Origin of the sequence: Pseudomonas sp. ANT_J12 (genome assembly GCF_008370045.1) — a bacterium.
Taxonomy (GTDB): domain Bacteria; phylum Pseudomonadota; class Gammaproteobacteria; order Pseudomonadales; family Pseudomonadaceae; genus Aquipseudomonas.
Map to the genome: position 1 here is coordinate 1 of NZ_VOBN01000003.1, position 230,686 is coordinate 230,686.

General features: G+C 61.8%; 181 protein-coding genes and 2 pseudogenes (1 of these 183 cut by a window edge). 81 read left to right on the forward strand and 102 right to left on the reverse strand.

Annotation, left to right across the window (positions count from 1 at the left end):
- The first annotated feature begins 114 nt into the window (after nt 1-114).
- On the forward strand, nt 115-333 hold the full coding sequence (locus FQ192_RS08330; protein WP_149658168.1) for a DUF2970 domain-containing protein: 219 nt from the start codon (nt 115-117) through the stop codon (nt 331-333).
- Nucleotides 334-340: 7 nt separating this feature from the next.
- Here the strand turns inward: FQ192_RS08330 and FQ192_RS08335 are convergent, their stop codons facing one another.
- A complete protein-coding gene (locus FQ192_RS08335) occupies nt 341-1,414 on the reverse strand; it encodes an ABC transporter substrate-binding protein (protein ID WP_149658169.1) in 1,074 nt (357 codons plus the stop codon).
- 523 nt (nt 1,415-1,937) lie between these two features.
- Between FQ192_RS08335 and FQ192_RS08340 the strand changes: the two genes are divergently transcribed.
- Nucleotides 1,938-3,596, forward strand: coding sequence for a nitrite/sulfite reductase (locus FQ192_RS08340; RefSeq protein ID WP_149658170.1), 1,659 nt, complete (start codon nt 1,938-1,940; stop codon nt 3,594-3,596).
- Nucleotides 3,580-4,074 carry a DUF934 domain-containing protein gene (locus FQ192_RS08345; protein ID WP_149658171.1) on the forward strand — a complete coding sequence of 165 codons (495 nt, stop codon included), beginning with the start codon at nt 3,580-3,582 and terminating at the stop codon, nt 4,072-4,074. The genes FQ192_RS08340 and FQ192_RS08345 overlap by 17 nt, the downstream gene beginning before the upstream one ends.
- Before the next feature lie 59 nt (nt 4,075-4,133).
- On the opposite strand, the gene FQ192_RS08350 is transcribed toward FQ192_RS08345, so the two are convergent.
- From FQ192_RS08350 to sohB, 3 genes are all read right to left on the reverse strand, one after another.
- Nucleotides 4,134-7,943, reverse strand: coding sequence for a dermonecrotic toxin domain-containing protein (locus tag FQ192_RS08350; protein WP_178129054.1), 3,810 nt, complete (start codon nt 7,941-7,943; stop codon nt 4,134-4,136).
- 17 nt (nt 7,944-7,960) lie between these two features.
- The gene (locus FQ192_RS08355) at nt 7,961-12,811 is read right to left on the reverse strand and encodes a dermonecrotic toxin domain-containing protein (RefSeq protein ID WP_178129056.1); all 4,851 of its coding nucleotides are present in this window, start codon (nt 12,809-12,811) and stop codon (nt 7,961-7,963) included.
- 273 nt (nt 12,812-13,084) lie between these two features.
- Entirely contained in the window at nt 13,085-14,107 is a 1,023-nt protein-coding gene (sohB, locus tag FQ192_RS08360; protein WP_149658174.1) for a protease SohB, read from the reverse strand.
- Nucleotides 14,108-14,313: 206 nt separating this feature from the next.
- Here sohB and FQ192_RS08365 point away from each other — a divergent pair, with 206 nt between their 5' ends.
- Nucleotides 14,314-15,024, forward strand: a complete 711-nt coding sequence (locus FQ192_RS08365) for a histidine phosphatase family protein (RefSeq protein ID WP_149658175.1) — start codon at nt 14,314-14,316, stop codon at nt 15,022-15,024.
- Nucleotides 15,025-15,087: 63 nt separating this feature from the next.
- Complete coding sequence (locus FQ192_RS08370) at nt 15,088-15,402, forward strand: SCP2 sterol-binding domain-containing protein (protein WP_149658176.1); 315 nt, start codon at nt 15,088-15,090, stop codon at nt 15,400-15,402.
- An 80-nt stretch (nt 15,403-15,482) separates the two neighbouring features.
- Here FQ192_RS08370 and FQ192_RS08375 read toward each other — a convergent pair whose 3' ends face one another.
- On the reverse strand, nt 15,483-16,079 hold the full coding sequence (locus tag FQ192_RS08375) for a hypothetical protein (protein ID WP_149658177.1): 597 nt from the start codon (nt 16,077-16,079) through the stop codon (nt 15,483-15,485).
- Nucleotides 16,080-16,354: 275 nt separating this feature from the next.
- Here FQ192_RS08375 and FQ192_RS08380 point away from each other — a divergent pair, with 275 nt between their 5' ends.
- Entirely contained in the window at nt 16,355-18,193 is a 1,839-nt protein-coding gene (locus FQ192_RS08380; RefSeq protein WP_178129057.1) for an amidohydrolase, read from the forward strand.
- Between the two features lie 256 nt (nt 18,194-18,449).
- Nucleotides 18,450-20,162: a hydrogenase maturation protein gene (locus FQ192_RS08385; protein ID WP_149658179.1), complete on the forward strand. Its 1,713-nt coding sequence runs from the start codon at nt 18,450-18,452 to the stop codon at nt 20,160-20,162.
- Between the two features lie 111 nt (nt 20,163-20,273).
- Here the strand turns inward: FQ192_RS08385 and FQ192_RS08390 are convergent, their stop codons facing one another.
- On the reverse strand, nt 20,274-22,910 hold the full coding sequence (locus FQ192_RS08390) for a glucosidase (protein ID WP_149658180.1): 2,637 nt from the start codon (nt 22,908-22,910) through the stop codon (nt 20,274-20,276).
- Nucleotides 22,911-23,183: 273 nt separating this feature from the next.
- Here FQ192_RS08390 and FQ192_RS08395 point away from each other — a divergent pair, with 273 nt between their 5' ends.
- The 3 genes from FQ192_RS08395 (at nt 23,184) to FQ192_RS08405 (ending at nt 26,364) form a co-directional block, all read left to right on the forward strand.
- The gene (locus tag FQ192_RS08395; RefSeq protein WP_149658181.1) at nt 23,184-24,047 is read left to right on the forward strand and encodes a LysR family transcriptional regulator; all 864 of its coding nucleotides are present in this window, start codon (nt 23,184-23,186) and stop codon (nt 24,045-24,047) included.
- Nucleotides 24,048-24,142: 95 nt separating this feature from the next.
- On the forward strand, nt 24,143-25,288 hold the full coding sequence (locus tag FQ192_RS08400; protein ID WP_149658182.1) for an SRPBCC family protein: 1,146 nt from the start codon (nt 24,143-24,145) through the stop codon (nt 25,286-25,288).
- Nucleotides 25,285-26,364: an SMP-30/gluconolactonase/LRE family protein gene (locus FQ192_RS08405; RefSeq protein WP_149658183.1), complete on the forward strand. Its 1,080-nt coding sequence runs from the start codon at nt 25,285-25,287 to the stop codon at nt 26,362-26,364. Before FQ192_RS08400 ends, FQ192_RS08405 begins: the two co-directional genes overlap by 4 nt.
- A gap of 144 nt (nt 26,365-26,508) precedes the next feature.
- Here FQ192_RS08405 and FQ192_RS08410 read toward each other — a convergent pair whose 3' ends face one another.
- Both FQ192_RS08410 and FQ192_RS08415 read right to left on the reverse strand, forming a co-directional pair.
- The gene (locus FQ192_RS08410) at nt 26,509-26,751 is read right to left on the reverse strand and encodes a hypothetical protein (protein ID WP_149658184.1); all 243 of its coding nucleotides are present in this window, start codon (nt 26,749-26,751) and stop codon (nt 26,509-26,511) included.
- Between the two features lie 103 nt (nt 26,752-26,854).
- Nucleotides 26,855-27,097, reverse strand: a complete 243-nt coding sequence (locus FQ192_RS08415; protein WP_133836247.1) for a YdcH family protein — start codon at nt 27,095-27,097, stop codon at nt 26,855-26,857.
- 217 nt (nt 27,098-27,314) lie between these two features.
- Between FQ192_RS08415 and FQ192_RS08420 the strand changes: the two genes are divergently transcribed.
- Nucleotides 27,315-27,836, forward strand: coding sequence for a DUF4142 domain-containing protein (locus tag FQ192_RS08420; RefSeq protein WP_149658185.1), 522 nt, complete (start codon nt 27,315-27,317; stop codon nt 27,834-27,836).
- Between the two features lie 230 nt (nt 27,837-28,066).
- On the opposite strand, the gene FQ192_RS08425 is transcribed toward FQ192_RS08420, so the two are convergent.
- Nucleotides 28,067-28,330 carry a hypothetical protein gene (locus FQ192_RS08425; protein WP_149658186.1) on the reverse strand — a complete coding sequence of 88 codons (264 nt, stop codon included), beginning with the start codon at nt 28,328-28,330 and terminating at the stop codon, nt 28,067-28,069.
- Between the two features lie 361 nt (nt 28,331-28,691).
- Between FQ192_RS08425 and FQ192_RS08430 the strand changes: the two genes are divergently transcribed.
- From FQ192_RS08430 to FQ192_RS08455, 6 genes and pseudogenes are all read left to right on the forward strand, one after another.
- Nucleotides 28,692-29,543, forward strand: a complete 852-nt coding sequence (locus FQ192_RS08430) for an STAS domain-containing protein (RefSeq protein ID WP_149658187.1) — start codon at nt 28,692-28,694, stop codon at nt 29,541-29,543.
- A 4-nt stretch (nt 29,544-29,547) separates the two neighbouring features.
- The gene (locus FQ192_RS08435) at nt 29,548-29,910 is read left to right on the forward strand and encodes an STAS domain-containing protein (RefSeq protein ID WP_059405963.1); all 363 of its coding nucleotides are present in this window, start codon (nt 29,548-29,550) and stop codon (nt 29,908-29,910) included.
- Entirely contained in the window at nt 29,907-30,317 is a 411-nt protein-coding gene (locus FQ192_RS08440; RefSeq protein WP_149658188.1) for an ATP-binding protein, read from the forward strand. The genes FQ192_RS08435 and FQ192_RS08440 overlap by 4 nt, the downstream gene beginning before the upstream one ends.
- On the forward strand, nt 30,314-31,318 hold the full coding sequence (locus tag FQ192_RS08445) for an ATP-binding protein (protein ID WP_149658596.1): 1,005 nt from the start codon (nt 30,314-30,316) through the stop codon (nt 31,316-31,318). The genes FQ192_RS08440 and FQ192_RS08445 overlap by 4 nt, the downstream gene beginning before the upstream one ends.
- Nucleotides 31,311-32,186 (forward strand): sensor histidine kinase KdpD, encoded by an 876-nt coding sequence (locus FQ192_RS08450; RefSeq protein ID WP_149658189.1) that lies wholly within the window; start codon nt 31,311-31,313, stop codon nt 32,184-32,186. Before FQ192_RS08445 ends, FQ192_RS08450 begins: the two co-directional genes overlap by 8 nt.
- Nucleotides 32,176-33,522 (forward strand): annotated as a pseudogene (locus tag FQ192_RS08455) (response regulator); the annotation flags it as partial. The gene FQ192_RS08450 and the pseudogene FQ192_RS08455, both read left to right, overlap by 11 nt.
- Here FQ192_RS08455 and FQ192_RS08460 read toward each other — a convergent pair.
- From FQ192_RS08460 to FQ192_RS08470, 3 genes and pseudogenes are all read right to left on the reverse strand, one after another.
- Nucleotides 33,507-34,628, reverse strand: a pseudogene (locus FQ192_RS08460) (excinuclease ABC subunit A); the annotation flags it as partial. The pseudogenes FQ192_RS08455 and FQ192_RS08460 overlap by 16 nt on opposite strands.
- A gap of 143 nt (nt 34,629-34,771) precedes the next feature.
- Nucleotides 34,772-36,883: a PAS domain-containing sensor histidine kinase gene (locus tag FQ192_RS08465; protein WP_149658190.1), complete on the reverse strand. Its 2,112-nt coding sequence runs from the start codon at nt 36,881-36,883 to the stop codon at nt 34,772-34,774.
- A gap of 247 nt (nt 36,884-37,130) precedes the next feature.
- A complete protein-coding gene (locus FQ192_RS08470) occupies nt 37,131-37,820 on the reverse strand; it encodes a GntR family transcriptional regulator (protein ID WP_149658191.1) in 690 nt (229 codons plus the stop codon).
- Nucleotides 37,821-37,960: 140 nt separating this feature from the next.
- Here FQ192_RS08470 and FQ192_RS08475 point away from each other — a divergent pair, with 140 nt between their 5' ends.
- The 7 genes from FQ192_RS08475 to FQ192_RS08505 all read left to right on the forward strand — a co-directional run bounded on the left by FQ192_RS08475 (nt 37,961) and on the right by FQ192_RS08505 (nt 45,253).
- Complete coding sequence (locus tag FQ192_RS08475) at nt 37,961-39,046, forward strand: ABC transporter ATP-binding protein (protein WP_149658192.1); 1,086 nt, start codon at nt 37,961-37,963, stop codon at nt 39,044-39,046.
- A gap of 1 nt (nt 39,047) precedes the next feature.
- Entirely contained in the window at nt 39,048-39,965 is a 918-nt protein-coding gene (locus tag FQ192_RS08480; protein ID WP_149658193.1) for an ABC transporter permease, read from the forward strand.
- A complete protein-coding gene (locus FQ192_RS08485) occupies nt 39,962-40,750 on the forward strand; it encodes an ABC transporter permease (protein WP_149658194.1) in 789 nt (262 codons plus the stop codon). The genes FQ192_RS08480 and FQ192_RS08485 overlap by 4 nt, the downstream gene beginning before the upstream one ends.
- Nucleotides 40,751-40,768: 18 nt before the next feature.
- The gene (locus tag FQ192_RS08490) at nt 40,769-41,821 is read left to right on the forward strand and encodes an extracellular solute-binding protein (RefSeq protein ID WP_149658195.1); all 1,053 of its coding nucleotides are present in this window, start codon (nt 40,769-40,771) and stop codon (nt 41,819-41,821) included.
- Nucleotides 41,822-41,916: 95 nt separating this feature from the next.
- On the forward strand, nt 41,917-43,104 hold the full coding sequence (locus FQ192_RS08495; RefSeq protein ID WP_149658196.1) for an amidohydrolase family protein: 1,188 nt from the start codon (nt 41,917-41,919) through the stop codon (nt 43,102-43,104).
- Entirely contained in the window at nt 43,101-44,579 is a 1,479-nt protein-coding gene (locus tag FQ192_RS08500) for an amidohydrolase family protein (RefSeq protein ID WP_149658197.1), read from the forward strand. Before FQ192_RS08495 ends, FQ192_RS08500 begins: the two co-directional genes overlap by 4 nt.
- An 11-nt stretch (nt 44,580-44,590) precedes the next feature.
- Nucleotides 44,591-45,253: a flavin reductase family protein gene (locus FQ192_RS08505; protein WP_149658198.1), complete on the forward strand. Its 663-nt coding sequence runs from the start codon at nt 44,591-44,593 to the stop codon at nt 45,251-45,253.
- A gap of 138 nt (nt 45,254-45,391) precedes the next feature.
- Here the strand turns inward: FQ192_RS08505 and FQ192_RS08510 are convergent, their stop codons facing one another.
- From FQ192_RS08510 to FQ192_RS08530, 5 genes are all read right to left on the reverse strand, one after another.
- Complete coding sequence (locus FQ192_RS08510; protein WP_149658199.1) at nt 45,392-48,469, reverse strand: error-prone DNA polymerase; 3,078 nt, start codon at nt 48,467-48,469, stop codon at nt 45,392-45,394.
- Complete coding sequence (locus FQ192_RS08515; RefSeq protein WP_149658200.1) at nt 48,466-49,881, reverse strand: DNA polymerase Y family protein; 1,416 nt, start codon at nt 49,879-49,881, stop codon at nt 48,466-48,468. Before FQ192_RS08515 ends, FQ192_RS08510 begins: the two co-directional genes overlap by 4 nt.
- Before the next feature lie 7 nt (nt 49,882-49,888).
- Nucleotides 49,889-50,506, reverse strand: a complete 618-nt coding sequence (gene imuA / locus FQ192_RS08520; RefSeq protein WP_149658201.1) for a translesion DNA synthesis-associated protein ImuA — start codon at nt 50,504-50,506, stop codon at nt 49,889-49,891.
- Nucleotides 50,506-51,123 (reverse strand): transcriptional repressor LexA, encoded by a 618-nt coding sequence (gene lexA / locus FQ192_RS08525; RefSeq protein WP_149658202.1) that lies wholly within the window; start codon nt 51,121-51,123, stop codon nt 50,506-50,508. The genes imuA and lexA overlap by 1 nt, the downstream gene beginning before the upstream one ends.
- Before the next feature lie 116 nt (nt 51,124-51,239).
- A complete protein-coding gene (locus FQ192_RS08530; protein WP_149658203.1) occupies nt 51,240-52,169 on the reverse strand; it encodes a LysR family transcriptional regulator in 930 nt (309 codons plus the stop codon).
- A 103-nt stretch (nt 52,170-52,272) separates the two neighbouring features.
- Between FQ192_RS08530 and FQ192_RS08535 the strand changes: the two genes are divergently transcribed.
- A complete protein-coding gene (locus FQ192_RS08535) occupies nt 52,273-54,015 on the forward strand; it encodes an amidohydrolase (RefSeq protein WP_149658204.1) in 1,743 nt (580 codons plus the stop codon).
- 98 nt (nt 54,016-54,113) lie between these two features.
- Nucleotides 54,114-54,866, forward strand: a complete 753-nt coding sequence (locus FQ192_RS08540) for a TorF family putative porin (protein ID WP_149658205.1) — start codon at nt 54,114-54,116, stop codon at nt 54,864-54,866.
- A 141-nt stretch (nt 54,867-55,007) separates the two neighbouring features.
- Here the strand turns inward: FQ192_RS08540 and FQ192_RS08545 are convergent, their stop codons facing one another.
- The 11 genes from FQ192_RS08545 to FQ192_RS08600 form a co-directional block, all read right to left on the reverse strand.
- The gene (locus tag FQ192_RS08545) at nt 55,008-55,283 is read right to left on the reverse strand and encodes a DUF971 domain-containing protein (protein WP_149658206.1); all 276 of its coding nucleotides are present in this window, start codon (nt 55,281-55,283) and stop codon (nt 55,008-55,010) included.
- Complete coding sequence (locus FQ192_RS08550; RefSeq protein WP_149658207.1) at nt 55,280-56,242, reverse strand: HEAT repeat domain-containing protein; 963 nt, start codon at nt 56,240-56,242, stop codon at nt 55,280-55,282. Before FQ192_RS08550 ends, FQ192_RS08545 begins: the two co-directional genes overlap by 4 nt.
- The gene (locus FQ192_RS08555) at nt 56,239-57,087 is read right to left on the reverse strand and encodes an ABC transporter ATP-binding protein (RefSeq protein ID WP_149658208.1); all 849 of its coding nucleotides are present in this window, start codon (nt 57,085-57,087) and stop codon (nt 56,239-56,241) included. Before FQ192_RS08555 ends, FQ192_RS08550 begins: the two co-directional genes overlap by 4 nt.
- A complete protein-coding gene (locus tag FQ192_RS08560) occupies nt 57,087-57,860 on the reverse strand; it encodes an ABC transporter permease (RefSeq protein WP_149658209.1) in 774 nt (257 codons plus the stop codon). Before FQ192_RS08560 ends, FQ192_RS08555 begins: the two co-directional genes overlap by 1 nt.
- Nucleotides 57,861-57,987: 127 nt before the next feature.
- Nucleotides 57,988-59,394 carry an ABC transporter substrate-binding protein gene (locus FQ192_RS08565; protein ID WP_149658210.1) on the reverse strand — a complete coding sequence of 469 codons (1,407 nt, stop codon included), beginning with the start codon at nt 59,392-59,394 and terminating at the stop codon, nt 57,988-57,990.
- Between the two features lie 123 nt (nt 59,395-59,517).
- The gene (locus FQ192_RS08570) at nt 59,518-59,763 is read right to left on the reverse strand and encodes a ferredoxin family protein (protein WP_007946457.1); all 246 of its coding nucleotides are present in this window, start codon (nt 59,761-59,763) and stop codon (nt 59,518-59,520) included.
- Nucleotides 59,764-59,788: 25 nt separating this feature from the next.
- The gene (locus tag FQ192_RS08575; protein WP_149658211.1) at nt 59,789-61,519 is read right to left on the reverse strand and encodes a fumarate reductase/succinate dehydrogenase flavoprotein subunit; all 1,731 of its coding nucleotides are present in this window, start codon (nt 61,517-61,519) and stop codon (nt 59,789-59,791) included.
- Nucleotides 61,516-62,268 carry a GntR family transcriptional regulator gene (locus FQ192_RS08580; protein WP_149658212.1) on the reverse strand — a complete coding sequence of 251 codons (753 nt, stop codon included), beginning with the start codon at nt 62,266-62,268 and terminating at the stop codon, nt 61,516-61,518. Before FQ192_RS08580 ends, FQ192_RS08575 begins: the two co-directional genes overlap by 4 nt.
- 281 nt (nt 62,269-62,549) lie before the next feature.
- The gene (locus FQ192_RS08590) at nt 62,550-63,518 is read right to left on the reverse strand and encodes a Gfo/Idh/MocA family protein (protein ID WP_149658213.1); all 969 of its coding nucleotides are present in this window, start codon (nt 63,516-63,518) and stop codon (nt 62,550-62,552) included.
- 17 nt (nt 63,519-63,535) lie between these two features.
- The gene (locus FQ192_RS08595) at nt 63,536-64,423 is read right to left on the reverse strand and encodes a Dyp-type peroxidase (RefSeq protein ID WP_149658214.1); all 888 of its coding nucleotides are present in this window, start codon (nt 64,421-64,423) and stop codon (nt 63,536-63,538) included.
- A gap of 163 nt (nt 64,424-64,586) precedes the next feature.
- Nucleotides 64,587-65,615, reverse strand: a complete 1,029-nt coding sequence (locus FQ192_RS08600; protein WP_149658215.1) for an AraC family transcriptional regulator — start codon at nt 65,613-65,615, stop codon at nt 64,587-64,589.
- A 205-nt stretch (nt 65,616-65,820) separates the two neighbouring features.
- On the opposite strand from FQ192_RS08600, the gene FQ192_RS08605 reads away from it, so the two are divergent.
- Nucleotides 65,821-66,771, forward strand: a complete 951-nt coding sequence (locus tag FQ192_RS08605) for a transporter (RefSeq protein ID WP_149658216.1) — start codon at nt 65,821-65,823, stop codon at nt 66,769-66,771.
- A 206-nt stretch (nt 66,772-66,977) separates the two neighbouring features.
- Here FQ192_RS08605 and FQ192_RS08610 read toward each other — a convergent pair whose 3' ends face one another.
- The 14 genes from FQ192_RS08610 to gspG form a co-directional block, all read right to left on the reverse strand.
- On the reverse strand, nt 66,978-79,442 hold the full coding sequence (locus FQ192_RS08610; RefSeq protein ID WP_149658217.1) for a filamentous hemagglutinin family protein: 12,465 nt from the start codon (nt 79,440-79,442) through the stop codon (nt 66,978-66,980).
- Between the two features lie 228 nt (nt 79,443-79,670).
- Nucleotides 79,671-80,831 carry a substrate-binding domain-containing protein gene (locus tag FQ192_RS08615; protein WP_149658218.1) on the reverse strand — a complete coding sequence of 387 codons (1,161 nt, stop codon included), beginning with the start codon at nt 80,829-80,831 and terminating at the stop codon, nt 79,671-79,673.
- 373 nt (nt 80,832-81,204) lie between these two features.
- Complete coding sequence (locus FQ192_RS08620; protein WP_149658219.1) at nt 81,205-82,335, reverse strand: alkene reductase; 1,131 nt, start codon at nt 82,333-82,335, stop codon at nt 81,205-81,207.
- A 107-nt stretch (nt 82,336-82,442) separates the two neighbouring features.
- Complete coding sequence (locus FQ192_RS08625) at nt 82,443-83,351, reverse strand: LysR family transcriptional regulator (RefSeq protein WP_149658220.1); 909 nt, start codon at nt 83,349-83,351, stop codon at nt 82,443-82,445.
- A 41-nt stretch (nt 83,352-83,392) separates the two neighbouring features.
- Nucleotides 83,393-85,648: a molybdopterin cofactor-binding domain-containing protein gene (locus FQ192_RS08630; protein ID WP_149658221.1), complete on the reverse strand. Its 2,256-nt coding sequence runs from the start codon at nt 85,646-85,648 to the stop codon at nt 83,393-83,395.
- Nucleotides 85,645-86,109, reverse strand: a complete 465-nt coding sequence (locus tag FQ192_RS08635) for a (2Fe-2S)-binding protein (protein WP_149658222.1) — start codon at nt 86,107-86,109, stop codon at nt 85,645-85,647. The genes FQ192_RS08630 and FQ192_RS08635 overlap by 4 nt, the downstream gene beginning before the upstream one ends.
- Nucleotides 86,106-87,374: a c-type cytochrome gene (locus FQ192_RS08640; RefSeq protein WP_149658223.1), complete on the reverse strand. Its 1,269-nt coding sequence runs from the start codon at nt 87,372-87,374 to the stop codon at nt 86,106-86,108. Before FQ192_RS08640 ends, FQ192_RS08635 begins: the two co-directional genes overlap by 4 nt.
- A gap of 199 nt (nt 87,375-87,573) precedes the next feature.
- The gene (gene gspF, locus FQ192_RS08645) at nt 87,574-88,785 is read right to left on the reverse strand and encodes a type II secretion system inner membrane protein GspF (protein WP_149658224.1); all 1,212 of its coding nucleotides are present in this window, start codon (nt 88,783-88,785) and stop codon (nt 87,574-87,576) included.
- Nucleotides 88,785-90,203 carry a type II secretion system ATPase GspE gene (gene gspE / locus FQ192_RS08650; protein ID WP_149658225.1) on the reverse strand — a complete coding sequence of 473 codons (1,419 nt, stop codon included), beginning with the start codon at nt 90,201-90,203 and terminating at the stop codon, nt 88,785-88,787. The genes gspF and gspE overlap by 1 nt, the downstream gene beginning before the upstream one ends.
- A gap of 175 nt (nt 90,204-90,378) precedes the next feature.
- Nucleotides 90,379-92,757: a type II secretion system secretin GspD gene (gene gspD, locus FQ192_RS08655; protein ID WP_149658226.1), complete on the reverse strand. Its 2,379-nt coding sequence runs from the start codon at nt 92,755-92,757 to the stop codon at nt 90,379-90,381.
- The gene (gspM, locus tag FQ192_RS08660; protein WP_149658227.1) at nt 92,754-93,278 is read right to left on the reverse strand and encodes a type II secretion system protein GspM; all 525 of its coding nucleotides are present in this window, start codon (nt 93,276-93,278) and stop codon (nt 92,754-92,756) included. The genes gspD and gspM overlap by 4 nt, the downstream gene beginning before the upstream one ends.
- On the reverse strand, nt 93,271-94,437 hold the full coding sequence (gspL, locus tag FQ192_RS08665) for a type II secretion system protein GspL (protein WP_149658228.1): 1,167 nt from the start codon (nt 94,435-94,437) through the stop codon (nt 93,271-93,273). The genes gspM and gspL overlap by 8 nt, the downstream gene beginning before the upstream one ends.
- A complete protein-coding gene (gspK, locus tag FQ192_RS08670) occupies nt 94,434-95,411 on the reverse strand; it encodes a type II secretion system minor pseudopilin GspK (RefSeq protein ID WP_149658229.1) in 978 nt (325 codons plus the stop codon). Before gspK ends, gspL begins: the two co-directional genes overlap by 4 nt.
- Before the next feature lie 7 nt (nt 95,412-95,418).
- Nucleotides 95,419-95,877, reverse strand: coding sequence for a type II secretion system major pseudopilin GspG (gene gspG / locus FQ192_RS08675; protein WP_149658230.1), 459 nt, complete (start codon nt 95,875-95,877; stop codon nt 95,419-95,421).
- A gap of 147 nt (nt 95,878-96,024) precedes the next feature.
- Here gspG and gspI point away from each other — a divergent pair, with 147 nt between their 5' ends.
- Complete coding sequence (gene gspI, locus FQ192_RS08680; protein ID WP_149658231.1) at nt 96,025-96,405, forward strand: type II secretion system minor pseudopilin GspI; 381 nt, start codon at nt 96,025-96,027, stop codon at nt 96,403-96,405.
- Nucleotide 96,406: 1 nt separating this feature from the next.
- Here the strand turns inward: gspI and FQ192_RS08685 are convergent, their stop codons facing one another.
- Nucleotides 96,407-96,838 (reverse strand): type II secretion system protein N, encoded by a 432-nt coding sequence (locus FQ192_RS08685; RefSeq protein WP_149658232.1) that lies wholly within the window; start codon nt 96,836-96,838, stop codon nt 96,407-96,409.
- 120 nt (nt 96,839-96,958) lie between these two features.
- Between FQ192_RS08685 and gspH the strand changes: the two genes are divergently transcribed.
- Both gspH and FQ192_RS08695 read left to right on the forward strand, forming a co-directional pair.
- A complete protein-coding gene (gene gspH, locus FQ192_RS08690; protein WP_149658233.1) occupies nt 96,959-97,399 on the forward strand; it encodes a type II secretion system minor pseudopilin GspH in 441 nt (146 codons plus the stop codon).
- Nucleotides 97,396-98,004, forward strand: coding sequence for a type II secretion system protein J (locus FQ192_RS08695; RefSeq protein ID WP_149658234.1), 609 nt, complete (start codon nt 97,396-97,398; stop codon nt 98,002-98,004). The genes gspH and FQ192_RS08695 overlap by 4 nt, the downstream gene beginning before the upstream one ends.
- A 100-nt stretch (nt 98,005-98,104) precedes the next feature.
- On the opposite strand, the gene FQ192_RS08700 is transcribed toward FQ192_RS08695, so the two are convergent.
- The 13 genes from FQ192_RS08700 to FQ192_RS08760 all read right to left on the reverse strand — a co-directional run bounded on the left by FQ192_RS08700 (nt 98,105) and on the right by FQ192_RS08760 (nt 112,051).
- A complete protein-coding gene (locus FQ192_RS08700) occupies nt 98,105-99,085 on the reverse strand; it encodes a LysR family transcriptional regulator (RefSeq protein WP_149658235.1) in 981 nt (326 codons plus the stop codon).
- Between the two features lie 894 nt (nt 99,086-99,979).
- Nucleotides 99,980-100,900, reverse strand: coding sequence for a peptidyl-prolyl cis-trans isomerase (locus FQ192_RS08705; RefSeq protein ID WP_149658236.1), 921 nt, complete (start codon nt 100,898-100,900; stop codon nt 99,980-99,982).
- A complete protein-coding gene (locus FQ192_RS08710) occupies nt 100,897-101,376 on the reverse strand; it encodes a YbjN domain-containing protein (protein WP_149658237.1) in 480 nt (159 codons plus the stop codon). Before FQ192_RS08710 ends, FQ192_RS08705 begins: the two co-directional genes overlap by 4 nt.
- A 17-nt stretch (nt 101,377-101,393) precedes the next feature.
- Nucleotides 101,394-102,023 carry a DNA repair protein gene (locus FQ192_RS08715; RefSeq protein WP_149658238.1) on the reverse strand — a complete coding sequence of 210 codons (630 nt, stop codon included), beginning with the start codon at nt 102,021-102,023 and terminating at the stop codon, nt 101,394-101,396.
- A 17-nt stretch (nt 102,024-102,040) separates the two neighbouring features.
- Nucleotides 102,041-103,741, reverse strand: a complete 1,701-nt coding sequence (locus FQ192_RS08720) for a putative porin (RefSeq protein ID WP_149658239.1) — start codon at nt 103,739-103,741, stop codon at nt 102,041-102,043.
- A 40-nt stretch (nt 103,742-103,781) separates the two neighbouring features.
- Entirely contained in the window at nt 103,782-104,486 is a 705-nt protein-coding gene (locus tag FQ192_RS08725; protein ID WP_149658240.1) for an energy transducer TonB, read from the reverse strand.
- A 2-nt stretch (nt 104,487-104,488) separates the two neighbouring features.
- Nucleotides 104,489-104,914: a biopolymer transporter ExbD gene (locus FQ192_RS08730; protein ID WP_149658241.1), complete on the reverse strand. Its 426-nt coding sequence runs from the start codon at nt 104,912-104,914 to the stop codon at nt 104,489-104,491.
- A gap of 11 nt (nt 104,915-104,925) precedes the next feature.
- Nucleotides 104,926-106,725: a DUF2341 domain-containing protein gene (locus FQ192_RS08735; protein WP_149658242.1), complete on the reverse strand. Its 1,800-nt coding sequence runs from the start codon at nt 106,723-106,725 to the stop codon at nt 104,926-104,928.
- Between the two features lie 13 nt (nt 106,726-106,738).
- Nucleotides 106,739-108,322, reverse strand: coding sequence for a ShlB/FhaC/HecB family hemolysin secretion/activation protein (locus tag FQ192_RS08740; RefSeq protein WP_149658243.1), 1,584 nt, complete (start codon nt 108,320-108,322; stop codon nt 106,739-106,741).
- 53 nt (nt 108,323-108,375) lie between these two features.
- Nucleotides 108,376-108,987 (reverse strand): transposase, encoded by a 612-nt coding sequence (locus FQ192_RS08745; RefSeq protein WP_149658244.1) that lies wholly within the window; start codon nt 108,985-108,987, stop codon nt 108,376-108,378.
- A gap of 856 nt (nt 108,988-109,843) precedes the next feature.
- Nucleotides 109,844-110,785 carry a FecR domain-containing protein gene (locus FQ192_RS08750; RefSeq protein WP_149658245.1) on the reverse strand — a complete coding sequence of 314 codons (942 nt, stop codon included), beginning with the start codon at nt 110,783-110,785 and terminating at the stop codon, nt 109,844-109,846.
- 37 nt (nt 110,786-110,822) lie between these two features.
- Nucleotides 110,823-111,368: an RNA polymerase sigma factor gene (locus tag FQ192_RS08755; protein ID WP_149658246.1), complete on the reverse strand. Its 546-nt coding sequence runs from the start codon at nt 111,366-111,368 to the stop codon at nt 110,823-110,825.
- A complete protein-coding gene (locus tag FQ192_RS08760) occupies nt 111,365-112,051 on the reverse strand; it encodes a secretin and TonB N-terminal domain-containing protein (protein WP_372242332.1) in 687 nt (228 codons plus the stop codon). Before FQ192_RS08760 ends, FQ192_RS08755 begins: the two co-directional genes overlap by 4 nt.
- A gap of 221 nt (nt 112,052-112,272) precedes the next feature.
- Here FQ192_RS08760 and FQ192_RS08765 point away from each other — a divergent pair, with 221 nt between their 5' ends.
- Complete coding sequence (locus FQ192_RS08765; RefSeq protein ID WP_256672254.1) at nt 112,273-112,590, forward strand: hypothetical protein; 318 nt, start codon at nt 112,273-112,275, stop codon at nt 112,588-112,590.
- A gap of 184 nt (nt 112,591-112,774) precedes the next feature.
- Here FQ192_RS08765 and FQ192_RS08770 read toward each other — a convergent pair whose 3' ends face one another.
- Entirely contained in the window at nt 112,775-113,215 is a 441-nt protein-coding gene (locus FQ192_RS08770) for a carboxymuconolactone decarboxylase family protein (RefSeq protein WP_149658248.1), read from the reverse strand.
- On the opposite strand from FQ192_RS08770, the gene FQ192_RS33970 reads away from it, so the two are divergent.
- From FQ192_RS33970 to FQ192_RS08795, 6 genes are all read left to right on the forward strand, one after another.
- The gene (locus FQ192_RS33970; protein ID WP_178129059.1) at nt 113,214-113,369 is read left to right on the forward strand and encodes a hypothetical protein; all 156 of its coding nucleotides are present in this window, start codon (nt 113,214-113,216) and stop codon (nt 113,367-113,369) included. The two genes, FQ192_RS08770 and FQ192_RS33970, sit on opposite strands and share 2 nt — an antisense overlap.
- Before the next feature lie 53 nt (nt 113,370-113,422).
- Complete coding sequence (locus FQ192_RS08775) at nt 113,423-114,856, forward strand: PLP-dependent aminotransferase family protein (protein ID WP_149658249.1); 1,434 nt, start codon at nt 113,423-113,425, stop codon at nt 114,854-114,856.
- A 122-nt stretch (nt 114,857-114,978) separates the two neighbouring features.
- On the forward strand, nt 114,979-115,272 hold the full coding sequence (locus tag FQ192_RS08780) for an antibiotic biosynthesis monooxygenase family protein (RefSeq protein WP_149658250.1): 294 nt from the start codon (nt 114,979-114,981) through the stop codon (nt 115,270-115,272).
- Nucleotides 115,273-115,515: 243 nt separating this feature from the next.
- A complete protein-coding gene (locus tag FQ192_RS08785; protein ID WP_149658251.1) occupies nt 115,516-115,914 on the forward strand; it encodes a cupin domain-containing protein in 399 nt (132 codons plus the stop codon).
- A gap of 219 nt (nt 115,915-116,133) precedes the next feature.
- On the forward strand, nt 116,134-116,844 hold the full coding sequence (locus tag FQ192_RS08790) for an ATPase (RefSeq protein ID WP_149658252.1): 711 nt from the start codon (nt 116,134-116,136) through the stop codon (nt 116,842-116,844).
- A gap of 288 nt (nt 116,845-117,132) precedes the next feature.
- Nucleotides 117,133-118,389 carry a hypothetical protein gene (locus FQ192_RS08795; RefSeq protein WP_149658253.1) on the forward strand — a complete coding sequence of 419 codons (1,257 nt, stop codon included), beginning with the start codon at nt 117,133-117,135 and terminating at the stop codon, nt 118,387-118,389.
- 69 nt (nt 118,390-118,458) lie between these two features.
- Here FQ192_RS08795 and FQ192_RS08800 read toward each other — a convergent pair whose 3' ends face one another.
- On the reverse strand, nt 118,459-123,354 hold the full coding sequence (locus FQ192_RS08800) for an NAD-glutamate dehydrogenase (protein ID WP_149658254.1): 4,896 nt from the start codon (nt 123,352-123,354) through the stop codon (nt 118,459-118,461).
- 506 nt (nt 123,355-123,860) lie between these two features.
- Here FQ192_RS08800 and FQ192_RS08805 point away from each other — a divergent pair.
- The 14 genes from FQ192_RS08805 to FQ192_RS08870 all read left to right on the forward strand — a co-directional run bounded on the left by FQ192_RS08805 (nt 123,861) and on the right by FQ192_RS08870 (nt 144,617).
- On the forward strand, nt 123,861-124,214 hold the full coding sequence (locus FQ192_RS08805) for a hypothetical protein (RefSeq protein WP_149658255.1): 354 nt from the start codon (nt 123,861-123,863) through the stop codon (nt 124,212-124,214).
- Nucleotides 124,215-124,430: 216 nt separating this feature from the next.
- Nucleotides 124,431-125,390 (forward strand): MoxR family ATPase, encoded by a 960-nt coding sequence (locus FQ192_RS08810; RefSeq protein WP_003218556.1) that lies wholly within the window; start codon nt 124,431-124,433, stop codon nt 125,388-125,390.
- Between the two features lie 5 nt (nt 125,391-125,395).
- The gene (locus FQ192_RS08815; protein WP_149658256.1) at nt 125,396-126,340 is read left to right on the forward strand and encodes a DUF58 domain-containing protein; all 945 of its coding nucleotides are present in this window, start codon (nt 125,396-125,398) and stop codon (nt 126,338-126,340) included.
- Entirely contained in the window at nt 126,337-126,831 is a 495-nt protein-coding gene (locus FQ192_RS08820; RefSeq protein ID WP_149658257.1) for a DUF4381 domain-containing protein, read from the forward strand. Before FQ192_RS08815 ends, FQ192_RS08820 begins: the two co-directional genes overlap by 4 nt.
- On the forward strand, nt 126,824-127,903 hold the full coding sequence (locus tag FQ192_RS08825; protein ID WP_149658258.1) for a VWA domain-containing protein: 1,080 nt from the start codon (nt 126,824-126,826) through the stop codon (nt 127,901-127,903). The genes FQ192_RS08820 and FQ192_RS08825 overlap by 8 nt, the downstream gene beginning before the upstream one ends.
- Nucleotides 127,900-129,639: a tetratricopeptide repeat protein gene (locus FQ192_RS08830; protein WP_149658259.1), complete on the forward strand. Its 1,740-nt coding sequence runs from the start codon at nt 127,900-127,902 to the stop codon at nt 129,637-129,639. Before FQ192_RS08825 ends, FQ192_RS08830 begins: the two co-directional genes overlap by 4 nt.
- A complete protein-coding gene (locus FQ192_RS08835; protein ID WP_149658260.1) occupies nt 129,636-131,270 on the forward strand; it encodes a BatD family protein in 1,635 nt (544 codons plus the stop codon). Before FQ192_RS08830 ends, FQ192_RS08835 begins: the two co-directional genes overlap by 4 nt.
- Nucleotides 131,271-131,407: 137 nt before the next feature.
- Nucleotides 131,408-133,411, forward strand: a complete 2,004-nt coding sequence (locus tag FQ192_RS08840) for a type VI secretion system tip protein VgrG (protein WP_149658261.1) — start codon at nt 131,408-131,410, stop codon at nt 133,409-133,411.
- On the forward strand, nt 133,408-134,274 hold the full coding sequence (locus FQ192_RS08845; protein ID WP_149658262.1) for a DUF4123 domain-containing protein: 867 nt from the start codon (nt 133,408-133,410) through the stop codon (nt 134,272-134,274). Before FQ192_RS08840 ends, FQ192_RS08845 begins: the two co-directional genes overlap by 4 nt.
- On the forward strand, nt 134,271-137,903 hold the full coding sequence (locus tag FQ192_RS08850; protein ID WP_149658263.1) for a toxin VasX: 3,633 nt from the start codon (nt 134,271-134,273) through the stop codon (nt 137,901-137,903). The genes FQ192_RS08845 and FQ192_RS08850 overlap by 4 nt, the downstream gene beginning before the upstream one ends.
- Nucleotides 137,887-139,017: a SoxR reducing system RseC family protein gene (locus tag FQ192_RS08855; protein WP_149658264.1), complete on the forward strand. Its 1,131-nt coding sequence runs from the start codon at nt 137,887-137,889 to the stop codon at nt 139,015-139,017. The genes FQ192_RS08850 and FQ192_RS08855 overlap by 17 nt, the downstream gene beginning before the upstream one ends.
- Nucleotides 139,018-139,141: 124 nt before the next feature.
- On the forward strand, nt 139,142-140,386 hold the full coding sequence (locus tag FQ192_RS08860) for an exonuclease SbcCD subunit D C-terminal domain-containing protein (RefSeq protein WP_149658265.1): 1,245 nt from the start codon (nt 139,142-139,144) through the stop codon (nt 140,384-140,386).
- A complete protein-coding gene (locus FQ192_RS08865) occupies nt 140,383-144,024 on the forward strand; it encodes an AAA family ATPase (protein ID WP_149658266.1) in 3,642 nt (1,213 codons plus the stop codon). Before FQ192_RS08860 ends, FQ192_RS08865 begins: the two co-directional genes overlap by 4 nt.
- Nucleotides 144,021-144,617 carry a glutathione S-transferase gene (locus FQ192_RS08870; protein WP_149658267.1) on the forward strand — a complete coding sequence of 199 codons (597 nt, stop codon included), beginning with the start codon at nt 144,021-144,023 and terminating at the stop codon, nt 144,615-144,617. The genes FQ192_RS08865 and FQ192_RS08870 overlap by 4 nt, the downstream gene beginning before the upstream one ends.
- A gap of 158 nt (nt 144,618-144,775) precedes the next feature.
- Here FQ192_RS08870 and FQ192_RS08875 read toward each other — a convergent pair whose 3' ends face one another.
- The 8 genes from FQ192_RS08875 to FQ192_RS08910 all read right to left on the reverse strand — a co-directional run bounded on the left by FQ192_RS08875 (nt 144,776) and on the right by FQ192_RS08910 (nt 151,525).
- Nucleotides 144,776-145,033: a hypothetical protein gene (locus FQ192_RS08875; protein WP_149658268.1), complete on the reverse strand. Its 258-nt coding sequence runs from the start codon at nt 145,031-145,033 to the stop codon at nt 144,776-144,778.
- Nucleotides 145,030-145,242: a hypothetical protein gene (locus tag FQ192_RS08880; RefSeq protein WP_149658269.1), complete on the reverse strand. Its 213-nt coding sequence runs from the start codon at nt 145,240-145,242 to the stop codon at nt 145,030-145,032. Before FQ192_RS08880 ends, FQ192_RS08875 begins: the two co-directional genes overlap by 4 nt.
- A gap of 252 nt (nt 145,243-145,494) precedes the next feature.
- Nucleotides 145,495-145,674, reverse strand: coding sequence for a hypothetical protein (locus tag FQ192_RS08885; protein ID WP_054047590.1), 180 nt, complete (start codon nt 145,672-145,674; stop codon nt 145,495-145,497).
- 156 nt (nt 145,675-145,830) lie between these two features.
- A complete protein-coding gene (locus FQ192_RS08890) occupies nt 145,831-147,006 on the reverse strand; it encodes a lactonase family protein (RefSeq protein WP_149658270.1) in 1,176 nt (391 codons plus the stop codon).
- Entirely contained in the window at nt 146,993-147,292 is a 300-nt protein-coding gene (locus FQ192_RS08895) for a DUF5629 family protein (protein ID WP_149658271.1), read from the reverse strand. Before FQ192_RS08895 ends, FQ192_RS08890 begins: the two co-directional genes overlap by 14 nt.
- Before the next feature lie 208 nt (nt 147,293-147,500).
- Nucleotides 147,501-149,081 (reverse strand): aldehyde dehydrogenase (NADP(+)), encoded by a 1,581-nt coding sequence (locus tag FQ192_RS08900; protein WP_149658272.1) that lies wholly within the window; start codon nt 149,079-149,081, stop codon nt 147,501-147,503.
- A 10-nt stretch (nt 149,082-149,091) separates the two neighbouring features.
- Entirely contained in the window at nt 149,092-150,084 is a 993-nt protein-coding gene (gene araD1 / locus FQ192_RS08905; RefSeq protein WP_149658273.1) for an AraD1 family protein, read from the reverse strand.
- 130 nt (nt 150,085-150,214) lie between these two features.
- Nucleotides 150,215-151,525, reverse strand: a complete 1,311-nt coding sequence (locus FQ192_RS08910; RefSeq protein WP_149658274.1) for an MFS transporter — start codon at nt 151,523-151,525, stop codon at nt 150,215-150,217.
- A 194-nt stretch (nt 151,526-151,719) separates the two neighbouring features.
- Between FQ192_RS08910 and FQ192_RS08915 the strand changes: the two genes are divergently transcribed.
- The 3 genes from FQ192_RS08915 to FQ192_RS08925 all read left to right on the forward strand — a co-directional run bounded on the left by FQ192_RS08915 (nt 151,720) and on the right by FQ192_RS08925 (nt 159,168).
- On the forward strand, nt 151,720-153,456 hold the full coding sequence (locus tag FQ192_RS08915; RefSeq protein WP_149658275.1) for an IlvD/Edd family dehydratase: 1,737 nt from the start codon (nt 151,720-151,722) through the stop codon (nt 153,454-153,456).
- 176 nt (nt 153,457-153,632) lie between these two features.
- Nucleotides 153,633-154,361 carry a FadR/GntR family transcriptional regulator gene (locus FQ192_RS08920; protein WP_149658276.1) on the forward strand — a complete coding sequence of 243 codons (729 nt, stop codon included), beginning with the start codon at nt 153,633-153,635 and terminating at the stop codon, nt 154,359-154,361.
- Nucleotides 154,362-154,458: 97 nt separating this feature from the next.
- Nucleotides 154,459-159,168, forward strand: a complete 4,710-nt coding sequence (locus FQ192_RS08925) for a dermonecrotic toxin domain-containing protein (protein WP_149658277.1) — start codon at nt 154,459-154,461, stop codon at nt 159,166-159,168.
- A gap of 66 nt (nt 159,169-159,234) precedes the next feature.
- Here FQ192_RS08925 and FQ192_RS08930 read toward each other — a convergent pair whose 3' ends face one another.
- From FQ192_RS08930 to FQ192_RS08970, 8 genes are all read right to left on the reverse strand, one after another.
- Nucleotides 159,235-161,610, reverse strand: a complete 2,376-nt coding sequence (locus FQ192_RS08930; RefSeq protein ID WP_149658278.1) for an RND family transporter — start codon at nt 161,608-161,610, stop codon at nt 159,235-159,237.
- Nucleotides 161,611-161,649: 39 nt separating this feature from the next.
- On the reverse strand, nt 161,650-162,702 hold the full coding sequence (locus tag FQ192_RS08935; protein ID WP_149658279.1) for a YCF48-related protein: 1,053 nt from the start codon (nt 162,700-162,702) through the stop codon (nt 161,650-161,652).
- A gap of 1,525 nt (nt 162,703-164,227) precedes the next feature.
- A complete protein-coding gene (pepN, locus tag FQ192_RS08945) occupies nt 164,228-166,885 on the reverse strand; it encodes an aminopeptidase N (protein ID WP_149658281.1) in 2,658 nt (885 codons plus the stop codon).
- 10 nt (nt 166,886-166,895) lie between these two features.
- A complete protein-coding gene (locus FQ192_RS08950; protein WP_149658282.1) occupies nt 166,896-167,726 on the reverse strand; it encodes a DUF2797 domain-containing protein in 831 nt (276 codons plus the stop codon).
- Nucleotides 167,723-167,983 (reverse strand): YeaC family protein, encoded by a 261-nt coding sequence (locus FQ192_RS08955; protein ID WP_054047564.1) that lies wholly within the window; start codon nt 167,981-167,983, stop codon nt 167,723-167,725. The genes FQ192_RS08950 and FQ192_RS08955 overlap by 4 nt, the downstream gene beginning before the upstream one ends.
- 33 nt (nt 167,984-168,016) lie before the next feature.
- The gene (locus FQ192_RS08960) at nt 168,017-168,886 is read right to left on the reverse strand and encodes a rhomboid family intramembrane serine protease (protein WP_149658283.1); all 870 of its coding nucleotides are present in this window, start codon (nt 168,884-168,886) and stop codon (nt 168,017-168,019) included.
- Entirely contained in the window at nt 168,883-169,857 is a 975-nt protein-coding gene (locus tag FQ192_RS08965) for a metallophosphoesterase (RefSeq protein ID WP_372242335.1), read from the reverse strand. Before FQ192_RS08965 ends, FQ192_RS08960 begins: the two co-directional genes overlap by 4 nt.
- Entirely contained in the window at nt 169,854-170,744 is an 891-nt protein-coding gene (locus FQ192_RS08970) for an NAD(+) kinase (protein ID WP_010459816.1), read from the reverse strand. Before FQ192_RS08970 ends, FQ192_RS08965 begins: the two co-directional genes overlap by 4 nt.
- A 105-nt stretch (nt 170,745-170,849) precedes the next feature.
- Here FQ192_RS08970 and FQ192_RS08975 point away from each other — a divergent pair, with 105 nt between their 5' ends.
- Nucleotides 170,850-171,800 (forward strand): DUF1853 family protein, encoded by a 951-nt coding sequence (locus tag FQ192_RS08975; protein ID WP_149658285.1) that lies wholly within the window; start codon nt 170,850-170,852, stop codon nt 171,798-171,800.
- A 106-nt stretch (nt 171,801-171,906) separates the two neighbouring features.
- Here the strand turns inward: FQ192_RS08975 and FQ192_RS08980 are convergent, their stop codons facing one another.
- Nucleotides 171,907-173,190 (reverse strand): arsenic transporter, encoded by a 1,284-nt coding sequence (locus FQ192_RS08980; protein ID WP_149658286.1) that lies wholly within the window; start codon nt 173,188-173,190, stop codon nt 171,907-171,909.
- Between the two features lie 212 nt (nt 173,191-173,402).
- Entirely contained in the window at nt 173,403-173,963 is a 561-nt protein-coding gene (locus tag FQ192_RS08985; protein ID WP_149658287.1) for an NADPH-dependent FMN reductase, read from the reverse strand.
- Between the two features lie 176 nt (nt 173,964-174,139).
- On the opposite strand from FQ192_RS08985, the gene FQ192_RS08990 reads away from it, so the two are divergent.
- Nucleotides 174,140-174,400 (forward strand): hypothetical protein, encoded by a 261-nt coding sequence (locus tag FQ192_RS08990; RefSeq protein ID WP_149658288.1) that lies wholly within the window; start codon nt 174,140-174,142, stop codon nt 174,398-174,400.
- An 88-nt stretch (nt 174,401-174,488) separates the two neighbouring features.
- Nucleotides 174,489-175,382 carry a LysR substrate-binding domain-containing protein gene (locus FQ192_RS08995; RefSeq protein ID WP_149658289.1) on the forward strand — a complete coding sequence of 298 codons (894 nt, stop codon included), beginning with the start codon at nt 174,489-174,491 and terminating at the stop codon, nt 175,380-175,382.
- On the opposite strand, the gene FQ192_RS09000 is transcribed toward FQ192_RS08995, so the two are convergent.
- The 5 genes from FQ192_RS09000 to FQ192_RS09025 form a co-directional block, all read right to left on the reverse strand.
- Nucleotides 175,348-175,962 carry a GNAT family N-acetyltransferase gene (locus tag FQ192_RS09000; RefSeq protein WP_149658290.1) on the reverse strand — a complete coding sequence of 205 codons (615 nt, stop codon included), beginning with the start codon at nt 175,960-175,962 and terminating at the stop codon, nt 175,348-175,350. The genes FQ192_RS08995 and FQ192_RS09000 overlap by 35 nt on opposite strands.
- 14 nt (nt 175,963-175,976) lie before the next feature.
- Nucleotides 175,977-178,232 (reverse strand): Orn/Lys/Arg decarboxylase N-terminal domain-containing protein, encoded by a 2,256-nt coding sequence (locus tag FQ192_RS09005; RefSeq protein WP_149658291.1) that lies wholly within the window; start codon nt 178,230-178,232, stop codon nt 175,977-175,979.
- A 304-nt stretch (nt 178,233-178,536) separates the two neighbouring features.
- Nucleotides 178,537-179,295: a DNA polymerase III subunit epsilon gene (gene dnaQ, locus FQ192_RS09015; RefSeq protein ID WP_149658293.1), complete on the reverse strand. Its 759-nt coding sequence runs from the start codon at nt 179,293-179,295 to the stop codon at nt 178,537-178,539.
- A 203-nt stretch (nt 179,296-179,498) separates the two neighbouring features.
- Nucleotides 179,499-179,951 carry a ribonuclease HI gene (gene rnhA / locus FQ192_RS09020; RefSeq protein WP_054047533.1) on the reverse strand — a complete coding sequence of 151 codons (453 nt, stop codon included), beginning with the start codon at nt 179,949-179,951 and terminating at the stop codon, nt 179,499-179,501.
- Between the two features lie 91 nt (nt 179,952-180,042).
- The gene (locus tag FQ192_RS09025; protein ID WP_149658294.1) at nt 180,043-180,801 is read right to left on the reverse strand and encodes a methyltransferase domain-containing protein; all 759 of its coding nucleotides are present in this window, start codon (nt 180,799-180,801) and stop codon (nt 180,043-180,045) included.
- Between the two features lie 65 nt (nt 180,802-180,866).
- Between FQ192_RS09025 and gloB the strand changes: the two genes are divergently transcribed.
- From gloB to fabI, 8 genes are all read left to right on the forward strand, one after another.
- Complete coding sequence (gene gloB / locus FQ192_RS09030) at nt 180,867-181,634, forward strand: hydroxyacylglutathione hydrolase (protein WP_149658598.1); 768 nt, start codon at nt 180,867-180,869, stop codon at nt 181,632-181,634.
- Between the two features lie 99 nt (nt 181,635-181,733).
- Nucleotides 181,734-183,188 carry a transglycosylase SLT domain-containing protein gene (locus FQ192_RS09035; protein WP_149658295.1) on the forward strand — a complete coding sequence of 485 codons (1,455 nt, stop codon included), beginning with the start codon at nt 181,734-181,736 and terminating at the stop codon, nt 183,186-183,188.
- Between the two features lie 349 nt (nt 183,189-183,537).
- Nucleotides 183,538-185,370 carry an extracellular solute-binding protein gene (locus FQ192_RS09040; protein ID WP_149658296.1) on the forward strand — a complete coding sequence of 611 codons (1,833 nt, stop codon included), beginning with the start codon at nt 183,538-183,540 and terminating at the stop codon, nt 185,368-185,370.
- On the forward strand, nt 185,367-187,208 hold the full coding sequence (locus tag FQ192_RS09045; protein ID WP_149658297.1) for an extracellular solute-binding protein: 1,842 nt from the start codon (nt 185,367-185,369) through the stop codon (nt 187,206-187,208). Before FQ192_RS09040 ends, FQ192_RS09045 begins: the two co-directional genes overlap by 4 nt.
- 4 nt (nt 187,209-187,212) lie before the next feature.
- Nucleotides 187,213-188,286, forward strand: a complete 1,074-nt coding sequence (locus tag FQ192_RS09050) for a microcin C ABC transporter permease YejB (protein ID WP_149658298.1) — start codon at nt 187,213-187,215, stop codon at nt 188,284-188,286.
- 1 nt (nt 188,287) lies between these two features.
- A complete protein-coding gene (locus tag FQ192_RS09055; RefSeq protein WP_149658299.1) occupies nt 188,288-189,307 on the forward strand; it encodes an ABC transporter permease in 1,020 nt (339 codons plus the stop codon).
- A 1-nt stretch (nt 189,308) separates the two neighbouring features.
- On the forward strand, nt 189,309-190,919 hold the full coding sequence (locus FQ192_RS09060) for an ABC transporter ATP-binding protein (protein WP_149658300.1): 1,611 nt from the start codon (nt 189,309-189,311) through the stop codon (nt 190,917-190,919).
- 21 nt (nt 190,920-190,940) lie between these two features.
- Nucleotides 190,941-191,735 carry an enoyl-ACP reductase FabI gene (fabI, locus tag FQ192_RS09065; protein WP_133836158.1) on the forward strand — a complete coding sequence of 265 codons (795 nt, stop codon included), beginning with the start codon at nt 190,941-190,943 and terminating at the stop codon, nt 191,733-191,735.
- Nucleotides 191,736-191,791: 56 nt separating this feature from the next.
- Here the strand turns inward: fabI and FQ192_RS09070 are convergent, their stop codons facing one another.
- Nucleotides 191,792-192,646 carry a LysR family transcriptional regulator gene (locus FQ192_RS09070; RefSeq protein ID WP_149658301.1) on the reverse strand — a complete coding sequence of 285 codons (855 nt, stop codon included), beginning with the start codon at nt 192,644-192,646 and terminating at the stop codon, nt 191,792-191,794.
- Nucleotides 192,647-192,759: 113 nt separating this feature from the next.
- Between FQ192_RS09070 and FQ192_RS09075 the strand changes: the two genes are divergently transcribed.
- Together FQ192_RS09075 and FQ192_RS09080 are read left to right on the forward strand one after the other, a co-directional pair.
- Nucleotides 192,760-193,185, forward strand: coding sequence for a VOC family protein (locus FQ192_RS09075; protein WP_149658302.1), 426 nt, complete (start codon nt 192,760-192,762; stop codon nt 193,183-193,185).
- Complete coding sequence (locus FQ192_RS09080; RefSeq protein ID WP_149658303.1) at nt 193,182-194,468, forward strand: amidase; 1,287 nt, start codon at nt 193,182-193,184, stop codon at nt 194,466-194,468. Before FQ192_RS09075 ends, FQ192_RS09080 begins: the two co-directional genes overlap by 4 nt.
- Here FQ192_RS09080 and FQ192_RS09085 read toward each other — a convergent pair.
- The 8 genes from FQ192_RS09085 to FQ192_RS09120 all read right to left on the reverse strand — a co-directional run bounded on the left by FQ192_RS09085 (nt 194,415) and on the right by FQ192_RS09120 (nt 201,909).
- Nucleotides 194,415-195,023 carry a GGDEF domain-containing protein gene (locus tag FQ192_RS09085; RefSeq protein ID WP_149658304.1) on the reverse strand — a complete coding sequence of 203 codons (609 nt, stop codon included), beginning with the start codon at nt 195,021-195,023 and terminating at the stop codon, nt 194,415-194,417. The two genes, FQ192_RS09080 and FQ192_RS09085, sit on opposite strands and share 54 nt — an antisense overlap.
- A gap of 73 nt (nt 195,024-195,096) precedes the next feature.
- Nucleotides 195,097-195,678: a hypothetical protein gene (locus tag FQ192_RS09090; RefSeq protein WP_149658305.1), complete on the reverse strand. Its 582-nt coding sequence runs from the start codon at nt 195,676-195,678 to the stop codon at nt 195,097-195,099.
- A 1-nt stretch (nt 195,679) separates the two neighbouring features.
- Nucleotides 195,680-197,851, reverse strand: coding sequence for a xanthine dehydrogenase family protein molybdopterin-binding subunit (locus FQ192_RS09095; RefSeq protein WP_149658306.1), 2,172 nt, complete (start codon nt 197,849-197,851; stop codon nt 195,680-195,682).
- A gap of 9 nt (nt 197,852-197,860) precedes the next feature.
- Entirely contained in the window at nt 197,861-198,316 is a 456-nt protein-coding gene (locus FQ192_RS09100; protein WP_149658307.1) for a (2Fe-2S)-binding protein, read from the reverse strand.
- A 291-nt stretch (nt 198,317-198,607) separates the two neighbouring features.
- Entirely contained in the window at nt 198,608-198,781 is a 174-nt protein-coding gene (locus FQ192_RS09105; protein ID WP_372242333.1) for an SDR family NAD(P)-dependent oxidoreductase, read from the reverse strand.
- A gap of 11 nt (nt 198,782-198,792) precedes the next feature.
- Complete coding sequence (locus FQ192_RS09110) at nt 198,793-199,968, reverse strand: NnrS family protein (RefSeq protein WP_149658308.1); 1,176 nt, start codon at nt 199,966-199,968, stop codon at nt 198,793-198,795.
- Complete coding sequence (locus tag FQ192_RS09115) at nt 199,968-200,216, reverse strand: transmembrane sensor/regulator PpyR (RefSeq protein WP_149658309.1); 249 nt, start codon at nt 200,214-200,216, stop codon at nt 199,968-199,970. Before FQ192_RS09115 ends, FQ192_RS09110 begins: the two co-directional genes overlap by 1 nt.
- Before the next feature lie 334 nt (nt 200,217-200,550).
- The gene (locus FQ192_RS09120) at nt 200,551-201,909 is read right to left on the reverse strand and encodes a hypothetical protein (protein WP_149658310.1); all 1,359 of its coding nucleotides are present in this window, start codon (nt 201,907-201,909) and stop codon (nt 200,551-200,553) included.
- 156 nt (nt 201,910-202,065) lie between these two features.
- On the opposite strand from FQ192_RS09120, the gene FQ192_RS09125 reads away from it, so the two are divergent.
- Nucleotides 202,066-202,899 (forward strand): AraC family transcriptional regulator, encoded by an 834-nt coding sequence (locus tag FQ192_RS09125; protein ID WP_149658311.1) that lies wholly within the window; start codon nt 202,066-202,068, stop codon nt 202,897-202,899.
- Between the two features lie 234 nt (nt 202,900-203,133).
- The gene (locus FQ192_RS09130; protein ID WP_149658312.1) at nt 203,134-206,766 is read left to right on the forward strand and encodes a hypothetical protein; all 3,633 of its coding nucleotides are present in this window, start codon (nt 203,134-203,136) and stop codon (nt 206,764-206,766) included.
- 56 nt (nt 206,767-206,822) lie between these two features.
- Here the strand turns inward: FQ192_RS09130 and FQ192_RS09135 are convergent, their stop codons facing one another.
- Nucleotides 206,823-207,410: a LysE family translocator gene (locus tag FQ192_RS09135; RefSeq protein ID WP_149658313.1), complete on the reverse strand. Its 588-nt coding sequence runs from the start codon at nt 207,408-207,410 to the stop codon at nt 206,823-206,825.
- A 288-nt stretch (nt 207,411-207,698) separates the two neighbouring features.
- Here FQ192_RS09135 and FQ192_RS09140 point away from each other — a divergent pair, with 288 nt between their 5' ends.
- The 4 genes from FQ192_RS09140 (at nt 207,699) to FQ192_RS09155 (ending at nt 211,191) form a co-directional block, all read left to right on the forward strand.
- Nucleotides 207,699-208,319 (forward strand): LysE family translocator, encoded by a 621-nt coding sequence (locus FQ192_RS09140; protein ID WP_149658314.1) that lies wholly within the window; start codon nt 207,699-207,701, stop codon nt 208,317-208,319.
- Nucleotides 208,320-208,657: 338 nt separating this feature from the next.
- On the forward strand, nt 208,658-209,740 hold the full coding sequence (locus FQ192_RS34855; protein WP_149658315.1) for a bifunctional transcriptional activator/DNA repair enzyme AdaA: 1,083 nt from the start codon (nt 208,658-208,660) through the stop codon (nt 209,738-209,740).
- 24 nt (nt 209,741-209,764) lie between these two features.
- Nucleotides 209,765-210,568 carry an isocitrate lyase/phosphoenolpyruvate mutase family protein gene (locus FQ192_RS09150; protein WP_149658316.1) on the forward strand — a complete coding sequence of 268 codons (804 nt, stop codon included), beginning with the start codon at nt 209,765-209,767 and terminating at the stop codon, nt 210,566-210,568.
- 5 nt (nt 210,569-210,573) lie between these two features.
- Nucleotides 210,574-211,191 carry a DNA-3-methyladenine glycosylase gene (locus FQ192_RS09155; RefSeq protein ID WP_149658317.1) on the forward strand — a complete coding sequence of 206 codons (618 nt, stop codon included), beginning with the start codon at nt 210,574-210,576 and terminating at the stop codon, nt 211,189-211,191.
- A gap of 81 nt (nt 211,192-211,272) precedes the next feature.
- On the opposite strand, the gene FQ192_RS09160 is transcribed toward FQ192_RS09155, so the two are convergent.
- The 3 genes from FQ192_RS09160 to FQ192_RS09170 all read right to left on the reverse strand — a co-directional run bounded on the left by FQ192_RS09160 (nt 211,273) and on the right by FQ192_RS09170 (nt 214,467).
- Entirely contained in the window at nt 211,273-212,370 is a 1,098-nt protein-coding gene (locus FQ192_RS09160) for an extracellular solute-binding protein (protein WP_149658318.1), read from the reverse strand.
- A 2-nt stretch (nt 212,371-212,372) separates the two neighbouring features.
- Nucleotides 212,373-213,482, reverse strand: a complete 1,110-nt coding sequence (gene aguA, locus FQ192_RS09165) for an agmatine deiminase (RefSeq protein WP_149658319.1) — start codon at nt 213,480-213,482, stop codon at nt 212,373-212,375.
- Nucleotides 213,483-213,582: 100 nt separating this feature from the next.
- Nucleotides 213,583-214,467, reverse strand: coding sequence for a LysR substrate-binding domain-containing protein (locus FQ192_RS09170; RefSeq protein WP_149658320.1), 885 nt, complete (start codon nt 214,465-214,467; stop codon nt 213,583-213,585).
- A 384-nt stretch (nt 214,468-214,851) separates the two neighbouring features.
- Here FQ192_RS09170 and FQ192_RS09175 point away from each other — a divergent pair, with 384 nt between their 5' ends.
- The 4 genes from FQ192_RS09175 to FQ192_RS09190 all read left to right on the forward strand — a co-directional run bounded on the left by FQ192_RS09175 (nt 214,852) and on the right by FQ192_RS09190 (nt 221,680).
- Nucleotides 214,852-216,984 carry a TonB-dependent receptor gene (locus FQ192_RS09175; protein WP_149658321.1) on the forward strand — a complete coding sequence of 711 codons (2,133 nt, stop codon included), beginning with the start codon at nt 214,852-214,854 and terminating at the stop codon, nt 216,982-216,984.
- Nucleotides 216,985-217,068: 84 nt separating this feature from the next.
- Entirely contained in the window at nt 217,069-218,643 is a 1,575-nt protein-coding gene (locus FQ192_RS09180) for an FAD-dependent oxidoreductase (protein WP_149658322.1), read from the forward strand.
- Nucleotides 218,644-218,668: 25 nt separating this feature from the next.
- Complete coding sequence (locus FQ192_RS09185) at nt 218,669-219,166, forward strand: RidA family protein (RefSeq protein WP_149658323.1); 498 nt, start codon at nt 218,669-218,671, stop codon at nt 219,164-219,166.
- Nucleotides 219,167-219,202: 36 nt separating this feature from the next.
- A complete protein-coding gene (locus FQ192_RS09190; protein ID WP_149658324.1) occupies nt 219,203-221,680 on the forward strand; it encodes a TonB-dependent siderophore receptor in 2,478 nt (825 codons plus the stop codon).
- A 196-nt stretch (nt 221,681-221,876) separates the two neighbouring features.
- On the opposite strand, the gene FQ192_RS09195 is transcribed toward FQ192_RS09190, so the two are convergent.
- Nucleotides 221,877-223,079 (reverse strand): NAD(P)/FAD-dependent oxidoreductase, encoded by a 1,203-nt coding sequence (locus FQ192_RS09195; RefSeq protein ID WP_149658325.1) that lies wholly within the window; start codon nt 223,077-223,079, stop codon nt 221,877-221,879.
- A 277-nt stretch (nt 223,080-223,356) separates the two neighbouring features.
- Between FQ192_RS09195 and FQ192_RS09200 the strand changes: the two genes are divergently transcribed.
- Entirely contained in the window at nt 223,357-223,914 is a 558-nt protein-coding gene (locus tag FQ192_RS09200; protein ID WP_149658326.1) for an Rrf2 family transcriptional regulator, read from the forward strand.
- 68 nt (nt 223,915-223,982) lie between these two features.
- On the opposite strand, the gene FQ192_RS09205 is transcribed toward FQ192_RS09200, so the two are convergent.
- Complete coding sequence (locus FQ192_RS09205; protein WP_149658327.1) at nt 223,983-224,318, reverse strand: hypothetical protein; 336 nt, start codon at nt 224,316-224,318, stop codon at nt 223,983-223,985.
- A 164-nt stretch (nt 224,319-224,482) separates the two neighbouring features.
- On the opposite strand from FQ192_RS09205, the gene FQ192_RS09210 reads away from it, so the two are divergent.
- Together FQ192_RS09210 and osmE are read left to right on the forward strand one after the other, a co-directional pair.
- On the forward strand, nt 224,483-224,713 hold the full coding sequence (locus FQ192_RS09210; protein WP_149658599.1) for a hypothetical protein: 231 nt from the start codon (nt 224,483-224,485) through the stop codon (nt 224,711-224,713).
- 22 nt (nt 224,714-224,735) lie between these two features.
- Nucleotides 224,736-225,107, forward strand: a complete 372-nt coding sequence (gene osmE, locus FQ192_RS09215; RefSeq protein ID WP_149658328.1) for an osmotically-inducible lipoprotein OsmE — start codon at nt 224,736-224,738, stop codon at nt 225,105-225,107.
- Between the two features lie 52 nt (nt 225,108-225,159).
- Here osmE and FQ192_RS09220 read toward each other — a convergent pair whose 3' ends face one another.
- Entirely contained in the window at nt 225,160-225,351 is a 192-nt protein-coding gene (locus FQ192_RS09220) for a DUF2188 domain-containing protein (RefSeq protein ID WP_149658329.1), read from the reverse strand.
- Nucleotides 225,352-225,563: 212 nt separating this feature from the next.
- Between FQ192_RS09220 and FQ192_RS09225 the strand changes: the two genes are divergently transcribed.
- Nucleotides 225,564-225,926: an NUDIX hydrolase gene (locus FQ192_RS09225; RefSeq protein WP_149658330.1), complete on the forward strand. Its 363-nt coding sequence runs from the start codon at nt 225,564-225,566 to the stop codon at nt 225,924-225,926.
- Nucleotides 225,927-225,934: 8 nt separating this feature from the next.
- Here FQ192_RS09225 and FQ192_RS09230 read toward each other — a convergent pair whose 3' ends face one another.
- The 5 genes from FQ192_RS09230 to FQ192_RS09250 form a co-directional block, all read right to left on the reverse strand.
- Complete coding sequence (locus FQ192_RS09230) at nt 225,935-226,708, reverse strand: 1,6-dihydroxycyclohexa-2,4-diene-1-carboxylate dehydrogenase (protein WP_149658331.1); 774 nt, start codon at nt 226,706-226,708, stop codon at nt 225,935-225,937.
- Nucleotides 226,709-226,845: 137 nt separating this feature from the next.
- Nucleotides 226,846-227,859: a benzoate 1,2-dioxygenase electron transfer component BenC gene (gene benC / locus FQ192_RS09235; RefSeq protein WP_149658332.1), complete on the reverse strand. Its 1,014-nt coding sequence runs from the start codon at nt 227,857-227,859 to the stop codon at nt 226,846-226,848.
- Nucleotides 227,860-227,869: 10 nt separating this feature from the next.
- A complete protein-coding gene (gene benB, locus FQ192_RS09240; RefSeq protein ID WP_149658333.1) occupies nt 227,870-228,358 on the reverse strand; it encodes a benzoate 1,2-dioxygenase small subunit in 489 nt (162 codons plus the stop codon).
- Nucleotides 228,355-229,719 (reverse strand): benzoate 1,2-dioxygenase large subunit, encoded by a 1,365-nt coding sequence (benA, locus tag FQ192_RS09245; protein WP_149658334.1) that lies wholly within the window; start codon nt 229,717-229,719, stop codon nt 228,355-228,357. The genes benB and benA overlap by 4 nt, the downstream gene beginning before the upstream one ends.
- Nucleotides 229,720-229,953: 234 nt before the next feature.
- On the reverse strand, nt 229,954-230,686 hold the 3' portion of the coding sequence (locus FQ192_RS09250) for an AraC family transcriptional regulator (protein ID WP_149658335.1). 227 nt of this gene lie beyond the right edge of the window; 733 of the gene's 960 nt are visible here — the last part of the coding sequence; the start codon falls outside the window, past its right edge — the gene reads right to left on this strand; it ends in the stop codon at nt 229,954-229,956.

The window sequence follows — 230,686 nt, forward strand, 5'->3', positions numbered from 1 at the left end:
TGTCAGTCAGAGAAGATGTTGACTGACGCACCGCCTTCGCGGGCAAGCCTCGCTCCTACGGGATTCGCGTCAAACGTCTATGCTTGCCTGACACACCAACATGACGAGGGATTTATGGACGATCCAGTCGACAACAAGCCGCCGACCTTATGGCAGATGCTGCACAGCGTCGTGGCCGCCGCGTTCGGGGTGCAGAGCGGGAAGAACCGTGCCCGGGACTTCAGCCACGGCAAGCCGAGTCATTTCGTGATTCTGGGGATTTTGTTCACGGCGGTGTTTGCGCTGTCGCTGTTTGGCATCGTGAAACTGGTTTTGCTGCTGGCGGGGGTTTAACGCCGCGTCAGCGCATCAACGTTTGCAGACTGAACGGATAGCGATAGGAGGTCGGCCGCCCCTTGGCCGATAACTGCCGGAAGCTCACCCCGAAATCCGGCGCATCGCCCATGGCCAGCAAACGCTTGGCCTGGGCCTTGTCGATCAGTTGCAACAACGGAATCTGCCGGTCACGGCCACCGTACTGGTCCAGCTCCACGCCCTGATCGATATCGTGCAACTCCACCATCGCCCAACCGCCCAGGGTGAAATGCCCGCCGAGCAACACGCTCAAGCGTCCATCAACAATGGCTTTCAATGCCTGCGGTGAGGTATTGAAGGCGCTGAACCATCCATCCTGGCCCGGCGTGCCGCCCGTCTCCGCAAAGGCCTGCATGGCGCCGAACGCCATCTCATCATTGGCCGACCACACCAGCGTCACGTTCGGGTAGCGCCGGAACAGCAGTCGTGCCTGCTCATACGCGCGTTCACGGGTCCAGCCGCTGTAGACCAGTTGGCGCAAGCGTACTTCCGGGTGCTCGGCCAGGGCGCGCAGCATGCCTTTTTCCCGCAGTTGCGCCGACGGGGTGATCTTCAGCCCGGAAAACGCCAGCAGCTCGATGGATTGCCCCGGTTGCACGGGCGGATGCTGGCGAATCAGCGCCTGAAGCATCAGGTAGCCGCCCTCCTCGTCGTTGGGCACCAGGCTGCCCACGCGGTCCGGGCGATTGCCCAGCAGGCTCAGTTGATTGTCGGTCAGGGGCGCATTGACCATGAACAGCTTCACCCCGCTGCCTTGGGCCAGGCGCAGGATTTGCGGGGCGACGTATTGTTCGTTGGCGAAGACCAGGTAGTCCGGCCGATCAGGCCCTTGCAACGCGGTGCGGGCCTGGGCAATCGTCAGTTCGGGCATGCGTTGGGAATAGAGAATCTGCAAGTCCATGCCCAGATCCTTGGCCGCCGCCTGCATGAATTGCGAATAGCTGATCCAGAACGCTTCCGTGGTGCTGCCAGGATTGAGAAACAGCACCGAGGCCGCCTGGGCACTGGATCCGAGGACCGAGCCAAGCGTCAGCAATACAGCAAACAGAAACTTCAACATTAATGGTCCGAGCCCCGGAAATTCGCCGCGCATTATAGCCAGCGAACGCCCGCAAAACGGGGGATTATTCCGGTTTTGTCTGACAATCCGTCGCAACCGGGCCCGGACGGTGCCGCTATTGGTGACTGACCCAGAACACTGCTGTTCCTACAACCAGAATGATCAGGAACAAAATCGCCCACGCATCGACGGTACTGTCGGTTTTCCTTGCTTTGGTCGGGTTGCTCATTGCATCGCCTCTTGTCGGTTTTATCGGTGATTGCATAAAGACTCGACCACAGTAAAGACGACGATTGCCCACACCACAAATACGGGTTTAGTAATAACGGTTCTCGTTAGTCGTTTTGGTTCTTTACATATACTCAAACATCACTTTTGCGCATAACTGCAAACTGGTATCTTGCCCCGGCTCCGTAGGGAGTGCGCGGCCGTGCGCGCAGAATTGCCGAGGCAGTATCGGAAACTTCAGCAAGCGAAAAACGCAACTGGAACCGACCGGCCCAAGCCTGAGAACAGGACTTATATGTACGTATACGACGAGTACGATCAGCGGATCATCGAGGACCGCGTCAAGCAGTTCCGTGATCAGACCCGACGCTATCTGGCAGGCGAGCTGAGCGAAGAAGAATTCCGCCCCCTGCGCCTGCAAAATGGCCTTTATATCCAGCGTTTCGCCCCGATGTTGCGGGTGGCGGTGCCTTACGGCCAACTGACTTCGCGCCAGACGCGAATGATGGCCAAGATTGCCCGCGACTTCGACAAGGGCTACGCCCACATCAGTACCCGGCAGAACGTGCAGTTCAACTGGCCGGCGCTGGAAGACATCCCGGACATCCTCGCTGAGCTGGCCACCGTGCAGATGCACGCGATCCAGACCAGCGGCAACTGCCTGCGCAACGTCACCACCGACCAGTTCGCCGGTGTCGCCGCCGACGAGTTGATCGACCCGCGTCCGTGGTGCGAAATCGTCCGTCAGTGGACGACGTTCCACCCGGAATTCGCCTACCTGCCGCGCAAGTTCAAGATCGCCATCAACGGTTCGACCTCGGACCGTGCGGCCATCGAAGTGCATGACATTGGCCTGGAGCCGGTGCACAACGCTGCGGGCGAACTGGGTTTCCGCGTGCTGGTCGGTGGCGGCCTCGGTCGTACCCCGGTGGTCGGCGCGTTCATCAATGAGTTCCTGCCATGGCAAGACCTGTTGAGCTACCTCGACGCCATCCTGCGGGTCTACAACCGCTACGGCCGTCGCGATAACAAGTACAAGGCGCGGATCAAGATCCTCGTCAAAGCGCTGACCCCTGAAGTCTTCGCACAAAAAGTCGACGCGGAAATGGAGCACCTTCGCGGTGGCCAGACCACGCTGACCGAAGCCGAAGTGCATCGCGTGGCCAAGCACTTCGTCGATCCGGACTACAAGGTGCTGGAGAACCAGACCGCCGAACTGGCCGCGCTCGACAAGGAACACCCGGGTTTCGCCCGCTGGCGCACCCGCAACACCCTGGCCCACAAGAAGCCGGGCTACGTGGCCGTGACCCTGTCCCTGAAGCCAACCGGCGTTGCGCCGGGCGACATCACCGACAAGCAGCTCGACGCTGTGGCCGATCTGGCTGAGCGTTACAGCTTCGGTCAACTGCGCACCTCCCACGAGCAGAACATCATTCTGGCCGACGTTGAACAGTCGCAACTGTTCGCGATGTGGGGCGAGTTGCGCGAGCAAGGTTTCGCCACGCCGAACATCGGCTTGCTGACCGACATCATCTGCTGCCCTGGCGGTGATTTCTGCTCCCTGGCCAACGCCAAGTCGATCCCGATTGCCGAATCGATCCAGCGTCGTTTCGACAACCTGGACTACCTGTTCGACATCGGCGAACTGGACCTGAACATCTCCGGTTGCATGAACGCCTGTGGTCACCACCACGTCGGCCACATCGGCATCCTCGGGGTGGACAAGAAAGGCGAAGAGTTCTACCAGGTGTCCCTCGGTGGCAGCGCCAGCCGCGATGCGAGCCTGGGCAAGATCCTCGGCCCGTCCTTCGCCCAGGAAGCCATGCCTGATGTGATCGAGAAGCTGATCAACGTGTACATCGAACAACGTCACGAAGATGAGCGCTTCATCGACACCTATCAGCGCATTGGCATCGACCTCTTCAAGGAGCGCGTCTATGCAGCGAATCATTAAGAACAACGAAGTCGTCGACGAAACCTGGCACTTGCTGCCCAAGGATTTCAACATCGACGAGATCAGCAACTGCGACGACCTGATCGTGCCGCTGGCGCTGTGGCGCGAACACGGGCGCATGCTCAAGGCCCGCGATGGCGGCCTGGGTGTGTGGCTGGACGCCGATGAAGAAGCCGAGGAAATCGGTGACGACGTGGACAACTTCCAGGTCATTGCCCTGAACTTCCCGGCCTTCACCGATGGTCGTAACTACTCCAACGCCCGTCTGCTGCGTGACCGTTATGGTTTCAAAGGCGAACTGCGGGCGATTGGCGATGTGCTGCGCGACCAGTTGTTCTACCTGCACCGCTGCGGTTTCGACGCGTTTGCCATTCGCGCCGATAAAGACCCGTACGAAGCCCTTGAAGGCCTCAAGGACTTCTCGGTGACGTACCAGGCCGCGACTGACGAACCGTTGCCGTTGTTCCGGCGCCGCTAAGTCGCCGTCACAGAAAACCTTGAGCCATGACCGTGGCTCAAGGTTTTTTTTCGCCTGCGTTAACGTTCGGGCAACGGCGTGTTGAAGGCAGCAACCCGAGCTTCCAGATGCTCGAAACTGGCGAAAGGATTGTCGCCATCGGTGGCGGTCCACTGCACATCTTGCAGGACATGCTGACGCAGCGGCGGTGACGTATCGAGGGCATCGAGCAGATGCCAGATGCGCTGTTGCAGCGACGGGTAATTCACCCGGAAGTCTGCGCTGCGTCGGATCATGTCCAGCGTGCCAAACAACCGTTCACTGCCGGGCAGGGTCGCCAGGTGTTGCCAATGCTGGATCGCCCTCGCCTGCTGTTGGGCTGAAAACCCCGTCAGCCACGCGTCAGGCTGGGCGAAATCGGCGTTTGGCGCGGCCATCCACACGTTGATCCCGGTCTGTTGCCGGTGCTGAACGATCCAGCGCAGGCTGTCTTCATCGGTGATCGGGTTGCCTGCCAGCAAGAGCCTGCTCCCCGCCACCGACTGCTGGCGCACGGCGGGCGGTATTCGCGCAATCTGGTTCTCGCGCAAGTCCAGAAGCTCCAGATAGGGGCGGTCCAGGACGCCCACCGGGCACACGCGGATCCCCGTGGCCCGCAAGTTCAGACGACGCAGCGCGGTCAAGTGCACCACCACCGGCGGCCTGCCCAATGGATTGACGCGCATGTCGAGGGCCACCAGGCGCGACAACCCGCTCAGCGCCCCGGCGGTTGCCTCGGTCAACACCAGGCCGGTTTGACTGAGGTCCAGGTGCGTCAGCTCGGTCAATTCCCCGATGGCCTCGGGCCAATGGCCCACCCACTGCATCCCCGGGCCGGGCTGGTGCAGGTCGGTGCCGCCCAGGTCCAACACGCGCAAGCGTGGAAAGGCGCGCAGAAACGGCGACAGGCTCGCCGATTCGGTCAACGAGAAGCTGGTCATGCTCAGCTCCACCACCTCCGGCAGCGTGACGTTCAAGGCGGGCAGGCTGTGGAAATGCTCGAAGTCCATTTCCAGGCGAAACCCGACAAACTCACCGTTGTGGTAGACCCGACTGGCCGCCTCGCCCTGCCCCCGCCACAACCCCTCCAGCTCGGTGGCCAACTCCAGGCGGCTGCGGCGCTCGAACTGGATGGCATCGGCGATCCGCGCATCGTTTTCCGCGTCGATCTGCTCTTCGTCCATGCCTTCGGCCTCAGGCTCTTCGGGATCCAGCAGATCGACGTCCATGTTTTCCACATCAACGTCGACCTGGCCGATCCACGCCGCCAGGTCGACCCGCAATTGCCGCAATTGCTGATTGAGCCGGGCCAGTTGCGTCTGGGCGTGCTCGCCCCATTGGTCCAACAGCGTGCCCAGTTCTTCGTCGCTCAGGCTGGGGTAGATTTCGCGGATTTGCAGCTTGGTGATGGTTCTGGAAAAGGCTTCGCCCTGGGCCGTGGACGGAAATCCGCCGCCGCGCAGGCCATGACTGTCGAAGGTCAGGCCCGAGTCCATGCGCTGCAAACCCAGCTCCAGCTCGGCGCGCGGGCGCAACTCAGCACGGATGCGCGTGCGCAGATCCTGCAATGCCTGATCGGCGCGCAGCCCCAACGCAGCACGCTGTTCCTGGGACAAGGCATTGAGCAATGCCTGGTGAAAATCCACCGACTGTCCCGCCGCCAGGCCCTGGTAGCGCGTGCCCTGCCTGATCAATTGACGGGAATATGGCGCGCCCTGCGGGCCGATGCTGTCCAGCGCTCGCCCCACTGCGGACTCTTCACAGACCTCAAGCCGAATCCCGATCGACCAACCCGCCAACCGTTCCAGGGAATGCAGGGCCAGCACATCGCTGTCGGGGTTTTCCACCGACGCCAGGTACAGGCCTTCATAGGCGCGGGCCACGCGGACATGAAATTCGTACTGCCGGGCCTTGCCACTCAATTCGCCCAGCACCCGCTTGGCCTCGGCCAGGGTGTGCGGTGCGCGGATATCGATGCCGGCGCGCTCAAGCATCTGCTCGATCGCACACTTGGGCAAACCGGGGTATTGCGACTGGAACAGGCGCACCCATTCATCTGCGGACTGTTGCAGCGATGCATAACGCTCACTGAACTGCCCGACACGGGCGTTCCGAGCTTGCTCGGCCTCGACCGACCCGCCGGGCAAGCGTTCGAGGGCCTGTTGCAGGTCCTGATCGATGCGAAAACGATTCAGGGTATCCACCAGGATCGGCGAAGGTGGCTGCCCCGCCTGCAACAGCCCCAGCGCATCCGGATCCAGCCCGCAGACCCGACCAATCTGTTGCAGCACCTCATTGCTGAAGGCCGAGGCTTCGGGAATAAACGCCCGCAGACGGGCCGGCACAGCGCTGACGTGGGCTTCGACCGGGTTGGCGACGTGCTCAACTGTCAGCAGCCGCTCCTCGTCCTTGAGCACCGCGCCGGCCTTGATCACCGGTAAAGCGTTGAGCAACCCGAACACCGTGCGCCCGACACCCGCCCAGCGCTCGTCCGTGGTCTTGCCGTGCACCGCCTCGTCGAGGCCATAACCGGCATCGATCAGGCCCGCCAGCGCCAGCAAACCCTCGCCTCCCGGAACAAACAAAGCCAGGGGGGCGAAGCGTTCGATCCACTGCACCACAGGCTCGACCACCGCGCTCAGGTTGTCGCGATTGACCTGGGCGTCGTCGCGGATGGTGTCGACGCTGGCCTGGGCAGCGGCCTTCATGACCTTCACCCACTGGGCAAACGGGTCCTCGGTGGTGGGTCGCACATCAACGCCGATATAGTCCTCGGGTGGCCAAAATCCATCGTTGTTGAAAAAGCCGTGGCCTTTCTTCAAGCGATATTGCCGGGGCCAGGTGACCATGCCGGCCAGCGCTGTGCGCACGCCGGCATGGAAGGTGCCGTCCTGTTGATCGTCCTCGGCAAAATGGGCCACGAACGCCGTTTTGCGCTTGGCATCGCGGCCGATCTCGATCACCCATTGGCACAGCGTCCGGTGATCGGCGAATTCATGGAATGGCGAGGCATTCCCCGGAATGTAGAGCAGCCGTCGGCCACTGTTCTTGTCGCGGAAACAACCTATATCGCTGGCGCTGTACCGGTAGATCGACAGGCGCCCGGCCTCCACCGATGACGGCATCGGCGTTTGCGCTTGCACCTGCGCGAGCGTCAGTTGGCCCCAGGTCTGTCCGGGATCGAGTCCGGCAACGCGTAACGCCAGGCCGAGACCCTCGCGGCTCAGGCTGCGTTCCTGATATTGCAGCCACGCCGCCATGATGAACGCCAGTTTCACCGAGGTCCGCAATGGATAAGGTGCGGCCGCCAACAGGGTCCGGTCATCTGGCCAGGCATTGGCCACGTACGCGGCATATTGGTCCTTGAATGCCAGGGTCCAGACCCACTGTTTGAACGCCGCCGGTTGCAGCGCCAGTTGGGTGTCGGGCCCATAGACCTGCGGTTCGGTGATGCGGTAGATCCCTTCGTAATCGTCATAGCTGCCGCCGGGGTTGATCGACGCGTCGATCTCGACAATGCGCACCTGCGGCCCCACGGTTGGCGGCGTGTACAGGCCGAACGCGGTTTCACCGAAACGCCCGGCCCCCACTGTCTGGTAATTGTTCAACAAGGCCTGGACCAGGCTTTGCGACAGGCGCACCCGGCCCTGATGCACAGAACCTTGCGCCGGATAGCCTGAAAAATCGTAGTTGAGGTCCACCAGCACCGCGTCCAGGGCTTCGTCACCCCAGCGTTGCTTGATCAGGTTGGCCGCGTATTGCGCCGCCGTCAGCGGCAGGACCTGGTCCGGCGCCAGGCCAGCCCATAAGGGCTGGCCGGCGCTATTGATGGGTTGTTCGATCGTATTCATCAGCATTCCTTGCTCGATCAAATCTCAGGGGTGCCGGCCAGCTCCGGCACGGCCGCCACCAGGGACAATCCCGGGCTGTGCACCAGAGCCTCGGCGGTCAGGCGACGGATCAGCGCGGTACGCTCATTACTGAAGTTACTGACGATGGCGTCCATGCTTTGGTTGAACTCGACACGGGTGTAGTGCAATCGACTGTCCAAATGCTGGAACGCCAGCGAAGCGCGAATAACCGTGTCGTCGAACTCGGCCCGATGAGCCATTTCCAGGTACTCGACCCAGAAATCCTGCTCCGCCATCCAGCCCAGCAACTGTGGGGTGTGCTCCAGTTTCACCACTTCGGCGTACACCCAGTCGAGGGTTTGCGGAATCACCTCCACCCCCAGGCTGAAGTTCACCCCTTGCGGCTGCCCCGGCAGACTCAAGCGCTCGGCCAGCCCCACCCGGAAGGCCAGGCTGACCTCCATGGCTTGTTCGAAGGTCACCGGCTCGGTACGGTTGCGCGCAATGATATTGCTCAGGGCCAGGCGCTCGACCTCCTGCAAGCGGAACAAACCGCGGACCAGTTGCGTCATCTCAATCTCCTGGGTGGGCCCGTAGAGCCTGGCGACCTCTAACGCGCGGTAACACAGCACACGAGTGTGCAGGTTGCTGAACAACAGGGAATAACCATCGGCACTGACCCGCCCGATATTGGCCAGGCGGAACAGCGTCCGGCGCAGCGCGCTGTCTTCCGCGGCCGCCTCCACCACCTCCCACACCCGCTGGCTCAATGAGCCGTAGACCATGCGGAAATCAGCGGTGTAGCGCAATCGGGCCAGCAACAGGAAAAACGGCTGGGAGTCCGGGTAAGCGTAAACCGCACTCCACAACGCTTGCTTGAGCACCCTGTCGACTTCCGTCGCCCCGGTCAGCCAGGTCGAACTCATGGAGACGTCCATGAGGATGTGTTGCAGTTGCTCCAGATGCCCCTGGGCGATGAGTCCCAGGCTGATGTCAGTGATCTGTTGAAATTCGGTCAGCCGCTTCACCGTATCGGGCGTCAACGGATTGCCGGCGATATCGGTGCCCATATTCAAGGTGCCCGGTGCAGAGTAGACGTCCTCCGGGATCACGCTGATGCGGTTATCGCGCAGGTCCAAGCCCCGCAGTTTCGGCAGGCCGCTGGCGCCCTTGGGCCATTGACTGATGCCGGTGCCGCGCAGCTCCAGGCGTTCCAGCAGTTGCATGCGCGAGACATCGGGCGCGCGGGTCAACGTAGGGTTGGCGCACAGGTTCAAATGCTTGAGGCGCGTCAGGCTGGCCAGTTCGGTGACCGAGGCTTCGGTCAGCTGGATGCGGTTTTCACTCAGGTTCAGGATTTCCAGGTGCGCCATGCCGCCAATGGCCTGCTGCAGCCGGGTCAGGCCGTTACCGACCATGGACAGGCGTCGCACGGATTTGAAGTTATGCAGGAAGCTGTTCAACCCGGCGCTGGCGCCCACGCGATCCATCACCAGCGTGCCCACATGGCTGAAATCACCGGTGATCAGCGGCAGCTCGCCGATTTGCAGGGGTGGCAACGACAATTCATAGAGCCGGCCGTCCAGGGTCAGCATGCTGGGGGTTTCCCGACGCCAGCAGCGAATGATTTCTTCCGCCGCCCGGGTCTTGGCCAGGGTCGTGACTTTCAACCTTGGACCGTCGGCGCCCTGGTACCAGGTGTCGCGACTGATCCAGTTCTGCAGGACCTGTCGGATGGAGGCGAACTCCAGCCTCAGGCCTTCGAGTTTTCTCAAGGCCAGCACGTTGATCGGGTCCAGGCCGGCGAGGAACAGATCAATCTGCTCGAGGGAATGGGTGGGATACAGCTCCTGCGCACGACGGACCAGCGCGGCGGGTCGACTCATCGGTGCCGAGGGTTGCGACGGCATGCTGCTCGACGCGGTGCTCTGCAAGGTATCGGCCAGGCGCATCGGCGAGCGGTAGCCCAAACGCATGGCCTCAATGCCCAGGACATGCGCCGCGCCCCCTCGACGTGCCAGCGCTTGTTCGGTGATCTTGTGCCGCAGCGCCACGCCACGGTCCGCCGTCTGCACGCCCAACGCCGTGCGGCGCGTCATCGACATCCCCTCCCAGAGCGCCTGGAAATAATGCTCGCGGGTTCGCCCCGGCAGGTAGCCGAGCAAATTCGACTCCCCGTCCCGGACCTCATAACGGTCAGCGTGGGCATTCATCCGTATCTGTTGCACGGCGGTGTCCACGCCGAGGGTGGCCATGTCTTCGGTGTAGAACGACCACTCCAGCACTTGCAGGTAAATATCCGCATCCCAGCCTGGCAGGTGCTTGAGCGCGTCAAACACCAGCCGATCAGTGTCGATGCCCCCCACGGCATCCAGATACAACCCCTCATACGCGCGGTTGACACGCACCACGTCCCGGAAACGCCGGGCCTCTTCCGCCAGGCGCAGCGGGACCTTGTCGGCGTCAAGTTGATTCAATTCACTGGTATCGGCATAGCGCACCAGTTCATCCAGCACGCTGAGTGGCAGATCGGGATAGCGCTTGCGCAAGGGCATGACCCGCGCATCCGGCGCCGGCACGCCCCGTTGGTAGACCCAGTCAAACAGCGACGCACGCCGCAGATCCGCCTGCTCGGCCAGTTTGCCAAGCAGTGCCGCGACTTGGTCACTGGCCACGGTCGAGGCCGAACCCAGCAGGCGCTCCCGCTCGGCAGCGCTCAGGCCCGACAACAGCTCTGGATAGAATTGCCCCGCGCGCACTTTGTCCAGGCTCAGTTTGAGCGGCTTGAGCACGCCGTCGGCATCGGCGGATGCATAACGATTGACCGTCTGTCCCAGGTCGTCGAGAACATGGATCTCGGTCTGCGCCGGCCAGTTCCTGAGGCGGGTCAGTAGCTGCAATTGCAGTTGCGGGTCTGCCTTGGCGCCCAATGACGCGTCGTTCAATTGCTCGATGAACTGGATCACCACCTGGTCCGCCGCAAAGCGTCGAACGGTGTCGATCAACAAGGCCGGAGGTGGTGTGCGATCAATCAGCACCCGGCTCAACACCCGGTTTTCGATGGCGCAGACCGACAGGATTTGCAACGCCCTGGCGTCGGGAATGTCCTGCTCCGAATACCCCAGGCGGCGGAACAGGGTTAACCGATCCCACTGCGCGGGCAGCTCGGAATCATGTCGCCAGGCCCCTGCGTCATTGGTCTCCAGTCGAGGGGAGTAGCGTTCGCTCACCCCCGTCCCTTCGATTTTCCACAGCCCCGAATCCGCCTCGGGACGGACGGCATAAAGGTCCTCGCCCAATGCCAGGTAAGCCTTGTCTTCGAACCAGCGCAGGCCTCGTTCATCGGGCTTGAGCCAGGCTGGCAGCTGCATGTTGAGCCGATACGGGGCCAGGTCCGGTTTCCACAGGCGCATCTGGCCTTTGGGGGTTTTCACCTGCCACAGGTTTTCGACAAACTCGGCACTGCGGACCTTCTTGAACGTCATCCGGGTCGCCCCGGCGCCAGTGGAAAACGCCGCCATCACCACCAGGTTTTCCACGGTGTCGAAGAAGTAGTCGCTGGCCTGCTCCTGCTCCCCCGCCGCCCAGCTTTCCAGGCCGTGGTACACGCCGTTCAGCAACTCAAGCGCGGAAACCGCCATCAATACCTCGCCCAACACCGGGATAAACAAGGCGCCAAACATCACGATATCCAGGCCAATGGTCTTGTAGGTGTCCAGCCGCGCGAGGCGGGTTTTCTCGTCTTCATCGTCGGTGGGCACCACCAGCAATCGCGCATCGGCCATCACATGCTCGGCGCGCTGGCGGTAGAGGTCGGCAAACAGGTCTGCGGAGCCGGCAAGGGTGGTGACCGGCACGGACTCGCGCTGGTAAGGTCGCATCCATTGGCTGGCGGGTCGCAGCGTTCGACTCGACAGTGCCGCTTGCAGGCCGGCCCGGTCGCCCAGCGCGACGAACCGCAGCAGGAAGGGTTCGAACGTCTGTTTTTTGAGGCGCTCGCCGAGTTCGACCTCCAGCGCCCGGACATTCGGGTACTCCTTGAGCGGTTGCTCGGTATCACCGGGCATAAACAGCACGCATGGATTGTCGATATACGTGCCATCCCCCACCGCAACGATCAACATCACGCCCTGAAGCTTGTAGCCGAGCAATTCCAGGCCCTTATAGGCAATGGAATAGTCGTCAAGCTTGATCGACGGTTGGTTAGTCACCACCTCGCCGAGCACCTTGAACATCTTGGCACTGATGTGTTTTTTCATCAGGGCAATGTGCCGGTCCACATCGAAGCAGCGCCGGGAATGCGCCATGCACGCGGTACGCACAGGGCCGGTTGCAACCGTGGGTTCAAATACACGGTTGAGGTGCGCCTGGTATTGCTTGCCCAGGTCCAGGTTACGACACAGTTGAGCGAACTCATGGGGCTCGATCCCCAGTACTTTATTGGCGGTACCGTTAATACGTTCCGGCTGATAGATCAGTGACTTCACATTGTAATTATCGTCCAGGGTTTCACTGACCTCGAAGTTCTCGCACGCAGCCGTCAACAAGTCCCGATCGATGGGCAAAATCAGTTTCTTGCGCAGCCCGAAGAAACTGGTAGTTGAACGAATATGCTGAAACACCACGCCCCTGATATCCACGGCCTCACCGATTTTATCGGCCATGGCCTTGGCCAGTAACGGCGTGCAGAACTGTTGCGGATTCTTCAGGACGGCCATCGCCTTGACGGCGTTGGCCCGGGAACGCTGGCTGGCAACGATGCTGGCATGCAGCCCCGTGCGCGCCTCGCTGCTGGCCTGAGCCAGCCAGACAGGAATGGGACTGCCTTTGAACAGTTCGTAAAAGACACCTTGTTGTTCAGGTGTCATTTCTATTGGAGCGTGAGTCGTTGTGGTGGACGACGATGATGTTAAATCCGAAGACATGAACTTATTACTCTTTTGACGATAAGAGCATTCAGTCTAAAGACGTCACTTTCAATTAATAGCTTCAATATCCGATCAGAACTAACACCAACGAATCAACAATATGAACGCAAACAATATCTATATACCGCCCTGCACTTTTTTGATTATGCAGTGACTGAAAAAACGGCAATAAAAAACCCGATCACACAAGATGACCGGGTTTTCGACAAGGCGTTACCAGAAGCGCTGTTGGGTCAAACGACTCCACCAACTCAACAACACGCGGTCCACCGAACCGCTGGCCGCCATGCCGATACGCTCTTGCAGGCTTTTGCGTTCGGCGTAGTGCAGGTGATACAGATCGGCACTCTTGGCGCGCTCGGACAGGTATTCGTCGCTGGTCTTGAGTTCGTCCACCAGTTGCTTGTCCAGCGCAGCGATACCGAGCCAGATTTCACCGGTGGCCACTTCATCAATGGCCAGCTGCGGGCGATAGCGGGCGACAAAGTTCTTGAACAGCTCGTGGGTGATATCCAGGTCTTCCTGGAACTTCTCCCGGCCCTTCTCGGTGTTTTCGCCAAACACGGTGAGGGTGCGCTTGTATTCGCCGGCGGTCAGCACTTCAAAGTCGATGTCGTGCTTCTTCAGCAGGCGATTGACGTTGGGCAACTGCGCGACCACGCCGATGGAGCCGAGGATGGCGAACGGCGCGCTGATAATTTTCTCGCCAATGCACGCCATCATGTAGCCACCACTGGCAGCGACCTTGTCGATGCACACGGTCAGCGGCACGCCGGCCTGGCGGATCCGCGCCAGTTGCGACGAGGCCAGGCCATAGCTGTGGACCATGCCGCCGCCGCTTTCCAGGCGCAGCACCACTTCGTCTTTCGGCGTGGCCAGGGTCAGCAGCGCGGTGATCTCATGGCGCAGGCTCTCAGTGGCCGAGGCCTTGATGTCGCCGTCAAAATCCAGCACGAAGACCCGGCCCTTGGCTTCGGGTTTCTTCTTCTGTTTTTTCTCGGTTTTGCTCTGGGATTTGCGCAAGGCCTTGAGCTGATCCTTGTCGAGCAGGCTTTGCTCCAGGCGTTCACGCAGGCCTTTGTAGAAATCATTGAGTTTGCTGACCTGCAACTGACCGGCCGACTTGCGCCGACCTTTGCTGCGCAATGCCGCGAAACTGGCCAGGACCACCAGAATGGCGATCACCAGGGTCACGGTCTTGGCCAGGAAACTGGCGTACTCGGCAAAAAACTCCACACAGGACTCCTTCAATACAATGCGCCGCTCAAAAACGCGCGCGGAATGCCGCCAGCATACCCATGCCCCGGCTTTGGGGCCAGCCATGAAACCTTTGGCAACAGGCCTGTAACGGGCATTTCAAACAAGCGTATGTTTTTTCATTGACAGCCCGCGGCCATCCTCATAACCTCGCCGAACCTTCAACGTACCGGGATGACGCGGACGTGGGCAGCATCTACTTGATTCGACATGGCCAGGCCTCCTTTGGTGCAGACGACTATGACGTCCTCTCGCCGACCGGTGTGCGCCAGGCAGAAATCCTCGGCCAGCACCTCGCTGAGCTGGGTATCAGCTTCGATCGCTGCCTCGCCGGGGATTTGCGTCGCCAGCAACACACCGCCACCACCGCGCTGGAGCAATTCGCCGTCGTGGGCCTGCCGGTGCCAACCCTGGAAACCGATTCCGCCTTCAACGAATTCGACGCCGACGCGGTGATCCGCGCCCTGCTCCCGGCCATGCTCAAAGACGAACCGCAAGCGCTGGACGTGCTGCGCAATGCCGCGCAAAACCGTGCCGAGTTCCAGCGCATCTTCGCCCTGATCATCGAGCGCTGGCTGGCCGGCACCTACGACACGCCGGGGCTGGAAAGCTGGCTGGGGTTTGTCGAACGGGTCCAGGCCGGGCTGAACCGCATCCTTGAACTGGCGGATAACACGCAGAAAATCGCCGTGTTCACCTCCGGTGGCACCATTACCGCCCTGCTCCACCTCATTACCCAAATGCCTGCTCGCCAGGCGTTTGAACTCAACTGGCAAATCGTCAACACCTCGCTCAACCAACTGAAGTTTCGTGGTCGCGAGGTGGCCCTGGCTTCCTTCAACAGTCATGCGCATCTGCAACTGCTGAAGGCCCCGGAACTCATCACGTTTCGCTGAGTCCGGATTACTGTGACCCTGGCTGTATTACCCAGCTGTAATTCTCAACAAAAGGATCAAACCATGACCTCCGTAGCTGATGCCGTACAAGCAATGAAAGCCAAGTTCAACCCAGCCGCCGCTGCCGGTCTGGACCTGGTCTTCGGTTTCCGCATCGACGAATCCAAGCACTTCTCTCTGATCGTCAAGGACAGCACCTGCGAACTGAAAGAAGGCGAAAACCCGGACGCCCAGGTCACGCTGGTGATGGACGCCGAGACCCTGGAAGGCATCGTCGACGGCTCGACCGACGGCATGCAGGCGTTCATGGGCGGCAAACTGCGCGCTGAAGGCGACATGATGCTGGCGATGAAACTGTCCGAACTGTTCCCGTCGTAAGATGACGGCTCCCCGCACCGGGGAGCCTCTCTGGCTGCACACGAATCCCGCTTATATGGCGGGATTCGTCGTTTCAGGGTTCAACGCGTACCGGCGTCGTCCATTTCTTCGAAGACTTTGGTGTGTTCTTCTTCCAACGCGTCGACGCTGTTGACCTCGGTCACTTCACCGTCAAACTTGAGCTCACCCTCATCGCCTTCGAGCCTGAGGGGAATGACAAACCGGCGATAGCTCACTTGCAGATACAGGTTATAAAGATCTGCCGGCTTATCCGGGGCCAGGAAAAAGCTGGATTCGTAACGCACGCGCCGGGTCAGCACCGGCCATGTATCCCAGACGAGTTGGGTATTCACTTCGGGCTGAACGTCTTGCAGCGCCTCAAGGGCTTCCTGTACCAGGAATACGTTGTCCTTGGCTTTGAAAACAAACGGCTCGCTGCGGGTCATGATGTACGGATTGATCTTGCCGTCGAGCTCCTGCGGTACGTACATGCCGCTTCGAAACCATTTCGTCGCATCGAACCTCGGCCCAATAGGGCCTGCATCGCGAGACGTCATCATCACCGTGTCGGGAATGGGGATGGTGCTGCCCTGGCCGGCATACAGATAAGTCCCGACCAGCCCGACCGCGATCAGCGCCGCCATCAAGATACCTTTCGGGTTACCGAGTTTAATCATCGTCTACATCCTTGTTTAGGCGGGCGGGGAATCTAACCGATTGGCCCCGGAGTTAAAACAGGCTGCCCATGGATTTGCGGTCTATATTCCTTCTGGCCGCATGCGTCAGACATCGGCTGTTCAATCCCGGCTTTTTGATGAAGAACTGAGCGCAGAACACTGCCATGAGCCCACCTGACGAGCACAACGGATTCAACCGCCGCCATGTACTGCAAGGCCTTACAGCAGGCGCCGTCGGTGCCTGGGTCAGCCCACTTTTCGCAGGGAGTAAAACCATGCCCGACGCCCCGGCCGATCTGATTCTGTACAACGGTCGCTTGCACACCGTCGACCGCAAGAAACCCCAGGCCAGTGCCGTGGCGATCAAGGACGGACGCTTCGTGGTGGTCGGCAGCGATGCCCAGGCCATGGCCCTGCAAGGCCCCGGCACGCAGATCATCGACCTGCACGGGCGCACGGTGATTCCCGGCCTCAACGACTCGCACCTGCACCTGATTCGCGGCGGCCTGAACTACAACCTGGAACTGCGCTGGGAAGGCGTGCCGTCGCTGGTCGACGCATTGCGCCTGCTCAAGGACCAGGCCGACCGCACGCCGACGCCACAATGGGTGCGCGTGGTCGGTGGCTGGAACGAATTCCAGTTCGCCGAGAAACGCCTGCCCACCATTGAAGAACTGAACAAAGCCGCGCCGGACACCCCGGTGTTCGTCCTGCACCTCTACGACCGCGCCCTGCTCAATCGCGCCGCGCTGAAAGTGGTCGGCTACACCCGCGACACGCCGAACCCGCCCGGCGGCGAAATCGTCCGCGACGCCAATGGCGACCCCACCGGCATGCTGATCGCCCGGCCCAACGCGATGATTCTCTACTCGACCCTGGCCAAGGGGCCGAAACTGCCGCTGGAACATCAGGTCAACTCGACCCGGCAGTTCATGCGCGAACTCAATCGCCTGGGCGTGACCAGCGCTATCGATGCCGGTGGCGGCTATCAGAATTACCCGGACGACTATCAGGTCATCCAGCAACTGGCGGACGACAAGCAACTCACGGTGCGCATCGCCTACAACCTGTTCACCCAGAAACCCAAGGAAGAACTGACCGACTTCAAGAACTGGACCAGCACCTCCCATTACGGCCAGGGCGACGACTTCCTGCGACACAACGGCGCCGGGGAAATGCTGGTGTTCTCGGCGGCGGATTTCGAGGACTTCCTGGAGCCGCGCCCGGACCTGCCGCAAACCATGGAGCAAGAGCTGGAACCGGTGGTGCGTCACCTCGTCGAGCAGCGCTGGCCGTTCCGTTTGCACGCCACCTACAACGAATCCATCAGCCGCATGCTCGACGTGTTCGAGAAGGTCAATCGCGACATTCCGTTCGATGGTTTGCCATGGTTCTTTGATCACGCCGAAACCATCACCCCGCAGAACATCGAGCGGGTCAAAGCCCTGGGCGGTGGCATTGCGATTCAGGATCGCATGGCGTTCCAGGGCGAATACTTCGTTGACCGCTATGGCGCCAAAGCCGCCGAACACACGCCGCCGATTGCGCGGATGTTGGCCGAAGGCATTCCCGTCGGCGCCGGCACCGATGCGACGCGGGTGTCGAGCTACAACCCGTGGACCTCAATGTATTGGCTGGTCAGCGGCCGCACCGTCGGCGGTCTGGAGTTGTACCCCCAAGGCCTGAGCCGCGACACGGCGCTGGAGCTGTTCACCCATGGCAGCGCCTGGTTCTCGTCCGAGCAAGGGCAGAAAGGCCAGATCAAGGCCGGGCAATTGGCGGATTTGATTGCGCTGTCGGCGGACTACTTCCACATCGAGGACGAAGGGATCAAGTGGATCGAATCGGTGCTGACCATTGTCGACGGCAAGATTGTCTACGGCAGTGTCGAGTTTGAAAAACTCTCGCCACCGCCGATCCCGGTGGTGCCCGAGTGGTCGCCGGTCACCAAAGTGCCGGGCCACTGGAAGCCGTTGGCCGCGCAGGTTCATCAATGTGTCGGCGCGTGTGCGGTGCATGCCCACAGTCACCAGCGGGCGCGGTTGTCGTCGGCGCCGGTCAGTGACTTCCAGGGGTTCTGGGGGGCGTTTGGCTGTTCCTGTTTCGCCTTCTAAACACGAACCCTGTAGGAGCAAAGCTTGCTCGCGATGGCGTCGTTGAAATCGCCTTCGCGGGCAAGCCTTGCTCCTACAGATGCGTGCAAAACCTGTAGAAGCTTGCTCCTACAAGGGCTTTGCGTGAATGAAGAAAAAAGATTGATCCCGGTCAGGTGGGTGTGCCCGGGCACTCTCTACTATCGCCCTTCCATCGAAAGCCAAGGACGGCTCATTGCGAGCGCTGTGGCTGAACATTCTCAAGGAAGAGGCAATCATGCGTTCACTGAAGATCATCCTGCTGTCATCAGCCTTCAATGGCCTGACCCAACGGGCCTGGCTGGAATTGCGCCAGGCCGGGCATAGTCCCAGCGTCGTCCTGTTTACCGACGAAAACGCGGTGTGCGAACAGATCGAACAGTCCGGCGCCGACCTGGTGATCTGCCCGTTCCTCAAGGACCGGGTGCCGCAACAACTGTGGAGCAATCCCAAGCGTCCACTGGTAATCATCCATCCCGGCATCGTCGGCGACCGTGGCGCCAGCGCGCTGGACTGGGCCATCACCCATGAGCGGGATCGCTGGGGTGTCACCGCGTTGCAAGCGGTGGAAGAAATGGATGCCGGGCCGGTCTGGGCCACGAGTGAATTCAACCTGCCCCAGGGCCTGCGTAAATCCGAGCTGTACAACGGGCGGGTCAGTGACGCGGCGATCCGTTGCATCCGCGAAGTCGTAGAAAAATTCATCGTCGGGTTTGTCCCGGTGCCGGTGGATTACCGCCAGCATCAGGTGCTGGGCCGCTTGCAGCCGAACATGAAACAGGTCGATCGCACGTTCAGCTGGCACGACTGCTCGCAGTTCATCAAACGCAGCATCGACGCGGCCGATGGTCAGCCCGGTGTGCTGGCCAGTCTGGCCGGCGGTCAGTACTACCTGTATGACGCGCATCTGGATTCACGCACGGGCACGCCGGGGCAGATTCTGGCGGTGCATGACGATGCGGTGCTGGTGGCGACCGGTGATCACAGCCTGTGGATCGGCTCCTTGCGGCGCAAACCGCTGCCCGGCGAAGAAACCTTCAAGCGTCCGGCCCGGCATGTGCTCGGTCGGCAGTTGAGTGAAGTGCCGACTCTGGACTGGTCGATTGCGTCGAACCCTTTCAACCTTGAGGCCTATCAACCGGTCAGCTATCGCGAGTCCGGGCAGGTCGGCGAATTGACGTTCGAGTTCTACAACGGCGCCATGAGCACCGAGCAGTGCCAACGGCTGGTCGAGGCGCTGCGCTGGGCCAAGGCCCGGGACACCCAGGTGTTGCTGATCAAGGGCGGGCGCGGCAGTTTTTCCAATGGCGTGCACTTGAACGTGATCCAGGCCGCCGAGGTGCCGGGGCTGGAAGCCTGGGCGAATATTCAGGCGATTGACGACGTCTGCGAGGAACTGCTGACGGCCCGGCAACTGGTGATCAGCGGCGTGACCGGCAGTGCCGGGGCTGGCGGCGTGATGCTGGCACTGGCCGCCGACATCGTGTTCGCCCGTGCCGAGATCGTGCTCAATCCGCACTACAAAACCATGGGCCTGTACGGCTCCGAATACTGGACCTACAGCCTGCCCCGCGCGGTCGGCCAGGCCATGGCGGAACAACTGACCGAACAATGCCTGCCGGTAAGCGCAGCCCAGGCCCTGCAATTGGGCATGGTCCAGGAAATCGGCCCGCGTTGCCCCAACGAGTTTGGCTTGTGGTTGCTGCAACGGGCCAATGGCGCGCTGAACGATCCGGCGTACGCCGCCATCCGTGAGCGCAAGGGGCGCAACGACACCCAACTGATGCAGCATTGCCGAAATGCCGAGCTGGAAGAGATGCACCTGGACATGGTGCAGAACCGCAAACAGTTCGCCGAGAAGTGCAGCCACTTCGTGTTCAAGCGCAAGGCGTGTGGCACGCCGCAGCGGTTGGTCGCGGATTGGGCGCGGCAGGTCGAGTTAACCGACTGATCGTTAATGATCGTTCCCACGCTCTGCGTGGGAATGCCTCAAGGGACGCTCCGCGTTCCAAGGGGACGCAGAGCGTCCCGGGCTGCATTCCCACGCGGAGCGTGGGAACGATCATCTTCCAGGCTGTAAAAGAAGCGCCACCAATGCCGTCCATCCCGTCTGGTGGCTGGCCCCCAACCCGCGCCCGGTCTCGCCATGAAAATATTCATGGAACAACACCAGGTCGCGGCTGGCCGGGTCAGCCTGCAACTGCGCATAACCGGCCATCGACGGCCGATTACCCTCTTCATCCCGCAGAAACAGCTTGGTCAGCCGCTGGCTCAAGCTGTCCGCCACCTCCTCCAATGACGCCAGAAACCCCGACCCCGTCGGGTATTCCACCGAAAAATTCTGGTCGTAGTACCGGTGAAACTCGCGCAACGACTCAATCAGCATGTAGTTGATCGGCATCCACACCGGCCCGCGCCAGTTGGAGTTGCCGCCGTACAGCCGCGATTCGGATTCCGCCGGCTCATAGTGTGCGCACAAACTGTCGCCATCGATCCGAATGCCGAAGGGTTGTTCGGCGAACGCCTTGGACAGGGAACGGATACCGAACGCCGATAAAAACTCACTTTCATCGAGCATGCGCTTGAGCAAGTCCTTGGTCCGTTCGCCCCGCAACAGCGCGAGCAACATGCGATTGCCTTCGCCGGGTTCGGTCCAGCGCGACACCAGGCTGGCCAGGTCCGGGCGATGGCGCATGAACCCGAGCAAGCGTTCGCGCAAACCGGGCAAACCTTCATGTTCGTGTTGCTCCAGGACCTGCACGGCGAACAGCGGCATCAGGCCGACAATCGAGCGCAAGCGCAGCGGCTCGTTCACCCCATCCGGGCGGTGCAGCACGTCGTAGAAAAACTGATCCTGCTCATCCCACAAGCCTTCGGCCTCGGAGTCGATCTTGTTGATTGCCCCGGCGATGTACAGAAAGTGCTCGAAGAACTTCACCGCGATATCGACGTACACACTGTTGCGCTTGGCCAGCTCCAGGGCGATGCGCATCTGGTCCAGCGCATAGGCCGCGACCCACGCCGTGCCGTCGGCCTGATCCAGTTGGTAACCGGGGGGCAGAATCGCCGAGCGGTCAAACAGTGCGATGTTGTCCAGTCCCAGGAATCCGCCCTGGAACAGGTTGCGGCCCTCGGCGTCCTTGCGGTTGACCCACCAGGAAAAATTCAGCAGCAGTTTGTGGAAGATCCGCTCGAGAAAATCCATGTCTCCGGTGCCGGTCAACGCCTTGTCCTGCTGATACACGCGCCAGCAGGCCCAGGCATGCACCGGCGGGTTGGCGTCGTCGAAACGCCACTCGTAGGCCGGCAACTGACCGTTGGGGTGCATGAAGCGATCTTTGACCAGCAGCAACAATTGATGCTTGGCGAACCCCGGATCGATCAATGCAAAGGCCACTGCTTGGAAGCCCAGGTCCCACGAGGCGTACCACGGGTATTCCCAGGTATCGGGCATCGAGACGATGTCGACATTCGACAGGTGTCGCCAATGGGTGTTGCGAATGTGCGTGCGCTCGGGGGGCGGCGCCGGTTGGGTCGGGTCGCCGTCGAGCCACTGGTTGACGTCGAAATAGTAGAGCTGTTTCGACCAGAGCAAACCGGCCAGTGCCTGGCGCTGCACATTGCGCGCATCGGCGTCCTTGATCTCGGCTTGCAGCGCGGCGTAGAAACCATCGGCCTCGGCGCGGCGCCGTTCGAACAGGGTCCGGGCGTTGATCTGCGGGGAACCGGCCGGGGCAAAGCGCAGGAACACGCTGCGAGTCTGGCCGGCGTCGAAGTTCAGGGTGAAATGCGCCGCGACCTTGGTGCCGCTGTCACGGCGCACTGCATCGGTGGTGCCATCGACAATGAAATCATTGATGCCGTCCTTGAACGGGCCTTGCGCCGACACGCCATCGAGCGCGGGGAAGTTGCTCTGGTTTTCGCAGAACAGCCACTCGCAATCGGCCTCGCCCCACGCGGTAGCTTGGCGGTCCGGCATGTGCGGATGTTGCGCCAGGACCCGATCACCACTGAGGCTCAGGTTGGGTTTCTGCCCATCGGCCACCCAGCTCCAGGTGTTGCGCGCCCACAGGTGCGGCAACACGCGCAGGCGCGCCGGCTGCTCGGCGCGGTTATGCACGGTGACGCGCATGAAGATGTCGTCGGCAGTGTGCTTGGCGTACTCCACCGTCACGTCGAAATAGCGGTTGTCGTCGAACACCCCGGTGTCGAGGATTTCATATTCGGTATCGGTCAGGCCCCGGCGGGCGTTTTCAGCCACCAAGTCAGCGTAAGGAAATTCGGCATGGGGGTATTTGTAGAGCATGCGCATGTAGGCATGGCTCGGCACGCCGTCGACGAAGAAATACAGTTCCTTGACGTCTTCACCGTGATTGCCTTCGCTGTTGTTCAGGCCGAACAGGCGTTCCTTGATGATCGGGTCGCGCTCGTTCCACAAGCCCAGGCCCAGGCACCAGTGCTGGGCCTTGTCGCTGAATCCGGCCAGGCCGTCCTCGCCCCAGCGATAGGCGCGGCTGCGCGCATGTTCGTGGGGAAAATAACGCCAGGCGTCACCGTCACGGCTGTAATCCTCACGCACCGTGCCCCACTGGCGTTCGCTCAAGTACGGCCCCCACTCGCGCCAGTCCGGGGCCTCGCTGCCGGCCAGGCGCTGGCCTTCCGGGGTGTCGAGGATCGTGGCGGTGGGTTTTGCCGGCATGAGGTCGTCCGTTGGGTCGGGAGATGGATGCAGTGTAGTGCGCGGGGGTTAGAGGGAATATGAAAACTCTGACACCTTGGAATCCGCGGAATCTGTGGGCGGCGTTGAACCTGTGGCGAGGGAGCTTGCTCCCGCTGGGTCGCGCAGCGGCCCCAAAATCTTGTGAGCGCTGCGCACTCAAGCGGGAGCAAGCTCCCTCGCCACAGGCAAGCTCCCTCGCCACAGGGTATCGATGGCTCTTACAATGCGGACACCTTCAGCACCGGCCACCCCATGGACATCGACCTCGCCCGCACCTTCCTGGAAATCGTCCGCCACGGCAGCCTCGCCGCCGCCGCGCAGAAGCTCCACGTGACCCAGACCGCCATCACCGCGCGGGTGCAGAAACTCGAAAGCCAGTTGGGCAGCACCCTGTTCGTGCGCAACCGCGCCGGCGCTCGCCTGACCCCGAACGGCGAAGCCTTTGTGGTCTATGCCAATCAACTGGTGCAAACCTGGGAAGCTGCGCGCCGGGACCTGCCGTTGCCCGAAGGCTATCGCGACGTGTTGCACATCGGCGGCGAAGTCAGCCTGTGCAATCCGCTGATGCTCAGTTGGGCCGCCGAGTTGCGGGAGAAGATCCCCAGCCACGCCCTGCGCATGGAAATCCGCGACGGTGAAAACCTGCTGCGCCAACTGGAGCTGGGGGTGCTCGACGCGGCGCTGGTCTACCAGCCCGAATACTGGCCACGCCTGCAAGTGGAACAGGTGCTGGAAGAAAAACTGATCCTCGTGCGCCTGGCTGGCCAACCCGATCCCTACGTGTACATCGACTGGGGCCCGGATTTCCGCCGCCAACACGACGCCGCCCTGCCGGAAAAAGCCAAGGCCGCCCTGAGTTTCAACCTCGGCCCATTGGCCTTGCAGTACCTGCTGGAGCACGGTGGCAGTGGTTATTTCCGCACCCGGGTGGTGCAGAGTTATCTGGAAAGCGGCGTGCTGGAAGCCGTGGCCAAAGCCCCGGAATTCAGTTACCCGACGTACCTGGTTTACTCCCGGGACCGGGATTCGGCGACCCTGCAACAAGCCTTCGATCTGCTGCGCGATGTGATCAAGACCGACGATGACTGGTCCCAGCGCTGGAACCCGTTGGGCTGAGTCCATCAAGTGGCGTTTGTGCCCTCAACGTTCGCCAGGCCTGCGCGGCGGGATCGGCTAATCTGCTGTGATAACAACAATCACAGGTGAGCGCAGTGAGGCAGACCACCCAGGCTTTTCGCAGCCGTTACCGGGCCGACATTCATCGGCTCTACAACCCGTGGCTGCACGGCACCTTCGTGCTGCTGTTCGGCCTCCTCGCCATCGCCGGGTTCTGGCGCACGGTGCAACAGGTGCAGGCACTGGAATGGCTGACGGTGCCGCTGACGCTGTTGTTCTTCAACTTTGGCGTGTACATGGTGCATCGCCACCTTGGGCATCACAAAAAGAGCTTCGCGCGGATGTTCTATGCCAGGCATGCCGGTGATCATCACAGCTTTTTTACCCCCGGCCACATGACCTACGACAGCGCCAGGGACTGGCGGGTGATTCTGTTCCCGGCGTGGCTGATCGTGCTGCACACGCTGGTCATCACCCTGCCCCTGTGGTGGCTGTTTTCCCGGGTCAACGCCAATGTCGCCGGGTTGTTTGGCGGCTGTATGGTCCTGGGTTACCTGACCTATGAAGTGTTCCATGCCTGCGAGCATTTGCCGCCGCGCAACCCGATCACACGGCTGCCGTGGATCCGCCAGATGCGCCGCCTGCATGAACTGCATCACCGCCGCGAAGTGATGCAGGAGCGCAATTTCAATATCGTGTTTCCGCTGATGGACTACCTGTTCGGCACCCTGTACTGGGAGCCGGAGCACACCCACCCGAACCCGACGAGAACGCCCATGACCCGCATGCAGCACCCGATCGACATCGCCGGCAACCCGATTGCCGTGCTCGCCTACGCCAGCACCGTGACCCGTTGGCCGGAGTGGCATCCCTCGTCGCTCAAGGTCGATGGCCAGGCCGGGCCGCTGCATGCGGGGTCGCGTTTTGAAGAGGACATCCGCGCCGGCGGGCGTGACGGGCACTTGAGCTGGGAGGTCGAGGAGTACCTGCCTGGGCGACGCTGGCGTGCCCGGGCCCAAGGCGATCATGGGTTATCGCTGGTGGTGACCTACGAGTGCGAGGCAATCGGCGACGGCACACGGTTTGTCCGGACCCTGGATTATCGGTTCAGCGGTTTGGGCATGCGCATCGCCAATCGGTTGCTGCTCAAGCGGCGCATCGAGCATGAGTCGGCGGCGTCGATGCTGGCGCTGCGCAACATGGCGCAAAAGCACCTGGCACCCGCAGGCGTGAGCGCATGAGGGCCCTCTTCAGGTGTGTGTTGTTGCTGATCGTCGTATTTGTCGCGTTTTTACTGCTGATGCCAAGCAAAGTCGAACCGGTGGCCTGGACACCGGCAGCGGCGCCGTCATTGGCCAGCGGGGTGTACGCCGACAATCAGCGACTCAAGGACGTGGAGCGTATTGGTTCTTCGGACATCGACGGTCCCGAGGCGTTATTGCTGGAAAACGACCTGCTGATCACCGGTTTGCACGACGGCCGGGTGATTCGCAGCAGCCTCGACGGCAACGTCAGGACCGTGCTGACCGACACGGGTGGCCGGCCGTTGGGACTGGCCCGGCATCCCAATGGTTTGCTGGTGATCGCTGACGGGGTCAAGGGCTTGCTGTCCCTTGATGCCCAGGGTCGGGTGATCCCATTGACCACAGAAGCGAATGGCGTGCCGTTCGGTTTTACCGATGACGTGGTGATCGACAAGCCCGGGCACTACGCCTACTTCAGTGATGCGTCGAGTCGCTGGGGCTATGGCAAGGATGGCGAGGCGATTATGGAGCACGGCGGAGACGGTCGTTTGCTGCGCTATGACTTCCAGACCGGCAAGACCACCCTGCTGCTGGACAAGCTGGAATTCGCCAACGGCGTCACCCTCGGGCCCGACGATGCGTTTGTGCTGGTCAACGAAACCGGCGCCTACCGCATCACTCGCTATTGGCTGAGCGGGCCGAAAGCCGGGACCCATGATGTGTTTATCGACAACCTGCCGGGGCTGCCGGACAACCTGGCGTTCAACGGGCGGGATCGCTTCTGGGTGGCGCTCTATGCCCCGCGCAACAAACTGCTGGACGCCACAGCGCCGCACCCGTTCGTGCGCAAGATGATCGTGCGGGCGATGATGGTGTTGCCCAAACCGGTGGAGAAACGGGCGTTCGCGTTGGGGCTGGACCTGGACGGCAAGGTGATTGCCAATTTGCAAGATGCGGGCAGCGGCAATTATTCGCCGATCACCACGGTGCGCGAGTATGGAGACTGGTTGTATTTTGGGTCGTTGACAGCGCGGCACATGGTGCGGTTGCCGCTTAGCAAAGCCTTGAACTGATCGTCAATCAAACACCAAACCTGTACGAGCAAAGCTTGCTCGCGAACGCGGCGTGTCAGTCAACATGGATGTTGAATTTGATGACGCCTTCGCGAGCAAGCTTCGCTCCTACAGGGGGGCGGCATCTGAAGAGGGTCAGGCCAATCAACGCGGATCCCTCTCGCCATCGCGCTCGGCGTTGTCGGTTTCTTCGCGCACCCGTTCAGGGTCGAGGTCGGTGCCGTCGCGCTGTTCAATCGGCTTGGCGCCTTCGTTGTTCGGCAGCTCGTCGATGCCCGGTTCGTCCTCGGGGTGGACGGTCGTGCGCCCTGGGCTCAGCGGTTCGGGATGGGTCGGGATCGGGTCGTACCCGCCCTGTTCTTCACTGGGGAATTTTGGCTCTGTCATAAGGGCACCTCTGAGAAGCGAGTCATGAATGGAGAGACTCTGTACTTTCGAGGTGCCGGGCTTTATCGCCGTTCCAACTATTCAGTCACCGGTCGTCGGTGGCTCAGGACGACGCCTGGAGTTGCTGGACGATCTTGTCCTTGACCTGCAATCGCTGTTCCTTGAGCTTTTTCAGTGCGTCGTCGCTGGGGGCATCAGACTGGGCCGTTTCGGCCTTGACCACCTCATTGTCCGCCTGCACATATTTATTGATCAGTGAATCCAGTAACGGATCCGTGGTGCGTTTTTGCTGGATAACTTCCTTGGGAATGTTCAGGTCCTGATAAAGGTTGTGTGGCACCGGCATGGAACACCTCCGTTTGTTGATCGGTAGCAAACGCGATCAATTGCGTTCACCAACCATCAGAATGGCCTCGGTTACCCGGTTCTGTCGACCTCCTGTCAGACCAGCGGTGGCCGTTCGTCGTCGTTTGGCGTTTGCGATCAAACCTTTCGTCGAGTCCCGACCTCCATTGAATAACGATCACCTCGATCGCTCATAAAACCCGTGTGGAGAAGAACCAATGGACGGATTTACCCTGCGCCACCTCGCCCTGGCCGTTGCCCTGAGCACCAGCATGGGCACCGCGTTCGCGGCCACTTCCAATGATTTCGTCGACAACGCCGCGGCCGGCGGCATCGCTGAAGTTGAAACCAGCAAACTGGCCCTGGAAAAAAGCGCATCGGCGGACATCAAATCGTTCGCCAATATGATGATCACCGACCACACCAAGGCCAATGATGAACTGGCGGCGCTGGCGAAAAAGCATGACATCGAGGTGCCGGACAGCACGACACTGGTCAATCAGGCCAAGGCGAAAATCCTCGACCTGCGCGATGAATCCTTCGATGCGGCCTACGCCAACAATCAGGTGAAGGCCCACGAAGAAACCATCGCACTGTTCAAGAAAGAAGCCGACACGGTGACCGACGACAAAAAACCGGGCGCCACCGACCTCAAAGGCTTCGCGCAGAAGATGTTACCGGCGCTGGAGAAGCATCTGGACGCGGCCAAAGCCTTGCAAGCGAAGCATCCAAGCAAATAACCCGGACAAAGAACCGCATCCAGAAGATTAGCGCCAGTCAGACAAGCGATGAGTAACCTGTGGCGAGGGAGCTTGCTCCCGTTGGACTGCGCAGCAGCCCCCTTCTTTAGTCAGGTAAAGAGAGGGGCCGCTGCGCAGCCCAGCGGGAGCAAGCTCCCTCGCCACAGATTCAGTGTCAGGTTTGACTGATTGGCATAAATCCGGTCGATGCGGTTTTTTTTCGTCTGCGGTTAGCCGCCATCAGTATCGATATCGGCATCGGTGTCCTCACCAGGTTTTGGCCGGTCGGGATGCGGTTTGAAGCCGGGACTGAACTCGTTGTCGTTGTCGGTGTGGCGGTTCTTCTGGTCGACCGCGGGGTCGGCGCTGTCCGGCTTGGAGGTCTGTTCGCCCTGGCCGCAATTACCTTCACCCGGGACCTGCGGGTCAATCGCCGGGTCATTGCAATCAACCGGCGCCCCGGATTGATCCTGTTGCTGGGATTGCTCTTTCATAGCTACCTCGTTCGTCACTGCACTTGCGCGGCTGGAAACAGTCGGCCATGAAGATTCGAAGCCATCTCCGGCGCAGGGTTCAATCTCATGAAACCCGGTCTCCCTGTAGGAGCGAGGCTTGCCCGCGAAGGCGTCTTCCAAATCGCCATCGCGGGCAAGCCTTGCGCCTACAAACGGCGTCGGTTGTATTAGTGAAGATCAAAGGCAAGATCAAAAGATCGCAGCCTTCGGCAGCGCCTACTAGAGTGAAGGATGAAAAAATCCTGCCGTGCGCGAACAACTATTTCGCACGGCAAATGTCACTGATTCGCGCCGATCATTTTTAGGGGCATCGGCCATCATTCCCAAGGAGTCAAGACACATGGCGGCACTGCACAGCAACACACTCGAAGCGATGAAGAAAACCCAGGCGCAATTGCTCGCCGAATGGACGAACAGCCTCGAGGCCAGTGGTGCCACGCGCAACATCAAGGAACAAGACCTCAAGCAACAGACCTCGGAGTTCCTGCACCTGGTCATTACCGGGCTGGAACGCGGCAACGGGCAGAACATCGCCGCTGCGGGCTGGGACGAGATCCGCCAATTCCTCGAAAAACTCTCCCATAGCCGCGCCATGCTCGGCCAGGACTCGCAGCAGACCGCCAGTTTCATCTTTTCCCTCAAGGGACCGATGTTTAGCCTGCTGCAAACCGAATACAAACAGGACCCGGCGCAATTGGCCGAACAACTCTGGGAAGTCTCCGAGCTGCTCGATGCCCTGGGCATGCACACCATCCGCACCTTCCAGAAGTCTCGCGAGGCGGTGATCAAGCGTCAGCAAGAAGAACTGCTGGAACTGTCGACCCCGGTGGTCAAGCTTTGGGACGGCGTGCTGGCACTGCCGATGATCGGCACCCTCGACTCGCAACGCACCCAGGTGGTGATGGAATCGCTGCTGCAACGGATCGTCGACACCGGCTCGGAAATCGCCATCATCGACATCACCGGCGTGCCCACCGTTGACACCTTGGTGGCGCAGCACCTGCTCAAGACCGTCACCGCGATTCGCCTGATGGGCGCCGATTGCATCATCAGCGGCGTGCGTCCGCAGATCGCGCAAACCATCGTGCACCTGGGCCTGGACCTGCAAGGCGTGGTGACCAAAGCCAACCTGGCCGACGCCCTGAAACTGGCCCTGACCCGACTGGGAATCACCGTCAGCAAGGCGGTATGAGCCGATGGAGCGCATCCCGATTCTGCAAATGGGCGACTTCCTGCTGGTGACCATCCAGGTCGACATGCATGACCAGCTCGCCCTCACTCTTCAGGACGATCTCTCCGAGCGCATCAGCCGCACCTCGGCCCGGGGCGTGCTGATCGATATCTCGGCGCTGGACATGGTCGACTCGTTTATCGGCCGGATGATCGGCACCATCTCCGGCCTGTCGAAAATCATGGATGCCCAGACCGTACTGGTGGGCATGCAACCGGCCGTGGCCATTACCCTCGTGGAGTTGGGCCTGACCCTGCCCGGCGTCAGCACCGCGCTGAACGTCGAGCGGGGGATGAAACTGCTACAGGCTCGAGTACGCGAACAATGACCGTGCGCAGCAGCGGCAGTCAGCCCATCCAAATCGAGCAAGACGTGGTCCTGGCCCGCCAGACCGCGCGCAAACTCGCCCAGGAATGCGGCATGCGCCTGATCGACCTGACCAAACTGGTGACCGCCGTCAGCGAGCTGGCGCGCAACACCATGGTGTATGGCGGTGGCGGCGACATGGACTGGCAGATCCTCGACGAAAACGCGCGCACCGGGTTGCGCCTGGTCTTTCGTGACGAAGGCCCGGGCATCCCCGACATCAAGTTGGCCATGACCGACGGCTGGACCTCCGGCAGTGGGCTTGGGCTTGGGCTTGGGCTGACCGGGGCCAAACGGCTGGTGGAAGAGTTCGAACTGGAAACCGAGCCTGGCAAAGGCACTCGCATAACGATTACCCGATGGACATGAACATTGGCGGTACCCTCACGCTCGTGTTGCCGATCGAAGACAGCAGTCAGATCGGTCATGCCCGGCGCACCGCGCAAAAACTCGCAGAATTAAACGGCTTCGACGCCACCGACGCCGGACGTGTGGCGCTGGTGGCCACGGAACTGGCGAGCAACATCCTCAAGCACGCCGCAAGAGGCGAATTGCATCTCAGGACCCTGCCCCGCCCGACCGGCGCCGGGATCGAAATCCTCGCCGTGGACCGGGCCGGCGGCTTTGATTTGCAAGCGTGCCTGACCGATGGATTTTCCACCGGCGGCACCCAGGGCATTGGGCTCGGGGCGGTGTCGCGCCAGACCGAAGTGTTTGATGTTTATGCGGATTCACGGGGCGCAGTGCTGTTGGCGCGTCTGTACCCGCGAACTGACAAGGCGCCGGACCGACGCATCGGCGTCAGCCAGCATTCATTGCATAACGATCCGGCGTGTGGCGATGTCTGGCACCTGGCGTTCGACGGGCCGCGCATCAGTGTGCTGGTGATCGATGGCCTGGGCCACGGCGAAGACGCCGAACGCGCCGCCCGGGCCGGTGAAAAAGCCTTCGCCCTGGCGCCGTTCGCCTCGCCGATGCTGTTGCTCGAAGACATGCATCACGCCATGATCGGCACCCGTGGCGGCGCGGCAGCCTTCGCCCAGTTCGATGGCGATGCCTTGAAATATGTCGGCATCGGCAATATCGGCGGCTGCCTGATTACCCCGGACAAATCCCGTGGCCTGGCCTCCCACCCCGGCATCGTCGGCGGCCAATACCGGAAGGCTCAACCCTTTGACTATGCTCAAGTGAACGGACACCTATTGATCATGTACAGCGACGGCCTGCAGTCCCGATGGAACCTGCAAGATTACCCCGGCCTGGTGCACCGCCACCCCGCCGTGATTGCCGCTGTCCTGCACCGCGATTTCTGTCGCGGCCGGGACGATGTAACGGTAGTGGTCGTTGCCCTGGAGGCCGCGCATGGCTGAGTCACCCAACCTGACGCCGGACGAACAAGCGTCGCTGATCGCCCAATTGCAGGGCGAAGCCACGGCGCTGCGCAACGAACTCGAAGAAACCAACCAGGGGGTGCTGGCGCTCTACGCCGAGCTGGATGAACAGGCCGAACAACTGCGCCAGGCCTCGGACCTGAAAAGCCGCTTTCTGTCGTACATGAGCCATGAATTCCGCACGCCGCTGGGCTCGATCCTGAGCATCACCGGCCTGCTGACCGATGAACTCGACGGCCCGTTGAGCCCCGAGCAGCACAAGCAGGTGGCGTTTGTCAGCGGTGCCGCGCGGGAGTTGAGCGACATGGTCGACGACCTGCTCGACCTGGCGAAGATCGAGGCCGGGCGCATCAGCATTTCCCCGGCCTGGTTCGACATGCTCGACCTGTTCGCCGCCCTGCGCGGCATGTTCCGGCCGATTGTCGATGGCAGCGCCGTGGACCTGATCTTCGAAGAGCCGGTGGGTCTGCCACGGCTGTTCACCGACGACAAGAAACTCGCGCAGATCCTGCGCAAGTTCATTTCCAACTCGCTGAAGTTCACCACCCGTGGTGAAGTCCGGGTCTCGGCGCGCCTGGAAAACAGTGATCACGTGCGCTTCGCCGTCAGCGATACCGGAATAGGTATCGCCCCGGAGCTGCATGGCGCATTGTTCGAGGACTTTTCTCAAGTTGACTCGCCATTGCAGAAACGCTTGCGCGGCACCGGACTGGGTCTGTCACTGTGCAAACGCTTTGCCGAGTTGCTGGGCGGCGAAGTCGGGGTACAAAGTACGCCGGGTGCCGGTTCGACCTTTTTCGTGATCATCCCGCTGGCCATCGCCGTGGAGCCTGCCGATGAAACGTGACATCTGCCTGTTGATCGTCGACGACAACGTCGCCACCCGCTACGCCCTGCGTCGGCGCCTGGAACGGCATGGCTACGCTATTCTCGAAGCCGGCACCGGTGGCGAGGGCCTGGCGCTGATCGACAGCGAGCGGATTGACGCGCTGATCCTCGACGTCAACCTGCCAGACATGAGCGGCTTCGACATCGTGCGCAAACTGCGCGCCGATGCGGCGACCGCGCTGCTCCCAGTCATCCATGTGTCAGCAGCCTCGATCCAGACCGGCGACATCATCACCGGCCTGGACGCCGGTGCCGATGCCTACCTGATTCACCCCGTGGACCCGGACGTGTTGCTGGCCACCCTGCGCACGCTGCTGCGGGTGCGCGACACCGAGAATGCCTTGCGCGAAAGCGAGGCGCGCTTTCGCGAGATTTTCACCAACGTCTCGGCGCCCATCGCGGTGATGGACGCGGCGCTGAAAGTCCACGAATGCAATCACGCCTTCGCCCAACTGATCCAGGACAACCTTGACCCGGACACCTTGCGCGAATGCTTTGCCGACGATCAAGGCGCGGTGATTGATGAACTGCGCCTGCGCCTGGCCTATGGCGAGCGCTGGAAAGGCACGCTGAACATGCGGGTCGAAGGTCAGGCGCGGGAAACCGAGTGGCAGATTTCACCGTATCGCACGCCTGAATTGAGCCTGGTGTTCGTCGAAGACGTCACCGAACACCGGCACCGCGAACGCTCGCACCTGGCCCGGCTCGACGACGCCACCACGCAACTGGCCAAGGAAGTCGCCGAACGGGTGCGCACCGAAGCACAACTGCTGCAAGTGCAGAAAATGGATGCCCTGGGCAAGCTCACTGGCGGCATCGCCCATGACTTCAACAATTTGCTCACCGGCATCATCACCAGCCTGGAACTGATCCAGAAACGCATGGCCGATGGGCGCACCGAAAAGGTTCAGTTCTACGCCGAGGCGGCGCTGAACTCGGCCATGAGCGCTGCGTCCCTGACCCATCGCCTGCTGGCCTTTGCTCGTCAGCAGCCGCTGGATACCCGGCCGGTGGACATCAACGAGAACATCCGTTCCCTGGAAGAACTGCTGATTCGCACCATCGGCGAGCGCATTACCCTGAGGCTGGAACTGACCTCCAAGGCGGCCATCGCGCTGGTCGATCCGATCCAGCTGGAAAGTGCCGTGCTCAACCTGGTAATCAACGCCCGGGATGCCCTGCCCCAGGGCGGCAATATCTGGGTCAGCACCTACGCCGCCTATTCCCACGGCGACCCGAATCTGGCGGACGGCGCGTATGTGGCACTGGCGGTTCGTGATGACGGGTTCGGCGTGTGGCGCACATCCGGCGCATTGGCGTGGCCACTGGCGCCGTGGGCGATGCGCTGCTCGCGGGCCTCGCGGGTCTGGTCGTGGGTCAGGACTTCGCCGGGCTCGTCGGCCTGTTCCAGATAACTGTGCGCCGCCACCGGTTTCAGCACCTCGGCCACTTGCAGCAACGGCATCTGCGACAACTCGCCGATGTCGTAACCGGCAAAGGTCACCGACAGCGCCTCGCGCTTGAGGCGCTTGCCGTCGCACAACGGGCACGGGCTGCCGAGCATGAATTGCGAGACGCGCTTCTTCATCAACGCGCTTTGGGAATGGCTGAAGGTGTGGAGGATGTAGCGTCGGGCGCCGGTGAAAGTGCCCTGGTAACTCGGTTCCATCTTGCGCTGGAGCGCGACTCTGGTTTCGTCCGGGGTCAGCCCGGCGTACACCGGCACGGTGGGGGTTTCTTCGGTGAACAGAATCCAGTCGCGCTGCTTTTTCGGCAGCTTGCGCCAGGGAATGTCGACGTCGATGCCCATGGTCACGAGGATGTCCCGCAGGTTCTGGCCTTGCCAGGCCAGCGGCCAGGACGCAATCGCCCGTTGGCGGATGGTCAGGCCCGGGTCCGGGACCATCAGCGCTTCGGTGACTTCGTAGACGCGCCCCAGACCATGGCATTCAGGGCAGGCACCTTGGGGTGTGTTGGGCGAAAAGTCCTCGGCATAAAGCATCGTTTGCCCCGCCGGGTAACTGCCGGCGCGGGAATAGAGCATGCGGATCAGGCTCGACAACGTGGTTACGCTGCCCACCGAAGAGCGCGTGCTCGGCGTGCCCCGCTGCTGTTGCAGGGCTACGGCGGGCGGCAGGCCTTCGATGGAGTCGACATCCGGCACCCCGACCTGATCGATCAGGCGCCGGGCATAGGGCGCCACGGACTCGAAATAGCGCCGTTGCGCTTCAGCGTAGAGGGTCGAGAACGCCAGTGACGATTTGCCCGAACCGGACACGCCGGTGAACACCACCAGCGCGTCACGGGGAATATCCACGTCGACGTTCTTGAGGTTGTGTTCCCGGGCGCCGCGCACCCTGACCATGCCGGAAGGAGGGGTTGGGGTGCGCTTTGAAGTCATGAAATTACCTTGATTAGATCACTGAAAAAACGCAAATCCCTGTAGGAGCGAGGCTTGCCCGCGAAGGCGGTGTGTCAGTCAACATCATATCGACTGGACGGACGCCTTCGCGGGCAAGCCTCGCTCCTACAGGTTTGCGCGTGTTAGCCATTGAGGACGGTGCGCACCATTTGCGCCAGCGCCTGCGGCCCATACGGCTTGCTGAGCAGGTGTGTATCGGGGCTCAACTGGTGATTGCGCGAGATGATGTCGCGGGTGTGTCCCGAGGTAAACAGCACCGCCACCGGCGGCTCCTGGACTTTGGCCCACGCCGCCAGGTCCGAGCTTTTTATCAGGCCCGGCATGACCACGTCGGTGAAGATGATGTCCACGGCCACGCCCTCCAGCAACATCTGCATGGCCATGTCGCCATTGTTGGCGGTCAGCACCTCGTAGCCCTCCTCGCGCAGCAACTCCACCGCCGCAATGCGCACCGCGTCGTTGTCCTCGACCACCAGAATGGTTTCATGCCCACCGCGCTGCGGCACTGCCGGGGTCGCTGGTTCGTTGGGCAACGGTCGCAGGCTGCGCGGGAAGTACAGTTGCACCCGCGTGCCTTCGCCGATCACGCTGGAGATCTCGATATGCCCGCCGCTCTGCTTGACGAAGCCGAACACCATGCTCAAGCCCAGGCCGGTTCCCTGGCCATCAGCCTTGGTGGTAAAAAACGGTTCGAACGCCTGGGCCAGCACCTCGGGCGGCATGCCGGCACCGGCATCGGTCACGGTCACGCGCAGGTAGTCGCCGGCGACGATGCCCTTGCCCGCGCAGAACCGCCGGTCCAGGACGATGTTCTCGGCACTCAGGCCGATGATGCCCTCGCCCTTCATCGCATCGCGGGCGTTGATCGCCAGGTTGAGGACGGCGTTTTCCAGTTGATTGCGGTCGACGTGGACGCGCCAGGCATCGTCGGCCAGCGCCACATTGATCTGAATGGTTTCGCCCAGCGCCCGTTGCAGCAACTCGCCCAGGCCTTCGAAGATCTGCCGGGGGTCGCACACCGCCGGCGACAGCGGTTGACGGCGGGCAAACGCGAGCAGTTGCGACGACAGTTTGGCCCCGCGCTCCACCGCCGCAATCGAGGCACTGACCCGGCGCTGCACGTTGGCGTTGTCCGGTTCGTGGCGGGCCAGTAAATGCAGGTTGCCGGCAATCACTTGCAGCAGGTTGTTGAAGTCATGGGCCACGCCGCCGGTGAGGCCGCCGATGGCTTCCAGCTTCTGGGCCTGGCGCAATTGCTCCTCCGCCGCCAGCCGTGCACCGACTTCATCGGCCACCCGCTGTTCCAGGTTACGGGTGAACCTGAGCAAGGATTCTTCAGCGGTCTTGCGTTCGTGAATGTCGATCAACACCCCGGGAAAGCGAAACGCCTTGCCCTGTTGGTTGAACTCGCAACAGCCGCTGGCCAGCACCCACAGGTAGCTGCCGTCGGGGCGCAGCACCCGGTATTCGGCGTTGTAAGGCGCGCCGGTTCGCACGGCTTGATCGACCTGTTCCTGAACCCAGGCACGGTCGTCGGGATGAATGCGCGATTCGGCGATGCGCGAGGGCAGATCGGCGAGGTTGCAGTCCGGGGGATAGGAAAAGGTGCGGGCGAAACGCTCGTCCCCGGACAATACGTTGGCCTCGATGTCCCAGACGAACGAACCGATCAAGGCCCCGGCATTAAGCGCCAGGCGCACCCGTTCGTTATCGGCGCGATAGGCGTCCTCCGCTTCCTGGCGCCGGCGCTCGGAAATCACATGGGCGGTGGTCTCGACCACCATCGCCATGACCCCGGCGGGACGCCCTGCATCATCGGCGACCGGGCTGTAATAGAGATCGAGCCAGACGTCCTCGGGAACGCCATTACGCAACAGCACCAGGACTTTATTGTGATAGGTCAAGGTGCCGCCGGCCAGGCAGGTATCGACCACGTGGCGGTTGAACTCGGCGACTTCCGGCCACCCGAGTTCCACCGGCGCACCCAGCAGATAGGGATGGCGGCCACCGGCGAATGCCGAGTAGGCGTCGTTGTAAATCATGTAGCCCGCCCGTCCCCAGAGCATCACCATCGGCAAGGGCGACGCGAGCATCAGTTGCACGGCACTGCTCAGGCTGCGCGGCCAGCTATCGATCGTGCCCAGTTCGGTCAGGCTCCAGTCGAACGCGCGAATGCGTCCGGCCATTTCGCCATTCCAGCCGGCACATCCGTGACTATCCGATAGAAACTGCATTGACTGACTCTGCGTCCTGTAATGGCGACCGTTTGTTTCGAGCACGCTGGGCGCCAATGGTTTCATAGAGGTTAGCTGATTCACACATGCCAGGCTTTTGTGGCGAGGGGGCTTGCTCCCGCTCGGCTGCGAAGCAGTCGCAAACCAGCCAACTCGGTGGTGGCCGGTTTGGGAGTGCTGCGCACTCCAGCGGGAGCAAGCTCCCTCGCCACAGGTGAAGAGGCAGCCTCAAGCCCAGCGCTGTCGGCTACACCTCAATCAAATGCTTGAGCGGATGGTAGTCAGTTTTCAAGGTGGCGGCGACGTCGAGGATCGCCTTCTCGATGCCGTTCAGGTGCATGCAGGTCAGCTCGATCGCCGCGCTCTGGTTACCGGCCTCGATGTACTCGATCAAGCGCAAATGCTCGTCGTCGCGGCAGGCTTCGTGGCTGTCATCGTCCAGCGCGGCGGCGTACAGCGAGGCGCGGGAGATCAGTTTCTGGAACCAGTCCAGCAACACCGGATTATTCAGGCTGCGGGCGAGTTTGATGTGGAACTCGCCGAGCAGATGAATCAGCCGCTCATGGTCGCCGCTGCGGTGCGCTTCGTCTTCGAGCAGCAAATGATCGCGCAAATCCTGGGTCACCGCCGTGTCACGACGCCGGCACAATTCGCTGACGATACCGATCTCGATCAGGCGCCTCGTTTCGAACAGCGAACGAATCTCTTCGTCACTGGGCAATGACACCGACGCCCCTTTATTGGGCTCGGTCGTCACCAGTCCATCCGCTTCCAATTGCTTGAGCGCGGCACGAACCGACGTTCGGCTGACATTAAACAGCTCGGCCAACGACGCCTCGCCCAGCTTCATCCCCGGACGCAACGAGCGCTTGCTGATCGCCTGGTAAACCCCTTGGTAGACGCGGTCGACCGTGGTCTCCAGTTTTTTCTCCGCCATTCCCACACTCCTTTGGCCCTGCGTAATCGACCCCTGGCGCTGATCAGCCTTTGAAAAAGGGGGTTGCACGGGCAGATTAATCCGGTTATTTCTAGATTGCATCCAAACATTGCATACAATAATTAGAGGATTGCACCATTATGGGTCAACCGATAGCCATTGCAGTGCGCAACGTGTCCAAGCGGTACTCCGACGATCCGGGCCTGGCGCCAGCCCTCGATAACGTGTCCGTGGACATCGCCGACAACGAATTCTTCACCCTGCTCGGCCCTTCCGGCTGCGGCAAAACCACCTTGCTGCGCACCATCGCCGGTTTCGAGCACGTCAGCGACGGCGAGATCCGCCTGGCGGGCGAACCGGTCAATGACTTGCCGCCGTTCAAGCGCCGGGTCAACACGGTGTTCCAGAGCTACGCGCTGTTTCCGCACATGAGTGTCGCGCAGAATATCGCCTTCGGCCTTGAGATGCAGGGTCTTGATCGCAAGTCGATCCCGAAACGGGTCGATGAAATGCTCGCGCTGGTGCAAATGCAACACCTGGCCAAGCGTAAACCGGCGGAGTTGTCCGGTGGTCAACAGCAGCGGGTCGCTCTGGCTCGGGCCTTGGCGCCGAAACCCAAGGTGCTGCTGCTCGACGAACCCCTGTCGGCCCTGGACCTGAAGTTGCGCAAGGAAATGCAGGTCGAACTCAAGCGCGTGCAGAAAGAAGCCGGGATCACGTTCATTTTCGTCACCCACGATCAGGAAGAAGCCCTGACCTTGTCCGATCGCATCGCCGTGATGTCTGCCGGCAAGATCCTGCAGATCGGCACGCCGAACGATATCTACGAACGCCCCAAGCATCAGTTCGTCGCCCAGTTCATCGGCGACATCAACTTCCTCCCCGGCCACCTCAAGCGTGGCCAGCAGAATGAAAAACTCTTCGTGCCCAGCGGCATGCCAGTGGAGATCCCCTGCCCGGCCCAGGGTTTCGACGGCGCCGCCGTGCAACTGGCGTTCCGTCCGGAGCGTTCGCAACTGGTCGATCCTTCGCAACCGCATCATCTGCGCGGCGTGATTGAAGCCGTCCTGTACGTCGGCACCGCCACGCTCTACCAGTGCCGCTTGAACAACGACATCAAGGTCATGCTGCGCGAGAACAACGAAGGCCTGAACCGTGGCCGGGTGGTCGGGGATCGCGTCGCGGTCAATCTGCCGCCCCACGCCTGCCTGTTGATGGAGGCCTGAGATGAGCGTCAGCAGCACTTCTCCCGCCCTCAACCGCGCGCTGTTGCTCAGCCCGGTGGTTCTGACGTTATTGGCCCTGATCGCGATTCCCTTAGGGATCATGGGCTACATCAGCCTGTTGCCGCGCAACCTGTATGGCGGCGTCGACTGGCAGGCCGACTGGCAATTGCAAAGCTACATCCAGCTGTTTTTCCAGGAAGGTTTCGACGGCGAACTGGAGCTGAACTGGGTCTACGCCCAGGCGCTGTTGCGCTCGGTGTTCCAGGCCGGTGGCACCACGGGGTTGTGTTTCCTGTTCGGCTTACCGGTGGCGTTGTGGATGTCGAGCCTGAGCCCGCGCAGACGCAACCTCATGGTGTTGCTGATCACCATTCCGTTCTGGACCAACCTGCTGATCCGCAACTACGCCTGGCTGATCATCCTGCGCGAACAGGGCTGGGTCGCCCAGAGCCTCAACGCGCTATTCCCGAGCGCCGGTGGCATCACCCTGCTGTACAACGACTTCGCGGTCAGCGTCGGGCTGGTCTACAGCTTCCTGCCGTTCATGATTCTGCCGATCTACTCAACCCTGGAAAAACTCGACTGGCGCCTGGTGGAAGCCGCCTACGACCTGGGCGCCAACCGCTGGCATGCGTTGCGCCGGATCATCCTGCCGCTGTCGATGCCCGGGGTGATTGCCGGGGCGTTGCTGGTGTTTGTGCCGAGCCTCGGCGCGTTCATCACCCCGGCGATTCTCGGCGGCGGCAAGACGCTGATGATCGGCAACCTGATCCAGCAGCAATTCGGCACCGCGCGCAACTGGCCCCTGGGCAGCTCGCTGTCGTTCCTGTTGCTGGGGATTTTGCTGTTGTCGCTGGTGCTCTACGCCCTCTATAGCCGCAATGCCGCGAAAACCCTTCGTCGGGGAGCCACCGCATGATTGCCCTGCACCTGAAAAAACTGCCCATGACCCGGGAAATCAGCCTGCTGATCCTGGCCTACCTGTACGTGCCGATCTTTGTGCTGATCGCCTACAGCTTCAACGCCAACCGCTCGGCAACGGTGTGGACCGAGTTCTCCTTCGCCTGGTACGGGCGGATCCTGGCCAACCCGTCGATCCAGACGGCGGCGCTGAACTCGATCATCGTCGCCAGCATCGCCACGGTGTGCGCCACGGCCATTGCCTTGCTCGCGGCGCTGGCGACCTACCGGCCTTTCTATGGCCAGAAAATGGTCGAGGGCGGGATCAACCTGCCGTTGATCCTGCCGGAGATCGTCACCGCCGTGGCCACGTTGCTGCTGTTCATGGCGCTGGGGATCAAGCTCGGGTTGCTGACCGTGATCGTTGCGCACATCGGCTTCTGCATTCCCTTCGCTTATCTGCCGATCCGCGCGCGGCTCAACGATCTGGACAAGAGTCTGCTGGAAGCGGCGAACGATCTGTACGCCAACCCGTGGCAGGTGTTTCGCCGGGTGACGTTGCCGCTGCTGTGGCCGGCGGTGTTGTCCGGTTCGGTGCTGGCGTTCGTGGTCAGCCTCGACGATTTCATCATGACCTTCTTCGTCGCCGGCCCCGGTTCCACGACCTTGCCGGTGTACATCTTCTCGGCGATCAAGGCCGGCGTAACGCCGGAGATCAACGCGATCTCGACCCTGATGCTGGTGATTTCCATCGTGCTGGTGGTGCTGGCCTTCTGGCTGGGGCAGCGCGGCAAAAACCAATAAAAATCTGGAGCTTTTCTGATGAAAGTGAAAACCCTGCGTTTGGCTGTTTCTGGTCTGGCCCTGAGTTGCTTCGCAGCCTTTAGCGTCCAGGCTGCCGAACCCAAAGAACTGTTCTTCTACAACTGGACCGACTATTACCCGGTGGACCTGCTGGCCAAATTCGAAAAGGAAACCGGGATCAAAGTCACCATGGACGGCTACGACAGCAACGAAACCCTGCTCGCCAAGTTGCAAGCCGGCGGCGCGGCGTATGACGTGATTGTGCCGTCGCAATCGATCATGCAAACCCTGATCAAGCAGGACCTGTTGCTGGAAATTGACACACCGACCCTGGCCAACTTCCAGTACGTCAAAGGTCCGTTCCGTGATCCGAGTTTCGATCCGGGACGCAAATTTTCCGCACCGTACCTGTGGGGCACCACCGGGTTTTCCTATGACAGTGCCCGCGTGCCTGGCGGTAAGCTCGACGACTCGTGGAAAGAGTTCTTCGAGCCGCGCAAGGAACTGCAAGGTCAACTCGCCGCCCTCGACACCTCCAGCAGCGTGATCAATGCCGCCAGCCATTACCTGAACGTCGACGAGTGCACGGAAAATCCCCAGGACGCCAAGCGCATCCTGGAGCTGCTGCAAAAGCAGAAACCGTTCTTAAAGATGTACAGCTCGGACAACACCGTGGACCGCATGGCCTCCGGTGAAGTGATCATGATGCAGAACTGGAACGGCTCCACCGCCCGCGCGACGTTGCAGAAGAGCAGCATCAAGTACGTGTATCCCCGCGAAGGCCTGGCGATGTTCCAGGACAACTTCGCTGTACCGAAAAGTGCGCCGCACCCCGGCAACGCGAAGATGTTCATCGACTGGATGATGAAACCGGAAAACGCCGCCGCCGTGTCGAACGCCATCGCCTACGCCAACGGCATCCAGAGCGACCAGTTGCTCGACGCCAAATGGAAAGTCATGGACGCCATCAACATGCCCGACGAATACGCCTCGCGCCTGCGGCCGGAAAAGGAATGCAGCAACAAGGCGCGGGAGCTGCAGGATCGGATTTGGTCGAAGCTCAAGGGTTGATTGTCTCGTTTCAGACCGAGGCGCGGCCATCGCGAGCACGCTTTGCTCCTACGGCGATGGCGCCCGCCCAAACACCAACGATTACGAGGTAAACAATGACCTGGCTAAGAAACGTGCGCCCCTACGGCGCAACCGCTGAAGACCTGCAAATCGAAAACGGCCTGTTCAAGGCCCGCCGCCCCGCGTCCAACACCCCATTGGCCGCCACCGACATCGACGGCCAACACCAACTCCTTACCCCAGCCCTGGTGGAAAGCCACGTCCACCTCGACAAAACCCTCTGGGGCCAACCCTGGCGCCCGAACAGCGCCGGGCCGACGCTCAAGGACTACATCGCCAACGAGCGTGCCGTGCTGCGGGACGTCGAAACACCGATTGCCCAACGTGCCGGTGCGCTGCTGGAAAACTGCATCGCCCGGGGCTCGCTGACGATGCGCTGCCACGTCGACATCGACCCGGAATTCGGTCTGCGGCATGTCACGGCCATGCAACAGCTGCGCGAACGCTACCGCGACCTGATTGACCTGCAACTGGTGGTGTTCCCGCAAACCGGCCTGATCAGCCGCCCCGGCACCGCCGAACTGATGCGCGAGGCCATGGTCCTGGGCGTGGAGAACGTCGGCGGGCTCGACCCCTGTGGCATCGACAACGACCCCATCGCTCAACTCGACTTCGTGTTCATGCTGGCCAGTGAATTCGGGCGCGGCGTGGACATTCACCTGCATGACAAGGGTGAACTGGGGCTGTGGCAGATCAAGTTGATCGCCGATTACACCGAGCGTTTTGGGCTCGAGGGTCGGGTGATGATCAGCCACGCGTACTGCCTGGGGATGTTGCCGTGGAGTCAGGTCAAACCGCTGGCGCAGCGGCTGGCGGCGTTGCGAATTTCGCTGATGAGTTCGGCCCCGGCGGATTGCGCGGTACCGCCGTACCTCGCCTTGCGCGAGGCCGGGGTGAACGTGTGCCTGGGTTCGGACGGCATTCGCGATGCCTGGTCGCCCATGGGCAATGGCGACATGCTGGAACGGGCGATGTTGCTTGCGTTTCGCTTTGATTTGAACAAGGACGAGGAACTGGCGGCGGCGTTTAACGCGGCGACGGTGAATGGCGCTCGGGCGTTGGGCCTTGAAGGTTATGGGTTGGAGATCGGCAGCCCGGCGGATTTTTTACTGATGCCGGTGCAGACCTTGGGTGAAGCGGTGGTGTCGCGGCCGCTGCGCCAGGTTTATCGCGGCGGGCGGTTGATCGCGGCCGAGGGTCGCTTGTTGGAAAGTCGCCTGTGATCGGTTTGAAAGCCAGTTGCGTGGTCGGGTTCGATGGCAAGCAGCATGTGCTGTGGCGCGACGGTGAAGTGGTATTCGACGGTTCGCGCATTGTGTTTGTCGGGCGCGGGTATCCGGGGCCGGTGGAGCAGTGGGTCGATTACGGCAATGCGTTGATCGGTCCCGGTTTTATCGATCTGGATGCCCTAGGCGACCTCGATTCCACGGTGCTGACCCTCGATAACGGCGATGAGCGAGCCATGGGGCGGATGTGGTCCGAGGACTATTTGAAGGCGGGTCCGCGGGAGAGCTATACGCCGGATGAAGAGGTGTTCAAGTATCGCTATGCCTTCACCCAGTTGATCCGCAACGGCATTACTACCGCGATGCCGATCACTTCGATGTACTACCGCGAGTGGGCTGAAACCTACGACGAGTTCGCGGCGGTGGCCGGCGTGGCTGGCGAGTTGGGGCTGCGGACTTATCTTGGGCCGTGCTACATGAGTGGCATGAGTTACTGGCGGGCTGACGGATCGTTGGGTCACCACTGGGATGAAACTCGGGGCATGGCCGGGCTGGAGGCGGCTGTCCGGTTTTTTAATGATTTCGATGGCGCGCATGACGGATTGATTCGTGGCGCCCTGCTCCCCGACCGGATCCAGACCTGCACCCCGGCGCTGCTGCAACGCACGGCGGCGTTGAGCCGGGAATTGAACGCGCCGATGCGGTTGCATTGCTGCCAGGGGCTTGGCGAAGTGGCGATGGTCGAGCAACTGCGTGGGGTTTCGCCGTTGGCGTGGCTGGAGCAACTTGACCTGCTGACCCCGCGCAGTCTGCTGCCCCATGGCATCTACGCCAGCGACGACGATTCGCAACGGCTGGTTGATGGCGGAACCAGCCTGGTGCATTGCCCCGTGGTGTTTGCCCGGGATGGTGAAGCGTTGAACTCGTTCGGTCGCTACCGGGCCAAGGGCATCAACTTCGCCCTGGGCACCGACACCTGGCCGGCGGACTTGCTGGAGAACATGCGCCAGGGCTTGAACATCGCCCGGTTGATGGAGGGCGGCAACACGTTAACCAGCACGCTGGATATGTACAACGCCGCCACCCTCGGCGGCGCCAAGGCCTTGGGCCGCGATGACCTCGGGCGCCTGGCACCGGGGGCCAAGGCCGATATCACCGTGTTCAGCCTGCGCGGCCAGCATCTGGGGCCGCTGTTCGATCCCCTGAAAAACCTGGTACTGGCCGGGCGCGGCGACGATTGCATCGCCAGTTACATCGACGGCCGCTGCGTGATGCAGGACGGCCAGGTGCAGGGTGTCGATTACCCCGCACTGCAACGCCAGGCCCAACGCCAATTCGAAAAACTGATGCGCAGCCACAGCGACCGGGCCTTTGGCCAACCGGACTGGCGAGGCCTGTTCAAACCGGCCATTCCGTTCGCCGATGACTACAGCGCACACGCGCCGCTGAGCGCGATGGATCCCCTTCTTTAGAGATTTCTGCCATGCAAAGCTTCGATTTCAGCCAACTGAGCCCCCGGGACAAATACAAGATCCTGATCGGCAGCGTGGTGCCCCGGCCGATTGCCCTGGTCACCACCATCGACGGCGAAGGCCGGATCAATGCCGCGCCCTTCAGCTTCTTCAATGCCCTGTCGGCCGACCCGCCGATCCTCGCCCTGGGCGTGGAGAACTACGGCGATCAGAGCCCCAAAGACACCACGCGCAATATCCAGCTCAATCAGGAATTCACCGTCAACATCGTCAACGATGCGCTGGTGGAAGCCATGAACATCTGCGCCGTGCCCTTCGCCCCCGGCTTCGACGAACTCACCGCCGCCGGCCTCACCGCCATCCCCGGCACCACCGTCAAATGCCCCCGGATCGGCGAAGCGCCGGTGGCGCTGGAGTGTCGGCGCATGATGGCGCTGTCCATCGGGCAATCCCGGGAGATTATCTTTGGCGAGGTGCTGATGGCCCACGTCAGGGATGAACTGATCGACCCGAAAACCCTGTACATCGATCAACTGGGGCTGGACGCGATCGGGCGCATGGGCGGGCATGGCTATGCGCGCACGCGGGATTATTTCGATTTGCCGACCCGGTCGTTGCAGGCGTGGACGGAGGCGCCGGGGGGTGGGGAGCGGTTTTGGCCTGTTGGTAAATAATCGTCCCCACACGGCCCGCGATGATCGTTCTTACGCTCCGCGTGGGAATGCCTCAAGGGACGCTCCGCGTTCCATTGGGACGTGGAGCGTCCCGGGCTGCATTCCCACGCAGAGCCTGGGAACGATCGGCGTCCCGGATCAGCGGAAATCCCGGCTGCGCACGTTGATGCCGTCGAGCAAGGGGCTCAGGTCGCTCAACCGCCCGGCAATCAGGTGCCGCACTTCGCCTTCCTTTTCCCAGCGCCCATCAACCTTGAGCAACTGCGAGCCGACCAACACCTGGCGCTGGCGTTCGGCCAAATCACGCCAGACCACCACGTTGACGTTGCCGAACTCATCTTCAAGGGTGACGAAGGTCACGCCGCTGGCGGTGCCCGGTCGTTGGCGGCCGGTGACTAGCCCCGCCACGCTAACGGGGCGGCCATGTTCGACGTCGAGCAATTCCTTCGAACTGCGACAGCGTCGGGCCTTCAATTCCGGGCGTAACAATGCCAATGGGTGCGGGCCAAGGGTGGTGCCAACTGAGGCGTAATCGGCCTGCAAGTCTTCGCCCACCGTGGGTTTTGGCAAACACACCTCAGGTTCTTCCTGACGCGGCAACCCGGCGAACAACCCGAGCTGCTTCTGCACCCCCGCCACTTCCCAGCGCGCCCGATGGCGGTCGCCGGCCAGTCCGCGCAAGGCCCCGGCATCGGCCAGTTGCTCCTGGGCGCGGGCATCGAGTTGCGCCCGTTCGCCGAGGTCGGCGATGTCGGCAAACGCGCCCCGGGACCGGGCGGCTTCGATGCGCCGGGCATCGTCCTCGCGAAAGCCCTTGATCATGCGCAACCCCATGCGGATCGCCGGTTGCGCGCCGCTGATCGGTTCCAGGCTGCAATCCCAGTCGCTGGCGCGCACGTCCACCGGGCGAATCTGTAAATGATGCCGGCGGGCGTCCTGCAGAATCTGGTCCGGGCTGTAGAAACCCATGGGCCAGCTGTTGATCAGCGCACAGGCGAACGCTGCCGGTTCGTGGCATTTGAGCCAGCAACTGGCGTAGGTCAGTAGGGCGAAACTGGCGGCGTGGGACTCGGGGAAACCGTAGCTGCCGAAGCCCTTGATCTGCTCGAAGATCTGCGCGGCGAACTCTGCCGTGTAGCCGTTTTTCTTCATTCCGGCGGCGAGGCGATCCTTGTGCGGCTCCAGCCCGCCGTGGCGTTTCCAGGCGGCCATGGAACGGCGCAGTTGATCGGCCTCGCCGGGGCTGTAATCCGCAGCGACAATCGCGATCTGCATCACCTGTTCCTGGAACAGCGGCACGCCCAGGGTGCGCTTGAGCACGGTTTCCAGTGCCGGGGACGGATAAACCTCAGGCTCTTGCTTGTTTCGCCGGCGCAGGTACGGATGCACCATGCCGCCCTGGATCGGCCCCGGTCGGACGATGGCCACCTCGATGACCAAGTCGTAGAAATTCACCGGTTTGAGCCGGGGCAGCATCGACATCTGTGCCCGGGACTCGATCTGGAACACGCCGATGGTGTCGGCACGACCGATCATTTCGTAGGTGGGTTTGTCTTCGGACGGAATGGTCGCCAGACTCAGGTCCAGATTTCGGTGACGGCGCAGCAGATCGAAACAGCGGCGAATCGCGCTGAGCATGCCCAAGGCCAGAATATCGACCTTGAGCAACCCGACCGCGTCGAGGTCGTCCTTGTCCCACTGGATGATGGTGCGCTCGGCCATGGCCGCGTTTTCCACCGGCACCAGGCTGTCCAGCGGCTGCTCGGAAATCACGAAACCGCCGGGGTGCTGGGACAGGTGCCGGGGAAAGCCGATCAGTTGCCCGGTCAGGCTCAAGACCCGGTGCAGCACCGGGCTCTCGGGGTCGAAGCCACCTTCCAGCAGGCGTTCGACGGGCGGGGTCTTGTCGCTCCAGTGACCACAACAATCAGCCAGGGCGTTGACCTGATCCGGCGGCAGGCCCAAGGCCTTGGCCACATCACGCACCGCGCCGGCCGCGTGATAGGTGCTGACCACCGCCGTCAGCGCGGCGCGGCTGCGGCCATAACGCTGGAACACGTACTGCAAGACTTCTTCACGGCGTTCATGCTCGAAATCCACGTCGATGTCCGGTGGCTCGTTGCGCTCCTTCGACAGAAACCGTTCGAACAGCAGCGTGGTGCGATCCGGGTCGATTTCGGTGATGCCCAAGGCAAAACACACCGCCGAGTTGGCCGCCGAGCCCCGGCCCTGGCAGAGGATTTTTTGCTCGCGGGCGAAGCGCACGATGTCGTGAACCGTGAGGAAATAGCTTTCGTAGCCCAGCTCGGCGATCAGCTCCAGTTCTTTGTCGATCTGCTTCAACACCTTGGCCTGCGGCGGCACCGGCCAGCGCCACTGGACGCCCTCTTCGGTCAAATGCCGCAACCAGGACGTGGCCGTATGACCTTCCGGCACCAGTTCCCGGGGATATTGATAGCGCAACTGGCCAAGGTCGAAGGTGCAACGCCGGGCGATGACCAGGGTTTCATCGAGCAAGGCTCGTGGATAGAGTTCACCCACGACGTCGAGGCCGCGCAAATGCCGCTCGCCATTGGGATGCAGGCGCAACCCGGCCGCCGCCACCGGCAGGTGATGGCGGATCGCGGTCATGGTGTCCTGCAAGGCACGCCGGCCACGGGCGTGCATGTGCACGTCACCACTGGCCACCGCCGGAATGCGCAGTTCCCTGGCCAGCATCAACAGGTCGTTCAGCCGTCGGCTATCGTCCTGCCCGCGATGCAACTGGACCGCCAGCCACAGGCGTTCGGCAAAGGCCTGTTTGAGCCAGTGACCTTGGGCAAAATCATCCACCGCGTCCGGCACCCACAACGCCAACAATCCCGGCAACGGTTCGCTGAAGTCCTCCCTTAGGACTTGATACTGACCTTTCTGTGTGCGGCGTCGGGCGCGGGTGATCAGCCGACACAGCGCCTGATAGCCCTCAAGATTTTCCACCAGCAACACCAGTTTCGGCCCGTCCTCGATACGGATTTCGCTGCCGATGATCAGCGGTAACTCAACCGACTTCGCCGCTTGCCACGCCCGGACAATGCCGGCCAGGGTGCATTCATCGGTGATCGCCAGGGCCCGGTAACCCTGCTGTCTGGCCCGTTGAAACAACTCCAGCGCGCTGGAGGCCCCGCGCTGGAAACTGAAATTCGACAGGCAATGCAGTTCGGCATATTCGACGCTCATGCAAACCAGCCTTGCAGCCACAACGGGCCGCCCTCACCCACCACACGATAGGCCCAGCCTTGCTGGCCGGCGCGGGTCTGGATCAGGTAATAATCCCGGCGCACATCGGCGCCATCCCACCAACCGGACTCGATGCGTTCCGGCCCCATGAGAATCCGCGCCGAACCTTCGTGCACCGCCAGCGGTTCGGTCAGCAGCCATCCCGGCCGATGGACTCCCGGCAATCCGCCGCAGAACTGGTTATCGACGCGGGTCTGCCACGCACACTCGGGGCGGTGATCGGCCTGAAAACGCAAACCCTGCACCGCCTCATCCCCCAGCCGTGCCCGCAGGCGTTCGCGCAACTGCTCCCAGGGCAAGGACTGCTGCGGGCGGTCGTCGAACAGTTCCTGGCGCTGGGGCACGAAGCTCGGCAAGTCTTCGGCGCGCAGGCGAAAACCGCGCACCGGGGCCTCGACCTGTACTTGCTCCAAGCGGCCCCGGGCCAGTTCGAAGAGCATCGCCGGATCACGCTCGGCGCTGAGCAGCCCGACCTTGATCACGCTGTCCGGCAACCCGGCGTGTTCCAGGTGCAGGTCGAAACGCTGCACACCGCTGTCCCGGCCGCAAAGGAATGCCGACAGATCCCCGGTCAACCGGCGCAATGGAAACAGCAGCGCCTGATGGGATTGCACGTCGAAGTTGAGCTCGATGCGCACATCGAAGCGATCTGGCGGCAGGTAGAACGCCAGGGCCAGGTGCCGCAGACCGAGCAAGGCGTCCAGATGCTTGAGCACCGGGGCCTCGAAACGCCGGGCCAGGGTATGTCGCGGCAGCGCTTGCACCTGGCTCAGGGTGCGCAGGCCCATGCGCGACAACGCCGTGGCCACCGTGGGTTCCAGGGCGATGCGGTCGACCGGCAGTTGTCCCAGGTGATAACGCAAGGCTTGATCGTCCGGCACCACCAGCCCGTCATACACGTTGGCCAGCACCCGCGCCGCCACCGGGTTGGGCGCGGCGACGATGCGGTGACGAAAACCCAGTTCGCTGAGTTCGCTGCGCAGCCGTGCCTCAAACGTAGTCCAGGGCCCGAACAGGCCCAGGCTCGACTCGATTTCAAACACCACCGCGCGCGGGTAATGCACGCTGACCTGGGAACTGAAGCGATAAGCCCAGGCCGCGAGGAACTGCTGCCAGTGTTCGATCTCGGCGGCGTCGTACTCGGCAGTGACAAAGCCTTTGCTCAGGGCCTGGGCCGCGGTCATCGACTGGCCCGGGCGCAAGCCCAGCGCCCGCGCCGCGCCGTTGACCGCTTGCAGCACCCGGCGCTGGGCCGGGCCGGTCAGCAGCGCCAACGGCTCATCGGGATCAGGGCGCTGGCGCAGTACCGCGTCCAGCGCCAATTGTGGGAACAGAATGCACACCCAGCGCATGGCAACCTCAATGTCCCATGGCAAAGGCAATCGGCGCCGTACGGGCCAATCCACCCCGGCACTTCAAGACCCGCAACTGCGCAGGTTTCGCGTCGATGGCTATGCGCAGGGCTGCCGGCGAAGGGTTGACCGCTTCGGCCAGCGAGCGATAGGCAAATGCCAGGGTCGAGCCGGTTTCCGCCGCCACCTGCAAGCGTCGCAAGGCGCGGTCATCGGCCTTGTGCGGCCAACACAGCACTGCGCCGCAACTGCCCGAGCGCAGGCATTGTTCCGCCGCCCACAAGGCATCCCGTTCGCTGGCCTGGATGATCGACAACTGACGCAGATCGACCCCGGCGTTCTGCCAGGCCTGGGGATACGGCACGTACGGCGGCGCGATCAGCACGATGCGCTCGCCCGCCGCCGACAGCCGTGCCAGCGCCGGCCACACCAGTTGCAACTCGCCCACGCCCTGCCCGGCCAAGAGGATTTCGGTCAGCGCCGCTTCCGGCCAGCCGCCGGTAGGCAATGCCGCATCCAGCGCGGCATGCCCGGTGGGTTGCGGGCTGACGGCCGGGGGCGCAGGCCGGCCCTTCCAGACCTGGCCGCCATTGAACAGCGTATCCAACGCAACGACGGCGCCCATCACCCTTGCCTCACCAGACCGCAGAACACCCCTTCGATGGCCAGGTCCTGATCGGCTTCGACGATGATCGGTTGATAGGCCGGGTTGCGCGGCAGCAGTCGCACCGTATCGCCAACCCGTTCGAAACGCTTGATGGTGACTTCGCCGTCGAGCCGCGCCACCACGATCTGGCCATTGAGCGCCTCGGGGTTGCGGTGCACGCCCACCAGGTCGCCGTCGAGAATGCCGTCCTCGATCATCGAATCGCCCTGGACCCGCAGCAAGTAGTCCGGCACCCGGGAAAACATCGACGGATCGAACAGCAAGCGGCTGTGCACTTCGGCATCGGCGCCAATCGGCGCACCCGCCGCCACCCGGCCGAGCACCGGGATGTCCAGCCACTCCGGGCGCGCCGGTTGCCCGAGCAGACGAATGCCCCGGGCCTGATTGGGGTTGACCTCGATAAACCCGGCTTCGGTCAGCGCCAGCACATGCTTGCGCGCCACGCTGCGGGAGGCGAAACCAAAGGCCTCGCTGATTTCAGCGAGGCTCGGGGACTGGCCGTGCTCCGCGATTCGATCACGGATAAAGGTCAGGATGGCGGTACGGCGGGGAGTGAGAGTCGTCATGGAGTACATTTGTACTCTTTTGGCGTTTTTCTGGCAACGACCACTAATCGGTAGACGCTGACTGTAGGAGCCAGGCTTGTCTGCGATGGCGTGCATGAGATCGCTATCGCGGGCAAGCCTGGCTCCTACAGTCGGTGTGTACAGGGCGCGAGGCCATCCAGGAAATCGGCGATGTAATCGATAAACGCCACCACCTTCGCCGTCGCCCGCCGATGGCTCGGGTACACCGCCAGAATGTGCGCGCCGAAGCTGTCCGGGTCGATGGCGTAATCCGCCATCAGCCGCACCAGCCGCCCATCAGCGATGTACGGCGCGGCGCTCCACAACGGTGTGTGCAGCAAGCCGCGCCCGGCCAGGGCATTGGCCAGCAGCAAGTCGTAATTGTCGCTGCGCAGCCGGGGCGACTGGGGCTGCGGCAGGCTCAAACGCTGGCCGTCGCGTTCTGCCCACCAGAATTCGCGGCTGAGCAACGGATGGCGATACAGCAGCCATTCGTGCTGATCGAGGGTTTGCGGCGTCACCGGCACGCCCTTGCGCGCCAGATAGGCCGGGCTGGCGCACAACGCCAGGCGATTGCTGCCGACGACCCGGGCGATCAGCCCCGGCAAGTCGTCATGGCCCTCACGCAGGGCCAGGTCGTAGCCGCTTTCCAGCAGATTGACGAACTCGTCGCACAAATCCACTTGCAGGTTGATCTGCGGGTATTGCTCCAGAAAACCGCCACACACCTGATCCAGAAACGCCTGCCCATACGCCAGCGGCGCGGTGATTTTCAGGCTGCCGCGCAGGCCATGCTGCATTTGCTCGACTTCCTCGCCGACCTCCTCCAGCCGCTGCAACACCTGGCGCGCGGTTTCCAGATACAGCCGCCCCACTTCCGTCAGCAGAATCCGCCGGGTGCTGCGCTCGAACAATCGCGCACCCAGCTCGGCTTCGAGGTGATTGACCGCTTTGGTCAGGGCCGACGGGGTCTTGCCCAGTTGCTCGGCGGCGCGGCTGAAACTGCCGAGCTGCGCGGTGACCACGAACATTTTCAATGCGCCCAACTTGTCCATGCTTTTTCCATTCAGGCAAAAACGTTTTTCGTGAGGCAGGCGTTCTGCTGAGCGCGGGCAGCCACTAATCTGGCCATCAGACGCAATAACAAGGAAACATTCAATGAAAAGATTCATCCCGAATCTGTTGATGGCCGCTGTTAGTTTTGCCTCGATGGAAGCCATGGCCGCCACCGATCTGGTGCTGCTCAATGGCAAGATTTTCACCGCCGACCGCACCCAACCGAAGGTGCAGGCCCTGGCGGTAGAGAACGGCAAGGTGCTGAAAGTCGGCACTGACGCACAGATCAAAGCCCTGATCGACGCCAATACCCAAGTCATCGACCTCGGTGGCAAGACCCTGATGCCCGGGCTGATCGACAGCCATTCCCACGCGGTGTTCGGCGGCCTGGAAATGGTCTCGGCGAATATGCAAGACGAGGTGGTCAGCCTCGACGAACTGGAAAAACGCCTGCGCGGCTGGCGTGACGATGGCAAGGCCAAACACGGCGATGTGTTGAGCGTGGCCGGCATGAGTTCGGCGTATTGGGCGCAGGCCGAACCCTTCGGCAAAAAATTCAACAGCGGCGAATGGGCCAACGTGCCCGTGGTCTTCACCGGCAGCGACCACCACACCGCGTGGGCCAATAACGTAATGCTCGAACGCGCCGGCATCGATGCCGCGCTGCTGAAAACCCTGCCGGACGCCGAGAAAGACACGATCGGCAAACGCGCCGATGGCAGCCCCAACGGGTTCCTGGTAGACGCCGGTTGGGACCGGGTCGCCTCGAAAATGCCGGTGCCGAGCGCCGCCGACATGCTCAAGGCCGCGCAATCGGCGATGCGCTACAACAACAGCCTCGGCATCACGGCGTGGATGGACCCCGCCGCCAACGCCGCGCCGGGCGAGCCGGTGTTCGCGCTCAAGCCCACGGAGAAGACCGTCGGTGTGCTGCCGGCCTATAAAGCGCTGTCGGAAACCGGCGACATGAGCGTCCACGTCGCCGCGCTGCTGGTGGCCAATCCGAAAAGCGTGCCGGCCGATCTCGACGTGCTGGACAAGGTCCGCCAGCAGTTCCAGGGCATTCCCAACCTGACGCTGCCGGGGATCAAGATCTTCGCCGACGGCGTGATCGAATACCCGGCGCAGAGCGCGGCGATGATCGATCCGTACAGCAACTCGCACAAACAGGGCGAGTTGCTGATCGATCCCAAGCATTTCGGCGAACTGGTCAGCGCCATCGACCAGCGTGGCTGGCTGGTGCACATCCACGCCATCGGCGACCGCGCGGTGCGTGAATCCCTGAACGGCATCGCCCAGGCGCGCAAGGATCGCCAGAGCGGCGTGACCCACTCGATCACCCACCTGCAAATGGTCAACCCGAAGGAGTTTGCGCGGTTCAAGCCGCTGAACGTGATCGCCTCGATGCAACTGCTGTGGGCCACGGCCGACGATTACACCCTGGACATGATCAAACCCTACGTCAGCGCCCTGGCCTTCCGTTATCAATACCCGGCGCACTCGCTGCTCAAACAGGGCGCGACCATTGCCGGGGCCAGCGACTGGCCGGTGTCCACGCCCAATCCGTTTAATGCCATGGCCCAGGCGATCACCCGCAAAGGTCCGCTGGGTGTGCTGAATGCCGATGAACGCCTGGACCGCGAAACCCTGTTCTACGCCTACACCCTCAACGCGGCGCGGACCATCGGGCTGGAGAAGCAGATCGGTTCGCTGACCGCCGGCAAACAGGCCGATTTCATCGTGCTGGATCGCGATGTGTTCACGGTCGATAACAAAGCTCTGAACGACACCAAAGTCTTGCAAACCTGGTTTGCCGGACGCGAAGTCTACGCACCGACCCTATAAGAAACCCTCTTGCTGCCCTGCCCCTGCGACCGTCGCCGGGGTGTGGCGCAGCCTTGCCCGAAAACTGCCCAGAACAATCACAACAAAGGCACCGTCCCATGAAAGCTTTCACCCTGTTCGCCCTCCGCTCTTTAACTTTGTTGCCGTTAAGCCTGCTGCCCTTGAGCAGCCAGGCCATCCCCTTGAATGACGATTTCAACCTGCTGGTGGACCTGACCCTGGCCAGCGATTACCGCACCCGCGGCATCTCGCAAACCCAGAACGATCCCGCCATGCAGGCCGGAGTCACTCTGGCTCACAGCAGTGGTTTGTATGCGGGTGTATGGAGTTCGAATGTCGATTTCGGCGGCGGCCTGAAAACCCGCCAGGAAATCGATTACTACGCCGGTTGGCTGTGGCAGGCGACCGATGCCGTGAGCCTGGACCTCGGCTATTTGAAGTACGCCTACCCCAAGGAAGGCCAGTTCAATCAGAGCGAAACCTACGGCATTCTCAGCGTGTATGGGGTGAAGCTCGCCGCCTATTATTCGGCGGATGCGCCGGGCATCGACAGCCAGCAGAGTTCGCTCTACAGCTACATCGGCTACGAAACCGAATTGCCCTACGACTTGGGTTTGAAACTGCGCTACGGCGAAATGGACTTCAAGGACCCGCACCTGTACGCCTCGAACGGCCACGCCGAAGACGCGTACCACGAATGGGAAGTGAAGCTGACCCATGAACTGGCCGGGGTGTTGCTGGGGGTCAGCTACATCGACACCGACCTGTCGCAAAGCCAATGCGCCAGCAATTGGGGGTTTGGTGATGTGTGCACGGCGACGGTGGTGGCGAGCGTCAGTAAATCGTTCTGAACCGCCGACACCTGCGGAACTGATCCGGTGAACCGTAGGAGCGAGGCTTGCCCGCGAAGGCGGTGTGTCAGGGGCATCGCCTTCGCGGGCAAGCCTCGCTCCTACAGGGTTCCGGTCAGACAGCCGCGTTTCGGGCAGGGATCAGGTCAATTCTGCGAGATAGGGCCACGGATAGATGCCGCGTTCGTGGCCGTCGCTGAACACCAGTTGCAGGCCGTAGCCCTGGCTATTCAACTCGACCACGCGAATCCGCGAATCGACCTTCACGGTCAGCCCTTGCAGCCGAAACGCCCGGCATTGCGAGCACGGGCACTGGCGGCGCAGGTCGGCGTGATCGAGCAATTGCTCGCGCCCATCCGGCCAGTTCAGCCGCAATTGCTGTCTGCTCTGGGAATTACCCACCGCCAGCGGGTTCATTGCAGTTGACTCAAGGCGATGCGCACGGCTTTGCGCACTTCCGGGTCGCCGTCATCTTGCGCGGCTTGCAGGGCGGAAACCGCGCCTCGATCGTTCAATTCACCGAGGGCCAGCGCTGCTTCCTTGCGCAAATTACTGATGCGATGGCCTAACGTTTCGATCAGCGCGTCGAGGGCCGGGGCGTAACGCAAGCGGCCGAGGCTGCGGGTGGCGCGCAGGCGTACTTGCCAGTAATCGTCACTCAAGGCTTCGACCAATGCCGGGCCTGCATCCACGTGGCCGACCTTGCCCAGGGTGGTGGCAGCTTCTTCGCGCACTTGCCAGGCGTGGTCCTGCAAGGCCTGGCGCAGGGCCGGCAGGACTTGAATGTCGGAGGCCAATCCGAGGGCACCGGTGGCGGCGCGGCGGACTTCGGTGTCCGGGTCGTCACTGGCCAGTCGGGCCAGGGCTGGCAAGGCGTCCAGCTGCTTGAGCCAGCCGAGTACGCCAACGGCCTCGCGGCGCACGCTGGCGTCTTGATCGTTCAACGCGTTTAAAGCAGCGCCGGCAGCCTCGGGGAATCGTAATTCGCGCAAAGCCCTGAACGCCGCCACCCGCACGCTGATATCGGCATGCCCGGTCCACGGCAAAATCACCCGGCCCGCCGCTTCGCTCTTAAGCAGGCTTAAACTCTGCGCGGCGGCGGCTTGTACGGCCGATGACGGATCGGTCAGCGCCTGGCACAGCGCCTCAACGACCGGTTCGTCCTCCCAGGCTTCCAGCAATCGCGCGGCTTCCGCGCGAACCTCTTCAGTCGGGTCTTCGGCCAGGCGATCGACCAACCACAGCAAGCCCTCCGGCTCTTCCAGATCAGCCAGTTCAATCAGCGCAATGCGGCGCACGCCGGGATCGGCATCAGTCAGGCGCGGTTGCAGGGCGAGGATGTCGTCGTTTTCGGTTGCATCAAATAATGAGGTCATAGGGCAAATCGCGGCAGTTTGTTTTCTGGGGGAAGTCCGAGGGGGTTCAGGCGTGGCAGCTGCCGACCGTCCTCGTAACGCAGGAGCTCAAGGCAGTGACGCTTCAAGCGGGAAAAGTCGTGGCTGGTCACCAATTCGGTGGTGCGTGGCCGGGGGAAATCGAGGCGCAGGTCTTCGATGATGCGACCGGGGCGCGAACTCATCACCAGCAAGCGATCGGCGAGGAACAGCGCCTCGTCGATGTCATGGGTGACGAACACCACGGTGGTGCGAATCCGTGTCCAGATGTCCAGCAGCAGTTCCTGCATGTTCAGTCGGGTCAGCGCATCGAGGGCGCCGAACGGTTCATCCATCAGCAACAGCCGTGGGCGATTGATCAGCACCCGGGCGATTTCGACCCGCTGCTGCATGCCGCCGGAGAGCTGGTCCGGCCAGCGTTCGGCAAAGCCTTCCAACCCCACCAAAGCGAGGATTTCATCGGCGGCTTTGTGGCGTTCGGTCTTGCCGATGCCGCGCATTTTCAGGCCGAAGGCGACGTTGTCGCGCACAGTGCGCCAAGGGAACAGCGTGTGATGCTGGAACACCATGCCGCGCTGCGGCGACGGGCCACAGATCGGCGCGCCATCGACATTCAAGGTGCCGATGCGCGGTTGCAGATGCCCGGCCAATGCGCCGAGCAAGGTGGATTTGCCGCAACCGGACGGCCCGAGAATGCACACAAACTGGCCCGGTTCGATCTGGCAATCCAGGCCCTGGACCGCTTCGAACGCCGTACTGCCCTCGCCCAGGCTGATCGACAAATCACGAATATCGATGCGCCCTTCGGGGTGTTGAAAAACGCTCATCAGGCTTTTCCTCGTGGTCGATGCCAAGGCGTGAACAGCCCGCCCAGGCGTTTGATCAGCAGGCTGCTGCCCATCCCGAGCACGCCGATCAGCAACATGCCGACGACGATGTCGGCGTAGTTCTGGATGGTGTAGGACTCCCAGGTGTAATAGCCGATGCCGAACTGACCGGAGATCATCTCGGCGGTCACCAGACAGAACCACGACGTGCCCATGCCGATGGCCAGGCCGGTGATGATGCTCGGCGCGGCGCCGGGCAGGATCACCTCCAGCAAAATCGCGCGGCGCCCTGCCCCGAGGCTGCGGGCCGAGGCGATCAGGCGTGGGTCGACGCCTTCGACGCCGTGGATGGTGTTGAGCAGGATCGGAAACAGTGCGCCGGTGAAGGTGATGAAGACCATCGACAGTTCCGAGGACGGGAACATCAGGATGGCCAACGGGATCCACGCGACGGCGGGGATTGGTCTTAAGACTTCAAGAGGCGGCAGCAGCAAGTCTTCGGCCCATTTCGAGCGGCCGATAGCCAGGCCCAGGGCGATGCCGATGACCAGCGCCGCGAGGTAACCGGCGAAGACCCGGCTGAGGCTGGCGCTCAGGTGTTGGCCGAGTTTGCCGGAGTCGCCCAGGCCCAACGCGGCGTGGATCACCGACAGGGGCGTCGGCACATTGGCGAAGGTCACCAGGCCGAGGTTCCAGTGACCGCTCGCAGCGAGTTGCCAGAACAGCAGGCACAGCAGCAGTGAGGCGGCTCGGGGGAGCCAGCGTGAATTCATATGTCACCTCTGATCGTTCCCACGCTCTGCGTGGGAATGCATCCCGTGACGCTCTGCGTCACATACAAGAGTGGAACGCGGAGCGTCCCTGGCGGCATTCCCACGCAGAGCGTGGGAACGATCTGACTCAGCGGCTGGCCACGGCCTGGGTGGTGGCGTCGGCAAAATCGAACACCTTGCCGCCCTGAGCCGTGGCGAATTGCTGGGCCTGGCCCTTGAGCAGGAACGCACTGAGCCGGCCCTTGGCATCGCTGGCAAACCACGCCTGATCCGCCAGTAACTTGATCCCGCTGTCACTTGCCTGGGCATACACCGCGCGGATGTTCTTGCCTTCTGCCTTCAATCCGGCCAACGCGCTGAACGCTGCTTCCGCCGAGGCGTACTGCCGGACTTTCGGCTCGCCGCGCACCCAGATTTCCGCCACGTGGCTGACATCGGTGATGGCTTTGCCGCTGAGCGCATCCACCGCGTTGAGCGGCGTTTGCGCGTAGTTGGCCAGTTGCGCGGTGTAGTCCAGGTTCGATGCCTTGAACGCGGCGCGGATGTATTGGTCATCGATGAAGGTATTCAGGTCGAGGCCCCGATCAGCCTTCTTCAACAACTTGAGGGTATCGATGGCGGTGCCGACCGCCTGGCGATATTCCGGTTTCCAGCTCAGGTCGCGGGTCTGCACGCCCAGCGGGCCGTGGAACAGGTAGTTGACCTCAGCGTCCACGCCCGTGACCTTGGCGATCAGCTCGCTGTACTTCTCGGGTTCCGCCGCCAGCCGTTGATTGGCTTCGATGCTCGCCCGCAGGTAGGCGACGACAATTTCCGGGTACTTCTTCGCGTAGGCCTGATCCACCAACGCGCCATGGAAGGTCGGCGCGTTGGCCTGGGCGCCGTCATAAATCTTGCGCGCGAAACCACGGCTCGGGAACAGTTCGGCAAACGGCACGAAATCAGCGTGGGCGTCGATCTTCCCGGCCTGCAACGCCGAGCCAGCGACTTCCGGTGGCTGGGCGATGATGTTCACGTCTCTGAGCGGGTCCCAGCCCTGGGCGGCCACGGCGCGCAGCAACATGCCGTGGGCAGTGGAGGCGAACGGCACGGAAATGGTCTTGCCCTTGAGTTCGGCCAGGGACTGCACACCGGACGCGCTCGGCACCACGATGCCGTTGCCGCTGCCCTTGATGCTGCCCGACAGCACGCTGATAAACAGGCTGTGCTTGCCGGCCGTTTCGAACGCCACACCGTTGAACGCGCCGGGGAAATCGGCCATGGCACCGAAGTCGAGTTTGCCGGCAACCATCTCATTGGTCAGGGGCGCGCCGCTGGTGAAGTTCTTCCACTCCACCTCGTATTTGGCGTCTTTGTATTGGCCGTCGTGGGGCAGGTATTTGTCGAGCAAACCGAGTTCACGGATCAGCAGGCCGCCAGCGGCGCAGTTGATGGTGGTGTCCTGGGTGCCGATGGCGATGCGGATGGTTTCAGCCGACGCGGACAAGGTAAATGAGGCCAGTACCAGACCGGCTAATGCTGCACGCAATAACATACGTATTTCCCCTCGAATCATTAATTGGGTGTTCGTCTCCGCCACGATCAGGGCGCGGTGGGAAACGAGGGGTGTTCGGATCAGGCGTCCGGTGTTGCCGGATGGCTTTGACGCAAGCGGGGTTCAACGCAACAGATATGGAATCTCGACCTTCACCGCCCCGGTCGGGCAATCCTTTTCACAGGGCATGCAGTACCAGCATTCGTCGAACGCCATGTAGGCCTTTTGCGTGGCCGGGTTGATCGCCAGCAGGTCCATCGGGCAGACATCGACGCACACGGTGCAGCCTTTGTGGGCGATGCAAAGGTCCTCGTCGACCGTGACCGGCGCGTTGGAGCGGAAGAAGATTTCCTGGGGTTGATAGGCCATTTCTCGGTCTCTCTTATAGTCAGGCTCAGGCCGCAAACGCGCCGACCCGCAGCCGGTCGTAGGCCTGCATTTCTTCGGCATCAAGCGGGATGATGTAAGGCTCGACGGCTTTCTTGAAACTGGTCATCCGGCCGTCGTCGCCCTTCTTCAGGTGGCAATGGCAGAACCAGTCGCTGTCGTTGCGTTGCGGGTGGTCAACCCGATAGTGGTAAAGCCCCCAGCGACTTTCGGCGCGGAACAACGAGGCGCGGGCGGCCATTTCGGCGCAGTCGCGGATCATGCTGACTTCCATGGCACGCATCAGTTCGTGGGGGTTGTGGGCCTTGATCTGATCGAGGTCGCGCTGGATATCGCTGAAGCGTTGCAGGCCGATTTGCATCTTCTTGGTCACTTTCGGCGGTTGCAGGTAGTCGTTCACGAAACGGCGCAGCTTGTATTCGACTTGCGCGGGCGGCAGGCCGTGTTCGCGGTCCAGCGGTGCGTAGACCCTCTGCTTTTCCGTCTCGATCTGCTGGGCATCGACCGCTGAAAACTCCCGTCCGGCGACAAAATCTGCGGCGTTGGTGCCAGCAAACCAGCCATAGGTGAACGCGCCGAGCATGTAGTTATGCGGCACTGCCGCCATGTCGCCGGCCGAGTACAAACCCTTGACCGAGGTTTCAGCCCTCTCGTTGACCCACACCCCGGACGCCGAATGCCCACTGCAAAAACCGATCTCGGAGATGTGCATTTCAACCATCTGCGTGCGGTAGTCCGTGCCGCGATTGGCGTGGAACTGGCCGCGACTCGGGCGTTCGTTGCTGTGCAGGATCTCCTCGATGTTCTGGATGGTTTCCTCGGCCAGGTGATCGAGTTTGAGGAACACCGGGCCGTTGCCGCTTTCGAGTTCCTGGTGGAACTCCCACATCATTTGGCCGCTCCAGTAGTCGCACTCGATAAAACGCTCGCCCTTGTTATTCGCGGTGTAGCCACCCAACGGACCGGTGACGTAGGCGCAGGCCGGGCCGTTGTAATCCTTGATCAGCGGGTTGATCTGGAAGCATTCGAGGTTCGCCAGTTCGGCCCCGGCGTGATAGGCCATGGCGTAACCGTCGCCGGCGTTGGTCGGGTTTTCGTAGGTGCCCATCAGGTAGCCCGAGGACGGCAGGCCCAAACGCCCGGCGGCACCGCAGGCGAGAATCACAGCCTTGGCCTTGATCACATGGAAGTCGGCGGTGCGGCAATCGAAGCCCATCAGGCCGTTGACCGTGCCCTCTTCGTCCGTGAGCAAACGGGTGCAGACCACGCGATTGGTGATGCTGACCCGCGCGCGTTTCAACTGGCGATAGAGGACTTTCTTGATGTCGTGGCCTTCCGGCATCGGCAGCACGTAGGCGCCCATGTGGTGGACCTTTTTCACCGCGTAGTCGCCGGTTTCGTCCTTCTCGAACTTCACGCCCCAGCGGTCCAGTTGCTCGATGGTTTCGAAGCTGTGGGTCGCGTAGGCGTACACCGCCGCCTGATTGACGATGCCGTCGTTGGCGATGGTGATTTCCTTGGTGTACTGCTCCGGCGTCGAGTGGCCGGGGATGATCGCGTTGTTCAGGCCGTCCATGCCCATGCTGATCGCGCCGCTGCGCTTGACGTTCGCCTTGTCGATCAGCAACACGCGCAAGTCGCGGTTGCGCTCCTTGGCCTTGATCGCCGCCATCGGGCCGGCGGTGCCACCGCCGATCACGACGATGTCGTATTCCTGTTCCAGAGTCGTTCGGGTCATGCCTGATCCCCTTTTTGCCGGTCGATCCGCAAGCGGTACTGGAAGGCATCGCCACGGTAGTAAAGGTGTTCGAAGTCCACCGGAACGCCAGCGGCATCGTGGGTCAGGCGCTCGATGCGCATGATCGGCGAGCCGGGTTCGACGTTCAGGGCCTGGGTCAGGTCGCTGTCGGCCAGCACCGCGTCGATGGCCAGGTCGGCGTGGCCGAGAGCGAGGCCGCAGTCGTTTTCCAGGATCAGGAAGATGTCGCGGGTGACCAGGTCAGCCTTCTCCAACCGCTCGCCGATGGCTTTGGGCAGGTAGGTGATTTCCAGGGAGATCGGCTCGCGGTTGATCAGGCGAACCCGTTTGATCTGCGCCACGGTTTCGCCTTCAGCGACCTGTAAACGCTCGGCGACCAGTTTGTCGGCGGCGATGAATTTGAAACTGCGCAGGCGGTTGATCACCTCGTAGCCGCGACCGGTCATGGACTCGGCCAGACCTTGCAGGGTGCTGACGTTCTGGAAAGTCTTGGGCTTGGCGACGAAAGTGCCTTTGCCGTGGATCTTGAAGATCAGGCCTTCTTTCTGCAGATCACCAAGTGCCTGGCGCACGGTGATGCGGCTGACTTTGAACAGGGCGCCGAGTTCGCTTTCGGATGGCATCTGGCTGTCTTGCGGGTATTCGCCGTCGAGGATGCGGCTGCGCAGCACGTCGCGCAGTTGGGTGTGCAAAGGCACGCTGCTGAGGGATAGAACGTTATCGGTCATCTGAGATCACTTGTTATAACGAGTCATGACGTGATCTTAGAGAGGTCGTGCGGGGGTTGAGAAATATTGTTTATGCATAAGGTTAGAGCTGAGTGCCATCTGTCCTTGTGGCGAGGGAGCTTGCTCCCGCTCGGCTGCGCAGCAGTCGTAAAACCTGAGCACGCGGTATGTCTGATGGATTGGGGTTGTTGGGTTTGGGGCTGCTTCGCAGCCCAACGGGAGCAAGCTCCCTCGCCACAGGAAATCAACTGCCACAAAAGCCTGCGATCTTTTGATCTTGATCAGCCGCGCTTGAGAATCCGGTCCATCACCCAATCAGTCTTCAGCGCCTCTTCAGCCACCGCCGGGTGCCGCGCCTCACCCCGGATATGCGCGTTCATGCCCAGCACGTGATGCCACTGGATATGCTCGTGATGGGCAATGTCCAGGCTCAGGGTTTCATCGGCTTCGAGCACCACCGGATGCTCATCGAACACCGCAAAACTGATCCGCCCCTTACTGCCAATCACCTCGACCCGATCCTCACGCCGGTCCGCGACAAAATTCCAGCAGCCCATGCCCAGTGCCCCGCTGGCAAAGCGCCAACTGGCGCTGACCGCATCTTCCGCCGCGTACAACCCGGCCTGTTGTGCGGTAAACCCGGCGACGTCGACGATGTCGCCGAGCAGGTACTGGAACAGATCAAAGCCATGGCTGGCCAGGTCGGCAAAGTAACCGCCGCCGGCAATCACCGGGTCGGTGCGCCAGTTGTTGGTGCCGCCCAGATCCGCCGGAGAAGGGGCCTTGGTCAGGGTCCAACTCAGGTGCCGGACCTCGCCGATCCGCCCCGCCGCCAGCCATTGCCGCACCTGCTGGAAACGCGGCAACGAGCGACGGTAGTAGGAGACGAACAGGTGCAGCCCGGCATCGGCGAAGACCTTTTGCATCTCACGGCTTTGCCTGGCATTCAGCGACATCGGCTTTTCGACGCAGCAATGTTTGCCGGCGGCCGCCACCATCAGTGCGTAAGCGCGGTGACTGTCCGGTGGCGTGGCGATGTACACCGCGTCCACCTCGGGGTCGTTGATCAGCGACTGAGCATCGGTGTAGACCCGGGCGATGCCGTGGCGCGCGGCGTAGTCGGTCACCGCCTCCTGCCGTCGCCCCATCACCGCCACCAGCGCCGAACCGGGTGCCTTGTAGAAGGCCGGCCCGCTCTTGCGTTCGGTGACATTCCCACAACCAATCATGCCCCAGCGCACCACGTTCATAGTCACTCCTTGATGGTTTAGCCCATGCGCAATGCGCGCAGGTCCAGATGGCCGTCCTTGATCGGCGGACACCAATAATAGCCGCCCGTGATCGGCCGGCTGATGCGATACAAACCGTCGGTAATGCCGTCTTCCAGACCGCTCATGCGCCGCAGTTGCGCTTCGAAGGCATCGAGGGAAAAGCCGAACGCGAGGAACATCAGACCGGCGCGGTCGCCTTCGATCCACGGCATCGAGCGGCGCACCACGAAGGCTTCGGGGGCGAAGCTTTCCTGGGCGGTGCGTTTGACGTGGGCGGAGATCGGCGCGTCGTCGAGTTCTTCGTTGTCGCTCAGGCGACGGCCCATGATGTTGTCCGTCTCGTGGGACGGCAGCGCGCGGAAACCCTTGAGGTCGTGCTGCCACTGTTGGATCGCGGCGAAGCTGCCACCGACCGTGCCATCGGCGCCGTTGCTGACCAGCGCGGCGGCCACGGCGGCTTCGTCGTGGGGGTTTTCGGTGCCGTCTTCGTAACCGGTCAGGTCGTGGCCGGTGAGATGGCGGAAGGTTTCGTTCATCTGCACCAGGCGAAACGCCGGGGCCAGCGCGGCTTCGATGGCGGTGCTGCGGTTGAGCAATTCACCGCGGTCGACGCCGTGCAGCCAGCACCACAGCGCGTGCTGGGTCGATGGGTTATCGACGCCGACGCCGGTCATGGCCGGGAACGCGCGCAGGCCTTCGATCTGGCCGTGCAGGGCCTTGACCAGGGATTCACCGAAACCGACCACCGCCGATTGGCCGTCCACCAGGTGCATCAACTTTTCGAGCGCGGCCGGCAGCGCGGCGGCGGATTCGAGGGCGAAGAACATATGACGGGCTTGAGGCGGAACAGGGGTGGCGAGAATGCCCGGCTGGTAGTAACTCATATGAACTCCTTGGGAAAGAAGCGCGGAGTTTAACCGGGGCAAAGGCTGTTGTGTGCTTTCAGGTCAAAAGTTCACCCGTAGGAGCAAAGCTTGCTCGCGATGGCGCCCTTGAAATCGCCATCGCGGGCAAGCCTTGCTCCTACAGGGTTGGGCGGCGCCCGATTTATGAGCTGATCCGAAACGCCGTCGGACTCATCCCCGTCCAGCGCTTGAACGCCCGGCGAAAGCTGCGCACGTCGCTATACCCGACTTCTTCGGTAATTCGCTCGATCGACATCTCCGGGTTGGCCAGCAGACTCAAGGTCCTCGCCTGGCGCACCTGCTCCAGCAATGTCTCGAACGTCAACGCATGTTCAGTCAGGCGCCGCCGCAACGTCCGGCTGCTCATGTTCAAATCGCCGGCAATCTTTTCGATATGGCTGCCCCGCGTCAGGTCCCGGGCAATCGCCCGTTCCACCGCCTGGATCAGGTCGATTTTCTGATGCACCTGCGCCGCTTCCAGTTCCAGCAACTTGACGGCCTGACGCAGCGCCAACGAATGGTGATTGGGCAGGCGCACATCCAGCCAATGCGCGGCAATCACCATGCGGTTTTGCAGGCAACCGAAACGCACATCCGGCCCGAGCAAGCGCTGGTATTCCGCGAGGTAATCCGGTGCGGCATGCACAAACTCCACCGCCATCGGTTTGAAATCGGCACCGACCAAGGCCCGCCCGTACACCAACAGGCTGGCGAAGAACTCTTCCACCGCAAACAACTGCACATCGGTAAACGGCAGGCGGCATTCGATGTCGACAAACACCCGGTCGCCCGACTCCTCCACGCTCGACACCACGATGCCGCCAGAGGTGTGCTGGTGGCGGATGCCCAGTTCAAAGGCGTCGCGCAAGGTCTTGCACAGCGACAGCACATGGCCCAGCAAACCGAGGGTGCCCAGCACGTTCTGCGCGCCAACCCACAAGCCGAGCCCGCGATTGGGCAGCACTTTGAGCGCGCGCTGGATCATCGCCACGGCTTGTCGGTAGGAAATGCGTTGGGCCGGATCCTGGAGGTCTTCCAGGGTGAAGCCCAAACCTCGGCAGAGACTCTCGGGATTAACCTGGTTGAGCTCGGCCACTTCGGCCAGGGTTTGCAACAGGAATGGCGAAACCAGCGCCAGTTCGTAGGTAGGGTCGACGACTTTCATTTGCATGGCGCAAGACATCCCGGAGCAGGCTGAATTCTTATTTTTGTTACCGGTTATGTCGAAAGAACTTAGCACAGGGTTTTACGGCTGTCCGCAGAAGTCCCCCTACGTGGCCGCCAATACCCTGCCCGGCAAGGCCTGAACCGCTTATTTCTATGCAACGGCCCGCGCGGCCGGCGGTGCGTCCCTAACAATAATAATGAGTACACCCATGAACCCGACCCGCACGACATTCTGCTTGCGCCTGGCCGTCAGCCTGGCCGGTGTGTTTGCCATCCACTTGCCGGCGCTCGCCACCGAGGCGGGCGTGGACAACATTGGCCCCGGCACCGATGGCTTCTTCATGCTGCCGCTGGAGGTGGACAGCCTCCCGGACAACATGGTGGCCTTCAACGTTTACTACAACCATTACAAATCCACGAAGCTGAACATCAGCTCCCTCGGCGGCAAAGTGCCGAAGGTCGATATCGAATCCACCGCCGTGATCCCGCGCCTGGATTATTTGAGCCCCGTGCGCATTTTCGGCGGACGGTTGGCCGGTTACATCGCCCAGCCCTGGCTGAAGCAGGAAGTCTCGGTGTTCGGCTTGCAGGACACCCGCGAAGGCATGGGCGACACCACCGTCGCACCGATCATCCTGTGGGACATGGGCAAAAACCTGACCCTCGGCGCCGCCGTGGAAATCACCGTGCCGACCGGCGAATACAGCGCCGATCGCCTGGCCAACACCAGCAACAACTTCTACACCTACAAACCGCTGTTCTCCTTCACCTGGCTGCCGACGGAGCGCACCGAGCTGTCGATGAAGACCACTTACAGCTTCAACGAAAAGAACAAGGACACCGACTACAAGTCGGGGCAGATTTTCCACTTCGATTATTCCGCCAGCTACAAGATCACCGACAACCTGATGCTTGGCTTGAACGGCTACTACCTCAAGCAAACCACCGACGACAAACAGTTCGGCCGCACCGTGCAGTTCAACGGCGAAGACGTCAACGACGGCGTGCGCGGCCAGGTGTTCGCCATCGGCCCGGCGCTGCACCTGACCTTCCTCAAATACGCCAGCGCGGAGATTCGCTGGGCCAAGGAATTCGACGTGGAGAACCGGCCGGAAGGCGAAATGCTGTGGGCGAAGATCAGCATTCCGTATGCGTTTTGACGGGCAACCACCTCATCCCCCTGTAGGAGCAAAGCTTGCTCGCGATAACGGTTTCGCAGTCAGCATTGATGTTGGCTGACACGACGCCTTCGCGGGCAAGCCTCGCTCCTACACGGGGTCGGCGGTTTATACGAATGCTGTGTTCGACGCGATCCCTGTAGGAGCGAGGCTTGCCCGCGAAGAGGCCCTCACAGCCACAGCGCCATCTACAAGGTCAATTGCCCCCGCTCCTCCTCCGTCAATTGCTGCCGCGCCTGTTCATCCAGCGCCCCGGCGCCCAGGACTTGCACCGGGCTGTCGGGGTTGTACCCCTTGGTCGGTGCCAGACTCGCGCCATCGCGCGAGGGGGCCAGTTGTTCCGAGCCAAAGCTCAAGACCTGCACGGTGAACACCGACGCCTGGTTCTGTCGCGCCGCTGCCTGCTGCTGACGCGCCACGTCTTCTGCCGCCTGGGTGGCCGATGACGCCGCCGAACTGGCCGACGTAATGGCCCCGGTATTGACCGAAGCACTGACCGGCACCCCGGATGACTTGCCCTGGGTCTGAATGTTCGCCGCGTTGACCACAGTCAGCGCGGCGATGTTGACGTTGCCCGATACCCGGATCCCCGCCTCGCCGGCATCGATGGTGCCCAGCGGCGCAATGAGGTCGATGTCCCCCGGCGCCACTTCCGGAATCGGATTCAACGTCGCGATCCCCGCGCCAGTGCTCGGCACAGACGGCGACAGGGTCACGTTGCCCCAGGTGTCGTAGACGCGTTTCGGTGGGGTGTACACCACGGTGGTTTTCGAGCCGCGCCCGGCGTTGATGTCGCCCTGGGCCGACCAGCCGAAAATCGAACCCCCGAACGTGGTCATGATCCGGCTCTGGCCCAGCAGAATACTGTCCTGGGCATACAACTGAATGTCACCGGAACCCTGGGTGATCACCCCCGCCGTGGACGGCGGCGCCGCGCCTTCGATGCCGTAGATCTGCCGTCCGCCCGGCGTCAGCACCTGGATGTCGCCACCGAAATCGGTGTGAATGCCCGCTCCGCCATAGAGCGTGACGTCGCCGTCGTAATTGATCGTATTGCCGGCCACGTCCTTGGTCGGGAACAGGGCGGCAATCGCCTCGCGACCTCGCGCATAACTGCCACTGCGAGTGGCGCCGACGGTGTTGTATTCGCGCCCGCCGGCCTTGAGTTCGGCGAAGTAGATCTGGCGAGCGAAGACCCGTTGCTGCTCGGCCGGCAGGGCCGCGAAATAAGCGGCCACCTGTTTGTCATCCCCGATAAAACCAAAGCGTTCGGTCAACCACTGCGCCAATTCGGCGCTGTAGTTTTTGATCGCACCCTGCCCCAGGTACCGACTCAGCAAGCCTTGGTAGTTCGGCCCTTGAGTCCCGGCGCCGACGGTCAGCGAAATCGATGCACCCCCCTCGTTGACCGAGGAACGGGCATCAACATGGCCGATGCTGTTAAAGCCACCCTCCTGATACACCTGGCCCACACCCGAGCCGGCGCCATACAGATTGCGGCCGGCGGTCACTTCCAGCAAACCGGGGCCGGCGATGTTGAACGTGCTCAGGCGAATATCGCGCCCGGCTGAAACGATGGAAATATCATCGGCCCGGCTATGGACGATCAGGTTGCCGGTGGATCGGCCACCCGCGTGGCGGACGGTAGCCGGTACAAGCGTGTATTGATCCAGGGGCACACCGGAATTGACAATGTCCCGGCCGGCCATGATCCGGACCGGACCACTGCCCTCATAGCGGACTTGGTTATCTGTCTCCGTAAAACGCAGGATTTCCCCCGTACGCAAACCGATGATGTCGCCATTGATGGCATAGAAACGCACAGGCTTGCGGTCCGGCCAGGCCATGTTGGTGTAGGTGTTGGCGCCAAAGGTGAACAGCGGGAACCTGTTGAATTCGGAGTCGTAAACATCTGCACTGAAGTTGTTATAGCCGACACCCCCGAACGAATTGGTCCCTACGAACACCGGGTTGAACGGTGTGGGGATCCGCGCCGGATCGGCCCCTGATTGTGTCACCGCATAACCGCCGGCGTAGATCGAGTCGCTGGCAATCAATTGCAGTTCGGCATTGGCCGAAGGCGCCGTCATCAATGAATATGTCGATGAATCGCCATCGCCGCTGAGGCCGAATGCCGAAGATCCATAGTAAAGACTGCCATTGGCCGCCACCGCACGCAGGATCGATGGATAGAACATACGTCCGCCAGCGCCGGGTGTATTGAGGCTCGGGTTGATTTCAGTCTTCAGGAACGGCGTCAGGTTGCCGCCCGCGCTGAACAGATCGATCGCGGTGTTCGGCGTCCACAATGAGAAACCGCTGTAACCGCCTCCGTCATGAGGAGCACCGGATGCGTCGGTGTAACCCGTCGAGTTTTTCATCTCCAGGCGTCCGGCGTCACCCACGCCATCGAGTACCAGATCGCCACGGCTATTCAACTGGACGCCAGCATCTGCGGCCACCACCGTCAGACCGCCTTGTGCAGTGGCCAAGGTTGCGGTGTAGGCGTCATAGGCCCTGGATTCTTTGGAGTTTTGAACCGCACTGCCACTGCCATATTTCAGTTGCAGTGCCCCTACCGCGCCGGCCTGCAATTGCACTGCGCCCCGCAGGTTGACCAGCGTGCCCTTCAGGTCGGCGGTCGAGCCGTTGGCGGCGGCAAGCGCCGACGCCGACGGATTAAGTCGACCACCAATGCGCACCTGCATGTCACCACCGCCGGTCAAGACCAGGCTGCCATCATCGCTAACTCGGCCGGTGCTGCCCACGGCCAGCGTAATGCCCTGGCTGCGCTGCACTTCGGAAGCGACTGTCGTACCACTGTAGCCCAGTAGACCGGCGTCACCCGCGGCGCTGATGTCGAGGTTACCGCCGCCCAGCGTACCGATGCCGGTAAAGCCTGCCAGTGCCGGATCACCACTGGATTGCGCGACAAAGGTGCCAAAGTTGATCCACCAGGCCGTCGGGATGTCCGAACCATTGCCCATGCCCTGGCGCCACAACCAGTTGCCGACCGCCGCCGATGCCAGCTGTGGGCGCAGCGTGTCTCGACCTCCGTTCATGTGCCCCAGCGTATCGCCTTGCAATTGCCCCCCCGCGTTCAACCGCAGGTTACCGCCCTGCTCCGGATACCAGGCTTGATACGCCGCGCCTTGGGTCAAGGGTTCATAAACGTTGGCATCGACGCCCAGCACCGTGCCATCGGACCCGCGACCACGGGCCTGCTGATACGGGTCACTCGCGCCGCTGGCCAGCGTGGCCGATGGGGTGCCCGCCGTGTACACGCCGAACAGCGATTGCATGTTGAAGTCGCCGGCGCTCAGCAGGTCCAGATCACCGGTACCGGTGCGCAATACGCTGAATAGCTGCGTGCTCGGGGTGGCGACAGTGCGCGCAGGCTCCTCAGGCACCGGCACCTGGACGCACCAGTCTGGAATGTCGGTGCAGAAAGCGAGGTCCTGATCGCCGACCGGTGTGCCCGGCTCCGCATACGGATTGTCCGGTGCCCACACCCAGACCATTTTCGGAGGTGCGGGTACGCACCAGCCGGGAACGGCGTCGCACAGGTACAGGTCTTCCTCGGAAACGGGCGTGCCCGGGTCGGCATAGCCGTTGTCATCGCTCCAGACCATGCCGGTGCCGGTGTGGCCACCGGTGGTCACTCGCTTGGCCATGTAGTGTGCGTCGGCCAGGCGCAAATGCCCTTCGCTGCCGTTCACCTGTGTGATGCGAGTGTCCGCGGCGTCGGTATCGGCCCCGGCCACCAGGCGCATCGACCACGACAACGAACCGTCCGGCAGCATCGTCGCCACCGCCCAGTTGCGGCCCTGTTGCCCGTTGACGCCGGGGCGCAACTCGATCAGGTCGGTGCCCTCGGCCAACTTGACGTTGGTTTCGGCGGGAATCAAGCCACCGATGGGCAAGGTATTGGCGCCTGATTGCACCAAACCGGTGTCCGGCAACTTCACGCCTTTGGGCCAGACCCCGGACTTCACCGCAACGGCCACCGTGAAGCGGCTGCCGGCGTCCAGGCGCGTGTCGGCCGGCAAGGTCACGGCATCTTTGAGTAACGTCCCGGCGGCGTACAACACGTTGCCATTACTGTCGCGCACGGCGGCGCTGAGCAAGGTGCCGGCCGCCAGGTTCAGCGGAGCCTCCAACACCAAAGCGTTGGGCAACAGGGTGCCAGCCGTGAGGGTCATGGCCTTGAACGGCAGGTCATAGTTGAGCACGCTGCCTGCCGGGTACTGGGTGCCATCGGCCAGTTCGACGCCGCTGAGCGGTACCACCAGGTCACCACCGAAAGGCTGTTTGCCGGGAATTAACAGCCAGCCGTTACCGTCTGTGCGCTCGGCAGCAACCGTCGGATCAGGCGGCATGAAGCCATCGGTGACGCTGCCAAACACATCAAGATTGCCCCCGGCGCGAATCACCAGGCTGCCCGGTTCGCCGGAACCATAGACGCCAGTTTGCTGGCTGTGCGGATTGAGGCTGGCATAGCGGTAACCGGACAGGTCGACATCACCGGAAATCACCATGTCGCCATCCGCTGTCGCACTGACAATCTGCACACCGGGACGCAGGTGGAAGGCATCGGCGTAGGTGGCGTTGTTCAGCCCGGCGAGCTTGCCGTTGAGCAACGCCGGGTTGGCCAGCGCCGCGTCGATGAAGGTCGTGCTCTCAGTGTGCTTTGCATTGAGATAAGTCTGGTCGATCACCTGATACGGTTTGCCGTCAGCCCCCACACCCACGCCCAGCGGGGCATCGCTGTAACGTTGCACCGCATTGAGCACAATCGAACGCGCACCTTGAACGGTCAATGGACCTCGGGCGTCGATGTCGATGTCGCCCGCAGTCGCCGCCCCCAGGCGTCGAGCGTTGAGTTCGAGGGTGCCGCGCATCCGACCGTCATGTTGACCCGGCCCATTGCCGAGGGCGGCATCGGTACCGTGACGCAAGTCGATTCGTGCACCGCTGGCCAATACCAGCGGACCGTCCTGGGCGGTCAGCTCGACGATGGCGCGGTTCGGCGAGTCGATGATTTTGCCGGAGCTGTCCACCCGCAATTGCGTGCCATGGGCGTCCAGCACCGCGCTACCGGCCAGGGTCAGCCCGGTTTTGCCCGCCAGACGGATGCTGCCCACCTGCCGGCCGCTGGCGTCGATCGAGCCGAGCACCGTCAGGCTACCGTTGTCCACCGACACGTTGATTTCGTTAGCCTTGAGTTCATTACCGATCACCAGATCGCCACGCTTGATCTGGAAGCTGCGTGAGCCGAATACCTGGTCGCGGTTCAAGCGCTGGTTGAGCGTGGCGAAATCACCAACGCGCTGCGCACGGATATCCACCCCGCCCGCCGCGTATGGCACCCGTGTGCCGCCGGCGTTGTAGTCACCGCTGGCGCTGCCGAGGATCTGCCCTTGCAAGTCCACCAGACCTGCCGCGTCATTCAGGGCATAGGCGCTCAAGGTACCCGCGTAATTGTTACGCGCGCTCAGGTCAATGACCGACCCAGCGGCCTGGCGGATATTACCGGCCTGGCTCTTGAGGAGGACGTCACCGCCCCAGCTGTAGCGCACGACATCATTAAAAGTCAGCTCGCGGCCAGCCAGATCAAGCCGCGCCGCATCACCCAGGGTCAAGTCGCCGCGGCTGTCCAGGGTCAGCTTGCCGCTGGGCAGTCGCAAGGTGCTGTCGATGTACAGATTCTGGCCTTCAAGCGCCAGTTCCGCCCCCAGTGCCGACGCGTCGACGACCCCGGCATTCAGGCCAGCAATGCCCGAAACGGTAATCGCGCCCCCGGCCTTGATGCGGTTGACCGAACCGGCTTCGCCCGTCCACAACGGCGTGCTGACCCGCAGATCGCCGCCGCTGTAGGTGAAACCGCTGCCCGCGACGTAATCACCCTGTTTCTGATAGACGCGCAAGCCACCGGTATGGTTGGCGGTGATGCGCTGGGTCGCAGTGAGATTGACCTGATTGAAACCCAGGGTCAGACGCTGGCCGTCGTCGTTGTTAGCCTGGCTACTCGGCCCGTAACCGAACTCCAGGGTATCGACCAGGATATCCAGCAGACCGCTGCCGGTACCCGCGCCATTAGCAATCGGGGCGGCTGGCGACGTCGTGGTGCCGTTCCATACCAGGGTGCCGGTACGAATCGTCGCCCGGTCACCCGCCGCGCCATAACCGTAGATAGCCGGGGTGCCGAGCACCAGGCGCTGCAAGCGCGACTGGCCGTTCTGGTCGAGGGTACTGAGGTCGACGCTGTCGTAGAAATTCACCGAATCCCGGGCATTGAGCACCAGGTTTTCCAGGGCCGGCGCGCCTTTGCTGGTGTCACCCAGCAGCAACCGGTCGAGCACTTGCTGATTCAGCGTCAGGCCCTGGGGCAAGGCGTTGCGTTGTTGCGCGGCGGCCAACGCCTGGGCCGAACCGATGTTGACCCCGCCCACCGCCAGGATCAGGTTGCGCGTGCCGAAGCGCACCGAGTCATCCAGGCTGAAAGTGTTGTCGGTGGCAACGGTGATCGAACCCTCGGAGTACAGCTGCGTGGTGCCGGTGCAGGCCAGTGACGTGCACAGGCCGATCCGGACCGGACTGGGGCCCGTAAAGGAACCCGGTGCCGCGGTGGGCGGGAGCATATCAAGCCAGCCGTTCGACACCGCCAACAGGCCATTAGTACCCGGGTCATAAATGAAACCACTGCGTGAATCGTACGCAGCCTTGCCCTGCCCCAAGGTGTTAATGCCCGCGCCCTGCTCGATGACAATGCCGTCACCGGTTTTAGCATTCGCCACCAGGAACACTTCCCCTGCTTTTAAAGTCGCCCCTTGTCGCAGGTAAACATTCTGCAACTTGGCATCGAACGTCACCAGATTGCCGCCCTGGCCGTATCTCACACCCGGCACCGCACCGACGGCCAGTCGCGGCGCCTTGAGCGCATTCAATTCACTGTCGTAGATCGAAACCCCGGTGAAGTCCTGCGTTGCCGCTTGCCCCGCAGCCAACACTTCAAGCGAACCGCTGCCACCGCTGATGATTGCGACGCTACCTCCCAACCCATCCTTGCCCGGCGTAAAGTCGGCGCGCCCCTTGAAACTCAAGGTCTGCGCAGGGCCAGCGTTGGCGGCGTCATAGCTGAGCAACAAGGTCTTGCCGTCAGCCTCGATCGTTGGCCGTGGCACCCCCTTGAGCGCGGCATCGGCCTTGGCAAACGCGGCGTAGCCCGTTTCGTTGTACTGCGAGTAACGACGCAGCACATCGCCCGAGGTGACAATCACCTGGCCGGATATTGGATCGGCAATCCCGGTATTGGCGATCGACAAGCGGCCCGAAGTGGCCCATGAACCGTTGCGCATGGCCAGGCTCTTGCTCAAGGTACCGGCGCTGGCCAGACCATTGAGTTCGACACGGAACGCGCCGGGTAACAGCGCATAACTGGCTGGCATCAAGGTGTAGGTACCGGCCGGCAACCCCGGCACCCCGGCATCGAGGGTAATGCGCTGGCCGACGACCGGGTCGCGCACCCCGCGCTCACCCGCCAGCGGCGCATAGGCCGACGCATTACCCGGCACGATGGCGTACACCGGGTTGCTCGACAGCCCCGGCAACGTAAAGCGGCCATCAGCGCCGTTTTGCACCAACGGGTTGTAACGGGCATCCGTGGAACCGCCCCGGCCGGAAATGAACCCGGCGCCGGTCAATTCACCGCCACCGGACAGATCCAGCACCGCCCCCTCCTGCACATCGACCTGTGGGCTTTTCACTGAAATGCCCATGGTCAATATGCTGTTCCCAGCGCTGCCACCCACCCCGGTCAACTCGACGGTTTTGCCGTTGTATTGGTAGGTCAGGCCGTCGATCGTGCCGCCATACGGCATCAACAAGCCATTGCCGCTGACTGAAGTGAGGCTGCCGGGCAGGAACGACAAGGATTGCAGTACGTTGGTCTCGGCCCCCAGGGTCAACAGGCCGAACGGCGCCCTGATCACCCCGCCTTGTTGAATGTCGCCGCCGTCGAAACTTAACTGGCCAAATGCCGAATACGGCACGGCGGGTGCCGTGTCGGTGGTCCGGCCGATGGTCAGGGTCGATCGGTTGGTGGTCTGGGCTTTTGCCCTGGCACCAGTGACCGGGTAAAGCTGCGCGGCCAGCAAGTTGAGGTCGGCGTTGCTTTGCAGCACGGTCACCCCCCCGGCGTTGAGTGCCGAGGCACCGAGGAAGCGCAAGTCCCCGGCGCTGCGCAAGGTGGTTTGCGCGAAGCCGCGACGATCCACCAGGACACTTGGCCCCGAGTTTTGCTTCAGCTCACCATGGGCGCCGAACGTCACCTCATCGCGCACATCCAGCAGGTCAGCACTTAACAGCAATTGCGCCTGACTCTCGCGGGTAGACAATCCACCTTTCACGGTCGGCCGAGTGGCGACGTCCGTACCGATGGCCGCTGCCCCCGCCAGGCGCAAGTACGGCGCGTCCAACGACACGCGACTGTTGCTGGCGGCGTTTTCTGCCAGCGCCAACGAGCCGGCATACAGACTCAAGCTTTGTTTGAGGTTGAGGTTCACATCGCCGTCAAACGAAAGGATGCCGTTACTCAACAGCGACAGGTTGTCGAAACCGCTATCGACAACGCGCTGCACGTCCAGACGCCCCTGCCCATAGGGTAACGGCGCCGAAGGATCGGCGGCAGCACCAGGCCCTTGGGACAGGATCAGTTCCCGTGGAGCGCGTACGCCGTTGTCGATCGTTTTATTGAGGTACAACCCGGTTTCCAGCGCCACCGACAGACTGCCGCCCGCCACGCCGGCACCACCCGCCGCCGCGCTGAGCTGGCCGTCGATGATCAGGCCGTTGTTGGAGCTCAAGGCGATCTTGCCCCCGGCACCCGCGATTGACTGTGGTCCCTGGCCTCGAATATCCAGTTGCGCCTGCGCACCGTTGGCCAACAATCGTGAGCCCTGTTCCAGCACCACGAACAAATCCGGCGCCTTGGCGGTGCCCCCGTCGGCGTTGATTTCACTGCCGATGACAATGCTGCCGCCCGCCCCCACGCGGCCGTAACGTCGGCCCTGGGAATCGGTCGCCGTGACTGCCCGCGCCGACACGTCGATCAGGCCGCTGCTGCCCACGCGGATCGAACGCTGGTGCGCCGCCTCGTCCAGACCCGCATCAATGATGACCGGGTTAATCTGGCTCAGGCTTACCGAGCCGCCCCAAGCCTTGAGCTGACCGTTGACAGTCAACTGGCCGATACTGGCGAGGTTGATCGCCTGGCCCGGATCGACGCTCAGTACCGCGCCCTCTTCCACCATCAGACCGACGTTGGGCCGGTCAGCCAGGGGCGACAGCAGCGTACCGGCGTTCAAACCCAAGCCTGCACCACCGCGTTGAGTCAACACGCCCTTGACCGGATCTTCCTGATACAACGCTGGCGTCCAGACTTGCAGAAACTGCGCCACCGACGAACCGCCGGTGCCTTGCGCGTCCGGGCGCAGGTGATACACCGGGCGACTCACATCGACCTCGGCACCCGCCAGCACCGTCATGCCCTGGCTGCCGGTCACCTTGTACTGGGCGAAACCCTTGTTGAAGAAGTCCGCCGCCAGCACCAGGGTGCCATCCTCCACCGAACCGGCCGGGTGGCCGATTTGCACCTTGCTGGTCAGGATGTCCAGGAGGCCGGCACCGTCGACGCCATAGCCCGCCAGTTCCGCGCCGAGCAGCAATTGCCCAATGGCGTCGGCGTTGTCCAGCGCGCTCGCGGCGGTCGCATTCGCCGCCAGGGTAATGTCGCCGCCGCGACCACCGAGCAATGTGTTGTTGCTGAGCAAGGTCGCGCCCGACGACGCATCAATCCGACTGCCCTGCTCCAGGGTCAAGTCATCACTGCTGCGCAATGACACCAGGCCGCCCGAGCGCCAGGCCACCCCTTCACTTTCCACAGCACTCTGAGATTGATTACGCCACACGCCGCTGGCATCCAGCGTGACGCCCTTGGCCACCACCACGGACGCACGGCCGCCGGCGGGTGCAGCGAGCAAGGTGTCCTGGATCACACTGTCGCTCAGTTGCGTCAGCACGTTACCTACGCGAATGCTGCCACTGTGCGCGGTCAGGTCGGCGTTGACGTCAATGCGCGGGCCGTACAGGGTAATGTCGCCACCGGGGGTCACTTGCACGGCGCCGTCGACCACGATCCGGTCCTTGGCAGCGACTTTTATCGCGCCCAGCTCGAAGTCATTGAGCACGTTGCTGTTCAGCGACAGGCTGCCTTTACGGCCCTCGGCTACCCCATCGTTGAGACCGATGGCTTGACTGTCCGGGCCTTGTTCGTCGCCGAGGGTGACCTTGTCCAGCACCGCGCCCAATTGATAGTTCAGGGTGCCGGCGGTTTTCAGGTAACGCGGCACATAGCTGCCGATGACCAATTGTGCGCCACGGGCGGTACTGTTCTGGGATTGCTGATAACCGTCGAGCCCGGCCACCGGCGCCTGGGACTGGTGGTCGCCCTGAAAGGTCTTGCCCAGCAGTTCGCCGTCGAGCACGGCGTTTTTCGTCGCGACGATCAGTTGCCCGGCATCGCGGCCCACGGTGTAGCCGCTTTCGTAACGCTGGCGCGGAGCAATCAGCGGATTGTAGTAATAATCGGTCTGGCCCCAGCGTTCGCTATGGTCCTCAAACCCTTTGTAGACGCCGGTGTAGAGCAGATCTCCGGGAGCCTTGGACACCTCATGCAAACGCCCGTCGGCACCGCGTAGCCAGCTCTGCTTGATGTAACCGCTCTGCACATCGAAGGTGCCGCCCGACACGTTAATCAGCGAGCCTTTTTGCGTCACCAGGTCGTTGCCGGTAAACGCCAGGGTCCCGCCCTGGGCCATCCACTCACCGATGTCGTGACCCCGAGTGCCGAGGTAGCCGCCGACTTCCAGCAAGCCGCCGGCGGTGTACCAGCGGTCGTTGGCGTAGCCATTGACCCCGGCCGCCACATGCACCAGGTCGCGCACGTCGACCCAGACATCGGTGCTATTGAGCGCCCCACCCTCGCGATTGCCTGACGCATCGCGCTGTTCGTTGCCCTGAATGTTGACCTTGATGCTGTTGGATTCCATCGCCACTTTGACGCCGATACCACCGGACACATCGATGATCGCGCCATCGCGGACCAGGCTGCGCTGACCGGCGCTGACCGCGACCTGACCGCCGTTGGCCAGCACCATCGAACCGCCCTGGAAGTCCACGGTGCCACCGCTGACGATCTCTACACGCGACTGGTCGGTGCGGTCGGCAATTTTGCTCAGGTTGTCGAAACGCCCGGTGGCGTTGTTCGGCAGTAGACCGTTGAGGTTGTCGAGCGCCGCTTGACGCTGGCTGTCCAGCGCCGAGGAACCTTGCTCCAGCAAAATGGTGCTGACACTGCCCTGACCCAGGGTCACGCTGCCGGTGATGTCGCTGGCAGCATTGAGCAAATGAACAGTGCCGCGAGTGTCCGCCGAGGTGCTGGCCAGCAGCACGCCGTTTTGCCGGATCTGATGCCCGGTGAGGGTGATGTCACCGGTCGCCGCCTGGATGATCCCGCTGTTGATCACCGTACCGGCCAGGCTACCGGTCTTGAGGCTGGTGGCCACTTCATTACCGCGCGTGGTCGATTGCTGGTTGCCTGCGGTGCCCGTGCCACGGCGAATGTAAAAACTGTCGCCCGCCGCCAGGGTCGTTTGGCCTTTTGCGGTAACGAGGGTGCCATCGTTGTGCACGTCGCTGCCGAGCAACAGGGCGTAACCACCGGAATCCGTCGACGAACCGGCCGGCAGGGTTTGCAGCACGGCGCCGCGCTGCACCTCGACCTTGCCGAACGCATCGCGAAAGGTTGGCTGGGTGCCGTTGGTGTCCACGTACAGGCCATTTTTGCTGAACTGGTCATCGCTGATGGTCGCGGCGGCGGCCACCAGATTGCGCACGTTGACCTGGCTGCTGCCGCTGAACACGATGCCGTTGCGGTTGACCAGCATCACCGTGCCCGGTGCATTGATCTGACCGGCTATCACACTGGCGCGGGCGTTCGGGTCGTTGACCCGGTTGAGCACCGCCCAGTTCGCCTGTTGGCCGAACTCGACCGTGGTATCGCGCCCGACGTTGAAGGTTTCCCAGTTGAGGATCGCCTTGTCGGCGGTCTGCTCGATGCGCACGGTGGTCTTGCCGTCGGCCTGAGTCTGTCGCGGCCCGGTGGCGTTGGTCCAGCCACGGGTCAGCGGATTCTCGTCGACCTTCAGGCCACCCTCGCCCAGGCCGTTGGGCACACTCTGCGGCTGACCCAGGGCAAATTGACGCCCGGCTGCCTGTGCCGCTTGTTGCGCGGCAATCGCGGCCACGGTGTTGTTCAAGTTGTCGATCGAGCGCTTCAGCTGCTGATTGACCCGTTGCTGTTGCGCCAGCGGTGGCGGCCCGCCGGGCACCAGGCCACCGGGCCGTGCAGCACCACTGGCCTGGGCAGCGCCCTTGGCGGCGAACCAACTGGAACTGAACGCCGTGGCCGCGTCGGCACTGCCGGCGATCATCAGCAACGCAATGGCCTGGGCCAAGGGTTTCAAGCGCAACAGCGGGTGCTCCATCGAGCGCACAGGGACATTCAGATCAGGCGTGGTTTTACCGCGAGGCATCACTACTCTTCCTTTTGCAATTCTCGAAACAGGCTGCTGCAACGGCGGGCGTTGCTGATATGGGATAAGGCAGTTGGCGCGGCTCAGGACCGAACGCTTGTCATGCAAAGTTCACATAGGTGGGATAAGGCAGGGCCACACCACGCAAAAATCGGCAGCGCCGTACAGGCCGCTGCCGATTGTTATTGCCATCGCCGATCCTTGGCGACGTCACTTCAGGCGCTTGGGTTATGGACGACCAACACCGTTGCAGACGCTGACGTTGGCGATGTTCAGGCCTTCGGCGTAGGTGTCGTCCAGGAAGGTTTTCTTGACTTCGGCAGCGAACGCGGTTGGCAGGCTGACGAAGGAGTGCTGGGCAATCACAGAGGCCTTGGTGCCGGTGTACAGGTCATTGAGGAAATTGCGCACGGCGGTGGCATCGGCGGCAGTGGCGTAGCACTGGCCAACGAGCAAGTTGGTGTAGCCCACGATTGGGTAGCCCGTGGTTGGAACAGCGGTATCAGTGGCAGCGCTACCGAAAGTAGGTACCCACTTCAACGGGTTGGCGCGATCGGCCTTGGTGGACGGCGCGAGTGCCGTGCCCAAAGCGGTGCGGGTGTTGGTTGCGTTCGGCAGTGGTGCGGCAACGCCGGCAGCCAGTGGCAGCTTGCTGACGCGAGCGACCACGGCAGGGCTGTTGGCGTTGACATAGTCAGGGCTGACATAACCGATTGCGCCATCGTTGGCGTTTACAGCGGCTACGACGTCAGCACTGGTGGCCACGGCTTGCCAGTTGGCAGGCTCGGCACCGATGTTGGCGGTAGTGAACGTGCCGCTGACGCCGAACTTGAGTGGGCACGAATCGTTGAGGAAGCGCGACAACAGTTCAGTGGTACCGCTGGAACCGGAACGGTAGATCACTTTGATCGCGGTGGTGTCAGCCGTGCCCAGCAACTCGCCCCAGGTCGTGGTGGTGCCGGAGAACACGTTGCACAACTGAGCGCCGGTCAATTGCAGGGACGTCACGCCGGTACGTTTGTATGGAATGGTCACCGAAGTGCCCACGGACGGCACCTGGATCAGTTTGCCGAACGCGGCGCCATTGGCGTTGTTGTAGTTGGTCAGTTCAGTGGCGCTGAGCACCGAGTCGCTACCGGCGAAATCCACCGGGGTGCCGGCAGGCTGGTTGATCGAAGCCGGGGCGTTGGTCAGGAAAGCGGTCTTGCCGGCGCCACTGCCGACACCGGTGTAGCTGAAGTCAGTCGGCAGCAGGCGTGGCAGGGTCGAGGTGCCGTTGTAGAGGTTTTCCGGCAGGGTTGCACCGCCACCGACAACAGCGGCCATGGATTGGGCAGAAGCCAGTGCGGCAACAGCCAACGAGGCTGCGATCATAGTGCGCTTAAACATGAAGAAGCTCCTTTCGTCGTGTTCATACGTGGGTGTGATGTGCTCGTTAATGACGCCATGGCGCTCAAATCTTCGCCTTGCTCTGAAGGTCGTCCGGGGTGAGGCCATGGGTTAGAAGTTCGCAGCTTCCAGTGACAGATAGAGGAAAAAACCTCGGGTGCCGGGCGTGGATTTTTTGCAGAATTTCTCGGGTGTTTGCGCAGGGTATGGCGGGCGTTTCAGCGATGGTTTTCGACCGGGTTCCGTCAGCTCGGCTGGAGCCCACGGTCAGTCGTTGATGGACGGTTTCGTATGACAGAACAGCGAACCCGAGGATGGCTCAGCCAGCGCTCGGGTGCTGATAAAAGCGGGGGAAACAATTTTTGCCCGCGGGTTACGCCAATGCGGGATAGTCGATGTAGCCCTTGGCATCACCGCCAAAGAAGCTCGCACCGTCCGCCGGGTTGAGCTCGGTGCGGTCCCGCAGACGCGCCGGCAGATCCGGGTTGGCAATGAACGGGCGACCGAACGCAATCAGGTCGGCGCGACCCTCGGCGATGGCCTGCTCGGCGGTGTCGCCGTTGTAACCGCCCGCCAGCATCAGCACGCCGCTGAACGCCTGGCGCAGTTGCTTGATGATCGCGTCCCAGCGTGGGTCAGTGTCTTCATCCAGCACGGTACCAACCATCATCGGTTCTACCAGGTGCAGGTACGCCAGGTTCCACTCATTGAGCCGGGACACGATGTAGCCAAAGGTCTGCTCCGGGGTGTCGTCGCCCATGCCCATGAAGCGGCCCATCGGCGTGAGGCGCACCGCCACGCGGTCGGCCCCGACTTCCTCGATCACCGCCGCCACGACTTCAAGCAACAGCCGCGCGCGGTTTTCGATACTGCCGCCATAGCCGTCACTGCGCTGGTTGCTGGCGCTGTTGATGAACTGATCGAGCAGGTAGCCATTGCCCGCATGGATTTCCACGCCGTCCATGCCCGCCAGCAAGGCGTTGCGCGCAGCCTGGCGGTAATCGGCGATGATCGCTTCGATACCCGCAACATCCAGCTCCTGCGGCACCGGCACATCGCCCCAGACCCCTTCGCCCCGCTCATTGAGGATGAAGGTCTTGCCGGGGACCGGTTGCGCGGTCGGCGCCACAGGCAGGCCACCGTCAGGCTGAAACACCGGGTGCGACACTCGCCCCACATGCCACAGCTGCAGGAACATGCGCCCGCCTTCGCCGTGGACCGCATCGCTGACCGCTTTCCAGCCACGGATCTGCGCGTCGGTGTGGATACCCGGCGTCCAGGCATAGCCCTGGCCCTGCTGGGAAATTTGCGTCGCCTCGCTGATGATCAACGCGGCGCTGGCCCGTTGACGGTAATACTCGACGTTCATCGGCGTCGGTACATTGCCGGGCTGGCCGGCCCGGGAACGGGTCAGGGGCGCCATGGCGACGCGGTGGTCGAGGCTCAGTTGGCCGAGTTTGAGTGGGCTAAACAAGTGGGCACGCTGGGAGGTCTTGGGGTTCATGGCGGTCTCTGGGGTGGAAGGTCTGTGGCGCCCAAGGTAGTCACCCTGGGCTTTTCAGAGAATCCACCGCCCGCGCAATGTCCCGTTGCGCAAAACGCAACGCAGGGTCATTCACCCTCGCGCCGCAGCAACTCGATGAGGAAATCAATAAACGCGTTGATCCGTTTCGAGCCCCGGTGATTGGGCAGGTACAGCGCGCAAATGGCCGAACTGGCGCTATTGGGATTGACCACGAACTCATCGAACAGGGACGTCAGACGCCCGCAACGAATGTCCTCGTCAACCAGCCAGTCCGGCAACAGCGCCACCCCGCCGCCACCCAGCACCACTTCGCGCAAGACCTCGGCATTGTTGCTCTTGAACGGGCCTTCCACCGGGACGCGAACCTCCTGCCCCGCCTCCAAAAAGGTCCAGTACTGTGGTTGCAGGCCATAACTGAAGCACAGGCATTTATGGCGCAATAGGTCCATGGGCTGGTCGGGAAAACCGGCGGCATCAAGGTAACCGACACTGGCCACCACCCGACGCCGAAAGGCCCCCACGGGACGGCTGATCAGCGCGTCCATCGGTGCTGCCGAGCCCAGGCGGATCGACAGGTCGATGCGCTCCCCCAGCAGGTCGACGATTTCATCCGACAGGATCATCTCCAGCACCAGTTTCGGGTAGCGCTCCAGCAGCGTGGCGATGTGCGGCGCGATCAGGCATCGGCCGAAAGCCACCGGCACTGAGATGCGCAATTGTCCGGCGGGCTCCTCACCCCGGTCCGAGATCGCCGCGTCAGCATCGGCCACGGCGTTCAAGATATCCCGCGCGTTGCGATAGTAAGCGCTGCCCGCGTCGGTCAAGGTCACTTGGCGGGTGGAGCGGTTAAGCAACACCGTGCCCAATTCTGCCTCCAGCCCATCCACCATCCGCGTCACGGACGACGTCGCCAGGCCCAGTTGTCGGGCGGCGGACGAGAAGCCCCTGGCGTCTACGGCCTGGACGAACATCTTCATTGCGAGCAGCTTGTCCATGACATTCCTTAATGGGTTCACCGCAACCCTCTTGCAGGGGGTTATGCGCGCAGTACTTCGTGCCAACCCTTGCGGGCCAAAGGCAAGTGCAGCAACCGCTGGCCCGTGGCGTCGGCCATGGCGTTGCCGAGCGCCGCCGCCATCGGTCCTTGCACAATTTCCGCCGCCCCGAGAAAGGCCTCACCCGGCTGATCGAGCAAATGCACATCGACCTGACGCGGCAGCGCCGGGAAACGGATGATCGGGTAACCGCTCCAGTCGTAGCTGCGCACACCTTGCGGATCGTATTCCACCTGCTCATACAGGGTCCAACTGGCCGACTGGATGATCCCGCCTTCGACCTGATTGCGCAGGCCATCCGGGCTGACGATTTGCCCCACATCCACCGCCGTCACCACCCGGTCGATCACCACTTCACCGGTCTGGCGCTGCACGTGCAACTGCACGGCAATGGCGCAGTAACCCATGATGTTCTTGTAGCGGGCGAAGGCGAAGCCGATGCCACTCCCCGGTCCGGGTGCCTTGTGGGGCCAGGCGAATGCCTGTGCCACTCGCTTGATCACAGCCTGGGCCCGGGGATCGGTCAAATGCTGCAAGCGAAATTGCAGCGGATCCTGCCCCGATCGCGCCGCCAGTTCATCCATCGCCGCTTCGATGGCAAACACATTGATGTGCGCGCCCAGGGAGCGCATGGCCGATGTTCTGAAGGGCATCTGCAGCAGGAAGTTCATGTTGATCTGGCTGTTGGGGATGTCGTAGAGCGGCACTGCGTTGCGATCGCCATCGCCTTCCGGTTGGGCGATGGGCACCGAGGGTGCCGGGGCAAAGGGTTTGGCCAACAGCCACGCCGGCAGCAGTCGCCCGGCGTTGACGATGCGTTCGTTGTGGGGCGTGGTCCAGAGTTCGTAGCTCCAGTTCTGCAACTTGCCGCTGGCGTCCAGCCCGGCTTCAAGTTCGGTCAGCATCGCCGAGCTGTAGGGTTCCCAGAGGTTTTCCTGCTCGCGCATCCATTGCACCCGCACCGGTTTACCCGGCACGGCCATGGCGATCAACGCGGCGTCGGCAGCGGCATCGTCGGCGCCGTTATGCCCGTAGCAACCGGCGCCCTCGACATGGATGCAGCGAACCTTTTCCGGGGCCAGGCCCAGCAGTTGCGCAATACCGGCGCGCAACGGGTAAACGCCCTGAGTGTGAGTCCAGACCGTCAACCCGCCGGCCTCGAACAGCGCCACCGCACAGGACGGACCAATAGAGCCGTGCATCAGGTATTGCTTGGTCACCCGCGCCTTGTACACCGGCCCGGACGCCTGAGTGACCGCGCCTTTGTTGCTCACCGGATAACGCCGTGACGGCAACTGGGTCAGCAACTCGTGGATGTGTTGCGAGTCCGGCAGCGGATTGCCCTCGGTCCAGCGTGCACTGGCGTAGCCGGAACGCATGGCCTTGATCGCCTGCCATTCATCCTGGGCGACCACTGCGAGGTAGCTGCCATTGCGCAGCAGTTTCACCACTCCCGGCATCTGCTCGATGGCGCCCTGATCGATGTCCAGTAACTGGCTGCCCCGACGCGGCGGGCGAATCACCCGTGCGTGCAACATGCCGGGCAGGCGCATGTCCTGCACGTAACTGGCACCGCCGCTGACCTTGCCCGGAATATCGAGACGCGGCAGCGAATGGCCGATCTGGGTGAACTGATCCGCAGCCTTGAGCGGCGAATTGGCCATCGCGTAACGGTGTAATTGCACGCCCGCAACGGCCTGCACATAGCTCATCGACTGCCCGCCAGCACCGTGGATCACGGCATCGCGGGTGCGCAGGGTGCTCACCTCCTGCTGCCACTGTCGCGCCGCCGACTCCAGCAGCAATTGACGCACCTGAGCCGCCGCGTTGAACAGCGCCGTGCCACTGTCGAAGATCGAGTGGCTGCCCGCCGTATACCCTTCGTTCGGCGTCAGCGCCGTGTCCGCGGTGAGAAAGCGAATCGACGCCGGCACAACCTCCAGCCGTTCGGCCGCAATCTGCAACAGCGCGGTCTTGACCCCGGTACCCAGTTCGACCTTGCCGGTGTAGACCGTGATGCCGTCCTGGGCATCGATACGAATCCAGGCATCCAGATACGGATTGGTCCTGAGACTGCCCGGCAGATCCGGCGCCAGCACGGTGGTGCCCAGGGTATCGACCTCGGTGTCGGCAAAGGCGTGGCGAGCCCCCGGCACCAGGGCAAAACCCACCACCAGCGCCCCGTTGATGAGGAAGGAACGGCGACTCGGATCAAAAGCATCCGCCGGGTTTTTCATGGTTTCACCTCACTGGCGACGACGGCTTTGATCGCCGCGAGAATCCGCACATGGGTGCCGCAACGGCACAGGTTGGGCGCCATGTGCTCGCGAATCTGCTGCTCGTCCGGTGTGGGGTTTACTTCCAGCAAAGCCTGGGCGCGCATGATCATCCCGGCGATGCAGTAACCGCACTGTGCCGCTTGCTGATCGATAAAGGCTTTTTGCAGCGGGCCGGGTTCATCGGCACTGCCCAGGCTTTCGACCGTGCGCACCGGTTTCCCCGTCGCGACAATCGCTGGCACCAGACACGAGAACACCGGTTTATCACCGAGCATCACCGTGCAGGCGCCGCACTGCCCGAGGCCGCAGCCATATTTGGCGCCATTGAGTTGCAGATGATTGCGCAGCGCGTAGAGCAGCGGCATGTCCGGGTCGATGTCCAGATGATGATCGGCACCGTTGACGTTCAGGGTAATCATTTCGGTTGGCCTTCGCTGCGAATGGTGGTGACGGTTTTGCCCAGATCGGCCCAAGGCCGGTTCGCACAGCTTTGCCCGCGCAAGTACTGCGCGAGGGCCACCAGATGAGCATCGTCCAGGCTGTCGGCGAATGCGGGCATGTAATGGCTGGTGGTGCCCGTGGACAAGGGAATGCCTTCGAACACGGTCTTGATCAGGTTGCGCGGATCGTCCGCCTGCAACGCCGAGGTCATCGCCAGGCCGGGCCGGCCATCGACCGCGCGCATCGGTGCGCCAGCACCGTGGCAACTGGCACAGGCGCCGGCAAAGATTGCGGCGCCTGCACTGGCCTGTGGCGCTTCTGGCTTCAGGGTTTGGCACGGCTGCGGCGCCTCGGCAGTGCGTTGCACACTCAACAGGTAATCGGCGATGGCCTTGACGTCGTCGACCGGGACTTGCGCCAGGCTCAAACTCACCGGCAGCATCGGCCCCGCCGCACCACCATGTTCGCTGGCGACCTCGCCACGCAGGTAGGCGACCAGTTGTGTCTGGTTCCAGGGGTTCGCGGCCGTCGCCATGCCATTGAGGGGCGGTGCATGCCAGCCATCGACGAGGCCGCCGTTGAGCAGCTCGCTGCCCTTCTCGCCACCTATCAAATTGAGCGGCGAATGGCAGGAGGAGCAATGCCCGGCGCCGTCCACCAGGTAACGTCCACGGTTCCATGCAGGTGATTGCGCCGGATCATCCCGGGGCGGGTCGCCGTGCAGGAACAGCAGATTCCAGAACGACACCAGGGGCCGGAAATTCATCGGGAACATCATGTGATTGTCCGGCGCCACCGCGTGCACCGGATCGACGCTCATGAGAAAGGCATAGGCATCGGCGATGTCTTGATCGGTCATCTTGCGGTAATGCACGTAGGGGAATGCCGGGTAGAGAAAATGCCCATCCCGGGCAATGCCTTTGCGCATCGCCCGGGTGAAAGCGGATTCGGACCACAGGCCAATGCCGGTGTCACGATCCGGGGTGATGTTGGTGGTGTACAACGTGCCGAACGGCGTTACCAGCGGCAACCCGCCAGCCATGTACGCGCCGCCGGGGCGCGTGTGGCAGACGGCACAATCGCCCTGCTCCACCACCCGCGCGCCTCGGCTGGCACTGAGCTTGTCGCTGACGGCGGGTTGCGTCAGCGGGGCAATGGCGGGCCGCCACATCATCACGCCACAAAACACCAGCCCGGCGACCACCACCAACAGTCCTGCGCCATAAAGCGTCTTGCGCTCCATCGTCTTCCCCTTGCGTCGTGTGCTTGTGCGATACGGCCTGGCGAGCACGTTACGCAACGCTCGCCCATGGCGAAATCGGGCCGCGGCGCAACACAGCATTGCGCCGTGCGCAACAGGCCTATTTCAAAGCAGGCAGGCAAAGGGTGAATCTAGGGAGTGAAGCGAGGGTTGTCTTGTACAGCCGTGCTCATCGAGCGCGTTACTGCACCAGTTGGTTGATCTCGATGATCGGCAACAACACCGCCATCACGATCACCAGCACCACCGCGCCCATGACCACGATCATCAAGGGTTCGAGCAACGCGGTCATGCCCATGGCCCGGCGCTCGATGTCCCGGGACAGGGTTTGCGCGGCGCGTTCGAGCATCGGTGGCAGCGAGCCGGTTTTCTCGCCGCTGGCGATCAGGTGGATCAGCACCGGCGGGAAGACTTTCTCGACGCGCAACGCCGCCGCCAGGTTGACCCCTTCGCGAACCTTGGCCGTGGCATCGTTGACACTCAGGCTCAAGCGGTCGTTGGACAGGGTCTGGCGCGCCGCTTCCAGCGCCCGCAACAATGGCACCCCGGCACCGCCGAGAATCGCCAGGGTCGAGGCGAACCGCGCGGTGTTCAACCCCAACACAAAACGCCCGAACAATGGCAAGCGCAGGATGCGGCTGTGCCAGTTCAACCGCGCCTGCGGGTTGCGCAAATACAAGCGCCAGCCCCAGAAGCCACCGGCCATGACGCTGAAACACAACCAGCCCCAACCCCGAATAAAGTCACTGGCATTGAGCATCGCCAGGGTCAGCCCCGGCAGGTCCTGGCGGGCCTGGGAAAACGCGCTGACCACCTGCGGCACCACGTAGCTGAGGAGGAAGATCACGATGGCGATCGACACCAGCCCGACCACCCCCGGGTAGATGAATGCGGTGAGGATCTTGCCCCGCAGGTTGTTGCGTTCTTCGATGTAGTCGGCCAACCGTTCCATGACCTGGGCCAGGTCGCCGGACTCTTCACCCGCCGCAATCAATGCGCGGTAGATTTCCGGAAAGTCCCGGGGCCGCGCGGCCAACGCCTCGGCCAGGCGCATGCCGCTGCGCACATCGGCACGCACCGCGCTCAGGGTCTGGGCGATGTGTGTTTTTTCCGCTTGCTCCACCGTGGCGCTCAACGCCGCCTCCAGCGGCAGGCTGGCGCCGAGCAGGCTTGCCAGTTGCCGGGTGGCCCAGGCCAGGTCGTTGTCCGAGAGCTTGGCGCTGAACATTCCACCGCCCGACCCGGCCGGCGTGTTGTTTTCGATTTGCACCAGCAACGCGGTCAGGCCGCGACTGCGCAACACACCGAACGCCGCGCTCTGGCTGTCGGCTTCCAGGTGCCCGATCTCAATCTTGCCCGTGGCGTCGGCGGCTTCAAAACGGTAGCGATTCATCAGGCGTCCCGTGTAACACGAAGGATTTCTTCCGGCGCGGTGGCGCCGCTGCTCACCCAGCGTTCGCCGTCTTCGCGCATGCTGAACATGCCCGCCTCACGGGCCGCCGCCCGCAGCGTCTGTTCACCCGCGCCCTGGTGGATCAGCGTGCGGATGTCGTCGTCGATGCAGAACAACTCATGAATGCCGGTACGGCCGCTGTAGCCGGTGTGGTTGCAGGCTGCGCAACCTACAGGGCGCCGGGTGCCGGGTGTGGCGGGGTCTTCCTGTTTGCAGTGATTGCACAGGCGCCGGACCAAACGTTGCGCCAACACCCCAAGCATCGACGACGCCAGCAGAAACGGCTCGACCCCCATGTCGATCAAACGGTTGACCGCCGACACCGCGTCGTTGGTGTGCAGCGTCGCCAGCACCAGGTGCCCGGTGAGCGAGGCCTGCACCGCGATTTGCGCGGTTTCGAGGTCGCGGATTTCACCGATCATGATGATGTCCGGGTCCTGGCGCAGGATGGCGCGCAAGGCCAAGGCGAAGGTCATGTCGATCTTGGCGTTGACCTGGATCTGGCTGATGCCCGGCAAGTCGTATTCCACCGGGTCTTCGACAGTGAGAATGTTGCTGGTGCTGGCGTCCAGCCGTGCCAGCGCCGCATAGAGGCTGGTGGTTTTGCCGCTGCCGGTGGGGCCGGTCACCAGCACGATGCCGTGGGGCTGGCGAATCAAGGTGTCGAGTTTGGCCAGTACCTTGGGGTCCATGCCGAGGGTTTCCAGTTGCAGGCGCCCGGCCTGTTTGTCGAGCAGGCGCATGACCACGCGCTCGCCGTGACCGGTGGGCACCGTGGACACGCGAATATCAATCGGCCGCCCGGCCACGCGCAAGGCGATACGGCCGTCCTGGGGCAGGCGTTTTTCGGCGATGTCGAGTTGCGCCATGATCTTGATCCGTGACACCAGCGCCCCGTGCAACGCCTTGCGCGGCGACACCACGTCGCGCAGGGTGCCGTCGACCCGGTAGCGCACCACCGAATGGCTTTCGTAGGGTTCGATGTGAATGTCGCTGGCCTCGTCCCGCGCCGCCTGGGTGAGCAAGGCGTTGATCATGCGGATCACCGGCGCGCCGTCCTGGGTGTCCAGCAGGTCGGTAATTTCCGGGATGTCCTGCATCAGCCGATCCAGATCGACCTCATTCTCCGCCGCCCCGACCACCGCCGCCGCGCTGCCGGTGTCGGCGTAGGCACTGGCGAGCAAGCCGTCGAGCTCTTCATCGCGCACCCGCTCCAACCGCGCCGGGCCGAACTGCCGATGCACTTCGCTGATCGACCAGCCTGGCGTCGAAGGGCACACCGTCAACACCGCGCCGTCGTCGGCATTGCGCAGCAGGATGCGTTGGGCCTTGGCCCAGGCGTAAGGCAAGGCACTCATGGTGAATGCCCCTCTATCCTTGTGGCGAGGGGGCTTGCCCCCGTTGGGCTGCGAAGCGGCCCCAAATCCCGCCCCCCCAATTCTCCTGATACACCGCAGGCATGGGTATTGCGGCTGCTGCGCAGCCGAACGGGGGCAAGCCCCCTCGCCACATAAAGTCCCTTCACCACGGGGATCATTGCACTGTCCCTGCGCCAGTCGGCACCGCCCGAATCGTCGCCCTTGGTTGTGTACTCACCGCCGGCACGCCTTGGGCCGCCGCTGGTAATTGCGGCGCTTGCATGTCCGGCATCGCCCAGCTGCGTTCCGGTTGCAGCCCGCCCTGGGCGCGGCGCATGAAGTCGTAGCGGTTGAGGGTGATGGCGCGCCCGGCGCCGCTGTCGCGAATGATGTACGGGCGCAGGAACACCATCAGGTTGGTCTTGGTGGTCGCCCGGCGTTCGTTGCGAAACAGCGCGCCCAGCCCCGGGATGCTCGATAGCCACGGCACCGCGTCATTGCTCTGGCTGTAACCGTCTTGCAGCAAGCCGCCGAGGACCATGATCTGCCCGTCATCGAGCAGGATGCTGGTGTCGATCGCCCGTTTGTTGGTGACGATGCCCGCGGCGGTCACGCTGTTGGAGGCGCGCTCGTCGATGCTGCTGACTTCCTGATAGATATCGAGCTTGACCGTGCCGCCCTCGGAAATTTGCGGGCGCACGTTGAGCTTCAAGCCGACCTCTTCCCGGGTCACGGTCTGGAACGGGTTGTTGCTGGTGCCGCCGCCACCGGTCACGTAACTGCCGCTGACAAACGGAATGGTCTGGCCGACGAAAATGCTCGCCGCTTCGTTGTCCAGGGTCAGCAGGTTCGGCGTCGACAGCACATTGGTGCCGCCCTTGCTCTTGAGCGCATGGGCCAGCACTTTCAAGTCCATGACCTTGCCGATGCCGGGGATGTCGACGGTGCCATTGAGGAAGCCGACGCTCAAGCCCGCGGGCAACACGTCGACGCTGGTCTTGCCGCCGGCCTTGAAGCCGCTGCCCCCCAGGTTCGCCCCGCCAATCACCCCGTTGCCGGCCAGGTTGCCGGTCTGCCACTGCACGCCAAATTCATTGGCATCGTCTTCGCCGACTTCGACGATCAGGCTTTCGATCACCACTTGGGCGCGGCGCTGGTCGAGCATGTCGATGACTTCCCGCAGGTTGCGGTACAGCGGGTCCGGCGCGGAAATCAGCAAGGTGTTGGTGGTCGCGTCCGCCTGGATGGTCACGCCGCCAGCACTGAAAGCGACGCTCTGGTCGGCCTGCTGAGCACCGCTTTGAGTGCCCGAACTGCTGGCGCCCTGGGCGTAACCGTTGCCCCCGCTAGTGCTGGTGCCGGAGGTCGAGGTCTGGCTGGTGTTGCTCTGGCTCTGGCCGTTCTGCCCGCCACTGGCATTGCCGCCGCCCATGGCACTGAGCACCGAACGCGCGGAGTCGCTGCCGCCGCTGTCGCTTTCCCCGGTGAGCAAACCGCGCAGGGCCTGGGCCAGTTTCGCCGCCTGGGCATTGCGCAGGTACACCACGTGCAGGTTGCTCGGGTTGCTTTGGGCGTTGTCGAGTTTGTAGATCAGGTTGCGCGCCAGCTCCGTGCGCTCCGGGCTGCCGGCGCGAATGATGATCGCGTTGGAGCGCGGGTCGCCGATCACCGAGATCTTCTGGGTCGGGTCGTTGCCCGGTTGCTCCAACAGTTCCGAGACCATGCCGGCGATGTCCACCGCGATGCCGTTCTGGATCTGCACCACATCGGTGTCGATGGCGCTCGGGGTGTCGATGCCTTCGATGATCTGCGCTACCCGCGTCAGGTTCTCGGCGTAGTCGGTGATCACGATGGTGTTGTTGCCGGGGTAGGCGTTGATCGGGTTGTTCGGCGAGACGATCGGGCGCAGCACCGGGATCAGGTTCACCGCGTTTTCATATTGCAGGCGAAAGGTGCGGGTGAGCATGCCGTTGCCGGCCGGTTTGTCGGCTCTGTAGATCGGCCCGCCGAGTAATTTGGCATCGGGCTCCGGCACCACCTGGGCGACGCCGCCGACATCGACCACGCTGAAGCCCTGCATGCGCAAGGCCGCCAGCAGCATGTCATAGGCCTGACGGGCCGGGACCTGGCCTTCGGACACGAGGGTCAGGTTGCCCTTGACCCGAGGGTCGACCAGAAACTGCTGCCCGGTGGAACGGGACAATGCCCGCACCACGGCTTGAATGTCGGCCTCGACGAAGTTCAGGGTGACCGGCTGATCCCCCAGCGGATTGCCCGGCAGCGTACTCCCGCGACTGGCCGCGCCGCTGCGGCCAGGATTGGAGATTTTGTGCTGTGGGCGCGGTTGCTGTTCGATCTGCGTCTGGGCCCGTTGCCGATCCACCAGCGCATCACCGCTGCGCTGGGTGTTGGCCAGGGGTCGGCCGAGCTCACTGTCCACCAGCAAGGGCGGCGGATTCGGTCCGGTATTGCTGCACGCTCCCAACGCCAGCAACAGAAACGGCGCGGCGCTGCGGGCCGACTTGCGTACATAGTTGGAACCTGACCACTTCATGAAGCTTCCTTAGCGCCCAGCGCCTGATCCATGCGAACGGTTCCCGACAGAGTGCCTGCCGTGTCATCGGTCGTGGCCTCGCCTCCACGCTGCAAACGAGCCTCGACCACTTCAAGAGAAAACTGCCTCGGGTTGCCCACCAGCCAACCGATCACCGCATCGGCCGGGGCGTCTTCGAACGTCAACTGCCAGCCCGCGTCCAGTGCCTGCAACTGGTAGCGCCCGGCCAGGCCCCCGGCATCGAGCGCCTGGTGCAGAGACTGTTCCAGGCTCTGCCCGGCCGGCGCCGTGGCGACTTCGCGCAGCAACAGCTCCAGCGCTTCGTTCTGCGAGCGCAGCTTGGGGGTCTCGACCTGCCAGGCCTCGATTTTTTTCAGCGGCGGCTGGATCAGCAGCAGCCAGGTCAACAGGCCGCCGAGTACCAGCGCCGTGCCCGCGACCATGCGTTTTTCCCGCAGGGCCAGGGCTTGCCAAAACACCTGTGAACGAGCACGGAACAGCCTCAGCGATTGCTTATTCATCGTCGGCTCCAGTGCGGGTGTCATCTTCACTGGCGGTTGATTCGGTGGCCGGACTCAACGTCCAACCCTGATCGGTCGCGTTGACCGCAATGCCAGCTTGGGTCAGTGCGGTTTGCCAGGTCTTGTCGGACGTGTTGCGCCGCGCATCCTCCAGCAGCGTCAGTTGCAGCTCGCCGTTTTCGAACACCAGGCTTTGTACGCTGCCGGTCATGAACGGCATGCCGCTGCCCGCTTGCAGGACCAGGCTGGCGAAACGCTGGGTGGCGTCGGTCGCCGCATTGGCCTGGCGCGCGGTCAGTTGCTGGCGAGCCTGTTGCAGCGGGTTGAGAATCACCGGCAACTCGGGAAACGCCTGTTTCACCCGCTGCGTCATCTGCGCCTTCAGCTGTTGCCCCTGCGCCGCTTCACGGGCGGCGTACAGGTTCAGACCCAGAACCCAGACCGCCAGCGCCACCGCGCAAAACGCCGCCGCCCTGCCCCAACCTGCTTGACTGGTGCTGCGTTGCTGCACACCGCCGTGCAGGCCCCAACCGGGCAACGGGCCGGTCCAGCGTTGCGTCTCGGGCAAACGGTTGGCCATTCCTTCAGGTGCTGCGCCCCCAAGCCACTGCAAACCGCTGCCGGCTTCCAGCAACAGATCGCTCAGGGCGTCGTCGAAATGCGGATGCACCACGGCATGCTCCAGGCTATGGCGCACCAGCAAATGCTCCTCGTAGAGCCCCGCGCTGTTGACCGGCAACCCATAGGCGGCCGGGTACACCCCGCGCAGGGTCAAGCGCGCCAGGCGCAGCAACTGGCCGAATTCGCTCAACCATTGCCGCGACAACCAGGCGATATGCACCCGGCCCTGGGCATCACGCGGGCTGTGGGCGATGTGCATCTGCTCGCAGGCACCAAGGATCAGCGACTGCGCCGCGCACTGCACCGCCGCCGCGGTTTTCGCCGGAGGCAGCAGCGGCAGCTCGATACTCGCCAGCAGGCTGTCCCGGGGATGCAGGAAAAACGCGATGGCCGGGGTTTTACCGTTGCCGCCCAGTTGCAGCAACGTGCTCTGCCCCTCGGCCGTGACCTGACCCTGGCGATCCATCCGGGTGAAGGTCACGACGCTGTCGAGGGTCAATTGCGCCAAGGGCGGCAAGGCAACGCGCAACTGGCTCATACGCCCACCCGCGACCAGATCACCTGGGGCAAACGGTCTTCGGTTCGGCGCAACAACGCGTCGAGGCTGACCCGCTGACGGTCGCTGCGCGCCTGGCCACGCAGCCGGAACCAGTCGCTGGTGATGCCGACCTTGATCGTCGTCAACTCCAGTTCAGGCATGCGCAGGCGATTGACGAAGTCCCCGCGATTGATAAACCACTGCCCGCCATCGCGCTCGGCGACCAGGGCCTGGGCCCGTTCGATCGACAGCCCCGGCACATACGCCGCCAACACCTGGGCGCTGGCGGTGTTGCCGTTGAGCCAGGTGTTGGCCGGCAGAATGGTGATAAAGGGGCTGATCTTGGCCAGCAGCGTCTCGGTAACGCCCTCGACACCGCGCAAATCCTCGACGCTGCGCAACATCGGGCGCTTGGCGGCTTCGGGTTTGCGCACGGCATTCGGTGAGGTGGCGCGACCGCTGTTGAGGCCGCTGCTGGCCGGGGCTTTGTCGGCCAATCCGGGATTGAGTAGTCGCGGATACGCCGCGATGACCCGTTGGCTGATGCGCTGGCTCAAGGTCGTGTTGACCCCGATCAATTCGCACAAACGCTGGAAGTTGCGCAGTTGCTCGTCATCGATCCGTTCGTTGGCGATCAGGTTGCGCAGGTTGAACTTGCCCTGCTCGTCTTCCAGGTGGCCGTCGAAGGTGCGGGTCGCCAAGCGCGTGATGATCGGTTGGGCCCAGGGCTGATCCCGTCGGGTCAGCGGATCACGCTGGCGCGCGTCCCGCAGCAACTGGCGGCTGATTTCGATCCCGCCATTGAGCACCCAGGCGCCCTGGACCCGCGCCTGCTGGGCTTCCAGGCTGCGGGTGAATACGGTCTGACGGGTGAGCATGCCCCCGGCGATCACCGCCACCACCGCCGCGATCAGCAAGGCGCTGATGATCGCCATGCCGCGCTGCTTCGCTGCTGTCAGCGAATAGGCTTTCATGCCGGCCTTACAGCTGCCAGGAGCCGATATCGGCATTCACGCCGTCGCCATCAGGCTGGCCGTCGGCGCCGAGGGAAAAGATGTCGACTTCACCGTTGGCGCCCGGATTCAAGTAGTTGTAAGGCCGGCCCCACGGGTCATTCGGCAGGCGTTCCAGGTACGAGCGCCAATTGCTGTTTTTCGCGTCCGCCGGGCGCTCCACCAGCACCTTCAGGCCCTGGGTCATGTTCGGGTAAGTGCCATGATCGAGGCGATACAGCTTGAGCGCCTGCATCAAGCCGCCAATGTCCTGTTTGGCGGCGGTGGCCCGAGCCTGATCCGGACGGTCCAGAACCTTGGGCACCACCATGGCGGCGAGAATCCCGAGGATGACCACCACGACCATGATCTCGATCAAGGTGAAACCGCCCTGCCCATGATGTCGACGGCGGCTGGTTCTGGAGGCTTTGCAGTGCGCGATATCCATCTCGTCATTCCCTGGCTTGATTCGATTCGACGCGCAGTGTTGCAAGAAGATATGTCAGTGACGTTGAAATTCCTCGGGAGCTTTGGTCGTCAAGCAGTCAAGCCCGGGGGCTTAGCCTCGACGCTCTCCCATCTGCCCGAGTGCCCGATGCGCCGCCCTCCCCGACAAGCCGGTTTTACCCTGATCGAAGTGCTGGTAGCCCTGGCGATCATTGCCGTGGCGATGTCCGCCGCCGTGCGCGTGGCCGGGCTGATGACCCAGAGCAACGGCCTGCTGCGCGACCGCTCGATTGCCTTGCTGGCGGCGCAGAGTCGCCTCGCCGAGCTACGCCTTGAGGGGCGCTTGCCTTCGGGAATGCGGGCGGTTGAGTGTGATCAAGGGCGATTGTTGCTGCGCTGCGAACAGGTTATCGGCAGTGCGCAGAATGGGCGATTGTTGCAGGTCGGGTTGCAGGTGTTCGATCGCAGCCGCGAAGCGCCGCCGTTGGCGCGGCTCGATACCTTGTTGAGCCGGCCAGGGGGGAAATGATCTATCGCTTCAACAAATCCGGCAAAAACGGCGAATCGGGCAATTTGCTGAGTTCTATGCGGCTTTTCTCTGCGCCCCGCTCGATCACCACCGCATCCCCTTCGATGGCGACGACTTTGACCCCATGACTGAGGCTTTCCCCGACCAGAAAACTGCGCGGTGCGCCGCCATTGAGGGTCAGGATCGCCACCGCCCCGCGACGGCCGGCCATCACGCCGCTGACCTTGATCTCGACCGCTGCCGGCTGGTTGGAAAACCACTGCAACGCCGGGTTGTCGCTGCGGGCCGCGAGCTGTTGCGGGGCGATGTCCGGGGTCCGCGACTCGGCGGAGGTCAGCAGCAACGATGACCAGGTGACGACGCCAGCCAACGCAGCGAGCAAGGCGATCGATTGAACCAGTTGCGGCGCGCTGAACCGTTCAGTGAATGACATGGGCTGAATCTCCTTTTAGTCCCTGCCCCGAGCCTACAGCGCAATGTTCACGTTTTTATTTCACACACTCATCATCTTCACCGTGCACGATGAAAATCGACGCAAAGGAGCGCGCAGCGGATGAATGGCTTCAAACAACACGGCTTTACCCTGATCGAGTTGATGGTGGTGCTGGTGATCATCGGCATCGCCAGCGCGGCGATCAGCCTGAGCATCAAGCCCGACCCACTGCACCTGTTGCGCAAGGATGCCGCGCGCGTGGCGCAGTTGCTGCAAGTGGCCCAGGCCGAAGCCCGGGCCGATGGGCGGCCGATTACCTGGCGCGCGGATGCCAAGGGTTTTCGCTTCAGTCGGCGCAATGACAGCGGCCAGGGGGTTGATCACTTCAGCAATGATCCGCAGCTAAAGCCCCGGCCTTGGGAGACGCCAGGAATGCAGGTGCGGCAAAAAATCGTGCTGAACGCCGAGTGGATCAACCCGCCGTTGCAACTGACCTTGTCTGATGGCCTCAACAGCATCGCCGTGCAACGCAGCGCCACCGGCCAGGTGAGCGTGCAATGAAAGCCCAACAAGGTTTTACCCTGATCGAAGTGATGGTCGCGATCATGCTGATGGCGGTGGTCAGCCTGATTGCCTGGCGCGGGCTCGACAGCGTGACCCGCGCCGATGCGCACTTGCAGGCCAGCACCGAGCAGACGCAGGTGCTGCTGCGGGCGCTGAACCAGATGGAGCGGGACGTCGCATTGCGCGCCGGCATCGAGCTGGCGGAACCGGTGCGGCCGGGCAACGAAGATGAACCGGTCAACGCCCCGCCCGTGCTGACCGTGCGCAGCTCTGAAGGCAAAGGCTTTCGCCTGGATGTGATTCGTGCGCCAGCCGATGGCAACGGTGAGGTGCAACGGGTGCGCTGGTGGCTCAAGGGCGACGTGCTGTACCGGGCGATTGCCCCGGCGCGCAGCCAATACCCGTTGCCTGCACCGACGGATGGGGTGGCGGTGCTGAATGACGTCAGCGACGCCACGTTGCGCGTCTGGGAGGCGGACAAGGGCTGGCGCAAGTTGAGCGGCAATCGCAAGGAAAACCCCTTGGGCCTGGAGATCAGCCTGACCCGCAAGACACCGCAAGGGGTGGAGAAATATCGGCAGGTGATGGGGCCGCTGGATTGACATGCCCCCTGTAGGAGCAAGGCTTGCCCGCGATAGCGATCTCACGGACGCCATCGCGGGCAAGCCTTGCTCCTACGGGTCGATGCGCGACGGGATGGATTTACGTCTCAAACCACTCCCGCCGCTCGGCGAAGGTGTTGCGGATCAGTTGCGCCAGCATCTGCACTTCGGTCACGTGCGCGGACTCGGCATTCACCGCCAGCCACACCTGATGTTGCATCGGCTCGCTGAACAACCCCGGCAACGCGACGAGGCTGCGATCGTAGCGGCTCATGTAACCGGGCAGCAGGCCGATGCAGGCGCTGCAGCGGATCATGTCCAGCATCAGCTCGTAGGATTGCAACTTCACCACCCCGGCCAGGCGTTGTTCCACCAGCTCGTTCCAGGGCCGGAAGCTGTCGATCTGCAGATCGTGCTGACGTTGCACCAACATGAAGTCCGCCAGGTCATCGACGCTGGCCGGCCGGGCCGTGACCCGGGAATAACGCTTGGCGATGTGCGGCAGGTAGGTCAGTTGGGCGAGGTGCTGCGGCTCATGGGTCACGAACGTCGGCCCCGGTTCCGGCGACACCCCGGCGGCCAGCCACAGCACCACATCGGCGCTGATGGTTTGCAGGGCGAGTTCGCTGTCCAGGGAGATGATTTCCAGGCGGATGCTGGCGTTGCGACGCAGCAGCGACACCAGGTCGCGGCCGAGGATGTCATGCAGCAGCGACTCGGCCACGGCGAGGCGGATGGAGCGCTGTTCGACCACGGGTAACTTGCGTTCGTGCGCCAGCGCGGCCAATTGCGCGTGCAACTGCTGGCCTTCGCGGCTGAGGGTCAGGGCACTGCCCTGGAAGCTGAACAGTGACCGCTGCAAGCGCTCCTCCAGTTGCGCCAGTTGCTTGCGCAGCAGGGTCGCCCGCACATTGAGGCTGCGCGCCGCCTGCATGAAACAGCCGCACCGGGCACTGACCATGAAGTATTGCGCCACCTCATCCTCGATCCCGGCGGCCAGTGCCAGCCAGGATTCAGTTTGATGCGTCGGCGCGCGGTAATCGTTAGCGCCCTGGCGTGCTGCGGTTTCTGTGAATGACATCGATGACTCCCTGTCGATCTTTGTGTGATTGCGTTTCCACTGTAGGAGCGAGGCTTGCCCGCGAAGGCGTCGGTTCAGCCAACATCTCCACCGAATGTGATGGCCTCTTCGCGGGCAAGCCTCGCTCCTACATTGGATCGGTGTGTTCACCCTTTCTGTGTCCTTCCCCGATCCCTGTAGGAGCGAGGCTTGCCCGCGATGGCGTCGGTTCAGCCAACATCTCCACCGAATGTGATGGCCTCTTCGCGGGCAAGCCTCGCTCCTACATTGGATCGGTGTGTTCACCCTTTCTGTGACCCTCCACGAACCCTGTAGGAGCGAGGCTTGCGCGCGAAAGCGTCGGTCCGGCCAGCATCTCTACTGAATGTGATGGCCTCTTCGCGGGCAAGCCTTGCTCCTACATTGGATTGGTGTGTTCACCCTTTCTATGACCCTCCACGAACCCTGTAGGAGCGAGGCTTGCCCGCGAAGGCGTCGGTTCAGCCAACATCTCTACTGAATGTGATGGCCTCTTCGCGGGCAAGCCTCGCTCCTACATTGGATTGGTGTGTTCACCCTTTCTATGACCCTCCACGATCCCTGTAGGAGCGAGGCTTGCCCGCGAAAGCGTCGGTTCAGCCAACATCTCCACCGAATGTGATGGCCTCTTCGCGGGCAAGCCTCGCTCCTACATTGGATTGGTATTGTTCACCCTTTCTATACGCGATCCCTGTAGGAGCGAGGCTTGCCCGCGAAGGCGTCGGTCCGGCCAGCATCTCTACTGAATGTGATGGCCTCTTCGCGGGCAAGCCTTGCTCCTACATTGGATTGGTGTGTTCACCCTTTCTGTGTCCCTCCACGATCCCTGTAGGAGCGAGGCTTGCCCGCGATGGCGGCCCGGCCAGCACCGCGTATCTAAAGCTTCTCCTCCAGCACTGTGTTCAGCACCGCACCATCGATGCTCAGCGTAGCGGTGTTGAGCATGCCTTCCAGGTAGGCCTTGGCGATCTGTTCCTGACGCTGGGCGCGCAGGGCCTGGGTCAAACGCTCACGCAGTTCGTCCAGGGTCGCAACGCGGGCCGGTTGTTGTTCGGTGAGTTTGATCACATGGAAACCCGCCGCACTTTGCACCGGGTCGGACACGGCGCCGACCTTGAGTCGCGACACCGCGCCGCGCACCTCGGGCACCAATTGCTGCAAGGGTTGCAGCCCGGTATCACTGACGCCGCCCGGCCCCGCCAACGCCGCAAATTCCACCGGTGCGGCCTGGGCTTTTTTGCTCAGGTCCAGCGCCTGTTTGCGCACGCTTTCAAGGTTCTGCGGATCCTTCACCGCCAGGAAAATCTGACTGATCCGATACATTACCGGCATCACCCACTCCGACTTGCCCGCCTCGTACGCCTGCTGCAACTCGGCGGCACTCGGGTAATCCGCCGGCACCTGGCTGACCGACTGCAAATAGTCACGAAAGACAATCTGCTCGGTGGCCGCGCGCGTCTGTTGTTCCACCTCCGGGCGCTGCCGCCAGCCCTGGGCGTCGGCCTGTTCGAGCACCGCTTTTTCCGCCAACCGCGAGCGAATCCAGCTTTCCAATGCCCCGCGATTCCCGCGCAGTTGCTCGCGAACCTCAGGCGCCACGGTGGCGAGCAACGCCTTCAACTCGTCGGGGCTGACCCGTTGATTGCCCAGCCGCGCCACGGCGGCCCCCTCCCCACTCACCGATGGTGCCGGCTGAGGAGCCGCCACCGGGTCATTCCCCGGTCGCAGCCCCAACGCAACAGCCACCACCAGCACAGTCAGCGCACCGACGCCGACCACTGCCGTTCGTTTTTTCACAGGGCTGGAACCTCTTGCGCCGGGGTCTCGGTGGTTTCAGCCTGGGCCTGCAATTGCGCAGCGTTCTGGCTGTATTCACGCAGGTAAACGATAAATTCCTGCAACAGGCGATCCCACAATTCCAGGTTGCCCTTCAGGTGATCGGCGCTGACACCGGCGGCCACCACCACGTCCATTTCCATCACCAGGAACTCGCCCTGCACCGACAACCGGGCAAACCGGCGCGACGCGTTCCACAGTTCCGCCAACCCGGCCGGCAACTCACCCTGCACGCGCAAGGCGCAGCTGAAGGTGAAATCGACGTAGTTGCCCGCCTCCGGTGCCACGTTGCCGAACCGCACGGCGTAGCCGATGCCCTGGCTGGCGCTGAGCAGTTGCACGATGCCGTTCTGTTCGGTCTGGTTGACCCGGTAACCGGCGGCTTGCAGCACGTCAGTCAGGGATTGCGGCGAGACGTGGCTGATCAATTGAGTCATGTGGTTCATCCTTGGGTTTAGTGAGCGAGCGCCGCTTGGGGCGCGTCGTATTGCGTCTTGTAGAGTTCGTCGCCGAAGCCCTGGGCCAGTTCTTCGAACTTGACCCGGGCGCTGCCGGCGAACGGTTGGCGAATCTTCATCACCTCGGCGACGTCGATTTTTTCGTAGGCCGCAAGCATCTCCTTGGCCACGCCGTACATCTGCTGATTCTTGACTGAACATTGCTGCACTTGTGTGTCACGTTCAGCCAATTGCGTCTGGAGCTTGGACCGTTCTGCCTCTTTAGCCCGGGCCATCACCAGCAACTCCTCATACGCTTTCTTGAACTTTCCGGTCTGCTCGCTGCTGGCCGCCACTTGCGCCTGGGCCTGGCTTTGCAGGCTGCTTTGCTGGCCGGCCAATTGTTCGGCGAGACCTTTGGCCTTGGCCAGTTCGGCGGTGAGTTGCTTGATCTGCGCCTGGGCCGCTTTCGCCTCGCCCTGGGCCGCCAGTTGCGCGGCGCTGGCCTGGGCCTGTTGGCTCTGCAGGGTTTGCAGTTGCTGGGTGGTGCTGCGCAACTGAGTGCGCAAGCGCTCTTCCATACCTTCGGCGCTCGCGCCCTGGGCGATCAGCAACCCCAGGGTCAGCAGCGCAAATAGTGATTTCATGAAGCTCTCCCGGCGCCCTAGAAGCGCGTGTTGATTTCAAGCTGCAAGACATCGATATCGAACGGCGCGCCGTACACCGCTTCGGAACTCAACCAGCGACCGGTGGCGTAGACGTTCTTGGCCAGGCCATAGTTGCCACCGAGGAAGTAGCCCTTGGCATTGGTCCCACCCAGGTGGAACGACGAATCGTTGAAGCCGTCGGGCAAGGCGTCCGGTTCGATGTATTTGTAGCCGGCAAAGAAATTCCAGTCGCCCTGCTTCTTCAACTCCAACGCGTTGCCGAGGGTGAATTGCACCAGCCACGCATCGGCGCCGCTTTCGATGTTGCCGCTGCTGTCGAGGTTGTTGACGATCTGCCCGGCCGAACGCTTGCGCATCTCGCCTTCGTCGTAGCCGAGGTTGTGGATGTAGTTGCCCTGGCTGCGCAACTTGAAGTCCTGTGGCAGGTCGGCGTCCCACACCAGGTTCAGGTCCAGCAGGTTGAACTCCGAGGCCAGGCCGACGAATTGTGGCTGTGGCGTGGCGACCGGGTTGAGCGGGTTCGGGGTGATGTCGCGCAGCAGGAACACGCTGTTGCCCTTCTGCATGAAGGCCGAGCGGCTGCCATCGGTGTCGCAACCCGGCGCACCGGCCCAGGGTTCGCACGGGCTGGAGCGTTGGCCTTCGATGTCGTCGAAGCGGTAATAAGCCAGGGCACCCTTGAGCCGGTTGTCGCTATTGATCGCCCACTTGGCGCCGATCTGCGCGCCGTACAGCCACTTGTTGTCGCTGTCTTCCTTGTCCAGGCCATTGCTGCTGCTGGTGTCGTTGGTGTACTCCACCGGGAACGCGCCGACGGTGCCGAACACGCCCCAGTCGCGGCTGAGCTTGTGGTCGAAAATCGCCGCAATGCCGTCGAAGTTCAGGTCGTTGGAATACAGCATGTCGGTGGAGAAAAACGGGTTGGCGATGCGTCCGCCGGTCAACGTCACGTCCTGCGTCGCCTGCCAGGTCAGGTAACCCTGATCGAGCCAGATGTCCTTCTTGCCGAAGCCGCCGCCCAGGGTTTGCGTGGTCGACACCGGGTTGTTGTCCGAGCCGGTAGCGATGCGGATGCCGGCGGTCCAGTCCGGCGCCAGCACCGCTTTCATGCCCAGCCGTGCGCGCAGGCGGAACAGGTTCTCGCGGTCTTCGCGGGTGTTGAGCAACGGCGGCAGGTTGCTGCTGCTGTTGGGGTTCACGTCATACGGACCGTTGTTGTTGAGCTTGGCGAAGTCGACGATTTCGTTGCTGTTGGTGCCGGAGTAGTAACGTGATTCGTCCCGCAGGCGAATGTCGCCGTCGAAGCTGATGCGCGAGACCCAGTCCGGGAAGGTGTTGGGCTGGGCCCAGTTTTCCTGCTTGGCGGTGGCCATGACCTCGGCCTTGACCTGGTCGCGGATCTGATCCCGCACGGCGGCCGGCACATATTGCACCCGCACATCCCCCGGCGCCGCGACGGGACCAGCCGCCACCACCGCCGGCGCACTTGCCGCCTGCCGGGCCTGGGCCGCTTCATTCTGGGCCTGGGCGATCAGCGCGTCGGCCTTGTCCTGCTTCAAAATGCCCTGCTCCACCAGCAAGCGGATCAGATTGATCGTGGCGTTTTCCGAGGGCGCAGGGGCTGCCGCCGCGTGCCCGACCAGGGTCGCAATGACCATGCCGACCGCCAGGGACAATCGATTCACGTTGGAAATCATCTGCACACAACTCCTTTTGGCAAACTTTCAAGTAAGGGGGTTAACCCGGACGCCGCCCTTGCAGGGACAGACGCACAGGTAAAGTCATGGAGGCCGGTGGCCGTTCGCTCAGGTGCGGCGCGTTGCGCAGGGCCGCGAGTACTTGGGTGTCGATCTCGGGTTTGCCGCTGGACTTGACCAGCTCGACCCGGGTGATTTCGCCGACGCTGCTCAGCCACACATCGGCCTGCAGCGAAAACGCCAGGTTGCGCAGGTCCGGGTTCTCCCGCAGCAAGCGCTGGAAGGTGAAGGCCAGAAACTGGCTGTAGGTGCCATTGCCCACGCGGCCGCCACCGGCCCCGGCCATGCCGCCGCCCTTTCCCGCGCCGATGTTGAAGGCGTCGTTGCCGGACTGCGCATCGCCGTCCATTTGCATCGGGTTGGCCAAATCATCCGCCGGGGATGGCGGCGCCTCTTCTTCCGGCTTGACCTCTTCGGGCTCGGGTGTCGGTTCGGGCTCGACCATTTTTTCTTCGACCGGCGTCTGCGGCTCTGGGGGTTTTTCCGGTGGCGGAGGTGGCGGTGGCGGCAACGGAATGATCGTCGGCACCTTCGGCGCTTCCCGGCGGATGCCGCTCATGTCGTTGGCCCACTGCCACAGGAACCACGCCGCGACGGCGCCGAGCAGCAGCCCGGCGCCCCACTTGATGAAACGCACGGCCGACGGCTTCACCGGCAACGGTTTGAAGGACTGTTGTGCGGTCATGGTCAGCCCTGGCTCGGTTTGCCGGTGACGAGACCGACCTGGGACAGTTCCAGGCGCCGCAACAGGTCCAGCACCTCGATGACTTTCTGGTACTGCACCTGGGCGTCGCCGCGCACGATCACCGGGAAGTCCGGGCTCTGAGCCTTCTCGATGCGCAGGCGATCTTCCAGCTCAGCCAAGGTCACCGGGTAGGCATCGAGAAACACCTGGCCGCCATCGTTGACCGATATCGCCTTGGTCTTGGCTTCGGACAACGACACCGAGGCGCTGGCCTTGGGCAGGTTGATCTGGATACCCGAGACCTGGGCGGTGGCGGTGAGGATGAACATCACCAGCACCACCATCAGCACGTCCACCAGCGGCGTGATGTTGATCGTGTCCACCGCTGCATCGTCTTCGTCGTCGTGGGAGGCATTTACGGAAGCCATTTTTTTGCTCCTCAGGCCGGGACGGACGCGTTGGTGTGGTTGCCACGGCGATGGGCCGCTTCACTGAACTGGCTCTCGCCGTGCATCTCCGCCAGGCGGGTGATGAACTCATCGACGAACACGCGCATGTCGGCGCTGACTTCCTTGTTGCGGGTGATCAGGCGGTTGTAGCCAAACAGCGCCGGAATCGCGACGAACAGGCCCATGGCCGTGGCGAGCAACGCGGCGGCCATGCCGGGGGCGATGGCGTTGATATTCACGTCACCGGCCATCGCCGTGCCGAGGAACACCACCATGATCCCCAGCACGGTGCCGAGCAGGCCGATGTAAGGGCCGCCGGCAATGGCATTGGACAGGGTCGAGAGTTTCGAGCTGAGGGCCTGGTTCTCGCGGGTGCGCACGCCGTCCATGGAGCAGCGGATCGCTTCGATGGTCGCGGCGGACACCGACGAGGTATCGGCGCCCTGCTCGCGGCGGGTGCGGATTTCCTTCACCGCGACCAGGTACAAACGCCACAGCGAGGAATGCTGCAAGCGCTGAGCGAGTTCCTGGTCGTCGGCGAACATTTCCAGGCGTGTGCCGACCTTGGCGAACTGCTCGCGAAAGCCTTCGTTGGCGGCGCTGACGCGGCTGACCATGCGGTTCTTGCGGATCATGATCACCCACGACTGGAACATCATCAGCACCAGCACGGCGATGATTACCCAAGCGTCCAGCGGCACGGCGTTAAACAGGAAACCGAGGCTGCCGAAGCCGTACCCGGACTGTTCTTCATCGACGCCGTAGGCCACCAGTTTCGACTCGGCGCCTTGAGAGTTGGCGTCGGCCAGCAGCAGTGCGGCTGGACGGGCGACCTTGGACAAGCGCAGTTCATCCATCGCGCCAGCGAACGGCAAGTAGGCGCTGGCAGACAGGTCGGCGCCGATGGCCATGACCGAGTTGAACGCCGGCATCGCCACCGGGAGGCTCGCGGTTTCGCGACCGTTGACGTACAGCGCGATTTTGCTGCCTTCAGCGCTCAGTGCCAGGTGCTGCCATTGGCCGGGATTCAGCGGTTGCGTCGATACCGCACGTTGACCGTCGACTTCTACAAACGGCATGCCCTGGTTCAACCCCAGCAGCAGGCTGTTGGCGCCCTCACGTCGGGCGAGAACCAGTTGCTCGCCATTGGCCTGATCCAGTCTCAACCAGGCACTGAAGGTGAACGCGCTGCCGGCGTTGTGTTGCAGCGATGGACTGCCCGGCAGCAGCAGCGGTTGGCCGCTGAACTGCAAGGCGCGGCCGATCACGCCGTCGATGCTCGCGCCGGTGGCGCTCTGCGCCGTGTTGCCGTAGGCCGTGGTGTCCCTGGCCGGCAAGCCGTTGGCGCCGTCGAAGTGGTAGAGCGCGGTGTAATTCGGGTCGAACGTCAGTTGGCCGTTGCCGGTGGCCGGGGCTTTCTGGTTGCCGTAGTACATCCAGATGTCCTGGCGCTGCCCGCCCTCGACTTTCGGCACATCGACCCAGATCAGCGCCATGCCCATCAGCGGGTCGAAGCTTTCGATCTGGTGGTTGAGCACGGTCTTGTCATCGGCGGCGACGAAGCGCAGGTCCGAGCCGTCCTCCTTGACCCCGTCAAAAGTGAAATTGCCGGTGTGCAGGCGCACCAGCAGCGCCGTGCGGCCCAGGGTTTCGTTGATCGCCGCGCCTTGCGGCGTGGTGTCCACGGCAATCTGCTTGCGGTAATGCCAGTCGTCCTGCCACCAGGCCTGGGCGGTGGCCGGGAGCACGAAGCCCAGGCAGATCAGGAAAGCGATGAATAAGCGCTGCATGAAAATGCTCCTTTTAGAATGTGGCCTGAAGGTTGAAATGCAGGCGCGAATCGTGTTTTTGCGTGTTCGGCCCTTCGAGCAGCGGATAGCCCCAATCCAGGCTGCCGGACAGCCATTTGCTCAAGCTCGCGCGGGTGCCCAGGCCGACGCTGGCCAGGGCGTAATCGGCGTCCTGATCGGGCAACTCGTCACGCAGGGATAACTGGGCGCCTTCGGCAAAGGCGTAGAAACGCCACTCCTGAACGTAAGAGCCCAGGTACTTGGCCAGTGACGGCGTGCGCAGCTCCTGACTGAGCAACACGCCGTCGTCAGCGGTGCGCTCGGCGGCCAGATAGCCACGCACAGAAGTCGCGCCGCCGGCGGAGAATTGTTCGTTGGAAACTAATGGCCCGGACGCCAACTGGAACGCGGCTTTGCTCGCGGTCTGCCAGTCGCTGGCGAAGGTGTAGGTGAAATTCGTGTCGCTCTTGAGCACGGCGAAACTGGGGCTGGCGCGGTAGCGTTTGTAGTCGAAATCTTCGTCGGAACTGCCGTAACCAAACAGGCTGCGGGTGCCAGCCACCAGGCTCAGGCCCAAGCCCAGCTGGCTATTCTCGGTGTAGCGAAAGCCGTTGTAGGCGAAGGTGAACGGTGCGTACTTGAGCGGCACCTTGTCGCTTTCACCGCCGAGGGTCAGTTGCTCGTCGAAGTCCTTGAAATCGACACCGGCGGACAGCGAGTTGGACCAGTTGCCGCTGGACGGCAATGTGTAGATCGCCGACACGCCATAGGAATGCCCTTTGCCCAATACGTTGCTGCCGCCGATGGTGGCGACGTTGCTGTCGGACTGGTAACCGGAGAACTGCACGCTCCAGCGCTCGTTCAACGGCGCGGTGTAGGAACCGGACCAGACCTTGGCGTTGTCCGTGTCTTGCGGCGCGGTGAAGAAGGTCAGCGAAATGCTGTGCCCCAGTTGCCAGAGGTTGTTGTAGCCCAGGCTGGTGACGGTGCGCAGTTTTTCGGTGTCGGCGCTGTAGTCGTTGTTCAGGCCGATGCTGGCCTGCCACGGGTTCTGGTCCTCGACCTGCAAATCCACGTCCATGGTCCCCGGGCGCTGGCCTTCGCGCACCAGCGGCATCACCTGGCGACCAGGGGTCTTGTTCAGTTGCGCCAGTTCGCCCTGGACCTTGCTGAAGTCCGGCACCTCGCCTTCCTTCAGCGCCGGGACGTCTTCGCGGATATCCACTGGCGAATAGTGCTTGGCGCCGACCACGCGCACGCGGCCGACCTTGGTTTCGCTGACTTGCAGGTAGACGATGCCGTCCTCGACTTTCTGCTCCGGCAACTCGACGAACACCGACTGATAGCCGCGCGCCTGATAAGCCTTCTGCAACGCGTCGCGGGCACCTTCGATATCGGTCAGGGCTTTCTGCGGGCCGAGAAACGGGTACACCGCTTCTTCAATGGCCCGGGCATCGAGCACGGTGTTGCCGCGCACGAAGTACTCGTTCACATCGACCAATTTGGCCGGCACGGCGTCCTCGGCCATGGCCGATTGGGCGCCCGCCACCAACAGCCAGCCCCACAGCGCCAGCCGCGTCTTGAAAAGATGCTCCACACCACCCCCTGAATTCGAAATGACCGTCGCCGTTTGCCCGGCGTTTAGCCCACTCAATTGCTTGCTGTCGATGTCGCGGCGTGTTTGCCCAGCCAGGTGTGCAGCAGCGCGAAGTTCAAGGAGAACTCGGGCATTTGCAGCAAGGCACCGCAGAACACTTCGCCAATGATTTTCTGGATCAATTGCACCGCCCGCGGGTTGTTCAGCAGGGTGGCGATGTCGCGGCTCAGGACGTTGAAGCTCCAGACCTTTTGATTCAGGTCCAGGCCAACGAACCAGCGGAACAGCAGGTTGTAATTGAGCTGCTCGTAGAGTTGCTGCTCGCTGGGCACCGAATACAGCAGCTGCAACAGCAGGATGTGCATGACCGTTTGCGGGGCGATGAGCATGCCGGGCTCGGCGTTGAGGCCGGCCAGCACGTCGCGATGGTCATCGAGCAGGTCATCAATTTGTGGACGCAGCAGCACCAGGGAATGGCCCGGCGGAATGTAGCTCGACACCTCTTTCAGCGCGCCCTGCCAGTCATCCTGCGACACGATCCAGACCCACGGCGCGCCGTAGCGATACACCGAAACCGGCTTCTTGCGCGCGGCTTCGACGATCTTCGACAAGCGTTGATCGAGCTCTTGCATGCCCACTTTCGAGTAGCGTTCCATAGTCCCCATTGCCTCACTCCCGGCGTCCCGCCTCGGGTTAAAAAAGTGGCCCGAAGGCCCCCTCAAGCGCGTCACATAGGCATGACCGGACTGGCGATGTGCTACCGAACTTTTGTCATGAAAGCTTCATGTCGCCGTTGAACTGCGCACGTCCCTGTAGGAGCAAAGCTTGCTCGCGATGGCGGTTTCACGGTCAGCATGGATGTTGGCTGACACGACGCTTTCGCGAGCAAGCTTTGCTCCTACAGAGTTGGTGGGTATTCGGTCGGGGAGTTGCTGCTGATCGGAACGCGGAGCGTCCCTTGAGGCATTCCCACGCGGAGCGTGGGAACGATCATCAACACAACAGCTGTATTCACCGCAGATCCCTGTAGGAGCAAAGCTTGCTCGCGATGGCGGCTTCACGGTCAGCATGGAGGGTGGCTGACACGACGCTTTCGCGAGCAAGCTTTGCTCCTACAGAGTTGGTGGGTATTCAGCCGGGGAGTTGATGCTGATCGGAACGCGGAGCGTCCCTTGAGGCATTCCCACGCGGAGCGTGGGAACGATCATCAACGCAACAGCTGTATTCACCGCAGATCCCTGTAGGAGCAAAGCTTGCTCGCGAATACGGTTTCACATTCAACTTGGAGGTGGCTGACACGACGCTTTCGCGAGCAAGCTTCGCTCCTACAGAGTTGGTGGTGGGTATTCGGTCGGGGAGTTGCTGCTGATCGGAACGCGGAGCGTCCCTTGAGGCATTCCCACGCGGAGCGTGGGAACGATCATCAACACAACAGCTGTATTCACCGCAAATCCCTGTAGGAGCAAAGCTTGCTCGCGATGGCGGTTTCACGGGCAGCATGGATGTTGGCTGACGCAACACTCAACTGAGGACGACAACCCCACCCGGCAACTCGGTACAGGTCGCGCCATAGGCATCGCGAATCAACAACGCCACCCCGGCCAACTGGTCCAGGCTGAACCGCGCCTGGACCTTGCGTTTGCCCAGTTCAGCGTTGAGCAGCAGCAACATCCCCGGTCGATAGCGATTGATCTCGTCAATCACCTGGCTCAGCGTCGCGTCGTTGAACACCAGTACTTGCTGACGCCAGGCGATCACTGCCGAGGTGTCGACGGTTTTCGGGGGGCTGACTTGTTGGGCGCTGTAGGTCAGTTGCTGGCCGGATTCAAGATGAATGCGCTGGCCTTGCACGTCCACTAGCAAGGCGCCGTCGAGGCAGGTCACGCACACGCTCTGGTCGGTGTTGCGCAGGTTGAAACGCGCCTGGCTGGCGCTCAACCACCCTGCTCCGGCCTGGACTTTCAGGGGTGTGGTCTGGCGCGCCAGCACTTCGACTTCGCCGCTCAACAGCTCGATGCCTTGTGCGCCGTCGGCCATCGTCCGGCGGCTGACGCGGGTCTGGGTGTTGAGTTCCAGGCTGACGCCGTCGCCCAGATCAAATCGCCGTTGCTCACCGACTTCCGTGATGTAGTCCGCGCCGATCCCCGAGAAGCCGCCCGGCACGCTGTAGCGCACCAGCAAAAACGCCGCCGACGCCGCTACCGCACCGCCAAGAAACGCCCGACGGCCGAAATACCGCGGCGTCTGCAAGGCCTCGGCCGCCGGTTTCAAGCCATGCCACAACGCCTTGGTCCGTTCAAACGCCAGGGCATGTTCGGCGCTCTGCGCACACCACTGGCGCAAGGCCCGGGCGTCGGCGGCGGTGGCTTGGCCGGAGGTCAGCAGGATCAGCCAGTCCCGGGCTTCGCTGTGCAAGCGATCCTCGGGTGCAGGCTCGGGCGATGGGAAACGAAAGATGTTCAAGCGCGGGGATACTCACGGATTAGTTCGTTCTCTTCTTTCAAGACGGTTTTCCTGCCCCGGGACCGAACCGCTGAATCACTTTTCTTTCCAAACGGGCGGCGCAGTGTCCCAGGGCCGCCTTGATTTCCTTTTCGACCATGCGCGTGGAAATGCCGAAGCGCTGGGAGATTTCCAGGTGCGGCGCCTCTTCCAGGCGCGCGGCGATAAAGATTTGGCGACGCCGCGCGGGCAGTTCGTAGAGGGCCTTGAGCAAGGTCTGGATCTCTTTCTGCCCGCCCACCACCCGCGCCGGGTCCTGGGCGTCGTCGGACATCTGCAACAGTTCTTCCACCTCAGTGCCCGTGAGCAAACGCGCGTCGGCCTGACGCCGGTCGGCGGCAATGTTCAGGGCCATGCGATAGAGGTAGGCATTGGGCTGGACGATGTTCGGCGGCGCTTCCATGCGGTCGACCCGCAGATAGGTTTCGTGCAGCACGTCGTTGGCCAGGTCCTCGGAGCCGAGACGGCGGCGCAGGCGCACCTTGAAATCGTCGTAGGACGTCAGGAACAGCCTGACCATCGAACTGTGTCCGCTGTCTTTCATGCCCCGAAGGCTCCTTCCTGCTGTGTGCATTCCATGCGTTTTCCTGATGAGTCCGGTACGAGAAGCAGGGTCACCGGTTGGCGCAATGAGCTGGGCGGCGACCGTTCAATCCTGAGGTGTTGCACGCTGTCCACCAGCGCCGCATCGCGCTGGCTATCGCCGCTGGAAGTGACCAGGCGACTGTGTTGTACCGCGCCATCGCGGCCGATCCACACTTGCAGCAACGCCCGGTAACCACCGGGTCGCGTCAAGGGCGACGCGCACAAGCGGCGTTCGATGGCCGATTGAATCGCCAGCGCGTAACTGCTGCCCACCTGACTCCCGGTGCCCGTCGCGCCGGGTGGCAACGGCACGGGCGCCACTTGCGCGATCTGCAACGTGAACGCGTCCGCGCGGGTGTAACGCGCCATCAATCCGGTGCCGACGAGCAAGGTGTTCAAGGCTTGCGTGGCGGTCAGCCGTCCCTGGACGCCAATCGAGCGCCGTCCGCGAGTCAGTTGGCGATCGACCAGCACCGCCATGCCGCTGCTGCGGCTGAACGCTTCGAGCGCGCGACTCAGTTCCTGGGCCGAAATATCGTAGGTGTTCCAGGCCTGCGGCTGTTCGCCATCGGCCCGCGCGGGCAGCAGCCAGATCAACAGCCACAGGCACACAACGCCGCGCAACAGGCCCCGAGCCCTCAATTCCGACCCCCGACGCCCTTCCTGGCGCTGCCTCGCTGCACGGCTGACGTACCCCTGAAAACCGTCATCCTGAGGGCTGTATATGACTCTGGTGTGACGGCCGGTGCAAAAAAACCATCACGCAGCGGCCAAGGGCTTTGCACTAGACTCAAACCCAGAGCGGCCCGGCCGGGCCGGCCAGGAGGCCAGTGATGAAACACCGATTGATGATCGCGGCGGGCATGCTGCTGATGGGCGGCATCAGCGTCGCCCAGGCTCAAGAACCGCTGGGCTGTGTCGAGGTCAGCGTCGGCGGCTATAAGGCGCCGGACTATGGCTGCCTGAGCCGGCAGATGGGTAACAACCCCGAGGGCGCGGCGGCGGCGCGCAAGAATCAGGAAGCGATAAATGACCCAGTGAGCAAGCGGCCGCCGAATCAGGTGGGGTTGGCGACGCCGGCGGCGACCGGTACGCGGATGGGCAATACGTTTGGGACGTCGGTGAAACCGCAGCGGCCGGCGGCGACTGGTGCGGGTTCGCCGCTGATGATTGGCAGATAACACCACCCTGTGGCCAAGTGGCTTGATAGCGCTTTTGTGGCGAGGGGGCTTGCCCCGTTCGGCTGCGAAGCAGTCGCAAAACCTGCTTGCACCGTTTCACAGGAAAAATGCAGGGGGCCGCTTCGCGACCCAACGGGGGCAAGCCCCCTCGCCACAAAAGCTCCCTAGCCCAGGTTTCGCTTGATCAGTCGCTGGGGGTTTGGCGGAAGCTTACGGCCAGCCGATTCCAGCTATTGATGGTGGTCACGGCGAGGGTCAGATCCACCAGTTCGCCTTCGCTGAACTGCTCCCGCGCCAACGCGTAGACATCGTCCGGCACGTGACTTTCAGCAAGCAGCGTCACCGCCTCCGTCCAGGCAAACGCCGCGCGTTCCCGAGGGTTGAAGAAGTTGCTGTCGCGCCAGACCACGATCGAATACAGGCGTCGATCCGTCTCGCCCAGACGCCGGGCATCCACCGAGTGCATGTCGGTACAGAACGCGCAGCCGTTGAGTTGCGAAGCGCGGATTTTGATCAGGTGCAGCAAGCCGGCTTCGATGCTCAGGTTGCCGGTCAGCGCCTCCATGGCAATCATCGCTTTCATCGCTTTGGGCGACGCGCTGTAGTAGTCCAGGCGGGGGTTCATGGCGGGACCTCTTGGCGCGAAATTGGGTATTCCCACGTTAGGCGCTGATGCAGCAGCGTTACAGCTCCAATTCAACGAAAAAGCCATGGACCACCCGGCAGCAGACCAATCCGGCGCTTTTCGCCTGCGCAACTTCTATCCGGCGGCGCAATAAGGGTAATCTGGCGCGACCCACAGTCGCCCCACCGCCCCAGGAGCCCCGCCGGTATGGAACTTCACGTTGTCATCAACGGCCGCAAGGACCTGGCAGGCCAGTTGTATCAACAACTGCGCAGTGCCATCGAAACCGGGCGCCTGGCCGCCGGCACGCAGTTGCCGCCCAGCCGTTTGCTGGCCGAGCAGTTGGGGATTTCGCGCAAGACCATTTCCGACACTTACTCGCAACTGACCTACGAAAACTTCCTCACCGGCGTGACCGGCAAAGGCACTTACGTCAACGCGCGGCCGGCAAAAATCCAGCGCAAGCAGAGCCATTCCGAACTGGCCAGCAGCGAGGTCATCGAGTCCTGGCGCAATTTGCCGGTGTTTCTGCGTCACCCCACGCTCGAAGGTTCGCTGCGTTACGACTTTATCGGCGGCGCCACCAGCAAGGGCCAGTTTCCCCAGGACGACTGGCGACGCTGCACCTCCCACGCGTTGCGGCAGATGGCCGGGGCCAAAGGCTTTTACAGCCTGCCCGAAGGCCTGCCCGCGCTGCGGAATGCGATTGCCCGGCACATCGCCTTTTCACGCGGGGTCAATTGCCAGGACGAAGACGTGGTGGTGTGCAACGGCGCCCAGCAAGCCCTGGACCTGATTGCCCGGGTGCTGATCCAGGCCGGCAGCCTGGTGGCGATGGAAGATCCGGGTTATCCGCCGGCGCGCCTGTTGTTCGGCAGCCACGGCGCCACGGTGGTCGGCGTGCCGGTGGACGCCGAAGGGATTCAGGTCGAGCTGATTCCCGATGGCACGCGGCTGATTTACGTCACGCCGTCCCATCAGTTCCCGCTGGGCATGCCCATGAGCCAGGCACGGCGGGAAGCTCTGCTGGAGCGGGCTTACGCGCTGGGCGCGATCATTATCGAGGACGATTACGACAGTGAATTCCGCTACGAAGGCCGGCCCACCGATTCGCTGCAAAGCATGGACGAGCGCGGGATCGTCGCCTACGTCGGCACCTTTTCCAAGACCCTGCTGCCGGAGCTGCGGCTGGGCTACACGATCCTGCCGCCAGCGATTCTCGAAGCGGTGATCCGCGCCAAGCAATTGACCGACCTGCACACCTCGACGTTGCCGCAATGGGCGCTGGCCAAGTTCATCGCCGAGGGTTGCCTGCTCAAGCACATCCGGCGCTGCCACACCATCTACGCCGGGCGCCGCGAGCGGATTCTGGCGCGCATGGCGGGCGATCTTTCACCGTGGTTCGAGGCCGTGCCGACCGTTGCCGGGTTTCACATGGTGGTGCTGTGCAAGGTGCCGATCGACCTTGCGCTGATCATCGAATTGGCCCGAAAGGTTGAAATCGGCCTGTATTCCATTGAGGGCTTTTTCTATCAGCGAGCACCGCAAGCCGGGCTGCTCATGGGCTTTGGTGCGATCGAAACCCTGGACATCGACACCGCGCTGGACCGTCTGCGCGACATTTTGCAGCAGGTGGCGTGAGGATTGGTCTGTGGGTTTATCCGGCGATTGGCTATTGGCGGTCCCACGGTGCAGGACTATTGTGCAGGGGCGTTATCCCTCAATGAGCAGGATTCGTCCGGCCTGATTCAGGAGTGTGAGCAATGTCCAACGAAGTGATCAATACCGTACAGGTGCAGGCGGCTGCGGGCCGCTCGGAAGAACTGGGCAAGCAACTGCAAAAGATTGTCGACACCCTGCGCGAACTTCCAGGCTGCGATTCCTATATGGTCGACCGCTGCCCTGAGGACGACAACCGCTGGACGGTCAGCGCACGCTGGCAATCGGAAGCGGCCATGCAATCGCATTTCAACTGCCCCGAAGTGCAGGGCTTTATCGGTTTGATCGATAGCCGATTGGCGAATGCCGTGGATTTCAATAGCTTCCCGATTGTTTAAAAACAACACCTCTGCCTGATGATGATCGTTCCCACGCTCTGCGTGGGAATGCATCCCGGGACGCTGCGCGTCACATCCAAAGCCGAACGCGGAGCGTCCGATGCGGTATTCCCACGCGGAGCATGGGAACGATCAGTCAGGGGAGGATTGGCCCCCTCACCTTCCCGAAAATTGGCCGTTTTGTTACCCCGCCCCGCGGCTTACTGTGATCCCTGACGACTAACCACCCCCAGGTGATCAACCATGAAAGCTCTGCATGTACTGGCCGCCCTGGCCCTGACCGTTTCCGCCTCGGCCTTCGCCCACGACCCGTCGGAAAAGGTCACGGTGCTGCAAGATGAACTGCTGCAAAACGTGCCCGGCAAAAAGGCCATGATGATCGAGGTCGACTACAAACCCGGCCAATCGTCCATCGCCCATAAACATGAAGGCACGGCCATGGCTTATGTGCTGCAAGGCCAGGTCATTTCCCAGGTCAAGGGCCAGAAAGCGATCACCTACAAGACGGGCCAGTTCTGGTACGAGCCGGCGGGTTCCGAGCATTTGATCTCGAAAAATGCCAGTGCGACCAAACCGGCGAAGTTGCTGGTGTTCATGGTGTTGTCGCCGGATGAGAAAGTGTTGATCCCCTTGGAAAACTGATCGCTGTTGCATCAGCCATAAATAAACAGGCCCGAATCGTTGATTCGGGCCTTTTTATTACCCCGGGCAATTAGATCAAACCGTTTACAGCAAACAAAACTATGGATCAGTCAATAAGTGTGTTCATGGACGGTTTCATTCAGTGAAGACAGGTTTAGTCTGAGTTCATCGCCGGTATTACCGGTCACTCAACTTCCGTTGTTTCACTGGAGATACACCATGAAACGTGTGCTTATCGGTACATTGACTGTTGCCGCACTGTTAGCCGGTTGCTCGGTGCCCACCGCGCCCAAAGCGGTTTCGTCGCTGGACACGCTGTTCAGCGCGCCGGTCGGTCGCTCCAGCGCCACCCATATCGCCAATGGCAGCAATGTGTCTCTGGGCATCCTCTACAGCCCAAGTACCCAGGCCAACCGCGACTATCTGCGCCACTACCAGGCCAACGCCGGCACCGGTTTTGGCCAGAGCCTGCTGGTGCAGTCGATCCACAACGCCTACGTGGCCACGTCCAACCCGGACTTTGCCGTGGAGGGGGTCAAAGCGTTGTTACAACGCCAGTTCGGTTCGGTGACGGTCTATCCGGACATGCAAAGCCTCAAGGCCGCCCGGCCGGATGTGGTGGCCATTGTCGATACCCACAGCCAACTGATGACCTCCCGCAGTTCGGATATCAAGGCCGAAGTCAGTGCGGATTTTTATGATGCGAAGTTCAACTACATTGGCACCGCACAGGGGCATGATGCCAAGTCATTGCGTCCTGTATGGGCGGACTTTAAACGCAGTGAAGAGATTGTCGCGGATATTAACCAGCAACAGGATGTGCAAGTTCGGGCGCTGCAGAAGTTTGACCAGTCGCTCAGTAATTTATTGACCAGGTCGACAACTAATGTATCGATGATTGATAGTCAAACGGGTCAGAAGTTGTATTGAAGCTAATGGCCTTTTCGCGGGCAAGCCTCGCTCCTACAGGATTGGGTTGAACCCGTTATTTGCGAACAACACTAACCCCTGTAGGAGCGAGGCTTGCCCGCGAAGAGGCCCGCCCAATCACCCCAAAACCCTCCAGGCAAGCGCAAGGTTCATCAGCCACAAATAGCCGGGACAGTCCACTGTCAAGTCTGACAGTAGACACGCTCCGCGCCTCTCGCGCGTAATCGCAGCTCAGGGTATTGACCCGAGCAATGGCCAATACCTTCCGAAAAACTCGAGGGTTTGCCCATGAGCACTGCACATACAGATTCAACATCGGCTGCGCGCCTTGACCCCTCCTTCGGAGAGGCCGGGAGAGTCGTGATTCACATTCCGGACACCTCCACTTCAGTGTCGAGAATTTCGGGTTTAGTCACCGACCTCGACTCCAGGGTGCTGTTCACCAGCTCCTCCCCCCCGCGTTTCCTATTGGGCCGCCTGTTGGAGGACGGCACCGTAGATAGACAATTCGGCAATAACGGCGTGATTCACGATGTGTTCGCAGAGGGAGATGGATTGTCCCTAAGTACCGGCGTTTCGATTCTCAATAACGGGACAATACTGCTGACCGGCGTTTACGACCCACCCGGTCCCCAAAGACTGCCCGCCCTCGCCCTCTTCAATGCTTCAGGCCATTACGTCACAGAATTCGGTCAGTACGGAAAATCGGTCATCCCGGTTCCCAACGCCGCCGAGGGTTCCTCCGGCCTGTCCGGGGCCGACCCGTTCGCCACTAATGGTTCATCCCAAACCCCCGTGATCCTGGCCGACGGGAAAATGCTGTTGGTCTTCCAAGGCTGGCTCATTCGATTACTGGAGAACGGTCGTCCTGACGACAGCTTCGACAACGGCAGACACTACCGACCTGCAAGGCACCCTAAGTACTCATCCACTACCACGCGCATCGTTCAAGCCAGCGCAAATACCGTTGTATTGGGGGGAACCGCCGAAGTGGATGGCGAAATATTCGCAATGTTTGCCCGCTACTTCATCGATGGGGAACTCGACAAGAGTTTCGGACGTGACGGTTTTTTTGTGCTGGACGACTTGCCATTGGAAACGAATGTCGTTGCCCTCGCCATGAAGGACGAGGATAAGGTGGTCGGGATTGGCCAGAAGCTTGCCACTCCAGCCAAGGGACTGATTGTCTGCCTCAATGCAAAAGGCCATGTCGATCCGGGTTTCAATCATGGCAACCCAGTGCTGGTGCCGACCGATGCAAACAGACAATTCAACTGGCATGCGGGGACGATTGATCACGCAGGACGGATCGTCGCTACCGGCGGCTCGCTTGAAGGCCCTGACAGCACACCCTACATCGCTACCGGACGATTCATGCCAGATGGTTCACCCGACCTCACGTTCAGCACGAATGAAGGATGGGTTAGCGCAGAGGGTCAATTAGCCCAGGCCCTCGCCATTGATCGTAAAGACCGAATCGTGATTTCCGGTCTGACGTCGCCACCCGAAAACGTGACCCCGGCCATACTTCGCTACCTGGCTTGAGTGACCGCGAAGCGTAAAAAAAACCCCGTATCTCTCGATACGGGGTTTTTTATTCGGCGACTGACTGAATCAGGCCGCCGGTTCCAGCTCCAGTGCAGCAACGACAGGCACTACCGCCTGACCGCTCAACGCCAGGTCGAGCAACTCACGGTTGGCCACCGCGTACATGGCGTAGTCCGTGCCGCTGGCGGCACGGATTTCCACCAGCATGGCGCGCCAGCGTTCGATCATGCCTTCGTGCTCTTCCATCCACAGCGCCAGACGTGTTTCCACGTCCTGGGTGCCGTCGCCCTGTTGCAGGACGGAGATGGTGATCGCACGTTGCTGCCAGTCCACATCATCGCGGAACGCTTCACGGGCCAGGGCTTGCCAGTTGTTTTCAACCGGCAGCGCGCTGATCTGTTGCAGGTACCAGGTGATGTCCAGCGCGCTGCCGACGGCGAAGTAAGCCTTCGCGACGTCTGCTGCGTTCTGGCCGGTCACGTCGGCCGCTTCGATGATCGGCAGCAAGGTGTACAGGTGCGAAGTGCCAGCCACCATACGCGCGAGCAACTCCGGCACTCCAGCTTCGACATACGCTTCGTAACGGGTCTGCCAGTTTTCGTGGATTTCGCCACTCAGCAGCTCGTCGAGCTTGAGACCCAGCTCCTTCAGGTGCGGACCGAAGTGCGCAACGTCACGGGCAGCGTTCTGCTCGTTGCGGCGGGCACGCAGGAACCAGCGTGTAGCGCGGCGACCCAGACGCATCAGCTCGTCCATCAGCTCCAATTGCACGTCGGCGGAAACCTGGTAATCCAGGGCTTCAATCTGACGGAACCAGTGCGGGAGATGAAAGATGTCACGCACGATCACGTAGGCACCGGCCACGTTCGCCGGGCTCATGCCGGTCGACTCTTTGAGTCGTTGAACGAAGGTGATGCCCATGTGGTTCACCAGATCGTTGGCGATCTGGGTGCTGACGATTTCGCGCTTCAGACGGTGACGGCGCATGGCTTCGGAGAACTTGCTCACCAGGCTCGGCGGGAAAGCGGTTTCCATGTCGCGGGTCAGGTAATCGTCATCCGGCACTTGCGAGTTGAGCAGTGCTTCTTTGAGGTCGATCTTGCTGTAGGAAATCAGCACCGACAGCTCGGCACGGGTCAGGCCATGGCCTGCCGCAACGCGCTCGTTGATGGCTTCTTCCGTCGGCAGGAACTCGATGGCGCGATCCAGCTTGCCGCGGCCTTCCAGATCGTTCATCAGACGCTTGTATTCGGCAATCCGCACGTAGGCACGGCGGGCCGCCAGGGACAGGGCCTGGGTCTGCTTGTAGTTGTTGCCCAGCACCAGGTTGCCGACTTCGTCGGTCATGCTCGCCAGCAACTGATTGCGTTGCTTGTCGGTCATGTCACCGGCCTGAACCACTTCGTTCAGCAGGATCTTGATGTTCACTTCGTGGTCGGAGCAGTCCACGCCACCGGCGTTGTCGATGAAGTCGGTGTTGGAGCCGCCGCCATTGAGGCCGAATTCGACACGACCCAGCTGGGTCATCCCGAGGTTACCGCCCTCGCCCACGACTTTGCAGCGCAGTTCGTTGCCGTTCACGCGCAGTGCATCGTTGGCCTTGTCGCCGACATCGGCGTGGCTTTCGCTGCTGGCCTTGACGTAGGTGCCGATACCGCCGTTCCACAACAGGTCTACCGGCGCCTTGAGCAAGGCATTCAGCAGTTCGGTTGGGGTCAGCTTGTCAGCCTGAATGTCAAAGCGCTCTTTCATCTGCGGGGAAATCGCGATGCTTTTCGCACTGCGGGAGAAGATCCCGCCGCCTTCGGACATGATGCTGGTGTCGTAATCGGTCCAGGCCGAACGCGGCAGGTCGAACAGGCGCTGACGCTCGACGAAGCTGTTGGCCGGTTGCGGATTCGGATCGATGAAGATGTGCAGGTGGTTGAAGGCGGCGACCAGTTGCAGCTTGTCGGACATCAACAAACCGTTACCGAACACGTCACCGGCCATGTCGCCGACGCCGACTACCGTGATGCTGTCTTCCTGGACATTGATGCCGCGCTCGCGGAAGTGGCGTTGTACGCCGACCCACGCGCCTTTGGCAGTGATGCCCATTTTCTTGTGGTCGTAACCGGCAGAACCACCGGAAGCGAACGCGTCACCCAGCCAGAAGCCGTAGTCGATGGCGATGCCGTTGGCGATGTCGGAGAAGGTTGCAGTGCCCTTGTCCGCTGCCACCACCAGGTACGGGTCATCGTCGTCATGACGCACGACGTTGGCCGGCGGCACCAGCGCGCCGTCTTTCAGGTTGTCGGTGATGTCCAACAGGCCCGAAATGAAGATGCGGTAGCAGGCGATGCCCTCGGCCGCGATTTCGTCCCGACCGCCGCCCAATGGCAGGCGACGCGGCAGGAAGCCGCCCTTGGCGCCAACCGGCACGATGACCGAGTTCTTCACTTGCTGGGCTTTTACCAGGCCCAGCACTTCGGTGCGGTAGTCTTCTTCACGGTCGGACCAGCGCAGACCGCCACGAGCGACGTTGCCGAAGCGCAGGTGCACGCCTTCGACGCGCGGCGAGTAGACGAAGATTTCGAACTTCGGTACTGGCTTCGGCAGCTCTGGGATCTGGTGCGGGTTGAACTTGAAGCTGAAGTAGGACTTGTTATGGCCCTGCGCATCGGTCTGGTAGAAGTTGGTGCGCAGCGTGGCCTTGATCAGGTCCAGGTAGCGACGCAGGATGCGGTCTTCGTTCAACACCTGGACGTCGTCCAGTGCGGTGACGATGGCCTGTTCCAGACGTTGCTGCTTGTCTTCCAGGTCGTCGCTGGTCAGCTTGCGCGCCAGGTAGAAACGGGTCTTGAACAACCGGGTCAACTCGCGAGCGATGTCGGTGTGGTTGTTCAGGGTGCTGGCGATGTAGCCCAGGTCGAAGCCCAGACGAATCTGCTTCATGTAGCGGGCGTAGGCACGCAGCAGTGCCACGTCGCGCCATGGCAGGCCGGCGGTCAGCACCAGGCGGTTGAACGCATCGTTCTCGGCATCGCCACGCACGATGTGGACGAAGGCGTCCTGCAGCGTGTCGTTGAGTTGCTGGATGTCGAGTTCCAGGCCGTCAGCGGCGGTGAAGGCGAAATCGTGAATCCAGAACTCGCGGCCGCTGTTGTGACGCAAGCGATACGGGAACTCGCCCAGCACGCGCAGGCCGAGGTTTTCCAGGATCGGCAACACGTCGGACAGCGCCAGCGGCGTATCGGCGTGGTACAGCTTGCAATGCAGCTCGCGTTGACCGGAGACCTGGCCCAGCGGCTGATAGAAGCTCATGACCAGCGGGTTTTTCTCGGTCAGGCTCAGCAGGTGCTGCATGTCGACCACGGCCGAATGCGCGGCGAAACGCTCGCGGTAACCGGCCGGGAAGCCTTTCGGGAAGTCGGCCAGCACGTTGGTGCCGTGGGCTTCGCCGAAGTTTTCCACGACCAGGCTGGCGTAGTCGTCCTGCCAGCTGCGGCAGGCCTGGACCACTTCTTTTTCCAGCAGGACCGGGTCGATATCCAGGCGATTCTTCGGTTCAACCCGCAGAATCAGCTGTACGCGAGCCAGTACGGACTCGGAGAAGAAGGTCCAGAACTCGCAATCCGAGGCTTTCAGGCGATCCATCAGCACTTGCTGGATCTTCTGGCGCACTTCGGTGGAGTAGATGTCACGCGGCACATAGGCCAGGCAGTAGCAGAAGCGGCCGTACGGGTCTTTGCGCAGGAACACGCGGATCTTGTTGCGTTCCTGAATCTGCACGATCGACATCACGGTGCTGAACAGCTCGTCCACCGGAGTCTGGAACAGATCGTCGCGGGGCAGCACTTCGACCACCTGCGCCAGTTCCTTGCCCAGGTGAGCCTTGGCCTGGAAGCCGGAACGGCGTTCGATTTCTTCGACCTTGCGACGGATGTACGGGATGACCCGCACGCTCTCGCCATACACCGAGGAGGTGTAGAGGCCCATGAAGCGGCATTCCTTGATGACTTTGCCGTCGGCATCGATTTCACGGATCGACACGTAGTCCGGGTACGCCGGACGGTGCACGCGGCTCGGGTGTGCAGCCTTGGCGAACGACAGCAGGGTCGGTTCGCGCAGGTAGTTCACCGCGTAATCTTCGATGCGCAGGTCTTCGTAGGTCAGGCCGGTGCGCAGCAGTTTGGTAAGGCCGAGGAAGGACTGCTCGTCGTACTCGATGTGACCGCCGTCGGCCTGGTCGCTGACCACGAATTCTTCGTAGCCCAGGAAGGTGAAGTGGTTGCCCACCAGCCATTCCAGGAAGCTTTTGATTTCGGCTTTTTCTTCTGGATCAACCTTGAACTGGCTGTTGTCCAGGCCCGTGAGGATTTCCTGGACCTTGGCTTTCATCGGCTCGAAATCGGCGACCGCAACGCGGACTTCGCCGAGAACCTGTTCCAGTTCCTTGCTCAGGACATTCAGTTCGGCCGCGTTGGCGCAACGGTCGATTTCCAGGTACATCAGCGATTCTTGCAGGATGCCTTCGCCCTGGGTGCCCTTCGGCAGGATTTCCAGCAGCTCGCCCTTGCTGCCGCGACGCACGCTCAGCACAGTGGTTTGCAAGGTGTGGATGCTATAGCCGCGACGGTTCAGCTCGGTACGCACCGAGTCCACGAGGAATGGCAGGTCGTGGTGCAGCACTTCGACCGCGGTGTGGGTCGACTGCCAGCCGTGGCGTTCGTAATCGGGGTTGTAGACGCGAACCTGGGGTTGCGCGTGATCAAAGCGCTCAAGCAGGCGCCATGCAGAAAGGGTGCAGCCGGCGAGGTCGGACAACCGACGCTGGGTCAGCTCGTCGAGGGAAATGATGCCGAAAAATTGTTCAGCAAACAGCGCCACTTGTGGCAGTGCCTGTTCACTGATGTGCTGCGCCAGTGCCGCTTGCAGTTGGTGCTGGAAGTCGGCTTTGCTGGCTGCGGTGAAGAACGCCATCTGTGGTACTCCGCTTGGGCTTGTTATTGATGGAAGCGTCGCGTGCAAAACCCCTTTCGGGGCGATCCGTCACCCTGTTCCTGATTCTCGGGCAGAGGAAACAGGGTGACAGGTGGGTGAAGCTGGACGAGACACTCAGGTCACATTCACCTTCCAAGAATGGGTATCGGCAAAAGCGACTGTACGATGAATTGCACAATGCCTTTACGGGTATCCATTCGATGCGCAGCTTAACGAGTGCGACAACGTGCCTGCTTGCGGTGCTGCGACATATTCGGTCATCGGCACGCAGCTTGCGCCTTGTGCATCGAACAACACTAGCAGCCGCACGGAAAAACGGGGGGGGGTAAAGCCCGGTTTTGCGGCACATCCGTACCCGAAATGACCAGCAACACCCCGGATGTTCACGACACATCTTCTGACACTCAGACGAGCAGAAATTCCCGGCGGCTGGCAGAATCGCGCTTTGTTCGTCTTCACCATGCTCCCCGAGCCAGGAATTCCCCATGCAAATGACCACCGCCCTCTTGATCGTCAACCCGTGCGATGACGAAGAAGACAACATGGCCATGCTCTGCTGCCACAGCGACCAGGGCGACATGTTCCTGATGACCCGCTACCCGGACGAGGACGCGCTGGACATCAGCCTCGGCGACGAGCCATCGACCCTGGACGGGGTGAAAGTCACCCTCAGCCCTACCCGCCTGCTGATTGAAATCGCGGCCGGGGGCGCGGATGCGCTCAATGGCGACGATTCGCTGGAAATCACCCACAGCACCGATGCCGGTGACCTGGCAGAAGTGGAAGAAACCTTGCAGAACATTCTCAAGGGGACGGGCACCTATATAAGCGAGCTGTGATTTTCGGCGCCTGTGCCGGCCCCTTCGCGGGCAAGCCTCGCTCCTACAGGTCCAGCACGGATGATCGTTCCTACGCTCTGCGTGGGAACGATCACCATTTCCCGTACTTTGCGCAAAATGCCGTTAGTCGCCACCCCCCGCGATGCATTAAAGTAACGCCCCCAGCCCTGGCGTTATTCGAACGTCTTCGGTCACCCTTTCCAGGAACAGTCATCGATGGAACATCGTGAAGCGCTGCTTGCGCTGCGAACCTTTCTTTCAACGCAGATTCTCGGCCAGGAAAAACTCATCGAGCGCTTGCTCATCGCCTTGCTCGCCGACGGCCACATGCTGGTCGAGGGCGCTCCGGGGCTGGCCAAGACCAAGGCCATCAAAGAGCTCGCCGAAGGCATCGAAGCGCAGTTCCATCGCATCCAGTTCACCCCCGACCTGTTGCCCGCCGACATCACCGGCACCGAGATCTATCGCCCGGAAACCGGCAGTTTCGTGTTCCAGCAAGGCCCGATCTTCCACAACCTGGTGCTGGCGGACGAAATCAACCGCGCCCCGGCCAAGGTGCAATCGGCCCTGCTCGAAGCCATGGCCGAGCGTCAGGTCAGCGTCGGGCGCAGCACTTACGAGTTATCGCCGCTGTTCCTGGTGATGGCCACGCAAAACCCGATCGAGCAGGAAGGCACCTATCCGCTGCCCGAAGCCCAGCTCGACCGGTTCCTGATGCACGTGAAAATCGGTTTCCCGGACGCCGCCGTCGAACGGCGCATCCTGCAACAGGCCCGTGGCGAAGCGCTCAACGGCGAAACCAAGCCCGAGCGCCGGGTCAGCCAGCAGGCGATCTTCGCCGCACGCAAGGAAATCCTCGGGTTGTACATGGCCGATGCCGTGGAGGAATACCTGGTGCAACTGGTCATGGCGACCCGCACCCCGGCCAAGTTCGACCCGGAGATGGCCGAGTGGATCGCCTATGGCGCCAGCCCGCGCGGTTCCATCGCCCTCGACCGTTGCGCCCGCGCTCACGCGTGGCTGGCCGGTCGCGACTTCGTCAGCCCGGAAGACATCCAGGCCGTGCTGTTCGATGTGTTGCGCCACCGCATCATCCTGTCCTTTGAAGCCGAGGCGGCTGGCATCGACCAGGACCGGGTGGTCCAGCGGATTCTCGACGTCGTAGCCGTCGCTTGACCCCGATGAACGCCATCCTGCCGCCCGAGCCGGGCATCCGTGTCAGCCTCGCCGAGCTGATCGAGATGCGCCATCGGGTGCGCGAAGTGCAGTTGTTCTCCACGCCGAGCCAGCGCAGCCCGCTGATCGGCTTGCACCATTCCAAGCTGCGCGGGCGTGGCGTCGACTTCGATCAGGTGCGGGTCTATCAGGCCGGTGACGACGTGCGCACCATCGACTGGCGCGTCACCGCCCGCACGCAAGAGCCGCACACCAAACTGTTCCACGAAGAACGCGAGCGCCCGATTTTCATCATGGTCGAGCAAAGCCGTCGGCTGTTCTTCGGCTCGGGGCTGATGTTCAAATCGGTGCTCGCCGCCCAAGCCGCGAGCCTGATCGGCTGGGCGGCGCTGGGGCATAACGACCGGGTCGGCGGGCTGGTGTTCGGCGACAACGAGCACTACGAAATCAAACCCCGGCGCAGCAAGCAAAGCCTGCTGCAATTGCTCAACCGCCTGGTGCGAGTCAACCAGTCGCTGCACACCGAAAGCGAGCAGAACCGCGACTCCCTGAACCTGGCCCTGCGCCGTGCCCGGGAAGTGCTGCGCCCCGGCAGCCTGGTGATCGTGATCTGCGACGAGCGTGCGTTGACCGAAGGCTCCGAGCAACAACTGAGCCTGTTGTCACGGCATTGCGACCTGTTGCTGCTGCCGCTGTCCGACCCCCTGGACCACGCCCTGCCCGCCGCCGGGCTTTTGCGCTTTGCCGAACGCGGCGCGCAACTGGAACTCGACACCCTGAATTTCGACCTGCGCCAGACCTACCGCGCCCAGGCCGAAGCGCGCATCGCCCACTGGGAATTGCTCGCGCAGAAGCTGCGGGTGTTGTTGATGCCGTTGAGCACCCAAAGCGAGATGGTCGAGCAACTGCGCGAATACCTGAACCCACAGAAACCGGGGAAAGGTCGATGAACAGTATTGAGCAACTGCAACCGCTGATGACCCCGCCGCCGATTGGTTTCTGGCCGCCGGCACCAGGCTGGTGGCTCTTGCTTTTATTGCTGCCGCTGCTCGGTTTCGGTCTGTGGCAGTTGCGGCGTTTCATTCCAAACAAGCGCCCTATCGTCCGTGCTGAACAACCCCTGGACCCGGTGCGGGTCGCCGCCCTCGCCGAACTGGCGCTGATGCCCAAGCCCTACGACGGCGCGCCGGCCGGTGCCTGGTTGCAGCAACTCAACGGTTTGCTCAAACGCCTGTGTCGCAACCACTACCCCTACAGCCAGAGCCACACCCTCAACGGCCGCAAATGGCTGGCGTTCCTCGACAACCGCTGCCCGGCCGCCGGCCTGACGCGCTGGATGGTGCTGGTCGAAGGCGCCTACAAACCCGAATGCAAACTCGACGACAAGGCCATCGCCGGCCTGACCCAAGCCGTCGACACCTGGATTCGCAAACATGTTTGAGTTCGCCTGGCCGTGGATTTTCGCCTTGCTACCGCTGCCGTGGCTGATGCGCGTGTTGCTGCCGGTGGCCGACAGCGGCGAACCGGCGCTCAAGGTCAGTTTCTTGAGCGACCTCGAAGGCCTGACCCGCCGCCGTGCCCGGGCCAACCTGCCAGCGTGGCGTCAACAAGCACCGTTCATTCTGCTGTGGCTGTTGCTGCTGATCGCCGCCGCCCGTCCGCAATGGCTCGGCGAGCCGCTGCCGATTGCTGCCAGCGGTCGCGATTTGCTGGTGGCGGTGGACGTCTCCGGCTCCATGGACTTCCCCGACATGCAATGGCAGGACGAAGACGTCAGCCGCCTGTCGCTGGTCCAGCATTTGCTCGGTGATTTCCTGGAAAGCCGCGAAGGCGACCGGGTCGGCCTGATCCTGTTCGGCAGCCAGGCTTACCTGCAAGCGCCGCTGACCTTCGACCGCCGCACCGTTCGCGTGTGGCTGGATGAAGCGCGGATCGGCATCGCCGGCAAGAACACCGCCATCGGCGATGCGATCGGTCTGGCGCTGAAACGTTTGCGCCTGCGTCCGGCGCAAAGCCGCGTGCTGATTCTGGTGACTGACGGCGCCAATAATGGCGGCGAAATCGATCCGTTGACTGCCGCGCGCCTGGCCGCCAGCGAAGGGGTGAAAATCTACCCGATCGGCATCGGCGCCGACCCGGAGCAAAGCGGCACCTTGGGTTTTCTCGGCGTCAACCCGAGCCTGGACCTCGACGAACCGGCGCTCAAAGCCATCGCTCAAGCGACTGGCGGCCAATACTTCCGCGCCCGGGACGGCAAAGAGTTGGAGGCGATCAAGGCCACCCTCGACAAACTTGAACCGGTGACCCAACAACCGACTCAAGCCCGCCCCGCCCAGGCGTTGTATCACTGGCCCTTGGCCTTGGCGTTGCTGCTGAGCATGTTGCTGGTGATGCGCGAGCGCTGGCCGGACAACCCGCTGCAACGCTTGCTGACCAAGGACCTGTTTTTGCAAAGCCAACTGCCGGACTGGCGCCAACGGCTTAAACGCCTGCGTCTGCGGAGGCGTCGATGAGCGCGCTCTGGCCTTACTGGTTCCGGCCCTGGTGGCTGCTGCTGTTGCCGTTGCTGGGCTGGTTGCTCTGGCAACTGTGGCACCGGCAGAAACGCGCCGGGCGCTGGCAGATGATCCTGCCGCCAGCCTTCCACGCCGCGTTGCTCAGCGGTGGCAAAGGTCACGACAGCAAGTTGCCGTGGGTGGTGCTGGGCCTGGCCTGGGTGCTGACCATTGGCGCGCTGCTCGGGCCGAGTTGGCAGCGGGTCGAACAAACCAGCCAGAAGCCCGCCGATCCGCTGGTGGTGCTGCTGGAATTGACCCCGGAAATGCTCGCCACCGACAGCCCGCCGACCCGCCTGGAACAGGCCCGGCGCAAGCTGTTCGACCTGTTGCAAAGCCGCAGCGATGCGCAGACCGCGATCGTCGTCTACGCCGGCAGCGCCCACACGCTGGTGCCGCTGTCGGATGACCTGTCCACCAGCCGCAATCTGCTGGACGCACTCAAGCCGTCGTTGATGCCCGAGGCCGGTCATCGCGCCGATCTGGCGGTGATCAAAGCCTTGACCCTGCTGGATCAGGGCGCCCTCGGCCAGGGCCGGATCCTGCTGATCGGTTCGTCCCTGACCGAACAGGAACGCTTCGGCATTGAGCGGGCGCTGAACGGCAAGTCCACGGAGTTTCTGATGCTCGGCGTCGGCACGCCCGAAGGCGCGCCAATCGCGCAAGAGGACGGCAGTTTCCTCAAGGATGAACAGGGCGCGATTCTGGTTCCGCACCTGGACAACCCGGGGCTGAAAGCCTTCACCAGTGATTTGGGCGGGCGCTACCACGCGGCGCGGCTGGACGATGCGGACCTCGGCGCCCTCGGCCTGCTCGATGGCCCGCGCAACCTGCGCAACGATGGCCAGACCCTGCGCCTGGACACGTGGGCCGATCAGGGTTATTGGTTGTTGCTGCCCCTGCTGCTGCTCGCCTCCTTTGCCGGGCGCCGGGGTTGGTTGTTCTGCCTGCCGCTGCTGTTTCTGCTGCCGCAACCGAGCTACGCCTTCGACTTTGAAGACTTGTGGCTGCGCCCCGATCAACGGGGTCTGCATTTGCTCAGGCAGGACCATCCGGCCGAAGCCGCGCAACATTTCGCAGACCCGCAGTGGCAAGGCGTGGCGCTGTACGAGGCCGGCGACTATGCCGGCGCCGCCCAGCGCTTCGCCCAAGGCAACGACGCACGGGCGCACTACAATCGGGGGAACGCCCTGGCCAAGGGCGGCGAACTGGAAGCGGCGCTGGATGCCTACGAACAAGCCCTGGAACGCCAGCCGGATTTGCGTCCGGCGCTGACCAACAAGGCGCTGGTGGAAAGCCTGATCAAACAGAAAGCCACACCACCGGCGGTTGAAGCGGACAAGTCCGAAGGCGAAGAGCCTGGCAGCGCCAGCGACAGCCCGGCGCCCGGCGGCACCAACCAGCCGTCCAGCAGCGGCGAACCGCAAACCGAGGCCCAGCCCAACACGCCGGACACCGAACAGCCGCCCAAGACGCCGCCGCAACCCGGGGCCAATGAGGTGCCGGGCAGCGAGCTGGAGGACGAGCAAAGCACCACGCCACCGCGCCGCCCGGCCAATGACAGCCTTGAAGGCGAACAGGCCCAGGCGCTGGAGCAATGGCTGCGCAAGATCCCGGATGACCCGGGCGAACTGCTACGGCGCAAATTCTGGTACGAACAGCAACAACATCAGGATCAGGGAAAAACTCGATGACCCGCTTCACCGCTTTCTTGCTCGCCCTGCTCTTCTGGACGTTTCAGGCCCAGGCTGAAGGGCTGGTCGCCAGTGTCGATCGCAGTCGCCTGAACTCCGGCGAGACGGTCGAACTGACCCTGGAATCCAATGACGTGACGCTGTTCGGCAAGCCCGACCTGACGCCGCTGGAGCCGGCCTTCGAAGTGCGCGGCACGCGCCAGGTCAACCAGTTGACCACGATCAACGGCGACAACCGCGCCACCACGCGCTGGATCATCACCCTGCTGCCCAAGCAGAACGGCAGCGTGGAAATCCCGTCGCTGCAACTCGGTGAGGTGCGCAGCCAGCCGATCTCTATCCAAGTGGTCGAGAGCGAAACCCAGGACACCGAGAACACCCTGGCGCCGGTCTTCATCGAAGCCAGCCTCGACCAGAGCAGCGTGTACGTGCAGGCCCAGGCGATCCTGACCTTGCGCATCTACCATTCGGTGTCGCTGTACGACGACAGCAGCCTGACCCCGTTGCAGATTCCCGATGCGCGCATCGAGCAATTGGGGGATTCACGCACCTATGAGAAGGTCATCAATGGCCTGCGCCATGGCGTGATCGAAATGCGCTACGCGATCTTTCCCCAGCACAGCGGCGTGCTGAGCATTCCGACGCAAGTGTTCAGCGCCACCCTGGTGCAACCGGCTCAGGACGCTACGTCCCAAGGGCCGAAACCGGGCAAGCTGATGCGCGTCAGCTCCGCCGAGATTCCGCTGACGGTCAAGGCCAAACCCGCCACCTACCCGGCCGATGCACCGTGGCTACCCGCACGCAGCCTGAGCCTGAGCGAAAGCTGGAGCCCGGAACCGGATCACGCCCAGGTCGGCGATTCCCTGACCCGCAGCCTGACCTTGAAGGCCGAAGGCCTGGCCAGTTCGCAGCTGCCACCGTTGCCCGCCACCGACATCAACGGCTTGCGCCGCTACCCGGACCAACCGGTGCTGGGCAATCAGCACAACGAACGTGGCCTGGTCGGCAGTCGTGAAGACCGCGAAGCGCTGGTGCCGTCCCACAGCGGCGCCATCGACTTGCCGACGGTGGACGTGGTCTGGTGGAACACCTTCGAAGATCACCTCGAACACAGCAGCCTGCCGGCCCGGACCCTGCAAGTGAGCAACAATCCAAACCTGATGGTCGACACCCCGGCGGGCACCGCCCCGGTGAATTACGCCGCCGACAGCGAAGCGCTGTGGTGGTGGAAACTCAGCACGCTGATCCTGGCCTGCACCACGCTGCTGGGCTTTGGCCTGTGGTGGCGCGCCCGCTGGCAACCGGCGATCCTGCGGGCCGCGCAATCGGGCCCGAGCCCACGCACCGTGCTCGACGAGCTCAAGCGCGCCTGCCAGGCCAACGACCCCCACGCCACCCGCCAGGCCCTCGACGCCTGGGCCCGGCAACAACCGGAAACCCTGGCGGACATGGCGGCGCGGTTTGTGCCGCTATCGGATGCCCTGGACGGCTTGAACGGCGCGCTGTACAGCGAAACCGGCCAGCACTGGCAAGGCGAAGACCTGTGGCGCGCGACCCGGGCGATCCCGCTGGCGGAGCGGGTTCAGGATCCGGTGAGTGATAGCGGGTTGCCGCCGCTTTATCCGAAATAGCTGTCAGAAAAGTTCACTCTACCCGCTCCGATTTCGATTCACGGACAAGTCCTACAGCAGATATCGAATCGACTGACTTCGCCAACACGTAGCTTCACGCAAAGTCCCGTGCCTTAAACAGACACAGGGATTTGCGGATGTTTAGTACGGCCAACGACGTCGAGTTCAGGCTCGACATTGCAGGTTTTTCCGACGACCTTCAGGTGCTCGAATTCCGGGCCAGGGAAGCGCTGAACCAGCCTTACGAGGTCAAGCTCGACCTGATCAGCGAGCGCCCCGCGCTGGACCTGGAGTCGCTGCTGCATCGCCCGGCGTTTCTGGCGTTTGGCCCCGACAATAGCGGCCTTCATGGCCAGGTCTATCGAGTCGCGCAAGGCGACTCGGGCAAACGCCTGACCCACTACCAGATCACCCTGGTTCCCCGCCTCGCCTATCTCGCACACCGCCACAACCAACGGATTTTCCAGCACCTGAGCGTGCCGAAAATCATCGAACGCGTGCTGATTGACCATGGCCTGCACGCTGACACATGGCGCTTCCAGCTCGGCGCCACGTACCGGCCACGACTCTACTGTGTGCAATACAACGAGTCAGACCTGTATTTCATTCAACGACTGTGTGAGGAAGAAGGCCTGCACTTTCATTTCCAGCACAGCGCCACCGGGCATGTGCTGGTGTTTGGCGACGACCAGACGGTATTCCCGAAACCCTCGGGCCCGACCGCTTATGTCCCGGGCAGCGGCATGCTCGCCGACACCCCTGTCATCGATCGCTTCCAGATCAGCGTGGAAACCCGCACCACCCACGTCAGTCGGCGTGATTACAACTTCGAAAAGCCCCGCGCCCCCCTCGAAAGCGAGAGCAAGAGCCCACTGTTGCCGCACCTGGAGGACTACGCCTTCCCAGGGCAATTCACCGAGCGTGAACGGGGCAAGCAGTTGGCCAGGCGCGCACTGGAACGCCATCGCGCCGATTACCGGCAAGCCCGGGGGCGCAGTGATCAACACGCCCTGCGCAGCGGACATTTCGTTGACATGGCCGAACACTCACGCGATGACTGGAATGGTTTGTGGTTATTGACTGAGGTCCAGCACGCCGGGAAACAACCCCAGGTCCTGGAAGAATCAATGACAGACGCTGATCCCGAGGATGGCTTCAGCCAGGGCTACCGCAATCAGTTCGTCGCAACGCCATGGGACGTGATCTTCCGCCCTCCCCTTGAACACCCAAAACCCCGGATAAACGGCAACCAACACGCCGTCGTCACCGGACCGCCCGGTGAAGAAATCTATTGCGATGAGTACGGCCGGGTAAAAGTCCGACTGCTCTGGGACCGCGACGGCCAGAACAGCGAGCACTCAAGTTGCTGGCTGCGCGTCGCCACGGGCTGGGCCAATGATCGCCATGGCAGCGTGCTGATCCCGCGCGTCGGCATGGAAGTGCTGGTGGGCTTCAGCGACGGCGATCCCGATAAACCCTTCGTACTCGGCTGTTTGCCCAATGCGGCGACACCGGTGCCGCTGGACTTGCCCGCCGAGCAGACGAAAAGCATTTTGCGCAGCCACAGCAGTCCCGGCGGTGGCGGTTACAACGAGTTGCGCATCGAGGACCGGGCCGGCGCGGAGGAAATCGCCCTGCGCGCCCAGCGCGATTTCGTCCAGCTCGTGCTCAACGACGAGCGCATTCAAGTCGATCACCAGCGCACGGTCGTGGTCGGCGGCACCGCCAGCCACGACCTGCGCGGCGAAGAACACCACCTCACCCACGGCAATCGCCTCACCGAACTCAAGCAGGACGATCACTTGCTGGTGCTGGGTGAGCAACACATCCGCGTCACCAGTCAGCGACTCAATGCCTCGCAGCACATTCACCTCAGTGCCGGGCAGCAAGTCGTCGTTGAAGGTGGATTGCACCTCACGCTCAAGGCCGGCGGGCAATGGCTGACGCTGGGGCCGGACGGCATTTTCAGCAGCGTACCGATTGCGCAGGGTGGTGCCCCGGCCGCTGGCTTGCCGGCAGAGCCGTTGATGCCGGGTGCATTGCCGCTGCTGCAGGTCACTTTCGACGTCGCCCAGCAGCGACAGGCCCTGGTTTCCACGCGCAGCTCTCGCTGCCTGATTTGCGAGGCAGCCCAGGCATGAAACTCTCGACCGCTTTACCTGCCGACCTGCCCTGGAACGAGCACCAGGCTTTTGTGTTGCTCGACGGCGCGACCCTGAGTGATTTGCCGCAGCGTCTGAAACGACTGAGTCCCGGCGCAAACGTCGTCGCGCTGTATGACTGTCCGTCCTTCATCGCGCTGCGGGATATTTCACCGCTGTTAGTGACCGTTCAACAGCCCGACGAGCCGCTTGTTCAGTTCTATCGGGAGCACGCACACGAGGAATGGGGTGTGCTGTTGTTCAGTCTGGCGTCTGCGCATGAGGTCGCTGAACACCTGCGCAAATTGCTGACGGTTGAATTGCCAGAGGGGCTGCCGGTCATCCTGCGTCTGGCCGATGCCGGCGTGGTACGCACACTGTTCGGCAGCGGCGATCAGCGATTGTATGGGCCTCTGTCGTGCGTGGTGACAGCCGACAGCGTCGAGGCGGATTGGCAGCGCCATCAACCACGGCAGGCCGAGCGCCCTGACCTGCCGACGCCCTATCGTCTGAGTCCGGAACAGAACACCGCGCTGGACCACGCCGATCAGCGCCGCGCACTGCTCGAACTCGATGCACACCTGCTCACGTACTTTCCCGAACAACATCGCGGCGACACCGTGGCCCTGCGTTGGCCAACGCTCGAGCAGCTATTCGAAGAGGCCCACGCCCTCGGCTTGAGCAGCCAGTCCGAACTGTTTTATTACGCCAACGTCATGACCTGGCTGGACGGCTCACCGCTCGATCAGCACCCGCACATCAAGCGCTTGCTGCACACGCCGTCGCTGCAATCGCCCGGCGAGCGCGTTGCGCTGGCCGCTGACCTCGCCCATCAGTGGGCCATCCAACGGGGCCGCCCATGACTTCACCCGCCAACCTCGCCGCGGCTGCGGCGCCCAAGACCGCCATCGGCTCACCCGGGGCCTGCCCGTTGCGCCAAACCCACGTGCAGCTTCTGCCTGTACGTTATGGCCTGGTGGAAAAACCCCTCGATCCGGACCCCGACTTGAAACGGCCCTACGCTCTGCAAACCCGGCCACTGGGCATCCGTCTGCTGCGCGATGGCTGGCTGTACGTGATCGACAGCGTCACCGGCCACTTGCACGAATACCGCGTACTCGATGGGATGATCAGCGCCTTGCTGCACAAGGGCGCCAAGGTCAATGGCGATCAGCGTATGCCTATCGAAGAGCGGCCGGCGCTGGTGTTTTCACGGCGTAGCCTTTTGCACGTGTGCTTCGCCGAGGTGCAGTGGACCGCTGCCAAATGCGCGCAAGTGACTGACAGCCGCGAGGAGCGCGACCACTTCATGCAAGCCGTCGACCTCGGCCCGGTGAATTGCGAAACCGGTGGCGAGCACCTGTTGACGGTCGAGCAAACCCGTCAGTGGCTGGCAGAAATTGCGACGGTGCCGACCCAGCAGGCGCAAGCCGAAAAAGACCGCGCCGAGCATGGGGAAGCATCGCCACCGGACGCCGTTCTACTGCCTACTGTGCAGGTCAGCGACGTTCCCGCCCACGAGCGCGAACCCTATTTGTGGGAACAACCCCGGCGCTTTCGCGAGGCGCACATCGGCGAGTTTCTCGGGCGGGTGCGCCCGGCTTATCAGGACGACACGCTGTTTCTCGTGGTGCAGGATGACCTCGGCGTGCTGCGCGACCTCGCTGACTATCAAGACACCGTGGTCGGCTGGGTCGATGATTGGAGCAATGCCGGCCACAACGAGCGCAATTACCTGCTGGCCTGCTACATCGAGTCCTTGAGCCTGCTCAGTCCGGCGGATGTCGACACATTGGCCGAGGCCAGCAACGACCCCAGGGTCAAGGTCCTGCTGGACGATCTGGAACAGTTACCCGAACCGGATCGAGAGCAGACGCGCAAGGCCTTGCTCGACTACCTGAACAAGGGCGGCAACGTCGAACCGCCGGATGCCCCGGTGACACCGGAGCTGGCGCAGTTGCGCAAGCAGGCCCACGCCGAAGCGTTCGAAATGGCCAAGTACCAGGGCGCCAGCCCCGATTTCACCGGGCACAGCCGCGCCAGTGATGATGCCGATCGCCGTTACTACGCCCGTCGGCACTTTGCGGTGGCCCCGGCGGACTTCGTCGAACGCCACCTCGACACACTGGTCATGCTCGGCAGGGAGCAGAACAAACGCATCCAGGAGGTGGTTGAAGGCTCCCGTTTCAGCGGCAAACGCGGGATCAACGACTTCATCGACCGCCCGGCCATGGACGACGAACTGTTTCAGCACCGGGTCGACCTCGGCCGCTGGAATCGCTTGCTTGAGCGCATCACTGCCGACCGCACGATGCTGGTGTGCGCCGGTCGCTACCACCGTTCGGCCTGGTACTACGACGCGCACGAACCGGCGCAACTGGGCCAAGTGTTCAGCGCCGAATACGCCTGCCTCAAAGACATCTGCCGCAGCGACCACGCCAGCGAAAAAATCCTCGGTTTTCTGGAAGAACATCCGGAACTGACGCGGCCCTTGTTCTACACCTTGCCGCTGCGCCTGCAGCCGGAACAGGCCGTGCAATACACCCTGTTCTTCAATGCCGGCATGGGCGTGTTCAACAACTTGCCACGCTGGCTCGGCGAGCTGAAGAACATCGAACAACCGCACCTGCCGGCCCTCGACGACTTGCCCGAGCACACCCGCGCCGTGGCCGACGCGGCCCAGCATAGTCTCAGCCCGGCGCTGAACCTGGGCCTGAGCCGGGCGCTGGAAGGCTTCGACCTGACGGCAGAAAAAATCCCCGACCTCGACGAACTGTTCCGGCGCCTGCCCAAAGCGCTGCACATGCGGCTACTCGATGCGGCGAAAACCACTGGCGTGACCTTCACCGTCGCCAGCCCGGCGGAACACGCGGCGCTGCAATCCAACCTCAAGGAAATAATCCGGGAGCGCGACTACCTCAAGACCTTGACCCGTGAACGCAACCAGATCACCCACAACAAAAACCGCCAGGGGCACAAGACACCACGGGCGGTGGAATTGCAGGGCGAGATTGCCCGGGTGCGTGGGCAGTTGACGCAGCTTGAAGGACGGTTGGCGGCGGCGCTGAGTCCGATTGCGGAGTTGCCGGATCAGTCGGCGCGGCTCTACGGTGCAACGCCGGCTCGAGCGGGGGTGACGGTGGTGTTTCCACCGGCGCAGCAGCAGGAGGTGCGAGGGTTGTTGAGGAATATTCGGTTGGGCGTGGCGGCGGTGCCGAATGCGGGGTTGATTAGAAGCGAGGGGATGGGGTTGTTGGTGTTTTTGGTGCAGGGGGTGAATTTGGTTTCGGTTTATCGAGAGATGCAGAGTCAGACTGGTAACAGGCGAGTTTGGATGCCATTTGCGAGTGCGGCGGCGGCAACAGGGGCTGCCGGATTCGCTGCGGCTCAGAGCCTCACTGATACGGCCCTGAAAGCACGAAGTGTCGAGCTTGTCGCTGGTCTTCAGCGACATGCGTTGCAGAGTGTTCATGTGCAGATGGGGAAAATGCATGTTGGCTTAGGTGGCTTCACCTACTTTTTTGGGTTTATTGCTTCGTTGCTCAGTTTGAATACCCAACACCAGAATTGGCAGCAGGCTACACGTAGCGGAAATATCGCAGCACAGAACAGTGCAGCGCTTGCCACATTGGGTGCTGGAGGCATGACAACCGTTAATGCCTATGGCCTGAGCCATACCGCCCACGCTACGGCTAAAGTCCTGACTGCTCGAAGCGCCGAAGCACGAACAGCGGCCTGGGCCGCCGCGGGTACACGTCTGTCGACCGTGTTCTTCCGGTTCAACCTGGCCGGGGCGTTATTCACCGTACTGGAGTTGGGTGGCACCTGGCTCTTCAACCGCTACAACATCAGCGCCCACGACAAATGGCTCAAAACCACACCATGGAGTCTGGATGCGGAGGCGCGCGGCGACCACACGCTGCATGAATACAAAAGTTATCTAGAATTTTTACTTCATGCGCCTTATGTCCAACTGGGTCCGAACGAGCATGACTCGTGGCTGAAAAACCTGCTCTTAAAGGCCAAACCCAAGGACATTCATCTGGTGCTGCCAGGCCTCAAGCTCAATGATTTTCAGCCGCCCTTGAACGGTCAACCGGCCCGTCGCCTGGGGATCGGTGCCCATCGTATTTCCCTCCCCCTTCACAGTCGCGGTACGCCGCGAGAACGCAAGGACGTCATCAGTACTGAAGTGGCGAACAGTCTGCGTATTGTAGAAACAGGCCCCGATCGATTGGTGCTGTGCCTGCAATACCCACTGGATATTGATGCGGAATTTACGCCAGCTTCCGAAACACTAGAATTGACGCTCTGCCTACAGACCTTAGCCAACAACGGCGAATGGGTTTCTCGCAATCGCGTCATTCGCCTTAACCCCCGCGGCGAAGGCCATTTCCCTGTATCACCCTCTCAAACTGTTACCGAGCGTCCACCAATGTTGCTGGTTGAAACCCATTTGCTGGAGATGGCAGACCATGCCAACCAAGATTGAAAACCTACTGCGGCCCCCGCACCTTGAGCAATCCCGCAACGCAGGTGATGTCGAATCGTTCCCCGGCGGAAGAATCACTTATCTGGCGCCATTGCCATTACCAACACCATTACCTCCATATGGCCCCCACATTGGGGAGCTAAATGAGGTGTGCATGGACTTCGGTTTGGGGTGGCCGCAGATATTTACATGGCAGGTAATACTAGGGCTGCCATTCAGCGGCACAGCTATGGTTGTATTTTTATTTCCGTTAATTGCGGGCTTCCTAGGACTCGTACTGGGATATAGCTGGGAAGATATTAGGGACTCTATTGAAGGGGTCTTTCATGCGTCCTATGGGATAGGCTTGCAAGCAGGCTTTTTCACGCTGTTCATCGGCCTCGTCACCTGGCACCACAACCACAAAAAACGCCTCCAAATCATCCCCACCCGCTTCAACCGCCAACGCCGCGAAGTCTGTTTCATGCCCGAAGACGCCACCGCACCGGTCTTCGTCCCCTGGGAGTCCCTCTCCGCCTGGGTCATCGAGTCCCAAAGCGCCACCCAGTACGGTATCCAGCGCCAATACGGCATGGGCATCGGTTTCCAGCATGGCGAAACCCTGACCAGCGTCGAATTCCCCTGCTTCGGCCTGCCCATCGCCATCAGCCACTGGGAAGCGATTCGCGGCTACATGGAATACGAAATCCACGATCTCAAGAGCATTCAGGACCTTGAAGACCTGCAACTCCCCAACGACCCGCCCCACGAAGGCCTGCACACTTTCCTCAACGCCCGGGCGCGCATGCATCAGGAGATTCGCGACGGCGAACGCAACCGGCTCTCGGGGTTTTTCTGGTACCTGTACCACGTGATGACCCTATGGACGATTCCCAACTACCTGACCGAATGGGAAGTCCGCCGCCTCCAAAGGTTGGGTCCGCAGGCGATGCCTGAAGTGATGCAGCAATGGTCAGAGCCGTTGCCGAAGGAGCAATGGGCCAAGCCCAACCCGGAGCTGCTGCGCATGAGCGAACAAGTACGAGCGCTGCACAAGCGACAGCCGAGGCGAGCCATTACCGAGATTTTTGCTGAGGTGCGGCGGTTGAATTCCGGCTGCAAGCTAAGCGGATAGCGAGGTTTTTTGCGGCGAGGGCGCTTGCTCCCGCGCCATGCCTCTGGTTTACCAGTAAACTCCCTCCCCTTTAGCCGCCATCATTTCCCACGCGGCCACTACCTTATTTCCTACGGAGTACGCCTTGCGTCTGTTCCACACCTCCGACTGGCACCTTGGGCAGAACCTGCACGGCCAGGACCGCGATTTCGAGCACGGTTGTTTTCTTGAGTGGTTGTTGCGCCAGTTGAAGCTGGACCAGCCCGACGTGCTGCTGATCGCCGGCGATATCTTTGACACGGTCAACCCGCCGGTCAAAGCCCAGGAACGCCTCTACGATTTCATCGTCAGCGCCCACGAGCAGCAGCCGTTGCTGACCATCGTGATGATCGCCGGCAACCATGACTCCGGCTCGCGGATCGAATTGCCCGCGCCTTTGATGCGGCGCCTGCGCACTCACGCGTTGGGCCGGGTGCTGTGGCTCGATGACGGTCAACTCGACGCCGAACGCCTGCTGTTGCCGCTGCCCGACGCCAAAGGCGAGATTGCCGGGTGGTGCCTGGCGTTGCCGTTCCTGCGTCCTGCCGAAGTCACGGGTGCACATCTGGGCGACAACTACTTGCGCGGCATCGGTCAGGTCCACGAATGGCTGATCGAAGCGGCGAATGCCAAACGCACGCCGGGCCAGGCGTTGATCGCCATCAGCCACGCGCACATGGCCGGCGGTTCGGTGTCGGAAGATTCCGAGCGCAGCCTGATCATCGGTAACGCCGAAGCCCTGCCCGCCAGCCTGTTCGGGCCGAGCATCAGCTACGTGGCCCTCGGTCACTTGCACAAGCCGCAGAAGGTCAACGGTGAAGAGCGCATCCGTTACAGCGGCTCGCCGATTCCGTTGTCGTTTTCCGAGATCAACTATCAGCATCAGATTCTCGATGTCACCCTCGATGGCGAAACCCTGGTCAGCGTCGAACCAAAACTGATCCCTCGCGCCGTCAACCTGCAACGCATCGGCCCGGCCCCGCTGGCCGAGATCCTGCTGCAGCTGGCAGATCTGCCCAATACTGACTTGCTCGAAGATCTGCAGCGCCAACCCTGGCTGGAAGTGCGGGTGCGCCTCGACGAGCCGCAACCGGACCTGCGTTTTCAAGTGGAAACCGCCCTGCAAGGCAAAGCCGTGCGACTGGTGCGAATCGCCGCCGAGTACGCTGGCAGCGGCGGCAAGGACGGGGCCGATGACGGCGCCACCCTGATCGAACTGGATCAACTCTCGCCCCAGGAACTGTTCAGCCGCGCCTGGCAGGACAACTACGGCAGCGAGGTCGATGAGCAAACCCTCAAGGACTTTGCCGAACTGCTGCAGGACGTGCAGATGGAGAGCGAACAGCCATGAAGATCCTCGCGATCCGCCTGAAAAACCTCGCCTCCCTGGCCGGACCATTTGAGATCGACTTCACCGCTGAGCCCCTGGCCAGCGCGGGCCTGTTCGCCATCACCGGGCCGACCGGCGCCGGTAAAAGCACCTTGCTCGACGCGTTGTGCCTGGCCTTGTTCGGCGCCGTGCCGCGCCTGAACAACACCGGGCGCGACGCCAAAGTCCCGGACGCCGACGGCGAAATCGGCACTGGCGACCCGCGCACTTTGCTGCGTCGCGGCACCGGCGAAGGCTATGCCGAAGTGGATTTTGTCGGCATCGACGGCCGCCGCTACCGTGCGCGCTGGGAAGCCAATCGCGCCCGGGAAAAGGCTGGTGGCAAGCTGCAAGCCAGCCGCCAGAGTCTGCGCGATATCGATCAGGATCAATTGCTGGCCAGTCAGAAAGGCGAGTACAAGACCCAGCTCGAAGCTGCGCTGGGCCTGAACTTCGAACAGTTCACCCGCGCCGTGTTGCTGGCCCAGAGTGAGTTCAGCGCGTTCCTCAAGGCCGACGACAACGACCGCAGCGAACTGCTGGAAAAACTCACCGACACCGCGCTCTACACGCGTTTGGGACGGCGGGCGTACGACAAGACCAAAGAGGCCCGCGAAGCCCACAAACTGCTGCAGGACCAGGCCACTGGCGTCACGCCGCTATCGCCCGAAGCGCGCGCCGAGCTGGATGAGCGCTTCAACGAAGCCCAGCAGCAACTCAAGCTGCAACAGGCACAACTCAAGCAGCTTGAAGAGCAACACACTTGGCTCAGACAACTGCGCCAATTGCAGGACGAGCAGCAGAGCGCCACCGAGCAATTGCAATCCGCCCAACAACATTGGGAAAGCCTGGCCGGTGAGCGGCTGAAGCTCACGCGCCTGGAGCAACTGGCGCCGCAGCGGCATCAGTTTGCGCGCAAGACTGAACTCACCCACCAGCTCACGCCGCTGACCGCGCAGATTCAACAACACACGCAGCAGCAACTCGAACTGACCGAGCGCCAGACGCAACTGGAACAGAGCCTGACCAGCGCCCACACCGCGTTGACCGAGGCGCAAAACCAGCACAGCGCCAGCGCGCCGTTGCTGCGTCAGGCATTTGAAGAGCAAAGCACCCTCGCCCGTCTGGCCAAGGATGCAAGCCTGAGTGCCGAAGCCAAGCAGCACGCGGAACAGGCCTGCACCCAGGGCCAAAGCACGATCCAGGGTTTGCTTGATCAGCAGAAACAAGTCGCTGCACGTCTGGAGCGCATCGCCGCAGAGCTTGAGCAAAGCACCCATCTGGCGCCGTTGAGCGATGCCTGGAACGCCTACCGTGATCGCCTGCAACAACTGATGCTGATCGGCAATCGCCTGAACAAGGGCCAGGACGAACTGGCGGCTTTGGAACAAAGCGCCACCCGCGCCGCTGAAGAACTGGCCGCGCAAAAGCAGAACCTGGAAGTGCTCTATAAAGAGGCCGGCGCCGAACCCGAAGCGGTGGCCGAGCAGATCCAGTTGCTGAGCACGCTGTTGCAGGACAACCGCAAGCAACTGCGCGCGTTCGAAGAACTGTCGCGGCTGTGGGCCAGTCAGCAGGAACTGGACAAGCGCGGCGCCGAACTTCAGCAACGCCAGCTCGCGGCCCAACAGGAACGCGAGCGCCTGACGCAGGATGGGGTGAAAACCAAGGCTGAACTGACCGTCGCCGAGCAGACCCTGACCGTTACCCGTCAGCTGCTGGAACGCCAGCGCCTGGCCCGTAGCGAAAGCGTCGAGGAACTGCGCGGGCAGTTGCAGGACGACCAGCCCTGCCCAGTGTGTGGCAGCCCGGAACATCCTTATCATCAGCCCGAAGCGCTGCTGCAAAGCCTCGGTCGCCATGATGAAAGCGAACTGACCAACGCGCAGAAAGCCGTGGATCTGCTGAAGGAAAAACTCACCGACCTGCGCACCGAAGTCGGTGGTTTGATTGCGCAGCAAAAGGAACTGCTGCAACAACAGGAACAGCTTGCCACTCAGCAACAAAGCCTGACCCCAAACCTCGAAGCGCATCCGCTGTCCGCGACATTGCTGAATCAGGACGCCGCCAAACGTGACGCCTGGCTGACCCAACAAAACAGCCAGTTGAACCAGAGCATCACCCAGGACGAACAACGCCAGACCGCCCTGCTCACCCTGCAACAGGACGCCGCACGACTGGCGCAACAGCTGCGTAGCGCCGAAACCGCGAGCCAGCAAGCGACCCAGCACCTGAGCAATCAGCAACAGGCCTTGAGCAATGATCGCCAGCGTCTGGACGAAGAGCTGACGGCGTTCAGCAGCCTGCTCCCGGCCGATACCTTGCAAGCCTTGCGCAACGAACCGGCCGCGACCTTCTTGCAGCTCGACCGGCAGATCGCCCAGCGTCTGGAGCAACTCGAGCAGCAGCGCGATGAACTCGGCGAACAGCAACAACGCCAGCAGACGCTGGAGAAAGAACAGGATCGCCAGCTGACCCGCGCCCAGCAACTGGAAGCCGCGCAACAGCAGTTCACGGTACTGGCCGAGCAGCAACAGGCCTGTCAGCAAAAACTCGCGCAACTGCTTGGCCAACACAGCAGCGCCGAGCAATGGCAGCAACAACTCGACCACGCCGTCGAACAGGCGCGCCATGCCGAGGCCGTCGCCAATCAGGAACTGCAAACCGTGCGCACGCGGCTGGTGCAACTGGCCGCTGAACTCAAGGCGCAACAGGAACGTTCACAGGCGCTGGAAGCCGAAGATCGCGAGTTGAGCGCCAAGATTGCCGACTGGCGCGCGCAGCATCCGGAACTGGATGACGGCGGTCTGGAAGCGCTGTTGAGCGTCGATGATCAGCAGGTCAGCGAGTTGCGCCAACAATTGCAGCACAGCGAAAAAGCCATCGAACAAGCCAAGGTGTTGGTGCAGGAGCGAGACAAGCGCCTGCTCGCGCATCAAGCCCAACACAATGGCAACCTCGACGCCGAGCAACTGGCCAGCGCGCTGACCGAACTGCAAAACCTGTTTGCCGCCAGCGAACACCGCTGCGCTGAATTTCGCGCCGAACAGGCCGAAGATCAACGTCGGCAGAACGCCAATCAGGCCCTCGCCCAGCAGATCGCCGACGCCTACACCGAGTATCAGCGCTGGGCGCGCTTGAATGCCTTGATCGGCTCGGCCACCGGCGACACCTTCCGCAAGATCGCCCAGGCCTACAACCTCGACCTGTTGGTGCATCACGCCAACGTGCAGTTGCGCCAACTGGTGCGGCGCTATCGCCTGAAACGCGGCGGCAGCATGCTTGGCTTGCTGGTGATGGACACGGAGATGGGCGACGAACTGCGTTCGGTGCATTCGCTGTCCGGCGGCGAGACGTTCCTGGTGTCGCTGGCGTTGGCACTTGGCCTGGCGTCGATGGCGTCGAGCACGTTGAAGATCGAATCGCTGTTTATCGACGAAGGTTTCGGCAGCCTCGACCCGGAATCCCTGCAACTGGCCATGGACGCCCTCGACGGCTTGCAGGCGCAGGGGCGCAAGGTCGCGGTGATTTCCCACGTGCAGGAAATGCATGAACGGATTCCGGTGCAGATCCAGGTCCGCCGCCAGGGCAATGGCCTGAGCACTCTGGAGGTGAAATGACCACGCTGTATTCCTTCCGCCGCTGCCCCTACGCCATGCGCGCACGGATGGCTCTGCGTTATTCAGGGATTGAGGTGCGGATTGTCGAAGTCAGCCTGAAAGCCAAACCCGCCGAAATGCTCGCGCTGTCGAGCAAAGGCACGGTGCCGGTGCTGGAGGTGGATGGTCGGGTGATTGATGAAAGCCTGGACATCATGCGCTGGGCGTTGGCGCAGAATGATCCTGAGGATTGGTTGCTCAAGGATGATTCATTCGGTTCGTTATGGATGGAAAAACTGATCGTGGGCTGTGATGGGTTTTTCAAGGCCTCACTCAATCGCTACAAGTACGCCGAGCGCTACCCCGAGCAACCCATGGAGGTTTACCGCGCCGAGGGCGAGAAATTCCTGGGCAAACTCGATGAGATGTTAGGGCGTAACGAGTATTTGCTGGCCGACCATCCGTGCCTGGCGGACGTGGCGTTGATGCCTTTCGTGCGGCAGTTTGCCCAGGTGGATCGGGAATGGTTCGGGCAGACGCCGTATGTTCGGTTGCAGGCCTGGCTGCAGCGCTTCCTCGATTCAGACCTGTTCACTGCGGTAATGCGCAAATAAGAACACCTAAACCTTGTGGCGAGGGGGCTTGCCCCCGTTCGGCTGCGCAGCAGTCGTAAACCAGACGATTCGGAGTATCTGCAGGAAAAAAGGGGCCGCTTCGCGCCCCAACGGGGGCAAGCCCCCTCGCCACATTGGATCTTCAGCGTGGCGCATTCTCAGGTCAGAACGGAACACATCCCCAACGCCGAGCAATCCACCTGGAACGGCCCAAGAAATCCGGCCCGTTCCTTCAACGGTGGATTCCCCACCAACAAGCCCAACGCCGTGGCCGTCTGAATGTTGTGCGCAATGCTGTGGTTGCATTCGATAGACCGCGCCACGGACCCTGCCGAGCCCTGCCCGATCCCCAACAAAGAAGAGCCATTGGTCATGACGGCCAGGAAGGCGATGACCCCGAGTCTGCTGCCTTTCATGCGCCGACAGCCTCCACGATAGCTTCATGATCAACCAGCGCATTTTGCGTACGGTGTTCGAACTGGATACCGGGATAGGCGACCTCGATCGGTGCTTGACGGTGATGTTGCGACTGAGCCGTAACGCTCACCACGAGCACGATGGCCACGTAAAGACCGATGGCCAGGTAGGCGCCGCGTTTGACAGAAGTGAGGATTGCGCTGGCCATGGTGTTCTCCGTGGGCATGTTTCAGTGCCCACAGGATCGATCAAAAAAACCGGTGCAACCACTCAGGGTTTTCCATAGTGACCATCAGCCTGGTTGATCATAAAAGCCGTCTATGTCAGCGCTGAATAAAACCTATGACCCGGAGAAACACACACGCGTAGGCGCTGCCGAAGGCGGCGATCTTTTGATTTTGAAAGTCAAAAGATCGCAGTCTTCGGCAGCGTCTACGGGGAGCAGCGGAGTTCGTGGATTTCAGGCTTGGGTTTTGTGGTCCAGGGCGGCGTAGAAGTTGGCGCTTTGTTGCAGGTATTTCTGGGTGTAACTCTGGGTGTGGGATTTTTTGCTGTTGATTTCAACGTTGGCACTGGCTGGCAGGGCAACGGTGGCGGAGATAGCGGATGCGGCGATGATGGAGAAGATATTGAAGTTCATGGCGGTGTTCCTCGGAGTCAGTTGGCTTGCTTGCCTGGTTAGGCCGTGAAGCAAACTTACTCTCCGAGGGTCCGCGCCTTGAAATGCTTTGTAGCATTAGCCGATATCAGTCTCATTAATAGAAGGTTGCAGGCCCCATCAACCGGGGCCTGCGGCCTATTGACGCACCAGGAACTTGAGGTCGCTCGGGGCATCCATCGGCAATTTCTGCACGGTTTTGCCCAGCAGGCCGGTCTTGGCGTCGCGCTCGACGACGACAATCTCGTTGCTTTTCTGGTTGGCGATCAACAGGAACTTGCCACTCGGGTCGAGGCTGAATTCGCGCGGGTGATCGCCTTCGACGGAACGGCGTTGCAGTTCCTTGAGCTGACCGGTGGCCGGGTCGATGGCGAACACCAGCACCTGATTGGCCGTGCCACGGTTGCTGACGTAGAGAAACTTGCCATCCTTGGACGCGTGCAACGCCGCGCCGGCCTTGTCGGACGTCGGTTGCCCCGCTGCCAGATCGACCATCTGGGTTTGCTTGAGCGTGCCGTCCTGGTAATCGAACACCGCGACTTGCGCACTCATTTCCATGCTCAGCCAGGCATGTTTGCCATCGGCGCTGAACAACAGATGACGCGGCCCGCTGCCCGGCGGCAACGACACAGACGCCGGGGTCGCGGGGGTCAATGGCAGTTCGGGATTGGCCTTGGGATTGAAGCGGTAGACAAAAATCTTGTCCGCCCCCAGGTCATTGGAGAACACGTACTTGCCGTCCGGCGAGGAGATCGTCGAATGCACATGCGCCGACGCCTGCCGCTCGGGATTGACCCGGCTCGACGGGTGGCTGCTCAGTTGCACCACTGACTTGAGCTTGCCGTCAGCGCCCACTGGCAACACCGCGAGGGTGCCGCCCGGGTCTTCGACGACCGAGTAATTGCTGACGAACAAGTGGCTGGCATCGCCGCTGAGGCTCGAGTGGGTCGGCTCGTTGCCCAGGCTCTGGACCTGATTGATCAGCTTCAGCTCAAAGGTCTTGGGGTTGATCGCATAGCTGCTGACCTTGCCGACCGGATCAGCCTGGCCCGGACCGTTTTCGTTGACCACGAACAGGTGCTGCTGATCTTTGGAAATCGTCAGCCAGGACGGGTTTTCGCTCTTGACCACTTGCAGCGGCTTGGTGGCAATCTGCCCGGTGGCGCTGTCGAAGTTCAGGCGATAAATGCCCTGGCTCTGGCCAGCCGTGTAGGAACCGACCAGCAGTTGATAATCATCGACGGTGGCCGCCTGCACGCCCATGGCGCCGACGCTGCCGGCCATCAACAGTGGCCAGAAATTACGCATCTTCATGCTCTTCTTCCTCGTCGTCATGCCCGCCAATGGCAGCCATGCACACCAGCCGGTGCTCGCCGGAATCCCCGGTGATGAGCCAGCTTTGCAGGGTTGGATCGAAAGTCGCTGCCAGGATCTGCGCCATGCTGAACTCCCAATGTTTCAGTGCTCGACCGTCCATGCATTCGATGTTCAGACTGTCGTCTTCTTCAGCGAGGTAAAAATCGGAGGCGTGCAAGCCATCGATTTCCAGCATGTCGCTGGTTTCGAGGGCGTTGAGCAAGGTGTCGGTTACGGCAGTCATGGCAATCAATCATTCAAGTGGAAAGGCGCAATGATAGCTCATCACACCGCCCTCACCTTGTGATCGTTCCCACGCACAGTTTCAGATCGTTCCCACGCTCTGCGTGGGAATGCCTCATCGGACGCTCTGCGTTCGGCTCTGGTGGGAACGCGGAGCGTCCCGGGCTGCATTCCCACGCGGAGCGTGGGAACGATCGGTTGCAGGGGAGTTAGAGCGCGTCGCGGGACGGCTTGCCGTCCACCAGGCGCTGAATGCGCAGCGGGTTGCCGTTCTTCAAGGGCTCCGGCAGCAAGCTGTCGGGGTAGTTCTGGAAGCACACCGGGCGCAGGAAACGGTCGATGGCCAGGGTGCCCACCGAGGTGCCGCGGGCATCGGACGTTGCCGGATACGGGCCGCCATGAACCATCGAATCACAGACTTCCACGCCAGTCGGATAACCGTTGAGCAGGATCCGCCCGACTTTCTGCTCCAGCAACGCCGTCAGCTCGCCGAACTGTTCGAAGTCCGCCGACTCGCCAATGATCGTCGCCGTCAGTTGCCCATGCAGGCCATTCAACGCCGCGCTGAGCTGTGCCTGATCCGCCACTTCGACGAACACCGTGGTCGGGCCGAACACTTCCTCCTGCAACACTTCATCGCCTTCGATCAGCAGACTCACATCGGCTTTGAACAGCTGCGGCTGGGCTTGATTGCCTTGCTGCGCGCTGCCGGCCAAATGCTCGATGCCAGGATGCGCGAGCAGTTTTTGCAGGCCCTTGCCATAGCTGGCCAACGTTCCGGCATTGAGCATGGTTTGCGCTGGCTGATCAGCGATCAACGCGGCGACCTGCTGCACGAAAGCACTGAACTGCGGCGAACGAATACCGATCACCAACCCCGGATTGGTACAGAACTGACCACAGCCCTGCACCACCGAGGCCGTCAGGTCACGGGCGACGGTTTGAGCGCGAGCCGCCAGGGCCTGCGGCAAGACGATCACCGGGTTGATGCTCGACATCTCGGCGAACACCGGGATCGGCTGCGGCCGTGCAGCGGCCATGTCGCACAACGCGCGACCGCCCTTGAGCGAACCGGTAAAGCCCACGGCCTGAATCGCCGGGTGCTTGACCAGCGCTTCGCCGACCCCGCCGCCAAAGATCATGTTGAACACACCGGCCGGCATCGCGGTTTTTTCCGCCGCGCGGATGATCGCGTCGGCGACAAGTTCAGCGGTCGCCATATGGCCGCTGTGAGCCTTGAACACCACCGGACAACCGGCGGCCAATGCCGAAGCGGTATCGCCGCCCGCCGTGGAGAACGCCAGCGGAAAGTTGCTCGCGCCGAACACCGCCACCGGACCGAGGCCGATGCGGTATTGACGCAAATCGGGGCGTGGCAACGGTTGGCGTTCAGGCAAAGCCTGATCGATGCGCGCGCCATAGAAATCGCCGCGACGCAGGACCTTGGCGAACAAACGCATCTGGCCGCTGGTGCGACCGCGCTCGCCCTGGATGCGGCCGGCCGGTAAGGCGGTTTCGCGGCAGACCACGGCGACGAAGTCATCGCCGAGGGCATCGAGTTCATCAGCGATGGTGTCGAGAAACTGCGCACGGCGCTCGGCACTCAGGCTGCGGTAAGCCGGGTAAGCGGACGCAGCAGCCTGGGCGGCAGCGTCGACTTCTTCTGGAGTGGCCTGATAAAAATCATGGGGCAGCGCCTCGCCAGTGCTGGCGTCGACGCTCTGCAGTTTGACCGCGCCGGCCGCGCTGCGCTGGCCGCCGATGTAGTTGTGACCAAGAATCTGGGTCATGCAATTCTCCTTAAAGGGTGCCGACAGTGCCGGGTTCGAACGCCGATTCAGCCGGTGCAATGCCGTTAATCAACGGCGCGCCGAATTCAGCCTGGCTGATTTCAAACACGTCACCCGGTTGGGTGCGGATGCCGTCGGCGAAGGACAGGGTCGCGGTGCCGAAGAAGTGAATGTGCACATCCCCCGGGCGCAGGAACTGGCTGTACTTGAAATGGTGGTATTCGAGATTCGCCAGGCTGTGGCACATGTTGGCCTCGCCGCTGAGGAACTCGTTTTGCCATAACACTTCGCCGTCACGCAGGATGCGACTGGTACCTGCCAAGTGTTGGGGTAGTTCACCGACACGAAGTTCCGGGCCATAGCTGCAACTGCGCAATTTCGAGTGCGCGAGGTAAAGGTAATTCTTGCGCTCCATTACGTGGTCGGAGAACTCATTACCCACCGCATAACCGAGGCGATAGGGCTTGCCGTCATTGCCTATTACGTAGAGGCCGCTGAGTTCCGGCTCTTCCCCGGCGTCTTCGGCGAACGGCGGCAGTGGGAACGGCTGGCCCGGTCGCACGACAATGCTGCCGTCGCCCTTGTAGAACCATTCCGGTTGCACACCCGCCTGACCGACGGCGGGTTTACCGCCCTCCACGCCCCACTTGAAGATGTGCATGGTGTCGGTCATCGCCGCTTCGTCGCCGACCTGCTGATGCATTTTGTCCCGGGCCGAGGCGCTGCCCAGGTGGGTCAGGCCGGTGCCGCTGACCAGCATGTGCGCCGGGTCCGGGTGATCCAGGGGTGGCAGGATGCGCAGGTCGGTCAGCAGTTGCGCGTAATCGTGACTGATGCCCAGGCCGAGGGCCTCGACTTGCTGTTGCAGGCCGATCCCCGCCTCGATTGCCGCCAGTGCCAGGTCACGCACCGTGCGCGCTTCCTGGACTTCCCGGACCACGTCGTCCTCGACCACGCCGATGCGGCGTTCGCCGTTAACCAATTCGAACTGAACTAAACGCATGATTTTCTCCTGTGACACAAAACGATCGTTGTAGGCGCAAAGCTTGCTCGCGATGGCGGATTAACATTCAACCTCTGCGTGGGCTGACACACCGCCGTCGCGAGCAAGCTTTGCTCCTACAGGTTTGGGGTCAGGTGCGGGCGCTGGCAGCGAACTGATCCGTGGGCAACACGTGTTTGCGCTCCAGCAAGCGATAGACCACACCGGTCAGCACCAACCCGAACACCATCACCCCGGACAGGAAATACAGCCCGGACGCGAGGTTGCCGGTGTATTCCTTTAACGCACCAATCACGAACGGCCCGATATAGCCGCCGAGGTTGCCCACCGAGTTGATCAAGGCAATCCCCGCCGCCGCACTGGCCCCGGCAAAGAACCGCCCCGGCAAGGTCCAGAACACCGCCGTGCAGGAAAACAGCGCGAACGCCACCAGGCACAACGCCGCCAATTGCGCCACCGGCAACGTCAGCCAGGCGCTAAGGAACAGGCCGATGGCGCCCAACACGTAGAGCACCGCCAAGTGGCCGTAGCGATCATTCAAGCGGTCGGAACTGCGCGGGATGATCAGCAAACCGATGATCCCGAAGATGTACGGCACCGATGACACGAAACCGGTCACCAGATCGGTGCCGCCGAACTGTTTGATCAGCGTCGGCAACCACAGGCCCAGGCCATAGATGCTCAACGTCACTGGCAGATAGAACAGCGCCAGCAGCAGGACCCGTTTGTCCTTCAGTGCATGCAGCGGATTGCCGTGGCGGGTCTGGCCATATTCTTCGAGGTCTTTTTTCAGCTCGCCGGTCAGCCAGTCCTTCTCGGCCTGGTCCATCCATTTCACTTGTTGCGGACCGTCCGGCAACCAGCGCAGCACCGGCCAGGTCAGCAGGATCGCCGGGGTGCCGATGACGATGAACAACCATTGCCAGCCATGCAGGCCGAGGGTGCCGTCCATGCCGAGCAAACCGCCGGACACCGGGCCGGTGATCATCATCGCAATGGGTTGGGACAGGATGAACAACCCGAGGATCTTGCCGCGATGGCGCACCGGGAACCATTGGGTGATGTAGTACAGAACGCCCGGAAAGAACCCGGCTTCGGCAGCACCGAGCAGGAAGCGCATCACATAGAAGCTGTGCGGGCCCTGGACGAACGCCATACCGATGGTGATCGCGCCCCAGGTGATCATGATCCGCGCAAACCAGCGCCGGGCGCCGAAGCGTTCGAGCATCAGGTTGCTGGGGATTTCCAGCAGGAAGTAGCCGATGAAGAACAGCCCGGCGCCGAGGCCGTAGGCCGCATCACCAATGCCGATATCGGCGCCCATGTGCAGCTTGGCAAAGCCGACGGCGGAGCGATCCACATAGGCGATCAGGTACAGCAGGATCAGGAAGGGAATCAGTTTCAGCGTGATGCGACGAATAAGCCGCAGTTCCTGGCTCATGGAATCGGTCTCCGATTGTTGTTGTTATAGAACCTCGGGGGACGCCTCTCACGGAAAACCGCCAGGGCCAATCCCTCCATCGAAAACGACTATATAGTAATACTAATTAACCAACAACGCTTCCAAAGCGTCGATTTTGCGCTTATGTTACTCATCAGATAGAACAATATAGTCATACAATAAGAGAATCGATCATGTCTGATAAGAAACCCACCCTGCGCTCCGCCCAATGGTTTGGCACCGCCGACAAGAACGGCTTCATGTACCGCAGCTGGATGAAGAATCAGGGCATCGCCGACCATCAGTTCCACGGCAAGCCGATCATCGGCATCTGCAACACCTGGTCGGAACTGACCCCGTGCAACGCGCACTTCCGGCAGATTGCCGAGCACGTCAAACGCGGAGTGATCGAGGCGGGCGGCTGGCCGGTGGAATTCCCGGTGTTCTCCAACGGCGAATCGAACCTGCGCCCCACCGCCATGTTCACCCGCAACCTGACGAGCATGGACGTTGAAGAAGCGATTCGCGGCAACCCGATCGATGGCGTGGTGCTGCTGACCGGTTGCGACAAAACCACCCCGGCACTGCTGATGGGCGCGGCCAGTTGCGACGTGCCGGCCATCGTTGTCACCGGCGGGCCGATGCTCAATGGCAAGCACAAGGGCCAGGACATTGGTTCGGGCACCGTGGTCTGGCAGCTCAGCGAACAAGTGAAAGCCGGCACCATCACCCTCGACGATTTCCTCGCGGCCGAGGGCGGCATGTCCCGCTCGGCCGGCACCTGCAACACCATGGGCACCGCCTCGACCATGGCTTGCATGGCCGAAGCACTGGGCACTTCCCTGCCCCACAACGCGGCGATTCCGGCGGTGGATTCGCGCCGTTATGTGTTGGCGCATATGTCCGGCATGCGTGCGGTGGAGATGGTGCGCGAAGATCTGCGGCTGTCGAAAATCCTGACGAAAGAAGCCTTTGAAAATGCGATTCGGGTCAACGCCGCCATCGGCGGTTCGACCAACGCGGTGATCCACTTGAAAGCCATCGCCGGGCGCATCGGCGTTGAGCTGGAGCTCGACGACTGGACCCGCATGGGGCGCGGCATGCCAACCATCGTCGACCTGCAACCGTCCGGGCGTTTCCTGATGGAAGAGTTCTACTACGCCGGGGGGTTGCCCGCCGTGCTGCGTCGTCTGGGCGAAGCCAACCTGATCCCGCACCCGAACGCCTTGACCGTCAATGGCAAGACCCTCGGCGAGAACACCAAGGACGCACCGATCTACGGCCAGGACGAAGTGATCCGCACCCTCGACAACCCGATCCGCGCCGACGGCGGCATCTGCGTCCTGCGCGGCAACCTCGCGCCACTCGGCGCGGTATTGAAACCCTCCGCCGCCAGTGCCGAACTGATGCAGCATCGCGGCCGCGCCGTGGTGTTCGAGAACTTCGACATGTACAAGGCGCGGATCAACGATCCGGAACTGGACGTGGATGCGAACTCGATCCTGGTCATGAAAAACTGCGGACCGAAGGGTTATCCGGGCATGGCGGAAGTCGGCAACATGGGCTTGCCGGCCAAGCTGCTGGCCCAGGGTGTGACCGACATGGTGCGGATTTCCGATGCGCGCATGAGCGGCACGGCGTATGGCACCGTCGTGTTGCACGTCGCGCCGGAAGCCGCGGCCGGCGGGCCGTTGGCGGTGGTGCAGGAAGGTGACTTCATTGAGCTGGATTGCGCCAGCGGGCGTTTGCACCTGGACATTCCGGATGCGGAACTGGCGGCGCGGATGGCGGATTTGCGGCCGCCGGAGAATTTGATCGTCGGCGGTTATCGTCAGCTGTACATCGACCATGTGCTACAGGCGGATCAGGGTTGCGATTTTGACTTCCTGGTTGGTTGCCGCGGCTCCGAAGTCCCGCGCCACTCCCACTAATCCCCCTCCCCCTGATCGTTCCCACGCTCTGCGTGGGAATGCAGCCCGGGATGCTCCGCGTCCCATTGGAACGCGGAGCGTCCCTTGAGGCATTCCCGCGCAGAGCGTGGGAACGATCTCTGCGCGCCTGCTATCATGCGCAACACCCCCACTCGCCCAGGATCGCGCCGTTCCCCATGGATTACCGCAAACCTTCCGACCGCAAAAGCATGCACTCGCGCATCGTCCAGGAACTGGGCATGCAGATCGTCTCCGGACGCTTCAAGCCCGACGACAAGCTGCCCGCCGAAGCCCTGTTGTGCGAAGAGTACGCGGTCAGCCGGCCGGTATTGCGCGAAGCCACCCGGGTGCTGGTCGCCAAGGGCCTGGTGTATTCCCGCCCGCGAGTCGGCACGGTGGTCAAGGCGCGCAAGGAATGGCACATGCTCGACCCGGACGTGCTGCACTGGCTGATGCAAAGCAGCCCGCAGAATGAGTTCTTCGGCTTGTTGACCAGCGTGCGCAGCATTATCGAACCGGCCGCCGCCGCCCTCGCCGCGCAGTACGCCACCGACGCCGACATCGCCTCCATCGGCGAAGCCTATCAACGCATGGAAGCCGCACCGACCCCGGAAGCCCTGCTGCAACCGGACCTGGATTTCCACAGCCGCATCGCAGATGCGACCCACAACGACCTGCTGGCCAACCTGTGCAACATGCTCTCGGTGGCGATTGCCGAGGCGTTGAAGCATTCCAACCAGCGGCCGAACCTGCATGAACTGGCGCTGCCACGGCACAAGGCGATCCTCACCGCCATCGAGAATCGCGATGCCCTCGGCGCGCGGCACGCCACCCTCGTGCAGCTCGACGATGCGCGCAGTGCGTTGAATGTGGTGCTGGGCAGCGATTCAACCAACAACCACTAACCCCGCGCGGATCAAAAAATGTGCGGTAACGGGATACCGCACAGCCCACTCTCCCAGGCGTTATGGTCCAGGCATCCACTGTGCAAAGGACTGCATCATGCCAACCGCTTCATCCCCGACCGGGTACACCGACGTCATTGCGCACGCCATCAACGCCCGGTTCAACACCCGCCCCACCCTGCGTTCGGTCACCGCCAGCCGGCTCAAGGATGACGTGCTGGAACACTACCCGGCGCTGGACTTCGATCCGTACCGCACCCAGATAGCCCAAGCGTTGCCCGAAGGTGGCTGGCGCTTCACCTTGCTGCTTGATCAGGTGCTCGCCTACCTGGCCAGCGGCACGCCGCCGCAGTTGAGGGAACAGTTTGGGCGCCGGTGCTTCCTGACCAATAACGCCCCCGTGCCCCTGACATTCGACAACACGACGCCACGCGAGCCTGACCTGCAGGTCATCACCGACGTCATCCGTGGGTTACCGGGGAGTGTGTCCGTGGCGTTTCAGGAAGCCCTGGCCCTCTACTGGAATGAAGGGGCCGACGCAGGTGGCAGCCGCTGGCAGTGGCTGGGGGACTTGCTGGGCGGCGTGCTGAAAACCTCGGCCGTGCGTCAGTCCGCCAGCCACCCGCTGCACGTCGAGATTCTCAGTGAACTCGGGCGCCATCCCGATCACCAGCAGCGCCTTGAAGCACCCTGGGCAAAGGGCGTTATCCAGGCCTGCGTGCTGGAAACGACGCTGACCATCGGCGCGCAATCCTTCAGCGTGCAGAGTCCGGACATCCTGGTGATCTGCGGCGAAACGGTGCTGCTCTGTAGCGTCAGCGGCACCGTCGAATCCTTCCCTTCACTGGACACTTTTGGCCAGGCGTGGGGCGCGCGGTTTGAGCAGGCCTACATGGCCGACTCGATCACCTGGAAACGCTTCGAGCCGCACGGCAATATTTTCGACACCCAGGCCGCCCTGCTGCTGAACCAGCAACTGGACAACCTTGCCGCGCTCAAATTGCCTGCCGGCCAGCGCCTGGACGTACTGGAAAAACGCTACGAGGCAATCACCGATGTGGCGGCGTTGTTCATCGGCCATCAGCCTTCCAATCCGGCGACTCTACCGCGCCTCAAAGACACCCTTCCCGACTGGCTGCAACGCGCCGACGCGACCCATCGCATGGCTTACCGCAAACACGTGCTGGCGCTGGCGAGCATCAAGCAGCAAACCGCTGGCCGCACGTTCCTCGATGGCATCGACGACCTGCACGCCTTCGCCAAAAAGGCGCTGCGCAAGCAGATGCTCGCGGACCAGCCACTGGCCCCCGGTTATGACCCCGACCAACTGGAACTGACCTTCCACGTCCCCGTCGGCGACCTCGGCAGCGGCTACCTTGAACCGATCAAAATGACCCTGACCGAACTGGCGATCAAGAACCTGGCCAGCAAACCCAAAGGCCGGATGACCCTTCGCCACACCACCGGTCAATTGATCCAGGACTGGACCACCGACGCCTATCTGCTGGACCTGGTTAGCCGGGTGAACGTCGGTCAACACTATCCGGAACTGATCCGCATCGAGCTGCTCGCCGACACCACCCAGGCGCGTGAGCGTGGGCGTCTGTTTGGCCTGGAATTGTCCGTGCACTTGCCGCTGCTCGCGCTCGAACAGGCGATCAAGGCCGAGCACGGCTTCACCCGCCAAGGCTATCGTTGTGTCGCCGCGCTGATGCACTCGACACGCGCAGAACGCTTCGTCGATGAACAGGAGATGGTCATCCGCCCACTGGCGTTCCAGCGCAAAACCGGCGCTGACTGCGATGTGGCCAGCAATATGTTCATCATCGAACCCCGGGATGTGCAGGCCGATGGCCCGCGCATTCTCTACCGCCCGATGTACGTGCCCGCGCTGCAGCAATACCCCGACCGCCAGGCCCTGTTGAACGCCATTGCCCAGCCGGGGCCGTTGCAAAGCAGCGTGCTCACCTGGTTGCCGGATCGCGCGCAACCGATCTACGCCAACAACGGCTTCCACGAACCGCACATCGTTCATCTGCATCTGGGTGACGAGTACAGCCCGCCGAGCCAGCCCGCCCCCGCGCTCCTGGCAGGCGACGAAGCGGCGACCGACTGGCTCGCGGCGCTGGAAAAAGGCCAGTTGCTGGCCCGGCTGTTCGACAGCAATGCCCGGACGCTGGTCGAACTGGCGGACCGCCAATCGGTGTCCAACCTCGAAAGTTGCTGGGCGATCATCCTCGAAGGCAGCTGGCTGGTGTTCAACAACCTGGTGCTGCCGCTGCTGCGCGGCCCCGCCATGCTGATGGGCTGGATGCTGCAATTGACCCACAGCCTGCTCCAGGACCTGCCCGCCCTGGACAGTCAGGACGTCACAGCCCGGGAACAGGCCTGGGTCGATGTGCTGCTCAACCTGGGCCTGGTCCTGCTGCATGTGGCGCAGATCCCGGGCGCCATTGACGGGCAACAGGTCAAGGCGCCGACGCTCAGCCTCGAACCGTTGCGCAGGCCCCGGCCGCACCTCCACACCCCGGCCGACATGGCCGTGACCCAGGCCCCGCCGGGGCTGCCTGCCGAACCACCGGGCAGTGGCCATACCCTGCTGGATTTCAACCTGTCGACGGCCCGCGACTCGACCTCGGCACGCCTGTTCGCGAAACTGCACGCGGTGCGAGTGCCCTGGCCAGCCTCACTGCCGCAACCGGCCGCCATCGGCCCTTTTCAGGGCCTGTACCGGATCGACGGCCACTGGCACGCCACCCTCGCCGGACTGCTGTTCCGGGTGCAGATCGTGCCCGGCCTCGGCGAAGTGTTTATCGTGCATCCCGAACACCCCGACCACCCGGGCATCAAGCTCAAGACCGACGGACACGGCAAATGGTCGCTGGATCAGGGCCTGAAACTGGTGGGTGGCGGCCCGAAGAAGCGCATTGCCGCGATGCGGGAAGAGCGGCAACAACGCATCGCGGAACTGGACCTGCAAGATGATGAATTCCAGGAGCAGCAGGAGCGCATTCAAAAACGCGTCGACATTGCGGAAAACGTGATGGTGCTCAAAGACAAGGCCAGTTCCAGCACCGAACCGGATCGCGCACTGTTCCGGCAGCGTTTCGTGGTTGAACTGGACAAGCAGACCGAGACGTACGTGACGTTGATTGCCGGGATGAAGGAAAAGAGCGCATTGACCGACACCCCGGTGGATCACCAACGGCTCGCTGTCCTGCTGGAGAACATCATTAATAATGTTCGCAAACGGCTCGTCATCGCCGATGTGGAACGTTCCTCGCTCATGGTTCGTTACGCCGAATACCAAAGTGGCATGGAGCATCTCTTTGATGCGATGCAAATCGAAGGCGATGTGGCGGTGACCAATCGGTACATGGAGTTCCTGCGCCAGACCAGCGACGTCAACGAGGTCATGATCCAGTGTTTCGAGGAGATCGACGCACGCCTGCAACAACTCAGGGAAATCCCGTTGCTGGGCCCCCGGGCCATCAAACGCTTGACCAGCGACAGACCCGAGCGCGAACTGACGACCCTGCGGCTCAAGTCCTACCAATTGGTGATCTTGAAGATCCTCAGCGTCAAATCGCTGGGAACAGACGCCCTGCATACCCTGGAATCAGTCATCGATCCGTTATTGCTGTTGTCCCGAACCCATGCAGAGCTACAGACCGGCCACGTCTACGAAAGCAACGATCGCCTCGTGATGCTGGACAACCTGGCCACCCGGTACAACAAGGCCCAGGACGCGTTGGGCAGTATCGGGATTTTCTTCGCCGATGAGCTGCAAATGCCTGTGTTCAATCGCCTGCGGGTAATCATTGATCAGTTGCAGACGGATGCCGAGCAGCGGCTGGCGCAAGAACTTCAGCGCAGCGAACAGGTGCAACCCTGGGCGCCATTGCCTGGGGCCTCGAAGCAGGCTGGTGCGAGCAAGAAACTACCCAAGTCCCCGCCCGCAACCGGAGCCCGGAAGAAGGTCATCAAGACCTCCAAAGGTACGTTTATCGGCGACATTCGCCCACGGATCGCCGAACAGGGCGGTGACATCGTCGACATCAACGGGCCGATGGAAGACAAGCCCCTGGCCTCGTTCCATGAACACGCACCCGATGTCTGGGTGGAAATCGTCGAAGCCAGGCCCCCCGCGCCCAAAGCCGCGACAACCCCTTACCCATTGCTCAAGGGCGAAGCGCGTAAAGCGTTGGCCAAGGTGGATGGGCAGGTGCAGAAGATCGAGGGCTATGTACAACGCGCCAGTTCGCCCAAGGAAATCGAGGAACAATTGCAGCGTGAAGCACGCAAGCTCACCCGCTACGCCGACGACCTGGAGCAACACCCCAGCCCCCCGCCGGCCAATGAACGGGACAACGCCCTGATCACCGGTTTGCGGGACAAGGCTGTGGCGCTGGAACACACCGCCACCCAGTTGCGCATCCGCATGACCCTGGAACAGGCGCCGACCAATGAGGGCGTGCAGTACCTGCTGCAACACAATCGACTGTCCGTCAGCCCCGTCGGCCGTCGGGTGCAATTGAAGACCGGGCGCCGGGACTTCATGCAGGACTACGTGCTGCTCAACGCTGACAATGAGCCCTGGTGGTACGCCCATTTCCACTATGCGCAAATGGCGGATGCAAAAGCCGACTACACAACGGCGCACCTCAAGACCCGAGAGCAACACTTCGAGACCTACGAGTCGGCCCAGGCCAAGGCGCAGGACTCGAAACAACAGATCGAGATCTACCGCGCCGCGATCAGCAAAGCGCTGGCCGAGCAGTATTTCCTGCCGTTGGAACCCCGCTGAGTGCCGAGCAAGCACCCATAAAAAAGCCGCAACCCGGGGTTGCGGCTTTTGTGGTACTGCCAGGTGTCAGTGAGCGAACAGCGAATTGCCCTTCTGCCCCGCCAGTTTCTCCGGTTTGATCAGGAACCGCGCCAGCGCTGGCAGCAGCCACAGTGCGCCGAACATGTTCCACAGCAGCATGAAGGTCAGCATCAGGCCCATGTCGGCCTGGAACTTGATCGCCGAGAAGATCCAGGTGCACACCCCAATGGCCAGGCACAGACCGGTGAACAGCACGGCTTTACCGGTGGACTTCAGCGTCTGGTAATACGCCTCTTGCAACGGCAAACCGGCACGCAGGAAGCTTTCCAGTCGGCTGTAGATGTAGATGCCGTAGTCCACGCCAATCCCCACGCCCAGCGCCACCACCGGCAGGGTCGCGACTTTCACGCCGATGCCCATGAATGCCATTAGCGCGTTGCCAAGCACCGAGGTCAGCACCAGTGGCAGCACGATGCACAGGGTCGCCGCCCAGGAACGGAAGGTGATCATGCACATGGTCGCGACGCAGATGTACACCAGGATCAGAATCGTCAGCTCCGATTCCTTGATCACTTCGTTAGTCGCCGCTTCAATCCCGGCGTTACCGGCGGCGAGGATGAATTCCAGGCCGTCCTTGTTGTTGTCCTTGGCAAAGTCCTGCACCGCATGCACCGCACGGTCGAGAGTCGCGGCCTTGTGATCGTTGAGGAACACCAGCACCGGCGCCAGGGAACAGCTGTTGTTGTACAGGCCATCAGCCCGGGCGATGGAGTTGTTCAGCACGTCCGGGTTGCGCGACAGGGTTTCCCATTTCAGGTTGCCCTCGTTCATGCCCTTGATCATTTGCTTGGACACGGTCACCAACGAGATCGCCGACTGCACGCCCTCGGTGTTCTGCATCTTCCACATCAGCTCATCGATCGGCGCCATGGCTTCATAGCGCGAGCAGCCTTCGGGCTTGGTCTTGACCATCACCACCAACACGTCGGAACTGGTGGAGTAGTTGCTGATGATGAAGTTGTTGTCCTTGTTGTAGCGCGAGTCCGGGCGCAATTCCGGCGCGCCCTGGTCGAGGTCGCCGATTTTCAGGTTCTGGCTGTACCAGAGGCCGCCGCCAAAGGCGATCAGGGCCAGAGCGATGGAGATCGGTGCAACTTTCGGGCTGGCGAAGTTCGACAGCAGGCGCCAGAACGGGTGTTCGCGGTGTGCGTCTTTCTTGCTGCGCTCGACCGCTCGCTTGCTGATGCCGACGTAGGAAATCGCCACCGGCAGCAGGATCAGGTTGGTGAACACGATCACCGCCACGCCGATGGACGCGCCGATGGCCAGTTCGCGAATCACGCCGATGTCGATAATCAGCAGCGTGATGAAGCCCACCGCATCCGCGAGAATCGCGATCATCCCCGGCAGGAACAGTTGACGGAAGGTGCGTCGGGCGGCGGTCAGGGCGTTGTCCGCCTCGCTGGACTGCAAGGCGATGCCGTTGATTTTCTGCACGCCGTGGGAAATGCCGATGGCGAAGATCAGGAACGGCACCAGCATCGAATACGGATCGAGCCCGAAGCCGAAGAAGTGCATCAGACCGAGTTGCCAGACCACCGCCACCAGCGTCGTACTCAACACCGCCACGGTGCTGCGCATGCAGTTGGTGAACCAGTACAGCAGGATCAGGGTGATGACGAAGGCAATGCCGAAGAACATCACCACCATGACCAGCCCATCGATCAGATCGCCGACTTTCTTGGCGAAACCGACGATGTGGATCTGCACGTTGGGGTTCTGTTTTTCAAACTTGTCGCGAATCTTGTCTTCCAGCTCGTGGGAGAACTTGCGGTAGTCCAGGGCCAGCAACTTGCCTTGGTCCTGCGGGTCCGGGTAGGACTCCAGCAGCGGGATGTCGACGATGCTCGACTTGAAATCGTTGGACACCAGGCGCCCGACCTGGCCGGACTTGAGCACGTTGTTGCGCAGCAGGTCGAGGCTTTGCTGGGAGCCGTTGTAGCTCTGCGGAATCACTTCACCACCGGCGAAGCCCTCCTCCGTCACCTCGGTCCAGCGTACGCTCGGGCTCCACAGCGACTTGAGACCGGAGCGGTCGACGCCGGAGATGTAAAACACCTCGTCGTTGATTTGGCGCAGGGTCTCCATGTAATCCTTGGAGAAGATGTCGCCGTCGGTGGCTTCCACCGAGATCCGCACGGTGTTGCCCAGGTTCGCCAGATCGTTGCGGTGCTCCATCATCTTTTGAATGAAGGGGTGTTCCAGCGGGATCATCTTTTCGAAACTGGTGGACGGCCGGATCAGCGTCGCTTGCCAGAACAGGAAAATGCTCACCAGCAGGCAGATGACGATCACTGCCGGGCGATTGTTGAAAATCAGGCGTTCGAGAAACGTCGCCTTGTCTTGGTGATGACTTGTCATGGATGTCATAGCTCCGCCCTTCTTATTATGTGGCCCGGCTTATTTGCCCAGCTCGGCGCCGGTTGGCGAAGTGGCGCGAACGCCGCCCTGTCCTGCCAGAATCAGATTGCCGTTACCTGCCGCCGTCACCGCTGACACGGAAATCCGGTCCGGGCGGTTGAACACGGTGAAGGTTTCGCCGTTGTCGCTGCTGCTGATCACCGAACCGCCGTTGCCGACAATGACGATGGAGCCGTCATCCAGCAGCGTAGCGCCGGACAGGCCGAACTCCAGGCTGCCGCGCGCGGCTTGGAGCTCAACCTGCTCCCAGGTGCTGCCGAAATCCGTGGAGCGGTAGAGATTGCCGCGCAGCCCGTAGGCCAGCAGCGTGTTGGGCTGGGCGGTGCCGATCACGCCGAACAGCGAACCTTCATACGGGCCTTCGAGCTTTTCCCAGGTCTGGCCCCAATCGGCGGAGCGGAACATGCTGCCCTGCTCGCCGACGATGAACAGCCCGGCATCCTTGACCGCCGCGATGGCGTTGAGGTGGAACTGGTCTTCGTTGTCGAGGCGGTCGCTGGCGTCTTCCCAGTTTTTGCCGCCGTCGGTGGTTTCCAGCAAGGCGCCATACGCACCCACGGCAAAGCCGCTGTTGACGTCCTTGAACCAGACGTCGAGCAGCGGCGATTCGCGTTTGAGGTCTTCGAATTGTTTGGTCCAGGTGACGCCGCCGTCTTCGCTGGCGAGGATCTGCGCGTCATGCCCGACGGCCCAGCCGTGTTTGTCGTCGACAAAGAATACGGCGGTGAGCAGTTGCCGGGTCGGCACCTTGGCTTGGGTCCAGGTCGAACCCTGGTCATCGGAATACAGAATGTGCCCACGATCCCCGACCGCCACCAGGCGCTTGCCGGCGTGGACCACATCGAGCATCAGGCTTTTCGCGGCTTTGGCGGATTCAACGGAATACGCCGTATCGGCGGCCGGCGCGTCGGCGGCCAGCACCGGTGCCGATAGCGCGGCACAGCCCAACAGCGAGAGCGCTGTAGCCAGCAACGCGAATTTGCGTAACGCCGGCGGGCGGCAGATACCCACACCCATGACAGGCTCACTCATAGACCTTCCCCCATTATTATTGTTAGGTCGTTCAACCTTTCAGGGCGCCGTAAGGGTGCTCTGGGTGATTGGCTGGTTGGAGCATAGTCCTGAAACCTGCAATCTAGAGCCCCTTCGGAAGCTGGCTTATCCTATCGGGCTTTGGAAAGGTCTGACAATCGACGCCACGTTATGTTTTGTTAACCTGAGGGGGTATGGGGTGTTGGTGAATGGTTGGGTATTAGGTGGGGTGATTTGGGTTTGCTGCTTTGGGGTTTCGGGTTTCGGGTTTCGGGTTTGGTGTACATATCCGTTTCTTCGGTTGCGGCGGATTTTGGTTCCGCTCTTACAGCGGGTCACTTTCGAAAAGCGCGAAAGTAACCAAAGCGCTTTTGCCCCTTTCGTTCGGTGCCTCGCCTGGGCTCGGCATGCCCTCGCTCCGGTCCTGCTCCGTGGGCCCGCCGCCATCGGCCATCCATGGCCGGGGGCGGCTAACCCGGCATCCATGCCGGGTTGCCCACTGCGCAGAACCTCCACTCGGCCTCTCGAGGGGGCGTGCATCGCTCGGCGAGGCGGCCTACCGGCCGGCCTGGCTCGGGGATTGTGCGCGTACGCCAGTTACTGATCGTTCCCACGCTCCGCGTGGGAATGCATCCCGTGACGCTCCGCGTCACCACTGCGCAGGACTCAAGCCTCGCGTCGACAGCGAAACGCAGAGCGTCCCCGGCGGCATTCCCACGCAGAGCGTGGGAGAGATCACAGGCGGCCTACCGGCCGGCCTGGTTCGGGGATTGTGCGCGTACGCCAGTTACTGATCGTTCCCACGCTCCGCGTAGGAATGCATCCCGTGACGCTCCGCGTCACCACTGCGCAGGACTCAAGTCTTGTGTCGACAGCGGAACGCAGAGCGTCCCCGGCGGCATTCCCACGCAGAGCGTGGGAGAGATCACAGGCGGCCTACCGGCCGGCCTGGTTCGGGGATTGTGCGCGTACGCCAGTTACTGATCGTTCCCACGCTCCGCGTGGGAATGCATCCCGTGACGCTCCGCGTCACCACTGCGCAGGACTCAAGCCTTACGTCGACAGCGGGACGCAGAGCGTCCCCGGCGGCATTCCCACGCGGAGCGTGGGAACGATCACAGAAACACATCCCTGTAGGAGCGAGGCTTGCCCGCGAAGCTTTTGATCTTGTTTTGGCTTTTGATCTTGATCTGCCCCGTCGGAAGGCCGAACGCAGGTTCTGCGCAGTGGGCACCGCGGCAGGGATGCCGCGGTAGCCACCCCCGGCCATGGATGGCCGATGGCGGCGGGCCCACGGAGCAGGACCGGAGTGAGGGCACGCCGAGCCGCAGCGAGGCACCGTACGTCAGGGGTGAAAGCGTTTGGTTACTTTGCGCTTTTCAAAGTAACCCGCTGTAAGAACGGAACCATAAGCGGCCGTTACCGCAGCAATGGATATGTACACCATAAAAAAATCCCGGTAGGGAATGAGGCCGCCTTCGCGGGCAAGCCTCGCACCTACAGGGATTCGGGTGGACCGCCAGTCTCAAGCCAGGCTTTTGCTAACCACCTCAAACACATCGCTGGACAGCTGCCCCGAAGCGCGAATCCGCTCCAGTTCCCCTTTCATCAACGCCTGACGAGCATCGTCATATTTGCGCCACCGAGTCAGAGGCGCCAACTGCCGGGAAGCGATCTGCGGGTTGAACCCGTTCAACTCGATCACCAGATCCGCCAGGAAGCGATACCCGCTGCCATCCGCCGCATGGAAGTTGATCAGGTTCTGCCCGGCAAATGCGCCGGCCAACGCCCGCACCTTGTTCGGGTTCTTCATATTGAACGCCGGATGCTCCATCAACGCCTTCACCCGCGCCAGACCGCCCGGCAAGGTGCTGCCGGCCTGGACGCTGAACCACTGATCCATGACCAGCGGATTGTCCTTGAAGTGCTCGGCAAAACTGGCCAGGGCCGTGGCTTTCTCGTCTTCGAACGACGAATTGACCAACACCGCCAACGCGGTCAAGCGCTCGGTCATGTTGTCGGCGGTTTCGAACTGTTCCAGCGTCGCCGCCAACACTTCCGGCTTGCCGCTGAGCATCAGGTACGACAGCGCGATGTTCTGCAAGGCGCGACGAGCGAAGTGCTCGGCCTCGGCCACGTACGGGGTTTTCTTCGACAGGTCGCGGTTGGCCTGGTAACGCAGCCACAGCGCTTCGAACAAACCCTGCGCCAATTGATTGCGGGCAAATTCCCGGGCGATGTGAATGGCGTCAACGTCAGCCACTTCAGTGATTTCAGTCAGGTACGCTTCACCCGGCAGCGACAGCATTTCCGCGACCATCGCCTGATCCAGCGTCTCATCGGACAGCACGGTACGCAGGGCCGAGATCAAACGCTGATCCAGCACCAGCGCTTCACCCTTCTGCTGCTGGGCAATCAACTCTTGCAGCACCTGCACCGACAATTGCTGACCGGCATCCCAGCGGTTGAAGCCATCACTGTCGTGCTGCATCAGGAACATCAGTTGATCGCGGTTGTACGGGAAGCTCAATTTCACGGGTGCCGAAAAACCGCGCAGCAGCGAAGGCAACGGTTGTTCAGCGATGTCGAGGAAGGTGAAGGTCTGCTCAGCCTCAGTCACCGAGATGACCCGCGAAGTCCCCTGCGCCGACGCTTCGCCCGACAAACGCAGCGCAATTGCCGCGCCCTTGGAATCCAGCAGGCCCAGTTCCACCGGGATCACGAACGGCAGTTTTTCAACCTTGTCCGGGGTGGCCGGGCAGCTCTGGCGGAAGGTCAGGCTGTAGGTTTTCGCCGCGGCATCGTAAGACTCGCTCACCGCCAAGCGCGGGGTACCGGCCTGGCTGTACCAGCGTTTGAACTGGGTCAGGTCAACGTCATTGGCGTCTTCCATGGCTTTGATGAAGTCGTCACAGGTCACGGCCTGGCCGTCGTGGCGGTCGAAGTACAGGTCGCTGCCCTTACGGAAGCCTTTGGCGCCGAGCAAGGTGTGGATCATGCCGACCACTTCCGAGCCCTTTTCGTACACGGTCAGGGTGTAGAAGTTGGAAATCTCGATAAAGCTGTCCGGGCGCACGGCGTGAGCCATCGGGCCCGCGTCTTCGGCGAACTGGTGGGTGCGCAGGTAGGCGACGTCCTGGATGCGCTTGACCGTGGCCGAGTTCATGTCGGCGGAGAAGCCGGAATCGCGGAATACGGTGAAGCCTTCCTTGAGCGACAACTGGAACCAGTCGCGGCAGGTCACGCGGTTGCCCGACCAGTTGTGGAAGTATTCGTGGGCGACAATCGCTTCAACGCGCTGGTGCGCGGCGTCGGTGGCGGTTTCGGCCCGGGCCAGCACGGCGCTGGAGTTGAAGATGTTGAGGCCCTTGTTCTCCATGGCGCCCATGTTGAAGTCGTTGACCGCCACGATCATGAAGATGTCCAGATCGTACTCGCGACCGTAGACCTCTTCGTCCCAGCGCATCGACTTCTTCAGGCTGTTCATGGCGTGCTGGCACTTGTCGATGTTTTCCGGTTCGACGTAGATGCGCAGCGCCACGGAGCGCTCGGTCATGGTGATGAACGTGTCTTCGACGCACCACAAGTCACCGGCCACCAAGGCAAACAGGTACGCCGGCTTCATGAACGGGTCTTCCCAGGTCGCCCAGTGCCGGCCGTCTTCGCCAGGGCCGCTGGCAACCGGGTTGCCGTTGGACAGCAGCACCGGATAGCTATGCTGCTCGGCGACCACGGTGGTGGTGAACTTGCTCATCACGTCCGGGCGGTCGAGGTAATAGGTGATCTTGCGAAAGCCTTCGGCCTCGCACTGGGTGCAGAACATGCCGCTGGATTTGTACAAGCCTTCCAGGGCGGTGTTGGTTTCAGGGTGGATGCGCACGCTGGTGTCGACCGTGAAGCGTTCGCTCTTGGGGTGCAGGGTCAGGTGGTTCTCGGTCAACACGTAGTCGGCAGCGGTCAGTTCGATGTCGGCCAGGTTCACCGACAACAACTCCAGTTGCTGGCCATCGAGCACCAGCGGCGGCAGGCCCGGGCCACGCTCGGGATTGCGGCGCACCACCAGTTGCGCATGGACCAGGCTGTGGTCCTCGAACAACTCGAAGGTCAGGTGCGTCTCGTCGATCAGGTATTCAGGCGCCTGATAGTCCTTCAGGTAGATCATCTTCGGTTGTTCGGTGCGCATGCTGGAGTCCTTAACTATGCACGGCGAGCTGATAAGCCGTGTATTTACGAATATTGATCACGCCGGTGTCGAAAATCAGGTATTGGCCCTTGATCCCCAGCAGCGTGCCTTCGGCAATCGGGTTCTTGTCCAGGTTGAAGCTGACGATTTTGTCCGGGTATTGCTCGATCGGATAGCGGATTTCGAGGACGTCGACATCAGCAATAGTCTGGATCGCCTGTAGGCCGAATCGTTCCTGCAAACCTTGCAAACCTTCCGCGCAGCTATCGAACAGTTGATCGCGAACCGCGGCCAGGTCCACCGACACCGCGTCGCCCTTGAGTAAAGCACGCCAATTGGTCTTGTCTGCCACTTGGCTGCGCAACAGGTCTTCGACGAAACCCGACTGCTGACGGGTCGAGACACGCATGATCGGCAGCGCCTGGCGGGCGCCCTGGTCGATCCAGCGGGTCGGCATCTGGTTGGCGCGGGTAATCCCGACTTTCACCCCCGACGAGTTGGACAGGTAGACGATGTGATCGGTCATGCAGAACGTCTGGCCCCACTCCGGTTCACGGCAGGTGCCGGCGTCGAAGTGGCAGCGCTCCGGGCTCATGATGCAGATGTCGCACTGGGCCAGTTTGGTCATGCACGGGTAGCAATAACCCTGGCTGAAACTGGTTTTGGTCTTGCGTCCGCAATGGGAGCAGAAAATCGCCCCCAGGTATTCCAGGCGCACCGTGCTGCCGATCAAGGGATTGACCGGCACCTCGGTGTCGCCCAGACGAAAAGCGTACTGCACGTTCGGCCCGTCCAGGCGCGCCGACATTTTGCTGATTGCACCGCGGCCAATCTCGATCAATGGATGGCATCCGACTTGAACAGGATATTCGGCACGCTGATCGACTTGGAGCTGCACTCCTGCGGGCCCATGTAGCCGGTCCGCTGTTCTTCGGGCAGGTTCTGGATTTCCCAGGCGATCATCGCCTGCAGGGACAGCTCGCGCTGCTCGGCAGTGAGTTTGCCACCGTCGGACCATTTGCCGATTTCCACCGCCAGTTTCAGGCTCTGGTAGATGTCGGGGGTGATGTTTTTGATCATTTCGTTAAAAGAGGACATCAGGGTCTCCGTGCTCTTTATTCAGTAACTGTTTTAGACGGCGAGTTTACGGCGGTTGTACAAACCACCCAACAAACCGGTGAAGCATCCGATGAGCAACCCGCCGACGTGGGCCGCGTTGGCAATTTCGCCGAAACCGATCATCGAGATCAGCCCGGACATGCACAGCACCAGCCAGACCAGCATCATCACCAATACGCCGCGTGGCAGGCGATAGGCCGGGTTCGGCGACAGCAACTGGAAGATCCAGCAATGCCCGAGCAGGCCGTAGAGCACACCGGACAAGCCGCCAAACAAGGTCGCGCCGCTGAACCAATACTGGGCGTAGTTGGACACCAGGCTGAACAGCAAGGTCAGGCCAATCAGGTTGATGCTGCCCTGGCGTGCCTCGATGCGCCGCCCCAGTTCCCAGTACCACATGCCGTTCATGGCCAGGTGCAGGAAGCCGAAGTGGATCAGCATCGGCGTCACCAGACGCCACCACTGCCCCGCCGCCAGACCTTCGTCCAGGGGCGTGAATTCGATGTAGTCGCCGATCACGCGGAAATCGAGGAAGGTGAACCAGTGCATGGTGTTGAGGTTTTCCCCCAACACCGTCACCGCGCCGACGATCAGGCACAGCAACAGAATGCCGGCGGTGGCCTTGCTGTAGCGCAATTGTTCGACGAAACCGGGACGGCGCGGGGGCTGCGCCACCGGGATGTCCAGTTGCTGGTCGGGATCACCCGCCGGAAAACGCTCGTACAGCGAACGCACGTCCTCGCTGATGTTGGCCGGCACCCACAGCACCTGCTCGCCCGCCTCTTCGCTGACGCGATGGGGCACCTGCATGCGTTGCAGCAATTTGACGAAACCACTCAAGTCCACCGCCAACGGCAGACGCAATACCGCAACCGCACTCATTGCAAGGCCTCCGGCCGTTCGACATCGACCCAGACAAATTTATGCGGGTCGAGACGGGTTTCCTGATCCAGGCGATAGGCCACCAGTTTGCCGTACAGCACCGCACTGTAGTCGAGGCAGGCCAGGTTCGGCCGGATCGGCGTCGGCTTGCCGCTGCGCCAGTAGTGGCCAACAAACAACAACGGTTCATCGACGCCATAGCGCAGCAAGGTATTTTTCTCGATGGACGACAACGGCGTGCGCGCCACTGGCTCGGGCAAAGCGTCGGGCTGGAACACAATGTCGCCGTAGGTTTGCGGGTCGTCTTCCCAGAATTTGGTGCGGAAAAACGAGCGGGTCAGGCCGTCGCCGCTGGTCATGGTCTGGCCATCGGGCAGGCGCATGTCGGTGCCGCGCAGCAGGCGATCGAACACGGTGCAAGCAAAGCTGCCGGGCACGGCCGAGGCCTGGAGAAAGTGTTCATCGACGCAACCGTCGGGGAACAGCGCACGCAACGGCTCGATCAGGCCCGAATCCCAGCAGGCGTGCACCACGCGGAAACGTCCGGCATCGACGAACAATGGCAGCTCGTAGAACCATTGCTGGAAGTCATGCCAGTCGCCCGGATGATCTTCAAACTGGGTCAGGGTTTCCCCCAGCAGCCGGGCGTGCCGCGGCGTGTGTTCGCGCACGAACTGCTTGCCGCTGCCGGGCGGTGCCGGGGTGCTCCAGCCGAGGGCGTTGAATTCATGGTTGCCCATGATGCACAGGGCCTGGCCGGCCTCGACCATGTCGTGGACGATGTGCAGCGCCTCGCGAATCCGCGGGCCGCGGTCGATGATGTCACCGACGAACACCGCCATACGCGACGGATGCCGCCAGACGCCAGCGTGTTTGTGGTAACCGAGCCGGTCGAGCAAGTGCTCAAGGGTCAGAGCGCAACCGTGCACGTCACCGATCAGGTCGTAGCTACGCGCGGGATCGAGCATCAGTCGCCTCCACCACCCAACCGACTGCCCCAGCCGAGCTTGGTCCGGCACACTTCGTAGTAGTTGTGGTCGAGGGGGTGGATCAGCCGCAACTTCTGGGCTTTTTTGCTGATGGTGATGGTGTCGCCGGGCGCGCAGGTGAAATGGTTCTGCCCATCACAGGAGACTTGCGGGTAGATCTGCATATCCTTGGACACGACGATTTTCAGCTCACTGTTGCCATCGACCACAATTGGCCGGCCTGACAAGGTATGGGGGTACATCGGCACAATCACAATAGCGTCGAGCTTGGGATGCATGATCGGGCCGCCGGCAGAGAGCGCATACGCAGTCGAACCGGTCGGCGTGGCGACGATCAGGCCGTCGGCCTTCTGGCTGCAGACGAACTGGCCGTCGATGTACAGCTCGAATTCGATCATTCGTGTGGATTTGCCGGGGTGCAGCACCACGTCGTTCAGCGCATCGCCCTGGCCGATGGCCTCGGCGTGGCGGCGGACTTCGGCTTGCAGCAGGAAGCGGTTTTCCACCAGGTAGTGGCCGTCGAGCACTTCGGCGACTTTGACTTCCAGCTCATCGGGGCGGATATCGGTCAGGAACCCCAGGCTGCCCCGGTTGATGCCGAGCACCGGGATATTGTGCCGGGCCAGCGCGCGGGCAGCGCCGAGCAGGCTGCCGTCACCGCCGACCACAATCACCATGTCACAGACTTCGCCGAGCATCTTGCGCGACGAGGTTTGCAGGCCATGCCCCGGCAGGACTTCGGCGATGGTGTCTTCGAGGATCACGTGCAGGTGACGATCGAGCAGAAACCGTTTCAGTCGGCGGACGGTATCCAGCACCTGCGAACTGCCCAGGCGACCGATGATGCCGATATTACGAAATTGCTCCATGGGGCTCCTGCGAGGTTCTGCGTCGGGCTAAAGCGACGATTATGGGCGAAAGCGCGGGATAGACAAAATCCTTTAAGCCATGACGTAAGAGGCTATGCTCGCAGAATGATCTTATTCCCGGATTTGCTCCAGCTACCCCACCAGTTGCGCCACCCGGAAGTGCGCGACCTGGCGTGGGTCATCCTTGCGCCGCCGATGCTCGGCGAGCCGCCGTGGCCGCAGCGTCATCCCCTGGCAGGGAGCGACTGGGTACAGGCGCCGGAAGGCCTGGAACGCTGGTTGCGGCAACTGGATCACGACAGTTATGACTTGCTGCACTGGCTCGCGCAGTCGCGGACCCGGCGCCTGGGCCTGTATTACGAACGCTTGTGGCAATACGCCGTGCGGCATGCACCGGGTATCGAGCTGATTGCCGCCAACCTGCCGATCCGCCGCGAAGGTCACACCCTCGGAGAGCTGGACATGCTGCTGCGCGATCGCGACGGCGTGCATCACCTGGAACTGGCAATCAAGCTCTACCTCGGCCCGCAAAATGGCGATGGCCACGACACGGCGACCTGGCTCGGGCCCGGTTGCCATGATCGGCTGGACCGCAAACTGGCGCATTTGAGCCAGCATCAATTGCCGATTTCCGCCCGACCGGAAAGTCGCGAAGTGCTGGCAGCCCTGGATATCCAGCAGTTCAGTGCGCATTTGTGGCTGGGCGGCTATCTGCTGTACCCGTGGCCGGGGCAGTCGGCGTCGCCGAGCGGCGCGCATCCGCAGCATTTGCGCGGCAGCTGGCTGCATCAGAAGGACTGGGCGGATTTTGTCGTGCAGCGGCCGTTCGGGCGCTGGCAACCCCTGCCCCGCCATGCCTGGCTGGCGCCGGCGCATTATCCGGCGGAGCAGACCTGGACCACCGGACAACTGGATGCGTGGATCAGTGAGCTGGAGCCGTTGGCACCGGCGCAGTTGATGGTGCGGTTGACCGAGAATGCCAACGGGGATTGGGAAGAAGCCGAGCGGTTGTTTCTGGTAGCGGATCTTTGGCCGAATGTGCCGGGCAGTGGTTGAGATTTGTGGTGCCTGGGCGGGCCTCTTCGCGGGCAAGCCTCGCTCCTACAAGGACGCGCGGACAATCTGTAGGAGCAAGGCTTGCCCGCGATGAGGCCACCTCGGTTTAAAGGGACAACCGCAAAGCCAACGCCGCCAACGTCACCAACAACACCGGCACCGTCAGCACAATCCCGACCTTGAAGTAATAGCCCCAGCCAATCTTGATGCTCTTGCGCTCCAGCACATGCAGCCACAACAACGTCGCCAGGCTGCCGATCGGGGTGATTTTCGGCCCCAGATCGCTGCCGATGACGTTGGCGTAGATCATCGCTTCCTTGACCACGCCCGTGGCCTGGCTCGCGTCAATCGAGAGCAGGCCGATCAGCACCGTCGGCAAATTGTTCATGATCGATGACAACAGCGCCGTCAGCACCCCGGTGCCCATCGCCGCGCCCCAGACGCCGTAACCGGCAAAGCCGTTCAGCCAACCGGCCAGGTAATCGGTAAGCCCGGCGTTGCGCAGGCCGTAGACCACCAGGTACATGCCGAGGGAGAAAATCACGATCTGCCATGGCGCTTCTTTCATCACCTTGCGCGTGGAAATCTTGTGACCGCGGGCGGCGATGGCCAACAGCAAGGCCGCGCACACCGCTGAAATCGCGCTGATTGGAATGCCCAGCGGTTCCAGGGCGAAGCAGCCCACCAACAGAATCACCAACACCGCCCAACCGGCGTAGAACGTGGCTTTGTCGTGAATCGCCGTGGTCGGGTCTTCCAGCTGTTCGGGGTCGTAGGCCTTGGGAATGTCCTTGCGAAAGAACCACATCAACATGCCCAACGTCGCCGCGACGCTGACGAAGTTGACCGGAATCATCACCGCCGCATAGCGGTTGAAGCCGATGTGGAAGAAGTCGGCGGAGACGATGTTCACCAGGTTCGACACCACCAGCGGCAGGCTCGCGGTGTCGGCGATAAACCCGGCGCCCATCACGAACGCCAGGGTCGCGGCAGGTGAAAAGCGCAGGGCCAGCAACATCGAAATGACAATCGGCGTAAGAATCAGCGCCGCGCCGTCATTGGCAAACAACGCCGACACCAGCGCGCCGAGCAGCACCATAAAGGCAAACAACTTGCGCCCGCTGCCCTTGCCCCAACGCGCCACGTGCAACGCCGCCCAGGCAAAAAAACCGGCTTCGTCCAGCAGCAGGCTGATGATAATCAGTGCGACAAAGGTGCCAGTGGCGTTCCAGATGATCTGCCACACCAGCGGGATGTCACTGAGGTGCACCACCCCGAAAAGCAGCGCCAACACCGCGCCGAACACCGCACTCCAGCCGACGCCGAGGCCTTTGGGTTGCCAGATCACCAGGGTAATGGTCAGCAGGAATATCAATGAAGCGATGAGCATGCGAAAGCAGCCTTGAACAGACAATCGGGATGGGGGGACGTGCAACAGAGTAAATGACCGGAGTGATAATTCCGTGAAGGAGCACAAAAATCCCCGACACATCAATACCCCTGTAGGAGCAAAGCTTGCTCGCGAAGGCGTCGTCACGTTCAACATCAATGTTGACTGACACACCGCTTTCGCGAGCAAGCTTCGCTCCTACAGGTCATTGGTCAGACTTTTTTGTGTTGTTCCACCCATTGCCCGTAGGCATTGATGAAGCTTTGTAAAAATGGCTTCACTGATTCGGACAACTTGCCCGCCTCATCAAACGCCGTCCCGGCCCCGCCAAGATAGGCTTCCGGCTGCTGCATGCAGGGCACATTGAGAAACACCATGGACTGGCGCAGGTGATGGTTGGCACCAAAACCGCCAATCGCACCCGGTGAAACGCTGATCACACCCCCCGGCTTGCCGCTCCAGGCACTCTTGCCATAAGGACGCGAACCGACGTCAATTGCGTTCTTCAACGGTGCCGGCACCGAGCGGTTGTATTCCGGGGTCACGAACAGCACTGCGTCGGATGAACTCACTTGTTGTCGGAAAGTGCTGTAGGCTGCCGGCGGTGAAGCGCCATCGATGTCTTCGTTGTAGAGTGGCAAGTCGCCAATTTCGACGATGTTCAATTTCAGATTGGCAGGCGCCAGATCAGCCAGGGCCAATGCGACCTTGCGGTTGATCGACTCTTTTCTCAAGCTGCCGACCACAACGGCGATCGTATAGACGTTGCTCATGGAAGATTCTCGACTGTCCGATGGAAAGAGCCTGTAGTTATAGATGACGATTCAATCAGCGGGCGAGCGAAAATCGCTGCCCCTGACTATTTTTTTCTTGTAGGAAAACTTACTTCGCCCAACCACGGTCTATTGAGCCGCAAATTGAGTGATTTATCTCCAGAGGTTCTAAGCAGATGGCAGCAGTACTCGTCGGTCAGTTCCATGCAAGAGACGCGGAAGGCCGTGTTTATTCCGTACATGAGTTTCAGGAATCCACCCCGTCGGCAGACGGCGTCGAAGGCTCGGAGCCTGTCACCAGCTACAAACTGGCCATCGGCGATCGCATGAAAAAGCTCAATGACAACCAGTTCCAGTTGATCCAGTCGGATATCACCCTGACGCGCGAACCGGACACTTACATCGGTAGCCTGCCGGAAACCACCGTCGCTTCATAACCCTGTGTTATGAGCAGAAGTCATATGCACGCACTTGAGTTAGGATTCAGCCACTGACTCCCTCACCTGCTGAACATGGACTTCACGCATGCGTTTACGTCATATCGAAGTGATCCAGGCGCTCTTGCAGACCGGTCACCTGGGCACCGCCGCCGAATGGCTGCAGTTGCCGGTGGCCGAGGTCGAAGGGATTTTGCGTGACGCCGAGGGTCAGTTGGGCTTCATGCTGTTTTCCAGCGTGCGCGGCCGCTTGCAGGCCACGCGCGAGGCGCGGGAGTTGCAGGTCGAGATCGCTCACGTCTATGAAGCCCTCGAACCGGTGCAGCGCCTGGCGAACAGTCTCAAGCAATACCTCGCGCCACCGTTGCGCGTCATCGGCACCCCGCCGCTCGCCCAACTATTATTGCCCCACAGCATCGCGGCCCTGCGCCGACGGTTCCCCGATGCGCCGTGCACCCTCCTCAGCCAACCCACCCGCGAGATCGTCCGCAGCCTGTTGCTGCGCGAAAGCGACCTGGGCCTGAGCCTGCATGATCCCGACCATACCGACATCGATTGCCAGGTGATCGCCCAGGGCAAGCTCCAGCTACTCGCGCCCCACGGCTGGCTGCAACCCAAGCAGAAATATGTGTCGGTGCAGGATCTGGCGGGCCAGTCGATGGTCGGCCTCGAGGGTCACGACCCGCTGAGCCCGGCGCTGGAAACCAAATTGCAGGCGCTGCGCCCTGCGCTGGTGATCCAGACCCGCGTCCAGACTCATCAAATGATGCGCAGCATGGTCGAGGCCGGTGAAGGCCTGGCCATCGTCGACCCCTTCACCGCCCTCGGCGCCAAGTCGTCCGGCCTCGACGCCTGCCCACTGGCACCGGCCGTGCCGATCAGCCTCTACGCCCTGACCTTGAAGAACGCCGAGCCCTCGCCCGCCGTCGACGCGTTGCTGGCGATCATTACGGAACAAGCCGTGGCGATGCTGGCGAGCTGACCGGGTTTTCCAGCGGATTATCGAACAAGCGATACCAGAACAATGCGACTTCGGCGGTGTTCGGGTCGATGCCGCGATAGCGCAGATGATCGATCCCGCCAATCACATAACCACAGCGCTCATAGAGCCGGCAGGCGCCGAGGTTGTTGTTCTGGGTTTCGAGCATGATGCCCGGCAGTTTCTTCTTGCGACTCCAGAACTGTGCGACGTCCAGCAACGACTTGGCCACACCATGGCGTCGCGCCGGGGCATGCACCGCCAGTTCGTCGATATGCGCGAAGCCGTTCCAGTTGGTGCTGATCACCAGATGGCCCACCGGTTCGTCATCCAGGTACGCCATGAAAATCGCACTGTCGGCGGCATCGCGGAAACTGCTGAACTCTTCCGGATCGATGCCATAGCACTTTCGATACGGCGTGATCGGCGTCACCGGCCACTGCGCCACCGGCTTGCCAATGTGTGCGGCACCGTAGGCGACGACTTCAAAACTGAAATCGCTGCCCCAGATGTAGGCCGCAAAACCATCGTCGGCAACGCGCACCGACAGCCCTGGGTATTTCGGATTCATGACCGGTTGCATACTGGGGAAGGTCCTCATTCCTTGATGCAATCGACGGTGTAATGCCGCCCATTGCCCTCGTCTTCGTGTTGCAATCCGTGCACATCGGCGACAAATCCCGGGAAGCTGCTGTCGAAGGTACGGGCGAATGCCAGGTAGTCGATGATCGATCGGGTCGACTCGGTGAAGCGCTCACCGGGCATGATCAAGGGAATCCCCGGCGGGTACGGCACCAGCATCACGGCGGCGATGCGCCCCTCCAGGGCATCGATCGATACCGCCTCCACCTCACCGCGCACCAGATGATCATAGGCGTCGGCAGGCTTCATGGCGATTTCCGGCAGTACGGTGTACATGCGTTTGAGGTGCTTGGCCGTGGCATTGCTGCGGTAGCAGGCGTGCAGCTGATCACACAAATCGCGCAGGCCCATACCTTGATAACGCGCCGGATTTTCCTGGGCGACACACGGCAGGCAGGTGTTCAGGCTGACATTGGCGTCGTAACTGCGCTTGAACTCCAGCAACTCGGTGAGCAACGTGCTCCATTTACCCTTGGTGATGCCCATGGAGAACAGCACCAGGAACGAATACAGCCCGGTCTTCTCGACCACCAGCCCGCGCTCCCAGAGGAACTTGCTGACGACCGCGGCCGGAATCCCGCGCTCGCTCAAGGCGCCGCCAGCGGTCAGGCCCGGCATCACCAGGGTGACCTTGATCGGATCGAGCAGCACGTAGTCATCGGTCACGCCACCAAAGCCGTGCCAGTCGGCGTCAGGCTGCAGCAGCCAGTCTTCAGTGATGACTTGCGTAATGCCTTCCACCGACGGCGGTTGCCAGATGGAAAACCACCAGTCATCCGCCGCGATGTGCTGCCGCAGATTGGCCAGGGCCCGGCGGAAGCTCAGGGCTTCGTCGAACATTTCCTGCAACAGCGAACGCCCGGCCGGGCCTTCCATCATCGCCGAGGCCACGTCCAGCGAGGCGATGATGCTGTACTGCGGCGAGGTGGAGATGTGCATCATGAACGCTTCGTTGAAACGGTCGCGGTCCAGTTGCCGCGCCCCGCCGTCCTGTACGTGGATCATCGACGCCTGGCTGAACGCCGCGAGCAATTTGTGCGTGGAGTGGGTGGTGAACACCAGCGGGCTGTCTTCGCTGCGCGAGGTGCCCATGCCGTAACGCCCGGCAAAGAACTCGTGAAACGCCGCGTAGGCGTACCAGGCCTCATCAAAGTGCAAGACCTCGACGCTGTTGCCCAGTTGCTGCTTGATCAGTTCGGCGTTGTAGCAGAGGCCGTCGTAGGTCGAATTGGTCACCACCGCCAGCTTGACCTTCGGCGCGCGGCCCTTGGTCAACGGGCTCGCATCGATCTTGGCCTGGATCGACTCGCGGCTGAATTCGCTGAGCGGGATGGGGCCGATGATTCCCAATTCATTGCGCTCCGGGCACAGGTACAGCGGGATAGCGCCGGTCATGATGATCGAGTGCAATACCGACTTGTGGCAGTTGCGATCCACCAGCACCAAATCATCCCGGGCGACCATGGAATGCCAGACAATCTTGTTCGCCGTGGAGGTGCCATTGATCACGAAAAAGGTGTGATCCGCGCCAAAATTGCGCGCAGCCCTGGCTTCGGCTGCGGCCAGAGGGCCGGTGTGATCAAGCAGCGAACCGAGTTCCGGCACTGACACCGACAAATCCGAGCGCAGGGTGTTTTCCCCGAAAAACTGGTGGAACGCCTGCCCCACCGGGCTCTTGTGATAGGCCACGCCACCGCCATGACCGGGGGTGTGCCAGGAATAGTTGGAATCGGCGGTGTGCTGCACCAGGGCCTTGAAGAATGGCGGCAACAGACCGTCCAGGTACTTGCGCGCCGCCCGGGCCACCTGACGGGCGAGGAATGGCACGGTGTCTTCGAACAGGTACAGAATGCCGCGCAGTTGATTGAGCTCGGCCATAGCGTCAGCCGGGGCGTTCTCCAGGGTAACCTGCTCGCCCAGGGCGAAAATCGGCAAGTCCGGCGCGCGCACTCGGGCCAGGCCGATCAGTTCGGCCATATTGTGTAACAAATGAGCGTTCGTGTTGGCGTCTTCGGCGGCGATCAACATGCACGACAGGCCGTGATGAGTCGAGGCCACCAAGCGCCCTTCGGAGTAATCCACCGCACTGAGAATGCTGAAGCCTTCCTGCTCCAGCTCCCGGGCGATGCCACGCACGCGATCACCGGCAACCGTGTCGGCCTTGATGTCGCGATGGACGATCAGGACCGGGAATTTCAAATCTTTATACATGGGGCTCAGTGTCCTGAGGCGGCAGACCGTGGCCTGCCAATTCCCTCAGGGTAGAGGGTTGAGGCGGATGTGGCGAGTGCCGATGCCCTGAAGCGGGTCAGTGGGCGCACCATCATGTGGCCAGCAATCTCAGTCTGAAATGATGAGTTGTGGCTTGATGATGACCTGTGGCGAGGGAGCTTGCTCCCGCTGGGGCGCGAAGCGGCCCCCTGTATCTCTTCCAGATACACCGCGTTCGCTGGTCTGACGACTGCTGCGCAGCCGAGCGGGAACAAGCTCCCTCGCCACAAAAGCCCCGCAAGCCTCAGGCTTGGGCTTTTGCTTCCATCAACTGCTGCCACAACGACGGCGCCCCGGCGGATTTGGCCACCGCTTCCAGGCGCGCGATGTGCTGCGCCAGGTCATCTTCACTGGCGCGGATGATCCGGGTCGGCTGGCGATCGGCCGGCAGGCGGCGAATCTCGGTGGCCGAGTTGTCCGCACCCTCGCCCGAACCGTTGCCGTCAGACGCGTTACCCGCCAGGGACAGGCTGGTCTGCCCGCCAGTCATGGTCAGGTAAACGTCGGCGAGAATCTCGGAGTCGAGCAAGGCGCCGTGCAGTTCACGGCCGGAGTTGTCGACGCCATAGCGTTTGCACAAGGCATCGAGGCTGTTGCGCTGCCCCGGGTGACGTTCCCGGGCCATCATCAGGGTGTCGAGGATCGAGCAATGCTGCGTGATGTCAGCCCGATCGTGCTGGCCCATCAGCGCGAATTCGTTGTTGATGAAGCCAACGTCGAACGCCGCGTTATGGATGATCAGCTGCGCGCCCTTGATGAACTCGAAAAACTCATCGGCCACTTCGGTGAAGCGCGGTTTGCCCACCAGGAATTCGTTGGTGATCCCGTGGACGCCGATGGCGCCTTCATCACTCTCGCGGTCCGGTTGCAGGTAGACGTGGAAATGCCGGCCGGTGAGGCGCCGACCAATCAACTCGACACAACCGATTTCGATAATCCGGTGGCCGTCGGTCACCGGCATGCCGGTGGTTTCGGTATCGAGTACAACGGATCTGGTGGCCATCAGTGCTCAGCTCTCAACGGGTCAATCGTGCAAAAGCGGCGATCTTAACATGCTCGCACGTCGACTCGCCCACCCCGAAATTGATCGTTCCCACGCTCTGCGTGGGAATGCCGCCACGGACGCTCCGCGTCCGGCTCCTGATGTGACGCGGAGCGTCACGGGATGCATTCCCACGCGGGTGCGTGGGAACGATCAGTGTGAGATCAATCCTGTTTGTAGCCGCGCACTTCATCGACGCCACGATTGGCCAACTGGTCAGCCCGTTCGTTGCCATGATGGCCAATGTGCCCACGTACCCATTTCCAGGTCACGGTGTGGCGGTTGACCTGTTCGTCCAGCAACTTCCACAGGTCGGCATTTTTAACCGGTTCTTTCGCCGCGGTTTTCCAGCCGCGCTTCTTCCAGTTGGCCATCCACTCATTGATGCCTTTCATCACGTACTGGGAGTCAGTCACCAGCAGCACGTCGCAGGAACGCTTGAGTTCTTCCAGGCCCTTGATCGCGCCCATCAGCTCCATGCGGTTGTTGGTGGTGTTGGCTTCGCCGCCCCACAGTTCCTTCTCGACGCCCTTGCACACCAGCAGTGCGCCCCAGCCGCCGGGGCCGGGGTTGCCTTTGCAGGCGCCATCAGTGAACAGTTCTACGCTATCGCTCATGCCAATCTATCCAGAAAAATGCGGTGGCTCGCCGATCCGGGATCGACGATGCCCGAGGCCGGGATGACCCGGCCGGGAAAATAAAGAGTGTTTACGGCTCGATATGGCGACGATTGACCTTGGCCATCGGCAGCGGAATCAGCTTGCCCATCGGCTCGCGTCGCTCCTGACGCACGGGACGCAGGCCCACCACGATCTTGCGCGCGACCAATAAATAGAAGCCACCGCCCGACAGTTGCCAGTCACCGGCCTTGCGCTCCCAACCGGCCAGACGGGCCTGCCATTTGGGCGACGCAAGCGGCGGACGATAGCACCCGAAGCGGCGTTTCTCCAGCGCGAAACCCAGCAAATTCAGCCAGTCACCGACCCGTGACGGCGAAATGCAGCGGGCCTTGCGCAAGGCGTCGTGGGCGAACACATGGCGCAGGCCCCACGTGCTCCAGGGGTTGATGCCGATGATCAGCAGATGCCCGCCGGGCCGCACGCTGCTCGCCGCTTCGCGCAGCAAACCGTGGGGCGACAGGCAGAAATCCAGCCCATGCTGCAACACCACCACGTCGGCAGCGTGCTCGCTCAGGGGCCAGGCCTGCTCTTCGCAGACGATCTCGACGCCGGGCAAGGGCGCGCCGAGCCGCACGTTGCGCTGCACTTGCGGCGCCGACGGCGGAGTTTCGGCCGATGGACCGTAGTGCACCAGGTAGCCGCCGAAGAACCGGCCCAACTCGTCTTCGAGCATGCGCCGTTCTTCGTCCAGCAGGAATTGCCCGATCGGGCCGGACAACCATTCTCGGGCGGCGCTGATCAATGTCAGCCACTCAGGATCGGCCTGAGCGAACGCTTTATCGGTCATTGCATTCTCCAAAGCGCCAGGAAGTTCTAAGATGCGCCATTGTTTTCCGCTTGGCGAATTCGACGATGATACAGATCAGTGCCCTGCCCGCCTTCACCGACAACTACATCTGGTTGTTACAGGATCACCGAACCCAGCGCTGCGCCGTGGTCGACCCGGGGGACGCCGCGCCCGTCCAGGCCTGGCTGGCGGCGCATCCGGGCTGGGTGCTCAGCGATATTCTGATCACTCACCATCATCATGACCACGTCGGCGGCGTCGAGCAGCTGAAAAATGCGACAGACGCGAAAGTCTATGGCCCGGCCAGTGAAACCATCCCCGCACGGGACGTCGCGCTCAAGGACAACGACCGCATCAGCGTGCTCGGCTGGGACTTCGAGGTGTACGCCGTGCCCGGTCACACCCTGGGCCATATCGCCTTTTATCACCACGGCCTGCTGTTTTGCGGCGACACCCTGTTCGCCGCCGGTTGCGGCCGCTTGTTCGAAGGCACCCCGGAGCAGATGCACACCTCGCTGTCGCGCCTGGCTTCGTTGCCTGAGGACACGCTGGTGTACTGCACCCACGAGTACACCTTGAGCAATCTGAAGTTCGCCATTGCGGTGGAACCGGGCAATCCGGACACGGCCGCGCGTCTGGAAAAAGTCACCGCGCAGCGGGCAGCCGGAATCATGACGCTGCCCTCTACGCTGGCGCTTGAAAAGCTGACCAACCCGTTTTTGAGGGTTGACGAAACATCCGTTAAAGAAAAAGTGGACGAACGGAGCGGAACCCAAAACCGGGGTCCGAGTGCGGTCTTTGCTGCCTTGCGGGCTTGGAAAGATAAGTTCTAAGCTGGCTACCTGTTGGTACAAAAATTCTGAATGGTTGACCGCAAGGGGTACGCTTTCTAGAATCGCCCGACATTTTTGCCCGGAACTCACTTCCAGCCAATGTCGTCATCTATTCGTAAAGCCATCAATTCAGACGCATTGACCCGCCTGGCTCAAGCCATCGCGGTGGCTGTGTCCGCCACATTGGCGGGCTGTTCAAGCCATGTCCCGCAAACCGAAGCCACACATACTCCGAATATTGCCGCGCGAGCCAAGCAGAAACCGATCTGGCTCAGCGAGAAACCAACACCGCAAGTCCCACAGGATGTCTGGGAGCGCATGCGCCAGGGCTTCCAGTTGCAGGACGGCCTGGGCGTCAACCCGCGTATCGAGCAACAACGACTGTGGTTCGCCAGCAACCCGTCCTTCCTCGAAAACGCCGGCGAACGCGGCAGCCTGTACATCCACTACATCATCGAACGCCTCGAAGAACGCAACATGCCGCTGGAACTGGCGCTGCTGCCAGTGATTGAAAGCGCCTACAACCCGATGGCCTATTCCCGGGCCGACGCGGTGGGTCTCTGGCAATTCATCCCTTCCACCGGGCGTTACTACAACCTGCGCCAGACCCGTTTCTACGATGGCCGTCGCGACATCACCGCCTCGACCACCGCTGCCATGGACTACCTGACACGTCTACACGACATGTTCAACGGTGACTGGTTGCTGGCACTGGCGGCGTATAACGCCGGTGAAGGCACGGTCAGCCGGGCCATCGAGCGTAACGAGAAGCTCGGTCTGCCGACCGACTACTGGAACCTGCCGCTGCCGGCCGAAACCCAGGCGTACGTGCCGAAGTTGCTGGCCCTGTCGCAAGTGGTGCTGGCGCCGGAAGCCTACGGCGTGAACCTCAACCCGATCGCCAACGAACCGTATTTCCAGGTCGTCGAAATCAACCAGCGCATGGACCTGTCCAAGGTTGCCGCGGTGGCCAACATCGACGAAGACGAACTGTTCCAGCTCAATCCGGCCTTCAAGCAGCGCACCACCATCGACGGTCCCCAGCATTTGCTGGTGCCGACGTCCAAGGCGCAGTTGCTGACCGCCAGCCTGTCGACCATGCGCCCCGAGGAGTTGATCAGCACACGCCAGCTCAAGCCTGTGTTCGAAGGCGCCGACGACAACGAAATTGCCCGACTCAAGCGTGCCTATCGCGTCAAACGTGGCGATAACCTGGGCACCATCGCCAAGGCGAACAAGGTTGACGTGAAAGACCTGCAACGCTGGAACAAACTGACCGGCAAGGACCTCAAGGTCGGCCAGACCCTGGTCATGCAGGACAACACCAAGCGCAGCGGTGGCCGGATCAACACGGTCGTGGCCGCCAGCGGCAAGTCGAAGGGCAAGGACACCGGCAAGACGCAACAGACCCAGTACAAGGTCAAGCAAGGCGACTCGCTGTATATGGTTGCCAAACGTTTCAACGTTGAAATGCAACACCTCAAGCGCTGGAACCCGCGGGTTGGCCAGGCGCTGAAGCCGGGTCAGATGCTGACGGTGTCTTCGCCACGCTAAGCAAAGAGCCCCTGAAATCCAGGGGCTTTTTTTTGCCTGCGGTTTGAGGGCTGTTGTGGTTGCTACAGCAATGCTGCTCTTGTGGCGAGGGGGCTTGCCCCCGTTGGGTCGCGAAGCGGCCACCTGGTTATTTTCAGATAAATCGTATCCGCGGTGTTTGCGACTGCTTCGCAGCCGAACGGGGGCAAGCCCCCTCGCCACGAGCAAGCTCCCTCGCCACAAGTCATGCATCTTTGCGTACGATCGTGCCAGCAATTAACGGCGCATTAACCCCCTGTCTTTTTCCTGTCGATACAAGCTGTTACTGTACGGCCCACAAAGCCCAAGCCGCCTGGATCGGATCCCTGACTTGAAGCGTACCCTCCTCCTTCTCCTGATCAGCCTGGCCTTGAGCTCCCCCGCAAGCGCGACGATCAGCGAAAGCCATGGTTATGCGCAGTTCGGCACGCTCAAGTACCCGGCCAGATTTACCCACTTCGACTGGGTCAACCCGCAAGCGCCCAAGGGCGGTACGTTGCGGGTGATGGCGTTTGGCACCTTCGATACGCTCAACCCCTACACCTTCAAGGGCTCAAGCCCGGTTTCCACGCCGAATTTCCTGCAATACGGCATTAACGAGCTGAACGAACCGCTGATGGTCGGCACCGGCCAGTACGCGCCGTCCGGCGACGAGCCGACCTCCAGCTATGGCCTGATCGCCCAATCGGTGGAATACAGCGAGGACCGCAGTTGGGTGGTGTTCAACCTGCGCCCCGAAGCGCGGTTCCACGATGGCACACCGATCACCGCCTATGACGTGGCGTTTTCCTACCGCTTGCTGCTCAAGGAAGGCCATCCGCAGTACCGCACCAACCTCCAGGAAGTGCTGCGGGTCGACATCCTCAACCCACAACGCATCCGCTTCGTGTTCAAGCGCGCCGGCAATCCGTTGCTGATCCTGCGCCTCGGCGAATTGCCGGTGCTGCCCCAGCACTACTGGAAAGGTCGCGATTTCAAAGCCACCACGTTCGAACCGCCGCTGGGCAGCGGGCCGTATCGCATCACCTCGGTACAACCGGGACGGCAGATTGTGTTTGAGCGGGTCAAGGATTACTGGGGCAAGGACCTGGCGGTCAATCGCGGCAAGTACAACTTCGATCGCATGGAAGTCGAGTTCTACCGCGACAGCGACGTGGCCTTCGAAGCGTTCAAGGCCGGTGAGTTCGACATTTACATCGAGCACCAGGCCAAGAACTGGGACAACGGCTACAACTTCCCGGCCGTGCGCCGTGGCGATGTGATCAAGGCGCAGATCCCGCACCAGATCCCGACCCAGAGCCAGGGCCTGTTCATGAACACCCGGCGCCCGACCTTCGCCGAGGTCAAGGTGCGTGAAGCGCTGGGGCTGATGTTCGATTTCGAGTGGACCAACCGCACGTTGTTCAGCGGTGCGTACAAACGCGCCGTGAGTTACTACCCCAACAGCGAGTTCTCCGCCACGGGGCTGCCGGTCGGTCACGAATGGCTGATGCTCAAGCCCTACCGCGATCAGTTGCCCGCCAAGCTCCTCACCGAGCCCTTCAGCCTGTCGCAGACCGAAGGGCGCGGCATTCCCCGGGAAACCCTGCGCAAGGCCCTGGGACTGCTGGGCGAGGCTGGCTGGAAGCTCAATGGCCAGCGCGTGCAGAACGCCGCCGGCCAGCCGCTCAGGTTCGAGATCCTGCTGGTCAACCCGAACCTGGAGCGCATCCTCCAGCCCTACGTCGAGAACCTCGCCAGCATCGGCATTGACGCGCGGCTGCGCACGGTGGATCGCGCCCAGTACAAACAACGCCTGGATCAGTTCGATTTCGACATGATCCTGATGACGCTCAACCAGACCCTCAGTCCGGGCCTGGAGCAATGGCAGTACTTCCATTCCAGCCAGGTCGGGGTCAAGGGCAGTAAAAACTACGCCGGCATCGCCAACCCGGTGGTCGATCATCTGCTGGAACAACTGCTCGGCGCCCAGACCCGCGACGAACAGGTCGCCGCCGGCAAGGCCCTCGACCGGGTGCTGCTGTGGCAGCACTACAGCATTCCCAACTGGTACCTCAATTATCATCGCCTGGCCTACCGCAACCGGTTGGCCTTCGTCACCACGCCGCCCTACACCCTGGGCTTGAGCGCGTGGTGGCTGAAGTCTTCGGAGAAAGATCAATGAAACCCGTACGCGCCCTGCTCCTGCAGGCCAGCGGTCTGTTGTTCGCCGGGCTGGCCTGCGCCGCCCCGCAACATGCCCTGACTTTGTACAACGAGCCGCCGAAATACCCGGCCGACTTCAAGCACTTCGATTACGTCAACCCGGACGCCCCCAAGGGCGGGATCTTCCGCCAGGCCGGTTTCGGCGGCTTCGACAGCCTCAACCCGTTCATCAGCAAAGGGGTGGCGGCGGACAACATCGACATGATCTACGACACCCTGGCCAAACAGGGCCTGGATGAACCGTTCAGCGAATACGGCCTGATCGCCGGCAAGATCGAGAAGGCCCCGGACAACAGCTGGGTGCGTTTCTACCTGCGCCCCGAAGCTCGCTTCCACGACGGCCACCCGGTGCGCGCCGAAGACGTGGTGTTCAGCTTCCAGACCCTGACCAAGGACGGGGCACCGATGTATCGCGGTTACTACAGCGATGTCGCCGACGTGGTCGCCGAAGACCCGCTGACGGTGCTGTTCAAGTTCAAGCACAGCAACAACCGCGAACTGCCGCTGATCCTCGGCCAGTTGCCGGTGCTGCCGAAACACTGGTGGGCCACCCGCGACTTCAACAAAGGCAACCTGGAAATGCCGCTCGGCAGCGGCCCCTACAAGGTCAGCGAAGTCAAAGCCGGGCGCTCGGTGCGTTATGAGCGGGTCAAGGATTACTGGGGCAAGGACCTGCCGGTGAACCGCGGGTTCTACAACTTCGACGTGATGACCACTGATTATTACCGCGACAACACCGTGGCCCTCGAAGCACTCAAGGCCGGGCAGTTCGATTACTGGCTGGAAATGACCGCAAAGAACTGGGCCAACGCCTACAACATCCCGGCAGTGACCGAGGGGCGGTTGATCAAGGAACAGATTCCCAACGGCAACCCGACCGGTATGCAGGGTTTCGTGTTCAACCTGCGACGCGCGGCGTTCCAGGACATCCGCGTGCGTCAGGCCCTGACGCTGCTGCTGGATTTCGAATGGACCAACAAGCAACTGTTCAACAGCGCCTACGCCCGTACTCGCAGTTACTTCGAAAACTCGGAAATGGCCGCCACCGGCCTGCCGGACGCCGATCAACTGGCGATCCTCGACCCGTTCCGCAGCCAGCTCCCGGCCCAGGTGTTCAGCGAAGCGTTCCAGAACCCGGTGACCGACGCCAGCGGCATGATCCGCACCCAGCAACGCCAGGCCTATCAACTGCTGCAAGAGGCCGGCTGGAAGATCGTCGACGACAAAATGGTCGACGCCAACGGCAAACCGGTGACCATCGAGTTCCTGCTGGCCCAGACCGAATTCGAGCGGGTGCTGTTGCCGTTCAAGCGCAACCTCAGCGACCTGGGTATCGACCTGGTGATTCGCCGGGTCGACGTCTCGCAATACATCAACCGCGTGCGCTCCCGGGACTTCGACATGATTGTCGGCAGCTTCCCGCAGTCCAATTCGCCGGGCAACGAACAGCGCGAGTTCTGGATGTCCGCCGCCGCCGACAAGCCCGGCAGCCGCAATTCCATGGGCTTGAAAGATCCGGTGGTGGACCAATTGGTCGAAGGCCTGATCAACGCCGATTCGCGCAAAAGCCTGGTGGCCCACGCCCGTGCGCTGGACCGCGTGCTGCAATGGGGTTATTACGTGATCCCCAACTGGCACATCAAGACCTGGCGCGTGGCGTACTGGAACCACATCGGCCATCCGAAGGTTTCACCCAAGTACGACATCGGCATCAATACCTGGTGGGTCAAGCCCGATGCAAAACCGGCGATAGAAGTCGAAACCAAACTGCAAGCCGACCCTGCGGGCACGGAGTAATCAGATGCTGGCGTATATTTTTCGGCGACTGCTGCTGATCATCCCGACCTTGTTCGGCATTTTGCTGATCAACTTCGTGATCATCCAGGCCGCCCCCGGTGGCCCGGTGGAACAGATGATCGCCAAGCTCGAAGGCTTCGAAGGCGCCACCAGCCGCATCGCCGGTGGCGGTGCCGAGGTCTCAGTGGCCGGCTCGGCCTATCGCGGCGCCCAGGGCCTGGACCCGGCGCTGGTCAAGGAAATCGAGCACATGTACGGCTTCGACAAATCGGCGCCGGAACGCTTGTGGATCATGGTCAAGAACTACGCGACCCTGGATTTCGGCGACAGCTTCTTTCGCGACGCCAAGGTCATCGACCTGATCAAGGAAAAGATGCCGGTGTCGATCTCCCTCGGGCTGTGGAGCACGCTGATCATGTACCTGGTGTCGATCCCGCTGGGGATCGCCAAGGCCACGCGCCACGGCAGCCATTTCGACGTCTGGACCAGTTCGCTGATCATCGTCGGCTACGCGATCCCGGCGTTCCTGTTCGCCATTTTGCTGATCGTGCTGTTTGCCGGCGGTAGCTATTTCGACTGGTTCCCGCTACGGGGGCTGACCTCGAACAACTTCGCCGAGCTGAGCATGGGCGGCAAGGTTCTCGATTATTTCTGGCACCTGGCCTTGCCCGTCACGGCGCTGGTGATCGGCAACTTCGCGACCATGACCCTGCTGACCAAAAACAGCTTCCTCGATGAAATCAACAAGCAGTACGTGGTCACCGCCAAAGCCAAAGGCCTGACCAACCACAAAGTGCTCTACGGCCATGTGTTCCGTAACGCGATGCTGCTGGTGATTGCCGGGTTCCCCTCGGCATTTATCGGGATCTTCTTTACCGGCTCATTGCTGGTGGAAGTGATTTTCTCCCTCGATGGCCTGGGCCTGATGAGTTTCGAAGCGGCGATCAACCGCGATTACCCGGTGGTGTTCGGCACGCTGTTTATCTTCACGTTATTGGGGTTGGTGGTGAAACTGATCGGCGACCTCACCTACACCCTGGTCGATCCGCGCATCGACTTCGAACACCGGGAGCATTGAGATGAGCCTGTCCCCCCTCAATCGCCGACGATTCGAACTGTTCAAGGCCAACAAGCGTGGCTGGTGGTCGCTGTGGCTGTTTTTGATCCTGTTCGGCCTGAGCCTCGGCGCCGAGCTGATCGCCAACGACAAACCGCTGGCCGTGCATTACGACGATGGCTGGTATTTCCCGGCGCTCAAGCGCTACCCGGAAACCACCTTCGGCGGCGAATTCCCGCTGGAAGCCAACTACAAGAGCCCGTACATCCGCGAACTGCTCAAGGCCAAGGATGCGTGGATTCTGTGGGCGCCAATCCCCTACAGCTACCAGAGCATCAACTACGACCTGAAAGTCCCGGCCCCCGCCCCGCCCTCGGCGGACAACCTGCTGGGCACCGATGATCAGGGCCGCGACGTGTTGGCCCGGGTGATCTACGGTTTCCGGATTTCGGTATTGTTCGCCCTGACGTTGACCATTCTCAGCTCGATCATCGGCGTGATCGCCGGGGCGTTGCAGGGGTTCTATGGCGGCTGGGTCGATCTGGCCGGGCAGCGTTTCCTCGAAATCTGGTCCGGGCTGCCGGTGCTGTACCTGCTGATCATCCTCGCCAGTTTCGTGCAGCCGAACTTCTGGTGGCTGCTGGGGATCATGCTGCTGTTTTCGTGGATGAGTCTTGTGGACGTGGTGCGCGCCGAGTTCCTGCGTGGGCGTAACCTTGAATATGTACGCGCGGCGCGGGCGCTGGGAATGCAGAATGGCGCGATCATGTTCCGCCACATTTTGCCCAACGCCATGGTCTCGACCATGACCTTTATGCCGTTCATCCTCACTGGCGCCATCGGTACGCTGACGGCGCTGGATTTCCTGGGGTTTGGCCTGCCGGCGGGCAGTCCGTCCCTGGGAGAGCTGGTGGCCCAGGGCAAGTCCAACTTGCAGGCACCGTGGCTGGGCATGAGCGCGTTTGCGGTGCTGGCGTTGATGTTGAGTTTGCTGGTGTTTATCGGCGAGTCCGCTCGCGATGCCTTCGACCCGAGGAAGTGAAATGAATCAGGACAATCTGATCGAAGTGCGCGACCTCGCCGTCGAATTTGTCGTCGGCGAGCGCATGCAGAGGGTGGTCGAAGGCGTGAGCTTCGATATCAAACGCGGCGAAACCCTGGCCCTGGTGGGTGAAAGTGGCTCCGGTAAATCGGTGACCGCCCACTCGATTCTGCGCCTGCTGCCCTACCCGCTGGCCCGACACCCGTCCGGCACCATCGAATATTCCGGGCAAGACCTGCTGAGCCTGAAAGAGAAAACCATCCGCCACATTCGGGGCAACCGGATCGCGATGATCTTCCAGGAGCCGATGACCTCGCTCAATCCTCTGCACTCGATCGAGAAGCAGATCAACGAGGTGCTGGGCATCCACAAGGGCCTGAGCGGCAAAGTGGCGACCAAGCGCACCCTGGAGCTGCTGGAGATGGTCGGCATTCCCGAGCCGCACAAGCGCCTGAAAGCGCTGCCTCATGAACTGTCCGGCGGCCAGCGCCAGCGGGTAATGATCGCCATGGCCCTGGCCAACGAGCCGGAGCTGTTGATTGCCGATGAACCGACCACTGCGCTGGACGTGACCGTTCAGCTGAAAATCCTCGAATTGCTCAAGGAATTACAGGCCCGACTGGGCATGGCGTTGTTACTGATCAGTCACGATTTGAACCTTGTTCGAAGAATTGCGCATCGCGTATGTGTCATGCAGCGCGGTTGCATCGTCGAACAGGCATCGTGCGAAGAGTTGTTCCGCGCGCCGCAGCATCCGTACACTCGGGAACTGCTGGCAGCGGAGCCCAGCGGGACGCCGGCGACCAACGTTATTGGCCCGCCATTGCTGCAAGTCGAGGACCTGAAAGTCTGGTTCCCGATCAAGAAAGGCTTTCTGAAAAAGACCGTTGACCACATCAAAGCGGTGGACGGCATCAATTTCAGCCTGCCCCAGGGACAGACTTTGGGGATTGTGGGAGAAAGCGGTTCCGGCAAGTCGACACTGGGCTTGGCGATTTTGCGGCTGATCGGCAGCAAAGGCGGCATCCGTTTTGAAGGCAAGCAGCTAGACTGCCTGACGCAGGGCGAGGTTCGACCGTTGCGCCGGGAGTTGCAGGTGGTGTTCCAGGACCCGTTCGGCAGCCTGAGCCCGCGGATGTGCGTGAGCCAGATCGTCGGCGAAGGCCTGCGGATCCACAAGATGGGCACCGAAGCGGAACAGGAACAAGCGATTATTGCGGCATTGAAGGAGGTAGGCCTGGACCCGGAAACCCGGAACCGCTACCCCCACGAATTTTCCGGCGGGCAACGGCAGAGAATCGCCATTGCCCGGGCATTAGTGCTAAAACCGGCGCTGATCCTGCTGGACGAGCCGACTTCGGCCCTCGACCGGACAGTGCAGCGCCAAGTGGTGGAGCTTTTGCGGTCACTGCAAACCAAGTACAACCTGACGTATCTGTTTATCAGCCATGACCTGGCTGTCGTCAAAGCGCTGAGCCACCAGTTGATGGTGGTCAAGCATGGCCAAGTGGTCGAACAGGGAGACGCGCAAAGTATCTTTGCCGCCCCCCAACATCCGTATACACAGCAGTTGCTGGAAGCCGCTTTCCTGGCACCAGCCACTGCGCAATAACCTGAAAGAGAGGAGCAACACATGGGTTTTCTCGCCGGTAAGCGCGTACTGATCGTCGGTGTCGCCAGCAAGCTGTCCATCGCATCCGGCATCGCTGCCGCCATGCATCGCGAGGGCGCTGAGCTTGCCTTCACTTATCAGAACGACAAACTGAAAGGTCGTGTTGAAGAATTTGCACAAGGCTGGGGCTCGAGCCCTGAGCTGTGCTTCCCGTGCGACGTGGCCAGCGATGAAGAAATCGCCAAGGTCTTCGAAGCGCTGAGCAAGAAGTGGGATGGCCTGGACGTGATCGTTCACTCCGTCGGCTTCGCCCCGGGCGACCAACTGGACGGCGACTTCACCGAAGCCACCACCCGTGAAGGTTTCCGCATTGCTCACGACATCAGCGCCTACAGCTTCGTGGCCCTGGCCAAGGCTGGCCGCGAAATGATGAAAGGCCGCAATGGCAGCCTGCTGACCCTGTCGTACCTGGGCGCCGAGCGCACCATGCCGAACTACAACGTGATGGGCATGGCCAAGGCTTCGCTGGAAGCTGGCGTTCGTTACCTGGCCGGTTCCCTGGGCCCGGAAGGCACCCGCGTCAACGCCGTATCGGCTGGCCCGATCCGCACCCTCGCCGCTTCCGGCATCAAGAACTTCCGCAAAATGCTGGCCGCCAACGAAGCGCAAACCCCGCTGCGTCGTAACGTCACCATCGACGAAGTCGGCAACGCCGGCGCCTTCCTGTGCTCGGACCTGGCGTCCGGCATCAGCGGCGAAATCATGTACGTAGACGGTGGTTTCAACACTACCGCCATGGGCAATATCGAAGAGTGATTTTCGGTTAGCGCATAAAAAACCCGCCGGTTATGGCGGGTTTTTTATGGGTTTCTTCAAACCAAACACCGCGCAAACAACTGCTGAATCGGCTGCATCCGCTGGCTATAACGCTGTAGCAACACGATCTCGCGATAGAACGTCAGCTCACCCAACCGAATCACCCGCACCTTCGCCCCATGCTCCACCCACAACCCCGCCTCCGGCAGCAACGAAACGCCTAACCCGCACTCCACCATTTTCACAATGGCTTCCAGCTCATCCAGTTCCAACCCGACCTTGACCTCAATCTGCTGCTCCCGCAGGAACCGCGTCACCAAACGCCCACCGAACGAATTACGGTCGTAGCGCACATGGGGATGCTCGGCGAGCAACTGCAACGGATCATCCCCCTCAAGCTCCGCCGGCACGATCAGCACAAACGGCTCCTTGCGGATGACCTGTGCCGACAATTCCTTGGGCAGTTCGAAGGGCGGCTTGATCAGGATCGCCAAATCCACTTCGCCGGTGTCCACCTGACTCAACAGGTTCAGCGACACACCCGGCACCAGTTTCGGCTCCAGCAAGGGCGCTTGTTGCCTGAGCCGCAACAACGCCTGGGGCAGCAAACCGGTTTGCACCGTGGCCACGGCGCCAATCTTCAGTTCGCCGCGATACTCGCTGACGTCATCACTGACCGCCATCCGCGCAAAGGTTTCGAGCATCTCCCGGGCCATCGGCAATGCCCGTTGCCCCGCCGCGTTGAGCAGCGCCTGGCGTCCGGTACGGTCGAACAGGCGAATGCCCAAGGCCTGTTCCAGGTTACGCATCTGCGCACTGACTGCCGACTGCGTGAGGCCGATGTGCATGCCCGCTGCCGCGAAAGTGCCGTAGCGAGTCACCGCTATAAAGGTTTTCAGTTCCCGCAGCATCAGCGTCACCATTGATCGAAATAATTTGAGCTCGACGCAAAAATTATCGTCTTTTAATCAAAAATCACAGGACTAAACTCAGCCTCAACTTCCAACCGTTGAGGATTAACCCCATGCAGCTCTCCCCTTTCCACCTGGCGATTCCGGTGTACGACCTGGCCGCTGCGCGCAGCTTTTATGGCGAAGTGTTTGGTCTGGAAGAAGGTCGCTCCAGCGAGCATTGGGTGGATTTCAATTTTTTTGGCCATCAATTGGTGATTCACCTGGCACCGAAAAATGCTTCCCAGGAAGCCGCCCACACCAACGCCGTGGACGGCCACAACGTGCCGGTGCCGCATTTCGGTGTGGTGCTGGGGATGAAGGAATGGGAAGCCCTGGCCGAGCGTCTGCAAAGCCTTGGTACGCAATTCGTGATTGAACCGGGGATTCGTTTCCAGGGATTGGTAGGCGAGCAAGCGACGATGTTTCTCTTCGACCCGTGCGGCAATGCCCTGGAGTTCAAGGCATTCAAGGACATCAGCCAGTTGTTTGCCAAGTGAGCCGCGCTGTTCTGGACGCCACCGCCCTCAGCGAGGCGGTGCGTAACGGCGAGACAACGGTCGCGGAGATCGCCGAAGGTTTACTTGAGCGCATTGAAGCGCTGGAACCGAAAGTCCACGCCTTTGCCTCGTTCAAACCGCTGCAAGTGCGCCTGCACGCCGCGCTGAACGAGGGTCGGGGCCTGTTGGCCGGCGTGCCGGTGGGCATCAAGGACATGTTCGATTCCGCCGACCATCCCACCGAGTTCTTTTCGCCGATCTACGCCGACCATCAGCCATCCCGGGATGCCCACGTGGTAACCCTGCTGCGCCAGGCCGGCGCGCTGATCATGGGCAAGACCCACACCACCGAATTTGCCTACATGCGCACCGGTCCGACCCGCAACCCCCATGACCTGACACGCACGCCGGGCAGTTCCAGCGCCGGTTCAGCGGCGGGCATGGCGGCGGATTTCTTTGCGGTGGCATTGGGCACACAAACCGCTGGCTCGCTGCTCAAACCCGCGGCTTACTGCGGCTTGTTGGCGTTCAAGCCATCGTTCGGACTGGTCTCGCTGGAAGGCGTGAAGCCGCTGGCGCCGAGTTTCGACACCGTGGGTTGGTATGGCCGCTCGGTACGGGATTTGACCCTCGTGGCGCGGGTGTTGATTCCGGGTTTCGAACTGCCTGAAGCACCACTACGCCCACTGCACCTGGGCTTCTGCCGTACGCCGCGCTGGGATCAGGTACAACCCAAGGTGGCCGAAGCGCTGGAACAGTCCGTTGAACACCTGCGCCGCGCCGGACATCAGGTCAGTGAACTCAAACTGCCGGATGAGTTCGCCGGGGTGTTCGACGATCACCTGACCATCAACGATTGCGAAGGCGCCCGCTCGCTGGCGAAGGAGTTTGAGCAACACCGCAAGCTGTTGAGCCCTTCGATACTGGCGATGTTCGCCCGCGCCGCCGCCACCACCTGGGATCAGGAAACCGCCGCCAAGGCCCGATTGGCAGCACTCGCACCGCGCCTGAACGAGCTGTGCCAACCCTTCGACGCCCTCCTCTCACCCAACTGCGGCATGCTCGCGCCTCTGGCCGTGGACAGCGCGGAAAACACCGGGCCATCGGACTTCATCAAGTTCTGGGGTGCGTTTGGCTGGCCGCAGGTGAATATCCCGCTGCCACGGGCCGAAGGATTGTTGCCGATTGGTTTGCAGTTGATCGGCCGGTTCCGCAATGACGGCTCGCTGTTACGAGTGGCCGAACGGGTGGCCGCCGAACTGCTCGCCGATCGCGGCCAATAAGCCCTCAGCGGTTTGGTGCTGCGCGGGGTGAAATTCGAGTTGGGTGACACTGAAACGAATGTCATACCCGCGATGCACCGTGGCGTTGCGCTCGTCGAGCATTTCTTCGAGCCGCGCCCGGATCGCCGGGATTTCCACGCCATTGGCACCGGTCAGCAACGCGGCGAACTCATCGCTGCCCATGCGCCCGATCACGTCGCTTTCGCGAAAGGCGATCCGCAGCACATCGGCAAAGGTCTTCAAGGCATCGTCGCCTTCGGCGCGGCCGTACAGGTAGTTGATGTGTTTGAAGTTATCGAGGTCGAAAAACAGCAAGGTCGCTGGTTTGCCCATCTGCAAACAGGCATCCAGGCCCCTTTGGGCCAAGGCTTCAAAGCCGTGGCGATTGGGTAGCAGCGTCAGTTCGTCCATGCTCGCCACCTGCACGGCCGTCAGCTCCTGCTCGGCCTGACGCGCCAGGTCACGCAACAATTCGCGCTCCTGCAGTGCAGTGTCCGGGCCGTGCAAGGTGTCTGCGCAAGTGCCCGGTTTGATCGGTTTGCCTGGAACCAGCATGGTTCACTCCTGTGGGGGTATGTCCGTTAGAGCCGCACTTACCCGGTTTGACTCCTAATTAACTCGCCGTTGGTCAGATGCCCGCCACCGGGCACGGTCCTCCGGCATCGGCCCAGAGTTTGAATTGCGTGACAAAGATGTCGTGGGGCACCGGCACCGGCGCCCGATTGCCGCCCGGATTCCAGCCCCAGAGCACCAGTTTGTCGTCGCTGACGTGCTTGATCAGCGCGGCGAAATCCCGGTCGCCGTTGCTGGAGCGGTCCTTGATCAACGCGCAGAGTTTGTCCGGCGGCAGGCCGATCCAGGCCATTTTGTGCGCCGCCGGTGGCAGGCTCCAATGGGGCGCGCCCGGTGGTGCGTGGGGGCCGTAGCTGGCCGGTGGGTTGCTTTCCCCATGGCAGGTGGCGCAGGGCAAACCGGCGGCGCCCTTGCCGTCCATGCCGCGCACCACGTTCATCATGTGCGGCGTACCGGCGTCGAACTGCAACGGCGAATCGCCGGGGATATGGCAGTTCTGGCAGCGCGGGCTCTGGAACACCTTCTGCACGGTGCCGAAGGCTTCCAGTGCAGCCTGATTGTCCGCCGCGAACAGGTCCGAGGCGTAGCCGGTCAGACCGACCAACACCACTGCGCCCAATATCAAATGTCGTCTCATCTCACACCCCCGACAGTTGCAGCGGCAGTTCGCGCAGGCGTTGCCCGGTCAGGGCGAACACCGCGTTGGCCACCGCCGGCGCCACGGGCGGCACACCGGCCTCGCCGATCCCGCCGGGTTTGTCGGTGCTGGGCACGATGTGCACTTCCACCACCGGCATTTCGTTGAGCCGCAGCACCTGATAGTCGTGATAGTTGGACTGCACCACCTGGCCGTCCTTGAACGTCAGTTTGCTGCGCAGGGCAAAACCGAGGCCGAAGGTGACGCAGGACTCCATCTGCGCCGCGATGCTTTGCGGGTTGACCGCAACGCCGCAGTCCACCGCGCACACCACCCGGTGCACGCGAATCTTCAGGTTGTCTTGGGACACTTCGGCGACATGCGCGACGTAACTGCCGAACGACTCATGCACCGCCACACCCAAGGCGTGGCCATCCGGCAGCGGCGCGGTCCAGTTGGCTTTTTCCACCGCCAGGTTCAGCACACCCAAGTGTCGCGGATGCTCCTTGAGCAGGGTTCGTCGGTATTCCACCGGGTCCTTGCCCGCCGCCTCGGCCAGCTCGTCGATCAACGATTCCATGACAAACGCGTTGTGGCTGTGCCCCACCGAACGCAGCCACAGCACACTGATGCCGGTCTTCGGTGAATGCAGCTCGACCTGATGATTGGCGAGTTTCTCGATGTAGGGACTGTCGGCCACCCCTTCGACCGAGGTCTTGTCGATACCGTCCTTGACCATGGTCGCGGCGAACGCGGTGCCATCCATGATCGACTGGCCGACCATCACGTGCTTCCAGGCCAGGGGCATACCGTCGGCGTCCAGGCCAATATTCGCCTGATGCAGGAACATCGAGCGGTAGTAACCGCCACGAATATCGTCCTCCCGGGACCACACGGTTTTCACCGGCATACCCGCCGCCTTGGCCACTTGCACCGCTTCGGCGACAAAGTCCGAAGTCGGGTTGGCCCGCCGACCGAAGCCGCCGCCGAGGAATTCGGTGTGGATCTCCACCTGTTCGGGTTTGAGCCCGGTGATCTTGCCCGCGACCATTTGATCGAGGGTCTGGAACTGGGTGCCGGTCCAGATTTCGCACTTGTCCGTGGTGATTTTCACCGTGCAATTGAGCGGTTCCATCGGCGCATGGGCCAGGTACGGCACGCTGTATTCGACGTCGATGGTTTTCGCGGCTTTCTTCAGCGTGGCGGCGGTGTCCCCGGCCTGGCTGGCCGGCATGCCCGGGGTGGCGGCGAGTTGGCGGAAGCTCTCCAGCAACTTCACGCTGTCGAGCCCGGTGTTCGGCCCCAGGTCCCAGTCGATTTTCAGCGCATCGCGCCCCAGCTTCGCCGCCCAGTAATGATCGGCAATCACCGCCACGCCCGTGGGCACTTGCACTACTTTGTGTACGCCCGGCACCGCCAGCGCCTCGGCGCCTTCGAAGGATTTGACGCTGCCGCCGAATACCGGCGGCCGGGCGACCATGGCGGTCATCAGGCCCTCGAACTGCACGTCCATGCCGAACTTGGCGCGGCCGGTGATTTTCTCCGGGGTGTCGAGGCGCGGGGTCGGTTTGCCGATGATTTTCCAGTCCTTGGCCTCCTTGAACTTGATCGACGCCGGATCCGGCACCGGCAGCTTGCCGGCGTCATCCGCCAGTTCGCCGTAGGTGGCGCGTTTGTCGCCGGCGATGACCACGCCCGGCTCAGTGCGAATCTCGGACGGCGCGACGTTGAAGCGCTTGGCCGCGGCGTCGATCAGCATCAGGCGCGCGGCGGCGCCGGCCTGGCGATAGCGGTCGAACTCCATCCAGGTCGAGGTCGAGCCGCCAGTGATCTGCATGCCGCCGAACCCGGCCAAGCCGTAATCCTTGGCTGATGCGGGAGAATGTTCGACGCGTATTTTCGACCAGTCGGCGTCCAGTTCCTCGGCGATCAGCATGGTCAGGCCGGTCCAGATGCCTTGGCCCATTTCCGAATGGCCGAGCAGCATGGTGACGCTGTTGTCGCTGGCGATGCGCAGGAAGGCATTGGGCGCGAAGACATTGCCCTGGTTCTCGGCGCCCATGGCAAAGCGATGAGCACCGGGGATGACAAACGCCACCACCAGACCACCGCCGAGCACCGCGCTGCCCTTGAGAAAACCGCGACGTGATACGGGATTGTTGATGCTGTTCATGACATGGCCTCAACCGATCTCGGCGGCGCGTTTGACCGCTGCGCGAATCCTTGGATACGTGCCGCAGCGGCAGATATTGCCGGACAGCGCCTGGTCGATGTCGCTGTCGGTGGGCTTGGGAATCTTCGCCAGCAACGCGGCGGCAGACATGATCTGCCCCGACTGGCAGTAACCGCACTGCACCACGTCGAGTTCGGCCCAGGCCTGTTGCACCGGGTGCGAACCGTCGGTGGACAGGCCTTCGATGGTGAGGATTTTTTGCCCATGGGCCACGGCGGTGGCCGGGGTGATGCAGGCACGCAGCGGCGCGCCATCGACGTGCACGGTGCAAGCACCGCACTGCGCCATGCCGCAACCGAACTTGGTCCCGGTCAGGTGCGCGACATCGCGCAGGACCCACAGCAGCGGCATGTCCGCGGGGACATCCAGCGCCTGGTCCTTGCCATTGATATTCAGGGTCAGCATGGCGGATCTTCCTCAGACTCACGGTGTTCTGAAGGGGGCGCATTACTGAGACCACACACCCGTAGGAGCACAGCTTGCTCGCGATGGCGTCGTGTCAGGCAGTGATGTGCTGATTGACACGACGCCATCGCGAGCAAGCTGTGCTCTTACGGAGCGACGGATCTACGCGCGCCTCGGGTTATCCATACAGCTAAGCGCAGATTGACCGGCGGGCCAGCTTCTGCGACCGCCGGTCACATATCCCTGGCCGCTGAAGCACCCTGTAGGAGCGAAGCTTGCCACAGGCAAGCTTTACCGCTTCACCACCGTGACCTTGACGCCCAGCGGGGTCAGTTCGCCGTGCAAGGCTTCGCTCAGGGCTTCGACGGCAAATTTGGTCGAGCAATACACGCCATGGCCCGGCGCCGACTGAAAACCGCCCCCCGACGAGAGATTGATCACCTGCCCGCTGCGGGCGGCACGCATGAGCCTTGGCGCTAAACCCTCGGTTTGAGCAGGATGCCGGTGTAGCGCGTCAAAAACAGCCCGAACGCCGTACACCAGAGTAGCGCCGACAGCCCGAGCCCTGCTCCCGAGAACGGGACGAGCAACACCCGACACAGACCGGCGAACACCATCAAGACAAAACCCAGCACCACCGCTTTCGAGGGCTGCAGCAATCGCCCGGTATGCCCCAGGCTGCCCCGGGCAATCATCGCGAGGATCAGTCCGCCAATCCCGCCGACCGCCAGCGCATGGGTGGCCAGGCTCTGTTGCGGCATCCACCCGGCATGCCAAAGCGCCATGGCCAGCGTTGCAACCACCAGCCAGGCGTAAGCCAGGTACAGCGACCACAACAGCGGCACTCGCCAAATACCCCGGTCGTGCCAGCGCCACAACCGCAGCAGATGCACCGCGCCGAGCACCAGGTACAACAGCGCCAGCCACCGTTTGGGCGTGTCATTCAAACCGACAGTAAAAGACAACGCGGCGAGCAAGCCGCCCATCAGCAACACTTTGGTGGGCAGTGGGCTAGCCGGTGTAACAGCGGGGCGATTCAGACCGCGCTGAATGAAGAATGGAATCACCCGTCCGCCAATCATGCTCATCATCGCAGCCACCAGCCACAACGCCGCCAATACGCAATGTCGTTGCAATGCGGTGTCGTCGGTCGCGATGCCCCACAGCGTCATCATCTGGCAGCCGGCCAGCAGCGTGATCATCAGCAGGATCGGATAGTTGTCGCGTTTAACCGCTCCCACCAGATCCCGGCCCAGGCACCAGGCCAGCAAGGGCAGAAACGGGAGTTGCAGAGCGATCAGCAGCGTCGGATTAATCGGCAGCAACCACGCCAGTCGAGCCAGCAGCCACACCAGCACCAGGCCGATCAGCGGCCAGCCGCTGAGGCCAGGGCGTCCGGTCCAGTTTGGTACCGCCGTCAGCAGAAATCCGGCGATGATCGCCATGGCGAAACCGAAGGGCATTTCGTGCCGATGCCAGGCCAGCATCCCGCCAATTGGCTGCGCGCCGGGTAATCGGCCGTATAACCACAATGCCCAGATCGCCACGGCCAACACGGCAAACCCGGCGCCGGCGAGGAAGAACGCTCGAAAACCGAGGCTGAAAACCGGTGCCGCAGCGATAGCAAACTTTGTGAGGGCAGGCTTGCGCATCAGGCCACCGCGCAGAAGTGATGGGTCGCCAACCGATGCTGGGCCAGTAGACGCATCACATAGCCAATTTTGAGCAACGTCGGGCCAATGATAGTCATGGCGTGCATCGATACCAGCGCCACAATGGGCAGATGACCGTTGTAAAGGTAAGCGCCATAGATGCCGATCAAAAGCAGTGTCAGGCCCAGGCCCAGCACTCTGCTCGACAGGTGCAGAACGTTGTGAGGATTACTGAAGAAATTGAACATTTTTCGTACTCCTGAAACAGACCAGTTGTACGTGGATTAATCCAAGATGCGCGCCATGTTTTAAAGGCTTGTAAATCAATGTGTTGGCCACAACGCAGTCAATATGACTCAACTCTGAAATGGTCTTATTGACTCAGTACCGAGTCGTAGTGACTACATCGTCCGCTCACCCGCCTAGAAGCAATCCAATATCAGTTGCGCAGCACGGGACTATCTAGCTTATTCGCGACCACTTCTTATTTGCACCGAAGGCGCACGTCGCCCATGGACATGCGCTTACGATGACGGTCACCGATTCCAACTGCCGACCAAATGGGACTTCTAACGCCGCGCCTCAGCGTTTTTTTACGTAGCTGCCGCCGTATTTCCGGAACTCGCCGTAACCCGTCACGACCGCTGCTCCATTGAGCAACTGCAGGCGCAAGGCCGGCCCACCCTGGGCGTCCAGCACGATGGCCAGATTGCCCGCCAGCAACGCCGACTGGTAATGGATTTCGCTCGGTGGATCCTTGAGCTGGGCGTAGTCGATAGTGATATCGACAGTCTCCGGCCCATCATCGATGCCCGGCAGTATCTTCACCGACAGCTGGCTGATTATTCGCTCTACGAAATGGGTCATCCGGTAGTCACCTTCACGCTGATTGCTGACCACCCCTTCAAGTTTCTGCGGCGCAATCTTGAATTCGGCAAGACGCATGTTGGTGTTGAATGTGCGCTTGGGGCTGCGCCAGGTGCCGGTGTAGTTGCCCTGTTCGTCCGGTTCGTCTTTCAGGGTCCAGTCGCCGGTGCTCTGCCCGTCATCGTCCAGTTCATGCAGCAACACACCGCGCCCCTCGACGGATTCGCCAACCAGCCGGATCGGTTTGCCGCTGCCGGTTTTGCCGTAACGCACTTCACCGATGTATACCTCGCCCTGGATTTGCCACCAGAGTTCGAACGCGATCTTGTCGTTAAGGGTGCCGCGAAACTTCAGTGGCGGCTCGGCGTAAGGACCCTCGACTGAGCGGTGTTCGATCCACTGGCCATCCTTGAGTTCGCGTTCAGTCACGTCCAGGTAGCCCATCGGCATGTAGGGCTTTGCTGGCGTCGGCATCTGCATCGCTTCGATCTTTTCGCTGACCATCACCGGCTCATTGTTCTCGATCTGCCACGTCGCGCTTTGATGCCAGCAGCAGCCTTGTTTCGAACGGGTGTCCAAGCGCTTGGCCACCGGATCAACGCCGAACATGCCCAATTGCTCATCGCGGGTCAGGGAGGAGAACGCCGGGCTGAAGACCAGCGTCGGGCTCGCTGGATCAGACAGATAAATGTCATAGGACGGGCCGCCATAACCGCCCTCGCTCCCATTGCGTACGGCCAGATCCTGCTGCCCGTCGAAATTGAAGTCAGCGAAAAACAACAGGCTCTGATCGCCGTAGGCCGGGGCCTGGTTGAGATCCAGTTCCAGGCTGTCAGGTTTGTAGACGGCAAACGCCGCCGGTGAGTCGATGCGCTGCAACACCTGGCCACTGGTCTTGTCGCGCAAGGTGATCTGCGCCGGCGCGCCCTCGTAGCTCTGGGCGGGAGGCTGCGGGAACAGCACGTCAATGGCGTATTTCTGCGCCGGATCGGTGAGGTGGTAAGTCAGCGGCGCGGCACTCGCACCAGCGCTGGCGAGCAGGCAGGCGACGGCCACTAAACGAGGGGCAACCATGATGCTGAGCGTCCTTGCGGCAAATCGGGGCGGCCAGTCTAGCGACAAACGGTACGGACAGACATCTGTTAAAAAGATCGACATCGCCGAACGGCAACGGGCCTTTCATGACGAGAGCTAATACACTCGAGCACTGACCTGCCGAGGACGCCGACGATGAAACACACCGTTGCCAAAGATGCCGACAAGTCCCCGCGCTTCTGGCGCGACGACGCCCTGCCCTTCATCGAGGCCCGGGCCATCGCCGATGGCCGCGAGGTCTGCTACGCCCGGCATTCCCACGAACATTTTTCCATCGGCGCGATCACCGCCGGGCGCAGTACGTATGTGCATGAGCAATCGGCATTCGAGGTCAGTGCCGGCACCGTGGTGCTGATGAACCCCGGCGATGTCCACGCCTGCAACCCCATCGACGACCAGCCCTGGTCGTACCTGATGCTGTACGTCGAGACGCCGTGGCTCACCGACTTGCAGCATCAACTGGGGTTTGCTCAGGACCAGGCGTTCCGGCGGTTTACCGTCACCCACCTGCACGACGCCAGCCTGTTTGCGGGGCTCAAGGGTTTGTATGAGGTGTTGGTCGATGATCAGCAGGACGTATTGCACAAACACAGCGCTGCGGTGGAGTTTTTCACCGACGTGCAACAACGCCTCAATCCGGCTGATCAACCGTTGCGCGAACCCAATTTCAAACTGGAACGGGCCGCCGACTACATCCGTGACAACTGCACACAGATGCTCAAGCTGGAAGATATCTGCGAAGCGGCGCAGTTGTCGCCTTCCTACCTGATCCGCGCGTTCAAGCAGCATTACGGTATGACGCCCCATGCATTTTTACTCAACCGACGTATCCAGTTTGCCCGTGATCGCTTGCGCAGTGGCCAGTTGATTGCCGATGTAGCGCTGGAGGCAGGATTTGCCGATCAGGCGCACTTTCAACGGGTGTTCAAACAGCATCTGGCGGCGACGCCGGGGCAGTATCGCGGATAAATAAACAACGATATAAACCCAGCCCAACTAACTCTTCTTACTCTTAAAAATTACAACCTTCCAAGTAAGCGCCTCACAAGCGACCAAATACCGACACACTTTGAATCCACATCCATACTGACAAATCCCTTTCTGCCTCATATTCTTTCCGCTTCGCACACTGAGTGCCGAACGCTTTCAAACAGCATTACGCCGCCTGCTTGGCATTTAGTTATAAAAGAGGGATCTTTAACTATGCAGCAAGAAAACAGCCACATTGAAACCACCCCTGACAAACTTCAAAGAGAAGCCGTAGCGGCTGCACTCCTGAATTTTATTCGCAACACATTCGCCAGAGAGTCCATCAACTGGGACTGGAACAGACTGGCAGTCAAGTATGAAAAAGGCACGCGCTTCGACACGGCACACCGCTCGGCGGCCACTTATCTTTCGCAACTTATCAACCGCCCCGAGTTCTTGAAGATGCTTTCCTCCCGGAACATCTCCAGGCACCAGGTGTTTCAAGTAGATGAAAACGCCCGAATCTATTACACCTACACCAACATTTCCAGTGTAGGCGACTCCATTAGCAATCAGTACTTCTCCCCCAAGGACATCACTTCTCATGTCACCGGCATTGCAGACATCAATAATGATCTGCGCCTGATAGCAAACATCGCCAAACTGACTGGCGGCCTTGTGACCTCCGGTGAAAATATAGCGGCTGGTCAATGGTTGCGGTTCCACGAATTGCCGACACCGACCAATGAAGAGGATACCAAAGCGCTGATTGACCTGATCAACGCTGCCTTCCTGCCCGTCCCCCTCCCGTTTGGAAACTTCTGGCAACTGCTGGACGCCCCTGAGGATTCCCCCTACAAACTCACCCCGCAACGCCGTGAAACCATTCGGGAGGTTACAAGGACCCGATTTACCGGCGATGAAATGCCGCTGGTCGAACTTTTTGGCAATGGCGTTCGTCTTTTAAGCGGCTCGGCGGACAAACTGCCCGCCAGCACGGGTTATCGGTTAGAGACACTGATCAGCAGCGCCACGATTGATACCAGCTTGTATCTTGAGGCGCTTGATTGGTTCAGCGCAGAAACAGACCCCGTGCCCACCAAGGCATTCCAGGCGCAGTTGATGATTGCGGCGATGCTGATCGACCTTGACGCGGATGTGGACATCGACGGTACGAAGTTTGCGGGCTTTGACCTCTATTCGGCAGATCATGTGCTGCGTCGACCTGCCGATGTACGCCAGGACTTTGAAAAACATCTTCAGAAAAACGCCAACGTCAGCGACATCATTGCCCCCTTGGTGGCAGAGATGGCACTGGGCGGCATGGCACCGGAGTATCTGGTTCGCGATCTGCCTGCCGATCTGAAGCTCGCCACGCCGGGCTGGGTGGTCTTCTGCCAGGCGGTGCAATTTGTAGAGACCCTCGCACCCGGTGCATCTCGAAACATGAGTTACCAACATGTACTCCGGTTTAGCCAAGTGGCCGAATTAACCCCCGATCTAAAGCGCCTGCGCGCGCAAAATGCATTCGATCCGGTGGTCACATGGGCACTCATGAATAAACTGATCAACAGGGATTCCGACGGCAGTTTGAGCCAGGATGTAATAACCCGAGGTATCGATGAATACCAACGCTACGTCGACCAGATAACCAACGCGGCCAACAAACTTGTAAAACCATTCCCCGATCGCCGGACGCTGGCGCTCAAGGAACTGAAAAAAGTAGCTCCGGATTGCAATCCGGAAGAATTGCTGGTCAATCGTTTTACCCCCTCGACTAAAGTCTCGATCATAGATCTTTATTTGGGCGACGAACTTCATACCGAGCACTGGGGCCGAACCCACCGCGCCAGCATTCACGAATCCATTCCGCAATTACGTCGCCTGTACCCGGTGCCAAACTTGTTCGACGAAGCGACCCACGATCATTACACCGGCATGGTCGAGGCGACGGCTTCCAATATCAATATTGCGCTGTCACAACTAACAATCAAGGATCGGGAATTTATCGAGAACGGTCACCTGGCCCTTTACGCTGTCCAGGTTTATAACCGCGAAACAACACGCCCATCCGGTTATCCAGGTGTTAATTCCACGATCGGCGTCCATGCGGGAGAGACCTATCGTTTCGGCATGGTGATAGGCGCAAGTCTTAACTCGACGGTTCGTTGCTACGAACTGTTTCCACTAAGAGCGCAGTGTCGTTTCAACGAAAGACTCACGACCATTCTTAGTCCCTTGGTACTGCCTGACGGCGTGAGATATGTCGAAACGGCTAGCACCCAGAATGCCCCTATCGATCTAAAAGCGTACTCGGCAAACGAAGCGCCTGAAGAGGGCAAGACGGGCCGTTTCTTCATCAAGAAAATCGGCGATTTCGAACCATCGTCGCTTCAGACAGACGACAGCGGCACACCGAACCGCTACTTCCGCTCCAGTCGCAAGGAAGCGATCAGCGCACTGATCGCAAAAGAAATTCCGGTGATCACCCAGGAAGAAATAATGGCGGTGGGTCGTCAACAAACAGAACGGGAAAAGGCCATTGAAAAATCCAGCGCCATTTTCAACACCATTCTCAATATCATCATTCCCTTCAAGGAATGCGTAGAAGCACTCGCTTCTGGAGATGCAGGCAGACAAGCCCGAGCGGTACCCGGTTGTCTCGTGGATGCGTTGGCGTTTGCCGGGGCGTTTGTCGCAGTACCTGGAAAAATTGCAGCCTCGGTAGCCAAGACGGCGACCCTCGGCACAAAACTGCTGTCCGCCTCCCGAATCGTCGGTCGCTCCGCCATTTCGTTTCTGAACCCGCTGGATGGTGTGCCGACCTTGCTCAAGGGCGGGGCGAAGCTGATTGGCAGAAGTGCAACGAAACTGGGTTCCCAAGCCGCCTCTGCAGCCCACGTCGCCAAATCTCAACTGTTGCACCTGACCGGCGCGAATTCCTATGACCTGCTTCGGGCCGTCGACCATACGGGTTCGGCTACCCGGATTCGCATGTCGCTGGATACCGTGTCTCACGCTCGCGCGCTGTTCAAGGATGACAGCATTACCAGCATCGAACAGGTAATGACCCGTCTGAATGACAGGAAAATCCCTAAGGGTGCATCCGCCGAAGAATTGCAGCACCTGTTCGATAACTCCATCAAGGACGCGGCACTCCAAAGCAAAGAAGCACAAATGCTAGGGGCACTGATCGGCGAGACAGCGGTACATGATGTACTCGCCTCGTACTCGGCCAATAAATCAATCAGGTTCACCGATGAACGTCAAACCGCACAACGGCTTGCAGAAACCCTGGCAATCGTCGCTGAGCTTGAAGCTAAAAAAGTCGTCTACCTGACGACCCATCAACAGAACCTGCTGAAACTGGACTTGGGCCAAGCGCCTTATCACGCGGTACTACCGGAGTCAGTCTTCAATCCCAACGGTTTCACCGACCCTGCTCAAAGAGCCGCGGCCTGGATGGCGAACGGGGCTTTTTTCCAAGTCAACGACGTCGACCAATTCACCGCGATACTGCGCGAGTATGCGGGCAACAACAAATTGCTGACCGACCCGACCGTTATCACGGAGTTGAACAGCCGTCTTGCCCCTTCCCCCGCTGGCCAAGTACGTCAAGCTGGCCAAGACGGGAAATATGGCGGCAGCATTACCGGTTTTGCCTTGTTGGAACAGCATTTGAAAACGCTGGATACCGCCCACCAGCACATTGACAAACACCTGCTTGCTTCCGTCATCGGTTTCCAGAGCTTTGCCGATGGTAACGGTCGAACCGCCAGTGCGTTGTACGCCATCACCCAATTGCGCTCTGGTCAATTTACGCCACTGACAAGACAGGCGGTCGACGCTCTGAGCGGTATACGTTGACACCCTGATTCAATCATCCGTGCCCCGTTTACGGGGCACGGATGGGTTGTATGCCGCTAGGGGTACAACAAATACGCAGCACTCCCCGCCAGCAGCAACGCCATGCTCCGATTGAACAGACGCATCCCCGCCGGGTTATTCAGATAGCCGCGCATGAACGTCCCGGCATACACCCAGCAGCCGACGGACAGGTAACAGATCACCAGATACACCGCCGCAAACTGCCAGACCAGCCGCGCCTCGCCATCCGCGACAAACGCCCCCATCCCTGCGACACAGGCCAGCCAGGCTTTTGGATTGAGCCACTGCATCACCGCGCCATAGAGCATCGACGGCGCCTGCCCCGACTCGCCGATATGCAGCGACCCGTCGTCTATGGCCAGTTTCCAGGCCATGAACAACAGAAACCCGACCCCGGCCAGTTGCACGACCCGCGTCATCCACGGCCACTGCTGCAACAGTTCATGCAGCCCAAGGCCCATCAGCACCAGCAGCAACACAAACCCCAGGGTCGCTCCGGCCACATGCCGTTGACTGGCACGAAACCCGTACCGCGCCCCGGAACCCAACGCCACAATATTCACCGGCCCCGGCGTGATCGAAGCGACCAGCGCAAACGCCGCCATGGACATCATCAGACTCATCACAGACCTTCTTCAATTCAGTGGGAACAGCGCTCACGGTAAAGAGCGCCCTGCCCCACGTATTGAAGAAAACTGCCTAATCGTCCTCGTGCAATTTCATGCCACCAGCACCAGCAGGGTCATGACCAGGAACGCGGCCGAGATCGGCTGGGGCCGTCGGCAAACGTAGGTCATGGATCGGATTTTGACGTGTGGCCAAGTGTACGGCGACTTGCGCGCGTCACTGTATGGGCAAAACCATCGGTTATCCGTGATAAAAAAGCGGCTCCCGGATCAGGAGCCCCCACCATGGACCTCGCCACCCTCACCCTGTTTGTCCCGGCCTGTTTTGCCCTGAACATGGCCCCCGGCCCGAACAATCTGCTGTCGGTCAGCAACGCCACCCGCTATGGCTATCGTCGCGCCTGTATGGCGGGGATCGGGCGTTTGCTGGCGTTTGCCGGGATGATCGCCCTCGCCTCGGCCGGGCTGGCGGTGGTGCTGCAAACGTCGGAGCTGTTGTTCTACGGGATCAAGATTCTGGGCGCGGCGTATTTGTTCTACCTCGCCTGGCAATTGTGGCGGGCCGATCCCGGCGTGCAAAACGCGGTAGCCGGCGCGCCGGTGGGGATGCTGGCGTTGGCGCGCCAGGAGTTTCTGGTGGCGGCGGGTAATCCGAAGGCGATCCTGATCTTCACCGCGTTTCTCCCGCAATTCGTCGACCCGACCCGGGCGATCACACCACAATTCGCGGTGCTGGGCGTGCTGTTTCTGATGCTGGAGTGGATCGCCATCAGTGCCTACGCCTACATGGGCCTGCACATGCGCCGCTGGTTCGCGGAACCCCGGGGCAAGCGGATCTTCAATCGTTGCTGCGCGGGGTTGTTGTCGGCGGCGGCTTCGGTGTTGTTGATGGCGCGCAGGGCCTGAACCCCCGCGATGCATGTGGGTCATGAATGGAATTGCGAATCAACGTGCACTACTTTGTAGGTGTAGCACCTTCGTTTCGCCATCCTGTTCTGGTTCAGAGGTGACATTCATGAACAACATCATCTACATCGTCGGGGTCGTTGTGATTGTCGTGGTTGTCCTGTCGTTCCTCGGGTTTGCATAGCGTTCCGGTGCCCGCAAACGCAGCTCCAAAACTCGTTACCGGCAGGTCGCCCGAGGCGTGCTGCGATGCCCCTCGGGAGTGCGCGCCTGCGCCTGCTTAATTCCCTGTCGATTTTCCGGTGGAGGCCACTCACAGCCCGCCTTATGCTCACCCCATGAACCTACAAAACGCTGTGCTGCCCCCCCACGCCGAGATGGTTCGCGCCATGCTCGAACGAGACACCGCCTACGAGGGGGTGTTCTTTACTGCGGTCAAGACCACCGGGATTTTCTGCCGCCCCAGTTGCACGGCGCGCAAACCCAAACCCGAGAATGTCGAGTTCTTCGCCCACGCCGATGAATGCATGTCCGCCGGTTATCGCGCTTGCCTGCGCTGCAAACCGCTGGATGCGGCGGCCATTGCGCCGGATTGGGTGCAGCGTTTGCTCACATCGGTGGACGCCAACCCGGACCAGCGCTGGACCGACACGCAGCTGCAAGCCGAGGGCATCGAGCCGTTGAAACTGCGGCGCTGGTTCAAGCAGCATTTCGGCATGACCTTCCATGCGTGGCTGCGTACCCGGCGCCTGGGCATGGCGTTGGGCGGGATCAAACAGGGCGAGTCCATCGACAATGTGGCATTCGATTCCGGCTACGAATCCCTGAGCGGTTTTCGCGATGCCTTTCAAAAATCCTTCCACATCACCCCGGGCCGCGCCGCCAATAGCGAACCGCTGCTGTTCACCCGACTGACCACGCCGCTGGGGCCGATGATTGCCATGGCCGAGCGCCGCGGCTTGGTGTTGCTGGAGTTCCTGGATCGCCCGGCACTGACCAGGGAAGTCGAAGCATTGCAAAACCGTTACGGCTACGTCGTGGCCCCGGGGCACAACGGGCACCTGAAGCAAATCGAGAGCGAACTGGCGCAGTATTTCGCCGGGCAACTGACCGAGTTCACGGTGCCACTGCACCTGCCGGGCAGCGAGTTCGCCCGGCAAGTCTGGGCTGAACTGGCGCAGATTCCCTACGGCCACACCAGCACCTATGGCGCCATCGCCGCGCTGCTGGGCAAACCCGGGGCCAGCCGCGCCGTGGGCCTGGCCAATGGGCATAATCGCCTGGCGATTGTGCTGCCGTGCCATCGGGTGATCGGCGCGGACGGCTCGCTGACCGGCTATGGTGGTGGGCAACAGCGCAAGGCGTTTCTGCTGCGGCTGGAAAAGGCAGCGGTGCAGATCACTCAACAATTGGCATTCTGATCATTTCATAGGGAAGGACATTCGATGGAAGCGCTCGACCAACAGTTCCACAGGCTGCATCAGGACGGCCTGCTGATCCTCACCAACGTCGCCGATGCCACCGGCGCGCGACTGGTGGAACAACTGGGCAGCCAAGCCGTGGCCACCAGCAGCGCGGCGGTGGCCTGGGCCCATGGTTACCCGGACGGCAACACCCTGCCCCTCGAACGTTTGGTGGCGACAGTCGAATCCATCATCCGGGTGATCAATGTGCCGCTGACCGTGGACATCGAGGCCGGTTATTCCGATGACCTGGCACGGGTCGCTGAAGTGATTGATGCAGTGATCGCCGCCGGTGCGGTCGGGATCAACATCGAGGACGGCGCATCGCCTCCGGAGCTGCTGGCGCGCAAGATCGAAGTCGCCCGGCAAGTCGCCGAGCGTCGGGGCGTGAAGCTGTTTATCAATGCCCGCACCGATGTGTACCTCAAGAGCCTGGTGCCTGCCGAAGATCGCGTCGCCGAAACCCTCAAACGCGCGGCGCTGTATCAGGCAGCCGGGGCCGATGGGTTGTTCGCCGCTGGCGTAACGGCGGAATACGAGATCGAGGCGATCTGCCGTGGCACGCCCCTGCCGGTGAACGTGCTGGGCAATGCCAGCCTGCCGTCGCCCGAGGAGCAGAAAACCCTCGGGGTGCGGCGGTTGAGCGCCGGTTCCGGGATTGCCGAATTCCTCTATGGCGCCATGGGTTCGCTGGCGAAAAGTTTCCTGGAAACCGGCAAGCTCAACACCCACGATTTGAAGGCGCTCACCTACGGTGAAGTCAACGCATTGCTGAAAAAATCCTGACTTGCATGCCCGACCTCTACCAGCCTGCCAGTACCTTTCTAGCGTCCATCGACGAGGACTGGCAGCGCCATATCGCCGCTGTCGGCCCCTGCCTGCATCAACCGCATCCGGCGCGGGATCCCTATGAGTCGCTGGTGCGGGCAATTGCCTATCAGCAACTGCATGCCAAGGCCGGGGACGCGATTGTCGGGCGGCTATTGGGTTTGTTCGATTCGGGGGCATTCCCCAGGCCGAAGCAGATTCTGGCGGCAAGCTTCGAGCAGATGCGCAGTTGCGGGTTTTCCGCGAGCAAGATCGCGACCATTCAAGGCATCGCCCAGGCAACGCTGGACGGTGTGGTGCCGGATTACGCCACGGCGCTGGCCATGGACGATGAAGCGTTGATCGAGCGCTTGATCACCTTGCGCGGGGTTGGCCGCTGGACCGTGGAAATGCTGCTGATCTACAGCCTGGAGCGGCCGGATATTTTGCCGGCGGATGACTTTGGTGTACGTGAAGGGTATCGGCGGATGAAGGGGCTGGAGGTGCAGCCCACTCGCAGGCAGATGATTGAGATTGGCCGTGCGTGGAGTCCGTTTCGGACGGTGGCGGCGTGGTATTTGTGGCGGGTGCCGAGCAGGTAGACCGCGTTATCGTTCTTCGCGGGCAAGCCTTGCTCCTACAGGACGTGACGCCCGCCCATTCGATACACCTCCAAAAGCCCATCACAACCCCGACTTCAACCGACTGAACGCCCGAATCAACGCGCGGTTGAACGCCTTGCCATTGTCATTCTTGCTGTACAGCGAAGCCCGCACCTGTTCCGACGGATAGGTCCCCGGATCATTACGAATCGCCGGATCGATCAACCCATCCGCCGCCGTGATCGCATTGGCGTAGTGAATGGTGTCGGTGATCGGCGCAATTACCTGCGGCGTCATCAGGTAGTCCATCAACGCCAGCCCTGCTTGCGGATGCGGCGCGTCCTTGGGGATGACCATGGCGTCGAACCAGATCAACGTCCCCTCTTTGGGTATCCGGTAACTCAACTTGAACGGTTTGTTTGCCGCCTCGGCCTGGCCGGCGGCGATGCCGACGTTGCCGTTCCAGGACATCGCCACGCAGGTGTTGCCGTTGGCCAGATCGCTGATGTTCAGGTCGTTGTCGAAGTAGCGGATGTAGGGCCGGATCTTCGCCAGTTGTTGTTCGGCGAGTTTCAGGTCATCGAGGTTCTGGCGGTTGATGTCCAGGCCCATGTACTTCATCACCGCCGCAAACACTTCGTTGGGATCGTTGAGCAGGCTGACCCCGCAATCGGCGAATTTCGCCACCACCGCCGGGTCGAACAGCATCGCCCAACTGTCCCGTGGCGCGTCGGGCAGACGCTGCTTGACTGCCTCCTCCTGATAGCCGACGCCGGTGGTGCCCCAGGCATAGATCCCGGCGTAGCGATTGCCCGGATCGAACACCGCCATGTGCTGGCGAAACTCCTCGCCGACGCCGGCAAAGTGCGGCAGTTGCTGCTTGTCCACGGTCTGGATCGCCCCGCTCTGGATCGCCCGGGACAAGTGCTGCCCCGCCGTCAGCACCAGGTCGTAGCCACTGCGGCCGGTGAGCAGTTTGGTCTCGACGGTTTCCAGGGAGTCGAAGTGATCGGCCACCACATGAATGCCGGTCTGTTTCTCGAAATTGCTCAGGGTGTCCGGCGCCAGGTACTCGCCCCAGATGTACAGGTTGACCACCGGTTGGGCGGTATCGGCGGCCTGCACACACAGGGGTGCAAGCACCAGCAATAACGCTTGAGTCAGTTTGTGCAGGCCCACGATTACACTCCTTTGCCGGCGTACTGCGGCATGGTGATGCAGGCGACGTTGCCGCCACCGAGAAGGATTTCCCGAGAGTTTTCGATGCCGACAATCCTGTGCCGGGGGAACAGTTCGGCGAGGGTCGCCAACGCCACTTGATCCTGACGGTCGCCGAACAACGGCACCACGATCGAGGTGTTGCCGGCGTAATAGTTGATGTACGACGCACAGATCTTCGTCCCGGCCTGACGGGTATGGGTGCTGTCCTGCTGATCCAGTCCTTCGGCTTCTTCAGCGGTCCATTCCAGCACATCCGGTTGCGGCAACTTGTGCACGATCAACTCGCGACCACGACTGTCGCGGGTGCTGCGCAGGATGTCGTAGGCCTCCTGGTAGATTTCCCATTGCGGGTCATCGCGGTTGTCGGTCCATTGCAGCACCACTTCGCCGGGGCGCACGAAGCACGCGAGGTCATCGACGTGGCCATCGGTTTCGTCGAACTTGCAGCCCCGTGGCAGCCAGATGACTTGCTCGGCGCCAAGGTAATCGGTCAGTCGGCGGGTGACTTCATCCTTGCCCAAATGCTGGTTGCGATTGCGGTTGAGCAGGCACTGCTCGGTGGTGAGAATGCTGCCCTGACCGTCGCTCTGGATGCCGCCCAGTTCGGCAATCAGCGGCGCGCGGTAGCGGTCGAAGCGTTCTATTTCGAGAATCTTGCTGGCGATCTGATCGTCCTTGTCCCACGGGTAGTACAAGCCGCCGTCGAGGCCGCCATAGGCGTTGAATTCGAAATCCACGCCGCGCACTTCGCCGCTGGCATCGTTGACCACAAAGCACGGGCCGCTGTCGCGAAACCAGGTGTCGTTGCAGGTCATCTCGACGACTCGCACCTGTGGCGGCAACTGACGGCGCGCGGTGGCGAACTGCGTGGCAGAGGCACACACGGTGACCGGTTCGCTCTGGGAGATCGCGGTGACGATTTGCACCCAGACTTTCTGCGCGGGCTTGGCGCCGTTGCGCCACACGTCGGTACGCTCCGGCCAGCCGAGCCAGCAGCCGGACTTGGTTTCAAACTCGCCGGGCAGGCGGAAGCCGTCTTGTTTTGGAGTCGAATCGAGCAAACGTGCCATGGGCAAACCTCATCAGCGGGGATTGGAATGACCCCAGACTAAGGTCGCCGGCAGACGCCTCGCCAACGATGATTATTTCGGAACAGTTGAATTCAACTCATCAATCAATCAGTTGATCGTTGAACCATTCGAGCATCTGCGCCACGGCCGGACGCTCCAGGCGCACCCGCTCGCACACCAGCGCGTATTGGCCCAACGCGGTGATGTTGGCCGCGAACGGCCGTACCAGCCGACCGCTCTGCAAATCTTCCTGCGCCGTCAGGTTATCGCCCATGGCCACGCCCTGCCCCTGGGCGGCGGCTTCCAGCGCCAACCCGGCGTGGGCGAAATACAGCTGTCGTTCCGGGCGCTGGTCGCCGGCATGGCTGGTGAGCCAGGCGGTCCAGGTCTTGCCGTCCTGATCGTCGTGCAACAGGCAATGGCGCGCCAGGTCCTTCGGGGTTTTCAGCAGGCCCTGGTTGAACAGCCCGGGGCTGCACACCGGGAAAAACTGCAACGCCGGCAATGGCCGCACGAAAAACGCACTGCTGTCCACCGGACCGGTGCCGTAGGTGATTGCCAGGTCGATGTCTTCCCCCGGCGCGGTGGCGTCGATCGGTTGTTCGTAGAGGTGCAAGGTGATGTGCGGGTAGCGCGCGTAAAAATCCGTGAGGCGACTCATCAACCACTTTTGCGCCAGCTCGGCGGTGACCGCCAAACGCAGCACGGCCAGCGACGACGGATCACGCAGTTCATCGCAGGCCTCGCCGATCAGTTCGAAGGCTTGCTGCAAACTCTGCATCAGGCGCCCGGCGGCCATGGTCGGGCGAATCTGCCGACCTTCGCGGATAAACAGCGACACACCCAGTTGCTCTTCGAGCTGGCGGATTTGATGGCTGACGGCGCTGTCGGTCACGCACAACTCCGCCGCCGCCCGGCCGAAATGCGCGTGGCGGGCGGCGCATTCGAAGGTTTTGAGTGCTGCCAGGGAAGGTAGACGTCGCATGAGGAGAGCCCCGATTTCGAGGGGCTCATGCTGCCCCGGTCGGTCGCGGGCGTCTAGTGGGGCTGAGTTCTGCCTGCCACACAACATCAGCAATACGCATTTCAACTTCATACTTAATGACTGTTTTTTATAATTAACTTATAACTAATCGGACTTTTACAGCGCCGTATTATACAAATACTGTTACAACCATCACCGACCCCTGACCAGGTGGAGGCTCTCGGAACTGCATGTTTTTCCGGCCGACACCACTCCACGGTCAACTGCCACACCAAAACCTGAAATCGGCAAAAGCCCCCGCCGCCATGGCTTTCAAACCATGGCCCCGGCAACGCTTTGCCCCAAAAAAAACAGACAACGCCAACGACACACCTGGGGCTCACCATGCACAACACCTTCGCTGCAAACCGACTGACGCTGGCCGTGTCGCTCGCCCTGTTCGGCTTGTCGGCCCACGCCGACGAAAACACCAAGGATGGTGCCCTCCCCGTTGTCACCGTCACCGCCGAGCACCACAGCGAAGACCTGCAAAAAACCCCGCTGGCGATCTCGGCGTTCGACGAAAAAACCCTCGAAGACAAGCAGATCAAAAGCATCCGCGACCTCTCCGGGCAAGTGCCGAACCTGACCCTCAGCCGTCAGTCGATCTCCTACAGTGCCCAGACCTACGGCATTCGCGGCATCGGCGAGACCGACCCGATCCAGGAATCCGCCGTGGCGGTGTACGCCGATGACCTGTACATCCCACGGGCCATTTCGTCGATGCTCGACTTCAACGACGTCGAGCGCGTCGAAGTGCTGCGCGGCCCGCAAGGCACGCTGTACGGACGCAACAGCAGCGCCGGTGCGATCCGCGTGATCACCCGCGATCCGACCCAGGAAACCCGAGGCTTCTTTGAGCTGGGCGCCGGTAATTACAACGCGCAGAACGGCCGTTTCCTGATCAGCGGCCCGCTCGTGGACAACGCGCTGTTCGGCAGTTTTTCGGCGATTCGCCTGACCCGCGACGGTACCGTTTCCGATCCGACGCGCGGCAAGGATGTGAACAACGTCGACATCCAGTCCTATCGCGGCAAGCTGCGCTTGAACCCCATCGATTCGCCGTGGGATGTGCAGTTGACCCTGGCCGGCACCTTCGACCGGGGCGACACCACCAGCTACACGCCATTCGATGCCAACGGCCACTTCGACAAATTCAAGAGCTACAGCAGCCTCGACCCGAAAAACCGCCTCGACCAGGGCAGCGCGGTGTTGCGCGCGATCTACACGATCAACGACAACCTGAACGTCAAGTCGGTGACCGCCTATTCCGGGTTCAATCAACCGGTGGACTACGACAACTCGGGGCAAGCAGCGCTGATCCAGCAAAACCTGATCACCTACAAGCAGGACTACGCCACCCAGGAATGGCAGCTCAACGGCGACTACGACAAATTCAGCTTCAGCACCGGCCTGTACCTGTACCGCGAGAAGTTCGAAGCCGACCGCGACAACCTGACCTATTCCGTGGCACGCAACCGGGTGATTGGCCAGGGCCAATACAGCACGACCAACACCGAAAGCTACGCGTTGTATGGCCAGGGCAGCTACAAGATCACCCCGCAACTGTCGCTGATCGCCGGGCTGCGCTTTACCCGCGAGCACAAGAATTTCGATTACACCAACTACGCGATCAACACCAACCGGCAGATTACCGGGACCAATTTCACGGCTGATTCGAGCAAATCGTGGCAGTCCACCAGCCCGAAAATCGGTTTCGAATACGCCTGGACCCCGCATCTGAACCAGTACGCCTACGTCGCCAAAGGCTTCAAGGCCGGTGGCTACGATAACCGCGCGCCGACCCGCGCGGCGGCCGAACAAGCGTTCTCGCCGGAAGACGTGACCACCTGGGAAACCGGCTTCAAAGGTGATTTCTTCGACCAGCGCCTGCGGGCCAACGTCGCGGTGTTCTACAACGACTACAAGGACCTGCAAACCAACGCCTACGACCCGGCGCTGGGCGTGAGCCTGCGGACCAACGTCGGTCAGGCCCACACCTATGGCGTCGAGCTGGAAACCCTCACCGCCCTGACCCGCGACCTGCAACTGACCGCCAACGTCGGCTACCTGCAAAGCCAGTACGACGATTTCGAAAACGCCAGCGGCGCCGGGGTCGATGCCAACGGCAAACAACTGGTGTTCTCGCCCCGCTGGAACGCCAGCGTTGGCCTGAATTACACGATCCCGGCGGGCCTGCCCGGCACCTGGCTGGCGGGCACCGATGCGCAGTTCCAGACCAAGTCCTACGCCAACGCGTTGAACGACGACGTGCAGGAAATCCCCCAGCAGACCTTCTGGAACGCCAACACCCGCTACCTCTCCAGCGACGGCCACTGGACCACCACCCTGGCGGTGAAAAATCTGCTCGACCGCGCCTACCCGCAATCGGTCGGCTACGTGCCGTCCAGTGGCGCTCGCTACTACTCGATCAACGACCCGCGAACCCTGTTGTTGTCGCTGCGTTACGACCTTTAACCCTCACGTGATCCCCCTGTAGGCGCTGACGAAGGCTGCGCCTACGGGGGATCCAGCCGCTCTTCAATGCCAAGGAGCAACACGATGGCTTTTACCCGCAGAGAAATGATTACCCGAATCGCCGCCGTCGGCGGCTATGGTGCCGCCGTGAGCGCCCTCGGCGCGCTGGGGCTCACGCCGCAAGCCGTGGCGGCGACGTTCACCCCGCTGCAACTGGGCAGCAGTGGCAAAGGCAAAAACGTGGTGGTGGTCGGTGCCGGGATCTCCGGGCTGGTCAGTGCCTATGAGCTGCGCAAGGCCGGTTTCAGCGTGACGATTCTGGAGGCTCGGGAGCGCGTCGGCGGACGCAACTGGACCCTGCGCCGTGGCACCAAAGTCGATTTCGACGACGGCGTCAGCCAGACCGTCGACTTCGATGACGGGCAGTTTTTCAACGCCGGGCCGGCGCGAATTCCCAGCCATCACCAGACCATCCTCGGCTACTGCCGCGAGTTGGGCGTCGAGCTGCAAGTGCTGGTCAACAGCAGCCGCAACGCCCTGGCTCTGCCGGACCCGAGCAAACCGGCGTTCCAGTTGCGCCAGGCGGTCAACGACACCCGTGGCCAGCTCTCCGAACTGCTGGCGCGCACCGTCAGCCGCCAAGCCCTGGACCAGGATCTGAGCGTCGACGACCGCAAGGCCTTGCTGAATTTCCTCAAGGTCTATGGCGACCTGAATGCCGACTTCCAATACAAAGGCTCCGTGCGCTCCGGCTACACCCGCGTGCCCGGTGCCGGCGATCAAACCGGGGTGACCCGGGCCCCGCTGGAACTGCAAACCCTGCTCAATCCCAAGCTCTGGGGCGCGTTGGTGTTTGACGAAATCCCCGAGTTTTCTTCGACCATGTTCCAGCCGGTGGGCGGCATGGACCGGATTCCCTACGCGTTCTACGACAAGCTCAAGGACGCCGTGCGTTTTAACGCCGAAGTCAGCGATATCCAGACGTCCGAAAGCGGCAGCCGCATCACCTATCGTGATCGCAAGACTGGCAAGACCCAGACCCTGAACGCCGATTACGCGGTGGTCACCGTGCCGCTGCCATTGCTGGCGAAACTGCCGAGCAACTTCAGCCAGCCGTTCAAGCAAGCGATCCTCAGCGCGCAAAGCGATCAAGCGAACAAAGTGGCCTGGCAGTCGCCGCGTTTCTGGGAAACCGACTTCAACATCTATGGCGGCCTCTCTTACCTGGACCATGAAGTCAAAGGCCTGTGGTATCCAAGCGACCGGCTCAACAGCGCCCAGGGGATCCTGGTCGCCGCCTACAACACCAGCGAACCGGCCCAGGCCTTCAGCAAGAAATCCCTCGCCGAACAGTTCGCCTCCTCGCGGCAAGCCGTCGAACTGCTGCACCCCGGCCACAGCGCCAAGCTGCAAAAACCGGTGGCGATCAACTGGGCCAAGGTGCCCTTCAGCAAAGGCCCGTGGATCGTCAACGACGAGGTTGGCGAGAGCGCTTACGCGATTCTCAACCAACCCCAGGGCCGCACCTATCTGGCCAGCGACGCCCTCGCCCACGGCGGCGTCGGCATCTGGCAGAACAGCGCCGCCGACTCGGCCCGACGCATCGTCGCGCTGATTGGCCGACATGCCGAACGCACTCAATCGGGCGTTGCCGCCTGACTCTTTTCGCTTAAAGGACTGAACGATGAAAGCCATTACCTTGCTCACAGGATTGCTCATGACCGCCACCGCCCTCACCAGCCAGGCCGACGACATCAAACGCATCGCCCTGCCCAACTCGAATTTCCCGATCTCGTTGGCGGTGTCGGTGCCGGCGCAAACCGATCTGCTGTTTGTCAGCGGATTGCTCGCCGATCTGCATGATCCGAAAGCGCCCAAGGATTCCTTCGCCGCGTATGGCGATACCGCAACCCAGACCACCTCGATCCTGAACAAGCTCAAAGGCGTGCTGCAAAGCCAGGGCCTGGACCTCGGCGATGTGGTGCAGCTGCGGGTGTTCCTGGTGGGCGATCCGGCCAAGGGCAACACGCTTGATTTCGCCGGGTTGCAGGAAGGCTACACGCCGTTCTTTGGCAGCACCGCGCAGCCGAACAAACCGGCGCGCACGGCGATTCAGGTCGTCGCGCTGCCGCTGCCCGGCGGCCTGGTGGAAATCGAAGCCATCGCCGCGCGCAAGAAATGACACGCATAACACTAGAAATTCAGGAGCTTCACCCTTATGCGCAACTGCCCAGTCCCTGCTTATCGTCCTTTGTTATTGCCGCTATCCTTCGCGTGCAGCCTGACCTCGTTCAGCCTTGAAGCCGCTGAAACCGGCGCGCCAACCCTCGACACCGTGGTGGTCACCGGCAACCGTGGTGCCGAGCAACGCACCGTCACTACCAGCCCGACGCCGATTGATGTGGTGACCGGCGAACAACTGCGCTCGGTCGGCAAACCGAGCCTGCTGGAAGCCCTGAGCAAATTCATTCCCTCGTTTAACCTGCCGGACCGCGCCGGGTGGGATGCCAGCGGCGTGGTGCGCTCGGCGACCCTGCGCGGGTTGACCGCGTCCCATGTGTTGGTGCTGGTCAACGGCAAACGCCGCCACACCAGCGCCACGCTGAACATCAATGGGATCAACAGCGGTGCGGCACCGAGCGATCTGGACCTGATCCCGGTGGCGTCCATCGACCATATCGAAGTGCTGCGCGACGGGGCGGCGGCGCAATATGGTTCGGATGCGATTTCCGGGGTGATCAACATCATCCTCAAGCAGACCACGGGCGGCAGTTCTGATACGACGCTGGGCCAGGGTTACGACGGCAAGCGCGGCACCGGGCAGGAAGCGCTCAATTATGGGTTTCAGGTCGGTGAGGCCGGAGTACTTAACGTGTCCCTCGACACCCGGTATCAGGAGCGCGACAACAAGGCCGGCAGCAACGGCTACAGCGCTCATTACTACCCGCAGGCCGATGGCTCGCCCGATCCGCGCGAAGCCGATGCCAGCCATCACACCTACAAAGGCTATGGCTTGCCCCGCAGTCAGTTGGCCGATGCCGGCTACAACCTCGATCTGCCACTCAATGATGCGCTGACGTTGTATTCGTTCTCGACCGTGGCCACCCGCGAGAACAACGACGGCCAGAACTTCCGCCTGCCCAGCGGGCGCAACACCATCACCACCGGACCCAATGGCTATCCCGATGGCTACAGCCCTTATTGGCTGGTCAACGAAACCGATTTCCAGTCGGCTTTCGGTGCCAAGGGCGACAACCTCGGCGGATGGGCCTGGGACCTGAGCAGCACCTACGGGCGCAACTACGCCAAGCAGCGGACCTACGACAACCAGAACCCGTCCCTGGGCGAAAACACCCCGAACACATTCACCTCCGGCATTTACATCGCCGACCAGTTGACCAGCAACCTGGACCTGAAAAAAAGCTACGAAATCGGCCTGGCCAAGCCGATGGATGTGGCCTTTGGTTTCGAGCATCGGCGGGAAAGCTACGAGACCCGCGCCGGGTCCGAAGCTTCGTATATCGATGGCGGTTACGTGTTCCCGGTCGGCCATCCACGGGCCGGGCAACGTCCGGATCCGGGGGCGCAAGTCACCAATGGGATTACCCCGGAAGATGCGCAGAAAGTCAGCCGCAACAGCGTCGCCAGCTACATCGATCTGGGCTTCTACCCGGTTGAACAGTGGTACGTCGGCGTCGCCGGCCGTTACGAACACTACAACGAAGGCATCGGCGGCACCCGCAGCGGCAAGCTCAGCACCCGCTATGAGTTCAACCCGGTGTTCTCGGTGCGCGGCAGCGTCAGCAATGGCTTTCGCGCGCCTTCTTTGGCCAACCAGATTTTTACCGCGCGCTCGACCGGGTTCGACACCATCAATGGTGTCTACCAGTCTTACAACTACGTGATCCTGCCGGTGGACTCGGCAGGCGCCCAGGCCCTCGGCGCCGAGGCGTTGAAACCTGAACGCTCGACCAACTTCAGCCTCGGCTTCGCCCTGACTCCAAGCGAGGATTTGAGCCTGACGGTCGACGGTTACGTGATCAACCTGCGTGATCGCCTGGTGCTCAGCGAACGCTTCCAGGGCCCGGGCATCGCCGCCCTGCTCGACGGCATCGGCGTACCGGCCACGGCGGGCGCGCAGTACTTCACCAACGGCGCCAGCACCCGCACGTCCGGGGTCGATGTGGTGGGCAACTACCGGCAGAACCTCAATCGCTACGGCACGGTGAAATGGACCGCAGCGCTGAACTACAACCACACCCAGATCCTCAGCGTGAACGACACCCCGGAACAACTGACCGCACTGGGCGGCAATTTCCAGCTGATGGGTCGCCAGTCCCGGGCGCTGATCACCAAGACCTCGCCGAGCAGCAAGATGATTTTCGCCGCCGACTGGGGCATCAGCGACTTCGACGTCAACCTGCGGCTGACCCGTTATGGCACGTACACCGAGGTCAACAGTTCGAGCGATCCGAGCCTGGATCGCGAGTACTCGGCCAAATGGATTACCGACCTGGATGTGGCCTATGCGCTGAGCAAACAACTGACCGTGGCCGTGGGCGCGCAGAACCTGTTCGACAAATACCCCGACCATATCGGTGTGCCCAACTCGTCGTTCGGCGAAAACTGGGGCAGCTATTCACCGTTCGGTTTCACCGGGGGTTACTACTACACCCGATTGCAGTACGCGTTCTGATGTCAAATCGCGGGCAAAAAAAATCCCAGGCAGCTGATGGACGCCTGGGACTTAAAAATGCATAAACCGTGGTGGTGAACGCGGGGCGATATTAACCTACTAAAATACTTTGAAACAATATAATTCTGCGCACTGTTCGGTTAATTAACGTCGTAAGCCCTTATATATCAACACTATTTGTGCGGACTTGCGGACCTCACGCAATTGGAATCAACGGATCGGCGGCAGCCCAAGCGGTCTCGCGATTGGCGGCTGGCGGGTAAATCCACACGGTATTGATCTGCGTCTTGAGCGCCTTGCCTTCCTGTTTCACCAGTTTGACCTGGCGATCCCAACCTTCGGTGTAGACCGCGCCCCAGGCGCCCAGGTCCAGGCACGTCACGTACTTGGGCTGGCTGTACGGCGTCGGGTCCACACCCAACATCTGCGCGGCCACGTTGTTACCGGCATGACGGCCGAGGACGATCGCGTGCTGGCAGGTCATCAGCGCGTGGTTGCCGATGTCGTCGCTTGCGGCGTAGGCCACGTCGCCCGTGGCGAAGATATCGTCCTGACCGATGACTTGCAGGTGGGCGTCCACGTGCAGGCGGCCAAGGTGATCGCGTTCAGCCGGGATTTGCTCGGTCAGGGAGCTGGCGCGCACGCCGGTGGTCCAGATCACGGTGTTGGCTTCGATGCGTTGACCGTCGGCCAGGGTCACACCGTTTTGATCGACTGATACCACCGACGACTTCAGCTGCCATTTAACGCCCAACACAGTGCTCGCCTCGGCGATGGACTGGCTGATTTCAGCGCCCATGGACGCGCCGACCTTCTCACCGCGATCAACGATGATCACGTTGATGTTGGCGTTATCGCCCAGGATGGCTCTCAGGCGAGCGGGCATTTCGGTCGCAGTTTCAATTCCGGTGAAGCCGCCGCCGGCGACAACGACGGTGTTGCGGGCTTTGCTTTCTGGCTGATTGGCCAGGGATTTGAGGTGGTTTTCCAGGCGTACGGCTTGTTCGATCTGGTCCACGTCGAACGCGTACTCGATCACACCGGGGGTGTTCGGTGAAGCGAGACGGCTGCCAGTGGCCAGAACGAGTTTGTCGTAGCTGATTACCTGTCTGGCACCCGACGCATCGAGATAACCGACACGTTTTTGCTCGACATCGATGGTGTCAGCAGCGCCCTGGACGAACTTCACACCCACCGCATCGAACAGCTCGCCAATCGGCGCGGCCAGTTGATGGGCATTCGGTTCGTAGAAGCGCGGACGCACCCGCAGCTCGGCCTGAGGCGCCAGGACAGTGACTTCAACGCGGTCGTGCCCATGGATATCGAACAAACGCGTGGCGCTCAACGCCGTCCACATGCCGCCAAAACCTGCGCCAATGACCAGAATCTGTTGTTTCATTTTTTAGCTCCGAGTGGAAAACCAGATGATGAATGTTTTCAGGGGTCATGACGGCTGCCCGACCGAATAACTACGACTCTATTGGTCGCCTTTAATCCAAACAAGTCAACATTACTGATCATTCCAATCGGTTTATCAGATTGGTTTTAAAAACCCGTCTGGGCCGAGCCTTACTGATCAGCCCATCCCTAACCCAATAAATAAAGAAGCCGCGACGCGCGTTGCCGCCCTCCTGAACCGCTGCTAATATTTGCGACAATATTAGTCGGAGATCACTATGTCTCTTTACAGCGCAGGCGTTGAGTACGGCATTCATTGCCTGCTTTTTCTGGTGGGTAATGGCGGCGACTCCCGCGAGGCGAGCGTGCGCGACCTCGCGGAGCTGCAAGGCGTGCCGCTGGATTATCTGGCGAAAATCTTCACCAAACTGGCCAAGGCCAAACTGGTGGTGGCCACTGAAGGCGTGCGCGGTGGTTTCAAACTGGCCCGGCCTTCCGATGAAATCACCCTGTTGGACATCGTCAACGCCATCGACGGCCAGAAGCTGATCTTCGATTGCCGTGAGATTCGTGGCCGTTGCGCTTTGTTCGAAGGCGCGCCGCCGGCCTGGGCGCTGGACGGCGGCTGTGCGGTGCATGGGGCGATGATGACCGCGCAGAAACGCATGGAAGACGCCCTCGCCCAGACCGCCCTGATTGATTTGGCGAGAAAGGTCGGACGCAAGGCCCCGCCGGAGTTTTCCGGTCAGGTGGATGAATGGCTGACAGATCGTCGCGAGAAGAAAAGCGGTGCAGGCTCAGAGCAAAGCATTGCGGTGACCGACATCACCGACTAGCCAGCACCACAAAAAAGCCGAAGCCGGAATAATCCGGCTTCGGCTTTCTTCAAAATCGATACCCAGTCTTACAGACAGTCACGCACCGCTTGGCGCATCGCCGCCGATTTCGCCCACGGCGGCCCTTGGTACAGCGACACCCGGCTGCCGTCCTTCGATTTCACGATATCCAGAATCTCGTCCGCCGTGATGATGCTTGGCGCGGTCAGGCGATAGCCGTTGGAAATGGCCATTTGTTTGGTCTTGGGAATCTGCACTTGCCACAACGGCAGCACGCACGCGACGTAGTCTTTCGGCGGCTTGGCGCTGTATTTGCTGACATTGGGCTCGCCCGGCACCAGGGATGCGGGTAATGAACAGCCCGCCAACATCGCCACCGCGACCCCCGCCATCAACATCCGCATACCGCTTCCTCATCCCGAAAAACGGCGAATGTAGCGCGTAGCCGCCCAGACTTCCAGCGAACGATTGGCGAAAGCGACAGAACCGACGTGCGCCCTTACGAACGGAACGCCCCACCGGGTAAACGCGACTAATCTTTCGGAGTGGGATTTTGCAGGAGGTCATCATTTTGCTAAACGAACTCGAGAAAGCATTGCATCGCGACTTGCAAAGTGTGGAGTCGAATCTGCGCTGGTCGGCGGTCGAACTTTTGCGCCTGGCTGAACAGTTTCGCCAGGCTGGCAATGAAGTGGATGCCCAGGTAGCCCTGAGGCTGCGGGAGGTGCTCCAGGGGGATGAAGAACGGCTGAAGAGCTACGCCGAGGAAGTGAAGGCGCGGCATATCCGCCGACCGTAAGCTCACTCACCGGAGCACTGCCATGAACAAGCCCCTGTTCGCCTTGGTCGCCGTACTGGCGGCATCGGGCGGTTGCAGCACCGATTCACACGTCTATCGCAATCAGCCGCTGGTGGCCAAAGTCGAAAGCGGCATGAGCAAGGATCAAGTCGAGCAGATCGGCGGCAAGCCCCTGGCCGTCACCGATCGCACGGTGGAGCCCGGCAGCTGTTATGACTACAAGCTGGTTCAGGAAGGCCGCCAGCAACCCTACAACGTCAGTTTCAATGGCGCGGGCAAGGTGGATCACACCAGTTTCATGAGCTGCGCGGAATGGAGTAACGCCCAACGCAGAGCCCGGGAACCCTCTCACTCCTCAAGCGGAATGGGGGGCATGGGCGGCAGCGGCTACTAGCCGAGCGCCAATAAAAAGCCCCGGGGGCAGGCCGGGGCTACACACACGTCGACTACTGGTCAGGCGCCGGCCGTCTCGTCCGCGCCTTATAGGTTGGCAGAGACGCCGCGAAAGCCAGTGCCTCTTCACGGCTGGCGAAGGCGGCCAAACGGTCACCTTTGGTGCAGACCCGCCATGGGCCATGATTGACGCTGAGGACGTCGTAACCGTTCATGTGCATCTTGGTCAGCATCTCAATGCTCATAGTCACCTCCTTATTGGGCAGTGAACATCCACGATTGACGTGCCTACCCTACACCCGCTCCCTGCCCAGGTGCCGACCAGACGTCGCGACGTTTGGTGGCACTTTCCCCTTGCATGACCACTCCAACCCTTCAAGCCGCCGGAATACCGGGCCTCGGCTCGAATATTGCATTTTTGTGACTGTTTTATGACAAACGGGCAATCAGGTAACACATGAAAGTACGCGCCACCGTGATATGCGAACAAGACCGACACGTCCTCCTGGTACGCAAGCCCCGGTGTCGCTGGATTTTGCCCGGCGGCAAGGTCGAGCCGGGCGAAACCAGAGCCGACGCGGCCATCCGCGAACTGGCGGAAGAAACCGGGCTGAGGGTCGACGGCATGCTGTACCTGATGGAGGTGGAAGATGGCGGCACCCGACACCACGTCTATGAAGCATCAGTGGTCAACCTCGACAACGCCCGGCCACAAAACGAGATCATCGATTGCATGTGGCATCCGCTGGACGCCATCCACAACCTGAAAATCAGCGACGCCACGCTGCGGATCGTCAAGGCGTTTCAGCGGCGCTTATAAGGCTGGCCTCAGCCCTGATCGCCACCGCCCACCGGCATAATCATGCCGGTGATATAGGAAGCCTCGTCGCTGGCCAGGAACAAGATAGCGCTGGCCTGCTCATCCAGCGTGCCGTAGCGCTTCATCCAACTGCTGTCGAGGGTTTGCTCGACAATCTGCTGATACCAGACCTTTTCCTGCGCGCTTTGCCCGGCATTGTTACGCGGGATCACCCGTGGCGGTGCCTCAGTGCCGCCCGGTGCCGTGGCATTGACCCGGACCCCGCGACCGGCGGTTTCGAATGCCAGGCACGCCGTCAGCGCATTGACCCCGCCTTTCGCTGCGCCATACGGCACTCGATTGACGCTGCGGGTAGCAATGGACGAAACATTGACGATGGCCCCACGGCCTTGCTCCAGCATGAACGGCAGCGCGGCATGGCAACACCACAGCGTCGGGAACAGCGAGCGACGCACTTCAGCTTCGATCTGTTGCACTTCGTAATGTTCGAAGGGCTTGGTCCAGATCGTCCCGCCGACGTTATTGACCAGCACATCCAGACGGCCAAAGCGCTCGACGGCGGTTTTCATCACTCGGCTGCATTCGCTGTAATCCTCAAGGTCGGCGGTCAGCGCAAGTACCTGGCTGCCTTGCCCCAGTTGCAGTTGTAACTCGAAAACCAGCTCGGAGCGATCAACCAGAATCAACCGCGCGCCCTCCGCCGCCATACGCTCAGCGACACGCCGTCCAATGCCTTGGGCAGCCCCGGTAATCAACACGATTTTTTCGTGAAATCTGTTCATACACACCTCATGACAACCCCCTCTCCCGCAGGAGCTGCCGAAGGCTGCGATCTTTTGACATTGCTTTTTAAGATCAGGACCAAAAGATCACAGACTTCGGCGACTCCTACGGGGGGGGGGCGGCGCCGTAGAAAATTTTATGCCGCGCTGGCAGCAAACTTCTCGTAGTAGAAATTCGCCGGGGCGATCCCTCGTTCGCGAATGTAGTGGCTGACCGCCTCGACCATCGGCGGCGGGCCGCACAGGTAAACGTCGACATCGCCGTCGTTCAGATGCCGCGGCTCGATGTGCTGGGTCACATAGCCCTTGAGCGGATGCTGGCTGTCGGGGTTGGCCACGCAGGCGCTGAAGCTGAAATTCGGGATGCGCGCGGCGAAGGCTTCCAGCCGATCGAGCTCCACCAGGTCGAAGTCGTTGGTCACGCCGTAGATCAGATGCAGCGGTTGCTCGCTACCCTGCTCGGCGATTTTTTCCAGCATCGCGGTGAACGGTGCCAAACCGGTGCCACCGGCCAGCAACAACAGCGGACGGCGGATATCCCTTAGGTAGAAACTGCCCAGCGGTCCAGCCAGGGTCATGCTGTCGCCGGCCTTGGCCATGCCGGTGAGGAAGCTGCTCATCAGGCCGCCGGGCACGTTGCGAATCAGGAAACTGACCTCGCCATCGCGCTGCAACGAGCTGAAGGAATACGCACGGGTCTGCTCGCTGCCGGGAACCCCAAGGTTCACGTATTGCCCTGGCAGGAAAGCGAGTTTGCTGAGGGCCTCACCTTTGATCGACAGCGCAATGGTGCTGTCGGACAACTGCCGAACAGCGCTGATGGTCGCTTCAAAACTGGCCTGGCGGGTACGGCACACGTCCGAGGAAACCGGGACCCGCACCACGCAATCGCTCTGGGCGCGCATCTGGCAGGTCAGGACAAAACCTTGTTCGGCTTCGTCCGCGCTGAGGGCGTCTTCGATGTACTCCTCGCCCAGGTCGTAACGCCCGGCCTCGGCAAAACATTTGCAGGTGCCGCAGGCGCCGTCGCGGCAGTCCAGCGGAATATTGATGCCCTGGCGGTACGCGGCATCGGCCACGGTTTCGCCAGGGTTGGCGTCGATGAAACGGGTGACGCCGTCTTCGAAATTGAATGCAATGGAATGCGTCATGACGGTCGCCTCACAAGTGATAGATATCAATGACCTGACGAACGTAGTCGTTCTTCAGGATCACTTTCTTGGCCTTGATCAGGGGGTTTTCACCGCGCACGTCCAAGGTGTAGAAACTGCTGCCGAAATAGCTGTCGACGGTCTTGTAGCGAAAGCTCAGGGTGTGCCAGTTGAAACGCACCTTGCACAGGCCGTCGGCGTGTTCCAGCAGCTCGATGTTGCTGAGGTTGTGGGAGGTGCGGGTGTCCGGAATGCTGGCGCTGGAGCGCTCGGTCTTGATGCGGAATATGCGGTCCTCCAGGCCGGTACGGCTGCCGTACCAGATCAGCGAGATCTCCCGCTGCGGGTCTTCGGTCAGTTCGTCGTTGTCATCCCAGGATGGCATCCAGAAGGAAGCGTCGGCGGCGTACAGTTCCAGCCAGTCGTCCCATTGCTTGTCATCGAGGTAACGGGCTTCGCGGTAGAGAAAATCGCGCACGGCTTCGTAGGTGATGGTCATTGCACGGACTCCACTGCAATCAATTCGGACTGTTCAGCGGCCAGGGCCTTGAGCATGGTTTGCTGCCAGTACTTGTGTTGCAGCACGAACAGGCCTTCGTCCTCGGTGCGCACGCCGCTGAGCAACGGATGCAGATCGATTTCCCGAGCCGCGTCATCGGCGCCTTCGATCCAGTGTTCGGCGCCGCGGGACATGTCGTTCCAGGTGGTGACACTGCCCTGATAACCGGTCTGGCAGGAGCGAAACTCCTCCAGATCGTCCGGCGTCGCCATGCCGCTGACGTTGAAGAAATCCTCGTATTGGCGAATCCGGCTCGACCGCGCGCTATCGCTTTCACCTTTGGGGGCGATGCAGTAAATGGTGATTTCTGTGCGGTTGACCGAGATTGGCCGGGCGATGCGGATTTGCGAGCTGAACTGATCCATCAGGTACACGTTCGGGTACAGGCACAGGTTGCGCGAGTTCTCGATCATCCAGTCGGCACGAGCCTGGCCGAAGTCCTGGGCCAACTCGTCGCGGCGTTCGTACAGCGGACGGTCCTCGGGGTTGGACCAGCGGGTCCAGAGCAGCATGTGGCCCTTGTCGAACGAGTAAAAACCACCGCCCTGCTTGGCCCAGGTACCCGCGCTCATGGTCGGATTGCTGTCACCGGCCTCGCGCTGTTTGCGTTGATTCTGGGTCGCCGCGTAGTTCCAGTGCACCGAACTGACGTGGTAGCCGTCGGCACCGTTTTCGGCGGTGAGTTTCCAGTTGCCTTCGTAGATGTAGCTGGAAGAACCACGCAGCACTTGCAGGCCATCAGCGGACTGGTCGACGATCATGTCGATGATCTTTGCCGACTCGCCCAAGTGTTCCACCAGTGGCACCACATCGGCCTTGAGGCTGCCGAACAGGAAGCCGCGATAGGACTCGAACCGCGCGACTTTGGTCAGGTCGTGGGAGCCGTCGCAGTTGAAACTCGCCGGATAACCCGCTTCGGCCGGGTCCTTGACCTTGAGCAGCTTGCCGGAGTTGTTGAAGGTCCAGCCGTGGAACGGACAGGTGTAAGAGCTTTTGTTGCCGGTCTTGTGCCGGCAGAGCATGGCGCCGCGATGGCTGCAGGCATTGATGAAGGCGTTGAGTTCACCGGCCTTGTTGCGCGCAATAAAGATCGACTGGCGGCCCATGGTGGTGGTGTAGAAATCGTTGAGGTTGGGGATCTGGCTTTCGTGGGCCAGATACAGCCAGTTGCCTTCGAAGATGTGTTTCATCTCCAGATCAAACAACCGCGGATCGGTGAACATCTCGCGCTTGCAGCGATAGATGCCCTGTTCTTTGTCGTCTTCCAGCAGGGAGTGAAGGTATTCGGGTCGCAGGGACATGGCCGCCGCCTCCATTGTTTTTATTCAGGCAGGGCCATGCTAGGACGGGGGGTTGAAGCGGACTATCCGATGGGTGCAGACCTTTGTCCGTTTAGCGCAGCCCCTGACCCTGATCGTTCCCACGCTCTGCGTGGGAATGCCTCAACGGACGCTCCGCGTTCGGCCTTTTGGGATGCGGAGCGTACCGGGCTGCATTCCCACGCAGAGCGTGGGAACGATCATTCGGCGCTCGGTTTAGTGCCGGCGCTTGAGGGTGTCGGACGGCAGTTCACCGAACTGTTTGCGGTAGCTGTCGGAGAACCGTCCCAAGTGCAGGAAGCCATAATCCATCGCCACTTCGGTGATGTTGCGCACGTTGCAGGTCGGGTCGCTCAGGCAGGCGTTGATGCGCTCCAGGCGTTTCTGGCGGATGTAGTTTTTCGGCGTGGCCCCGGCGTTGCGTTCGAACAAACCATAGAGCGAACGCACACTCATCCGCGCCTGACGCGCCAGTTGTTCGCTGTCGATCTCCTGCTTGAGATTGCGCGCGATGTAATCGGCGATCACCTCGAACGTGGCCGACGGCGAACCAGGACTGACCCGACTGACGTTGGTGCTCATCAGGCTGAGCATCTTGCTGACGATGATCTGCGCATAGTGCTCCTGCACCTTGGGTATCTGCTCGGTGGCTTCGGCCTCCTGGCAAATCATCGCCAGCAGGTTGACGAAACCTTCCAGTTGATCGAGCTGATAGCGGTTCTCCAGAAACCGCACGCCCTGCCCCGGATAACGCCAGCGTTGCTCATCGCACACCGATTCCAGCAAACGGGTCGGGACTTTGAGGATGAATTTTTCGCAATCGGCGGAATAGGTCAGGTCCACCGGATCGTCCGGATTGATCAGCAGCAACTCGCCGGGTTCGAAGTCGTGTTCCTGGCCATGGCCGCGCCACAGGCAGTGGCCGCGCAGCAGCACTTGCAGGTGATAA

What these genes read in the sequence shown, in the direction of transcription:
- FQ192_RS08700 (WP_149658235.1), bottom strand. Translation starts at nt 99,085, where the DNA reads ATGTCATTCACAGAAACCGCAGCACGCCAGGGCGCTAACGATTACCGC.
- FQ192_RS08410 (WP_149658184.1), bottom strand. Translation starts at nt 26,751, where the DNA reads ATGACAGAGCCAAAATTCCCCAGTGAAGAACAGGGCGGGTACGACCCG.
- FQ192_RS08430 (WP_149658187.1), top strand. Translation starts at nt 28,692, where the DNA reads ATGGCGGCACTGCACAGCAACACACTCGAAGCGATGAAGAAAACCCAG.
- FQ192_RS08570 (WP_007946457.1), bottom strand. Translation starts at nt 59,763, where the DNA reads ATGGCCTATCAACCCCAGGAAATCTTCTTCCGCTCCAACGCGCCGGTC.
- FQ192_RS08920 (WP_149658276.1), top strand. Translation starts at nt 153,633, where the DNA reads ATGGATTACCGCAAACCTTCCGACCGCAAAAGCATGCACTCGCGCATC.
- FQ192_RS08630 (WP_149658221.1), bottom strand. Translation starts at nt 85,648, where the DNA reads ATGAAAAACCCGGCGGATGCTTTTGATCCGAGTCGCCGTTCCTTCCTC.
- FQ192_RS08745 (WP_149658244.1), bottom strand. Translation starts at nt 108,987, where the DNA reads ATGGGGACTATGGAACGCTACTCGAAAGTGGGCATGCAAGAGCTCGAT.
- FQ192_RS08640 (WP_149658223.1), bottom strand. Translation starts at nt 87,374, where the DNA reads ATGGAGCGCAAGACGCTTTATGGCGCAGGACTGTTGGTGGTGGTCGCC.
- FQ192_RS09075 (WP_149658302.1), top strand. Translation starts at nt 192,760, where the DNA reads ATGCAGCTCTCCCCTTTCCACCTGGCGATTCCGGTGTACGACCTGGCC.
- FQ192_RS08830 (WP_149658259.1), top strand. Translation starts at nt 127,900, where the DNA reads ATGAGCGCGCTCTGGCCTTACTGGTTCCGGCCCTGGTGGCTGCTGCTG.
- FQ192_RS08955 (WP_054047564.1), bottom strand. Translation starts at nt 167,983, where the DNA reads ATGTCCTCTTTTAACGAAATGATCAAAAACATCACCCCCGACATCTAC.
- FQ192_RS08890 (WP_149658270.1), bottom strand. Translation starts at nt 147,006, where the DNA reads ATGAAGATGCGTAATTTCTGGCCACTGTTGATGGCCGGCAGCGTCGGC.
- FQ192_RS09060 (WP_149658300.1), top strand. Translation starts at nt 189,309, where the DNA reads ATGAATCAGGACAATCTGATCGAAGTGCGCGACCTCGCCGTCGAATTT.
- FQ192_RS08935 (WP_149658279.1), bottom strand. Translation starts at nt 162,702, where the DNA reads ATGAGTGAGCCTGTCATGGGTGTGGGTATCTGCCGCCCGCCGGCGTTA.
- FQ192_RS09005 (WP_149658291.1), bottom strand. Translation starts at nt 178,232, where the DNA reads ATGTATAAAGATTTGAAATTCCCGGTCCTGATCGTCCATCGCGACATC.
- FQ192_RS09110 (WP_149658308.1), bottom strand. Translation starts at nt 199,968, where the DNA reads ATGCGCAAGCCTGCCCTCACAAAGTTTGCTATCGCTGCGGCACCGGTT.
- FQ192_RS08960 (WP_149658283.1), bottom strand. Translation starts at nt 168,886, where the DNA reads ATGAGTGCGGTTGCGGTATTGCGTCTGCCGTTGGCGGTGGACTTGAGT.
- FQ192_RS08550 (WP_149658207.1), bottom strand. Translation starts at nt 56,242, where the DNA reads ATGACCTCATTATTTGATGCAACCGAAAACGACGACATCCTCGCCCTG.
- FQ192_RS08850 (WP_149658263.1), top strand. Translation starts at nt 134,271, where the DNA reads ATGACTTCACCCGCCAACCTCGCCGCGGCTGCGGCGCCCAAGACCGCC.
- benC (WP_149658332.1), bottom strand. Translation starts at nt 227,859, where the DNA reads ATGACGCATTCCATTGCATTCAATTTCGAAGACGGCGTCACCCGTTTC.
- FQ192_RS08725 (WP_149658240.1), bottom strand. Translation starts at nt 104,486, where the DNA reads ATGACCGCACAACAGTCCTTCAAACCGTTGCCGGTGAAGCCGTCGGCC.
- FQ192_RS08575 (WP_149658211.1), bottom strand. Translation starts at nt 61,519, where the DNA reads ATGACCCGAACGACTCTGGAACAGGAATACGACATCGTCGTGATCGGC.
- FQ192_RS08870 (WP_149658267.1), top strand. Translation starts at nt 144,021, where the DNA reads ATGACCACGCTGTATTCCTTCCGCCGCTGCCCCTACGCCATGCGCGCA.
- FQ192_RS08425 (WP_149658186.1), bottom strand. Translation starts at nt 28,330, where the DNA reads ATGAAAGAGCAATCCCAGCAACAGGATCAATCCGGGGCGCCGGTTGAT.
- FQ192_RS09000 (WP_149658290.1), bottom strand. Translation starts at nt 175,962, where the DNA reads ATGCAACCGGTCATGAATCCGAAATACCCAGGGCTGTCGGTGCGCGTT.
- FQ192_RS08345 (WP_149658171.1), top strand. Translation starts at nt 3,580, where the DNA reads ATGCAGCGAATCATTAAGAACAACGAAGTCGTCGACGAAACCTGGCAC.
- FQ192_RS09205 (WP_149658327.1), bottom strand. Translation starts at nt 224,318, where the DNA reads ATGCGGATGTTGATGGCGGGGGTCGCGGTGGCGATGTTGGCGGGCTGT.
- FQ192_RS08565 (WP_149658210.1), bottom strand. Translation starts at nt 59,394, where the DNA reads ATGTTATTGCGTGCAGCATTAGCCGGTCTGGTACTGGCCTCATTTACC.
- FQ192_RS08355 (WP_178129056.1), bottom strand. Translation starts at nt 12,811, where the DNA reads ATGACACCTGAACAACAAGGTGTCTTTTACGAACTGTTCAAAGGCAGT.
- FQ192_RS08855 (WP_149658264.1), top strand. Translation starts at nt 137,887, where the DNA reads ATGCCAACCAAGATTGAAAACCTACTGCGGCCCCCGCACCTTGAGCAA.
- FQ192_RS08385 (WP_149658179.1), top strand. Translation starts at nt 18,450, where the DNA reads ATGCGTTCACTGAAGATCATCCTGCTGTCATCAGCCTTCAATGGCCTG.
- FQ192_RS09150 (WP_149658316.1), top strand. Translation starts at nt 209,765, where the DNA reads ATGGAAGCGCTCGACCAACAGTTCCACAGGCTGCATCAGGACGGCCTG.
- FQ192_RS08350 (WP_178129054.1), bottom strand. Translation starts at nt 7,943, where the DNA reads ATGAATACGATCGAACAACCCATCAATAGCGCCGGCCAGCCCTTATGG.
- benB (WP_149658333.1), bottom strand. Translation starts at nt 228,358, where the DNA reads ATGACCATCACCTACGAAGCCGTGCGCGATTTTCTCTACCGCGAAGCC.
- FQ192_RS08615 (WP_149658218.1), bottom strand. Translation starts at nt 80,831, where the DNA reads ATGTTTAAGCGCACTATGATCGCAGCCTCGTTGGCTGTTGCCGCACTG.
- FQ192_RS09225 (WP_149658330.1), top strand. Translation starts at nt 225,564, where the DNA reads ATGAAAGTACGCGCCACCGTGATATGCGAACAAGACCGACACGTCCTC.
- gspG (WP_149658230.1), bottom strand. Translation starts at nt 95,877, where the DNA reads ATGGATATCGCGCACTGCAAAGCCTCCAGAACCAGCCGCCGTCGACAT.
- FQ192_RS08915 (WP_149658275.1), top strand. Translation starts at nt 151,720, where the DNA reads ATGTCTGATAAGAAACCCACCCTGCGCTCCGCCCAATGGTTTGGCACC.
- FQ192_RS09055 (WP_149658299.1), top strand. Translation starts at nt 188,288, where the DNA reads ATGAGCCTGTCCCCCCTCAATCGCCGACGATTCGAACTGTTCAAGGCC.
- FQ192_RS09175 (WP_149658321.1), top strand. Translation starts at nt 214,852, where the DNA reads ATGCACAACACCTTCGCTGCAAACCGACTGACGCTGGCCGTGTCGCTC.
- FQ192_RS08815 (WP_149658256.1), top strand. Translation starts at nt 125,396, where the DNA reads ATGAACGCCATCCTGCCGCCCGAGCCGGGCATCCGTGTCAGCCTCGCC.
- rnhA (WP_054047533.1), bottom strand. Translation starts at nt 179,951, where the DNA reads ATGAGCGATAGCGTAGAACTGTTCACTGATGGCGCCTGCAAAGGCAAC.
- gspF (WP_149658224.1), bottom strand. Translation starts at nt 88,785, where the DNA reads ATGAATCGCTACCGTTTTGAAGCCGCCGACGCCACGGGCAAGATTGAG.
- FQ192_RS08845 (WP_149658262.1), top strand. Translation starts at nt 133,408, where the DNA reads ATGAAACTCTCGACCGCTTTACCTGCCGACCTGCCCTGGAACGAGCAC.
- FQ192_RS08780 (WP_149658250.1), top strand. Translation starts at nt 114,979, where the DNA reads ATGTCCAACGAAGTGATCAATACCGTACAGGTGCAGGCGGCTGCGGGC.
- FQ192_RS08995 (WP_149658289.1), top strand. Translation starts at nt 174,489, where the DNA reads ATGCGTTTACGTCATATCGAAGTGATCCAGGCGCTCTTGCAGACCGGT.
- FQ192_RS08535 (WP_149658204.1), top strand. Translation starts at nt 52,273, where the DNA reads ATGAAAAGATTCATCCCGAATCTGTTGATGGCCGCTGTTAGTTTTGCC.
- FQ192_RS09220 (WP_149658329.1), bottom strand. Translation starts at nt 225,351, where the DNA reads ATGAGCATTGAGATGCTGACCAAGATGCACATGAACGGTTACGACGTC.
- FQ192_RS08380 (WP_178129057.1), top strand. Translation starts at nt 16,355, where the DNA reads ATGCCCGACGCCCCGGCCGATCTGATTCTGTACAACGGTCGCTTGCAC.
- FQ192_RS08515 (WP_149658200.1), bottom strand. Translation starts at nt 49,881, where the DNA reads ATGCGCTGGGTGTGCATTCTGTTCCCACAATTGGCGCTGGACGCGGTA.
- gspL (WP_149658228.1), bottom strand. Translation starts at nt 94,437, where the DNA reads ATGAGCCAGTTGCGCGTTGCCTTGCCGCCCTTGGCGCAATTGACCCTC.
- FQ192_RS08785 (WP_149658251.1), top strand. Translation starts at nt 115,516, where the DNA reads ATGAAAGCTCTGCATGTACTGGCCGCCCTGGCCCTGACCGTTTCCGCC.
- gspD (WP_149658226.1), bottom strand. Translation starts at nt 92,757, where the DNA reads ATGAAGTGGTCAGGTTCCAACTATGTACGCAAGTCGGCCCGCAGCGCC.
- FQ192_RS08480 (WP_149658193.1), top strand. Translation starts at nt 39,048, where the DNA reads ATGAGCGTCAGCAGCACTTCTCCCGCCCTCAACCGCGCGCTGTTGCTC.
- FQ192_RS08370 (WP_149658176.1), top strand. Translation starts at nt 15,088, where the DNA reads ATGACCTCCGTAGCTGATGCCGTACAAGCAATGAAAGCCAAGTTCAAC.
- FQ192_RS09085 (WP_149658304.1), bottom strand. Translation starts at nt 195,023, where the DNA reads ATGCTGGTTCCAGGCAAACCGATCAAACCGGGCACTTGCGCAGACACC.
- FQ192_RS09035 (WP_149658295.1), top strand. Translation starts at nt 181,734, where the DNA reads ATGTCGTCATCTATTCGTAAAGCCATCAATTCAGACGCATTGACCCGC.
- FQ192_RS08770 (WP_149658248.1), bottom strand. Translation starts at nt 113,215, where the DNA reads ATGAACCCCCGCCTGGACTACTACAGCGCGTCGCCCAAAGCGATGAAA.
- FQ192_RS08610 (WP_149658217.1), bottom strand. Translation starts at nt 79,442, where the DNA reads ATGCCTCGCGGTAAAACCACGCCTGATCTGAATGTCCCTGTGCGCTCG.
- FQ192_RS08930 (WP_149658278.1), bottom strand. Translation starts at nt 161,610, where the DNA reads ATGACAAGTCATCACCAAGACAAGGCGACGTTTCTCGAACGCCTGATT.
- FQ192_RS08620 (WP_149658219.1), bottom strand. Translation starts at nt 82,335, where the DNA reads ATGAACCCCAAGACCTCCCAGCGTGCCCACTTGTTTAGCCCACTCAAA.
- FQ192_RS08595 (WP_149658214.1), bottom strand. Translation starts at nt 64,423, where the DNA reads ATGAGTTACTACCAGCCGGGCATTCTCGCCACCCCTGTTCCGCCTCAA.
- FQ192_RS08560 (WP_149658209.1), bottom strand. Translation starts at nt 57,860, where the DNA reads ATGAATTCACGCTGGCTCCCCCGAGCCGCCTCACTGCTGCTGTGCCTG.
- FQ192_RS09100 (WP_149658307.1), bottom strand. Translation starts at nt 198,316, where the DNA reads ATGCTGACCCTGAATATCAATGGCAAGGACCAGGCGCTGGATGTCCCC.
- FQ192_RS08925 (WP_149658277.1), top strand. Translation starts at nt 154,459, where the DNA reads ATGCCAACCGCTTCATCCCCGACCGGGTACACCGACGTCATTGCGCAC.
- FQ192_RS08820 (WP_149658257.1), top strand. Translation starts at nt 126,337, where the DNA reads ATGAACAGTATTGAGCAACTGCAACCGCTGATGACCCCGCCGCCGATT.
- FQ192_RS08435 (WP_059405963.1), top strand. Translation starts at nt 29,548, where the DNA reads ATGGAGCGCATCCCGATTCTGCAAATGGGCGACTTCCTGCTGGTGACC.
- FQ192_RS09070 (WP_149658301.1), bottom strand. Translation starts at nt 192,646, where the DNA reads ATGCTGCGGGAACTGAAAACCTTTATAGCGGTGACTCGCTACGGCACT.
- FQ192_RS09190 (WP_149658324.1), top strand. Translation starts at nt 219,203, where the DNA reads ATGCGCAACTGCCCAGTCCCTGCTTATCGTCCTTTGTTATTGCCGCTA.
- FQ192_RS08910 (WP_149658274.1), bottom strand. Translation starts at nt 151,525, where the DNA reads ATGAGCCAGGAACTGCGGCTTATTCGTCGCATCACGCTGAAACTGATT.
- FQ192_RS08865 (WP_149658266.1), top strand. Translation starts at nt 140,383, where the DNA reads ATGAAGATCCTCGCGATCCGCCTGAAAAACCTCGCCTCCCTGGCCGGA.
- FQ192_RS08605 (WP_149658216.1), top strand. Translation starts at nt 65,821, where the DNA reads ATGAACCCGACCCGCACGACATTCTGCTTGCGCCTGGCCGTCAGCCTG.
- FQ192_RS08335 (WP_149658169.1), bottom strand. Translation starts at nt 1,414, where the DNA reads ATGTTGAAGTTTCTGTTTGCTGTATTGCTGACGCTTGGCTCGGTCCTC.
- FQ192_RS08885 (WP_054047590.1), bottom strand. Translation starts at nt 145,674, where the DNA reads ATGAACTTCAATATCTTCTCCATCATCGCCGCATCCGCTATCTCCGCC.
- FQ192_RS09135 (WP_149658313.1), bottom strand. Translation starts at nt 207,410, where the DNA reads ATGAGTCTGATGATGTCCATGGCGGCGTTTGCGCTGGTCGCTTCGATC.
- fabI (WP_133836158.1), top strand. Translation starts at nt 190,941, where the DNA reads ATGGGTTTTCTCGCCGGTAAGCGCGTACTGATCGTCGGTGTCGCCAGC.
- FQ192_RS08900 (WP_149658272.1), bottom strand. Translation starts at nt 149,081, where the DNA reads ATGACCCAGATTCTTGGTCACAACTACATCGGCGGCCAGCGCAGCGCG.
- FQ192_RS08805 (WP_149658255.1), top strand. Translation starts at nt 123,861, where the DNA reads ATGCAAATGACCACCGCCCTCTTGATCGTCAACCCGTGCGATGACGAA.
- FQ192_RS08695 (WP_149658234.1), top strand. Translation starts at nt 97,396, where the DNA reads ATGAAAGCCCAACAAGGTTTTACCCTGATCGAAGTGATGGTCGCGATC.
- FQ192_RS08835 (WP_149658260.1), top strand. Translation starts at nt 129,636, where the DNA reads ATGACCCGCTTCACCGCTTTCTTGCTCGCCCTGCTCTTCTGGACGTTT.
- FQ192_RS08505 (WP_149658198.1), top strand. Translation starts at nt 44,591, where the DNA reads ATGCAAAGCTTCGATTTCAGCCAACTGAGCCCCCGGGACAAATACAAG.
- gspH (WP_149658233.1), top strand. Translation starts at nt 96,959, where the DNA reads ATGAATGGCTTCAAACAACACGGCTTTACCCTGATCGAGTTGATGGTG.
- FQ192_RS08840 (WP_149658261.1), top strand. Translation starts at nt 131,408, where the DNA reads ATGTTTAGTACGGCCAACGACGTCGAGTTCAGGCTCGACATTGCAGGT.
- osmE (WP_149658328.1), top strand. Translation starts at nt 224,736, where the DNA reads ATGAACAAGCCCCTGTTCGCCTTGGTCGCCGTACTGGCGGCATCGGGC.
- FQ192_RS09155 (WP_149658317.1), top strand. Translation starts at nt 210,574, where the DNA reads ATGCCCGACCTCTACCAGCCTGCCAGTACCTTTCTAGCGTCCATCGAC.
- gspM (WP_149658227.1), bottom strand. Translation starts at nt 93,278, where the DNA reads ATGAATAAGCAATCGCTGAGGCTGTTCCGTGCTCGTTCACAGGTGTTT.
- FQ192_RS08790 (WP_149658252.1), top strand. Translation starts at nt 116,134, where the DNA reads ATGAAACGTGTGCTTATCGGTACATTGACTGTTGCCGCACTGTTAGCC.
- FQ192_RS09130 (WP_149658312.1), top strand. Translation starts at nt 203,134, where the DNA reads ATGCAGCAAGAAAACAGCCACATTGAAACCACCCCTGACAAACTTCAA.
- FQ192_RS08580 (WP_149658212.1), bottom strand. Translation starts at nt 62,268, where the DNA reads ATGACCGATAACGTTCTATCCCTCAGCAGCGTGCCTTTGCACACCCAA.
- FQ192_RS08735 (WP_149658242.1), bottom strand. Translation starts at nt 106,725, where the DNA reads ATGCAGCGCTTATTCATCGCTTTCCTGATCTGCCTGGGCTTCGTGCTC.
- FQ192_RS33970 (WP_178129059.1), top strand. Translation starts at nt 113,214, where the DNA reads ATGGCGGGACCTCTTGGCGCGAAATTGGGTATTCCCACGTTAGGCGCT.
- FQ192_RS08445 (WP_149658596.1), top strand. Translation starts at nt 30,314, where the DNA reads ATGAACATTGGCGGTACCCTCACGCTCGTGTTGCCGATCGAAGACAGC.
- FQ192_RS08980 (WP_149658286.1), bottom strand. Translation starts at nt 173,190, where the DNA reads ATGCTCATCGCTTCATTGATATTCCTGCTGACCATTACCCTGGTGATC.
- FQ192_RS08800 (WP_149658254.1), bottom strand. Translation starts at nt 123,354, where the DNA reads ATGGCGTTCTTCACCGCAGCCAGCAAAGCCGACTTCCAGCACCAACTG.
- FQ192_RS09090 (WP_149658305.1), bottom strand. Translation starts at nt 195,678, where the DNA reads ATGAGACGACATTTGATATTGGGCGCAGTGGTGTTGGTCGGTCTGACC.
- FQ192_RS08895 (WP_149658271.1), bottom strand. Translation starts at nt 147,292, where the DNA reads ATGACTGCCGTAACCGACACCTTGCTCAACGCCCTCGAAACCAGCGAC.
- FQ192_RS08340 (WP_149658170.1), top strand. Translation starts at nt 1,938, where the DNA reads ATGTACGTATACGACGAGTACGATCAGCGGATCATCGAGGACCGCGTC.
- FQ192_RS09140 (WP_149658314.1), top strand. Translation starts at nt 207,699, where the DNA reads ATGGACCTCGCCACCCTCACCCTGTTTGTCCCGGCCTGTTTTGCCCTG.
- lexA (WP_149658202.1), bottom strand. Translation starts at nt 51,123, where the DNA reads ATGTACTCCATGACGACTCTCACTCCCCGCCGTACCGCCATCCTGACC.
- FQ192_RS08985 (WP_149658287.1), bottom strand. Translation starts at nt 173,963, where the DNA reads ATGAGCAACGTCTATACGATCGCCGTTGTGGTCGGCAGCTTGAGAAAA.
- FQ192_RS08495 (WP_149658196.1), top strand. Translation starts at nt 41,917, where the DNA reads ATGACCTGGCTAAGAAACGTGCGCCCCTACGGCGCAACCGCTGAAGAC.
- gloB (WP_149658598.1), top strand. Translation starts at nt 180,867, where the DNA reads ATGATACAGATCAGTGCCCTGCCCGCCTTCACCGACAACTACATCTGG.
- imuA (WP_149658201.1), bottom strand. Translation starts at nt 50,506, where the DNA reads ATGGGCGCCGTCGTTGCGTTGGATACGCTGTTCAATGGCGGCCAGGTC.
- FQ192_RS09045 (WP_149658297.1), top strand. Translation starts at nt 185,367, where the DNA reads ATGAAACCCGTACGCGCCCTGCTCCTGCAGGCCAGCGGTCTGTTGTTC.
- FQ192_RS09025 (WP_149658294.1), bottom strand. Translation starts at nt 180,801, where the DNA reads ATGACCGATAAAGCGTTCGCTCAGGCCGATCCTGAGTGGCTGACATTG.
- FQ192_RS08450 (WP_149658189.1), top strand. Translation starts at nt 31,311, where the DNA reads ATGGCTGAGTCACCCAACCTGACGCCGGACGAACAAGCGTCGCTGATC.
- FQ192_RS08545 (WP_149658206.1), bottom strand. Translation starts at nt 55,283, where the DNA reads ATGAACCCGCTGGCGGTGGGTAATTCCCAGAGCAGACAGCAATTGCGG.
- gspK (WP_149658229.1), bottom strand. Translation starts at nt 95,411, where the DNA reads ATGAAAGCCTATTCGCTGACAGCAGCGAAGCAGCGCGGCATGGCGATC.
- FQ192_RS08395 (WP_149658181.1), top strand. Translation starts at nt 23,184, where the DNA reads ATGGACATCGACCTCGCCCGCACCTTCCTGGAAATCGTCCGCCACGGC.
- FQ192_RS09095 (WP_149658306.1), bottom strand. Translation starts at nt 197,851, where the DNA reads ATGAACAGCATCAACAATCCCGTATCACGTCGCGGTTTTCTCAAGGGC.
- FQ192_RS08795 (WP_149658253.1), top strand. Translation starts at nt 117,133, where the DNA reads ATGAGCACTGCACATACAGATTCAACATCGGCTGCGCGCCTTGACCCC.
- FQ192_RS09195 (WP_149658325.1), bottom strand. Translation starts at nt 223,079, where the DNA reads ATGAAACAACAGATTCTGGTCATTGGCGCAGGTTTTGGCGGCATGTGG.
- gspE (WP_149658225.1), bottom strand. Translation starts at nt 90,203, where the DNA reads ATGAGTGCCTTGCCTTACGCCTGGGCCAAGGCCCAACGCATCCTGCTG.
- FQ192_RS08465 (WP_149658190.1), bottom strand. Translation starts at nt 36,883, where the DNA reads ATGCAGTTTCTATCGGATAGTCACGGATGTGCCGGCTGGAATGGCGAA.
- FQ192_RS08390 (WP_149658180.1), bottom strand. Translation starts at nt 22,910, where the DNA reads ATGCCGGCAAAACCCACCGCCACGATCCTCGACACCCCGGAAGGCCAG.
- FQ192_RS08715 (WP_149658238.1), bottom strand. Translation starts at nt 102,023, where the DNA reads ATGAAATCACTATTTGCGCTGCTGACCCTGGGGTTGCTGATCGCCCAG.
- FQ192_RS09170 (WP_149658320.1), bottom strand. Translation starts at nt 214,467, where the DNA reads ATGCGACGTCTACCTTCCCTGGCAGCACTCAAAACCTTCGAATGCGCC.
- FQ192_RS08490 (WP_149658195.1), top strand. Translation starts at nt 40,769, where the DNA reads ATGAAAGTGAAAACCCTGCGTTTGGCTGTTTCTGGTCTGGCCCTGAGT.
- FQ192_RS08440 (WP_149658188.1), top strand. Translation starts at nt 29,907, where the DNA reads ATGACCGTGCGCAGCAGCGGCAGTCAGCCCATCCAAATCGAGCAAGAC.
- FQ192_RS08590 (WP_149658213.1), bottom strand. Translation starts at nt 63,518, where the DNA reads ATGAACGTGGTGCGCTGGGGCATGATTGGTTGTGGGAATGTCACCGAA.
- FQ192_RS09115 (WP_149658309.1), bottom strand. Translation starts at nt 200,216, where the DNA reads ATGTTCAATTTCTTCAGTAATCCTCACAACGTTCTGCACCTGTCGAGC.
- FQ192_RS08755 (WP_149658246.1), bottom strand. Translation starts at nt 111,368, where the DNA reads ATGAAAGACAGCGGACACAGTTCGATGGTCAGGCTGTTCCTGACGTCC.
- FQ192_RS08990 (WP_149658288.1), top strand. Translation starts at nt 174,140, where the DNA reads ATGGCAGCAGTACTCGTCGGTCAGTTCCATGCAAGAGACGCGGAAGGC.
- FQ192_RS09180 (WP_149658322.1), top strand. Translation starts at nt 217,069, where the DNA reads ATGGCTTTTACCCGCAGAGAAATGATTACCCGAATCGCCGCCGTCGGC.
- FQ192_RS08825 (WP_149658258.1), top strand. Translation starts at nt 126,824, where the DNA reads ATGTTTGAGTTCGCCTGGCCGTGGATTTTCGCCTTGCTACCGCTGCCG.
- dnaQ (WP_149658293.1), bottom strand. Translation starts at nt 179,295, where the DNA reads ATGGCCACCAGATCCGTTGTACTCGATACCGAAACCACCGGCATGCCG.
- benA (WP_149658334.1), bottom strand. Translation starts at nt 229,719, where the DNA reads ATGTCCCTGCGACCCGAATACCTTCACTCCCTGCTGGAAGACGACAAA.
- FQ192_RS09230 (WP_149658331.1), bottom strand. Translation starts at nt 226,708, where the DNA reads ATGAACAGATTTCACGAAAAAATCGTGTTGATTACCGGGGCTGCCCAA.
- FQ192_RS08420 (WP_149658185.1), top strand. Translation starts at nt 27,315, where the DNA reads ATGGACGGATTTACCCTGCGCCACCTCGCCCTGGCCGTTGCCCTGAGC.
- FQ192_RS08635 (WP_149658222.1), bottom strand. Translation starts at nt 86,109, where the DNA reads ATGATTACCCTGAACGTCAACGGTGCCGATCATCATCTGGACATCGAC.
- FQ192_RS08875 (WP_149658268.1), bottom strand. Translation starts at nt 145,033, where the DNA reads ATGAAAGGCAGCAGACTCGGGGTCATCGCCTTCCTGGCCGTCATGACC.
- FQ192_RS08405 (WP_149658183.1), top strand. Translation starts at nt 25,285, where the DNA reads ATGAGGGCCCTCTTCAGGTGTGTGTTGTTGCTGATCGTCGTATTTGTC.
- FQ192_RS34855 (WP_149658315.1), top strand. Translation starts at nt 208,658, where the DNA reads ATGAACCTACAAAACGCTGTGCTGCCCCCCCACGCCGAGATGGTTCGC.
- FQ192_RS08530 (WP_149658203.1), bottom strand. Translation starts at nt 52,169, where the DNA reads ATGGACAAGTTGGGCGCATTGAAAATGTTCGTGGTCACCGCGCAGCTC.
- FQ192_RS08375 (WP_149658177.1), bottom strand. Translation starts at nt 16,079, where the DNA reads ATGATTAAACTCGGTAACCCGAAAGGTATCTTGATGGCGGCGCTGATC.
- FQ192_RS09105 (WP_372242333.1), bottom strand. Translation starts at nt 198,781, where the DNA reads ATGCGTGCCGCCCGCAGCGGGCAGGTGATCAATCTCTCGTCGGGGGGC.
- FQ192_RS09050 (WP_149658298.1), top strand. Translation starts at nt 187,213, where the DNA reads ATGCTGGCGTATATTTTTCGGCGACTGCTGCTGATCATCCCGACCTTG.
- FQ192_RS08970 (WP_010459816.1), bottom strand. Translation starts at nt 170,744, where the DNA reads ATGGAGCAATTTCGTAATATCGGCATCATCGGTCGCCTGGGCAGTTCG.
- FQ192_RS08475 (WP_149658192.1), top strand. Translation starts at nt 37,961, where the DNA reads ATGGGTCAACCGATAGCCATTGCAGTGCGCAACGTGTCCAAGCGGTAC.
- FQ192_RS08685 (WP_149658232.1), bottom strand. Translation starts at nt 96,838, where the DNA reads ATGTCATTCACTGAACGGTTCAGCGCGCCGCAACTGGTTCAATCGATC.
- FQ192_RS09185 (WP_149658323.1), top strand. Translation starts at nt 218,669, where the DNA reads ATGAAAGCCATTACCTTGCTCACAGGATTGCTCATGACCGCCACCGCC.
- FQ192_RS08540 (WP_149658205.1), top strand. Translation starts at nt 54,114, where the DNA reads ATGAAAGCTTTCACCCTGTTCGCCCTCCGCTCTTTAACTTTGTTGCCG.
- FQ192_RS09120 (WP_149658310.1), bottom strand. Translation starts at nt 201,909, where the DNA reads ATGGTTGCCCCTCGTTTAGTGGCCGTCGCCTGCCTGCTCGCCAGCGCT.
- FQ192_RS08625 (WP_149658220.1), bottom strand. Translation starts at nt 83,351, where the DNA reads ATGGACAAGCTGCTCGCAATGAAGATGTTCGTCCAGGCCGTAGACGCC.
- FQ192_RS08720 (WP_149658239.1), bottom strand. Translation starts at nt 103,741, where the DNA reads ATGATTTCCAACGTGAATCGATTGTCCCTGGCGGTCGGCATGGTCATT.
- FQ192_RS08775 (WP_149658249.1), top strand. Translation starts at nt 113,423, where the DNA reads ATGGAACTTCACGTTGTCATCAACGGCCGCAAGGACCTGGCAGGCCAG.
- FQ192_RS08730 (WP_149658241.1), bottom strand. Translation starts at nt 104,914, where the DNA reads ATGGCTTCCGTAAATGCCTCCCACGACGACGAAGACGATGCAGCGGTG.
- FQ192_RS08975 (WP_149658285.1), top strand. Translation starts at nt 170,850, where the DNA reads ATGATCTTATTCCCGGATTTGCTCCAGCTACCCCACCAGTTGCGCCAC.
- FQ192_RS08880 (WP_149658269.1), bottom strand. Translation starts at nt 145,242, where the DNA reads ATGGCCAGCGCAATCCTCACTTCTGTCAAACGCGGCGCCTACCTGGCC.
- araD1 (WP_149658273.1), bottom strand. Translation starts at nt 150,084, where the DNA reads ATGCGTTTAGTTCAGTTCGAATTGGTTAACGGCGAACGCCGCATCGGC.
- FQ192_RS08415 (WP_133836247.1), bottom strand. Translation starts at nt 27,097, where the DNA reads ATGCCGGTGCCACACAACCTTTATCAGGACCTGAACATTCCCAAGGAA.
- FQ192_RS08555 (WP_149658208.1), bottom strand. Translation starts at nt 57,087, where the DNA reads ATGAGCGTTTTTCAACACCCCGAAGGGCGCATCGATATTCGTGATTTG.
- FQ192_RS08485 (WP_149658194.1), top strand. Translation starts at nt 39,962, where the DNA reads ATGATTGCCCTGCACCTGAAAAAACTGCCCATGACCCGGGAAATCAGC.
- pepN (WP_149658281.1), bottom strand. Translation starts at nt 166,885, where the DNA reads ATGCGCACCGAACAACCGAAGATGATCTACCTGAAGGACTATCAGGCG.
- FQ192_RS08810 (WP_003218556.1), top strand. Translation starts at nt 124,431, where the DNA reads ATGGAACATCGTGAAGCGCTGCTTGCGCTGCGAACCTTTCTTTCAACG.
- FQ192_RS08765 (WP_256672254.1), top strand. Translation starts at nt 112,273, where the DNA reads ATGCTGCTGATGGGCGGCATCAGCGTCGCCCAGGCTCAAGAACCGCTG.
- FQ192_RS08510 (WP_149658199.1), bottom strand. Translation starts at nt 48,469, where the DNA reads ATGAGCGTCGAATATGCCGAACTGCATTGCCTGTCGAATTTCAGTTTC.
- FQ192_RS08710 (WP_149658237.1), bottom strand. Translation starts at nt 101,376, where the DNA reads ATGACTCAATTGATCAGCCACGTCTCGCCGCAATCCCTGACTGACGTG.
- FQ192_RS09125 (WP_149658311.1), top strand. Translation starts at nt 202,066, where the DNA reads ATGAAACACACCGTTGCCAAAGATGCCGACAAGTCCCCGCGCTTCTGG.
- FQ192_RS08470 (WP_149658191.1), bottom strand. Translation starts at nt 37,820, where the DNA reads ATGGCGGAGAAAAAACTGGAGACCACGGTCGACCGCGTCTACCAAGGG.
- aguA (WP_149658319.1), bottom strand. Translation starts at nt 213,482, where the DNA reads ATGGCACGTTTGCTCGATTCGACTCCAAAACAAGACGGCTTCCGCCTG.
- FQ192_RS08600 (WP_149658215.1), bottom strand. Translation starts at nt 65,615, where the DNA reads ATGCAAATGAAAGTCGTCGACCCTACCTACGAACTGGCGCTGGTTTCG.
- gspI (WP_149658231.1), top strand. Translation starts at nt 96,025, where the DNA reads ATGCGCCGCCCTCCCCGACAAGCCGGTTTTACCCTGATCGAAGTGCTG.
- FQ192_RS08330 (WP_149658168.1), top strand. Translation starts at nt 115, where the DNA reads ATGGACGATCCAGTCGACAACAAGCCGCCGACCTTATGGCAGATGCTG.
- FQ192_RS09200 (WP_149658326.1), top strand. Translation starts at nt 223,357, where the DNA reads ATGTCTCTTTACAGCGCAGGCGTTGAGTACGGCATTCATTGCCTGCTT.